Here is a 230686-nt window from a genome sequence, read left to right on the forward strand (position 1 = left end):
CACCGAAACCTTGCGAAGCTTCTTCCCAAGCGCGACCGCAGTTGCGACCACTTCAGCAGACGTTTGCGGAGCTACCACGACCTCGAGCAATTTCATGACATGGGCCGGGCTAAAGAAATGCAGGCCGATGCATCGGGCCTGATTGCCGACGCCCGCGAAAATTTCGCGCGGGTCCAGATAGGACGTATTGGTGGCCAAAATCGCATCGCTGCTCATATGCCTTGCCAGCTCGTCAAATACCTGCTGCTTGACGGACAGGTCTTCAAAGACGGCCTCGATCGCCAGTTCGGCATCCGCAGCGTCTGCATAACTGTTCACCGCACGAAACGCAGCAAGGCGATCCCGAAGCTGCGCCTCGGACATCTTGCCTCTCTTGACCGCGCCTTGCAGCAGACCCTCGACCCGAGTGTGTGCTGCGGCCGCGGCGTCAGCGTCTCGCTCGATCAACGTCACGGACAGCCCGCCGTTCAGGGCCGCAGTTGCGATCCCCGCCCCCATCAATCCCCCTCCGACAACGGCTATCCGTGTTATGTCACGGGCGGCCACGTCTTTGATCAACGAAGGTTTGGACACGGTACGTTCAGCAAAAAACGCGTAACGCAAAGCGCGGCTTTCCGGGCTTTGGCGCAACTCCAGATGGCGCGCGCGCTCTTTCGGTTGTGCGGTGGCAAATGGCTCAACCGACCAACCAAGCGCCGTCAGGTTTTCCAGCGGCGATTTCTGCCCCCTGGCGCGTTTCTTCAAAGCCTGGCGGCTCGCCTCCAACAGATCCGGCGCAAATTCCGCCACAGCACGCTGGCTGACAGGTATTGGGCGTTCGGGCAGATCCGCTACCAAGTCCAGAACAGCAGCCTTGGGGTCTTCGGCGACAAGGTCGACACCGCCAAGCTCGGCCAGTGTCTCTGCCCTGAGAATTTTGCCCGAACAGGCCATGTCAATTGCAGCCTGCATCCCGACCAGACGCGGCAATCGTTGAGTGCCCCCTGCCCCGGGGATCAAGCCCACATTGACTTCCGGCAGGCCAAAACCCGTTCCCGGCGCTGCGATCCGCCACGCACAGGCCATGGCGATCTCGAACCCGCCACCCAGCACGTTGCCATGCATGCAAGCTATGAACGGAACCTCGCTGTCTTCGATTTTCTGAACCACGTCAGGCAAATGTGGCTCGACCGGCGGTGCATCGAATTCGGACATGTCGCCGCCCGCAACAAAGGTCTTTCCAGCACAACACAGCACCGCCACGCGCGCGCCCTTGACCGCATCAACCGCGTCAGACAGCCCTTGCCGAACACCTGTCGACGTCGCGTTTACCGGCGGGTTGTCAATTGTGACCCACGCCACGTCGCCTTTAAATTCAACGCTCACCAGCGACGACTGCGACATTTGCAATCCCTTTGATCGGTTCAGATTCGGTTCGGGTTTATATATTGACCAACCGTTCGGTTAATGCAATGATTAAGTTGAAACGAGACCAGATGAGACAGTCATGAGCGATACGATTCTTGTACAAGACAACGGGAACTGGGTCGAAATCACCCTGAACCGCCCGGACAAGCTGAATTCGTTCAACGAAGAAATGCACCTGGCGCTACAGAATGCGCTGAAAGCCGCGCGCGACGACGGGGCCCGCGCGATATTGCTGACCGGTGCCGGGCGTGGCTTTTGTGCCGGTCAGGACCTCGGTGATCGCGACCCGTCGAAGATGGATGGCCCACCGGATTTAAGCAAAACGGTACGCACGTTCTATGCCCCTCTTGTCCGTTTGATCCGGTCGATGAATATCCCGGTGATCTGCGCCGTGAACGGAGTAGCCGCCGGGGCAGGTGCAAATCTGGCGCTGGCCTGTGATATGGTTCTGGCCGCGGAACGTGCGAAATTCATTCAGAGCTTTTCCAAGGTGGGCCTGATTCCCGACACGGGCGGCAGCTGGCACTTGCCGCGCCTGTTGGGCGAGGCGCGCGCCAAGGGGCTGGCCCTGACAGCCCAACCCCTTCCGGCCAAACAAGCCGAAGATTGGGGGCTGATCTGGAAGGCCGTGGCCGACGATCAATTGATGACCGAAGCGCGCGCTCTTGCCGCGCAATTGGCAAACGGCCCCACCCTCGGGCTCGGGCTGACCAAACAGTGCATTCAATCGGCTGCCACCACGTCCCTCTCGGATCAGCTCGAGATCGAAGCGGACGCAATGAAGACCTGCGGGGAAAGCGCGGATTACGCCGAAGGCGTATCCAGTTTTCTTGAAAAGCGGGCACCGAATTTCCAGGGACGCTGATGATGACACCCAAGGAACGTGCCACGAGATCCGCTGAAGCGATGTGGGCGAATGACCAAGCCAGCAAATGGTTCGGGATGGATCTGGTCGACGTCGACGAAGGCCGTGCAGTCCTGACCCTGACAGTCGGGGACCATCACTGCAACGGGCACGGCATTTGCCACGGGGGCGTCACTCATGCCCTGGCCGACAGCGCCTTTGCCTTCGCCTGCAACAGTCGCAACGTGGCAACCGTCGGCCAGCATACGATGATGAGCTATCTCGCGCCCGGGAAAAAGGGGGACCTCCTGACCGCAACCGCGACAGAGGTTGCCGTCACCGGCCGCAGTGGCATCTATGACGTCCGCGTCACCAATCAAGACAACACCCTGATCGCCGAGTTTCGCGGAATGTCCCGCGCGGTCGGCGGGCAGAATTTTCAGGAATAGCTTCGCGACTGGAGGAGTGACGCGATGGAAGATCTTTCCCCAAACAAAGCGGATCTGGACCCGATCGAGATCGCCTCGATCGACGAAATCCGTGCGACGCAGCTTGAACGGCTCAAATGGTCCGTTCGCCACGCCTATGAGAACGTGCCGATGTACAAGCAACGGTTCGACGAATCCGGTGTGCATCCTGACGATCTTCAGCAGCTCTCGGATCTGGCGAAGTTTCCGTTCACGTACAAAAATGATCTGCGTGACAACTATCCGTTCGGCCTGTTCGCCGTTCCACGCAGCCAGATCATTCGTCTGCACGCCTCGTCCGGTACGACTGGCAAGCCGACGGTGGTGGGCTATACGAAAAACGACATCGACAATTGGGCGGATCTGGGCGCAAGGTCCCTGCGCGCATCGGGGTTGCGCAAGGGAGACATGGTGCACAATGCCTATGGTTACGGGTTGTTCACCGGCGGTCTTGGCGCACATTACGGGATCGAGCGGCTTGGCGCGACCGTCGTCCCCATGTCCGGTGGGCAAACCGAAAAGCAAGTCAACCTGATCAACGATTTCCGGCCCGACGGGATCATGGTTACGCCTTCCTATATGCTCAATATCCTTGAACAGTTCCACAAGGCGGGGCTCGACCCGCGTGAAAGCTCGCTGAAGGTTGGCGTGTTCGGTGCCGAGCCCTGGACAGACGCCATGCGCGCCGAAGTCGAGGAAGCGTTTGATATGCATGCGGTCGACATCTATGGCCTGTCCGAAATCATGGGGCCCGGGGTGGCCAATGAATGCGTGGAAACCAAGGATGGCCCGGTGATCTGGGAAGATCACTTCCTGCCTGAAATCATTGATCCCGCGACCGGAGAGGTCCTGCCCGATGGCGAAACTGGCGAGTTGGTGTTCACGACCCTGACCAAGGAAGGTTTGCCGATGATCCGCTATCGCACGCGCGATCTTACCTGCCTGTTGCCGGGGACAGCACGGTCCATGCGCCGGATGGCCAAGATCACCGGTCGCAGCGACGACATGATGATCCTGCGCGGCGTCAACGTCTTTCCCAGCCAGATCGAAGAACAGGTCATGGCGACGGGGGGCCTTGCCCCTTATTATCAGATCGAGCTGTACAAATCCGGCCGCATGGACGCCATGCGGGTTTATGTTGAATCGTCCCCGGATTCCACCGACGAACTATCCAAGACGGCCGCGGCACGGATGCTGACCAAGCGGATCAAGGACGTCGTTGGCGTCTCAACGGAAATTGTTGTAGGTGACCCCGGCGACGTCGAACGCTCTCAGGGCAAGGCGAAGCGCGTCGTCGACAATCGCGATAAGGAATAAGCCGTGGCCCGTACAATCGCCAAAGATCACGACCAGAAGCGGAAGCAAATCCTGAAAACGGCCGCCAAAGTGTTCGCCGACCAAGGGTTTGATCGCGCCTCAATGACCCTGTTGGCAAAAGAGTGCGGGATTTCCAAGGCAAACATCTACCACTATTACGACAGCAAGGATGCCATCTTGTATGACATCCTTGAAACCTACCTGCGCGAGCTTCGCGACCGTATCTGCAATGTGGAACTGAGCGGTCTTACGTCTGAACAGAAGCTGCGGAAAGCAGTGCGCGAAATCCTGTTTGCCTACCAAGGCGCAGATGACGAACACCGGGTGCAGATCAGCGGCATGAGCGCCTTGACCGAGGAACAGCAGAAACTTCTGCGCGGGTATCAGCTGGAATTGGTGAATTTTGTGCGCGAAATCCTCAAAGAACTGGCACCGTCGGCCTTCAACGATGACAAGGACAAGCTGCGCGGCACCACGATGTCAGTTTTTGGGATGCTGAACTGGTATTACATGTGGAACAGCGGAGCAGGGCCCAAGGCCCGCGAAGACTATGCCGATCTGGTCAGCACTCTGACCGTCCATGGTGTCCAAAAGCTCTAACTGAGGCCTTTCGGGCAAAACCGTTCCAAATCCAACACAGGGGTGCCTGCCCTTGACCCGTTGCCACAGTGGCAGGTTCAGGGCCGCAACGTGTTTTCCTCATCCTGACCAATCAATGCGGAACTCTTCCCGAAACGCAAAACGCGCCAGATGAGCCTCGATGACCTGTTGCCATCGGGCCAGATCACCGCGCGCCCGGGTGGCGGCGATTACGGTCAGGCTGGTGTCGCCCGCCGAAAGGGTGACGCGGTTCCCGTCCGGAAAGCTCACGCTGCCTTGTGTTTCATCGAATGTTACCTGAGCCTTGTGCGACCAGTGTTTGCAAAGCTGTTGCAGGTATTTCGACGCCGCGCCTGTCTGCGCGATTCCCGAAGCCACCTGATCGGGCAGCAGGCTGAGCCCATCAGCGGCAGCGGCCCGGATTGCCTTGGCGAACAAAGTCACATCGATGTCCGTGGCCACGAATGTTGCCCCCAGATCCAGGCATTTTCGCTGCATGACCGGGTCCAGCGACAATATCCCTGCCGGCTTGCCTGCCGCAACGATGCGCCGGATCGCATCAAGAACGGCCTCGATCACGTCCGGGTGCCCGGCATCGCCGATATGGCCCATATCTGCGGCCAGATCCGACGGGCCGACGAACACCCCATCGACGTCGGTCGCCAGGATGTCGTCCAGCGCCTCCAGCCCAAGCCTGTTTTCGACCTGCACCAAAAGACAGATCTGCTCGTCCGCCGTTTTCAGATAATCCGGGATAGCCGCAAAACGCGAGGCCCGCGCCAAAGCGGAACCTACGCCCCGAACGCCACGAGGTGGATACTGCACGGCCCGCAACAGTTCGCGCGCCTGATCGCCGCTTTCGACCATCGGCACCAGAATATTCTGCACACCGGCATCAAGATATTGCTTGATCATCCAGGTCTCGCCAATCGGCAGGCGTGCGACGGGGGTACTGCCAGATCCTTCAATCACCCTCACCTGCTCGAGGATCGAGCGCAGATCGTTTGGCGCATGCTCACCGTCGACCAGCAGCCAGTCAAACTGCGCGGTTGCGGCGATCTCGGAGGTATAGGCATTGGCCAAGCCGATCCAACACCCGATCAAAGGGGTTCCAGACGTCAGCGCGGCCTTGAACGAATTGATTGGCGCAGGCATTGGCGCTCCTTTCAGGCGAAATTGATATCGACTGAGCCGAACGGTCCGAAATCCGCGTGGATTTCTGTTCCCGGGGGGCATTCGACCGGGCGGATGAAGCTGCCGGACAGAACAATCTGGCCCGGCGCGATGCTCTGACCGTATTGCGCCATGCGTCGCGCCAGCCAAACGACGCTTTCGACCGGATCGTTCAGCACCCCCGCGCCCAGACCGGTTTCCTCGATCTCGCCATTGCGGAAGGTCAGCGCCCCAACCCATCGCAGATCAAAGGCATCCACCCTGTGGCGATCGTTGCCCAAAACGATACCGGCATTCGCGGCATTGTCACTGATCGTGTCAAACACCGTACGGGCATTGCCGGTTTTGGGATCCACCCGTTGAATCCGCGTATCCAGAATTTCGATGGACGGCGCGACGTAATCCGTCGCCGCGATGATATCTGCGCGGGACACGTTCCCCCCACCTATGGCCGATTTCATGACAAAGGCAATTTCGGCCTCGATCCGGGGCTGGATGAAGCGCCCGGCCGGAACGGTGGCACCCCGTGCAAACACCATGTCGTCAAACAGAATTCCACTGTCAGGAATGTCGATGTTCAACGCGTATTGCATGGCTTTCGAAGTCAGGCCGATCTTCCACCCGATCACGTTGCGCCCTTCGGACAGTTTCTGGCGACAGATGGCGTTCTGCACCTCGTAAGCGTCATCCATGCCCATCTCGGGGTGGCGCAGGCTGAGCAGGCCAATCTGTTCATGCGTTCGTTCCGCCTGCAACAGATCAGCGGCCGCGCGAGCATGGTCTTCGGGCGTCATACTTTTTCGTCCTCAACCGTGTTTCGCAGAGTACCGATACCGTCGACCGAGACCTCGACCACATCACCGGGTGCCAGGAATTTCGGCGGATCGAACCGCGCGCCCGCCCCGGTCGGTGTACCGGTCACAATGATATCGCCGGGCTGAAGCGTCATGAAAGTCGAGATATATTCGATCTCGCGCCGGATCGGGAACATCATGCGGTTCAGCGTATCATCCTGTCGCAGCTCGCCATTCACACGGGTTTGAAGACGCGCCTCATCCAGCTGAGCCGCATCCGTGAACGGAACCAGCCACGGGCCGATGGCCCCGGACCTATCCCAGTTCTTGCCTTGTGTGACATTGAACTTGGCGTGCCGAACCCAGTCGCGAATGGTTCCCTCATTGCACAACGTCAGCGCGGCGATGTGATCATACGCGTCTTCCTGTGGAATGCGGCGGCCAGCCTTGCCAATCACGATGGCAACTTCGCCTTCGTAGTCCAGCGTGTGGTTTTCCGGCGGGCGGATCAGAGGCCGGTCATGGCCGGTAAAGCCACTGGCGAAACGCGGGAACAGGGACATGTATTTGGGCTGCGCGCTGCCATCTTTGTATTCTGCGTTCCGGTCGGGAAAGTTCACTCCGACGCAAAGGATACGTCGCGCATCCGGCATCACCATGTCATAGATGAAATCGGGATGGGTGACAGGTTTCCCCCCGGCCGCCTCTGCCAGTTGATCGAACGCCCCGGCCGCGATCACCTCATAAAGGCTGTCGTGTTCAGGGAATTCCTGGTTCAATGCAATGGCACCACCGTCGGTGATTGCCCCGAAGAAACGTTCTTCGCCCGAAACGAAAGTGGCAAACTTCATTTCATGGCCTCCCACACGTCCCGGATCACGTCCGCCGCCATCAGCACGTCGTCGCGGGTGGTATCGAACTGCCCGACCTGAAAGCGGATGATCTTGCGGCCGTCGAACATGCCCTGCGTCAGGTAAATCCGGCCGTCGTCATTCAGCGCGTCCACCAGACGCTGCTGCTGAGCATCGTCCCCCGGGCAGCGGAAGGAAAACAGGCTGAGGATCGGGCCGGTTGTAATCTCGAACCCCTCGATCGCACCAATCTTTTTCGCCAGTTCGCCGGCCCATGCCACATGGTTGCGGATGCGTTCGCGCAATCCCTCCAACCCATATGACCGCAACAGGAACCAGATTTTCAACGCCCGGAACCTGCGGCCCAGCGGGATGGTCCACTCCGAGTAATTCGTCACCTCGGCTCCGGTCGTCTTGAGGTATTCCGGTTCGATTTTCAGCGTATCGAGCTGCGGCGTGGCGTCCCTCAGGAACTGGATCGCACAATCGAATTGCGCACCCATCCACTTATGCGGGTTGAAGACGATGCTGTCATAGCGGTCGGCGCCCTGCCACAGAGCCCTGCGGAATTCGGGGCAGATCATGGCCGAACCAGCCCAGGCGGCGTCAAGATGGGTGTAGAGGTCGTATTTTTGCGCAATATCAGCCACGGCCATCAGATCATCGCAGGCCCCCACACCTGTGCCACCGGTAACCGCAACGATCCCGGCCGGGACATGTCCGGCGGCGATGTCATTCTGAATGGCGGCCTCAAGCGCCGAGGGGACAATTCCGAAATTCGGCCCCTGCGTGGGCAACTTGACCAGATTGTCCTGACCGATCCCGGCAACCCAGCATGCCCGGTCAATCGACGAATGCACCTGATCGGAACAATAGATCCGCAACGCTCCCTTCGCGTTCAGGCCCTCCCGGTTGCCGGTAAAGCCGGTGGCCCGTTCCCGCATGGTCAGTACCGCCGACAAGGTGGCCGAAGAGGCGCTGTCCTGTATGACGCCGGTCATACCCTCGGGCAATCCGAGGGCCTGCCGCAGCCAGTCGACCATGACGCCCTCGACCTCGGTCGCGGCAGGCGAGGTCTGCCACAACATGCATTGGGCCGCGATGGTCGTCACCAGCATCTCGGCCAACATGGACGGGGGCGCAGCGTTGGCCGGGAAATACGCAAAAAAACGCGGATGCTGCCAATGGGTGATGCCCGGCATCACGATCCGTTCGAAATCGGCCATGATGGCGTCCATCGGCTCGCCTGTCTCGGGTGGCGTTGCAACAAGCTGTGCCGCGATTTCCCCCGGCGCGGTCTGCGCCCGCACGGGACGTTCAGCAAGTGTCCTGTGATAATCCGCCGCCCATTTCGAGATGTGCTGACCCCAATACGAAAACGTGTCCCAGTTCATCTACTGACTTTCCTTTGTGACGGGATCACCGCCAAATCCTTTTGTTCCGTTGCGTGCGTCACACCGAAAAGCTGACATTGGCCTGACCGGTGCCAGAGCTGCCGAAATACGGGGTGTAAATGTCGATCTCACCCTTGTAGCTTCCCCAGCCCAACGCGCCAAACAGCAAAGCGGTGTCGTTCATGGCGCATTCACCGGTGCATTTCTTTGCATAGTCCGGTAGCATTTCGAGAAACTCCTCAAATCGGCCCTGCTGCCACAGCTCCAGAACGCGCATGTCCATCTGGCGGTTGAACTCGCCATTCACGGCATTCAGCCCGTCGACCGAGCGTTCGTTCGGCGTGAAGTCGTGGCTGAGCGAGCCGGACGCCAGAATGGATACATTGCGGTCCGAACGTCGGATACCTTCGGCAATGGCCTCGCCCCAGGCCCGGTTTTCCGCAATCGACGAGAATTGATTGACCGCCACCGGCAAAACCCGGGCATTCACGCCATCATTGATGAAATGCATCGGCAGCAGGGTGCCGTATTCCATGCCCATGTCGGGGTGCGAATGGCCCAGCGCCCGCTCTCCCCGTTCGCGCAGAACGTCAAGGATGGTTTCCCCAAGTTCATGATCGCCGCGATAGTCGAATTCCATATCCGCCAACATATGCGGCAGTTCGTGACTTATGAACCGGCCCTTGTGATGTTCCTTCGTGTTCAGGTGAAACCCTTGATTGGTGATCCAATGGGTGTCGAACACGATGAACGTCTCGACCCCGCGGTCGATCGCGTCCTGACGCAGGCGTGCATATCCATCAATGGCGGATTGCCGGATGCCTTTGTACTTTGGCATCGTGTGGGACATCCAGATGCTGGGCACATGCGTGATCTTTGCGGCCTGTACTATCTTTCCCATGGCAATTCCTCCTCGTGTAATGGGCTTGCCCCGGCCGGGGTCGGCCTGCGTGATCTATTTACCCAACTGCATGATGTCGTGCTGACCGGTGGCAAAGCCGATATGTTTCTGTTCCATATAGAATTCAAAGCTCCAGTCGCCGCCATCCCGGCCGATGCCGGACGCCTTGACCCCACCGAACGGCGTGGGCAGGTGACGCACGTTCTCGGAATTCACCCAGATCATTCCAGCCTCCAGCCTGTCTGTAAACCGAAGCGCGCGGGTCAGATCATTGGTCCAGACATAGCCGGTCAGGCCATATGGCGTGTCGTTGGCGATCTCCAGCGCCTCATCCTCGGTCGAGAACGGGATCGAGGTCAGGACAGGGCCAAATATCTCTTCCCGGGCGATGCGCATCTGGTTGGTGGCATTGGTGAACAGGGTCGGCCGGACGAAATAGCCCACATCCCCCACCTTGACGCCACCAGCGGCGACAGTTGCGCCATCTTCCTTGGCGATGTCGAAATAGCTCGTGACCTTGTTGTAGTGTTCTTCGGTCACCAACGGCCCGATCTCGGTCTCGGGGTCCAAGGGGTGACCTACCTTGATGTTGTTGACGCGTTCAATCAGTCTGGCTTCGAAGTCTTCCTTGATCGTGTCCTGCACCAAAAGCCGCGAAGACGAGGTGCAGCGCTCGCCATTGATCGAATAGATCATGAAGATCACGGCATCCAACGCGCGGTCCAGATCCGCATCATCAAACACGACAACCGGGTTTTTTCCACCCAGTTCCAGATGGTTGCGCTTGTGGGTATCTGCGCCTTGCTTGACGATCAGACTGCCGGTACGGCTTTCGCCCACAAAGGCAATGGCCTTGATCAGTTCATGCTCGCACAAAGCCTTGCCAGCGTCGGGGCCAAATCCGTTGACCGTGTTCAGCACACCTTTGGGCAGCCCTGCCTGTTCGGCGATTTCCACCAGAAGGCGGGCCGTCAGAGGGGAATCCTCGGCGGGTTTGTGAACCACCGTGCAACCCGCAGCCAGGGCCGGCGCGATCTTCCAGGTCGACAGCATGAACGGCGTGTTCCATGGGGTGATCACGCCGACCGGGCCAATCGGCACACGGGTCGTCACATTCATCAGCGTCGGAGACTTCAGGTGCTGCCCATCCCGCGCCTGTATCACCTGATCCGCAAAGTACCGGAAGTTCTCTGCCCCGCGCAAAGCTGCCTTTGACATGAAACGCAGGGTCTGCCCCGTGTCCCAGCACTCGCACAGCGCTATTTCCTCGGCGCGCGCTTCTATGGCATCAGCCACATTCAACAAGATGCGACGGCGTTGGGTGGCGGGCATGTCTCGCCATTCGGCAAAGGCTGCGTGGGCGGCCTGGGCCGCCGCGTCGATGTCAACTGCCGTGCCATGGGCAACATCACAGATCACGGATTTATCGACGGGCGAGACCGACTGAAACACCCCGGCAGATCCGTCCCGGTCTTCTCCCGCGATACGGTTGCGGATGCCCGATTCCCGGAACCGGTCCAGAAAGCCGTTCAGCTTTTCGATGTTTGTGTCCAGTGCGCTCATGCGTCAGGTCTCCTGCGTGGTCGCCGACAGGTGGTCGCGGATCGTACCGGCCTTGGGCGACAGCTTGGGGTCGATGTCACGCATCTCAAGCGAGAGCGCGATGGAATGCTGTGAAAAAACCGGCTCCAGGTATGTTTTGACCGACTCGAATATTCGCTGTGTCGCATCTTCTTTGACATCCGCGGATCGACCCGCCCGCAGGCGGATCGAGATATCAATGAACCCGTGCGCCGGGTTGCCGTCCGCTATGGCGTAATGATCGACCCGTGTCGCGCGCACACGAATACCGGGCATGGGAAAGGTCTCGATTCCGGCCGCCGTTGACCGAATGCACTCGCACAGGCCATCCATGTCGATCCTGTCTTCAAGATTGCCGGAATATTCGACATGGAAGTGAGGCATGGTCTCTCCTTTAATAGTTAACATGTTTAGTTTTTAATGCACCCCCTGTCAAGAGATTGCTTTGTTAATCTTTGCAATTCACGGAACGGCGTTCTAGAAGGCCGCATGAACACTCAAAGCCATTCCAAAAGTACGGCCCGGTCCCTTCCGATCGCGTTGTTGCGTGCCCGTGAAACCGTCATGGCTCCGATCCGGGATATGCTGCAAGGCATCCAACTGACCGAGCAGAAATGGCGCATCCTGCGCGTTCTGGACGAGTTGGGCGAAGTGGAGCAAAGCACCATCGCGCACGAGGCGTGCCTGCTGCTGCCCAGCGTGACCCGCATTTTGCGCACGATGGAGGCCGACGGCCAGATCACCCGCCGTCAGGACAGCGACGACAAACGCCGCACCATGGTCAAGATCACCGAAGCAGGCCGCACCATCCTAAGGGAAAACCTGGCCACTTCACTTACGATCTCCAGCAATATCGAAACGCAGATGGGCAAGGAGAAGCTGGATCAGCTGCTGGACCTGCTCGAGGAGCTGCAAGCCATCAAAGTCTGACCCCGCCAGGTTCCGACGGGGTCGGTTGACCGCCTGCTGACCGCCTACAAAGTGGCAAGACCGGTATCCAGCGCCGACAGAATTTTGGCCACATCTTCCGAAGTGACGATCAGCGGCGGCGACAGAATGATGTTGTTGCCAGACACACGCACCATCACGCCATCTTCATATGCGGCTTTCTGAACCTGAAGCGGCAGGTGTTTTGCGACAGGCGCCTTGGTCGCCCGGTCCGAAACCAGTTCCAATGCACACATCAGCCCCTCGCCGCCCCGCACGTCCCCGATCGCGTCATGCTTGTCGGCCAGCTTTTGCAACCCGGCAAACAACTCGTCCCCGCGCGCAGCAGCATTTTCCCAGATCCTCAGCCGGTTGATCTCGGACAGGGCGGCCAAGGCCGCGGCCGCACCGACCGGATGGCCAGAATAGGTGTACCCCTGATCCACGGATGCCAGGCCCGTGGTGTCACTTTCAAACACCTCTGCGACCGCACCGGAAATCATGGCCGCGCCAAAAGGGAAATACCCGTTGGTGATCGCCTTGGCCGTCGTCATGATGTCGGGCTGAACACCCCAGTGCCGCGCACCGCTTTCGCTGCCGGTGCGACCAAAAGCGGTGATGATCTCGTCCGAGATCAGCAGGATGCCGTGTTTCGAACAGACCTCGCGCACCATAGGCATGAAGCTCTTGTGTGGCGGGATCACACCGCCCGCGCCCAGCACCGGCTCCATAATGAAGGCGGCAACAGTGTTTGCACCCTGAAAAGCGATCTCGGCCTCAAGCGCCTTGACGCAAAGCTGCGCCAGACGCTCGGGGTCGGTTTCGTCAAACGGGTTGCGATAGGTCCACGGCGCAGGCACGTGAAAACAGCCGGGCATCATCGGCTCATACACCGCGCGGAATTTCTGGTTGCCGTTGACCGAGGCGGCAGCATAATGGGTGCCGTGATAACCCTGCTTCAGGCTGATGAACTTGGTGCGCCCTGCTTCACCCCGGACCTTGTGATATTGACGCGCAAGCTTCAGCGCAATTTCGACCGAATCCGACCCGCCCGACGTAAAGAATGAACGGGTCAGCCCGTCGGCCTCGAAGAACTGGGCCAGCTCATAGGACAGCTCGATCGCCTTGTCGTTGCTGGTGCCGCGAAAGGTCGAGTAATAGGGCAACGCGTTCAGCTGATCCGCTATGGCCTGTTTCACCGGTTCACAGGAATAGCCCAGATTGACGTTCCACAACCCCCCCACGGCGTCCAGCGCCGTGTGGCCATCGACATCAGTGATGTTGACCCCTTCACCACCGCTGAGAATGGTCGGTGGGTTCTTCCGGCTGTCGGCTGGGTGCGCCATCGGGTGCCAGAAGTACCGGGCGTTGTTTTCCTTCAGAAAGTTGGAGTCTTTCATGTCGCGGGTCTCCGAGTGTTGAATCCGCCCTGGGTCACGGGTGGAATCCGGTTGGAAAGGAGTCGGGCAACTGGCCGCCAAAACCAGCAGTCAGATCAGCCGAAAGTGAATGCAGCGTGGACAGTATTGCCGGAAGGCGGTCGCCGGTTGCCCGGGTTTCCGGGACAGCTATCGCGATGGTACCCAATGCGACCTGATCGATGCCGAAGATCGGCGCGGCATATCCAAAAACACCTTCTTCGTAACTGCCTCGGCTGTCGGCCCAGCCTGAAACTCTGATCTTTGCGACCCGTTCCTTGATAAGCTTCGGATCAGTAAGCGTGGCTTGCGTAAACCGTGCCTGCACGTGCTGATCCAACTGCTCCAAGAGGTGAGCCGGCCCGAAACTGAGCATGCAAAGACCTGATGCCGTCGCATTGAGCGGAAGCATCTCGCTGGGATCCAGACTGACGCGGACACTGTGCTGCGTTGTTTCCACCACAAGCGCCGTCTGCAACCCCGTTTTCTCAAGCAAAGACAGATGCAGGGATTCACCGACCACCTGCATAGCGGCCTGCATTTTTTGACGCGCGTCCTCAATGCCGGGTCTGGCGATCTCTCGCAGCGCGGCCAAACGCAAAGCCGCCGGCCCGATCGCATAGGATTTCGTCATCGGGTTCTGTTCGATCAACCCGAACTCCTCGAGCGCGCGCAGGTGCCGCAATGCCGTTGCTTTGTTCAGCCCGGACAACCGCGCCAGGTGACTCAGCCCGATCTCAGGGCGGGCATTGGAAAAGTAGTCCAGCATTTTTAGGGCGTTAAGGGCTGTACCCATGTGCGTGTGGTCCTCTTGCTCAGGTAATACTTGACAGAACTAACTTAACAAAGCAACATTATTATTGTTAACGCGGTTCAAATATTGAACCACTAACGGGAGGTGTCAATGAAGAAATTTCTAACAGCCGCCGCTTTTGCGGCTTCGGCCACTGCCGCACTGGCAGAGTACCCTGAAAAGCCGGTAAGTTTTGTCGTCCCCTGGCCTCCGGGTGATCTGGAAGATGTCCTTACCCGGATGATCGCCGACGAATTCCAGGCCATGTACGGTGTGCCTGCCGCTGTGGTGAACAAACCCGGCGGTGGAGGCGGCCCATTCCCCGGCGCGGTCGAGGTGGCAACCGCTCCGGCGGATGGCTACACCATCGGCTCATTCGTCATCGGCGTACCTGTCATCGGTCCCGAAATCGGAATTCCTGAACTCAACCCGAATCCTTTTGATCCAATTGGCATCTTCCTGACCTATCCCTTCGTCATCGCGGCCAGCAAAGACGCGCCGTTTTCAAATTGGGAAGAACTGGCCGACTACGGCAAGGAAAATGACGTGGCGCTTGGCCATTTCGGATCGGTTCTGCCCCCCACTCAGGTCACATTTGCAGCCGCGGTCAGCAGCGGGTTCGACTTTGCCAGCGAAGCGGCATTCGACGCCCTGGATTGCAACACGCTGGCCTCAGGCGACGTGGATGTCATCAATACGACGCTACAGCTTATCCTTCCCTGCCTTGATCAAGTGAACGTCCTTGCCAGCATCGGCGGCGAGCGGATTTCACTGGTTCCGGATACGCCGACGATCGTGGAGCTCAATCCGGATCTGCCATTGGCCCTTTGGAACGGGCTGTTCGTGCACAAGGACACGCCTGCCGACGCGCGTGAAAAGATCACGGCTGCCGCGCAGAAAGCGTTGTCCTCGGACAAAGCCATGAAGCTGGCTGAGGAAACGGGCGCCCTGATCTACTGGCAGGACCCGGACGCTTCGAATGCTCAGATCGAGCAGGACAAAGCCTCTTTCGCCAAGATCGAAGAGATTCTGGGCGAATAATCCGAAACAGGCCCGGCCAGATCGAACAACGCCGGGTCTGTTTGATTCAAACAGGAGGCCAAAATGATAGCAAAGACGCTGCAAGACATGTTCCGACGGTATCGACGTCCTGGCGATATTGTCTTTGCCTTCCTTTTCTTCGGCTTCTCCCTGTTCCTTCTCAGTCAGATCGGCGCTGAGACTCAGGCTGTCAAACGAACCAAGTGGTTTGCGCAACCCGCCCTTTGGCCCAAGATCGCGATCTGGGGCATGGTTTTGTTCAGCGGCCTCCACTTGCTGGGCTCCTTCCTGTCCCCACGCATTCCCGGACGGTTGCGAGAGGTGACGTTCTGGTTGATGTCCCTCGAATACGTTGCCTATTTTCTGATCTATGTCGTGGCGGTTCCGTGGCTTGGATACCTGCCATCGACCATGCTTTTTGCAGCCCTGCTGACGATACGATTGGGGTTTCGATTGCCCGGGGCTTTTTGCGTTGCACTTGGCTTCGGCGCGGTCGTTGCAGTCGTTTTCCGCGCGTTGCTTCAGGTGAACATTCCTGCCGGTCGGATATACGAATACCTGCCCGACGGGCTGCGCGCCTTTGCGCTGACCTACCTGTGAGGCCAAGATGGACAATCTGATTTCCGGCTTTGCAATTCTGGCGCAGTGGCAGGTCGTTGTGGCGCTGATCATCGGATCGGTGGGCGGGGTCATCATCGGCGCGTTGCCCGGCGTCGGCGCTGCTGTCGCAATTGCCATCCTGCTGCCCGCCACCTTCGCGTTCGAGCCCATCGTCGGCCTGACCCTTCTGTTGGGCATCTACGGGTCGTCCATGTATGGCGGCGCAATCCCCGCCATCCTGATCAATACGCCCGGTACCGCCGTCAACGCACTGACCACCTATGACGGCTATCCCATGACCAAGCGCGGCGAGGGCCACCGGGCCCTGTCGCTGGCCTATTCGGCGTCGTTTTTCGGCGGCATCTTCTCGATCCTCTGCCTGATCATCCTGTCACCCGTATTGGCCTGGGTTGCCCCGCATTTCGGCAGCCGCGAGATATTTCTGGCCGCACTCATGGGCATCCTTCTGGTGATCCTGGCCCATCGCGGACAGACCTTTTCGGCCGCGATGCTGGCGTTCTTCGGCATCTTCCTCAGCACCGTCGGTCTGGAACCCGTCAAATACACCAAACGTTTCACCTTTGACCAAACCTGGCTTTCGTCAGGTGTCGATCTGATCGTGGTGGTTCTGGGGCTGTTCGCCATCAGTCAGGCGCTGCTGTTGCTGGTCGACAAGGAACACGCGCCGGGCGAAGCCCATGTGCGCGGCAGCATCTTCGCGGGCCTCAAAGAGCTGCTGGGCCTGAAACGCATCGCAACGGTGTCGTCATCGCTGGGTGTGCTCATGGGCATGGTGCCGGGCACAGGAGAATTCACATCACAGTTCCTGTCATACACATACGCCCAGAAAACCTCTGAAGACCCCGACAAGTTCGGCGATGGGTCACCAGAAGGTCTGGTGGCGTCCGAGGCGGCCAACAATGCCGTTCCCGGGGCTGCGATGATTCCACTGCTGGCGCTGGGTATTCCGGGCGAGGCGCTGACCGCGATGATGCTGTCCGTCTTCTATGTTCACAATGTGATCCCCGGACCGCAGCTTTTCGCCGACCAGATGGATTTTGTCATGGCGCTGTACATGTCGCTGATCCTGCTCAACGTGATCGTTCTGGTCTTTCTTTTGTTCTCGACCAACCTGCTGCTGAAGATCATTCAGATCCCGACGCGCTTTCTGGGGATCATGATCCTGACGCTGTCCTTTGTCGGGGTATTCAGCCTGCGCAACTCAGTCACGGACTGCGCCATTGCCGCCGGGTTCGGCGTGTTCGGGCTGATCCTGAAGCGCCTGAACCTGCCCATAGTTCCGATCATTCTGGGCATGGTTCTGGGCGGAATCATGGAAGTCAAACTGCGCAGCGCCATGGCGCGGGTGAAGTCGCCGCTTGATTTCATCGACCGGCCGATTGCCGCAATACTATTCATCATGATCCTCGGGATCATTCTGCTCCACGTTCGCTCGCTGATCAAGGAACACAAGGAACGCATCACACCGCAGCCGGTTCTCGACGAAGACACAACTCAGCAAGGATAACCCCCATGGACCAATCCTCGATTGATGCGCTGCGTGCGCAGGACATTGCTCCGCGCGGGCATTTCATAAACGGCCACAGTCAGGATGGCGAAACCGGGGCCCGGCATCAGGTTCTGTCTCCGATCAACGGCCAACCTCTGGCGCTGATCGCCGAAGGCACACCGGCCGATGTCGACATGGCCGTGCGCGCGGCGCGCGATGCTTTCGAGGACGGGCGATGGTCGCGCATGGCCCCTGCCGGCCGCAAGAAAGTGCTGCTGAAACTGGCTGATCTGATCGATGCCCGCGCACTTGAACTGGCCGTGCTGGGCGTGCGCGACAACGGAACCGAGATCACCATGGCTTACAAGGCCGAGGCACTCTCGGCGGCGGCCACTTTCCGGTATTATGCCGAGGCGATCGACAAGATCTACGGACAAATCGCCCCGACAAACGGTGACGTTCTGGGTCTTGTGCATCACGCTCCGGTCGGGGTTGTCGGGGCCATCGTGCCCTGGAATTTTCCACTGATGATCGGCAGCTGGAAAATTGCACCGGCACTGGCCGCAGGCAATTCCGTCGTGCTGAAACCTGCCGAAAGCGCCTCACTCAGCCTGCTCAAGATTGCCGAGCTTGCCGCAGAAGCCGGAGTGCCCGATGGGGTGTTCAACGTCGTGACCGGGCGTGGCTCAGTCGTGGGTGAGGCGCTGGCCCTGTCGATGGATGTCGACATCATGGTGTTTACCGGGTCGGGCACAACCGGGCGGCGGCTGCTGGAATATTCCGCGCGGTCGAACCTGAAACGCTGCTATCTTGAACTGGGCGGCAAATCCCCGAACATCGTTTTTGCCGACGCCCCTGATCTGGCCGAAGCCGCCAAGGTTTCCGCGGCGGGCATCTTCCGCAACTCTGGTCAGGTCTGCGTCGCCGGATCGCGCCTGTTGGTTCAGCAAGAGATCTACGAGGACTTCGTCGCCGAGATCAGCCGCCACGCCGAAGGCTTTCGCGTCGGCGACCCGCTGGATCTCAACAGCCAGATCGGTGCGGTCCACAGCCTGCCAGAGCTTCAGGCCAATCTGGATTTCGTCACGAAGGCCGAGGCCGAAGGCGCCGAACGCCGGACCGGCGGAAACCGCATCCTGACCGAGACCGGAGGCTATTACATGGCGCCGACCGTGATGGCCAACGTGAAAGAGACCGACACTCTGTTCCAGAATGAGGTCTTTGGCCCTGTTCTGGCCGTCACGCCCTTTGCCGACGAAGACGAAGCGCTGCGCCTTGCCAATGCCACCGTTTATGGGCTGGCCGGTGGTGTCTGGACCTCGAACCTCAGCCGCGCGCATCGCATGGTGGCTGGCATTCGCGCCGGCGTTGTGCATGTCAATACATATGGCGGTGCCGACCTGACTGTGCCGCTGGGCGGCGTTCGCCAATCCGGCAACGGGCACGACAAATCGCTGCACGCGATCGAGAAATACTTCGATCTGAAAACCGCCTGGATAAAACTCTGAAAAAAGGCCGCCCGCATGACCCTTCCAGCAAAATCCGCGGAACTCATTGAACGCCGGGCCAAGCTATTGGGCCCTAACGTGTCGACGTTCTACGACGAGCCGGTTCATTTTGTAAAAGGCGAAGGCGTCTGGCTGTGGGATGCGGACGGGCGCAAGTATCTGGATTGCTACAACAACGTGCCTCATGTGGGGCATTGCAACCCGCGCGTGGTCGAGGCGATCTGTCGTCAGGCGCGCACGCTCAACACGCACACCCGGTATCTGCATGACGGGATTCTGGACTATGTGGAAAAACTGACCGGAACGATGGACGACTCCCTGGATACGGCCATCCTCACCTGTACCGGCTCCGAGGCAAATGACATTGCTCTGCGAATGGCCGAGGCGATGACCGGAAAACGAGGGATCATTGCCACCGACGCCACCTATCACGGCAATACCGCGCTGGTCAGCCAGTTGAGCAAATCGAACATCCCGACGGTCGGCTTCGGTCTGGGCCGGTATTTCCGCTTTGTCAGCGCACCCGACAGCTATCGCCATCCCGACCCGGATGGGTCAAAATTCGCCGATGCCGTGGCGGAACAGATTGCGGAACACGAAAAGGCCGGCACCGGTTTTGCCGCATTGATCCTCTGCCCTTATTTTCTGAACGAGGGGTTTCCCGACAATCCGGACGGTTGGCTGGCACCCACGGCCAAGGTCGTCCGCCAGGCCGGGGGCCTGCTGATCTGCGACGAGGTGCAATCAGGCTTTGGCCGAACCGGCACCCACATGTGGGCGCATCAGAAGTTGGGCGTTGTGCCGGATGTCATGACCTTGGGCAAACCCATGGCCAACGGCCATCCAGTAGGCGGCGTGGTCACAGGTTCCGAGATCATTTCGGCATTCCGCAAGGGATATCGGTACTTCAACACGTTTGGCGGAAACCCTGTTTCCTGTGCTGCCGCGATGGCGGTTTTGGAAGAGATCGAAGACCAGAGCCTGGTCGCACACGCCAGATCCGTTGGCGACCATGCGCGAAAACGGCTGAACCTTTTGAAAGAAAAATATGACGTCATCGGAGACATACGCGGCTCGGGGCTGATATTCGGGGCTGAAATGGTCCTTGATCGCGACAGCAAGGAACCCGCCGGTGAATTCACTGACCGTATCATCAACGCCATGCGCCAGCGCGGGATCATTCACTCCAAGCTTGGGCGTCACAAGAATACTCTGAAAATTCGCCCGCCCATGCCATTCTCTGTCGAAAACGCGGATCTTCTTTTCGACACGCTGGACGACGTGTTGGCGGAAACGCCACGGGTAGCATGAAGCAGATCGTGGAACATGCGCTGTCCCTTTGGGGGCTGGCTGATGGCCAGGCGTCTCTTGTGGCGGCTCGGGAAAACCGCGTCTATCGCGTTCAGGCAGGCCAGACCGCCTATGCCCTGAGACTGCATCGAAAGGGCTTGCGAACGGATGCCGAACTCCGGTCAGAGCTACAGTGGATGGCCGTTCTCGGCAAAAACGGGGTCCGGGTTCCAACGCCCGTCGCGGCCTCAGATGGGCGCTATCTGCATCTGGTGGAGGGCATTCAGGTCGACATGCTCGACTGGTTGCCGGGCCGCCCTTTGGGTGCGACAGGACAGGCTTTGACGCATCAGGACAGGACAGGCGTCTTTTGCTCAATCGGCCGGGAAATGGCACGGCTGCACCACATCAGCGACCGATGGACACCTCCTCAGGACTTCGTGCGTTGGTCATGGGATCGCAGCGGGCTGCTTGGAGACGCCCCTGTCTGGGGTCGTTTCTGGGAAAACCCAACGCTTGGAAAAACGGACCGGGCCCTGTTCCTGGCGTTCCGGGATATCGCAGATCGTGACCTTCGGCGCGCGGAAAATCAGTTGGATTACGGCCTGATCCACGCCGATCTTGTCCGCGAAAACGTCATGGTTGACGGTGACAAACTGTGGCTGATTGATTTCGACGATGCCGGGTTCGGTTTTCGCCTGTTTGATATCGCAACGACGCTTCTCAAGAACCTGCACGAACCTGATTTCAACCAGCTGCGCGGTGCTTTGCTGGCGGGGTATCGATCTGAGCGACCGATCTGTACCCACCAACTCGACCTGTTCATGGCACTGCGCGCCGTAACCTACGTGGGATGGGTTGCATCCCGCCTGAACGAAGATGGATCGGGCTTACGCAATGAGCGGTTCACTGAAACCACCCGGGCGTTGATGTCCCAATACCTTCAACAGCACACTTAGACAGGAGGCACCAATGGCCGAAAAGACAATCCTGCTGATTGGTACGTATGATACCAAAGAGCCCGAAATGCGGTTTATCGAAAAGGCGGTCAGAGCGCAGGGCGCTGACGTGCTGACCATGGATGTATCGGTTCTGGGTGATGCGTCCGAACCGACGGATATCTCGAAACACGACGTTGCCGCTGCCGGTGGCATGACAATAGAACAGGTCATCGCGCAAGGAAACGAGAACAAAGCCTTTCGCGTGATGTCCGCAGGAGCCGCAAAAGTTGTTGCACAAGCCTATTCAGAAGGTCGATTTGACGGGATGCTGGCCACGGGCGGGACCATGGGTACAGACCTTGCGCTGGATTGTGCACAGGCTTTGCCGATGGGCGTTCCCAAATATATCGTGTCAACGGTCAGCTTCTCGCCTCTGATCCCTCCGCACCGGTTGGCGCCGGATGTTCAGATGATCCTGTGGGCCGGCGGCTTGTATGGCATGAATTCGATCTGCAAATCGTCGCTCAGCCAGGCTGCCGGGGCCGTCGTGGGCGCAGCCAGGGCGGCGACCGCAACCGATCGCAGCAAACCTCTGATCGGGATGACCAGCCTTGGTTCGTCCTGCCTGCGCTACATGAAAATTCTGAAACCGGCACTGGAAGACCGCGGCTTTGAAGTGGCCGTGTTCCACTCTACCGGCATGGGCGGCATGGCCTATGAAAAACTGGCGGGCGAAGGCGCGTTTGCCTGCGTGATGGACTTCTGTATGCAGGAATTCGGCAACCTGATGGCGGGTTCCGTTGTCTCCAGCGGCGATGACCGGGTCACCAATGCCGGGCGCGTAGGAACGCCCCAGATGGTGGCGCCCGGTGCGTTGGATCTATTGGATTTCGCGGGTTGGCAGGACATCCCCGAGCAATATGCCGATCGCCCGTTCCACGAACACAACCGCCTGATCAAAAGCTCGGTCTTCAACGGGGCTGAACGGCGCGCGTGGATTCGGGAACTCGCCAACCGACTGGAAGCCGCAACCGGGGCCGTGCATTTCTTTTTGCCCGTTCAGGGCGTCGAGGCCTGGGACAGGGAAGGCGAAGAGGCGCATGATCCAGAGGCTCTGGCCGAAATGGTGGACGAGGCGCGCAAGGTCATGCCCGGCCGGGTGCCGATGACCGAGCTGGATGTTCACATCAACGACGCGGCTTTCTGTCAGGCTGTTCTGTCACGATTTGACACGTGGGTGGAAACCGGCGTCATCAGAACAGACTGAACGCCATTGGCAGCATCGGGAAAGGGAAAAACAACCCTGCGCGTTGTCTTACAGCGAATGGGGGCACCTGTCCGGGTTGTGCAGGTCGGTTCCTTGACCCTCGGGCACCCAGTCCTCAGGCGGACGGTTCCAGAACGTGTTGGGGTTTTCTACGTCCATCCCGGCCCGTTTCAAGCTGCGCAACGCGGACCGGATCAGAATGACCGGTCCTTCATTGGATGTTGCGCCAAAAGCGTCTCCACAACGTTTTGAACGGTCGGATGATCGGCTTGCTCCCACCCCCAAGACGATCAATCAGCCAAGGGCGTTTCTTGAACAATTTATCCATCCTGTAGCCGGGTACGGGCCCATGTCGGTTGCTGGTAAAAAATTTTTTATGGATGTTGGATCCAATATCCTTTATTCGTGATCACGTCTTTGATTCAGGGAGGATCACATGCTCAAGAAACTCGTCGCTTTGGCGGCCTTCACCACTTTCACAACAGGTCCTGCGATGGCGGACACGCTCGACGATGTCGTGGATCGCGGTACTCTTCGCTGCGGCGTTGTTCTGGACTTTCCGCCGATCGGGTATCGCGACGCCAACAACGAACCGGCGGGTTTTGACGTGGATTACTGCAATGATCTGGCCGCGGCGCTTGAAGTTGATGCGGAAATCCTGCCTTTGACCTGGGCCGAACGCCTGCCGGTCATCGTGACCGGGCGCGCCGACGTCGTGTTCGGCGCAACCTCGGACAGCCTTGAACGGGCGCGGACCGTGGGCTTCAGCATTCCCTATGCAATCTACTATGCGCAGGGCGTCGTGAACGCGGACAGCGGGATCGAAACCTTCGAAGACATCCGCGGCAAACGCGTCGCCGCCGCGATTGGCACCGTGCCGGAACAGGAATGGCTGAAGATTGCCGCCGAATGGGGTGAGGAAGGCAATTATCAGGGCTATCAGTCGGAAAACGAGGTGTTTCTGGCGGTCGCGCAGGGCAAGGCCGATATCGGCATCACCACCAACACCGCCGTTCTGCCGATCACCCAGCAGTATGAAACCGTGCTGGCCGGCCCCCGTATGCCCTGGACGACCGACTACACCTCGGTCGTGGGCAAACGACAGGACGTCACCTGGCTGAATTTCCTGAACCTGTTTGTCACGCATCAAGTGCGTTCGGGCCGGTATCAGGAACTGTGGGGCAAATATGTCGGAGGCGAAGCACCCGAGCTGCGCATCCCCGGCGTGATGTACTGATTTCACCCCCCAAGTGCTCTTTCGTCTGGTTTCGGCCGGGCGAAAGAGCCGGTCAATTCGGAAAAAAATGTGTTCGATTACAACTTCCACTGGCGGCCGGTCATGAAAAGCCTGCCGGACTTGCTTGAGGCATCGCTGCTGACCTTGCAAGTCGCGGTTCTGGCGATGATCCTTGGCATCCTCATCGGCCTGTGTCTTGCGCTGACGCGGCTGCACCTGAAGGGGCCGCTGTACTGGTTCGCCTCGGCCTGGGTTGAACTGGCCCGAAACACGCCCGCCCTGTTTCAGCTGTTCTTTTTCGGCTTCGGGCTTGGCGCATTCGGCCTGCACCTTTCGCCATACTTCATCGTGCTGGCGGGTTTGACCTTCAATTGCGCCGGCTATCTGGCCGAAAACTTTCGCGGCGGTTTCCAGGCCGTCCCCGAGACGCAGTTGCGGGCCTCTCGTTCCCTGGGCATGACCGCTTGGCAGGCTTACACACGCGTGGTGATCCCGCAGGTGTTTCGCATCGTCTATCACCCGATCACCAATCAGATGGTCTGGGCCGTGCTCATGTCCTCGCTGGGCATGCTGGTCGGTTTCCGCGAACTGTCAGGCGAGACGCAGTTCTTTGCCTCGCGCACCTTCCGCATCTTTGAATATTTCGCCGTCACCGCGGTCATCTACTATGTGATCGTCAAAATCATTCTCGGAGCCTCACGCCTGCTGGCGACCCGGCTCTTTCGCTACTGAAGGACGCTCGAATGGAACCCACTGTCAGCTTTTTCAGCGGCTTCACCATCAATGATCTGTGGTTTCTGGGCGAAGCGGCCCTGCGGACACTCTGGATTTCGGTTCTGTCGATATCCATCGGAACGCTTCTTGGCGTGGTATGCGGGTGGATCCTGTACGAGGGCAAGCTGGCCGCAGCCCTGACAGTGGCCCCGTTTCTGGATGTTTTCCGTTCCGTTCCGCTGATCATCCAACTGGTGCTGTTCTACAACTTTGCGCCCATTGTCGGGCTCAATCTGGACCCGTTCGCCTCGGGCGTGGTGATCCTGTCGATCTACACGGCCGCCTTGGTTGCGAATGTCGCACGCGGCGGGATCGAGGCCGTCGGTGCGCCGATGCGCCGTGCCGCGCGCAGTCTGGGCATGACCTATTGGCAGGATCTGCGCTATGTCGTCTTCCCGATTGGCGGGCGCGCGGTGTTCCCGGCCTGGGTCGGTGTCGCATTGGGAGTGATGAAGGACAGCGCGTTGGTTTCGGTGCTGGGCTATGTCGAACTGCTCAAGGCCAGTCAGATCCTGATCACCCGGACACAGGAACCTTTCCTGATCCTGACAATCGCGGGCGCGTTCTATTTCGCGCTCAGCTATCCGATTTCGCGCTATTCCGCGTCTCTTGAAAAAAGGTGGGCCCAATGATCGAAATTCGCGACCTGCACAAGTACTTCGGCGCGCTGCATGTGCTGAAGGGCATCGATCTGGATGTGCAGAAAGGAGAGGTGCTGTCGGTGATCGGCGCATCGGGCTCCGGTAAATCGACCCTGCTGTATTGCATCAACGGGCTGGAACCGATCCAGCAAGGCTCGGTCATAGTGGATGGCACGGATGTTCATGCCAAAGGCACCGATATCAACAAGCTGCGCACAAAGCTGGGAATGGTGTTTCAGCAATGGAACAGCTTTCCCCACCTGACCGCATTGGAAAACGTCGCGCTGGCCCCCAAGATCGTCAAGGGACTGTCAAAATCAGAAGCCCGCGATATCGCCGCCCGCCAACTGACCCATGTTGGCCTGGGCGAAAAGCTGGGCGTCTACCCATCCGCCCTTTCGGGTGGCCAGCAACAGCGTCTGGCCATCGCCCGCGCGCTGGCGATGGAGCCGGAATACATGCTGTTTGATGAGGCGACGTCAGCGTTGGATCCTGAACTGGTGGGCGAGGTTCTCGACACGATGCGCCTTTTGGCCGAAGAAGGGATGACCATGATCTGTGTCACGCACGAGATGGGTTTCGCACGCGATGTGTCGGACCGGGTTGCTTTCTTCCATCAGGGCGTGATGGAAGAGATCGGTCCGCCCGGGCAGATATTCGGTGATGCGCAATCCGAACACACCCGTAAATTCCTGGCCAACGTGCGCTGAGTGCACTGGCCCCCTGAAACAACGAGGAAGATCACCTTCATGTCCAAGAATATCTTTACCGGCACCATGCCAGCCCTGATGACCCCGTGCAAAGCCGACCGGACCCCGGATTTCGATGCCCTGGTGAAAAAGGGCAAGGAAATGATCCAGGCAGGCATGTCTGCCGTGGTGTATTGCGGCTCGATGGGCGACTGGCCGTTGCTGTCGGATGCCGAACGCATGCAAGGTGTCGAACGCCTGATCGACGCCGGCCTTCCTGTCGTCGTCGGCACCGGTGCGATAAACTCGAAATCTGCCGTGGCGCTAGCTGCACATGCGCAAAAGGTCGGCGCGGCAGGGCTTATGGTCATCCCACGTGTGCTGTCGCGCGGATCGTCCATCCCGGCACAGCGCAACCACTTCAAGGCAATACTGTCAGCCGCGCCGGATATCCCGGCCATCATATACAACAGCCCCGTCTACGGCTTCGCCACCCGTGCTGATTTGTTCCTGGAATTGCGTGCAGATCATCCGAACCTTGTCGGGTTCAAGGAATTCGGAGGCAAAGGCGACCTGCGCTACGCCGCGGAACACATCACCTCGAAAGATGATCAGGTCACGCTGATGGTGGGCGTGGACACCGAGGTTTATCATGGCTTCGTCAACTGCGGCGCCACGGGTTCGATTACCGGTATCGGCACCGCCCTGCCCAAAGAGGCACTGCTGCTGGCCGCCCTGTGCCAGAAAGCGGCGGCGGGCCATGCCGAAGCGCGCCTGCGCGCGCGCGAGCTTGAAGAAGCCTTTGGCGTGCTGGCCAGCTTTGACGAAGGCACCGATCTGGTGCTGTACTACAAGCACCTGCTGGTCCTGAACGGTGAAGAGGAATACCGACTGCACTTCAACGAAACCGACGAGCTGACGGATGCCCAGCGCAACTATTGCGAACAGCAATACAGACTGTTCCGCACATGGTTTGCCGACTGGTCCAGCCAGGGCGGGGTCATCGCTGAATGCATGTGATCGACAGCCATACCGGAGGCATGCCCACGCGGGTCATCCTGAACGGCGGCCCCGATCTGGGGTCGGGCCCACTGGCCGAGCGCGCGCAACGCCTGGCCACCGAGCACAAGGATTTCTACAAATCGGTCCTTCTGGAACCACGCGGTCAACCCGGCATGGTCGGGGCGCTTCTGGTCGCCCCGGAAACGTCTGGCTGCGAAACCGGCGTGATCTATTTCGATGCCGACGCCGTTCTGGGCATGTGCGGTCATGGCACCATCGGCCTTGGGGTTACCCTGGCCCATCTGGGCCAGATCGGTCCGGGGACGCACAGGGTCGAAACGCCGGCCGGCGTCATCTCGGTTGACCTGTTGGACGCCAATACGGTGCGCGTCACCAATATCGAAAGCCGCCGGGTCAAGGCTTCGGTGTCGGTTGACGTCGAAGGCCATGGAAAAGTGACCGGCGATCTGGCCTATGGTGGCAACTGGTTCTTCATTGTCGATCCCAGCCCGATGGACGTGACGCCCGGCAACATCCGTGCCCTCACCGATCTGACCATTGCAATTCGCAAAGCCTGCATCGACCAGAACGTGCGTGGCGAAAACGGGGAACCGGTGGACCACGTGATCTTGCAGGACAAATCCCCGGACAAAGACGTTCACAGCAGGAATTTCGTCCTGTGCCCGGACGATCAATATGACCGATCCCCGTGCGGGACCGGCAGTTCGGCGCGTCTGGCCTGTCTGGCGGCGGATGGGGTTCTGGCTCCGGGGGTTGAGATCGTGCAGGAAAGCGTGATCGGCAGTTCCTACCGGCTGAGCTATCAGCCCGGCCCCAATGGCGGCGTCATTCCGACCCTGACCGGGCAGGCGCATATCATGGCCGAGGGCAGATTGATTTTCGCGCAAAACGATCCGTTCCGTGGTGGGATCCTTCTTTGACAAAATTATCGGGGACTGGCGCAATCCAGCCCCCGGAACCGAACCACAGTTTGAGAAGATCTGGCCATGCTGCAAGACAACCCGACGGATACCGTTGTGATCGGTGCCGGTATCATCGGCATCAGCACCGCACTTGAATTGCAAAAACGCGGCCGGCGCGTGCTGGTGCTGGATCGCGAAGGCGTAGGAGCCGGTGCCTCGAAGGGCAACGCCGGAGCCTTTGCATTTACCGACATCGTGCCATTGGCCACCCCCGGGATCATGCGCACGGCTCCGAAATGGCTGTTTGACCCGCTGGGTCCACTTTCAATTCCTCCTTCTTACGCTTTGAACATCGCGCCGTGGATGCTGCGGTTCTGGCGGGCCAGTTGGCAGGATCGCTATGCTGCGGCCTTGTCTGCGCAGGCTGCTTTGATGGATCACAGCCGCGCGGCGCTGGAACGCCAGATCGCGGATGTCGATGGCGAAGCGCTGATGCAACGCGACGGCCAGTTGCAGGTGTTCGAGGGTGAAGCAGAATTCCGCGCCAGTCTGCCCACATGGGACAGGCGCAAGGATCACGGCATCCCCTTTGACCTGCTGGACAACCCCGACGCGATTGCGGAAATCCAGCCCGGGCTTGACCGACGATTTACCCATGCGGGTTTTACACCCACCTGGATGAACACGGTCGATCCGGCCAGCTGGACAAGACATTTGGCCACCCGGTTCACCGCCCGCGGCGGTCAGGTTGAAATCGCGGTAATCAACGCGCTCGCACCGATGGATTCGGGCGTTCGCCTTACGACTTCGATCGGTGAAATTGAAGCAAGACAGGTGATCGTGGCCGCCGGGGCCTGGTCTCACCAACTCGCGAAAACCCTGGGCGATCGCATCCCTCTTGAAACCGAGCGCGGATACAACACCACTCTGCCCGAAGGGGCCTTTGACCTGCGCACCCATCTGACATTCGGGGGACACGGGTTCGTGGTGACTCGGATCAACGGCGGTGTGCGCATCGGAGGCGCGGTCGAGTTGGGCGGGCTGGAACTGCCACCCAATTACAAACGCGCCGACACGTTGCTGGCAAAGGCCGGTCGCTTCATGCCTGGCCTGAATTTGGAAGGCGGCACGCAATGGATGGGCTTCCGGCCGTCGCTTCCCGACAGTTTGCCGGTGATCGACCGCTCGGCCCGTGCGTCACAGGTGTTCTACGCCTTCGGACATGGCCATCTGGGCTTGACGCAATCCGCAGGCACGGCGGAACTGGTCGCGGATCTGGTCACGAACGCCAAGCCCGCGCTCGACATGAAGCCTTACGCATCCACACGCTTCTGATCAGGAGAACACCTCATGAAAATCACCGCACTGAACGTATATCAGGTGGATCTTCCGCTGAAGGAAGGCCGCTACAGCTGGTCCAATGGCAACTATGTCGAAGTCTTCGACAGCACCGTTCTCGAGATCATCACGGATGAAGGTCTGAAGGGGTATGCCGAATGCTGCCCGCTGGGATCGGCTTATCTTCCGTCCTTCGCCCTTGGCGTCAGGGCCGGGCTGGCCGAATTGTCGCCACATCTGATCGGACAGGATCCGCTGAATATCGGCCAGATCAATCGCACCATGGATGCCGCCCTGCGTGGCCACCCCTATGCCAAGGCGCCTGTCGATATCGCCTGCTGGGATCTGCTGGGCAAGGCGACCGGGCAACCGCTTTACACCCTGTTGGGCGGCGCGGCACAAAAGGACGTGGTGCTTTATCGCGCGATCAGCCAGGAAGCACCGGACATCATGGCGCAAAAGATCGAAGGCTATGCGGCTGAAGGATACACGAAGTTCCAACTCAAGGTGGGCGGTGAAGCCAATGACGACATCGACCGCATTCATGCCACCCGCGCGGTTCTGAAAAAGACCGACCTGCTGGTGGCAGATGCCAACACCGGCTGGACCCGGCACGAGGCCGCGCGTGTCGTAGGCGCCATCGCGGGCATGGATGTCTATGTGGAACAACCCTGTTTGACTTATGAGGAATGCGTGTCGATCCGCCGGCGCACCGCGCTGCCCTTCGTGATGGATGAGGTCATCGACACGCCCAACACATTGGTCCGCGGCATTGCCGACGACGCCATGGACGTGATCAACCTGAAAATCTCAAAGGTAGGAGGTTTGAGCAAGGCAAGGCTGATGCGCGATCTTTGCGTCGCACATGGTATCCCGATGACCATCGAAGACACCTGGGGGGGCGATATCACCACCGCCGCCATCGCTCATCTGGCGCGGTCGACACCGTCCGAGTTCACGTTCTCGGCCACCGATTTCAATTCCTATGGTACCGTGGACATCGCCGAGGGCGCGCCAAAGCGAGTCAATGGCCGGATGACCGCAGCAGATCGCCCCGGTCTGGGCGTCACACCGATCTTCGACGCGCTGGGTGCCCCCGTCGCGCAATATAGCTGAGGTAAACATGCGCAGCAGCAAAACCGTACATGTGATCTCGGCCCATGCCGAAGGTGAGGTTGGGGATGTCATCGTCGGGGGTGTCGCCCCACCGCCGGGCGACACTCTCTGGGAACAGCGAAGCTTCATTGCGCGGGACCAGACCCTGCGCAACTTTGTTCTGAACGAACCACGCGGTGGTGTGTTCCGGCATGTCAACCTTCTGGTTCCGCCAAAACACCCCGAGGCGGACGCCGCCTGGATCATCATGGAACCCGAAGACACGCCGCCCATGTCGGGGTCCAACTCGATCTGTGTCTCAACCGTGTTGCTGGATGGCGGGATCATTCCAATGCACGAGCCGGAAACCCATATGGTGCTCGAAGCACCGGGCGGGCTGGTCCGGGTACGTGCGGAATGCCGCGATGGCAAGGCACAGCGCATCTTTGTCCAGAACCTGCCCAGTTTCGCCGACAAGCTGTCCGTCCCGCTTGAGGTATCCGGACTGGGCACGATCACGGTAGACACCGCTTATGGCGGCGACAGTTTCGTGGTCGTCGATGCGCAGGCGCTTGGGTTCGCAATCGTCGACCACGAGGCCCGCGACATTGCCCGGCTGGGGGTTAAGATCACAAACGCCGCCAATGAGCAGCTTGGATTCTCGCATCCCGAGAACCCGGACTGGGATCATATATCGTTCTGCGCCTTTTGCGGCCCGTTGAATGAAACGGAAACCGGCCTGAGCAGCAAGTCCGCCGTGGCGATCCAGCCGGGTAAGGTCGACCGTTCGCCGACGGGCACCGCTGTATCCGCGCGCATGGCGCTGATGGCGGCCAAGGGGGTGATGAAACCCGGCCAGACCTTCGAGGCTGTCTCGATCATCGGATCGCGATTCACCGGGCGGATCATTGACACTGCGCAGGTCGGTGGCCGTGCGGCGATCGTTCCTGAAATCAGCGGTCGCGGTTGGATCACCGGAATTCATCAGCACATGTTGGACCCTGACGATCCATGGCCCGGTGGATATCGCCTGTCTGACACCTGGGGCGTTTGACGTCAGAAGGCACGGTTTTCGAAAACGGAAAAGTCTGAAGATACGCGGCCTCGTTGCGGTTTCATCATCAGATTCAGGCCTTTTTTCAAATCTCGGGCAGGGGTTGAACATGGGTCGAAATCCAAGTTCGGCTTGGAAAAGTCCGTGATTGCGGGTAATTGTATCCAAAAACCGTGGCGGGATATTGGAAATGGCAGGAAAACGCGCGATCACGAAACAAAGCCTACCGGACGTCATCGCAAATGATCTGCGTGAACGTATCCTCAGCGGCGAACTCGCCGAGGGTGAGACGATCCGGCAGGAAGCACTGGCCGAGGAATATGATGTCTCTCGCATGCCGATCCGCGAGGCGCTGAAGCGCCTGAATGCCGAAGGTCTGGTGCAATGGGCCAACAATCGCGGCGGCTCGGTGACCAAGCATTCCCTCGACGAAATCGGTGAAATTTTCGATCTTCGCATCCTGATCGAAGTCGATCTGTTCCGCCGAGCCATCCCGAATATGGGCCCAGGGGAATTTGCGCGTTGCGACGAAATCCTCAAGCAGATGGAAGCGTCGTATGATGAAAATGACGTCGGCAAGTGGGGGATATTGAACTATCAGTATCACTCGGCGCTTTATGCGGCGTCACAGCGGAAGCTGACCAACGAATTGCTGGACCGCGTCAACCTGCAATCGGATCGCTATGTCAGGATGCATCTGAGCGTGATGAAACAGCGCGAACCCGCAAAAAAGGAGCATCGTGATCTGTTGCGGCTGGCCCGGGAAGGCAATGTGGACAAAGCCTGCGAGGTCTTGGCCCTGCATATTCGCCGGACCAAGGAACAGCTTCTGGAAATGATCGCATCGAAGCGCGGGACAGACGAACCCTAGGGCGGTCTTGCATGTCCCGTCATTTTGGATACATTATCCATTAATCTGGACATCCCGAAACACGAGGCCCAAATGACCTTTACCCCGCATGGCAAGCATCTGATCGCCGGCAACTGGCTTGCTGGTGACGATTTCTTTGCATCACAACCCGCACATGGGCCATCGCATGACTTTTCGAAAGGCCGCATTTCAGGCGTCGACGCTGCTGCGCAGGCCGCAGAAGAGGCGTTTTGGAGTTATGGCTATTCCACTCGGGAAGAACGCGCCGCCTTTCTAAACGCCATTGCCGACGAGATCGAAGCGCGCGCCGATGCAATCACCGAGATCGGCACTCAGGAAACCGGCCTGCCCGAGGCTCGGCTGCAAGGTGAGCGGGGCCGCACGTCGGGGCAGCTGAGGCTGTTCGCAACGCATATCCTCAGCGGCGATTATCTGGACCGGCGCCACGACAGTGCGCTGCCAGACCGTGCACCCCTGCCCCGGCCCGATCTGAAAATGATCCAGCGCCCGATCGGCCCGGTCGCGGTGTTCGGCGCATCAAATTTCCCGCTGGCATTTTCCACCGCCGGGGGGGACACCGCCGCCGCACTGGCTGCCGGCTGCCCGGTTGTCGTCAAAGGCCACGGCGCCCATCCGGGCACCGGCGAGATCATCGCCGAAGCCATCCTTGCGGCCATCCGCCGTTGCAACATTCATCCCGGCGTTTTCAGCCTGATCCAGGACGGCGGACCGGCTGTGGGTTCAGCCTTGGTGCAGCACCCTCTGATCAAGGCGGTCGGATTCACCGGATCGCTTGCGGGCGGTCGCGCCCTGTTCGACCTGTGCGCCGCGCGCCCCGAACCGATTCCGTTTTTTGGTGAGCTTGGATCGGTCAATCCCATGTTCATTTTGGATGCGGCACTGGCAAACCGGGGTGAAGACATCGCCAAAGGCTGGGCCGGCTCGCTGACGATGGGCGCTGGTCAGTTCTGCACCAACCCGGGCGTCGTCGTGATGCCGGCAGGTGAAGCAACGGACCGTTTCGCCGAGATCGCACAGGCCGCATTGACCGAAGTTCCGGCGCAGACCATGCTGACCGACGGCATCGCCAAAGCCTATCGCAACGGTCAGGCCCGTGTTGCTGAAACCGCTGGCGTTCACGAGGTTCTGGCTTCGACATGCGATCAGCGCGATGCGACCCCTTTCCTTTACCGAACAAGCGCCGCAACCTGGCTGGCCAACACATCCCTCGCGGAAGAGGTGTTCGGCCCGCTGGGCATCATCGTGACTGCCGAGACACCCGACGAAATGCACAACGTCGCGCGCGGATTGCACGGGCAGCTGACCTGCACCCTGCATATGGACGAGGCCGACATGGGCATGGCGCAGTCCCTGTTGCCGATCCTTGAACGCAAAGCCGGGCGCGTGTTGGCCAATGGCTTCCCCACAGGGGTCGAGGTATGTGACAGCATGGTCCATGGCGGCCCCTACCCGGCTTCGACCAATTTCGGTGCCACATCCGTGGGCACATTGTCGATCCGACGTTTCTTGCGTCCTGTCTGCTATCAGAATCTGCCGGATGCATTGCTGCCGGAACACTTCTCATAGAGAAATCGGTCGACACCCGCCAATACCCTGAAAGCACGATGCGCAGCAGGGTGTCGGCGGTTGCAACTGCGCAGTGTCAGGGGAATGAGGCACACGCCCCTGGATCCAATTGCACAGTTTCTTTTGGGTAACAGTGCTTTTGTTCATTCGGTTCACGGCAACGCAATCACGGCCCCATCCGTTGGCACTTTGGTGAACTACCTGTATGAAATGACCCGTGTTGCCCAGTAGCAAAACCAATTTGCCACGACCCATGAGATGATCGCCCCATTCGAGATCAATTTCCTCGCTGCATCCACCTCTCTTTTCATATCTCAAGAAAGGTAAACCTGATGGCTAACCCTCTGTATGATGGCCTGTTCGGCATCCACGCCGGCAAAGGCACACCTTTTTTGCAGCTGCTGGACGGGACAACGATCTCTCACCAGGATTTCCTCGGCAAAGCGGCGCAGATTGCGCATGTGGCCACGCATTTGGGCCTGAACCCCGGTGACCGCGTTGCGGCGCAGGTTGAAAAAACCCCCGAGGCGCTGGCGCTTTATGCTGCCTGCGCCCAGGCCGGTCTGGTGTTCCTGCCGCTGAATACCGCCTACACGGTCGATGAATTGACCTATTTCATCGAAAACAGCGGGGCCTCGCTGATTATCTGCGACACCGAAAGAGAAGGAAAACTCACCCCTGTCGGCGCGCAGCTGGGCGCCCGGGTAGAGACACTGAACGCGGATGGCACCGGGTCTCTGACAGATTTGGCCGCGACCATGCCGACACGTTTCGAAACCGTCGCCCGCGATGGCGAGGATCTGGCAGCGTTCCTTTACACGTCGGGAACCACAGGCCGGTCCAAGGGCGCCATGCTGACCCAGAACAATCTGCTGTCGAACGCACGGACACTGGTCAAGGAATGGCGCTTCACCTCGCAGGATGTGCTGCTGCATGCCCTGCCGATCTTTCACACGCACGGGCTGTTCGTCGCGACCAATATCATGCTGGCCGCAGGTGGATGCATGATCTGGCTGCCCAAATTCGATCTGGACCAGATCATCGACAAATTGCCCTGTGCCACGTCGATGATGGGCGTCCCGACCTTCTATACGCGCCTGTTGGACGAACCGCGTTTTACCAGGGAACTGGCCACCCATATGCGCCTGTTCGTTTCCGGGTCGGCACCACTGCTGGCGGAAACCCATGTGCAGTTCGAAGAACGAACGGGTCATCGCATCCTTGAACGCTATGGCATGACTGAAACCAACATGAACACGTCAAACCCATATGACGGCGAGCGGCGCGCCGGAACGGTCGGGCACCCACTGCCCGGGGTCGAACTGAAGATCTGTGATTCAGACGGCAATACCCTGCCTGCGGGCGAGATCGGCATAATTGAAGTGCGCGGGCCCAACGTCTTCAAAGGGTATTGGCAGATGCCTGAAAAAACCGCTGCCGAACTGCGCGACAACGGCTTTTTTATCACCGGTGATCTGGGCCGCATCGACGAGGATGGGTACGTCCATATCGTCGGTCGCAACAAGGATCTGATCATTTCGGGCGGCTACAACATCTACCCAAAAGAGATCGAGATGGTTCTCGATGATCAACCCGGTGTTCTGGAAAGCGCCGTGATCGGCGTGCCACATCCCGATTTCGGTGAAACGGTTGTTGGTGTCATCGTGGCAGAGCCCGGCCAGACCCCTGATCCGGAGGCGATAACGGGCGCGGTCCGCGAAGGTCTGGCCCGGTTCAAGCATCCGCGCAAGCTTATCGTTCTGGATGAACTGCCCCGCAACACGATGGGTAAGGTTCAAAAGAACATTCTGCGTGAGCGATACAAAGATCTCTTCATGACCGTGTGAGTGAGTCTCGGCAAAGCGGGGATCAGCGGATGCACCCCCTGAAAAGAAAATCAGGCGAGGGTGTCCCCGCCTGATTTGTTACATGATTCAGGCAACCAGATCGAACCGGTCGTTGTTCATGATCTTGGTCCATGCCGCCACAAAGTCGCGCACGAACTTCTCGGCATTGTCGTCCTGAGCGTAGACCTCAGCATAGCTGCGCAGGATCGAGTTCGATCCGAAGACCAGATCAGCGCTGGTTGCGGTGAACTTGACCTCACCCGAGGCGCGGTCGCGCAGTTCATAGGTGCCTCCGTCAACCGGATGCCAGCTCAGCGACATATCCGTCAGGTTGACGAAAAAGTCGGTTGTCAGCTGGCCCACCCGGTCGGTGAAGACGCCATGTGGCGATCCGCCATGGTTGGCACCCAACACACGCAGACCACCGACCAGAACGGTCATCTCGGCCGCGGTCAGACCCAGCAGTTGCGCGCGATCCAGCATCATCGCCTCTGGCGACACTGCGTATTCCTTCAGCTGCCAGTTGCGGAATCCGTCCGCCAGCGGCTCAAGTACCGAGAAGCTGTCCACATCGGTCTGCTCGATCGACGCGTCGCCGCGACCGGCCGAGAACGGAACCGCCACGTCAAAGCCCGCGGCCTTGATCGCCTGCTCCAGCCCGACATTGCCCGCCAGAACGATCACGTCGGCAATCGAGGCGCCGGTTTCCGCCGCGATCGGCTCCAGCACACCCAGCACTTTCGCCAGACGTTCGGGTTCGTTGCCTGCCCAGTCCTTTTGCGGCGCCAGTCGGATGCGCGCTCCATTTGCGCCGCCGCGCTTGTCCGACCCGCGGAAGGTTCGGGCACTGTCCCAGGCGGTGGTGATCATCTCGGCGATGGTCAGGCCGCTGTCTGCGATCTTGGCCTTGACGGCATCTATGTCGTAATCTGTCGAACTGGCCGGGATCGGATCCTGCCAGATCAGATCTTCCGACGGCACGTCCGGGCCATAATAGTTGACGCGCGGACCCATGTCGCGGTGAGTCAACTTGAACCAGGCACGTGCAAATGTATCGGCAAAATAGTCCGGATCCGCCATGAATTTCTGACAGATCGCGTTGTAGATCGGGTCGACCTTCATCGCCATATCCGCATCGGTCATCATCGGCATGCGACGAACAGAGGGGTCGGTCGGGTCGACCGGCCTTTCGTCTTCGGGCATGTCGACGGGCTGCCACTGATGGGCACCTGCGGGTGATTTGCCCAGTTCCCACTCGTAACCGAACAGATAGTCGAAATAGCCCATGTCAAATTTTAACGGCTCTTTCGTCCACGCCCCTTCGATCCCCGAGGTAAAGGCGTTGGCCGCTTTGCCGTTCTGATCAGGGTTTTCCCATCCCAGCCCCTGGCTGGACACCGGGCAGGCTTCGGGCTCGGCGCCGATATTGTCGCCGGGCATCGCACCATGGGCTTTGCCGACGGTGTGCCCCCCGCAGGTCAATGCCGCGGTCTCTTCGTCATTCATCGCCATACGCGCAAAGGTTTCTCGGATATGCAGCGCGGTTTTGGCCGGATCCGGGTTGCCGTTCACGCCTTCGGGGTTCACATAGATCAGGCCCATATGCACCGCACCCAGAGGGTTTTCCAGCGTGCCGGGGGTTTCCAGATCGCCATAGCGGTTCTCGGACGGGGCCAGCCACTGGTTTTCAGAACCCCAGTAAACATCTTTCTCGGGGCCCCAGATGTCTTCGCGACCAAAGCCGAAACCAAAGGTCTTCAATCCCATGGATTCATAGGCCACCGTGCCCGACAAAACGATCAGATCGGCCCAGGACAGCGCGTTGCCGTATTTCTTTTTCACCGGCCACAGCAGACGGCGGGCTTTGTCCAGGCTTGCATTGTCCGGCCATGAATTCAGCGGCGCGAACCGGATGTTGCCCGAACCGGCGCCACCTCGACCATCCCCCAGACGGTAAGACCCCGCCGAGTGCCACGCCAGACGGATCATCAGCCCGCCATAGTGACCCCAGTCAGCCGGCCACCAGTCCTGGCTGTCGGTCAGCAACGCCTCGACATCGGCACGAACCGCCTTGAAGTCCAGGCCCTTGACCGCTTCTCGGTGATTGTAATCCGCATCCATCGGGTTGGTGCGCGTGTCGTGCTGGCTCAGAATGTCCAGGTTCAGCGCATCCGGCCACCACTTGGTGACGGAATTGCCCGTACCAGTATTGCCGCCATGCATGACAGGGCAGCCGCCGGATTGGTGATTGTGGGGGGTACCGTCCATTGTAAATCTCCTGAGTATTTACCTAGGGGTTCAGATATCTTGACTCGTACCCCACGGCTTCGATAATTGGAAATTTGTAATTACTATCATTGTGATTAATTTTTCATATGAAAGCACTCACCCTCAAACACCTGCGCTATTTCGAGGCGCTCGCCACGCACGGCCACTTTGGCAAGGCCGCCGCGGCCAGTGCGATATCGCAGCCTGCGCTTTCCATACAAATCAAAGAGCTGGAGGCAATCATGGGTGGGCCGCTGGTCGAACGCGCGGCCCGGCAAACCCGCCTGACAGCACTTGGCGAGGACGTGCTGAAACATGGCCGCGAAATCCTGACGCGGGTCGAGGATTTGGGGAAATTGGTGCAATCTCCCTCAGGCCCCCTGTCCGGCCGCATCAGAATCGGGGTCATTCCCACGGTCGCGCCCTATTTGCTGCCCTCGATCATCAAAGCTTTGTCGCAGCGTTTCCCACAACTGACCATCGAACCCAAGGAAACGATAACCAAGACGTTGATCGGTGAAATACTGGATTCGAAACTGGATTTCGGTGTCGTTGCCCTGCCCGTCTCGGAACCCAACCTCCGAGAGTTCTCGCTGTTCAACGAAGATTTTCTGCTGGTTCGCCCGGCGCAGGATGCCGACCTGCCGATGCCAAGTTCCTCGCAGCTCAGAACCATGCGCCTGCTGTTGCTGGAAGAGGGGCATTGTTTCAGGGATCAGGCCCTGTCCTTCTGTTCGATCCGCAACATCGAACCGCAGCACATCATGGAGGGCAGTTCGCTTTCCACACTGGTTCAGATGGTCGGCGCCGGCATCGGTGTGACCCTGATACCGGAAATGGCGGTCGGGCTGGAAACCCGATCCGCGGATGTGTCCATTGCCCGGTTTCAGGACACGCCGCCGACACGGACGATTGGTCTGATCTGGCGAAAGACCAACCCGCTCAGCGAAAACCTATTGAAGATCGGCGCGATCATCCGCAAAACAGCCGAAGAAAACACGTGGGGCGTGAAACCGTCACAGCCTGAAACAACAGGCTGACCCGCCCGAAACGATGTTCCTCGGCACGAAGCCCAGACCCGGCGCAACCCGTCAGTCGTCACCCGTGTAATAGCCGATCACATCATTCTCGGTCGTTGCCCCCAACCCGTTCAGCAACCGGTTTGAATAGTTGAAATAGGCGCAGACCTGATTGACCTCCAGGATCTCGCCATCCTCACAGCCTGCAATCTTGAGCGCTTCGAAGTCGGACTTGACCATTTTGCCGACATCCGTCGTCAGCTTGGCGGCATAGCGCAGCAGCGCCAGTTCCTTGCCCTCGAATTCATCCTCGGGCCGATGCGCCTTGAGCGCGACGAAAATCCGGTCACTGCGCGGCTGATCCTTAAGCAGGTTGCGCACGTTCATGAAGTGATGGGTCAGTGAATAGGTGCAATCGTTCAGGATCGAAGTATAGCTGGCGACAACTTCGAGGAACCAGAATGGCAACTGGTTGTCATCGGAATGCAGGACCGAACGGTACAGCGTCACATGCCCGTTCATCGTTTCGGGCCGCAATGAATGCACACGCATGACCGTATCCACGGTGCCATGAGGGGTGCGGGCCTTGTCCAGCAGCTCTTTCAGGCGGCCCTCGGCCTTGTCGTCCGAGATCATCTCGATCCAAGCACTCATTGCTGTGTCTCCTGTCCTGTTCGGGCTCAGCTTATGTACAAAGCCCACAAGCATGTCAGTTAATTTTTTTCTTAAGATGAAATTTTTTCTGGATCACGGAAACGTGAAAGATGTAAAATACCAGCGCGGGGGATTTTGTTGAGGATCAACGCGAATGCACAGTCCAGAGCTTATGGCAGGTGCCGAAAACCTGTTGTTCAGATGCGGCGGCCTGGCGGCGGGCGACCAGTTGCTTGTGGTCTGCGAAGATGCGGCCAACGGGTATTACGATGCCGAGATCACCGAGGCTATCTTGGACTGCTCGCGACAGAACCGGATCAAGACCGCAGTTCGAACCCTCGCATTCGATCCCATGGGTTCATCGCTGCCAGCGGATCTGAAAACGGCGATGGAAGCGGCGGATCGCACCTTGTTTCTGTCCCGCACCGGCGATCAGATTCGTTTCGACGCGGGAATGAGGGACGTTCGGCCCATCATGTCATATGCGCTGGACGCCGGAATGCTGGCCTCGGGTTTCGGGCGCGCCAACTACACCGGGTTCGTTGAACTGAAAAACGCGGTCAACCGGCTGCTGGCCAGTGCCGGGCACATCCACGTAACCTGCCCACTGGGCACCGACTTCGCGGGCCCCGGCGCCGCCTTCCCCCCAGCAGGTGCAGCGGATGTCAGCGTGGCGCGTTTTCCGATGTCGGTCTTTGCCCCGGTTCCCGCGCAAGGGTTTTCCGGAGTACTGGTTCAGGACGGGTTTCTGGTCGGCACCGGTTCGAAATTCTACGAACCATACGGCTGTGATCTGCGCGAACCGCTGACCATACGGTTCGAAAACAACCGCCTGACCGGCTTTGACGGCCATCCCATGGATGTGCATTGCGCGCAGATGCATTACGAAAAAGTCGGCAGGATGTTCGGCCTTGACCCCCTGACCATGCACTCCTGGCACGCAGGCATCCACCCGGGCTGCGCCTACACGACCCCGGCGCGAAGCAATTTTGAACGTTGGAGCGGGTCGGCCTTTGGCAATCCACGCCTGCTGCACTTTCACACATGCGGGCATTATGCGCCGGGTGAGATTTCGCTGAACGTGCTGGACCCGACGATCCGCGTGGATGGTGTTTCGATCTGGGATGCCGGTGTTCTCCGGGCCGATCTGTTGCCCGGTGGGGCTGAAATTCTCGACCGGTATCCCTGCATCAAAGCGGTGTTCGACGCCCCGGCCCGACACGTGGGCCAGGGCGCGAACGGGCGCTTGTCGGCCTGATGATCAGCCGGCCTGCTGTGCGATCAGCTTTGCAACCCGCGCGCGGAACCGCATCGCGCCCGCGTCCAGCCCGAGGTTGATATAGCCGGTCTTGCGCCGCGCCATGCCGGTTTGAACGTGTTCCAGAACCTCTTTGTCCTCGTTGAAGGCCATGACCGCGCCTTCGAACATACGCTGCGACATGGCTGTGTCATCCGCGTGCATGTTGCGGTGCTGGAACCAGAAATACCGCGATGTTTCCGCATCGACCGGTGTGATGAAGTTGTACGAAATATTGACAAAGGCATTGGACGACATCGGCCGATCCGCCCCGCCTTCTCCGGCCGGAGTGTAAACGGACATGTTGATCGCAGTGGATGGCAGACGGCATTCGTAATGTTGCTTGCGGTCGCAACTTGGCCCAAACGGCAGGATCGGCGCATAGTAGGGCGGCGCGGGTTCGTCCGCGATCCAGCGCGAAACAATGACGCCTGTTTCTGTTTCTTCAATATCCAGCGGGCGGTTGTCGGTTCCCGCCCCGGCAAACGAGGTCAGATGCACCCAGGCCACATGGCTTGGATCCAGCAGATTGTCGATAATGTAAAGGTAGTGGCACGCCATCTCCATCGCGCCGGTCCGGGTCTTGCCCCAGGACGGGTTGTCGAAATTGGGGATGTCGATGATATCGTCCGTGCTGGCTTTGTCCGGGTTCCCCATCCAGAGCCACAGAAACCCCCAGCGGTCTTCGGCCGGGTATGCATGCACGGCGGCGCGGCGCGGAGGATTGTCCAGCTGCGTCGGGGCGCTGACACATTCACCGCCGCAGCCGAATGTCAGACCGTGATAGCCGCAAACCACATGATCCCCTTCAATGGTGCCCCGAGACAGCGGCAGCTTTCTATGCGGGCAAGCGTCCTCCAACGCGATCGCTTTGCCCGCTGTGTCACGATAGATAACGATCTCTTCGTCCAGCATTCGCACTGCGCTCAGGCTGCGGCCAAAATCCTCGGACCGTCCGGCGACGTACCAGCTGTTGCGAATAAACCCCTCTGCTCCGGCCAGATCAGGACGCATGTTTCTTACTCCGAAAACTCATCAAAAGCCTTGAGCGCCTTGGCGCTGTAGGCATAGGACGGCCCGCCGCCCATATAGGTGGCCATGGCCAATGCCTCACACATCTGATCGCGGGTTGCGCCCAGCCGAACCAGCGAACGCACGTGGAATCCGATGCAGCTGTCGCAGCGGGTCGCGATCGCAATGCCGAGCGCCATGAACTCCTTGGTCTTCTCGCTAAGCGCCCCATCAGTCTTGGCCGCCTTGCCCATGATGCCAAAGCCGCGCACGGTTTCCGGCACTTCTTTCGAGAAGGTTCCGATATTGGCCTCGGTTTCGGCCATGAAATCTTTCCAGTTCATTTCTTCACTCCTTATCCGCGCTCGTCCGCGCCCATGCGACGCTCCAGCCAGCGCACGCCTGCACTGATGATCAAAACCAGGATCAGGTATTCGAAAATCAGCAGGGTATAGATTTCCAGTGGGCGGTATTCCGTCACCACCAGTTCATTCGCGCGGCGGGTCAGTTCCTGCATCCCTATGACGCTGGCAAAGGCGCTCATCTTGACGATGTAGATGAACTGGTTTGCCAAAGGCGGCAGAATGCGCCGGATCGCCTGCGGCAGGATCACATAGCGCATGGTCTGCACATAGTTCAGCCCGATGGTTTGCGCCGCCTCGCGCTGGCCTCGGGCAATGGACTGAATGCCTGCGCGATAGATCTCGGCAGTAAAGGCACTGTCAGAAATCGCCAGCGTAAGGATCGCACCCCAGAAGGGATCAATGGGGATATTCAGGCCCATGGATTGAAACACGATGGGCAAGCCGTAAAACACCCAGAACAGCATCGGCAGCAGAGGGATGGCGCGGATGAACTCCACGTAAATCCGGTTAAGCATCCGCCAGCCGCGTTTCTCGGACAACCCCGGCAAGGCGACCAGCAATCCGATGACGATCGACAGGACGGCGGCGATCAGGGAAATCTGGATCGTCGCGCCCATCCCCGAGATCAGGAATTTAACATTGGTCCAACCCGTGGCCGTGGTCGGATCGATAACGTACCAGCCCCAGGTCTGCGACGACGAACAACCTGCCAGCAGAAGAAGAGGCAATATGAGAAGAAGTTTTTTCATCGGCCCCTCTCAGTGTTGCAGGATCTGGGACAGGAATTTGCGACACCGATCGGACTGAGGATTGGTGAAGAAATGTTCGGGGTTGCCTTCTTCGACGATTTCACCGGCATCCATGAAGATCATCTTGTCGGCCACCTTTCGGGCAAACCCCATCTCATGCGTGACAACCACCATGGTCATCCCCTCATTGGCCAGTTCGACCATCACGTCCAACACTTCCGAGATCATCTCGGGGTCCAGTGCCGAAGTCGGCTCGTCAAACAGCAGCACACGCGGCTCCATGCACAGCGACCGGGCGATGGCGACGCGTTGCTGCTGACCACCCGACAACTGAATGGGCTTTTTGTCGGCCTGATCTGGAATGTGCACCCGGTCCAGATAGTGGCGCGCTTTTTCCTCTGCCTCTTTGCGGCCGAGACCGCGCGCCTTGATCGGGCCCAAAGTCAGGTTTTCCAATACGGTCAGATGCGGGAACAGGTTGAACTGCTGGAACACCATTCCAACCTCGGACCGGATCCTGGCCACGGATTTCTCGTCATCCGTCAACTCGATCCCATCTACGCGGATGGTGCCTTTCTGATGTTTTTCCAACTGGTTGATACATCGCACAACGGTGGACTTTCCTGACCCGGAAGGCCCGCAAATCACCACCTTTTCGCCGCTGTTGACCGTCAGATTGATGTCCTTGAGAACGTGAAACGTGTCGAACCACTTGTTCACGCCCACAAGTTCGATTGCGGCGTCTGGCATAAGATGACCTGCCCCTGTTTTAGTCCCAGTATAATATTTTCTTGAGGTTATCTTTCCCTTTGGGCTTAAATCAATGAAGAATACGGCCACAAGGTCGAAACGCCACCAACGGGAGAAACCGATGAACACTTTTTGGAAAGCTGCGGCAGCCGCTGCGCTTGGACTTGTCTTGTCAGGCGCTGCGCAGGCGCAATCTGCACTGAACGAGGTGCTGGATTCCGGCGTGCTCAAGGTGGGCACCACGGGCGATTGGAATCCCATGTCGCTGCGCGACCCTGCAACCAACAGCTACAAAGGGTACGACATCGACATCATGAACGAGCTGGCCGCCGATCTGGGGGTCGAGGTCGAATATGTCCCCACCGACTGGAAAACACTGGTCAACGGTGTGGTGGCAGGCAAGTATCACCTGACCGGCTCGGCATCGATTTCGCCGCCACGCATGAAGGTCGCAGGTTTTTCCGACAGCTATATTTCGGTGGAACTCTTCCCCTATACGACCAAGGACAAGGCCGACAAGTTCGACGGTTATGACTCGATCAACCAGCCCGGAGTAAAAGTCGCGACCACCCTGGGCACAACATTCGAAAAGCGCGTCCGCGAATGGTTCCCGAACGCAGATATCAAGGTGGTTGAGGCCCCGGCCCGCGGTTTTCAGGAAGTAATCGCAGGACGCGCGGATGTCTTCATTACGTCGAACATCGAAGGTTCGACCCTCGAGGCGAAGTTTCCGGTGGTACGCGTGAAGAACGCAGGCCCGCGTTCGCCGTCACCCATCGCGATGATCTTGCCACAGGCCGATCAGGTGTGGATCAACTATGTAAACAACTGGATCGAAGTCAAAAAGGCGCAGGGGTTCTTTGAGGAAAATCGCAAGAAATGGGGTCTCTGACTTTTCTCGGATCACTGTAATTCCCAAACGCCCGGCCCGGTCGCCGGGCGTTTTTCAATTGTCGCCCGACACGGCCTTGGCAACCACGGTGACGAAGCTGACCGTGTCAGTTTTCAACTCCAACGGCCCATGAGTGGCGTTTGAATCAAAACTCAGACTGTCGCCCGGCCGCATGTGATAAGCGGCTTCACCGCAGCCATAGACCATCTCGCCGGCGGTGACGTGGATGAATTCGACACCCTGATGTTGGTAAAGCGGGCGTTCGTCCAACGGACCTTCCAATGTAACGCTGAAACTCTCGAAACTGACATGTTTCGCTTCCGCCCGACCGATCAGCTTGTAACTGTGCCCGAAACCGGTGCCCAAACGTTGCACGGTTACACCTTCGCCCGCAGCCACAAATGACACATCCGTGCGTTCGACCGTGCCGGCAAAGAAGTTGATCAACGGAACGCCGATTCCGCCGGCCAGTGCCTCAAGCGTCGCCAGTGAGGCTGACACCTGACCGCGCTCGATCTTGGAAATCATCGCCGTGGACACGCCGGACCGCTGAGACAATTCGGCCAGAGTCAACCCGGCCAGCGCGCGATGCGTTTTCACCGCGGACCCGACAAGGTGATCCAGCGGCGGTTTTTCGGCGGAAAGCACAGGTGAATCTTCCATTTGCGAAGCCTATCGACACGTATGAAAAAGGCAAAAGAAATGTCACCGGACCATTGGCACCAGTTCGGCGGCAAACTCTCAGCGTCCGTTCAGGATGTCTCCTGTAAGATCATTCAACTTTGCCAACCCGTTGCGCAGATGATCTTCTGGCAGGGCCGAGCTGAACCGAAAATGGTTCTCGAACCCGAACCGTGATCCCGGAATGACCAGCACGTCCTTTTCGCGCAACAGTCGCATGCTGAACTCCTCGGATGCGATCGGTAGATTGAACCGCACGAACGACATGGCCGACGCCTGAGGTGGTACAACGGAAAACACCCCCTGATGCCGCGCCAGTTCTTCCGTCAGAACGTCAAACCCCGTGCGGATCAGACGGCGCGCGCGGGCCTTCAACTTGGACCGTGCAGGTTCGGCAAGCGCCTTGTCCGCCAGTTCCATCGACAACATGGATGCCGCGATCGAGGCATATTCGTGCCGCCGCCAGCAGTGTTGAATGATGTCTTCGGGCCCAACCAGCCATCCCAGCCTCAGCCCCGGAAGCCCATAGGCCTTGGACATGGAGTTCACCACAAGAACCCTGTCCGTACTTCCCCAGAACGAAGGCGTTTCGGTGTCACCTTCCCGCTCGGTTCCGGCATAAACCTCGTCTGAAACGATCCAGGCGCCAACGCGCTCGGCAGCCGATACGATACGGGCGCGATCCGCTTCGGTCAGAATACGGCCCGTTGGATTGTTCGGATTGACCACATGGATGATGCGGGTCCTGTCATCGACCGCCCTCTCCAGCGCCTCTGCGTCTATGCCCCACCCTGCGGATTCGATCAGATCGACCCAACGCACTTCGTTGCCCAGATTGGCGGCGTTTCCTGAAATCTGTTCATAGGTCGGTCGGAAACACACAACATTGTCGCCGGGCTCCAACAAGGTGTTGGCCACCAGCGTGTTCGCTTCGGTTGCCCCGACCGTGACCAATACCCCATCTGCCGAGGCCCCGGGATACGAGCCTGCGATGGTGTCGCGCAGGGATTGCTTTCCATTGACTTGCGGATAGTCGATCATCGTTTTCAGCAGAGCGCCGAGATCAATCCCGGCCAGCTCTACCAATCCCTGCAGCGACATGGGATGAACGCCGCTTTCCGAGAAATTGAAGGCCACCCCGTGTTCCGTTTCGGACAGGAACTGTTCGACCCGAAATGGTTGAAAATTTCGGTTGATCATGATGCATCCTTTGCTCGGCCGTGCTGCGCACCTGACAGCCTCAATCGGCGGCGTTTACATGAACCGTTCTGATACTGGGATCGACGCGGCTGTAGGCGGCCAGCAACCGTGCCGTCCATTTCTGTGCAATGTAATCAGCCATGAACCGCGAGGGTGCAACCAGAATGACGCGCCCCCCTGCCCTTTCCGACTCGGACAGATGCTGGAACCAACTCGCCCACAGCTCGGGATCGCGCCCGTGAAGGATTGACTGCACCTGCGACCAGACATCCTCGGGCTTGGCTTCGGGGGTGTTGATTTCAGGCCCCGGGGATTTTGCCGCGAAAGGCACGACATTTGTAACGGGCTCGGAATCCTCGCTCATCCGGGCCTGGAAATCGGAGCCTATGATCGGCCAGACCTCCTGCGTATCGATCATGATCTGTTTGAGGTCGATTTCATAGACCGCGACCCGGCCCCGTGCAGCAGGCCGTTTGACCGTTACCCAACCTAATGCGCGAAATCTGGCCATTTCGCGCTTTACAGTCCTTTCGTTCACTGACCAAAGGCGCGAAATTTCTTCGCGTCCAATCGATAATTCGTTGTTTCGCCAGTTATATCGTGTCGTAATCAATGAGATGACACGCAGTACACTGCGTTGCCGATGCTTGTCGCCTGACAACGCATATATGGTGAGCGCAGAAAGTATATCATATTTTAAGGCCGCCGCATTTCGCCCGACCGGTTTAGCCAGCTGCATACCCGTTCTCACCGCTCTGTCTGCCTCAGACGGGTGTGTCCCGCCGATCTCGCGCTGTTTTCCAACGCTTTTCGTCATCTTGGCTTAATTAGCGTCCAAAGCTTCGATTCTGTCAAGAAGAGTCTGAAACAGGTCAGAAAATTGCGCCAATCCAGATCAAAAAATAAAAGAAATCTGGTGAAGTATTGGTGAAGGGGGACGTTCAGGATGTCCCCTTATTGGCTTGTTGTGTCCCCCCATATATCGCCGGTCCAGTAAGAATGCCCCCCTAAATACGGTTGAGGGCATGTTGCGAATCGTCACCCTTCAACTTCTGCGCTGCCGAATCGGCGATGGCCTTGCAGGGCCTTGTTTTCTTACCCGTGGGTAAGATTTGAGTTTCATCATATTTTCTTTTGCGTAAAGCGCAAATCGGGCGTAAATAAGAAACGAACAGAAATTTACGTTCCAAACAAAGAGACATGAGGCATGTACACGCACGAAGACCTGAATGCATTGCGCAATCAATCTCTCAAACTCCAGGGGTGGATTCGTCAGCAGACCTTTAGCCCCGAGATGGAGAAGACACTCCGCCGGTTTTCGAGCTGGGAAGTGTCCGAGCTGATCTTCCGGGTCAACCAGTCAACCTTTCGCGGAAAGCTGGCCGCTGATCCGTCTCTGCCCGGAGGCGAGGTTGAGCCCGAGGGGCGGCAGCGCTGGTTCAGCCTGGAGGAGGTGAATGAGTTGCGGCGGCGACTCAAGGTGAATCGTAAATCCCTCATGCCACCGCGTCCCGAGGGCAAGCGGGCCATTCGCGCGGCCGTAGCGAACTTCAAGGGCGGGGCGGGCAAGTCAACGGTGGCGTTGCATCTTGCGCATGCTGCCGCGCTTGATGGGTACCGTGTTCTTGTCGTTGACTTCGACCCGCAGGCCACGCTGAGCCATTCAATGGGCCTGACCGATGTCGCCGAGGATTACACTGTCTGGGGGATCATGGCGCGTGACCTGATCCGCGAGACCGAGCGCATGAACAACCGGCCCGCCGCGGCCGAGTCCGGCACCGCCCTACCCCGCCGGGAACTGCCCCCGGCGATCACGGATATGGGGCTTGGAGATCTGCGGATCAGCGATTTCATCAGGCGGACGTCCTGGTCCACCATCGATGCGATCCCATCCTGTGCGAACGCGGCCTTCGTCGAATTTGCCTCGGCACAGTATCGCCACCTGAACCCTGAATGGTCTTTCTTTGCCGCAGTGTCCCGGTATCTGGATCAAATCCCTGACGACGCCTATGACCTGATCCTGTTCGATTGCCCGCCGGCCATTGGGTATCAGTCCATGAACGCGGTGTTCGCGGCGGACATGTTGTACATCCCGTCTGGCCCCGGGTACTGGGAATATGACTCGACCACGTCCTTTATCGGTCAGCTGGCAGAAGCTTTGGAGGACCTGGCCTACGGGTTCGACAAAACCTTACCCACGGGTAAGATCGGTCTTCCCAAAACCTTCTGCGAACTGCGGTTCCTGCTTACAAGGTACGAGCCCGGAAACGCCTTGCATCTGGCGATGTTCGACGCGTTCCAGAAAGTCTTCGGAGACCACGTCGCCCAGCACCCTGTTGAAATGACCCGCGCGGTCGAGCAATCCGGCCGCTTTCTGAGCTCGGTGTACGAAATGGATTATCGCGAAATGACCCGCGAAACCTGGCGTCGGGCCCGTTCGACGTTCGACAATGTTTACGAGGAATTCCGAGGTGTGATGCTGTCTGCCTGGGACAAGCTGGAGGATGACGCATGAGCCGCAAGCGCAGAATGTTTGATATCGACCTGCCCGCAATGGATGACATTCCTGTCGGCAAGGTTCCGGACAAGGTTCTTGAAAAGCGGCGAGGCCCGATGGCTGCGGCCATTTCGGAAAATGCTGATGCGCTGCGCGACCAGCAATCGACGGAAGAAACCATTCGCGCAGAAAACGATCGTCTTGCGCATGAACTCGTGCGCCTGCGTTCCGAAGGTCTGGTGACCGAACGTGTAGCATTGGCTGACATTCTGTTTGAAAAGCTGACGCGGGATCGTAAACCCGGGCCGGATCCGGAACTGGACGAGCTAAAAGCGTCAATTCAGGAAATCGGATTGTCCAACCCCATCCGACTTGAGCGTCGCTCAGATGGACGATTTGAACTGATCCAGGGGATGCGGCGCCTGTCTGCCTATCGGGTCTTGTATGAGGAAACGGGCGATGAGTCTTATGCCAGAATTCCAGCGGGTATTTCAGAGGCGGGCGATCTCGACAGCAGCTACCGGCGCATGGTGGATGAGAACCTGATCCGCAAGGATATCTCGTTTGCGGAAATGGGTGCTCTGGCGCGCGCGTATGCCGAAGACCCGGCAAATGATTGCCCGGATGTAGACAAGGCGGTTTCCACTCTGTTCAAATCCGCCAGTTACACAAAGCGGAGTTACATTAGGTCATTTGCCAGTTTGCTGATGATGTTGGACAAGGTTCTGAAACATCCGAACGACATTCCGCGCAACGTAGGCGTAGAGCTGAAGCGCAAGCTGGATGCAACGCCCGGTCTGGTGCGCCAGGTGAGTGCCGCGGTCATGAGCGAGCCGGACCGTGACGGAGCGCGTGAGGTTGCTATCCTCAGGTCATTTCTGGGCGCGCCGGAAACAAGCGTGGCAAAGAAGGCTCCGGTTGAAAGCGCCGATAAACCACGACGTGCAAAGACCACGTTTCAGGTATCAGGGCGGGCAGGGATCGCCAAGTGCTCGGCATCCAGTGGTCGAATTGAGTTGAGATATGATTTGGACTTTACGCGTGTTGATCGCAGCAAACTTGAGGCGGCAATAGCTGCTTTCATCGATGCTCTTCCCGAGGAAGACGATCTTACCCACGGGTAAGGTTTGGTTTGAAGGTCCGAGAAAAGGCGCCTGTCGAATCCGGCGCCTTTGTCTTGTCGCTAATGCCTGGACGTTCTCAGCAAGGGATTACTGCCCATAAGTTGTTTTGCCTTGAATTCGTGTCCCGTGATAGATGCTGCCGCAGCTTGAGACGGGGCTTGTGGCTTCAGTCATCGACGTTGGTTCAGGAACGGTCATTTTCACGGAGTGTTGTCGGGGCCTAAAACCACGGCGTCTTGTTCGGGTTCGTACATTCAGATCACGGAAGGGCGCCTGATACCTGCTTGAGATTTCAGCATGCAACATGTGACACGGGAATAAGGTGATATGACGGCTACTCATTGCACACAATCTCGGCTAGAGAAGTAATATATGATAAGGGGTACTTATCATATATGAATGAAGTAAAACAACGCACTAAAAGTAACGATCAAAAAGCCTTGTTTATGCGCGTAATTCGAGTGGAAGTTTTGCTCTGTAACAGAAATCACGCAGGCGAGGGGAGCCAGTTAACGCCTAAACTGCAACAGAGCCGGCTCTGTTGCAAACTTTTAGCAATTGACCTTTGTGGCGTCAGCGCCTGTGTGGTGAACGGAATTATCAAGTTGAAGGTTGGTCCATGATTTCTTTTAAAGGCGAACAGTATCCGAAAGACGTGATCTTGTTCGCAGTCTTCTATTACGTACGTCCGCTACGGTGTTTCTTATCGAGACCCAGAAGAAATCATGGCCGAGCGCGGTGTTTCGGTAGACCACACCGAACCGATGGGTAACACGGTATTCGGCTAGCAAGAAACTTTGCAACACAACCCTCAGTCGCGTGTCTGAAGTCGCCCGCAGATATCATCGTTGTGTGCTGCGCCCAGATACTGCTCCCGCTGTTGCGGTCCAAGAACGCCGCTACTCAGCTTGCAAGCGGCCTCTGTGCTCAAAACTTCCCAGATCCGCACCACGCCATCATCACCGGAACTCGCGAATGTCTGACCATCGGGATGCGCGGCCAGACGCCAGATGGGTCCGGCATGGGCATCCGAAATACGACCGATCAGCTTTCCAAAGCTGAGGTCCCAGATGTGCAAACTACCGCTTCTGTCGGCGGCCACCAGGCTGGCGCCATCGTCCAGGAAAAGGACATCCGTAGCCCCTCTGGCATGCCCGGAAAAATCTTGTAGTCGCGCCGCGTCGGCAAGGCGCCAAACCGATACCGTTTCATCACTGTCGGCAGCAGCAAGTAAAGATCCATCCGGGCTGAAAGCAACGGACCAGACAAGATTGTCCGAAACCTTCAGTCTTTCTGGGGGAGTATCCTGGTCTGCCGACCATATCAAAACTACGCCCCGGCTGCTCGAAACGGCGACGCGAGAGGAAGCCGAATGCAGGGCAGCGCGCGTTCCTTGGCCGGGATCAACGGGAAACGTGCGCAGCACCGCAGCGCTGTCCACATCAATGAGATAGGCGGCATTTTCTGCGGCTGCCAGCACTGTGGCGCCGTCCGCAGAAAATGCAAGACTCCAAATCGCCTCTCCAAGCGAGGCGAGACTGGTTTGCTCTGCGCCAGAACCCGTATCGGAAATTACGATCTGCCCCATGCGGTCTGCCGTTGCCAGTCGCTGGCCATCAGGCGACAGCGCTGTTGCCCAAACCTGATGCTGGTGTGACGGACCCGTGAGCATTGCGGAAGCATCAAGCTGTGCACCCGACACGCCCCCATTGGTGTCGCCGAAAAAGACGCGGTCAGTTCCAAGTGCGACGCCCTTTGGTTTCGCGCCGTCCTGCGTGGCGAATGTCTTTGCGAGCTGCGCGGGCGGGCCAAGTCGCCAGAACCGAACGTTCTGATCCGCGCCCAGGGTCACCACTGTAGCAAGATCGGCCGATACCGCCATGTCCAGGATGCGCCCCGAATGACCAGTGGGAGATTCCGCAGTCAGTTCACCTGTCAGAACATCCCAGAGCAGCAGGCGGCCGCGGCTATTGCCACCCACCAGCGTCCATCCGACGGGCATGAACTCAATCGAGCTGATCACGTCTTTTGCAGGAAAGGCCCGGCCCAGGTCTTCGCCAGATCCGGATCTGACAATAGCGGAGCTGCCGTCGCTGCTTGCGGTTGCGATCAACGTTCCATCTTCGCTGAAGGACAACATCCAGACATCGCTGGAATGCACTGTGTCCAGAGTCGGGAACATTTCATTCCCGTCTGGATAGTGCCAGATGCGCAGCTCACCAGATCCATTGCCAGCCGCCAAGGCACGGCCGTCGGGGCTGAACGCGATGCTGGTGAAATCACCGGTCCGGCTTGCCAGAACCCTGGCTTCTGAAGATACGTTTTCCGAAAGCGGCCAGATGGATATCTTTCCATCTTCTCCGGCCGTCGCGAGTACGGGCTCGGAGGGGTGAAAGGCCAGTCGCCATTGAATGTCACTTGCCTCGCCCAGCAGCACCGATTCTGCGGCAAAACCATCACTGAACGGCCAGAAGGCGATGCGTCCGCTGTCACCGACGGCTGCGAACCCGTCTCCTCCGGGGGAAAACGCAATGTCCTGAATCCCGCCGATGCCGCCGGAAAGTGTCTCGCCCACCTGCTGGCGGGATGTGGTGTCCAGAATGCGAACTGTCCCGTCCCGACCGCCGACTACCACCGAACCGGCATCAGGAGAGATTGCGATTGCCAACGCGTCCCCCGCTGCGACCGGAGCGCCTACGGGAACAGGCAGCCCCTTGGCTAAGACGCTGCGCGCTTTGAGAAGCGCAACGCGCGCCTCATAGCTGGTGCTTGGGCCGCGTGACTGGGACACGGATTGCGCCGCGAGGTTCAGCGCAAGCAACGGGTCTTCCATAGCGTATCCCGCTGCCGCAGCGCCAAGGGCGCTGGCGAGGCTGTCCTTCGCCACCCGCGTGGCCGCATCAGCAAGAGCGGCATTTTCCTGAGATTGTCTGGATTCGATGAAGGCGATGACAGACGCCGCGGTCGTGCCAACGGTCAATGCGGCCAGCGCGCAAACCGCCAACACCTGCAGTCGTCTCCGCCTTTGTCGACGTTCATCCTTCTCTTTTTGCCTGGCATTGCGCGCTTTTTCGCTCGCGCGGAGAAATTCCAACTCTTTTGCGCCGACCTTGTCCTTGTTCTTTTCCAACCATTCCAGGATGTAGTCCAGCCGGGCCCCGCTCACGAGCATGTCGGGGTCACGGTCGGACTCAATCCAGTCATCGGCCATTTGAACGATTCGCAGACGCAACCGTAAATCGCCCCGGGACCGGTCGATCCAACGGCTGAGCCGGGGCCAGGATCGCAGCAAGGCTTCGTGTGTGATCTGGACGGTTTCGTCGTCTACCGTGAGAAGCCTCGCTTCGGTCAGGTGTTTCACGACTCGGCCCATTACTTTCGCATCGGGATCATCCTGCAGTTCAGAGCGCGCAAAGATCCTGCGGGTATCGGCACCACCCTCGCCGGGTGTCACCAGGCTGAGGAGAAGGCGTTCGGCAACTTTGCGTTCCTCATCGGAAAAGTCATTGTCGAAAATCGCATCTGCGGTCTGACGTATCGCGCCCGCCATCCCGCCGCTCCCGCGGTACCCCTCATAGGTCAGCGTTGCGCCCAGACGCCGCTTCCAGGTTTCAACCAGCGCATGCGATATGAGCGGCAGAACACCGGCATCGTTTCCAGCATCCGATACGATCGCGTCGACCAGATGTTGTTCGACATAGAGCCCTACGCGTCGGGCCGGCTCGACGATCGAGCGGCGCAGATCGTTCGCCGACATCGGACCGACGAGCACCTGATTGCGGCTCACAGCTTCGGCCAGCCAGGGGATCGCAGCACATTTTTCGTAAAAGTCGGCGCGGATGGTGACGATGATGCGCACATCGCTGTCCGCTGGATCGGTTATGGCCGCAAGTGCATCCACGAAATCTTGGGCTGTCTGTTTGTCGTTGAGTGTGAAAAGCTCCTCGAACTGGTCAATGGCCAGTAAGACCGGCCTAGGACCGGAATCCTGCACGACCTGACGAGCAATGGAGGGGCGCGAAACGAATTCACCCAGGCGCACGCGCGCTGACCCCTCGGTACCGCGCAGACGATAGAACAGCTCGGACAGGGCATCGCGACCAGGCGTGAAAAGCTCGATCCGCCAGGTTTCGCTGCCCGGCACCAGATCCTGTCGCAATGACGGGATGACGCCCGCCCGGATCAACGAGCTTTTGCCACTGCCGGAGGCGCCTCCGACCACAAGCACTTTCAACGTCCGCAAGCGTTGCAGCAGGTCGGAGACAAGCTCTTCGCGACCAAAGAAGCGGTCGGCATCCTCCGGTTGGAATGCGCTTAACCCGTGATAGGGGCAATCCGCTTCTGATTGTGCCGTGGCGCCAAGCACGTGGCGCGTGCTGGTCGGGTCTGGCGCCTGCGCGGCAATCCGAGCCATGATGTCGTGGGCCGCACTGCTCCACGACTGGATATCTGCGAAGCGTTCGGCCGGGTCAGGCGCCATTCCGCGCAAGAAAAAGTCCCGCCAGGGGCTTTGGGTTCGCTCAACTTCTTGTTCCAGTGTTGATATGTCAGAAGGGCGGCTGCCAGTTATTGCGTACCAAAGCACCGCGGACGCGGAATAGATGTCGACCGCAGAGCTGACGGTCTGGTTAACATCGAACTGTTCGGGCGCCATATAGGCGGGCGTGCCGCCAAAAACGACCGAGGATGTGCTGTCTTGCAGCATATCGCTGGCAATCCCCAGATCACCGATCATGATGCGATCGAAGCGGACAGGCTGCAGTGGCGGGACGGGGTTCAATATCGTTTGATCTTCGGACCCGGCACCGCTGACGGCGGTGCCGGTCCGCGCTCCGACGGTCTGGTACAGAATGTTGTCCGGTTTTATATCGCGGTGAACTACGCCTGCCCGGTGAAGCGCCGAGAGCCCTGATGTCATCGCGTCGACCAGTTGCAGCACATCATATTGCGGTAAGCCGCCGTCCGCGGAACTTTTGGTTGTCAGCTGCGATGTCAGCGGCCCCAAATCCGCGTAGTCCATCACGAAGTACGGTCGGCCATCCGAAAGCCGACCGATGTCATGCACCCCGACAAGATGGTACGACTGAATCCGGCGCAGCAGCCTCGCTTCTTCAATGAAGCGCTGGTTCAACGCGTCATCATCATGGTGCGCCAGCAAGATCTTGATCGCGACTTCGGCTGCAAGTTCCTCGTCCCAAGACAAGGCCACCAGGGCGAAACCGCCGCTCGCGATTTCCCGGCGAACAACGTATCGTCCGATGTATGCCGGTAATTCCATCTATGTCCCTTCGTCAGAAGTTCGCTGACACGTCGACGCAGTGAAGAGCCTCGGGATCAATGATGTCGTGGTTGCGGTCTGCGGCAGAGATGCACAGCGAAACTGCATCACCGCGTTGCGAGACCGATGTCACACCGCTTGTTGTATATTTTGGATAGGCGTCGGTCGGGTGCCAGTCACCCTGCGCGACGTTGTGAACGGTTTCAGCGTTGTTGCTTACTTGCTTCACGTCATAAAGCTCGCCCCACCAGATATGAAAATGGTTCTTCGAGATGTCAGGCTCGAAATTCGCGCTAAGCTCGACGGCAAGTTCACCTCCCTCGCTTGTGACGGATACGATCTCGACGACGCACCCGTCCACCGGGCAGGCATTGGAATCCTGGGCAAATGCAGTCGCGGACAGGCAGGCAGTCACCGTCAATGCGCCTGCAGCAGTCTTTCCGAAAAATATATTTCTTTTAAATGTCATGGCCCTCAAGCCCCCTTTTTCACAAAAAATTGCTCTGACTGGGATTGTGTGAGAGTATCACAAGTCCCGAAATTTCCCTAACCGCGCCAGGCGATCCGGGTTGGGGTAACGACATGGAGCGGAACGCATGAAGGTTGTCGGCGCTGCGTTGGTGGCAGATGTGTCCAACAGCACCCCGCTTTTCGAAGAGCTGGGAGAGCAGGCCGCGTTACGCGAAATCAACCACTGCCTGCAAGAAATGCGCACTCAGATCCAGTATCTGGGAGGCGCATTCCTGCATTCCAAGGGCGACGACGTTTTGGCGTTCTTCGAAGATGCGAACGCTGCACTGGAGGTGGCCCAGACCGCAACGCAAAATATCGATGCAGGAGCGCTCCAAGTGCACGCGGGATTGAGTTGGGGAAGTATGCTGCGCCTTCCAAATGATCTGTATGGCACCCCGGTGAACATCGCGTCGCGTCTTGCTTCGCTGGCCAAACCCCGCGAAGTGCTTGTCTGTGAGCCGTTTCTTGGTGAACTGAGTACTGCGTCACGTGGGACGCTGCGCGAAGTCGATGTTCTGAGCCTGAAAGGCGTAAGCGACCGGTTGAAAGTACATTCCTACGTCGCCGAAGATCCTGTCGATCTAACAATGAAATTCGCCAGCCACTCGACCGCATCCGAAGGATCGCTGAGTGTTGTACTTAGATATGAAGCGGCTATCAGGGAATTGTCCGAAGGTAGTGAAGTCTCTCTGGGACGTGCCGAAGATGCTGATTTGGTAGTGCCGCAGCCTTGGGTATCACGGAAACATGCCACCGTGTCGGTCATGAACGGCATCGTTGTCTTGCGCGATCACAGCACCCTGGGCAGTTTTGTTCGCATGGATGAAGGCCGGGAAATCGTCGCACGCCGCGGCAGCGTCACGTTGATCGGCAATGGCGCGGTGTCCTTGGGGGCGCCATTCGCACAATCGTCCGAGTCTGTCGTCAGATATTCACAGACTCGATCTTTCAAGGAATCCGCTCAAGGTCAATAGACCCGTTTTCGTAATCCAGGACTAAGGAACACCTCTGATGACTGGACCAGACCAATTGACAGGCAAGACACTTCAGCGAAACGAAACTGCCGACACTTGCCCAGATGAAACGATTTCTGGTCCGAGCTGATCTGCATGAGCCAATTTCGCTTCAGTTCTGCGACGCATGTCGGCAAGGTACGTACGATCAACGAGGACCGGATACTTGCTCTGCCGGATCATCGTGTGTGGGTTGTGGCCGATGGCATGGGGGGGCATCACGCAGGCGATTTTGCGGCTCAGACGCTTGTTGACAGAATTGCAGACGTTCCTTGCCTGAAGGATCCGTACGAACAGGCCCAGGCGCTGCGCTGGTCTATCCTAGACGCCCACAACCTCATCTGGAGGGAGAGCATCACGCGTCAAAATGGGTCGATCGGTGCAGCGGTTCTGGCCGTCGTGGCGACAGAGGATCGCTTCTTGGTTTTCTGGGCGGGTGACAGTCGCCTCTACCGCCTTCGGGACGAAAACCTTCAGATGTTGACGGCGGACCACTCGGTCGTTGGGGATCTCGTGAACTTGGGAGAACTGAATTGGGAGGAGGCCGAGCATCATCCGCAGGCAAGTGTGGTCACCCGTGCTGTGGGCGCAAGCGCTAGGCTGGAGATGGACTCAGTTGAAGCAACGTTTCGGGTTGGGGATCGTTTCCTTCTGTGTACGGACGGGCTCACCAACTCTGTTAAGCTTGAGACACAGCGCATTGCATTGAGACAGGCGCCGATAGCAAAGGCGGCAGACAGGCTGATACAAATCGCCTTGGACGGAGCCGGTGCAGATAATATCTCAGTTATTGTTATCGACGTAATCTGATGTACCCTATGTCCGACGGAGGGCCGACAGAGAAATTCTCGCTTCTGCTTAAAAACTAAAGCTGCTTCGGCATTCCGGCAATGCTACTTGCTGCATCTTCAAAACGAGGCGTAGATTGAAACGGTTGTAGTGCAAATATTTGGAACGATCAGAGTAAGCGTCTTACCAGGCACACTTATCCTGCGATCTCAGCACGCACCTGAAAGCCAAAGGTGGCTGCGCTGGAGAAATGCTTCTTTCGGATCATGTTGGCGACCTCGATACCATCCAGCGTAGCGGACGCGGATGCGAGGGATTTGAACCCACACATATGTCTAACACGCCGTCTTATGAACCGATGATCCTGCTCGATCATGTTGTTCAAAAATTTGGACTTGATTGTCTGCACCTTGGCTTGGCAACCAAACCGCTTCAAAATCCTGTTCACTTCTCGAATACCTGCTGCGTTGGCTCCGCTCTTATCGATGACGACTTTGTCTGGGATTCCGTTTGAAGACAGCGCTTTGGCAAAGAACCTGGTTGCTGCGGGACCGTTCCTTCGCTCAGACAGCATAAAATCAAGGGTGTTTGCTGCTTTGTCGTTGGCCCGATAGAGATACACCCACTTACCGCGCACACGGAGGTAGGTTTCGTCCATTCTCCAAGATTTCTGTGTTGGGCGATTTTTCGATTGCGCGCGCGCAGCGATAATCGGCGAATATTTTACAACCCATCTATTCAACGTAGCGTGATCGACGGAAACGCCCCGTTCAGCCATAATTTCTTCAAGGTCGCGATAGGAAACACTGTAGCGCAAATAGAAAAGACAGCGTACAAAACCATATCCTTCGGGAAATGGCAGTCTTTCAAAGAAACCATTCTGAGACCTGCTCGCGATTGATTTGAAAGCAACAAGCACCAGAGCTCGCGATTTCGTCAACCTCGGTCAAAACTCGCGACACAACCGAATTTTGCGCATAGTTCGCAAGAAGCGCTTGGATCTGAAAGTGAAGACGCCCCCGCTGGCCTTGATGTGCCGTTGTGGGTTTGCGAGAAACCTAATTGGAGGCGTCTTTATTTGTGAGCGAAAATCGGATCAGTTGTGGCAAAAAAGTTGGCTATGCCTGTAGTTGGCCTCAGCGCATCAAAACACCTCTCAGAAGCCAAGACTCTGTTCTATCGGATACGGGGCTGACCCTGCCGCTGAGCTTGTTGCTGATTAACGTGCGGACTGCCGCCATCCGGTCCATCCTCTTCGTCTTCCAAAATGGCTTTTCTCATGTCCCTCAGATCAGTGCTGTGAAAATACCTGAGGCCGGTCAGTTGATACACTTGTGGAAACATATTGATCACCTTTGCGGATGAAGAGACTGGCTGGGCGAAAATGCCGCCAATGTATGTAGCAACCCGTCATAACGTGACATCTGGTCCTTCAATTCCAGTTTCCTGCGTTTGAGCCGTTGCAAAGACAATGAACATGGTAGCGGCCGCTTAAGCTCGTCTGCGATCAGCTTTTTGACTTCCATGTTTTTGATGCGCAGCTCGGCCAGGCGGGCTTTCAACGAAAAGGCTTTGACACGGTTATTTCGGGGCATCTTTGTCTCCTATTTTAGCGGGGCTTGTATTGGGCTGAATGGCGAACCCGCTCTATCAGCACTTACTTTTTCAATATCGGGTGGATAGAAGTTTAAAAAAGGTGATCATAAATTAAATTTAAATAGGAAAAACCTATCCATTGGAGGCTGGCATCGTGGGTAGTGATGTGACTTTGAAGCAGTTGGCATACTTTGTCGCGTTGACCGAAGCGCGACACTATCGGCGTGCGGCTGAACGCCTTGGCATCAGCCAGCCTTCGCTTAGTCAACAGATCGCCGGGTTGGAAGCCGTGCTCGGTGTCCAATTAGTCGAGCGTGGTCAGCGGGGAGCAATCCTGACCCCAAATGGTCGGGAAGTTCTGGCGCAGGCGCGACGGGTGCTTGAGGAAGCGGAAACGCTTAAGGACTTGGCGCGAGATGCCAGCGCCGGTGTCAGTGGCACCATCCGGCTAGGAACATCTCCCACATTGGGTCCCTATTTCCTCCCGTATGTTATGCGGCACCTACATACGTCTTTTCCTTCACTTAAGTTGATCGTTCGAGATGCAGCACCGCTGGTTCTGCAAGAAGAGCTTCTTCGCGGTCAGCACGATCTAATCCTCACACAGCTTCCGGTACGATCAGCCGACTTGGAGGTAGAGCGCCTATTCCGGGAGCCACTAAAGCTGACCGTCGCAAAAGATCATGCGCTGTCGAGCAAGTCTGAAGCCCAAGATGCGGACTTGGCCGGGCAAGGCGTCCTTGCTTTGACGTCGACTTATGTGTTGCACAATCAGATTGTCGCTTTGTGCGAGGAATTGGGTGCCAATCCACGGCAAGACTACGAAGGTACAAGTCTTGATGCCTTACGGCAAATGACTGCGTTAAACATGGGTGTCTGCTTTCTGCCTGCTCTATATGTTCGTTCCGAGGTTTCCCCGGACACCGGCGATGTTTCTGTCCTATCGTTTCGCAAGGACCGTTTCACAAGGTCTGTTGGCTTGGTCTGGAGAAAACGTTCAGCGCACAAACGCACTATAGAAATTATAGGAACCATTTTCCGGTCAGTTGCGCGCGACAAGTTTGCCGATTTGCTGACTCCAGAGTGAGTTGCTAAGCAGCAAGCTTGATCACTTTAGAGTTCTGTTTTGTCTTATCACACATTTCGCTGACTTGACTAACTGACGCCGGCAAGACCACTGGAACCGATACGCACCTCTGGTCGCCGACCGGACGCGTCGAAAGAAGCGTTGCTGCGATCGATCCTGGCGGATGGACGAAACCTACGTGCGCGGCAAAGGGGAATGGGTCTACTTGTATCGCGCAGTCGACAAACACGGTAAGACTCTTGATTTCATGCTGTCCAAACGGCGGAACAAAGCTGCAGCAACGAAGTTCTTCGCACGTGCGCTTGAGGTAAACGGGCTCCCAAGAAAGATAGTGATAGGCAAAAGCGGTGCCAACACCGCCGGTATCAAAGCCGTCAACAGATGTTGAAGGGCTTTGGTTGCCCGATCCCAATCGAGATGGAGAGGTGGAAATTCCTAAACAACATCATTGAGCAAGATCACAGATTTATCAAACGCCGGATCCGACCAATGCTCGGCTTGAAATCGTTTGTATCTGCTTCCGCTACGCTTGGTGGGATTGAAGTGCGCAGATGATCCGAAAGGGTCAGTTCGGACTCGGAATCTGTCCGTGCAAGCAATTTGCGGAACTCGCCATCTAAACACAGCTAGTTTCGAGCCGCATTCCGACTTTAAAGAAGAATGCGACAAAGCCTTTAAATAACATTGTGGAACAGGACCATCGCTTCAGCGGCGACAACGCTTGACGGAATCGAAGTGTCGCACATGGTCCGCAAGGGCCAACTCACGCCCGGCCTCTGCCCATTTCAGCAGTTCGTTGAGCTCGCCACCTGACGCACGAGCGATTGCTGAAACAACTCAATGGGCTTAAATCTTTGCAACAAAACCCCTCAAAACAATGCAACAGTCCCAAGGAAACGTCCGCGCGAAAAATGGGAAGTTGCGATAAATCCCGGTTCGCGCAAGGGGTCGGCTATTTACTGACGATTTCCACGGTATAGGCGCGCCGCACCGAGGCCGGCGGCGGCGGGAAGGGCGCGGCGGCCCGGACCTGTGCCAGTGCGACCTGATCCAGCCGGGACGAGCCCGAGCTGCGGGCAACGCTGACCGAGGCCAGCGCGCCGCTGTCGGCGATGCGAAAGGCCACCCGAACCGAGCCTTGGATGTTCACGCTTTTGCGCCTCGCCCGCAGGATCTTGCGCTTGACCAGACCGACATAAGTGCTGGCCTCGGCATTTCCCTGCTCCTGCGCGGCGCGGTTCGTCCGTTTCGCCGAGGCCGCCCCCGTCGCCGCTTTGCCGGTGGCGCTGCCCTTTTTGCGGCTGACTGCGGCATTGCCGGTCGGGGTGGGCGGCTTTGGGGGTCGGGCCTGCTGCGGCTGGGGTTTTTGCAGGGTCGGCGTATGGGCGCTCTGCCGCCGGGCCGGGGCCTGCGCCTGCAACCTGGTGGCCGGCTGCGCGCGCGCACGGTCGGCCGGGGCCTCTGGCGCGGTCCGGGCCGGGGCAACGGGTGACTGCTGCGCGGCCGCCGGGGGCGGGGCCATGGTTCCAGCCGCGTAATCCCGGAACGAGGACCCCAGCGCCGCAGGGGCAACCGTGCCACCGCCTTCGACGAAAACCGCCTCGTCCGTGTCGAATTCGAACAGGGCGGCGGCGTGGGTCGCGGCGGCCAGCACGACCAGCGCGGCGGCCATGATGCGGGATTGCGGGATCATGGCAGGCCCCGCTCGGTCACGACGAAGACCCGGTTGGCGCCCAAGGTACGTAGGGCATCGCTGACCTCTTTCAGCCGCACTGCCGGCAAGGCCCGGTCGGGCACCAGCCGCACGGTATCCAATGGCAGGTCGATCGAGGCGCGCTCGACATAGGCCGCCACATCTGTCAGCTCGGCCCCGCGATATTCCAGCACGCCGTCGGCGCGGATGACCAGCGCATCCGGGGGCTCGCGCCCTTCAAGATCCGCCGTCCGCACCAGTTGCACCGACTCGCCCAGAGGCGGCGCCAGCGTGCCTGCGATCATGAAGAAGACCAGCATCAGAAAGACCACGTTGATCAGGGCGATCGTCGGCTCGCGGCCGGGTTTCGTTTTCGGGGTCAGCCGGATCATCCGATGACCTGCGTGCTGAGCCGAGACACGGGTTCCAGCGCGGTCAGCAAGTCGATCAACTGCTGCGAGGTCGCCCCGCCGCCCAGGCTGATCAAGGCCAGCTGGTCGGTTCGGCCGTCGAACCGTGCGGCGACCGCGTCGGGCGCGACTTCGGTGCCGTCGATCAGGATGCGGTCGCGCTCCAGCTTGATGAACCGGATGGGCCGCTGGGCCTGCGACCCGCCCGCCGCGGCGGTGGTCAGTTCGATCTCGGCGTATTTCGAGAAGGTCGAGGTGAGCATGAAAAACAGCAGCAGCAGAAAGATGACATCGATCAAGGATGTCATCGACAAGCGCCGGTGCCGCCTTTTGCGGGTTTCAAGCGCCATGTGCCAGCGCCTCGGAGGACGGAATGGCCGGACGTGGCGCGGCGGCGTGGCCGGGGGCAAACACCGTGCGCAGGGCGCGGTTGGTAAAGACCCGTTCGCGGGTCATGCGCGCCTCGAACCAGGTCAGGACAAGCGAGGTGGGCATGGCCACGGCCAGCCCCGCGGCGGTCGTCATCAACGCAACCCAGATGCCGCCGGCCAGCAGCGCCGGATCCACCGCGTTGCCGGCCTCCTGAAGGGTGCGGAAGGCCTCGATCATGCCCAGCACGGTGCCGAACAGCCCCAGCAGCGGTGCAAGCTGCGAGACCATGTCCAGCACGTTCAGCCCGCGTTCCAGCCCGGCAAAGCGCGCCTCGGCCTCGGCATCGGCGCGGTCCATCAGTTCCGGCCCGTGCCCGTCCAGCGCAATGGCGACCACCGGCGCCAGATAGCTGCGGCTTCGGTCCAGATGCGCGCGCGCGGTTGCCCGGTCGTTGCGGTCCCAGGCTTCGATGGCCAGCGACAGCTCGACATGCCGCCCGACCCCGGCGGCCTTGTATTGCCACAGCTTGTAGAGGATCAGCGCCATGGTCGCGACAGAGGTCGCGATCAGCACCGCCACGACCGGGCCGCCCAGGTCCAGAATTGCGGTCAGTCTTTGCAGAAACGCATCCATCGGATCATCCAATCAACTCGGTTTCAAGGCGGCTGCGCAGCGTCAGGCCGGACAGGCAGGCATCGGCCAGATCACCGGGATAGGCGCAGTCCTGCACCCCGTTGATCAGGATCCGGCTGATCTGATTGCAGGCAAGGCCGGTGAATTTGAACTGGCGCACGCGGGGCCGCCCGGCGGGCAGGTCCTGGAAATCCAGCAGCGTCAGCAGGGCCACTTCGCCTTGCGCGCCGAACAGCACCGTTTCATAGACGGCGCCGCCGATATCCGCTGGATGGGCGTTTTTGACCACGAAGCTCAGCAGGCAGCCCTGATCTTGGTCCACGGCCGAGCTGAGCTCGATCGTGACGCCGCCTGCTCGCTGCGTGTTCTCGGCACTGGCCAACCCCGCCCCCGCGATGGGGGGCAGGGCCAGCAGGACCGCCCGAACAAGGTGATGCACGGCTTTTGTCATGACGGGTCCTTTCCGTGTGGGTTCAGAAGGTCTTGGCCAGGGTCAGCTTGAAATTCCGGCCCGGCGAATTGCGGGTCGACAGGTTCGGCTGATAGGCCTTGTCAAAGATGTTCTCGATCCCGGCGCGCAGTTCGAACCCGGCCAGCGCGCCCTCTTGCGGCTGATAGGTCGCGCGCAGGGTGTTCACCCCGTACCCGCCCACCGGATCGCCCGAGGAATCGAGCCCCGACTTGGCGCCGAAGATCTCCCAGCTGACATCCAGGGTTTCGCCGAACCGCTTGCCCAGGGTGATCTGCGCCGAATCCGTGGGTTCGTTGCGCCACAGCGATCCGATGCCCGCCGCGTTGAATTCGGTGGCGCTGACGATGTTGGCGTTGAAATCGACGTAGAAGCCCGTGGCATGGGCATAGGAGGCTTCGATCTCGACGCCCTCGGTTTCGACCTTGGACAGGGGCCGTGACGGCCTGCCCGACACGTACGAGGTGATGTCCCACAGATCGGTGCTGTAGACATTGACCTTGGCGCGCAGGACGTCGCCGGCGGCGAAGATGTCGCCGCGGTCATAGGAAAAGCCGGCCTCCCAGGTGCGGGATTTCTCGGGCTGGGTCATGTAGAGCGGTGTGCCCAGATCGTCGATGATCGGCAGGCTTTCGGTATAAGCCCCGCCCGCGAACACCGCGAAGCCGCTGGCGAATTCGTAACGGGCCGACAGGCCGCCCATCAGCGCGTTGTTGTCATAGCTGGCGTTGAAGGGCGCGGCCGCGTCGCCGTTGCCCTTGATGTCCTGCGTTTCGTACCGCAGCGCGGGCGTCACGGTCAGCTGGTCGCCGAACTGGATGTCGTCGACGGCAAACAGCGCGAAGCGGCGGTCGGTGCCACCCGGCGCCGAAGGGGCATCCAGCCGCTCGCGGTCGATGAATTCCACCCCGAACCGCAGATCATGCGACGCGGCCCCGGTCTGGAAATACGCGCTGTTCTTGATCGTCAGCTTGGTGGTTTCGTAATTGTGCGTGGCATCGGCCAGCGCCCGGATGCCAGGGAAGAAGGGCGTTCCCTCCAAACTGGACGAGCCGGGCACATAGCTGCTGTCGATGGATTGTTCGGAATAGCTGAGATTGACGTCCAGATCGACCAGATCGTTGCCCGCCGGCCGGTATTGGTAACGCAGAACGGCGATCCGGGTTTCGATGTCGCGGTCCACGTTGCCGAAGGCGTCTGCCGAGGTACCGAAGGAATCATAGGGCACGTCGCGCTCTTCCGAGGTGGACTGGTTCCAGGACGCGGTGATCGAATGTTCAAGATTGTCGCCAAAGCTGTATTTCCCCTTGGCCAGCAGCGAAGGCAGGGTGAAGGCGCTGTTGCCGATCGTGTCGCCGTTGCCGTCCTTCTGATCGTCCTGGTCGCGATAGGTGTAGTTGAACAGGAATTCGGTCTGCCGGTTGGGTTGCCACGCCAGGATCGACGACGAGGCAAAGCCGCTGCCGTTGGAATACCCCTCGAGCGTCTGGCGGAAGCGGAACCCCGGCGCGCCGCCGGTAAAGTCGGACGCGTCCTTGGTTTCCAGCTGAACCACGCCGCCGACGACGCCCGAGCCGTATTCGAAGGACCCGACCGTGCCGCGGATGACCGAGACGCTTTTGTACAGTTGCGGATCAGTGAACAGCTGGTTGCCGATCCGGTACAGCTCTTCCGCGCCGGTGGTGGCGCCGTCGACCAGGATCAGAACCTTCTGGTCGGTGCCGAAGGTGCCGTTGGCCCCGAATCCGCGGATATTGATGCCCGATCCTTGCGGGGTCGAGCCGTTCACCAGGGTAACGCCGGGAACCGAATCGATCAGCTCGGCCACCGTGTTGGCCTGGCGATCATTGATCTCTTCCTGGTCGATATTCGTGACCGGAACGGATGTGCCGGTCTGGATCTCGCGTTTGCTTTCGCCCAGTTCCAGGGTCCCGAGGAACCCGTCATCCTGTTCCTGCGCCCAAACCATGGACGCCATCAAACCAAGGCAAGAGGCAGTCCCAAGCAGGCCTGCAATATGAGTACGCGCACGCATTTCTGTCCCTTCGAAACAAGTGTGAGGACCGGAGATGCTTGCAGGTCGCTGGCGCTGGTCGGTTTTTTTGCTGTTTTTTGGAATCGCCTTTTCGCGGCGACTTGTGCTCGTTAATAAAGGTGACTAAAACAGTCAACATAATTTCGTGCCTGTAAATACAGCACTGCCAGCAGGTCACTGATTGCGATCAGCGCCCGGGCCAGCACCCCCTTGGAACCACGATGAAGACGGGAAACCCGCTATGGAACAGGTGCTTATGGCTCCTCAGGATATTCGTGCTGCCTATGCGCAGAAAACAGGCCAGCGAGATCGCGATTTCGCGGAATCGCTGGGGTTGAGCGAGGGCCAGCTGGTCGCGGCCTTTGCCGGGCAGGGCGTGACGCGGCTGACCCCCGGCCTTGACGGGCTGTTCGGCCAGTTGGCCGGCTTGGGCGAGGTCATGGCGCTGACGCGCAACCCGTCCTGCGTGATCGAAAAGATCGGGCGATACGACAATTACCACAGCGGCCAGCATGCCGCGATGGTGCTGACCGAAGAAATCGACCTGCGTATGTTCCCCGCGCAATGGCACCATGTCTTTGCCGTCGAGCGGGAAACCGAAGCCGGTCTGCGCCGCTCAATCCAGGTGTTCGATGCAGCCGGGGACGCGGTTCACAAAATCATCCTGCGGGATGGCTCGGACCTGGGCCACTGGGACAGCTTGGTTCGGGCATCGGCCGCCGAGGATCAAGGCCAGACGATGGTGGTCGTGCCGCGCAAACCGGCCGAAGCGCCCAAGACCAATGCCGACAAGGCCGACGCGCTGCGCCGCGAATGGGCAAAGATGACGGACACGCACCAGTTCCTGCGCCTGACTTCCAAGCTCAGGATGAACCGGCTGGGCGCCTATCGCATCGCGGGCGAACCGCTGGCCCGCGCGGTTGATCCCGCGGCGGTCACCGGCCTGTTCGAACAGGTGCGGGACCGGCAGATCGAGGTGATGATCTTCGTCGGCAACCGCGGCTGCATCGAGATCCACGGCGGCCCGGTGCAAAATCTTCAGCAGATGGGACCGTGGTTCAACGTGCTGGATCCGGGCTTCAACCTGCATCTGCGCAGCGATCACATCGCCGAGGTCTGGGCCGTCGACAAACCGACCCAGCGCGGCCCGGCGGTCTCGGTCGAGGCCTTCGATGCGGACGGCGCCCTGATCCTGCAGATCTTCGGGCGCCGCACCGGCGAGGCCGATCATCGCCCCGCCTGGGATGCGCTGGTGGCCGCGCTGCCCGGACCGGCCGATACCGGAGCGGCATGATGCGGGGCCTGGTGACACTCTGCGCGGCTTTGCTGGTTTCGGCGGCGGCCGCGCAGGCCGAGAGCAAACGCGTGATCGCCATCGGCAGTTCGCTGACCGAGATCGTCCATGCCCTGGACCAGCAGCACCGGCTGGTCGGCCGTGACCGCAGTTCGACCTGGCCGCCCGAGGCGGCGGATCTGCCCGATGTCGGGTATCGCCGGGCCCTGTCGCCCGAGGGCGTGCTGTCGGTTGCCCCCGACCTGATCCTGGCGCTCGAAGGGTCGGGCCCGCCCGAGACCATCGCGGTGCTGCAAGAGGCCGGCGTGGATTACGTCGCCATTGCCGACGAATTCTCGCGCGATGGCGTCATCGACAAGATCCGCGCCGTGGGTGCTGCGCTGGGGGTCGAGCCCGAGGCCGAAGCCCTGGCGGCCGAAACCGCACGACGGCTGGACCGGGCGCTGGCCGAGTCGTCCGCCGCGCAGGACGCGCCGGTGAACGTGCTGTTCCTGCTTTCGGCACGGGGCGGCGAGTTTGTCGTCGGCGGGGCCGAGACCCAGGCCGACACCATCATCCGGATGGCCGGAGGCAAGAACGCGGCCGCCGATGTGACGGGTTTCAAGACGATGACGCCCGAAGCCTTGGCCGCCACCGCGCCGGACGTGATCCTGATGATGGAGCGCCAGGGCGAGGCGATCCTCTCGGAGGAAGAGCTGTTCGCGCTGCCCGCGGTCCGGTTGACCCCGGCGGGGCAAAACCGGGCGCTGATCCGGATGCCCGGCGCCTATCTGCTGGGCTTTGGCCCGCGCACCGCCGACGCGGTCATGGATCTGTCGGCCGCATTGCGGGGCGTCAGGGGCTCATGACGCTGGCACTGGACAACGGCGCGCCCCCGTCCGCCGAGGCCCGCAGGTCGCGGGCGACATGGGTGACCCTGACCCTGATCGGCCTTCTGGCCGTGACCAGCGTGGCCAGCGTCTCGGTCGGCGCGTCCGGGGCCTCGCTGAAGATGGCCGTTTCAGATCTGCTGCATGGCCGGGGCCTGTCGGATCTGAACCGGATCGTGCTGTGGGATATCCGCCTGCCGCGGCTGGCGATGGGCATCCTGGTCGGGGCGGCGCTGGCGGTGTCGGGCGTGGTGATGCAGGGGTTGTTCCGCAACCCGCTGGCGGATCCGGGCATCGTCGGCGTCAGCGCAGGGGCGGGGCTGGGCGCGATCACCGCCATCGTCTTCGGCAACCTTCTGCCCGCCGCCGTTCTGGCCTGGGTCGGCAGTGGCCTGGTCGCGGTTGCCGCCTTTCTGGGCGGCTGGGCGTCGGTCCTGATCCTCTATCGCGTTTCGACGCGCCAGGGGCAGACCTCGGTCGCCACGATGCTGCTGGCCGGAATCGCCCTGGCGGCCCTGTCGGGCGCGGTGTCGGGGGTCATGGTGTACATCGCCGACGATCAACAGCTGCGCGATCTGACCTTCTGGGGCATGGGGTCGCTGGCCGGCGCGACCTGGACCAAGGTCGCCACCGCCGCGCCTCTGATACTGGCGTCGATCCTGTGCGCGCAGCGTCTGGCACGCGCCCTGAACGGTCTGGCCATGGGCGAAGCGGTGGCGCATCACATCGGCATTCCGGTGCAGCGCAGCAAGAACATCGCGATCCTGACTGTGGCCGCCGCCACCGGCGCGGCCGTGGCCGTGTCGGGTGGGATCGGGTTCATCGGCATCGTCGTGCCGCATCTGCTGCGGCTGGGCACCGGCCCCGATCACCACCGGCTGCTGGTGAATGCGGCCTTGCTGGGTGCCGCCCTGTTGCTGGCCGCCGACATGATTAGCCGGGTGATCGTGGCCCCGGCCGAGCTGCCGATAGGCATCGTCACGGCCATTCTGGGCGCGCCGGTGTTCTTCTGGATCCTGCTGCGCCGCCACGGATCGATGGGAATGTGAATGATGAAAGCTGAAAATGTCAGCGTCCGCATCGGGCGCAAGCAGATCCTGCGCGATGTGGATTTCCTGGCCGAACCCGGACAGGTCACCGCGATCATCGGGCCCAACGGCTCGGGCAAATCCACCTTGCTTAGGGCGCTGTCGGGCGACATCCCGTACACTGGCCGTATCACCTTGAACGGCCAGGACATCGCGGCCCTGCAGGCCTGGGAACTGGCGGCGATGCGGGGCGTTCTTCCGCAATCCTCGGCCGTCGCCTTTCCCTTCACCGCGCTGGAAGTCGTACGCCTGGGCCTGCCCGGCGGCCTGGCCGACGGCGACGACGCCTTGCCGTCGCGCGCCCTGGCGCATGTCGATCTTGCGGGGTTCGAGCCGCGCTCCTACCATAACCTGTCCGGCGGCGAGCAGCAACGCGTGCAGCTTGCGCGCGTTATGACCCAGGTCTGGAGCTCGGTGCGGCGCGACCGGCCGCGCTGGCTGTTGCTGGACGAACCCGTCGCCAGCCTGGACATCGCGCATCAGTTCACGGTTCTGCGCATCGCGCGCGAATTCGCCGATCAGGGCGGCGGCGTCGTGGTCGTGATGCATGACCTGAACCTGACCGCATTGTTCGCCGACAAGGTCTGCGTGCTGTCGAACGGAAAGCTCTGGCGCACCGGCACGGTTTCAGAGGTCTTGACCGACGATGTGATGCGGCAGGTCTATGGCATCGATCTGCCGGTCAGCACCCTGCCCACAAGCGGCGTTCCGTTCATCCTGCCGCAGGCGCGGGTACCCTAGCGCCCCGGCCCAGCCACCTCTGGCTTTCGGGTGTTTGCTGAGATCGCAGGATAAGTGTGATTGGTAAGACGCTTACTCTGATCGTTCCAAAATTTTGCAACACAACCGGCGCTTTGTCGTTGCGCAGCATATTCCGGAATTCCGACTTCACTCTTCCCCACGATTGTCACGCTTTCGGCAAACCTGGTCACTATACTACGGTGGCGGTTTAACCGTGAGTGAGTGTTTTCAGTACGTTCTGTGCTCGGGGGTTGAAAGTCCCTGGGCGAAATTCAGTTGGTTTGGGCGTGTCACTTCGACCTTCAAGCAGGATGCGTTTGTCGTACTAGAGGATACGCAGATGCAGGGCGACCATCTGATTGCACAGGTTCGACATGATATCCATGGCGACTTCAGGAATGCTTGGGTGATCTCCTTCAAGCGCCGCCTATGCAGATTTCACGGTGCTCTCAATCCCCTGGGCAATCACGATGCCGAATTCGCCCAACGTGCTGCGTAGCGTGTTGCTGAGCTGTGTCCGTTGCCGCACGACAAGATCGCTGGCTAGGTTCTGGACCTATTAATTTGGTTGCCGCTTTCCCGCCTACGTGATTCATGTCCGTGAGTTTCAGGGGTATAACATGAGCAATCTATTCTGGCTGACCGATGAGCAGATGGCGCGGCTTCAGCCTTACTTTCCCAAGAGCTATGGTAAGCCGAGGGTTGATGATCGACGCGTACTGAGTGGGTTTATCTTCATCAACCGCAATGGGCTGCGTTGGTCCGATGCGCCTCGCGAGTATGGTCCGTCAAAGACGCTGTACAATCGCTGGAAACGATGGAGCGATATGGGTGTGTTCGCTCGGATCATGAACGGGCTGGCTGCGGAGGGAACCGATCAGAAGACCATTATGATTGACGCAACCTACCTCAAAGCGCACCGCACGGCTTCCAGCCAGAGGTTGAAGAAGGGGGGCGTGGCAGGCTGATAGGGCGCACCAAGGGTGGCATGAATACGAAACTGCACGCCGTTACTGACAGCCTCGGACGCCCCAACCGCTTCTTCATATCCGCTGGCCAGGTGAGCGTTTACACGGGCGCCAGGGCTCTGGTAAATAGTCTACCATCGGCTGACTGGCTGCTGGGAGATCGAGGCTATGACGCAGACTGGTTCCGCGAAGCCCTTAATGACAGGGGAATAAAGCCCTGTATCCCAGGTCGAAAGTCACGCGACAAGCCTGTCCGATACGATAAGCGCCGCTACAAACGACGCTACCGCATTGAAATCATGATCGGACGCCTGAAGGATTGGCGGCGCGTCGCCACCCGATATGACAGATACCCAAAGGTATTCCTCTAGGCCATCGCTCTCGCTGCTACAGTCCTATTCTGGCTGTAAATCAATGAGTCTGGAGCCTAATAGCAACCAAGTGGAACATTTGGGTATTAGCGCATTGCTGCAGGGCATGGCGCATGTGCCGGGCGCAATCTTAACCGCCACTGAAGCATTCGAAGTCGTCGTCGATCACGATGACCCAGCCGCTGCCCAAGCGGATACACGGCACAGCCACCGCCACAAGTACGGGTAATCTAGGATTCTCGCACCATTAAGCTTCATTCGCACATAGTAGACGGGATCGTGACGATAGAGAGTTGGGAACAGGCGAAGATCTACTTCTGAAAAGTGGTTGCCTGTCAAATAGGGCCTGCCATCTGAGAGATGTTCCTCCAAATATTCGAGTGTCTCAAAATAGGCGTCAAAGGCTGTTTTAAAGAACGTTTGATCAGAGGAAAACCCGGCCTTGTAGGCACCATTGTTAATCGCTGTATAAATCCGTTCGTTCAGGTCGTGAATTTGGTGAATCGGCACTTCGTCTGGGTAAAGCCTAACGCGTTCAGCTGCCGGGATTGTGCTGCAAGAGAATCCTCTGATGCGTCCAGCATTCGGACAATTTCAGCGCTTTCGTTGTTAACTATGCGCCCTGCAATCTTGTCATACAGGATTGGAAGGGATTACTCTTCAGAGCCTTCGGCACGATAGATCTCTTTGGCAAGGCGCAGTCCTTTGCCGGTGCCGGTCTCACTCGTGCATTCTGGCAAAGTCTCACTTGTGAGCGATGCAATCCGATCAGGCGCAAACTCCCATAGGTTTGGCGCCTCTGGATCGTCGTCGCCGGTGCGGTTTGGAAATGCAACGTCCATCGTGATGCTGTTTCGAAGGCCCAACACATTTCGCGCTAGCGTCACTCTGTGACACCACGGACAATTCAGTGCTACGAATAGGAGATAGCGAACAGGTTCTGCTGGAAACACTGGATCGCCAATAGCGTGGCGAAAGCCGCTGACACCGCGCACGAATTCACCCCGTGCACGGCGCTTGTTGATATCAGTTTGGTCTACTTCGGTAGACGTGTCGGCCATAACTTCAGCATCATCCTCTGAGCCGGTGATGCAAGATGATTGGCACGGCCAATTCTTCTTCGTCGCTGAGATGCCGTTTAAGGAACGCTTCAATCGTGTTGCTCGTCGCATGGAGCTGTCCGGCTTCGTCGTAAGCTTGCTCCTCATCAAGTGCGGATAGCTTGATCACACGGTTCGCAGTGCCGGTGAAGTCACTCAGCACCTTATCCAGATCGAAGTGATCCTGTTCTAGCAACTCAAGCCCCGCATCAAAACGAGAGTCCGCAGCAGATAGTGCAGGGAAATAGCTGCGATCTTCCCAGCCGTGATGGCCATGCAGGTTTCCAACCAGGTTGCCGCCATAGTACGACAGCCGCCCAACGTAGTCGTCCAACCCTATATCGTTGCTCAAAACCCCTTCTGTATCCAAGCGAATACGTTCCGCAACACGGCGGAACATCTCATGCGCGCCGAGCCAATGCTCGGTTTTCTCTTTGAAACCTGGATGGGCTTCCCAACTGTCGCGGGGGTATTGGTCCAAGAGAAACCGCATTTCTTGAGGCATGTCGTCTTGGCGAATGGTATATGTATCGAGCATCGGTTGTCTCCTTTCAGGCCAAAGATGGGAGGTCGGGCAAGTGCTCGCCACTAGCGAGAACGCACAGTCACTATGCGTCAGCGAACCCCTGCGAAGTCGGTCCAACACAAACCAGCTTTCTTGCGCTTCTAGGCTTCGATGCCTTGCTGGATGAAATCTTTCAGGTCGTTACGGCTAAGCACGTCTTTTGCCGTTGATCTGACCGCTAAGACTGTGTGGCCAAAAAACAAATCTTGGTGAAGCCCTTGCTAAAAAGCTCTATGATTTGGTTTTCTCGGCGAGTGATTTGATTACGCACGCGAATGTTCCCGCGGTTTCACGCCACGTTGGTAGAGACTGTGACTTCAAGTCTGACAGTCTTCCCAAGCGTGCTCGCGTTCCTTGGTCTTTGAGAAGCAAACGCAGAGTAGCTCCAAAGGCCAGAGCGTCCTCGGGTGGCAACAGAATCCCCGCGTCACCGACTGTTTCAGGGACAGCACCCACGTCGCAGGAAACGATTGGAAGTCCGAACATCATTGCTTCGCTAAGAACCATTCCGTAGCCTTCGTACCGGGTCGCAAGCGCGAAAAGTGTCGCCGAGTTGAACAAGTCGTTCAACGGGGCTCGGTCCAACTCTCCCGTGAAGGTCACGCGCTCAGTTAGACCGAGGGCCTTGGCCTGACAGTAAAGCTCAACCGCAGTGTTATCGTCGTGCTCCTTGCCAACGATAACAGCCTGCCATTCCAAGTCCCTGATTGTCTCAAGCGCACCTAGAAGAGTGTCATGCCCTTTGCGGCGGGCCAACAGGCCAACTGACAAAATCAAAGGCGGACGCTTCGGCTGTTTACAGACAACCGGACGATCAAAACCTGGGGGTGCGACAGTTATTAGATCCGGTTTTGCAGCCAATTGGTTGACCAGCACGCGCGCAGTTTCTGGACTTGGAACGACAATATGTGCTGCGTGCTGAAGAGCTGCGGCTTCGTTTTTGAGCAGAAAATTAGCCCGTTCCGTCGGCAACCCAGTTTCTAGTCCAAGGGGGTGGTGTATCATTGCTATTATAGGGGCGCTCACCTGCGCCAAACCCTCTGGATCGATGGAGCCAAAAACCAATCCATCAAGGATAATCGGGCGTTTTCCGGGTACGGCGCGCAGGGCGTTCAGTGCCACTGCCATATCGTCCTGCGTTGGGTCGGGAAATCGACCCGGTAGTTTCAGGTGTTCGGTCTTGCAACCGATCTCGTTAAGAACCCGCAATACGGTGGCTTCGTAGATGAATCCGCCGGTGCGCCGGTCTTTGTCACCAGGGATTGCAAAAACAGCTTCTGTCATACCACTTGCTCGCTCGCATAAACGCGCAGAACCCGCTTTTCGCACCATGCAACTCCAGCGTATGCTGTGACTGCCGCAAGACACAAAAGGACAACGCAGGACCACAGCATATTGTAGTTTGATGTACTCGCGGTCAGTGCCATTAACACGCCTATGCCGCGCCCGGTTGCCAGCCACTCAGCTGTAGTGACAGCCAATAGCGCGGCTGGCACTGCCATGCGGGCAGACGCGAATAAAGCGGGCAACATGGCCGGGATTTGGGCGCATCGGAGTAGTTTCAAACGACCGGCACCATAGCTTTCAAAAAGATCCACGATTTGCTTCGGAGCCTGCCGCAATCCCTGCAGGCAGGCAACAAGAGTTGGGAAGAAAACCATCACAGCGACAATTGCAACGGTCCCGGTAAAGCCGCGCCCAAATGCCAGAACCAGCAAGGGCGCAGTTGTGATGATCGGCACGGCGCGTAATGTAATGGCGGTCGGCATAATCGCCCGCTCCACTGGTGGCCAAAGCGTTAAAATCACGGCCAGTCCCGCACCAAGCGCCAAACCGGCGAGATATCCGGGTATCGCATAAGCCAGGGTTTCGCCAAGCGCAGTTAGTAATGTGTTCAGGTTCGTTGTGTTGGAAACGAAGGTCCAAATATCTGCTGGTCGCTTCGCGAAGAACGAATTCAGGTTAAATAAATCCATGAGTCCCTGCCACAGAACCAAAACCATGGCAGACAGAAAAACGATACCAAGTATTTGAGTAGAGAGCGCGCGCTTTTGACCAACTCTGGGCGTCGATAGCAGGATTGTCGGTGCATGTGGTGTCAGTTTGTTTTTGAGCAGGCCAACGCATGCATACCCGAGCATAGCCAGTGATGCGGAAATAGCCGCCAGCGCCCAGGTCGCATCCGTTTGAAGACCGCGCATGGCCCTCAAGGTCAAAACACCTAATCCTCGCTCGGCGCCTGTGAATTCTCCAATCATCGCACCCAGAAAGGCAGCTGGCGCCGCGATCTGCAATCCCACAAACAGGTAAGGCAAACTGGCTCTGAATCGCACAACGAATAGGGTCGACAGGCGGCCCCGACCGTAAACGGCCATCAAATCTGTCCAGCTTTTCGAGATCGCCCGAAGACCCACAACCAAGGCCAGGAATGTGGTGTAGTAAACAGCCAGTGCCGCCAAAGCGATCTGTGGGCCAGCTCCGGGCCCGAACAGGACCCGTAAAATCGGGCCGCTCGCGATCAGCGGAATGCAGAACACTAGAAGCGCGAGCGCCGATACTACCCATTCTGACTTCGGGACCAAGATCACGAAACAGGCTAGGGCCACCGCCGCAAGGTTTCCCCAAAAGAACCCGAGCGCGGCATTCCTTAAGGTTTCGGTCGCTGCCCTGAAAAGTAGCCCAGAATGATCATTGATATACTCCGCGATATCAAATGGTCCACTGATCAACACGCTGTTTGGCTGAACGTGCGCCAAGCCTTCCCAGATTAGAAGCATAAGCAAGACGCCCAGCATTATACGTCCCGGTTCCACCTACTCAGCCTCCTCCAACGCGGTCAGAACTTGCGTCACAAAAGCGCGAAAGTCTGGTGAAGTTGCAGTGGAAACTGTGCAGTCCCGGTTAATTTCGACCTGTATATCGGCCAAGATACGCGCAGGCCGAGGTGACAGCACGATCACGCGATCCGATAGCAAAACCGCTTCTTCCACGGAATGCGTAACGAGAAGTGTTGTCGTTTGGCGCTCACGCCACAACGGCGGGAGTTCTTGATTCAATCGACGTCGCGTGATCGCATCGACGGCCCCAAAAGGTTCGTCCAACAGCAGGACCTCTGGCTCTGAAATAAGGCTGCGCGCGATTGCGGCGCGTTGGCGCATACCACCTGACAGTTCTGCAGGCCGATGCTCGGCAAACCCGTCCAGCCCGACAAGATTTATCAGGTCATCTACGCGATCCACCGGTTTGCGAGCGAGTTCCGCACCCAATGCGATGTTGGATCTTACGGTTCGCCATGGCAGCAGCGATGCGTCTTGAAACGCCATGGCAAGCCCCCCGCGACGGGCGACCTGTTTTGGTGTTTCACGGCCAATCGTGATGTGCCCCGTGTCGGGTGTTTCCAACCCGGCTATCATTCGCAGAACGGTTGATTTCCCGCAGCCGGATGGTCCAACCAACGCCGTCGTCTTACCGGATCGAAAGTCAACCGAAAGCTCTGACACCGCCTCTGTGCGATCAAAACTCTTCCGGATGTTGGTGCAGGAGATTCCGGGCGTGGTCACGCGTCAGCCCTCGAGTCAGCCATACACCTCTTCCAGCAGCGACCTGTCCCAAAGGTCAGGAGTAACGTTTCGACCCAACACCGCGAGCGTTTCGACATTGGCCGCCACAGTCTCGTCGGTGAACCAACCGAACCCGAACTCGGCCGTCAGGTTTGAGAACATCAGCGGCACTTGGCGCGCGGCCTGCAGCTTTTGCGCGGCGAGATCCAGACCTGCATCAGGGAACATCTCCAGCGTCAACTGGGCGGCGGCGTCGGTGTCTTTGTGATAATCATTCCACCCCATGACTTCGCCTTTCAGTAAAGACACAAGCTCTGCGCGCCTTTGAGCAAGAGAGTCTTCGGTGGCGATATAGGTTTGAGAATGAACGGCATACCCGTAGTCAGCCATGAGCATTGTGGTGTTGTCGACGCCCTGCACAGTCATGGCGACGGGCAAATCTGTTTCCCAGCAAAGCAGGCAATCCACCTGGCCACTGACTAACGGTGCCGGGTCATATTGAGTGGGGATAATTTCAATTTGGTCGATGTCTATCCCGTTCAACGTGCATAAGGCTTGCAAGACGGGCGTATTCGCGACGGCCATACCGATCTTTTTGCCGACCAGATCCGCGGGTTCGTTTACCGGGTTGGCCGCAAGCGATGCAATCGCGAACGGATTCTTTTGCATTGCAACAGCGATAATTTTGAACGGCGCGCCCTGCGCCACAGCGGCGGCGGTATAGTCCGCAGCTGATATCCCAACCAAAGCAGTTCCTGAAACCACGGGCGGCTCTACAGGCGCGTTTGGACCGCCTTGGGCGAGTGAGACATCCAAACCCAGATCGGACCAATACCCTTTGTTTTTCGCAATGTAACTTCCGCCAAACTGCACTGAATGCAGCCACGACAGCTGGAAATTCAAAGGTTGTAAGTTAGCTGCTAGTGCCGGCAACCCATATGCAGAAGCGGCAAAACCGGCTGCTCCAGTTTGAAGAAAAAAACGGCGTGTAAGGTGGGCGGGCTGTTTCATAGCGAACTTCTTCTCTCTGTCGTTAGTTGCAGTTCAAGCGATCTTGGCCACAGCAGAATTGCAACTGCTGGCAGCGCGGCGATCAGGATAACGGCGCCATAAGTGACACCCGAAGCAATGCCCGCACTGGATGACTGCCCGATTATTGGAAATAAGGCGGCAGCGGCTCCTTCCCTCCAACCCCAACCACCAATCGACATAGGGATCAGCATGGCGGTCAACACCAGAGGAATAATGATAAGCAAGCCGCCTGATGGTATGACAACCCCTACAGCCCTTGCTGACGCGTAGAATCCCAGTATCAGACATGCAGAGCTGACTAAGCCGAGCAAAACAAAGGCCGTTCGACGTTGTAACCTGATCAAAAAGACAACGAACCTCCCAATTGATGGAAGGGCAAGTGATATAAGGCTCACCACGACTAGAGCGCATAGCAACACAGCAAGAACTGTCATGCTCAGTTCAGGATGATCGAAGCCTGCGGGCCACATTAGCGCAGCACAGACGCCCAGAAAAAAGACTGCCATGATCGCGATTTGCCCCAACAGCCGTTCCGCGAACACAGATTGAGCTGAGCGTTTGAGGTCTGCTTTCTTCCCCGCCCGAACCGCACGGGTCAGATCACCCGGAACGCCGCCGGGCAGAACCATATTCACCAGCTGCGCGATATAGTATTCGCGCAGGGCGAAAGAGTAATCAAACCGAATATCCAACGTGCGCGCTGTAAGTTGCCATCGGAATGCCATCGAGAAGGTTGCGGCAGTTGTTGCAAGGATCGAAAGCCCTACCCATTCCAGGCTAAGCATCCGCAGATGATCAGCGACACGCGCCAAATCCGTCCACCAAAGCAACGCGATAATCAACGTGATCGATACGACCAACCTGACCCAATACCGGTTCATTGCGTCACCATTGCGGTTGAGGTCTTGTCAGAAAAGGCCGCGATAAAGTTGTCCCTAAAACTGTCCATTCGGCGAACAGGGACGTCGGATGCGGGGACAAGCCCTTCGGTCCAACGCCAATGCTCGATGTGATCCAAGACTTGCGGGGGTCCGATTATATGAACAGCTACATCCTTGCTGTCACTGCCTGATACAAATCCAGCGGCTTGATGGTCCCCTGCGACAATGACCAGTGGTGCATCGTCGGCCAGTTGAAGAACATGAGAAAAGACGACTTGCAAAACGTAGTCTACCGATCTGCGATACGCGTCCCGCACGGCATCCCGGTCTTTCCACAACACTTCAGGTGTCGGTCCCCGTAAGGCCATCTCATTGAAGACGGTGCCGTCGCCTACGTCCTTCCACGGGATTACATCTGCGATTGGCGTCCAAGGGGCATGTGAAGAGATCAGGGCGATCTGGACAAAATCAGGTCTCGGGTCCGGCGGCAAAAGATCGGGATACGCAGCCAAGGTGAATTGGTCGGGCATCGTGACCCAGCGAAAACTCTCGCCCGCATAGGGGATTGTGGCCTTCTCAAAAACAAGCTCAAACCCCATTGCTCGGCTCTCGGGCCAGTCCTTTGTGATTGCAGGCATGACAGCGGCTGTCCGATACCCCGCCGCTTGCGCGATATGAGATAGCCATTTGCGCCCACTGTCGATCATCGCTTGATAACGCCCGTTATCGGCGGTCCACAAGCCGGACCCCAGGGTCCCATGTGCCAACCAGCTTTGTCCGCCTGCCGTTGGCGAGGTCAGCCAACCGCTTTTCATGGCAAGGCCCGAACCCGCGATTTCCGCCTGAGCAGACCGCAGCGTTGCAAGATGCGTTGGCGCGTACAGCGGGTTGTCGAAGCTCGCGCGACCGTAGCTTTCAATCCAGATCAAAAGCACATCCCGCCCATCAAGCTTGTTCAACAATCCGGTCTGATTGGCATAGGTATCTGAACCTGCGGCCTTACGAAACTCAGCCAAATCTCTGGTTGTTCTCTGTATTTCCTCTACGCGATTTACTGCTAAGCGAGCGGTCCAGGTGGTCCCCGGCGGGCTGTTTTCCAATTTCCAGAAACTGAGGTGATGACCCGCATCCGCGACAGCCCATCCAGTGCAGCCGACGCCGATCAAAGCTGCTGCCAATCCTGTTTTTGCATTTTGTCCAAGTGACGCCCAAGCGGCAAAGCCCTGGACTATAAAAACGTAAAGCAGGGCCAGCAACAAAATGGTCGATGACACTGCAAAAACAAATACAACCAAACCAAGGCTATCGTGGGCGAATGAGAACCCTGCAGCGATCAAGGGCATATCAACGACCGGATTAAAAGGCCTGTCAAAAGCGCTAAACATTGCATAGTCGGCGAGCTTCAAAACAGCGACAGCCAACAAAGCCAGCGCGACCGCGTGTACGATGATCAAGCGCCGACCCAGCACCATCATCAGAAATAGTATGACAGGCAGCTCGAGAGGCCAGCGCAACACCGCACCCCACCCAAAAGCGCTTGGATGGTTTGGCAGCGCGAGAACAGAAAAAACAGCCAACGCACCCAAAGCTAAGAAAAGTCCTTGCCTCATTCAGCACGCCCAAGAAGCCATTTGATGTCCACAAAGAAGGACCATGCGAGCAGTATCGCAGCCATAAAAGATATCGGCAAATACGCTGTTGTTGGAGTCAAGGGAAACAGGAGCGTGACCAACGCACCGATTTGTATGACGCAAATTGCTTTTCGACGAAACGACTCGGGGAGTTCAGCCTGCAATGCGGGCAAAAATAGACTTGCTGCGCAGAAGGTGTATCGCATGAAACCAAGAACCAGAATTTCCAGGCCTGTTGTCCCCGATACCAAAAGCCACACAGAGAGGACCGCGCCCAACAACGCGTCCGTTTCCATATCAAACCTCGCGCCAAATCGGGATGTGAGTTTTGATCGCCGCGCCAACCAGCCGTCTACGCCATCCAATGCGAATGCTACTGTTGCCACCACAAATGCCAGCCAAGGGTTCACGGTTGGCGCGACCACAGTGCCAGCCAAAAACGCGACCATTGCAGCGCGGATTAGGGTTACAAGGTTACACAGACCCAACACTTCATAAGGATAGGTTCGACGCAACCCCGGGATCAGCAATCCGACGACTACCCCAAAGACGACCAAAGGGGGCAATGCGGAACCAAACGCCAGTAATGAGCATACTGCCATTGCAAGAGCAATGACCGCGCTGGCCAGGCACAGGTTGGCAACAGGTGGTTCCACCTCCACAGGCCTTGTCGCGTTGTAAAAATCACCGCCAAACATAAACGTCACCCAATTGATCCTAAGAACAATTTAGCCCGCCAACGAACTTCGGGTAGCCTTGTGGGCAACCAACCGCTCACGTCCTTTTCCCAAGCTTAACAACGCCCGTCAAAGGCAAGTGATCCGAAGCCTGCACCAAAACCTCTGATTTTAGTGCGTGAACCTCTGAAATTGCGTCTGGAAAATCCGTCAAGATCCTGTCCAGGGGTAAAAATGGCGCTCGGCTCGGGAAACTGGCTCGAGCAGGCCCTTGAAAGGCCGTTCCAGTAATCCGTTGATGGAACATCAAACCGCCCCAAGGCCGCCATTCATTGAAGTCGCCTAGCATGAGTGTTTGCATAGTTGGGCGACGACGTAAGTACTGCCCAATGGTACGCATTTGGATGATGCGCAACGGTTGCGACAAAGAGAGATGCATCGTCATTATGCGCAACGGATAACCGTCAACCAGCGTTTCGAACACTATGGCGCCCCGGTGGCAATGACCTGGTAGATCAATCACATCTGCATGGGTGCGCTGAAACCTCTCGCCCAGAAACAGGATGCTTCCCAGAAATCCATCGCTCTGACTTCCCCAACGCAATGCGGGGGCGTCTTGTGTGTATCTGAGCCCCGTAAGCTCGGAGATGTTCTGCACGTCTACGATCCGAGCGTGCGGTCGACATTCCTCATCCGCTTCTTGCAACGCCAGAATGTCCAAACCCAAAGGCGTCAGTTCCGTCCCGATTGCGTTGGCCACACGGTTTGGATCGACCTGTCCATCTGGTCCCTTTGCGCGATGAATGTTCCATGTTGCGCAGCGAATTGTGGAGTTGCTCATGTTTTTACGGCCTTTGTCCGTTTGCAACCTATATTATTAATAACCTTGGCTACCACTCGGAGGTCTTCGTACTATGGCTTTTACGCGTTTAAAAACCGATCTCGGCCGCTTTGGCACTACAACGCGAACGATTGTAACCTCGGCTGCACTAAGTGCATATGCAATGGCGGCCAACGCCGATATGGCGCGGTATGAACTCGATCCAACGCACACGGCCATCTATTTCACAATTGATCACATCGGCTACGCAAAAACACTTGGTGTGTTCACAGAAGTGTCGGGCAACTTCTTTTACGACACTGAAACGCAAGAGTTGCGCGACGTAGAGGTTATAATCCAAGCGGCGTCCGTGAACACGTTCAACGACGCGCGTGACGGTCATGTTCGAAACCGAGACTTCCTGGATGTCTCGACGTATCCCGAAATCAAGTTTGTTGCGAACGGTGGCACAGCTTCGGACGACACCAGCGGAACTGTGACCGGAGAATTGACGATCTTGGATCAAACTCTTCCCGTAACGCTGAATGTTACGCTAAACAAAGTCGCAGAATATCCGTTTGGCCATAAACGCGAGGTTTTAGGACTGTCGCTCGACACCGCCATTTTGCGCAGTGAGTTTGGGATGGACTACGGAGTCGCGAATGGGCTTGTTGGCGATGAAGTGACGATTAACATTGAGACGGAAGCAATCAAAAGCGACAAATGATTTTGGTAAACGAATGTGTTGCCAGCCAACAAATCGATCTTGCGGGCAGTAAACTGCCTGGCTTCGAAGGGCAGTCCACGTATTTTTTTGATTTTTCCTTCGAATCCTAGTCACTAAACGACTGCCGCCCATTTTCAGTTTTGAGTCTGAATTTACCTCATGTTGATAGCGGTGAACCATAAATGACGTATTACATAGCTGAAAGCATGCGGACTAAACGCGGCCTACAGTGGTGAAGATTTCTGAGCAAATCGCAACAATAGTGCTTGGTGGTTGCGCAAGCATTGACGCTGATCAGGTTTTGTAGGGCCACGACAGCGATGAGTGCGGGATAGGCTGGGTGTAGACACGGTATTGGGACAAACCGGTTGATGTAAGAAAGGGACGTGCACCTATCTGCGCAAAGTCAAGTTTCTGCTCGAAGCCGTCATTGGTGCAATCCCGATAAGTGTCTGCTTTGCGGACAAACCCGCAGTTCTCCACGAAAACGGATAGGCATACCTTTTGAATAATCGCCTCCACACGTCTTCCGACAATTCGAGACCTTAGCTACCGATCTTTCCACCGCACGTTCACAGGTATTAGGCAAGTTGCCGGTTCTAACAATCTATGAAAGTGGTAGTGTCTTCGAGCCAACTTGCGGGAAGTAACTATGAGCCAACGTCGCCTTGCTGCAATCATGTCTCTGGATGTCGTCGGCTTCAGTCGGATGATGCAGGGCGGCTCCAAGCTACTTCTCAAAACACTGAACACCTTGTACCGCGATTTGGTTAAGCCGATCGTTGAACAAAAATCTGGCAGGGTGGTCAAGCTGTTGGGCGATGGAGCATTGATTGAATTTCCGTCAGCAGGAAAAGCTCTAGAAGCGGCAATTGCGATTCAAACCAAGTTAAGAGAGCCAGACCATCCCTATCTGGTTCCGGAACGTATCCAGCTTAGAGCGGGTTTGCATGTCGGCGACGTCACCGTCGATGGCGAAGATATCTTCGGAGACGGCGTTAACATCGCTGCGCGGCTCCAATCGGCAGCTGAACCCGGGGGCATTCTGGCCTCAAAGGTACTTTGTGATCTTGCCGGAGCGGATTACGCCAAACGATTGCGCCGAGAAGGGCTGCATACGTTCAAAGGCATTGAACAGCCGATCGAAGTGCTGTCGTTCAACTTCACCGATGAACATGTGTCCAAATCGCGCGCTAACTTCGCCAAAACACAGGAAATTCGCTATTGTAAGACAGACGACAACATTAGTCTGGCCTGGAGCTCAGTTGGGGACGGTCCTCCGGTCGTAAAGGCGCCAAGCTGGATTGGACACTTGGAACTTGACTGGCGCAATCCCGGGAAAGCTCCAATTTACACTTCCATCGCTCAAAGACATCGCTTGGTCCGTTTTGACGCCAGGCTCAACGGTCTATCCGACTGGGACGCCGAAACTTGTACGTTCGAACGGTTCGTTGATGACTTGGAAACTGTTTTCGACGCAGCGGATATAAGGCGCGCGCCGATCCTTGCGATATCGCAGGGGTCCGCAGTGGCAGCCGCCTTCGCAGCGCGCCGACCTGACCGCGTGTCTGCGATCGTAATGATAGTTGGGTTCCCTGTTGGTCGGGCAAAAAGAACATCGCAAAAAGATGTGGAACGCGCCAACGCAATTAAGCAAATGATGACTGCCGGGTGGGACGATGATTATCCGTCTCTGCGTGATTTGATGGCGCAAATCATCGTGCCGGGCGCGAGCCAAGAAGAACGGCGGCAATATGCCGAAGACATGCGCAAGATGATTTCACCCGAAAACATGGGGCGGTATCGCGGCGTGATTGATAACATCGATATCTCACCGATATTGTCCAAGGTCGAGGTGCCGTGCCTTGTTTGCCATGGGACCGGCGACAGGATGCAACCGGTCGAACAAGGACGATTGTTTGCAAAGGGATTGCCCAACGCGAAGTTCATCGCCTACGAAAGCTCGAACCATACCATCCCGGACAACGACCCGGAATGGCCACGTTTTGAGAGGGATGCCCTGGCTTTCTTGGCTGAACACAGCTGAATTATTGCTCCAAGTGCCTTTGGGTCTGGCGCTATATCTCTCAAAACAAATGCTACAAGAGTACCTCGCCAGAGTAATGGAACACAGAGTTGCAATAAGTGCAGTCAGGCTATCCTACGCACAATACGCCGAAGGTGAGCCGGTGGTCTTTGTTCATGGTTCGAATGCGGATCATCGGTTTGGCGGGTTTTGCAGATATGGTATCCTCTAAGAGGGAGGCGAATTGACAGCCGAGCAGTCTTGCGGCCTGTTCGCACGAGATCCGCATTCATGGTATTCCTCGACTTGATCGCTCGCAGAAGGCAGCGTTTCAGTTGGACTGGTCGAAAGCAACAATGGACAAGCTCTCTGTCATGAACGCCTTCCGCCGCATTGTCGAGCGAGGCAGCTTTGCGCGTGCAGCGGAGGATCTCGGGGTTTCTCCCGCTCTTCTAAGCCGCGAGATAAAGCTTTTGGAGGAGAGCCTTGGCACGGTATTGCTCACCCGCACAACGCGTTCAATGTCACTCACCGATGCTGGCCAACTCTTCTACGAGGAAGCATCAGGTATCCTTGATGCCGTGTCCCAGGTCGAGACGCGCATCCGTGACGGCGCCGGGGCGATACGCGGCCATCTCAAGGTGAACGCCTCCAGTTCCTTCGGTCAGACCGTCATTGCGCCGATCCTGCCGGGGTTTTTCGACGCCTATCCCGATCTGCGCCTAACGCTTTCGATGGATGACCGGGTGATCGACATGGTGGAGGGAGGCTTCGATGTGTCGATCCGGATCCGGGCGGCGATGCCGGATTCCGCGCTTGTGGCCCGCAAGCTGGGGACGATGCGGCAACAGGTCTTTGCCGCGCCGTCCTATTTGGACAGCGTCGGTGCTCCAGAAACGCCGCTGGACGTTGCCGATCACCGTGTCATCGGCTTTTTGCTGGCCGATCACCTCATCGCCTGGACCCTTCACAGTCCGTCCGAAACGGTGACCGTGGACCTTGATCCGCCCATCCGCGTCGGCAACAGCCTTGTCCTGCGCGATCTGCTGATTGCCGGCCAGGGAATCGGCACCTTGCCGGATTTCGTGTCAAAGGATGCGGTCGCGCGCGGCGAGCTGGTCCGCGTACTGCCCGATTGGGAACTGCCAGCGCCTGAAATCTACGCATTGACGGCCTCGCGCCTCGGCATGGATGCGAAAGTGACGGCGTTTCTCGATCACTTGCGCGCCGCGCTGCACCCCTGACATTCTTCAATCCACGTAAAGAGTGAATTGAGAGCGGTCCGGTTATTCCGGGCCGCCTCATCGCCGATCTTCTCAGGTGACGAAACCCGAAACACTGAGAGGATCCCATGACCCGTGTTCTTGTTCTCTACTATTCCAGCTATGGCCATGTCCGCGCGCTTGCCGAGGCCGAGGCCGAAGGCGCGCGCTCGGTGCCCGGCACCCATGTCGATCTGCGGCGCGTGCCCGAAACCGTCCCCGAGGAGATCCGGCAGAAGGCCGGGTTCGCGGCCGACGAGACCCCGGTTGCGTCTCCCGCCGATCTGGAAAGCTACGACGCCATCATCTTCGGCACCCCAACGCTGTTCGGGATGATGGCCGGGCAGATGAAGTCTTTTCTCGACCAAGCGGGCGGCCTCTGGGCGCGGAACGCGCTGGTCGGCAAGGTCGCGGCCGTCTTCGCCTCTACCGGCTCGCAGCATGGCGGGCACGAGGCGACGCTGCTCTCGACCCAGATCCCGTTGCAGCATTTCGGAATGCTGATCGCGGGCATGCCCTATACCTTTGCTGGTCAGAAGGCGGGCGAGGAAATCGTGGGCGGCGCGCCCTATGGCGCGGGCACCATCGCCGGAGCCGACGGGTCGCGTGCACCATCCGGGACCGATCTTGCCGGGGCGCGCTTCCAGGGCGCGCATGTCGCCCGGATCGCCGTGCGCCTTGCCGGGGCGGATTGGCAAGAGGAGGCCGCGTGATGCCGTCCCTTACAATAGATTTCTTTCACGACGTCGTCTGCTGCTGGTGCTTCAACATCTCGTCGCGGATGCGCGGGCTTGCGGAGGAGTTCGATCTCGATATCCGGCACCGGACCTTCGTCCTGCAGGCCAGCCGCGCCGAGATGGCCGCACGCTGGGGCGCACCCGAAGACGCCCGCGAGACCATCCTTGGCCACTGGGACGCCTGCCGCCAGGTCGGCGACCGGCCGGAGCTTGTCGATATCGACGCCATGCGGGCAGCGCCCTTCGACTATCCCCACGGTATGATCGCCGCCCTCGGCTGCAAGGCCGCCGAACGCATTGGCGGGCAAGCCGCACATTGGGACATGTTCGACTGCCTGCAACGAGCTCATCTGGGCGAAGCCCGCAATATTGCCGACCCCGAAACCGTTCTGGCAGTGGCACGGGATCTCGGGTTCGAGGCGACTGTCTTTGGCGATGCGTTCGACGATCCACACACGGCCCGGGTCGTCGAAGTCGATAGGCAACTGGCCCGCGCTCTTCAGGTCCACTCCATTCCCACGCTCATCGTGCGCGAAACAGGCGCGCGCCTCGTCAACGGACCGCGGGAAGACCTTGCCGCACAGCTCCGCGCCGCCCTCCGCCTTGTCGCCTGAAAGGAGACCCTCATGACCTCTTTCGCCCGTCTTTCGCGCAGCCGGATCCACCGCCGCAGGTTGTGCGAATTGGCACAGGATCTCTCGCCGCACATGCGGCGCGATATCGGCCTTGATGCCTGCGCCAGACCACCCCGGCTGCCCCATCACCTGCTCTGGTGAGCCCCGAACAAGGAGATACGATCCATGTCACGCACCAGCGACATTCTTCTCACGGCGCTCGCCCCGGCGATCTGGGGCAGCACCTATATTGTCACCACCGAGGCGCTGCCGGTGGGCTATCCCGTGACCCTTGCCGCGCTGCGCGCGCTGCCCGCTGGCCTGCTCCTGCTTGCCCTCACGCGCTGCCTGCCGCCACGCGCATGGCTTGGCCGCGCCTTCCTGCTCGGCAGCTTCAACTTCGCCCTGTTCTGGGTGCTTCTGTTCGTGGCCGCCTATCGGCTGCCGGGCGGAGTCGCGGCGACGCTCGGATCGCTGCAGGCGATGATGGTCATTCTCATGGCGCGCGGCTGGCTCGGCACACCGATCCGGGCTGGCGCGGTCGCCGCGGCGGCAACCGGCATACTGGGCGTCGCACTGCTGTTGATCGGACCCGAGGCCGCACTCGATCCCATCGGTGTCGCCGCGGGTCTGGGCGGTGCCGCCTCCATGGCGGCGGGTACCGTGCTCAGCCGCAAGTGGCAGCCGCCCGTCTCGGCGCTGAGCTTCACCGCGTGGCAGCTGACCGCCGGGGGGCTTGTCCTTTTGCCGTTCGCACTGATCATCGAACCGCCCTTGCCGCCGCTGACGGCGACGAACCTGGCCGGGCTGGTCTGGCTTGGCCTCATCGGCGCGGCAGCCACCTATGCGCTCTGGTTCCGGGGTGTCGCCCGGATCGAGCCCGGAGCCGTCGCCATGTTGGGCATGATGAGCCCCGTTACTGCGGTTTTCCTGGGCTGGGTGGTGCTTGGGCAGTCGCTCTTACCCCTGCAGGGCTTGGGCGCGGTCATCGTCCTTGCCTCCGTCTGGGCGGGGCAGCGCGCGAACCGGACCAGCGCCCGTGCTACATTCGCGCGGCACAGGCCGGTGCTTGCAAGAAATGTCTGACCAGGTGTCAATAAGGACGGTCCCAATGCCCAAGCTTACCCTCACCCCCGATCTTGCGTGCGAGATATGGCTCGCCTGGGCTGTTTTACCTCGCGATCATCATGACGGGCTTTGGTGCCGAACTTGGCCTGCGCGCGCCCCTGATCGATCTCAGCGATGCCGCTCTGGCCATTCTGCTCTACCGGATCTTTCGCGCCATAGCGCCGGGCCTGGCGCTTTCGGCCATGGTCTTCCGGCTGATCCAGATCGTGTTGATCGCTGTCAGTCTCATGGGGCTCATGACCGGGTGGATGGTTTTGGTCCGCGCGGATATTCTGGCCGATGCGCCCGCGCTCGCCTTTCTTTTGATGATAGCCTCCAATGCCTGCCGCGGGCTGTATTTGGTTCTTCTGAAGAAATGGCGCATGCACCCTAAGCCAGATGAAGGTTTATTCGTGATATTCGTCGTTGGCATTGTCGTCCTGCTGCCGTTCATTGTGATACATGAAGCTGGTACATCTCAGCCATTGGACCACTCTTGGCAGGTCTGGGGATCGATCCTGTTCATTGGTGTTGGTATGGGTGCTATCTACCTCCACCTGATAAATTTTGGTACAAACAAAGTCGGTGTTTCGACAGCTTCTCTATTTGCCTATCTCGTGCCGATATTCGTTGCGGTCGAAGCCGTGGCTGCAAAGGGCATGGACATTCAGACCTATCAAGGCGTTGGTGGTGCGTAGATTGTCAGTGGTGTTTTGATCGCAACCCGTTTGCACCATCGGCAAACGGCTGCGGACCATCCGCCTCATTGATACATGCGTTGCCAGAGGCACGGGGCCTGGCTTCTTATCTGGCTTAACGATTCGAAAGAAGTGCTTTTGCGGCACCTGGCAGACCGAAAAGGGCCAAGCTCAATCCGGCAACCCAGCTTCCCGAAGATCTTCAACGAACCTGTCAATATCGCGTTGTTGCAGGTTTTCGAATGCCAGACGGACGCGGGAACAGGTCATGTCGGGGCGTTTTTCTTGGCTCTGACGAATCATTCGTCTCGCGGCGCCTATTGCTTTCTGCCGAATCAGTATTGCCGCCAGCACATAGCGACCGAACGGATCAACCGATTTTCCTTCCAATGCTGTTCTCGCACAACTTTCGGCCTGGCCAAAACTGTCGAGAACATAAAGGCAAAAGGCTTTAGCCAACAATTTCACCTTGAAATAAGGACCCGATGGCCCAAACCGGGTAGCGGTCTCGAAATGCGATAACGCGAGCTTTGCCTGCCCGTTTGCGAGATGCGCATACCCAAGAACCAAATGAGCGTTTGCCGCGCTTGGATTTAGACTGACCGCGAGCTGAGCCTCTGCAATCGCGGTATCGTGTTTGTTGAACTGAGTGTAGGCACGGGCAAGACTTGCGTGCGCAAAACTACTTTGTTCATCCAATGCCACGGCCCGCTCTGCGTGATATAGCGCGCGTTCCTTCGCCTCTTCCCGATCATCGACCTGGACGAAGAACAGTTTCCGAAGCTCGGCGTTCGCAATCACCGCGTGCGCAAGTGCATAGTCTGGTGCGATGTCGATAGTTCTGGTTAGAATATCCTTTGCCTTCTGTGTATCTTCATCTGTGAATTTGAAGAGATGCCATAGCGCTTTTTGAACCCTGTCCCAAACGTTGACCTCACCACGTTTCAACCGGGCTTGTTCGCGCAAGTCGAACCGTAACTCCCAATCTATGTGCCCGACAACGGCTGACGCGATCTCCTCCTGCAAGGAAAAGACATCTTCTGTCTTGTGATCCAGGCGATCAGCCCAAAGATCATGCCCGGTCGATGTATCTACCAGATGGGCAGTCACGCGAACGCGCTGATCGTCATAACGCACGGAACCCTCTACCAAATAGTGGGCCCCGAGACGTTGTGCGATCTCTTCTCCAACCAAAGAAGCATCCTTGAGGAGCTGGGTGGAGGTTGGTGAGACGACTGACAGCCAATCCACTTTGGCAAGTTCGGTTACAAGTTCATGGTTGATGCCAGCCACAAACCCGTTGGTGTCGCTTTGCCCACTAAGGCAGTCGAAAGGTAGCACTGCGATTACTGGTTTTTGCGGCGCTGGAAGCTGAGTGATCATCTGATCAAACAGACGATCTTTTTCGGGTGGAGGCTCGGTTCTTGGTGCAAGCGTTTCGGCCTTAGATTGAGAATCAGACATAGCTCCCCGTGTCGCTGGAAAACGGAACACTGGACCGTGTCTGGGCCATTCAACATTGTTGAGCGTCATGTAGTCTTTGAGATTGTGAGCTGCATACAAGAATGCGTGGCTGCGTGCGCCGACGTTGAGGTTCTTGTGTGCAAAATTCAGGCCCACGGCGACACGGGCCAGCAAGTATTGGCTTTCCATAAAGCTTAGCCGATGGCTTTCGTGGCGCTCGACCCAACTCATAGCGCCTCGCCGAAGAGTTCTGACGAACTCGACGAGGCCGACGTCATCCTGCCAAAGCCCCAATGTGTGGTGTTTCGAATGAAAGAGGCCTAAGTCATCTAGGATGGCATCCCATTGGGCAGGTATGCAGTTTCCGCGCCGCGCCAGAAGGTACGCCATCTCGAAATACGCATGATCGAAAAACAAGAATTGCTTGTCTTCATACATGGCCAAATCGATCAGAAAATAATCAGGATCGCGGGACTGGTGCGATCGAACCAGTACATTGTAGCCATGGAGGTCCCCATGCACCCGTCCCTTTGCCGCTCTTACGCTCAACCGGCCCGGCAGGTTCTTTTCAAAGGCAAAGGCCAGCGGGTTTGGGTACCAATGCCCTTCAAACATAAGACAACGCTCGTGCGGGTCATGTCCGCAAACATCCAAAAGAAAGTGATGTAGCCGGCCTGGCTCAGGATCCAATCTGTAGCCGAGCCATCCAGCAAGCAGATCCTGAGGCGAGTGCAAGCCAGGCGCCATCTCGTAATCGATATTCCAGTCATCAAGCAGGCTTCTCGACAGCCGCTCTAGAACGTTCAAGGCCGGCTCATAGCCGCAATCGTTCCAGGGAAGTGAGTATTCAAGTCCTTGCGCCACAACGGTGGACAGGATCGCAATCTTACCCTCGTGTTCCAAAGAGTGGACGACGCGCGCCAGGTGCTTTGATCCAAACGCGGGAACCGCTTCAAACGCTTCCAGATGCCTTTGGTTTTCGGCCTTTTCATTCCATTCCGGATCGGGCAGGGCGTCGAACTTAAGTATGGCCTGGCCGCTGAACGTGTCGCATGTAATGTCGACAATATAAACTAGGGCTCCGGACTTACCGGCACTTAGCTGCCGGTGAAAATAAATCTCATCCTTTACCAACCAGCGGTCAGTTATCAGCGGCAGAAGCTCAATGTACGCTTCAGGCCATCCGAGATCATCGATGGCGTGCATTAACGACACTCCGCAGAAGTTCGGCTAAGGACTGTGCAAATCTGTAAGGCGGCAACGTTTGGTGACATGATACACAAACAATTGCGTGAACCAAGGCGTTTAAGTTGACCGGTCAGAGTATTCCGCGCGGCGGCTTGATCTGCCTAAAGAAGACCCAACGGCCTGCAACATGCATGAAGGACAGCTTTACGAGTGGAAACATGAATCAGCTGTTGAACGCGATTATTAACTGCATCGGGCCGCGAGAGTAGGCTTTGCAAAAAGTAGGGCTTTAGTACGCTTTCCTTCCTTTGAGCCGCGCCGCGAACTCAAACCCAAAGCGTTTTGGGTATAATGCTCGAAAACGGTGTTCTGTATAGTTAACCAGATAACTCTGATAATCGAAGCCGACCTTCGAAACGCCAACTGGGTGGAAGCTCTGTGGCAAACTTTGTTCCCACCGATCAGACCACGCGCCGTTTTGGTGGTGCATCTGCCGATCATCATGTATCTGGTTGTAGAGACAGACGGATACCTGGCGGACGGAACCAAACTTGTGGACGGAATTGATAAGATCGACGGGGCTACCGAGGCGGTAGCGCTGTTTTTATTGTCAATTGCGTTCATCCGGCTCATTTCGCCGGAGCGCTTGGCAACCACCCCCGACTGAAAGACGTGGTGGCTAACGCTTCGAGTTGCTCGCATGCGGAACTTGGCGAAGCAGATGAATTGGACCAAGGCGATCCAATTGAGCTTGGAAAGCAGACTGCCGCGATTGCACGGAAGAATCCGTAGGTTCAAGTAGTTGGAGGGTGTTACGGAACCGATATACGCCAGCTGAAACCGATGGTCAGCGAATTGGCGCAACCAACTTGGTTCAAATTGCTCGTTTATGCTGAAATCTGAGGCAATACTATGATTTCTTCCTACAACCTGTCATATGGCGGTCCAAAGTTGCTGTCCGCGTGGATGTTTGTTGCTGCATTGCGGATTCCCAGGAGCGGACTGTGATAGGCGGCTGTTGATAGTATTACTGCTCGAAACGAAGCAAAGACTCGATTTCACATCCAGAATGGTTTTCAGGGGGCCGGGTCAATGAATTGTCCTAGTCATCTTGGATTCAGAAACCAAATTCCGTTGCGCGGCTACCTACGGGTGGCCGATTGACGGTTTGTTGGGGTTATCTTTCCATTCTTTGATCTTGAGAGCTCTTCCTAAGCCTTTCGCCAACGCATCGAGGTACGGACCTGAAAACATAACTTGAACTTTCTGTTCTGTGTCCTGGTTGATACTTCCGCCTGTGTCGTCAACGAGCGGGTTCGTATCGGTAAGGCCGTTGTCTCAAGCCGCGCGGACAGACTGGAAATGCGCCTCGCCATCTAGGAAGAAGCCATCGCTGGCTTTTGTGAAGGAAACAGTTTTCCACTCATCTCGCCGGCCCCGGCGCCCTAATCCTTCATGGTCTCGAGCGGAGAAGAGTTTGTGATATACTTGATAACTTCGTTGCTGACAGTCGGCAATTTATTGGAGCTCCTCCCATGTTGCGCCGTGTCCAATGGTAAGAGGTTAGCAATGAGGTTGAATGAAGGTCGAAACTCCGGCGATCCCGTGAAAATAGCGTCACAATTCAACTCGTCTTTGATAGAGGCCGGTGTCCCACTCTGGCGCGCAAATATCCGTCATCCACGCCGTGGTTCGGGCAAATTCGCTCTTGTCGCTCCGGCGCTTCCAGCGGTTATTGAGCGTCTTGGGCGGACGGTATTACTCTCACGCTGGCAGTGGACCAGCATCGCGCGTGGCGAAAAAATTTGCAACGATCAGGGCAGACTGTTTTCGGAACTTGAATTTGGAGCCAATTTACCTTTCACATCGGGATGGGCGCCCAGCTCGCTCTCAGCGTCAGCAAGCGAAATTGCTTCATCTTCACCGGCAGCAAGGACGGCAGTTTCAGGCGTAACCACCCTTGCGGGAGCGCTGACTCTAAATGCAGTCTTCTCGCCCTCGGGAACTGCGGACTTAGTGAGAATTCGCCAAATCGTAAATAGTATCATCAGGCAATGCGCTGCGACGGTTGTAAGAAACAAACCCCGCGGCCCGAGTGCTGTCATGGCGAAACCAGCGATCAACGGCCCTACAATTGAACCTAAGCCGAAGACCATCAAAAGGCCGCCTGAGACTTGGATGGACGTTCCAGGTGGTGCATGGTCGTTCGCGTGCGCAACAATGATTGGATACATCGCAAAAATTGCAGCGCCGAACATCCCGACCAAAGCAAGGTTCATGACGCGCGACTCCGGCGCAAGAAGGACAAAAGCCAGATCCGAAGCAAGAGCTACGACCGCTGTAAAAAGTAAGACTTTACGCCGGTCCATTCGATCACTTGCAAATCCAATTGGAATTTGTGCAAAAGCTCCGGCCAAAACCGGAATACTCGCGAACAAAGCTATTGCAGTAAGTGATAGCCCAACGCGATCCGCATACACCGCAGCAAGAGTCCCAAATGCTGCATTTGAAATGCCAACAAGAAAGACCGCAGCGACCGCAACTGGTGAGTTTCGCCACAACGCCGGTAGATCGAGACGCACAGATGTCAGGGGTGCTGGCGATGCCGAGGTTGACAGGGCAGTTGGTATAAGCGCCAAACAATAGACCATCGCGCCTACGGCAAAGAAAATGAAACCCGATGCATCTCCCAGTGAGATAGCCATCTGACCGGCTGTCACCGCACCCAGGTTAACCATCGTGTAGACACCAAAGACTGTACCACGCGTATTGGGTTCAACCTTGTCGTTGAGCCAAGATTCGACGATCATTGCTGCGCCAGCAAAACAAAATCCTGATACTGCGCGCGACGGTATCCAAGCCCACGTTTCCACTACAACGGCCTGGAAAAGGATCGTTACGGCAGCGAGAGCACACATTACGCCGAAGGTTCGAATATGCCCTACTGCCCCAACAAGCCTTGGTGCAACAAGGCATCCTGCTACATAGCCAACTGCCCACCCCGTTCCTAAAAGGCCGAGAGAGCTGGCGGAAAAACCTTCGAAGGATCCACGAACGGGAAGTATCAGACCGTGGACACCACCTGCAAATAGAAGAAGCCCTGATCCAAGAAGTAGCGCTGATATCGGTAAGAGCTGTCGGAACATCGGCTCCAGCCTAATGTCAAATTGGGAAATGAGAAGCTATTTTGCTCGCAAACGCGATTTGGCGAAGGTGATCAAGGCTTTCTGTCCAGCAGTTTGGTCAACCTTTGGCAATCTGCTTTCGCTACAACCACTTCGAGAGTTTGAATACGACGTAAAGTGCAATTCCGATGGCAACCGACGCCAGTGTCAGCGCCCAAAACGCAAAGGGCGCACTCAAGCCGGGCATTCCGGCAATATTCACGCCAAACAGTCCAGTCAGAAATCCGAGTGGCAGAAAGATCGCGGCCACGACAGACAAGAGATAGCCGTTTCGAGCAAGCGCATTCGCGTGTTCGGCGTCCATTTGCTCCTGAAGGGCTGTCAAGCGGTCCCGGCTTGCATCCAGTTCCTCAAGCGTACGGCGAGTGCGGTTCGCAGTTTCATTGACCAATACGGATGCGTCGCTGTGAATTACGCTACTTTTCAATGAGGACAAAGCATCGAGCGCATCGCGTTGCGGGCTGATATAGCGCCGAAGTTTGATCACCGTTTGCCGCAATCGCGCAATGCTCTCTGGTTTGATTTCATTTCCTGAAAGCCCAACCTCTTCGAGAGAGTCTGTCTCGTCTTCAAGTTCAAGGGAAACAGCCTCAATCCGCTTTGTGAGCCCCGAAGCAAGTTCTGCCAAAAATGCACCAACACTTTCCGGCCCCGTACCGCTTTCGGCTTTTAGGCGAAGACTATCTGCTACCCAGACTTTGCGCACACGGGCAGATACGATGGTTCTTTCCGTGGCCCAGAGCCTTAGAGAAACCATATCCTCCGGAGACGCGTCAGGGTTCAGGTTAACGCCGCGCAGGTTCAGGATGATGCCATCCTCGTGCAGATCACATCGTGGTCGCGTTTCGGATTGAAGCAATGCTTGCGCGGCTATGTTTGGCAGTTGTTCGGATACCCATTGCCTTAAGCCGCTGTCGGCGAGGTCGAAATGAATCCAGCGGTAACCGTTTTGCTGCCTTGCAAAGGGTTCTAGCCACTCTGAAGAGACGGGGACTGCTTGGCCAGCTACTATATCAAACGCGCAGATGGGAGAGACTGTTTGGGTGTTCATTGGCAATCCTTCTTTATGTGGGTTGGAAAGTTAAGACCACTGATGCTGGCCGCAACACGGATTGCCTTTTAAGAGTGTGCAGCTTTACTCCTATGCAATACCTTTCCGCACTAGGGTCTGGGCAATCAATCCAGACCATCCCGGCTTCGCCGCGCAGAAATGTGGCAAGGGTCATGCTGTTGCTGCGCATCTAAATGATTGGCTTTGTGGTAGGAAAGGCAAAGCGCAATGGCGACCTCGATACTCTCGCCGGTCTCATAGTCAAAACAGTGTTCCGGTCCGCAGAGTTCCAGAATCTCCCCGAGTTGGATCAGTTTCGATACTGTGGCGCCGCAGTGATCACAGAACCCGTTTGCAAGAGCAGCCTTGAGTTCAAGTAGTTCCACAGTTTTTTGAAAGTTGCACTTTCACTTACTTACATGCTTCCAAAACCCCACTCAACGCAATCAGCGATATCTCGGCGATGTCAGACTTCAAGGCTCGGCGATGAGATTAAGGGGGCTTGTGGTCTGGGTTCAGCCCTTCCTTTGAGCTGAGATTTTGGTTTCGGAATTAATCTAACTCGTATTCAACAAACGGAGGCCGCGAGGCTGCGAAGCTGTTTTGCGGCTTGGCCCGGCAACCCATCAACGTCGCTCTCATCAAACACCGCATAGGCTGCGTATGCGAAGCGCGGCGCAGCCTCTATCAATGCGAGCCAGCCTTCTTCAAGCTCTGGCATAATCACACGCTTGGGAAAGTACCCGGCTGCAGGAACTGACTTCAGATACTGAAGGCCCAGGGTTCCGATGCCAAGCTGAAGGCGCGGCGTGTCAAGCTCCGGAAAGTTCAACAAATGGTCTGCTCGGAACTCAGGGCCCCAATCAATAAAGACATAGTTGACGCTGTGAACGGTTGGAAGGGCCAACGGGCCGCTGGTGACAAGAACAAACTCATCTTCAAAGAGTTGTAATGCAGAGAGGCTCGACACGCTTCGCGGCCGATAAATGATTGCAAGGTCCAGTTTTCCTTCTTCAATCTCGCGCGTCAGTGTTTCGGAAGTAGCGGCTGATGCTCTGATTGCAACATCGGGTAGCGATGTCATTAGATCTGGCAAGGCATTTATGAGATATCCGTCCCAAAGGCTTGGCGCCGCACCGATTTCCAACGCTGCTGCCATGGTGGCGGGAAGACCAGCGTCCAGCTTTGCCTGTGTCCAGGTGCGCACCAGAACCTGAGCGTGTTTCAGGAAATGCCGCCCTGCAATGGTCAGTGTTGCGCCTGACTTACCACGTTTGAACACCGGCTGACCAAGCTGTTGCTCAAGCGTTCGAATTCGCATGCTGACTGTTGATTGCGTGACATGAACTTTGTTCGCAGCATCGAAAAAGGTGCCCGTTTCAACAACCGCGAGGAAAGTTCGAGCAAGTTCAATATCCATAGCCAACCTATTTGAATATCCGATATTATCGGCGAGAAAAATTCGTTATTCAACAAGATACGTGTGTGCCATACTCTCTATGTAGCGCGAAAGTGCCCCCACCAGATCGGAACGCCAATCAACAATTCTCGTTTGTAGTGGAGATCCCGAGCTGAGGAACCGTTGCAATCTGAATCCTGTGAATTTGCCACCCACACCGGAGCGCTGCACCAACCCCACAATGGGCAAGAAGCCCATTTTCTCATGGAGAAAACAAAATGAGTCGAGTTTCTGTTGTTGCTCTTCTCTCTTCGCTGTTTGCTGTTCCGGCATTCGCTATGCCCGCTGATCTTGACATGGACGGTGATGGCCTGGCGTCTCTGGCAGAGCTTCAGACCAAGTATCCTGAAGTCTCGGATGATCTCTTCCTGGAGATCGATGCGAATGCAGATGGTTTCATAAATGACGACGAATTGGTTGCCGCCGTTGACGCAGAACTTCTCCCTGGTCCCACAGGTGATCAGTAAGCAAAGGTTGTCACGGCTATGAGGAAGCCAATCCCGCCCCACAAATGGCTGCTTGCCGCGATGGGTATTTGGTTGGTTTTGTCCCCCTTTGTCCTGTTTCGGGAGGAAACACTGTTGCAGGGCATGGCTGAACTTGAAGCAATCGCCTTCATGGCAACTGGCATTGTTGTTCTGGTCATGTCCGGCGCTGACGGCCGGAGCCACCTTCTCGCACGGGTGGCTCCGGTTTCAGCTCTGGGGTTCCTATTGATCGCGGCTCCAACGTCGCTGAGCTTCACCGGCCATATTGTGGCGACGGCCAATGCATGGCTAACGGGATCAGCGCTGATCGCGCTCGTCGTATGGGAGGTAATGGCGAGCCGCGGATTGCGTGCAATCTCGTAACCTGGCGCGGGGCGGGCAACTGCCCCGCGTTTTTACATTCAGACTATCTAAATGATCTCGTCTTCATCGAACATTGGATCGCCGTCGAGCTGATTGGCGATCATGTCGATCCGCATTTCAACATCCGCGCTCGTCGTTTTGGCGATATGAAACAAGGCGTCGCCCTCGTGCACAAATGGCAAATTAGTGCGTCCTACAATGATGCCGTCCGCTTCTCCAAGAACGTCCATTCTGATTTCCCCAAACGGGTCCGAAATCCGGCCGAGCAAGTCGCCGACCTCTACATATTCGCCCGCCGCCTTGAATGTTCTTAGCAATCCACCGGCCGGAGCGCGTACCCAGGAACTCATTCTTGCATGAACGGGCGCCTCACGCACAGACGCGATCCCGCGCTTGGCAACCATGCCCATCGCGTTCATTACCCGAAGAATACCGGCGAGCCCCGCCCGCGCCGAAAGCTCGTCAAAACGAAGCCCTTCGCCACCTTCAAACAGCAATACATCGACGCCGCGCTCTTGGGCTGCCTTTCGCAGCGACCCGTCGCGCAGCTTTGAAATCATGACGACCGGTGCACCGAACGCATCGGCGTATCTGATCGTTGCATCCGAGGCCGGAGAAACTCGTATTTGAGGCAGGTTGGTGCGATGAATAGCGGCAGAATGAAGATCGATACCGAGATCGGAACGCTCAACAATTTCGGTCATGAAGATATGTGCGAGGCGGCCCGCCAATGATCCGCCCTCGCTACCGGGAAAAGACCGGTTCAGGTCGCGCCTGTCCGGAAGGTATCTCGATTGGGTCATGAAGCCGAACGCGTTCACTATAGGCACAACCAGCAACGTGCCCGCGATCTTGTCGAGTTGAGGGGCCCGTAGCAATCGCCGTGCGATTTCGACGCCAATCACTTCATCGCCATGAATCGCCGCGCTGACAAACAGGACCGGCCCTGGGCGGCGGCCATGAACCACATGCACTGACATGCTGACCGGCGTATGATCGGACATCACGCTCACCGGCAGGTCCAGCGTAGTCCGCGTGCCTGCCGGGACGGTGAAACCGCCGATTTCAAATGGCTCGCGCATGGCTGTTATCCGCGCCCTCTGGTCTTAGTGTTTCCCTTGGCGGCGTTCTTTTCCAGAAACTCGATGATCTTGCCTGCAACATCAATGCCAGTTGCCTTTTCCACCCCTTCAAGTCCGGGTGAGGAATTCACCTCCATGACAACCGCCCCATGATTGGCGCGTAGCATATCTACGCCACAGACATTCAGCCCCATCGTCTTAGCTGCACGCACAGCGACAGAGCGTTCCTCGGGTGAGATCTTGATAGGCTGGGCGCTCCCGCCCCGGTGCAGGTTGGATCGGAACTCTCCTTCGGCCCCCTTCCGCTGCATCGCCGCGATAACGCGGCTACCAACCACAAGCGCACGAATATCTGTACCGCCCGCTTCCTTGATGAACTCCTGTACCATGATGTTAACTTTCGCGCCGCGAAATGCCTCGACCACGGATTTTGCCGAGCGGTTTGAGTCGGCAAGAACCACCCCGATGCCCTGCGTACCTTCCAGAAGCTTGACCACCAGAGGAGCGTCCCCCGCGAGTTTGAGAACTTCGTCGGTTTGCTTTGGATCATGAGCGAACGTGGTGACAGGCAGGCCAATGCCGTCCCGCGCCATGAGTTGCATGGAGCGCAGCTTGTCGCGCGATCTGCCGATCGCCACTGACTCGTTAAGTGGAAAGACCCCCATGATCTCGAACTGTCGCAGCACGGCCAATCCATAGAATGTGACCGATGCTCCGATCCGGGGGATCACCGCGTCATAACGCCCAAGCTTCTTTCCGTCATAGTAGACCTCTGGTCGGCGTGAAGCGATGTTCATGTAGCAACGCAACGTGTTCACGATATCAAGCTCGTGGCCGCGCTGCTCGGCGGCTTCTTTCAGACGACGGTGGGAGTAAAGCTCTGGATTGCGGGCAAGCATGACAAATTTCATTGGCGTTGTCCTTCCGGGTCCTTGCTTCTGGCTTTCTTTTTGATCTCCGTTGGAACTTTCCCGGAACCCAGCAGATAGGAGTGACCCGGGTCGACAAGGATACCGCGCCTGCGAATGGCTGTGCGGCCGAGAATCAAGTCAAATTCCATCTTCGCGCGGTTGGCCAGAGAGACGTCGATCTGCCATCGATGCCGTCCGAGCAAAAGCTGCGTTCTCACGATCAATCGACGTTCGGGGACACCACCTGTGTTCTTGATTTCGCGCTCGTCGACAACCCTGGTTCGAACCCGGTTTGGTGAACGGCGGTTTTGGACTGGTATCATGAACTCGACCCATCGCTCGCCGTCAATTTCAAACACTGTCTGGTCCACAGCATGGAGTGCTGCGGTTCTTGCACCGGTGTCTATCTTGGCCGGGATACTCTCTATTCCGAATTCGGGCAGGCTTATGCGTTCACGCCAACCTATGATTTCCGGGTTTGAGACACGCTTCACCATAGCATTTACTCTAAGCAATCATCGTTGGCACGTCTGTAGTTCACAAACGAATTGGCGCTCATCACGACATAGAACGTATCCATGTCGATTAACACGTACCCAAGTTCAAAAAGTGCAACCGACAGTGCACGGATGTCTGTTTCGTATAAACGTCTACGCCCTGCGATCCGACGGACGAGCTTGTCCGGGATTCGATAGCGTCCATTTGGCTTACCGCCAAAGTCCTGATCGTAAAGTTCGGCCAGGCGTACGGCGGTCATAGATGTCCAGTCACTTTCAAGCATGACTTTTACCTATATTGACAAAAATAATTTGTCTATAGACAAAAATATTCTGCTATAGGGCTTTCACTGAACAGAATCTCCACCAATGAAACGAAGATGAGAGACATCGATACTATCCCGAAGGAACTGGAAGCGCAGTTGCAGCAAGCCCTGGCAGAGCGTGACGGGGCTGAGCTCGCAAAACTGCTTGATCCGCTTCCGTTGAGCGATGCCCTGCGTGAACTGCTCAATCTGCCAGTAGAGCAGCGGAGTGCCGCACTATCTTTGCTGCCACCGGAACTGGCTGCCGAACTTGTCGAAGAGGCTCCGAACGCGATGGCGGTCGACCTTGTCGAGCGCATGGAGTCTGAGCAGGCCGCAGAGGTCATCGAAGAGCTGGATTCCGATGTTCAGGCTGATGTCATAGGAGAGCTTGAAGACGCAGATGCGGAAGCGATCCTTACCCGGATGGATCCTGAGGACGCCGCAGATGTTCGTCGGCTGGTGGAATATGAGGATGATGTTGCAGGAGGCCTCATGGTTGCCGAAGCCTTCACGTTTTCCGAGACCGATACAGTGGGAAGAGTGCTCAGGCGCTTCGCCAATGAAGAGTATGACCTTGAACGCTATCGGGGTCAGCATCCCTATGTGCTGGATTCAAATGGTGCCCCAATTGGAGTGGTCTCATTACGCAGTCTTGTGTCCACTCGTCGAAGCGCGCGTTTGACCGATATCATGGCGCCTCCAATTGCCGTCCCGGCCAACATGCCGCTGGAGAAATTAGAAGACTTGTTCGATGAACACCCGTTTCTTGGATTACCGGTCGTGGAGGCGGACGGGCATCTGGTGGGCGTCGTCTCGCGGTCTGCCGTCGATGAAGCCCTTCTGGAACGTGCGGAATCGGCCAGCCTGAAACGCCAGGGTGTCTTCGGTGATGAACTTCGGTCGATGCCGCTGCCACTTAGGGCGCGGCGGCGGCTTCAATGGCTGTCGGCCAATATCGTCCTCAACGTCATAGCAGCCAGTGTCATAGCCGCCTATGAAGAAACGCTTGCCGCGGTAATCGCGCTTGCAGTGTTCCTGCCGATGGTGTCCGACATGAGCGGCTGCTCGGGCAATCAGGCCGTCGCCGTCAGCATGCGCGAGTTGTCCCTCGGCCTTGTCCGGCCCATCGACGCCATGCGTGTCTGGTTCAAAGAAGTGTCGGTCGGGGTGATCAACGGGTTCGTTCTGGGGCTTCTGATCGGCGTCGTTGCCTGGATGTGGAAAGGCAATCCGTTTCTGGGGCTGGTGATTGGTGGAGCACTTGGGCTCAACACCGTCGTCGCCGTGTCCATTGGCGGTGTTCTACCATTGCTGTTGAAGCGCATCGGTCAGGACCCCGCCGTCGCCAGCGGCCCGTTATTGACGACTATAACCGACATGGCGGGGTTCTTCCTCGTATTGAGCCTTGCAACCGCAATGATGCCACTTCTGGTTTGACGCTTTCCCGCACCCGAACCATCAGTTCGGCCGGGTGCCTTCTCATGAGGAATAAAGAATGACGATCTCAAGCATTGTCGACACACCGAATCTGAAAAGACGCCCGTTCTGCGACGCAGACACAACCGTGTTCGAAGCGGCGGTGACCATTGCGCTATTGGAGGTGAATGCGCTTGCGGTCCTTGAGGATGGGAAGTTGGTCGGGATCATCACGGATCACGACGTGCTGCTGTGCCTCGCGGATTCAGGCTCGGCCTTCTACGAACAAACAGTGGATGACTGGATGACAGAGAAACCAATTACATGTGCAACTGGCTCGAAGCTTTCAACCGCTCTCAATCTGATGGCGAAACACGACATTCGAAACTTAGTCGTCACCCAACGCGGCGAGCCTTATTCCGTCGTGAGCAGCAAAGAGATACTGGCAAGGATTCATGAGGAAGACGAATTGGAACTGAAAGTATTGCGCGACAGAGAACGCAATAAACCCGGTCGATTTGTTGTTTGAGACGTAATGGCAATTGCAAAAATGAGCAAAACCAGAAGGGCCGCCGATACGACAGGTAAGCTGTATGCGCAGGCTGCAGCGCTGCCTTTGAGACTGTCAAACGCTTCTAAGGTAGAGGTGTTGATGGTGACGTCCCGAGATACAGGACGTTGGGTTCCACCAAAGGGTTGGACGAACAAGAGAAAAAGTCCTTGGTCATCCGCGAAGATCGAAGCCTGGGAGGAAGCAGGCGCAATAGGCGCTATTTCCAAAACACCGCTCGGGACATACGACTACAACAAAATCCTCAATGACGGCACCGCAATAACTTGCCGCGTGACACTCTACCCGATGGTTGTGCAGAAACTCAGCAAGAAGTGGAAGGAAAAACACGAGCGAACAAGGTGCTGGTTTTCACCCGAGCAAGCGGCAAGGAGAGTGTGTGAACCGGAGTTGGGAGCAATGATTTCAAGCATTGAGGCTCGGCCAGACTGGTTGCGAAAAATGTTGAAGAAATACGCCAGTGTCTAGTGTGCACATATCTGCTCGCCCCGGAACTGTTACACCGTTTTGGACCAATCTGGAAAAGACTGACAATTGTATCATCGAAATGCCGGGCAATGGGGCCAGACGGTCAACCCTTTTAGTGCACCACGACGATAAATTGGGTCAACGAAAAGAAGAAGCGTCCGACTTTTGCAAGGCTATGCTGTTCGTCAAACCACGATTGCGCAACAGCGGGTTCAACATGGTCATTTGCGACAGCGTATTGCTTCATGAGGTGCATCATCATGATTGCGAGGCCATCAGGCTTTAGCTGGTGATCTGTCATTGTGAACGACAAGACATCTTCCACAAAGTTGCCGCGAGCCTTTAACAGTGCGGGCAGTCTTTCCGGGAGGGAACCACTCACAAAGTGTTGGTTCCAAGAAGTTAGCATTTTTTGCATTCTGTCAGGCTCGCCGCTGAACCAGATTAAGCTACCAAAGTGGAGATCACTGATGACAAGGCGCCCGCCGGGTTTGACGCACCGCAGCGTGTCATCCAGTGCACCGTCTATATCGTCGATGTACTCAAAGACCTGTACCGAGCCGGCCTTGTCAGCACTCTCATCCTCAATGGGCAAGCTATTTGCAGCACCAGCACGAAACTCCACGTTTGCGTAGTCGCTGCATCGTTCTCTCGCGGCTGCTGTCATATCCTCGCTTGGGTCGATTCCGATGACATAGCCATCCGAGCCGACTGCGCGGGCCAACTCCGCTGTTAACATCCCGTTGCCACAACCGATGTCCAAAATAGTTTCACCGGGAGCCGGGCACAGCGCATCAAATGAAGCTTGTCTTCGCCGCGTCAATTCAGCTCCTTGATAGGCGATTTCAAGTAATCTCGTTGTCTCCGCGTCAAACTTAAGCAACTCTCCCCCCTTACAAAGCCCACAAGTCTCCAAACCTTATCAGAAAATGGGCTATCTAAGAAAAGCAGACGGATCATTGAGGCTTGAACATGGATCTACCAAAATAACTGAAGGTGCCGACTGGTATCGACGAATGATTTAACCCCGAGAGCGAAGGACGCATCTGCCGTTTTATCGGACCAGCTTTTTGTCGTCGTTTGAAAGTTCGAACAACATCAATTCAAGGGATGTCGAGGCCGTTCTCGCGTCCAAAATCGGTATAGAAGCTGTCACTGCGGCATCGGTTTAAAGTGGCCTCGTCCGCATCTCTTGGATCGGCGCCAGGGCTTTGAACACCTGTTCCTTCTATGAAGCGGTTCACGAGATTAAAGACACCGCAGACCTGGATAGCATCAAACAATGCGCTCTCTGACCAGCCTGCCGCGTAGACTGCTTTCGCGTCGGCTTCTGTCATTCGTGATGGCGAGACGGTGAGCTTTTCAATGTAAGCCAGTAACGGTTTGAGATGATCCTCGACCGGTGCCGTATCGCGGTCTTCCATCAGTGCTTCGATTGTCTCGACTTCAATGCCGTAGGCTTTGGCGAAAACGATGTGCGCCCCATGGCAATACGCACAAGCATTCAAGCCAGAGACATAGGCTGCAATCAATTCACGTTCAGCAACCGAGAGGTCGCTTTCACCCCTCATCACCAGGCTTTCGTATGCACAAAGCGGAGAAAGTTTGTCTGGAAAGGCTTGATAGACACTTCCGAGTGTCGCGTCCTCCGGCAGAGATGGAAAAAGACGTTTCATTCAGTTTTCTTTCAATCTTGCTATGGATAGCTTTGCCTCAAAGTGAGGAAGCAACGATGTGTACGCTACCTTAAAGCAATTCCGGGTTCCGCACAGAGATTCTGCTGGAATACTGCCAACGGCAGGTTTGCCTGACGACACCCCAGGGGCTCTGTCGCAAACTTTGAGCGAACCTGTTAGGCCGACGGAAGTTTTGGTAGACGCGTGCTCAAAACAGACAGGGGCAGGTCGTGACAATCTCATTCAAAGGCGCTCACTTCCCAAGGGACGTGATACTACACGCAGTGTTCTTCTATCTTCGTTATTCTGTATCCTACCGGGATCTGGAAGAAATTCTGGCTGAGCGAAGCACTTCGGTTGATCACGCGACACTGAACCGTTGGATCGTTAAATACGCCCCTCTGGTCGCCGACCGGGCGCGTCGTAAGAAGCAATGCTGCGATCGATCCTGGCGAATGGACGAAACATACGTGCGCGTCAAAGGTGAATGGGTCTACTTGTACCGCGCTGTCGACAAACACGGTAAGACCCTTGATTTCATGCTGTCAAAACGGCGGAACAAAGCTGCAGCGACTAAATTTTTCGCTCGTGCGCTCGAAGTAAACCGATTGCCCAGCAAGACTGTTATCGACAAAAGCGGCGCCAACACGGCCGGTATCAAAGCCGTCAACAAGATGTTGAAGGGCTTTGGTTGCCCGATCCCGATCCAGATGGTGAGACGGAAATTCCTAAACAACATAATTGAACAAGACCACCGATTTATTAAACGCCGGATCCGACCAATGCTCGGCTTCAAATCTTTTGAATCTGCTTCCGCTACGCTTGATGGGATTGAAGTTTCGCAGATGATCCGAAAGGGTCAGTTCGGACTCGGATTCTGTCCGTTCAAGCAGTTTGCGGAACTAGCCATCTAAAGACAGCAAATTTCAAGCGGCACTCAGACTTCAGAAAAAAGTGCGACAAAGCCCCTTCAGGCTTCTATCATTATTAGAAACTAGATATTTTGAGCCAAGCGAGAAGTCGATCGGTGAAGATGACAAATCAGAGATTCTCACCGCAAACTTGTTGCTCCCGTAGCTGCGACACACCCTAGGTTACTCAAAGTAGCCTGGGTGCGTCTTGTGAATGAACTCGATGGTTTCGTCGAGGCGGGACAGGTGTTTTCTAACAGCGGCTTGTGCTTGGTCATGGTCTCCTGCCGCCATGGCCTGTGCAATCTCTCGGTGATCGGCGAGGATGGCGTCTGCGGCACTGCCCTTTTCAAGACTGAGCATACAAAGCCGGTCAACCTTTTGCTTGGATTCTAGCATTACTTCAAATGCCATCGGATTGCCGCTGAGCACGTAGATCAGTTTGTGAAAATCATAGTCCAGAGAGTGAAACGCCGATAGATCACCATCACTGATTGCCTGCTCTTGTAAGGCGAGATTCTCTGCAAGTTTTGCTTCACGTGTTGCGTCCCAAACTTCCATTGCCCGATGGACGATCTCTAGCTCTACCGCCATTCTAACCAACCGCGCGAGAGCCACACGCTCCATAGAAAATCCTCGAACTACGGTCGCCTTTTGTGGTCGTATTAAGAGCAGATCTTCGTTGCCGAGCCTTGTGAATGCGTTGCGAACAGGTTGGCGTGATACGCCGAATCGGCTGGCTACCTCTGTTTCGGATAGCTTTGTACCGGGAAGAATTTTTAGCGAAACGATCTCGTCGTGTAGCGCTTCATAGACCGCATCGGTTGTGGTTCGTCTGACAATTTCTTCCACGGTATGTTGCTTGCGCCCTCTGTCTTAGTCACGTTTCAAATTACAGATTCACTGTTATAACATTGAAATAAAAAGAATATTCTATTTCACTTTGCTTGAGTGAACCAATATATGCCCGTCACCTATCAAATGCCCTGCGCTTTCGACTGTCAAGCAATCTGACATACTAGATGCCTACTGTTGACATAACTTGGATACTAGTGTCCCTTTAAGGACAGCAGCGATTCTGGTTCTTGGGGGAAATCGAAAGCTACGTGGCTTACGATCTCTGAAATTCCATGAAAGCCAAATCCTGTCCAAAATTAACCGGGGAGGAGAACCCATGACTTTCACGAAATCGTTCTTTGCAACTGCGACCGCTGTGGCATTCATTGCAACGTCAGCTTCAGCCGAAAACTGGCGGGCCTGGAATATCCACAACGACGGCCATCCCAACACGGCTGCAATGGACAAGTTCGCCGAACTGGTTAACGCTGCTACAGAAGGCGAAGTTACCGTCGATGTGTTCCACGGAGGTGTTCTTGGCTCCCAACCGGATGCCCTAGAACAAGTTCGTATCGGGGCAATCGAGGTTGGTAACTTCAACCTCGGTCCCATTGGCCCAATGGTGAAAGAAGCTAACCTTGTATCGCTTCCTTTCATCTTCAAAGATGTGCCGCACATGTTCCGCGTGCTGGACGGCGACGCCGGTGAGGTTGTCTCATCTGCGATGGGTGAAGCAGGCATTCTGCCACTGGCATGGTTTGATGCCGGTGCGCGTTCTTTCTACAGTCAAAAGCCGATCAACACGCCCGCAGATGTCGAAGGTCTGAAAATCCGCGTGATGAACAACGATCTTTATACATCTATGATTTCAGCTATGGGCGGTAACCCGTCGCCAATGGCCTTCTCCGAAGTTCAGCAAGCGCTGAAAACCGGCGTTGTTGATGGTGCGGAGAACAACTTCCCGTCGTTCAAGAATGTCGGTCACTATGAAGTGACCACAAATTATTCTTTGTCCGAGCACCTGATTATCCCCGAGTGCATCTGCGTGAACACGGCCAAATTCAATGCCCTGTCTCCTGCATTGCAAACCGCTGTGCGCGGTGCAGCAGAAGAAGCCGCATTGGTCCAGCGTGAGCTTTGGGCAATTGGCTCTGAACAAGCGCGTAAAGATGTTGAAGCGGCCGGCATCACCGTCAATGAAATCGCCGACAAAGGCCCATTCCAGTCTGCAATGGAATCGGTTTATGCAGACTACTTGGCTGCAAATCCTGACATGAAAGCGTTGGTAGAAATGGCGCAAGCCACTGAATAAGTTGTCTTAACAGTTCAACTTTGAGCGCCCGGCTCCGCCAATTGGATGCCGGGCGGTTTGTCTCAGAGGAAATCCAATGCAAGAGCCCGATACCCCCCCTGCCGCCATGCGCAACATGGACAGGATTCTTGATCTACTCGCACGAGTTTGCATGTTGCTGTCTGGCGTCGCCATTGTCGTTATGACAGCGATCTTTGCCTGGCTGGTGTTCGGGCGCTACGTTCTGAACAACACACCCACTTGGGTCGAGCAGGTTTCACTGCTTTTGGTCATGGTCATCGCGTTTCTCGGTGCGGCTGCGGGTGTGCACAATCACACGCACCTCTCTGTTGTCGTGTTCCGCAATATAGTCCCACCCTCTGTGCGAACGGGTTTCGTCGTGCTCACTGATGTCCTGATGGCAGGTTTCGGTGGCTTGATGTTTTGGTACGGGATCGAGCTGACAATATTCAAATGGAACACCCTGATCCCGCTCATCCAATGGTCAGAAGGCTTGCGATCCTTGCCTCTGACAATCAGCGGCGCTTTAGTGTTTCTTTTTTCCACTGGCCATTTGATCCGCCTGTTTCTGGGCCGAGACGAACGCCAAGACAACATAGATCAGGGATAGTCATGGGACTCATGATTCTGTTGGGGGTTTTTGCCCTATGTGTCATCATAGGCGCGCCAGTGGCATACGCCCTTGGTATTGCTGCATTGGCTTCCTTTTGGATTGAAGGATTGCCGCTGTTTGTTGGATTCCAGCGTATCGTGTCGGGGATCAACGTCTTTTCCCTAATGGCGATCCCGTTCTTCATCTTTGCGGGCGAGCTTATGTTTCACGGTGGTATCGCGATCCGGTTGGTTCGGTTTGCGCAGGCCGCCGTAGGCGCTGTGCGCGGTGGACTTGGCATCGTCAATGTCTTCTCGTCCATGTTGTTTGGTGGCATTTCCGGATCGGCAATTGCCGATATCTCGGCGCTTGGGTCGATCCTGATCCCGGTGATGAAAGACAAAGGTTATGATGCCGACTATGCGGTGAACGTCACAGTGACGTCATCAATTGCCGGGATCATCATTCCGCCCAGCCACAACATGATCATCTTTGCCCTTGCAACGGGCGGTGCGGTTTCTATCTCAAAACTGTTTCTGGCTGGCGTTGTGCCCGGCGTCCTTATGTGTTGCTGCCTTGCAATTGCAGCATACGTCGTAGCGGTCAAGCGCGGCTATCAGGCCGAGCAGTTTCCAGGTTGGACCGCACTTGCCATTGCTTTTGTGGGATCTATCCCTGGCTTGTTGACGGCCGTGATCATTGTCGGAGGGGTCTTGTCAGGCGTCTTTACGGTGACTGAATCCGGCGCGTTCGGGGCAATGTATGCCTTTGTGGTGACGCTTGTAGTCTATCGCAGCCTGTCCTGGGAAAACTTCAAAACCGCCGTTATCTCTTCGGTGCGCACAACGTCTATGGTGATGATCCTGATCGCCTGCGCCGGTGCCTTTGCCTATATGCTGACGTTCAACCGGGTGCCGACAAAAACAGTCGAATTCCTGTTGGGTATCACAGAAAACCCGATCCTGATCTTGTTGATGATCAACGCTGTGCTGTTGCTCTTGGGGATGATCATGGACATGGCCGCGTTGATCCTGATCTGCACGCCGATTTTCCTGCCGGTGATGAACATGCTGGGTATCGACCCGCTGCAGTTCGGTATGATCCTTTTGGTGAACCTCGGTCTTGGTCTTTGCACGCCACCTGTCGGGACCTGTCTCTTTGTGGGGTGTGCTGTAGGAAAACTACCGATGGAGAAAGCGGTCAAAACTATTTGGCCTTTCTACCTCGCCATCTTTGCCGCGCTCATGCTGATCACTTTTGTACCGGCAATATCGCTGACGCTGCCGAACCTGATCATTGGCCCCTAAATCAAAGGAGAATGTGGTGATGCTGACAATAAGACGCCTGGACATCGATGACGCGGGCAAGTTGATCGCAGGAGCGCGAGCCAAAGCGCAGGAAATCGGCGTGCCAATGTGTATTGCCGTCACCGACGAAAGCGGCAACCTCATCGCGTTTGAGCGGATGGACGGCGGCAAGATCACCAGCATCAACCTAGCCATCGACAAGAGCTTCACCGCGGCCGGCATCCAAAAAGGTACGGACGCTCTTGGTGAAGCTAATCAGCCGGGTATGGCCGCACATGGAATATCTTCATCGTTGGGGGGGCGCATGGTGACCGTTGCAGGTGGCCTCCCTGTGACGGTTGACGGACATGTTGTCGGAGGGATCGGAGTGAGCTCGGGCTCACCAGCGCAAGATCTCGAAGTCGCGCATGCAGCGGTCACAGCGCTCTGCGAAGTCTAGTTAGAAAGAGTTTAAGGAGTCAGATATGACAAAACCCGTCATCGGTTTCATCGGCCTCGGTCTCATGGGCGGCAACATGGCAGAATGCCTGCAAAACAACGGTTTCGATTTGGTTGTCATGGGCCGCAACAGGGAAGCGGTGGCCGCCACAGTCAACCGCGGCGCTGTGGAGGTTGCGACCCCACGAGAGCTTGCTGCGAACAGCGACATCGTGATGCTTTGTGTAACGACATCGGAAGTTGTCGAAAGCCTGATCTATGGCGATGACGGCATCCTGGCAGGCATAAAAAAAGGTGCTGTGGTCATTGACTTTGGGACTTCCATCCCAGCGTCCACACGAAAAATTGGCGCTGATTTGGCCGCCAAAGGTGCTGGTATGGTTGACGCACCGCTCGGACGCACGCCCATGCACGCCAAGGATGGTTTGCTGAATATCATGGCCGCGGGGGATATGGCCACCTTTGAGAAGGTGAAGCCTGTCCTGGATGTACTGGGGGAAAATGTCTTTCACCTCGGCGAACTGGGTGCGGGCCACGTGACCAAGCTCATCAACAACTTTATGGGAATGACGACGGCTTGCACCATGAGCCAAGCCTTTGCTGTGGCTGAACGCTCAGGGGTAAACAAGCAGCAGCTTTTTGACATCATGTCAGCTGGGCCGTCCAATTCCCCCTTTATGCAGTTTTGTAAGAACTACGCGGTGGATGGTGTCAGCGATTTGGGGTTTTCGATTAACAACGCCAACAAGGATCTTGGTTACTTCTTGAAGCTGGCCGAGGACGTGGGCACTCGTGCCGAGATCGCTGAAGGAACCGCGAACAACCTTCAGGCAGCTGCGGACGCAGGCATGGGCGACGGCAACGTACCGGAAATCTTCGACTATTTTGCCAAGCTTTAGCGTCAGATCCATCAGTCACGCATAGCAGCACCAATTGAACGAGAAAGAACAACCATGAGACTTCAGGGAAAGACCGCAATTGTCACGGGTGGTGGCCGCGATATCGGACGCGCCTGCGCTGTCAAACTCGCCTCCGAAGGGGTGAATGTCGCGGTGAACTACTTCGCCAGTAGTGCCGGCGCCGAGGAAACCGTAGCCGAGATCAAAAAGATCGGTGGACAGGCGTTTGCAATGCAAGGCGACCTGAACAGACCCGAAGAGGTCGATGCGTTGATCGCCAAGACGGTCGATACCTATGGCAGCCTAGACATTCTGGTGAACAATGCCGGAGGTTTGATCGCGCGCAAGAAAATCAACGAGATGTCGCTTGAACATTGGCAGGCTGTCATGGATCTCAACCTGACCAGCACGTTTCTTATGGTCAAAGCGGCACTGCTGCATATGAAATCCGGGGCCATTGTAAACATCGCCAGTCAGGCGGGGCGCGACGGTGGTGGCCCTGGTGCATCGGCTTATGCAACGTCAAAAGGCGGGGTCATGACGCTCACCCGTAGTCTTGCAAAAGAACTCGGCCCCGATATCCGTGTCAATGCAATCTGCCCAGGCATGATCGACACGGATTTCCATAATATCCATACTCCCGATGCAGGCCGTCGCGGGCTAGAAGCTGCTGCGCCGCTCAAGCGGCAAGGCCAGTCTCAAGATGTTGCGAACCTAGTGGCGTTTCTGGCAAGCGAGGACTCGGCTTATCTGACCGGGACCAATGTCGATATCAATGGTGGGATGCTGTTCTCGTGACCACTGCAAAACAGGTTACCTAATTGTCGAACGCTACCGTTTGTCAAACTTCGAAGTAATGGAAACCGGAGTATGCGAATTCTAGCGATAGGTGAATGCATGGCCGAAATGGCCCCAACTGACGCGCCAAGCACGTATCAAATGGGGTTCGCCGGAGACACGTTCAATACAGCTTGGTATCTGGCCCAACTCACACCCGAAACGCCCTTGTCCTATTTTACCGCCGTCGGAGATGATGCCATCTCGTCCCGGATGCTGGGTGCGATGCGCGAAAGCGGAGTCAACACCCAGCAGGTGCGGATCGTGCCAAACCGTTCAGTGGGGTTGTATCTTATCACGCTAAACAACGGGGAACGTAGTTTTACCTATTGGCGCGGCCAGTCGGCCGCACGCCTATTGACCCAAGACAAGCAAGCACTTGCCCATGCCATGACGCAATCAGATCTCATCTATTTCTAGGGCGTCACTCTGGCAATCTTGAACCCTGAGCCGCCCTTTCTTCGGTTGTTTCACTGGCACGTTCAGCCCAAAGCAGACAATCTCGGAACGAAATGATATGTTCGCAGAACCAGAGGCGCTCATACATTCAGGAACCGTACTTTACGGAGGTCGGATGAATGATCATGCGTATTTTTCAGGTCGTGACACGGCCGGGCAAAGAGGAAGAGTTCAGCAAGTTCTTCCATGAAACAGCTATCCCCTTGATGAGAGGTACCAAGGGCATCGTTCAAGTGTTTCCTGGTGCCGCACGTGCTGACACACCGCGAGAGTTCAGCTTTGTGATGATTTGGGAAAACCTGGAGTCACTAAAGGCTTTTGTCGGCGATAACTACCAGAGCCCGCATATCGATCCGGCGGAAGCCGAATTGGTCGAGTCGCGTTCGATCAAGCATTATGAACTGGTTCAATAAGAGCGATGGCTTGAATGCAAGGAAGCAATTAGGGGGAAACAATGATCAAGGGGAAATGCGGTTGCGGAGCCGTAACGTATCAGATGACGTCACCACCCATGTTCGTGCATTGCTGCCACTGCGGCGAATGTCAGCGGCAAACCGGAGCGGCCTACGTCTTGAACGCCATCATTGAGGCTGATCGCGTGCAGTTTGAGGGGCCAATCACTGAACATGAGCTCTCTACTCCAAGCGGGAAAGGTCAGATCATTACGCGCTGTAGGGATTGTGGCGTCGCCGTTTTTAGCAGCTACATGATCCGCCTTGGCAAGCTAAGGTACGTGCGTGTCGGAACATTGAACAACCCGGATCAATGTCCTCCGAATGTACAGATTTTCACCAACAGCAAGCAGGCTTGGGTGCCACTCAGCAAAGACATTCCTATCTTTGAGGAATTTTACAAATTCGATGAGGTGTGGCCGCCCAATGCGTTGGACCGTTTGGAGATAGCTCTATCCTGACGGGTCAGTCGCTCGGGCCATAAGGTCCGCATTGTGCGCAGAGCGGTCATTAGAGCTTCGCGCGACGGCGAACTGGAGTTTGGTCCCACAGAGCTGCCTTAGGGGAATGCAAACCCGCAGCGATTTAGTTTCCAATTGGAGAGTAGATTGGAACAAGTGAGCGCCACTACAACGACGTTCTCCTGATAATTTACATTATGGCAGATATATCAGCACTACTGATCTAAATCCAAGCCTCTAAGCACTCTGATTGACCAGCTCTGGGCTATCGTTTTGCAAATTTGAGTTTCCTGTGAGCGTACGGCCGTGCCGGCGAACAAACGACTGCATAAGGCTCGGTGTTATCGTTGTCTACTGTTAGCATGATTGGCCGGTCGCAGCCCCTCTCGTCGCCAAAGTCGTTCAATTCGCCCATCGCTGACAGACCATCCAGCCCCTCTCAGCAGTGCAGTGATCCTGCGATAGCCATATCGGCCGTATTGACGGGTCAGCGCGATCATGTCGGCGACCAACCTGTATTCGCCTGTGCGACCTTGTGGGACACGCGGTTGTATGGACAGGTGTTGTCCAAGCACGCGGCAGGCGCGTCTCAGCCGCTCGTTCTCTTTCTGAAGCCGCTTCAGTTCTTTCAACTGATCTCCGCCCATTCCGCGGTACTTCTTTCGCCAGCGGTAATAGGTTTGTTCAACAACGCCAACCTGTCTGATCGCATCGAAGCGGGACATGTCTTGCCCCATCAGAACTTCAACCTGCCGTAACTTCGAGACAATCTCTTCGGGCCTCGGTCGCTTGTTTGCCATTCGTAGTCCTCCGTTTCCTAAACATAACGGTGGACCAGTTCAGTTGGGGAGGCTCAACTCCTGCTTGTCAGGTTGGTTTGGGCCAGCACTTTCGGGAGGAGTTGAAAATGCTGGCCCGTGCGTTGGCGCTCCCTGTTGGTTTTTTCGCCACCGCTCATGCTGGCTTACTCTGGGAGGAGCGAGAACCAGCATTTTTCGTGTAAGCTTTTGGACCTGAGGGCTCGCTTACCTATTCGTCAGCCATCAATTTTCCGGCATATTCCGGGATCTCAGATCGCGAAATTCCGATCTGAGAGAGTTGGTAATCGCTCATATTTGAAAGCGCAGAGAGCATCCGGGCCATTTTCAGTGCCTTCAAGGCAGCATTTGCCGTGGTTCCGATCCACGCCAAGAAGCTGATTGATAGGGCGATGGCGTGACCACGATCTGTACCAGCCGTTTCGGTGTTAGCAGCCATACGCAGCCTCCATAGCAAGTCTTTTGATGCCACTGCGCGGAATGCCCAGATCTATTAAGTCACGGTCAGATAGCACCGAGAGCTCATAATACGTTGCGCGATAAACCCTGCGTTTGGCCTGTGCCTTTCGCATTGCGTCCAGCTTTCGATGAAAGAACGTGCGGCCAGCTTCGAAAACGACATCCAGCCCGCTGTTTGATCGAGTAATTGCCATGATATTGCCTCGTCTATTGCTGCAATGCAGTATCTATGCTGCAATGCAGAGATAAGGGTATTTGGTAGCGCTCACAATTCGACAATTTGGCAAAGGCCCCATGCCATATTGGAACAGCAAAGGTCATGACATGGACATTTCTACGCAAATGCTAATCTTTGCGACGGTTGTCGAGCAGGGCAGCATCTCTGCGGCTGCAAGATCAATGGGGCAGACCCCATCGGCAGTAAGTAAGCAAATCGGATTACTTGAAGATCAGGTGCACTACCGCCTTCTTAATCGCACCAGAACGGGTGTTTCTCCGACGCGAGAAGGTCAAGATTTCTATGAAAAATGCAAAGCAATGGCTGATAAATTCAACGAAGCCAAGGCGATGATCCACAGCTTTGATGGTGTCCCACGCGGAGAACTCAGGATCGCATCCACTGTTGCATTCGGTAAGTCCCAACTGATTCCTGCCTTGCCTGAGTTCATGAAAGAGAACCCTGAGGTTCAAATATCTTTGGATCTGACCGACCGAGAAATTGATCTTCGGAGTGAAGGGTTCGATGCGGCGATCTGCTTTGCAGAACAACACAAGAATCCAGATATGGTCATTAGGCGCATTATGCAGAGTCGAAGGGTACTATGTGCCTCACCTGAATACCTTGAGCGTTGTGGAACACCGTCGAATTTTGCCGAATTGGCTGAGCACAATTGCTTGAGAGTTGCTGGGAGAAGCCAACGGAACGCTTGGAACAGCATCGAACCGAACGCAGGCGAAAAATTTGAAGCAACGGGTAGCTTTGAGGGGAACAGCACCGATGTCGTCTTTCGAGCCGCTCTGGCTGGTATCGGGATCGCACGTTTGCCCTGCTATATGGCAAACAGGAAATTTCGCTCCGGCAAACTTGTCCATGTCATGCCGGAGTATGCACCACCCAGCACAGATATTGTCGTAATGTTCGCCGAAAGGCGGAATCTGGCACCAAAAACCCGCGCGTTTGTGGATTATCTCGCGCGGCGGTTTCGGGCTTTCGAAGAAAACCAAATGAACAGCTAGCTAAGAATAAAAACGATCGCAGTAGTCCAAGTTAATCCGATCCCATTCGCTGTGAGTGATTAAAAGTCTAGCTGAAATTTGAAGAGAACTGACGGGGTTCCTAGATCAAAAGTATGGCATTGGTCGGTAAATGCAGCATTGGTCATTTCGGTCTCCGAGCAGCCTTTCTCCGAACACGTTATCAGTGGCTGATATCAGCAGCATTAAAGTGATTTTGCGTTTAACCCGCAGATGATCTGAACACTTAACGATGGATCGCTTCAACTAAAATCGCTTCGGCAATATCCTCCCATCGTTTCGACTCTATAAAAACATCCAATAGTAGGGATAGCGGACCAAGACCTTGTCGCAGAACCTCTAACTGCGAAGTTCAAGTTACTGTAGCTTCTAAGGTCTTGGCCAAGATGGGCCGAGGATTTCAACGAAAAGATATCAACGCATGACTGGCTTGGTAGCTTGTACCAATTACTTCAGATAGGTGTTGAACCAATCAATTGTGCGGTCCCAGGCTAGGTTTGCCATTTCCTCATCATAGCGTGGCGTACTGTCGTTATGAAAACCGTGGTTGGCGTTTTCGTATATATGTGCCTCGTATACTTTGTCGTTGGCCTGCAGAGCAGCCTCAAAATCCGGCCAGCCTTCGTTGATACGCTCATCAAGCTCTCCCATTTGAATCAGTAGCGGCGCCTGAATTTTGGCAACATCCTCAGCTGCTGGCTGGCGACCATAGAACGGCACGCCTGCGGCCAGTTCTGGGTAGGCCACGGCAATTGCACTAACTACACCGCCGCCATAGCAGAAACCCACTGCGCCGACCTTTCCGGTGCTGTCATCTCGGTTCAACAGGTATTCAAACCCATTGAAGAAATCGTTCATCAACTCGACACGGTCCACTGTCTTTTGCAACTCGCGCCCATCGGCGTCGTTGCCCGGGTAGCCGCCAACCGATGTCAGACCGTCGGGGGCCAACGCCATAAATCCGGCTTTTGCCAACCTGCGCGCCACATCCTCGATGTAAGGATTCAAACCGCGGTTTTCGTGGATCACCAGCACCCCGGGCATGGGCTCTTCAACGCCAGCAGGTCGGACAAGGTATCCGCGAACATCACCGGTTCCATTCGGTGAAGCATAGGTGATGTAGTCCGCGTGGATATCGGGATCGTTGAACGACACTTGCTGAGCCATCGCGTAGTTCGGGCTGAGCATGTTCAGCAGCGCGACCGCTGTCACGCCGCCGACCGCGAACTTGCCTGCGCGGTCCAGGAATTGGCGCTTGGTGATCTTGCCGTGCGCGTAGAAGTCATACAGGTCCAGAAGTTCCTGGTCGAAGTCTTTTGCCGTCATGCGAGTCATTGTGGATCTCCTGATGAGTTTGGCAGTCTGAAGGGTGGGTAGTATCCGATCTGAAGGTCTTGATTTGATTGAGCGTCTGGCTGGGCTTCCTAAGATAACGCCGGTGACCGTTCCTTGTTCGCGTACCGTTCGCGCAGCGCGTTCTTTTGAACTTTTCCCATAGTGTTTCGCGGCAACTCCTGGACGAGTTCGTAGCGGCGAGGATGTTTGAATCGCGACAGCTTGTTTCTGATGATCGACTCGATCTGTTCCACCTGAAGCTGTGATCCGGGCTCAGCAACCAGAGTGGCTATGATCGCTTCGCCGAAGTCTCTATCGGGGATTCCGAAAACGGCTGATTCCAAAACGCCATCGATGTCGTTCAGGACGTCTTCAATTTCCTTGGGGTAGACATTGTACCCGCCGGTGATGATCAGATCCTTCGACCGACCCACAATCGACAGGTAGCCATCTTCGCTGTACCGGCCCAGATCTCCGGTGATGAAAAACTCATTCTCTCGAAGCTCCTCGGCGGTTTTTTCGGGCATCTGCCAATATCCTTTAAAAACATTGGGTCCGCGCACTTCGATCATTCCCACCTCGCCCTGGGGCAATGGTTCTCCGGTTTCAGGGTTAGTCACAATCACCTCGGTGCCGGGCAGAGCCATGCCAACGGTTCCCGCGCGGCGTTCGCCATCATAGGGGTTCGAGGTGTTCATGTTCGTTTCGGTCATGCCATAGCGCTCGAGGATGCGGTGGCCTGTGCGCACTTCAAACGCCTGATGGGTTTCTGCCAGCAATGGGGCTGAACCGGAAATGAACAGGCGCATGCCCCGAGTGATCTGTTTGGTGAAACCGTCAACTTCCAGCAATCTGGTGTAGAAAGTTGGGACACCCATTAAAAGGGTCGACTTGGGCATTTCCTCCACGATCGCGCTTACGTCGAACTTTTCCATCAGCCGAACTTTGGCACCGGCGAGCAGCGACGTATTCATCGCTACGAAAAGTCCGTGCGTGTGAAAGATCGGCAGTGCGTGAATCAAGCGGTCGTCGCTTGTGATGCCCCACAAATCCACGAGAGTTTGGGCATTAGACAAAAGGTTCTGATGGCTCAGCATTGCGCCCTTAGAACGACCAGTGGTTCCCGACGTGTAAAGCAGGGCTGCAAGGTCGTCCGGGGCGCGATCCACGGTTTCAAACTCGTGGGGTTGTGCGTCAGCCTCGCGGCTCAGACTCGAAGTGTCGCCGCCGAGGGTTAGCAGCTTTGCGCCAAAGCGGGTCGCCAGTTTTCCGATCTCAGTTTCGTTGGTGCTGTCGCTGACGATCATGGCAGGTTGGGCATCGGCGATGAAATAGTCCAACTCTGCCAACGTGTAGGCGGTATTAAGCGGCAGGTAGACTGCGCCCGCCTGAACCGCAGCAGCGTATAGCGCCAGTGTATCAGCTAGCTTTCGGGCCTGCACAACGATGCGGTCTCCTGGGGAAACTCCGCTGGTCCGCAAAACATGCGCGATCCGTGCGGCGCGTTTCAGAAACGCGTCATATGACACTACCTGTCCGTCATCGAGTTGCAGGAACGGAGCATTGTTTCCCGCGTGGTGGGAAAACAAGCTGTCGTAGAGAGTGTTGGTCACGCCGTATTTTCCTCTGGTCTGGCCGCAAGTGCTGCGGTTGAAGCCGCGCGCACGGAACGCGAGGCTTCGATTGTGGCATGTGCCGCAAATTCTTCGTGGTGGCGCTCTGTCTTTTTCAAATCGTAGAGGTAGTTGACCATTGCGCCACCAGATTGGGATCGTCCGTTCTGCGACAGGTCGGCCTCGGCATGCAGCTCGTGAAGCTCGGCGCCATTGCCCAAGTGAAAGCGGGCCACGGGATCCAGCGGCATCCCATCTTCGCGCTTGGCGAATAACAGGTATCGGGCGGCCATCGCCCGCACGTCCTGCGCAGAGGCTGTTCCCGCAAGTACGGCTTTGGCGGCATGGCCATGCTCGGGGTGCCCTGTTTCGCCAGCCACCCACCGGTTCATACCCGGTATTGGGGACAAGGTCACAAATGTATCGAGGCCCGGAAGCTCTCGCGAGAGTTCCGTCACAACCTGTTTGATCAACAGGTTTCCAAAGCTGATGCCCGTTAGACCCTTCTGGCAGTTTGAAATGGAGTAGAACGCTGCGACTTTTGCCTGTTCGGGTTCGATCGGTTCTCGGACTTGGGACAAAAGCACATCAATCGCGTTCGGAATTTCAGCCGTCAAAGCAACTTCGACAAAAATCAGCGGCTCATCCGGCATTGAGGGATGAAAAAACGCAAAACAGCGACGGTCGGGCGGGTAAAGCCTGCGCCGCAAATCGTCTAGATCGTTAATCTGATGGACCGCCTCATACGCCACGATCTTGTCCAGAACGCGGGCTGGTGTATCCCAACTGATTTGTTTGAGGACAAGAAAACCCCGGTTGAACCAGCTTCGCAGCAAATGCACGAAATCTATGTCTGTGCGCCTGAGTTCGGGGTTGGATTTGAGAAAACGCAACAGGTTAACGCGCATTGCCACAAGCTCTTGCGTCGCGCCGGAGGGTTGATTCAGCCGGCGCAGCAATTCTTGCCGTCGGGGTTCGGCGGCCTCGCTAAGCCTTTTAAAAAGATCGACGCTTCTATCTTTGGCATAGCGGCGCGCCGTTTCAGAAAGCTGATCCGCGTCCAACTCAAGCTGGTCATTCAAATAGGCGAAGAAGTCCAGTTTTTCCGCGTCGTCCAACGTCTGGTATCGATCCAATATCGTGGATGCGAGCACGAAACCCGATACTTCACCTTCTGCAGACAAGAGTGCTTCACACAGCTCTGATATGGATCGCTTGTCGTCTTTGCCTCGCTTCTTGCCGGGGCGGTCGAACAACTGATCAAGCAGATCGCCCAGAAACCAGTTCCGCTGCATTTCAGGGCTCCATCTGGCTGCTGAGGTATTCGCCCGTCCGACGATAGTGATCGATCAGGTGCCGGGTTGCGCTGTCTGCGTCGTGAATTAATGCGGCGTCCAGGATCTGCTGATGCTCGGCGGCTATATCCCGCTTTTTGTAGCTTGAACCTCCGGCCGCCAAATAACGGTAGCGAATGTTAAGATCGTAAAGTTGCGAACAATAGCGCAACAGTAAAGGAAGCCTCGCATTGTCCAACAAGGCCATATGAAATGCCTTGTGTGCGTCTTCAAAGTCGTGTGCCCCTTTTTGGCCCGCCTTTTTCATATGGTGGTGACGCAAAACGAGCCTATCCTCCCAAGCTGAGTCTGCATTGGTGATGGACGCGCGCAACGCGGTTTCTTCAAGATTGCATCGCAACAGAAGGATTTCCTCGAAGTTGCACTTGCTCACCGGTGCCGCCCTGAAGCCGCGCTGGTCAATTCGTTCCACCAGCATGTCCGATGTCAAAAGGCTTAGTGCCTCGCGAACCGGGCTTGCGCCTGTGTCCAGCAGCCCGCGGAGCTGCTCGATCTTGAGCTTTTGACCGGGAGGCAGCTCGCCAGTCAGGATCATTTCGCGGAGCCTTCGATACGCACCATGAGTGGCGGAAGTCTCTTTGCCCTCGGTATCAAGCATGGCGTCCATATCTGACGGTTCCTCTTTCGCGGCAAAATCTCTGGAGTGCTTTTAGCTAAGTGCACTCATTCCAGTTGACAGACCAACTGAAAGGTTCAGCGAGCCTTCGTTTATCATCCATCTGCGCAGAACAAAGCTGCGTGCCCCACTTTTGTGCATGGGATCCTCCTCGGCCAGTTTTCGGGCGACTTCAAGACTGTCGGCGCGGTAGATGATCAGACCCATACCTTGCATATGCTCTCCTGTTTCATCCGACATTGGTCCAGCAAAAGCGAGCTTCCCCGAGCGTTCAAGTTGCGCCTGATATGCCAAGTGATCTGGAAGCGAAGCCTTTACATCTTCCGGTGCCTTGGCCGGCGTGCTGTGTGCAACGTAAAGCTCCAAAGCAAGAGCGCCACGGCTTTTTGCTTCTGATTTATAGTCTGACCAAGCAACCATCGGCGCTCTCCAAAATATCGATATTATTTGACATATTGCAAAATAGTCGGCAAAAATCAAGCGAACTGACATGGATGGTGAGAATGAAATACTTGGTGGGAGAGACTTCGGAAGGCACAGCGGTTTTTGCTGTAAACGGAGAAAACGCAGTGAATCTAACGGCTTTGGACCCTGCCGTTGGTCCCGATCTGATGGGGCTGATCTGCACGCCTGGACTGGTCGATTCGCTTTCTGAAAAAATCGTCGCTTCAGAAAGCGTGCCTGTCTCCTCTGTCACGCCAGCGCTGCCCGTAGCATCTCCCGGCACGATCATTTGCATGGGATTGAATTATACGGACCACATCAAAGAGGGGGGGTACGACATCCCAAAGTATCCTGCTCTGTTCATGCGCGGGAAAAACTCGATCATGGCCGCCGGTCAGCCGATGGTTCGCCCGTCCTGCTCGGAACAACTGGATTACGAGGCAGAGCTGATGCTGATCGTCGGAAAGGGCGGTCGCCATATTTCGGAAAAGAACGCATTGGATCATGTGTTCGGCTACACCGTGTTCAACGACGGGTCTGTAAGAAACTACCAGCGCAAGACGCACCAGTGGACGCCGGGAAAAAACTTCGATGACACTGGTGCGATCGGGCCGTTTACCGTGACACCAGACGAGCTGCCTGAAGGGGCATCCGGCCTTAAAATCGAAAGCCGTGTGGGCGACGAAATCCTTCAAAGCTCGAACACTGCCAACATGATCTGGGGCGTTCGTCAAGTCATTGCGACGATTTCGGAATATACTACTTTGGAGCCGGGGGATCTGATTGCGCTAGGTACACCGCCGGGTGTCGGGCACGCCAAAAAGCCCAATCCCCGTTGGTTGAAGCCCGGCGAAACCGTTGAGGTCGAGATTGAGGGCATCGGCGTCTGCGCCAGCCCGATTGTCGACGAAAAGGATGCCAAGTCCAAGGTGGCTGCAGCATGAGCGCACTAACCGGAGCAGAACTGGAGGCACTTCGCGCCAAGGCGCAGCAAGATCACCGCGATCTGCGCGAGCGCATTCCACGCTTGTCGGATGACGCGATCGCCTTGATCCTGCGCGAATCCAGATCGCACTACGCGTGGACCAACAAGCCTGTTTCTGACGGCATTCTTGAAGAGATCTACGACATCACGATCAACGGCGCGACCAGCATGAATACGTTGCCCGCGCGCTTCGTTTTCGTGAAAAGTCCCGAAGGGAAAGAGCGGCTTGCAAAGTCTTTAAAGCCGAAGAATGTGCCAAAGATGATGGATGCTCCGGTCACGGCGATCATTGCTTATGACATGGACTTCTGGAAGGAACTGCCCTTTCTTTTCCCGCACGAAGACCGTCGGCCATTGTTCGAAAACAAGCCTGACTACGTGGCAGACACGGCCTTTCGAAATGGCACGCTTCAGGGCGCTTACTTCATGATTGCGGCCCGGGCTGTCGGGTTGGACGTCGGCGCCATGTCAGGTTTTTCGAACAAGATCGTCGATGAGGAGTTCTTCGCGGGCACGACGCTCAAGTCCAATTTTCTTTGCAATCTGGGCTACGCGGATGAAACAGGTTTGTTTCACAAACTTCCGCGATTTCAGTTTGAAAAGGTTTGTTCTTATGCATGAGGAGGCGCTGCCGTGGGTATGAAAGTGAAACCCGTCGTGACTTACCGCACGACAGCTCGGTGCCCGACACACGCGCGCACTGAGCTACCAATACGCGATCTGGATGTGGTTATCGACGAACCTGTCGAGCGGGGCGGGACAAATCTTGGTCCGTCTCCGACTGAAACCGCGATGGCAGCGCTGATCGCCTGTACCAACGTCATCGGGCACAAAAATGCGCACCGTTTGGGAATTGATCTAGGCAAAGTGACAATCGACGCGAAATGCAGGTTGGACCGGCGCGGTGTCCTAATGGAGGAGGAGATTGAAGTTCCGTTTCCGGAAATTGAACTCACCGTGAATTGTGAAACCCCCGCCAGTCAGGAGGAGCTGACACGCGTGGGTGAGGAGACAGCCAAATATTGCGCCATCGCAAAACTGTTTGAAGCGGCAGGCACCGACCTGACCGTCAACTGGGTCAAAGCAAACAAATAAAAAAGACCCGACTTTCTGGGAGGAGAGAAATGAAAAACTGGACCAAACGCAGTCTAATGGGCGCCGCTTTAGCTAGCGTTATGGCGCTGCCCGTTGTCGCAGAAGAAACCATTTCCGCGATCGTGATTGATGGTTACCCGGACCGGGCATTGTGGGTGAAGGAATTCACAAACTTCTTTATTCCCGAAGTGGACAAGCGGTTGGCCGAGTCCGGCAACTACAAGATGAACTGGCAAGAAAACTATGGCGGTTCGATCGTAAAGCCCAAGGGCGTTCTGGAAGGCGTACAGCTGGGTTTGGGGGATATTGGCATCGTCACAACCATCTTCCATTCATCCAAGCTGCCTAGTCAGGGGATCTCGGGCTCGACACCATTCGTCGCGTCGGATGCCCGTGCAGTGGCCAAGGCGGTTGACGAGATCGCGCGAGAATACCCGGCTATGCAGAATGAGTTTGCTGCGCAAAATCAGGTTTATCTGGCGACGGGCGTTGTGCTCGACACGTATCAGATGTTCTGCTCAGAGCCGGTCGAGAAAGTTGCAGATCTTGAAGGACGCAAGATCGCGGGTGCCGGCCTGAACTTGCGCTACCTCGAGGGTATCAAGGACGCGGCGGGCGTACGCGGAGGCCTCACTGATTTCTACAACATGGTTCAAACCGGCCTTGTCGATTGCGTGATGATTTGGCCGGAAGCTTCCAAGACGTTCAAGATCGTAGAAGTGGCCCCTTACATGTTGAAGGCAGACCTTGGCGCGGTGAATACAAAAACAGTCACAGTCAACGCCGATTACTGGGCAAATCTGCCTGACGAGGTCAAAGACGTACTCCAGGCCGTGGCTATCGACTACCGTGACCACGTGGCAGGTATTGCAATGGATCGAGCCGCTGCGTCACGAGATGCATTTGTAGAAGCTGGCGGATCGATCATTGAAATCTCGGACGAAGACCGCGCTGCGTGGGCAAATGCGATGCCCAATGTTGCGCAGGAATGGGCTGCAACGCTGAATGAGAACGGCGAGCAGGGCACAGATATGCTGGCCGCTTATCTCGGCAAGCTTCAGGATGCCGGTTTCACTGGTGTGCGGGACTGGACGGCCGAATAATCGTTCGGCGACCCGAGAAAGGGGCCAGACATGCTGAAGACCGCAGTTGCCGTCCTGTCGCGGGTCGCCAATTCGCTTGCAATAACCGCCAACGCGTTGGGCACGCTCGTCGTCCTAGCGTTGGTGGTCATTCTGAATATCGACGTCGTTGCGCGCGGGCTGTTTTCGGCTCCGCTTCGAGGCACTTACGAAATGGTGCAGTTCTCGGTCGTGATGATTGTTTTTCTGCAATTGCCCGACGTGGTCAGGGTGGACCGGCTGACACGTTCGGACGGGTTCCTGAACCTGATACACCACCGCCGCCCCGGCCTGACGGCCAACCTCAGACGCATTATTAACGCCGTCTCGGCGATCTTCATGGCCTTGATCGCTTATGTGACCTTCCCTGAATTTCTTCATATGTGGGAGACGCAGGACTATTTCGGAGTTCCGGGTCTTTTCACACTGCCATGGTGGCCGGTTAAACTGGTCATCGCGTGCGGTACTGCGCTTGCCTGCGTGATTTTCCTGCTCAAGGTCGTCACGGCGCAGGACCGTCCGCAACTTATTCGCACCCCTGAACATGACGAGGCCGCAGAATGACGCCGATTGAGATTGGCCTGATCTCGGTCGTTGCCATTGTTTTCCTGATTTATGCGGGCGTCTACATTCCCATCGCCTTGGGCGTCGTCTCGTTCGTGTCGATCTGGCTGATGCGGGACAACTTCACGCTAGCGCTTAACCTGCTGAAAGTGGCGGTCGGCGACAGCGCGATGGAATATAGCTTCGCGACTATCCCGCTGTTTACCTTCATGGGGCTCATCGTTTCAAAGGCTGGGTTAGGCAGGGACATTTACGAAGTCATGACCATGCGGTTTCGCAAGGTCAAAGGCGGGATTGGAATGGCGACGGTTGGAGCCAACGCCGTCTTTGCCGCCGTGACCGGGTCGTCCATTGCATCCGCATCCGTGTTCACCAAAGTTTCGGTGCCGCAGATGATGGCGCAGGATTACAACCCGCGATTTGCTGTTGGCGTGGTGGCCGGGTCTTCGGTTTTGGGCATGATCATCCCGCCTTCCGCGATGCTGATCATCTACTCCTTTGTTGCTGAACAATCTGTAGGGGACATGTTCCTTGCCGGGGTCATTCCCGGGATCATGTTGGCGATCGCCTATGTTGGCGCGATCTGGGCCATGGGCCGATTCACACCGGCGTTCGTCGGTGGCCGCATCGTGGCAGATACCGAATGGATGTCCGGGCGCGAGATTGCGTCCAAAACGCTACCAACACTGTGTATCATCACTATCGTTCTTGGCGGGATCTACACCGGCTGGCTTACTGCGGTCGAGGCAGGAGCAGCCGGTGCCTTCGTGGCGTTGATCATCGCTGTCCTGCGCAGATCCATGTCACCAAAAGCGTTCTGGGACGCGTTGCTGGAAACCGGTCATATCACAGCGGCGATCTTGATCCTGATCACTGCAGCGTCAATTTATAGCCGCATGCTGGGACTGGCGGGGCTGCCCAACCAGTTGCAGGACCTGCTTGCGGGGAATTCCGCGTCCTTCTGGTCGATTATGCTGCTGTACGTCCTTTTGATGCTGTTTTTGGGAACACTGCTGGATACGGCTTCGATCATCTTGATCGTTGTCCCGCTGTTCCTGCCTATGGCCGAAGCGCTGGATATGTCGCTGATCTGGTTTGGTATCATCACCGTGGTCGGCGCCGAAATCGGGCTTTTGACCCCGCCACTAGGCATATCCTGCTTCGTCATCAAATCGACGATCAATGACGACCGCATCTCGCTGAAGGACGTGTTTATGGGCGCGCTGCCCTTCGCGTTTGTGATGCTAATCGTTCTGTTCATTCTGATCGAGTTCCCGATCCTCAGCCTTGCCCTGATTTAAGGAGGCCAAGATGCGCTCTGTCACCAAAGACAATATCACCGATGTGTTCATGGGATACCTGTCCAAGGACACTGATCCGCGGATGCGTGAAATCATGGGGTCTCTGGTCAAACACCTCCATGACTTCGCGCGGGAAACCAACTTGACACATGACGAATGGCGCGCCGGGATTGCGTTTCTGGAGGGATGCGCTGCCGTGGAATCAGAGGACAGGCATGAGTTCGTGCTCGCCTCGGATGTGCTGGGCCTGTCGTCATTGGTGGACATGTTGCATTCAAGTTCTGATGCAACAAGTTCGTCCGTACTTGGCCCTTTCCATGTCTCTGGCGCGCCCCCTCTGCCATTCGGCGGGGATATGAAGCGCCACTACGGTGGACCTGTGCTGCTTGCTGAAGGCGTGATCCGGGACACCGATGGTAATCCGATTTCCGGTGCAGAGCTGGATATCTGGCAAACCGCGCCGAATGGAATGTATGCAAGCCAAGACGAAGAACAGGACACCTATTCTTTTCACGCTCTGATGACGGTTGGGGAGGATGGAAAATATGCGTTCACCACGGTCAAACCGGTGGAATACACGGTTCCGTCGGATGGACCCGTCGGAGACATCCTACGGGCGTGTGGGCGCCATCCTTGGCGGCCTTCGCACCTACACTACATCGTCAAGGCTCCTGGCTACCGTTCTTTGGTGACCGAGATTTTCCCCGACGACGATCCTTATTTAGATCAGGACACGGTGTTTGGAGTTCGGGACGATCTGGTGATGACCTATGTCGAACGGCCGGCTTCAGAATTTCCGGACGGCATGGAACTTTCTGGTACGATCACCGAACCATTCTTGCACGTGAAATTCGACGTGACGCTTGCCAGATTCTGAATAATATCGAGGAGGCATGTGGTGCTGAAACAAATCTGCATTTTGAGTGCCGCGCTGTTTTGCAGCAGTGCCATCGCACAAGAGCGCCCGATCTTTGACGCGCATATTCATTACAGCCACGACGCCGTCAAACTGGTGCCACCAGAACAGGTGGCTAAAATCCTTCGGGATGCGGGCGTGCGGAAAGCACTGGTTTCCAGCTCGGATGACAATGGCACTCAGCTTTTGTTAGCCGCGGCACCGGACATCGTCGTTCCAGCACTGCGCCCGTACCGTCGTCGAGGTGAAATCAACACATGGATGCACGATGAAACTGTAATTGACTATTTGGAAGAAAACCTGGCCAAGAACGACTACGAAGCCATCGGCGAGTTTCACGCTTACGGCGACGACATCAAAACGCCGGTCATCCAGCGCATGATTGCACTGGCGAAAGAGCGGAACCTCATTCTACACCACCACGGCGATCGAGAGGCAGTGGACCTGATCTTCGAAACCTGGCCTGAAGCTCGGGTATTGTGGGCGCACTCTGGCTTTGATGATCCAGCGAGCGTTGTTGACGCGCTGGACACGTATCCCAGGCTTTGGGCCGACCTGGCGTTTCGTTCAGACATGGTCTCACGAGGCAGTATCGACCCGAATTGGAAGGCTGCGTTCGAAGCCCATCCCGATCGGTTTCTGGTCGGTACGGATACATTTGCGCCGGAACGCTGGTACTATGTCGGCCCCCACGCAGATTTTTCGCGTGAATGGCTGGATTTGCTGCCGGACCAGATTGCGGACAACATCGCCTTTGCCAACGCAGAACGTTTGCTGACATCAAAATGATCCGTTGCGCCGTCTGTTTTATGATTTGGTCCAGCACGGCTTTTGCTTGTGATGTAATTGGGCAACGTATGATTTCGGAAGTTCAAAACGCACCCGAGGTTTATCTTTCCGTCGATGAAATTCCGTTGGCTCAACCGTTTTCCGTACTGGTTTCTATTTGTAGTGAAACTGCCGTGGGCCACATGCGTGTGGATGCAATCATGCCCGCTCATCGACACGGTATGAACTATACCCCCAAAGTTAGCGCATTGGGCGGCGGAGCGTTCCGTGTTGATGATATGCTGTTTCACATGCCGGGTTTGTGGGAGCTGCAGGTTGGTGTCGACATCAATGGCCAATCAATTTTCTATACGTCAGAAATTACGCTGAAATGAAGCTGTGGTTTACAGCTGCGCTAATAGCCCTGACAGGTGCAGTGCGTGCAGAGGTCTTGTTGTCTGCAGACGAAATTGAACAAGCGCTTTCCTTTGGGCCTTGGCCACCATCCTTCCATTCGGACCCAAGCAATAGAGTTTCGAACAATGCCAGAGCGATCGCGCTTGGAGAGGCCTTATTCAACGATCCGGTGTTGTCCGTCGACGGTGCATTTTCTTGCGCAAGTTGTCATGATCCGGAACAGGCATTTACAACTCCAGAGGCGCGGACGCTCGGCCGTGTATTGTTAGATCGAAACACTCCATCACTGCGGAACCTGGCCGGACTCCGCTGGTATGGGTGGGGTGGCAAAAGCGATAACCTTTGGGCGGCCAGTTTGCATCCAATCATCGAAGCTGAAGAGATGGCGCATACCAACGCAAGCCTAAAGACAGCCATCTCGGAGAGTGCCTACACTGATGACTTTGAAGCAATTTTTGGTGTCATCCAAGATCAAGGCCCAGAGCTTGTTCTGGTGAATACTGCGAAAGCTCTTTCGGCTTACTTGGAGACTTTGGTGACCGACCGGACGCAGTTTGACGATTTTCGCGATGCCTTAGAGCGTCGAGATTTTCCAGCGGCTGCCTACTACCCCGAGGCAGCGCAGCGAGGTCTTCAGCTGTTTTTAGGGCGCGGGAATTGCGTGTTTTGCCACAACGGCCCGAGGTTTTCCAACAATGAGTTTCATGACGCCGGCGTTCCGTATTTTCTGAGCGAAACCGAAGTCGACGAAGGGCGGTTCGGAGGACTGAACTTTTTGCTGTCAAGCCCTTACACACTGGGCGGAAACTGGAACGACGATTCGGAAAAGCAAGGTGCTTGGGTGGTGCGAAAAGTACGCAGGAGCCATTCTGACTTTGGAACCTTTCGGACGCCCAGTCTGCGGGGTGTGGCTGATACTGCCCCTTACATGCATGACGGTAGTTTGATCGACTTGGATGCTGTGATAAGACACTACAGCGAATTAGATAAGGAAAGGCTTCACGCCGATGGTGAGTCGATACTTTCCGAACTGAATTTGACGGAACGGGAGATCGCGGATCTTGTGGCGTTTTTGGAGTCTCTGTCCAGCGTCACGCAGCCTTGAGATGCTCCAACGCAGCCTGCGTGCCGCCTGCGTTATGAGGCACGCCGCTCTTGTCGAGCCCCATTTCTACGCCTGAGAGTGTGGCCATCAACATAAGGTCGTTGAAATCGCCCAAGTGACCTATGCGGAAAACCTTGTCGTCCACTTTGGACAGGCCGTTTCCAAGTGAAATGTCGTAGTGCTTCAGCGCAGTCGCACGGAATCTACCTGAGCACGCACGCTCGGAACCCGTGACGGCGGCAAGACCCGGTGTTTTGATGAAAATCAATCTACGGCCGTCACGACTATTGCTGCTTCAAGATGAGCTGCTGACTAATTCGATCGTGGTGTTTGCTATTACCATCCAATGCTCCGTTTCCAAATTCTGTGGTAATTTGAGATTTCCGGGCGTGCATCCGCCGAAAGCCAAGGAAGAATTACAAAGCGTATGCATCAAACGGTCACTTGCTACCCTGTACGAGAAAATTTCCTAAAGTAGACTTGAAGAACGTGATAATCTCCGTGACCATCGACTGCGGAGTAACGCCACTATGTCAATCGGATCATCGGGTGCAGCCCATTTCGACCCCAGAACAATAGAGATTGATACCTCTAGAGTTCTGGCGCGCCGATCAAAGCATTACGCCGTCATTGATGTGGGTTCCAATTCAATTCGGCTTGTCGTCTATGATGATCTTTGTCGAGCGCCATTCCCCCGGTTTAATGAGAAATCACTGGCGGCACTTGGTGAAGGCCTGGATGAAGACGGTAATTTCACACAAGAAGCAATTGACCGTGCCTTGCATGCCATAACGCGCTTCAAGGCAATCACTGAAGCGATGGGTGTGACCAGAGTCGACATACTTGCAACGGAAGCGATGCGTAAGGCCAAGAATGGGTCGGAATTGGTCGCAAAAATTCGGGATTTGACAGGTGTTGAACCAAAACTACTGTCAGGTGATGAAGAAGCAACCTACGCGGCCTTCGGCGTGATATCCGGTTTTTTTCAACCGCGCGGACTGATTGGGGATATTGGTGGTGGAAGTCTCGAAATCGCGGAAATTCTTGGCGACCGCGTGGGAGAGCGCAAAGTAAGCATGCCCTTAGGCGCATTGCCGGTCCGAGCAATGATGGGACAGAGCTACAAGGAAGCAAGAAAACGCGTCGACGCCATTCTGAAAGACGGTTTGCCGCCTGTGCTGACGGACTCGACATTTTATGCAGTCGGTGGCGGTTGGCGGGCTCTGGCGCGAATTCATATGGCGATGAACGACTGGCCGATCAGCGTCGTACACGCCTATGAACTTCCTGCAGAAGAGGTCTCGGACTTAGCCAAATCGATCTCACGAATGTCACCTGAAGAAATAGCGAAACTTCCGGATGTGCCAAGCCGGCGCGTCGAGACTTTGTCGGCTTCGGCACTGGTGATGTGGCGGGCACTTCGAAGGTTGAAATCCGACAAAGTTATCTTTTCTGCGCTCGGCCTTCGGGAAGGGTGGTTGTACGCACAATTGGATGAGGAAGAGCAGTATCGTGATCCATTGATCGAAGGGGCATTGGCCACTGGCCTTCCCGACGCCCGTGTTCCCGACTTCTCCGAAGCGTTGGCACGGTGGACGGATAACCTCTTCCCTGCCGAGATTCCAAATAACCGTCGCGTTCGGCTGGCGGTATGCGCGCTAACCGATATCGCTTGGCGCGATCACCAGAAAGTACGCGCCGCCGAGAGCTTTTTGCGCATCCTGCAATTTCCGTTTATCGGAATAACCCACCCGGAACGGGCATTTCTAGCCACTGCCGTCATGGCGCGCTACGGGGGCAAACCAGCGAAACTGGACACCAGGGCGACGGATACATTGACATCCAATGCCGTGAGGAAAGCAGAATTTCTTGGAGGCGCTTTGCTTTTGGGTCATCGGTTTTCAGCAAGCGTGTCGAAGATCCTCGAACACGCCAAGATCATTGTGGACCCGGATGTCCTTCGCCTGGTCATCGAAGAGTCCTCGGAAGTGCCCGACAGTGATGCCGTAAAGGCCCGTATGGCGAAGCTGGCGAAGGTTTTCGGTCTGGATGCATCAATCGAAACGCAGGAGGGCGGTCAGGCGGACTCCAGCCCTTGAGTCAGATCACGCGTCATCTACGTAGGCGATTAGAGCGGCTTCGCAGCCATTCGCCCAAATCATTGTCAGCCATTTCGAGAATGCATCAGAAAATGGTCCGGCTTCACTCAATTCGCCGTAAATCCGGCCTTGATTGAGCCACACAGCCGGGTTTGATGCCGCGGCAAAGGCGTTTTGTGACAGTTGATCCCAAATCGGATCATTTGCCTCGATGACGCTGCCATCTTCGCGCGTTCCTGCGCACATGCGTGCCCACAGAGCTTCGACAAGCGCGAGGCCTTCAACGGACCGCCCGGCTTGCAATTGGTCCCGAAGGATCGGCAAAACGAACCCAGTATGGCGCGCCGAGCCATCGAAGGCAACGCGGCGGGTGGTGTCGACGATCCGCGGGTTGGAGAACCGGCTTTCGATGAGGCTGATATATTCAGCCGGGCTTTTGCCCGGTACAGCGGCTACCGTGGGCGCGATTTCCGTTCTCTGCACTTTGCCGAAGAATGACGAAATAACAGAGTGCTGCATACATTCGGAAATCGTCCTGAGCCCGAGCACTTCGCCAACATTGGCAAGGACCTGGTGCCCAGCATTGAGGATTCGGATCTTCATGGTTTCGAATGCGTGAACGTCATCGGAGAAGGTTGCGCCGACCGCGTCCCAGTCTGGGCGTCCGGCACAGAAGTTGTCTTCGATTACCCATTGGCGGAATGCTTCGTGGGTAACCACCGCGTCATCGTCGATACCGAAGTCCTTGGCAAGCGCCAACTCGTTTGGGCCAGTGGCAGGAGCGATACAATCCACCATCGAGTTGGGGAAGGTCGCATTTGCGTCGATCCAATCGGCTAGATCAGGGTCGGACAGACGCGCCAGAGACACCACGGTCTGACGCAGGATGTCACCGTTGCCTTGCAGATTGTCACAGCTCAGTCCCGTAAATGCTCCACGCCTTGCGTCGCGTCGCAGCCTCAATGCGGCCACCATGGCACCAAATGCCGTGCGCGGTGAGTCGGGGTGGGCTGCGTCGTGCTGAATATCGGGGTGGTTGGAGTCGAACTCCTTGGTGACAGGATCGATGTAGTATCCGCTTTCTGTCACAGTCATGGCGACGATACGAATGGCAGGTTCCGCCATTGTGATGATCAGTGCCCCATTGCCGTCCTCGATTGGCAGATAATCGATCATGGAACCAATGACCTCGGCCGAAACTTTTTTCGGGTCGAGTTCGATCAGAGTTGTAAGGCAATCCTGAGCAAGAAGTTTTTCGCGCATGGCGGCATCATAGGGGCGCACGCCGGCGCCTATGATGGCCCAATCATGCGCTTTGCCCTCCTGCATCAGGCGGTGCAGATACCATGCCTGATGTGCACGGTGGAAATTGCCGACGCCGATATGCACGATGCCCGGTTGCAGGGTTGTGCGATCATATCGTGGACGTTCAACAGCCAGTTGATCGAGTGTCGCATTCGAAAGGGAGATCAGCTCATCCATTGTCCACCATCCACGTTGTAGGTTTGGGCGACGATGTAATCCGCCGCGTCACTGGCGAGAAACACAGCCATGCCGGTCAAATCGTCCGGTGTGCCCATGCGCCCGTAGGGCACTGCGGCACCGACTTCCTGTTTCTTTTGCCCCGGGGCCTTGTTTTCGTACTTGGCAAAGAAAGCGTCTACGCCGTCCCAATGCTCACCATCGACGACACCCGGAGAAATGGCGTTCACGTTTATGCCGTGCCGGATCAGGTTCAGCCCGGCGGATTGAGTCAGGCTGATCACTGCCGCCTTGGACGCGCAATAAACAGCGACTAGCGGTTCACCACGCCGCCCGGCCTGACTGGCCATGTTGATGATTTTGCCGCCTCGTCCACGCTTGATCATGTGGCCGGCCACAGCCTGCATCGTGAACAGCGTTCCTGCCACATTGATGTCAAAGACGCGCTGGTAATCATCGCGCTCGATTTCGACAATAGGAGCGGCGGTAAAAAGCGCGGCGTTGTTAACCAGAATGTCGATGTGACCGAACTCTGCCACCGTAAGCGCTACTGCTCTACCTATGCTGGCCTGGTTGGTCACATCCAAGGCAACTCCGATAGCACTTTCGCCCAACGCGGCAGCGCATTCGCGGGCGCCATCGATATTGATATCTGCGATGGCAACCCGCGCGCCCTCGTTAACATAGGCCTCCGCAAAGGCCCGCCCGATCCCTCGGGCAGCACCAGTAATCAAGGCTGTTTTTCCAGCCAGTTGCATCAGACAATCCTCAGACCCTGAGCGTCGAACTTGTGCAGCTTGTCCATTTGCGGAGTCAGAAAGATCGTGTCGCCGTGCTTGGCCTGTATATCCCCGGTAATTCGCACGGTGACCATGTCGGCAAGACCCGTGTCATGAACGTGAATGAAGGTGTCCGAACCAAGGTGTTCGGCCACACCGACAACACCTTTCCAAGTCCCTTCCGTCATGCTGACATCCGTGTGCTCGGGGCGGATGCCAATGGTGGTTGCCCTGTGTTTATTGGCCTCGGCCCCACCGATCAGGTTCATCTTCGGAGATCCGATAAACCCTGCGACAAATTCGTTGCGCGGGTTGTGATAGAGCTCCAGTGGAGAACCCACCTGTTCAATTACACCGGCACGCAGGACAACGATCTTGTCCGCCATGGTCATGGCCTCGACCTGATCGTGCGTAACATAGATCATCGTGGTCTTGAGCCGTTCGTGCAGTTCACTGATTTCCAGCCGCATACCAACGCGCAGGGCCGCGTCGAGATTGGACAACGGCTCGTCGAAAAGGAACGCTGCCGGTTCCCGCACAATGGCGCGGCCGATGGCGACACGCTGACGCTGACCGCCAGACAACTGGCCCGGACGCCGGTCCAGATAGTCTGTGAGGTTCAGCGCCTTGGCGGCACCTTCGATGCGGCGTTTTTGCTCGTCTTCATCGATCCCAGCCATTTTCATCGGGAACGCGATGTTCTTACGTACAGACATGTGCGGATACAGGGCATAGGATTGGAAGACCATTGCCAGACCGCGCTTAGCCGGAGGTACATCGGTTGCATCCGATCCGTCGATTTCGATGTGACCAGACGTGATGTCCTCGAGCCCGGCAATCAGGCGCAGCAGCGTAGACTTACCGCAGCCCGAAGGCCCGACAAATACCGTGAACTCGCCATCTTCAATCGTGAGGTCCAGAGGCGGAATGACTTGAACATCTCCGAAACTTTTAGTCACTTGGTTGAGTTTAATTTGTCCCATTGGTCAAGTTCCTTATTTGACGGCGCCGAAGGTCAAGCCGCTGACAAGTTGTTTCTGGCTGAACCAGCCAAGAATGAGGATTGGCGCAATGGCCATAGTGGAAGCTGCGCTGAGCTTAGCGAAAAACAGGCCTTCGGGGCTGGAATAGCTGGCAATGAAGGCCGTCAGCGGTGCTGCATTGGCTGCCGTCAGGTTCAGTGTCCAGAACGCTTCGTTCCAGGCCAGAATGAAGTTTAGCAGCAAGGTCGAAGCAATGCCGGGAACCGCCATAGGAGTGAGGACGTAGAGGATTTCCTCTTTCAACGTCGCCCCGTCCATTCGTGCAGCTTCCAGGATCTCACCGGGGATTTCCCTAAAGTAGGTATACAGCATCCAAACGATGATCGGCAGATTCATCAGCATGAGGATGATCACCAGCGCGCCCCGGCTGTCGAGGATGCCAAGCTTGATGCAAATCAGATAGATGGGGTACAGGACGCCCACCGCTGGAAGCATCTTGGTTGACAGCATCCACAGCAGAATGTCCTTAGTGCGCTTGGAAGGTACGAACGCCATCGACCAGGCCGCAGGCACCGCGACGATGATGCCCAGAATTGTCGAGCCACCGGCGATTATGATCGAGTTCCAAAGGAACCGGGCGTAGTTCGACCGTTCCATCACAACTGAATAGTTCTCGAGCGTCCAATCAAAGGCCAGAAACACCGGAGGGTCGGCAATCGCCGTAGCCTCAGTCTTGAAGCTGGTCAAGACGGTCCAGAGGATTGGGAAAAAGATCAGCAGACCAATGCCCCAAGCGGCGGTGGTGTTGATGATTTTACGTTGTTGAGTAACTGCGCGGGCCATTTTTTCCTCCTCACGCGTCCAGGTTCTTGCCGACGATGCGCATCAAGAAGATCGCAACGATATTGGCGAGAATGATTGCATAGACACCACCGGCGGACCCGAGGCCTACGTTCTGACTTTCAAGTACACGCTGGAAGATCAGGTAGGTCAGTGTACGGGTGCCAAATGCACCTCCGGTTGTGACAAAGATTTCCGCGAAGATCGCCAGAAGGAAGATTGTCTGGATCAGGATCACGATCGTGATAGCCCGGCTGAGATGCGGAAGGGTGATGTAACCAAAACGCTTCAATGGTGGCGCACCATCCATTTCGGCGGCTTCCAACTGCTCACCGTCCAGCGACTGGATTGCGGTCAGCAGGATCAGCGTGGCGAAGGGTAGCCATTGCCAGGATACGATCATGACAATCGAAGGCAGGGAAGCCTCGGACAGCCATGAGATCGGCTCGGCTCCGAAAAAGCGCCACAGATGGGCGAACAATCCATTCACCGGGTCCATGAACATGTTTTTCCAGACCAGAGCTGACACGGTCGGCATGACAAAGAAAGGTGCGATCACGAGGATGCGGACGACACCTTGCCCCCACATCGGCTGGTTCAGCAGGATAGCCAGCAAAACACCGAGGACGACCGTTATCAGAAGAACGCCGCCGACAATGGCCAGCGTGGCGCCTACTGCAGGCCAAAACGCGCTAGAAGTTACGAATCGGACGTAGTTTTCGAAACCAACCCATCCAAGGTCTCCACCACGTAGCGGAAGGTATTTCTTGAATGAGAACATCAGGGTCATGATCAGCGGCACGAGCATCCATCCGAGGAGCAAGATGACCGCTGGTGCCATCATGAAGCGAGCCGCTGATCGAGAATGTTGGGTTGCCATGGGGCATACCTCCTCTGTTGATCGCCATAAGGCCATCTTAAACGGAGCTGCGGTTAAAAGAGAAAAATGGGGCCCGAGGGTACAGGGGAGAAAGTGCACCCCCGGGCGGGGAGCGCTTAGCGGTAGCCTGCGGCTTCCATAGCGTCGTTGGTCAGAGCCTGGGCCTTGGCAAGCGCTTCTTCCACGGTCTGCTGACCGGCATAGACTGCCGAGAACTCCTGGCTGACTTCGGTTGCGATGCCAGCGAATTCAGGAATTGCAACGAACTGGACACCTACATATGGAACCGGCTTCACAGTTGGGTTTGTCGGATCCGCTGCAAGAATCGAGTCCAGCGTCATCTGAGCAAAGGGGACTTCCTTGTAGTTCGGGTTTTCGTACAGCGAAGTACGCGCACCCGGGGGTACATTGGCCCAACCTTCATTCTCAGCGACGAGCTCAATGTAGTCTTTCGAGGTGGCCCACTCGATGAACTCTTTCGCGGCTTCTTCTTTTTGTGTACCGGCGGGAACAGCCAGAGCCCATGCCCACAGCCAGTTGGCTTTCTTGTCAACGCCTTCGCTATTTGGGGCGAGGGCGAAACCGACCTTGTCAGCGACCGTCGAGTCGTTGGGGTTGGTCACGAAGGATGCGGCAACGGTTGCGTCAATCCACATGCCGCATTTGCCCTGCTGGAACAAGTTCAGGTTTTCGTTGAAGCCGTTGGTCGCGTAGCCCGTCGGACCGGATTCTTCCATCATTCCCACAAAGAAGTTAAGCGCCTCGGCCCATTCCGGCTGATCAAATTGAGCATTCCAGTCTTCATCAAACCAGCGGGCTCCGAAAGAGTTGCCGGTCACGGTGATAAAGGCCCCGCCTTCGCCCCAACCGGCCTTGCCACGCAGACAGATGCCGTTGATGTCATTATCGCGGTCGGTCATGGCCGCCGCTGCTTCGCGGATGAACTGCCAGGTTGGCGCTTCGGGCATTTCCAGTCCGGCCTTTTCCATCAGGTCCGTGCGGTACATGATCATCGAGCTTTCGCCATAAAACGGCGCGGCATACAGCGTGCCATCGTGGCTCAGACCGGCGCGCATGGCGGGAAGGATGTCGTCCGCATCATATTCTGCCGACAGGTCGTCGAGCGGAACCAGCCAGCCGTTCGCGCCCCAGATCGGTGTTTCGTACATGCCGATTGTCATGATGTCGAAGGATCCGCCCTTGGCGGCGATATCAGTGGTGACACGCTGACGCAGTACGTTTTCTTCCAGAGTTACCCATTCAACCGTGTGGCCGGTCTTGTCGGTAAAGTCCTGGGTCAACCCCTGCATACGGATCATATCTCCGTTGTTCACGGTCGCGATGACAAGGTTTTCTGCCAAGGCGCCGCCCGCGGTGACGAGCGTCATGGCTGTCGCTGCGCAAAGTGTTTGCTTGAATGACATCCCAAATTTCCTCCTCGTTGGATGATGGATAGCACTCTAGCCAATATAATGACGCGAAGTCAATTAAAAATTAACGCGCGTAAAGAAACTATAAAGCGGGCGCGTTTTTAATAGCTTAGGCGGAGTCTCGCATAATCAAACGACCTTCAAAGAGTGTTTCCTGCCGATCGCGCAGGTTTTCTTCCGTCTCGAGTACTCCAAACAATGTATGTACTGCTCGATTCGCAATTGCTTCGTAGTCCTGCGCGATTGTCGTCAAAGGAGGGCAAGTGAATTTTGAAAATGGATGGTCGTCATGACCGGCTATCCTGATGTGGCAACCAGCGGTCTGACCGACGCGCATCCCAAGACCATAGGCGGCAGATAACATGCCTATGGCTAGGCGATCATTGCTGCACAATACAGTGTTGGTGGGAAACACGTTCTCAGCCAGCAACCGACCTCCTTCGTCTCGACCGATTTCTTCAAAATTCCACCCTTTTCCATTGGCTTGAAAGATATGCGGCTCATGCCCGTGCCGTTCCATACTTTCGATATACGCCGTACGGCGCTTTTTGGCATTTGGATTGGTTGGAAATTTCATTTCAAAGAAACATGGTGGCTCGCCGCTTCGACACAGGTATTCAACCATCAAATCGATGCTTTGGGTGTTGTTGGTGCCAACGAACGCTTGACCGACGCCACTGATGTTCGCGTCAAAAAGCACCAGCGGAAAATCTGCTTCAAACGTTTTGACCAGATCTTTTTCTGAGAGGCGCCCGAATGGCGCAAGTAGAACGCCGGCAGCTTTCAAAGACCGGAGTGACGTGAGGTTGTCGCGTTCCATCTCTGGGTTGCCATGCGAGCTAAGCAGGATAGGGCTATATCCCGCCTCGATACAGGCAAGTTCAACCCGACGCGCGATCTCCGAGAAAAACGGGTCAGCCAGATTTGGCACGACAACGCCAATGTTCTTGGTTCTGCGCCGGTTCTGGTTCATTGCGAACACATTCGGGTGATAATCGTGTTCCTCTAACGCGGTCTCGATTTTCTTCCGTGTGGTCGCGCGGACGCTATCCGGATCGTTGAAGTATTTCGATACAGTCGGGCGGGAAATTCCGCTGACTGCGGCAAATTCTTCCATATTGCGAATTCTGCGTTGTGCCATATTTCCCCACACCAATTTAAAATATTGCGCGCGTCAATTATTGTCAAATTTAGGGATGCAAACTTGGGATTGTCAAGCGCCCGACCTTCATTTGCTCGTCAGTCTGGGTTTGAATCGGATACGGGGCGTGTTTGATCGTAGATGCTGAGATCGCGTTGGAAAAATTTTCGTTCAGACGGCCAGCTTTTTCAGCAACCTGCAGGTCGATGCATCTTTTCCATTTGGTGCCGCACCTTTAACCATTGGTAAGAGCATATTGGCAAGTTCTTTGCCAAGCTCGACGCCCCATTGATCAAAAGAGTTGATATTCCAGATCGCACCTTCGACAAACACGCGATGTTCGTACAGAGCAATGATCTGCCCCAAGACGAAAGGGGTCAGTTTGGGGAATGCAAGTGTGATCGAAGGCCGGCTTCCTGGAAAAACCCTTTGAGTCGCCTGGGTTTGAAGTTCGGAGCCGTCGTAGCCCAAATTTCGGGCAATCGCTAACGCCTGATCATAGGTGCGACCCAGCATAAGTGCCTCGGATTGTGCAAGACAATTCGCTTTGAGAAGGTCATGATGTTCTTGCAAAGCGGGTTCATGCCCTTTGGCCGCGATCAGGAATTCAGCAGGAGCAACTTCGGTTCCTTGATGCAAGAGTTGGAAAAACGCGTGCTGCCCGTTGGTTCCCGGTTCGCCCCAGACGACCGGGCCAGATGCATGGCTCAGTTCTTTGCCGTCTAACGTTACCCGTTTGCCGTTACTTTCCATATCCAATTGCTGAAGATATGCAGGCAAGCGGCCTAAGCGTTCATCATAGGGCAGAATGGCTCTGGAAGAATACTGGCATATGTTTCGGTGCCAAATTCCTACCAACCCCAGAAGGACTGGAAGGTTGCGCGCGAATGGTGCGGTTTGAAAATGTGTGTCCATTGCAAGACCGCCCGCAAGAAACTCGCGGAAGTTCTTGGGGCCAATCGCCATCATTATCGGTAGGCCAACTGGCCCCCAGAGCGAATACCTACCGCCTACCCAGTCTGCGAAACCAAAAACTCGCGTGGGATGGATTCCCATTTCCGCTGTGCGTTCGAGACTGGTGGAAACGGCGGCCAAGTGGTCTGCGACAGCTTCACCAACACCGGCTTTCAACCATCTGAGGGCAGATTTGGCATTGGTCATGGTTTCAATGGTGGTGAAGGTTTTCGAAGCAATGATCACCAGCGTACGTCGTGGATCCAGACCGCAAAGGGTGTCTGTCAAATCTGCGCCATCGACATTGGAAATGAAATGGCATCGTGGTCCAATATGATACGGGGCCAGCGCTCGTGTCGCCATGGCGGGGCCAAGATCGGAGCCGCCAATTCCAATGTTGACTACATCTGTGAACCGTTCGCCGCCTGACGCCAAAATTGTGCCGGATTGGACGGCTCGGCAAAAGCTTTCCATCCTGGACAGCGTAACTTCGATACCAGGTCGCACGTCTTTTCCATCAACGGTTAACGGTACAGTGTTGCTTGCACGCAAAGCGGTATGCAGGACCGCCCGATCTTCAGTCTTGTTAATCTTTTGTCCTGCAAACATGGCCTCGCGCTTGGCGGCAACTTCAGTGTCTTCGGCCAATCTGATCAGCAACGCCAAGGCTTCGTGATCGATATTGGTTTTGGAAAAATCTAGCAGAAACTGATCCGTTTCCGCTGAGAAATGATCCATTCGGGTCGTGTCGTCAAACAGCGAATTTATGCTTCGATCCTTCGCAGACGAAAAATTCTCTTTAAGTTTGCTCCAGCAGTTAGTCATGTGTCTTCTTCCGCTTCTATGTCCTTGGTCTTATGCCGGCATCTTGTGTTTCGATGCGCAGATAGCGCTAACATCGCGCCTCAAAAAAAACGCCGACAAAGATCACAGCTCGTTTGCCCAGGGTGGGTTGGCGCCAGCTCGGGAAACCGTAACGGCGGCGACTTTTGCTCCATGCTCCAGTGCCTGCTCGACAGTTTCTAACGGTACGCCTCTAAGGTTAGTTTTCTGGAGAGCACCCAATTCCGACAGTTTTGCCAGAAAGCCTGCATTGAACGTATCACCCGCGCCGACAGTGTCGCAGATTTCAACACGGCGCGCGGGTACAGTGACCTCAGTCCCGTCAGCCAGAAACCCTGTTGCCCCTTCGCCGCCGCGCGTGAGGATGACAGCACTCGGGCCCATCTCTATAACCAGCTCGACCTTTTTGTTCAGCGACAGCGGCGATGGGACAATCCAGTTCAGATCCTCGTCCGAGACTTTTAAGATGTCTGCGGCACTCATCATCCGGTTCAATCGCCCCCGGTAGGACTGTATGTCCTGAATAAACTGTGGACGGATATTCGGGTCGAGCATAACAGCGCGATTCTTGCCTTCTCGTTCGAGCAATGCTGCATAAGCGTTCGCACCGGGTTCACAGGCCAAACTGATCCCTCCAAAATAGAGTGCCGAAACTTCGGGGGACAGGTCCGGCAGATCCTGAGGCGTTAGCATACGTCCAGCAGTGTTTTCGTCATAGAAATCGTAGGTTGCATGCCCATCCTGCAAGCGTACAAATGCCAGTGTGGTCGGGCGCTCCGAAGTAATCACATGAGAAGTGTCGACATGGCTGGCTTTTAGTGCTTCGGAAAGCTGCTGCCCGAACATATCGCTGGACAACCCGGTCAACATCCCCGTTTGCACCCCGAGCCGCCCCAAGGCTATCGCCGTGTTGAAAACCGCGCCACCCGAATGTGGCACAAAACCATCCGAGCCAGCATTGCTTGGAGTTGGAATCATGTCGATAAGAGCTTCACCACAGCACAGGATCATGAGGTCGAACCTTTCAGAAATGCTTTGCGTTCCACAAGGAAGCGCTCGGACAAAGGCAGACTCGCCGCGCCGAGTGAGCGCGCGTCCGGCCCAATCGAACCTTCCAGAACATTCGGGATATGGATGCCTGCAGCGGAGTGCCGGGACACATACGATCGCACGCGATTGACCAGTTCAGAGCGCACCGAGTCAGGCATCCACCCATCAATCAGAACGTGGTTCACGTCGATCACGCTAACGGATGACAGGATCGCATGGCCGATCCCCTGTGCTGCATCAGCAAGCCATGTCGCTAACGTGTTTTCCGGCAATCTCCAGTCTACCGGAGAATTCCAGGGCATTGCTGCCGCATGTCCTTCGGCAATTACAGCGTTCTCCAATGTCGCCAATGAGGCGATCTCGACGAGTTGACGCAAACGCCCATCTGATGCCGGCACATAAAGTGACCCCAAAGCTGCGGCGTTCCCCGTTGATCCTGTATAAAGCGTGTTGTCGAGAACCAGCCCGCCGCCAATAAAGAAGCCGATGAAGAAGTACAGGAAATCTCGGGGTTTACCGGCATCACCGAACACCAGTTCCGCGCCGCATGCAGCTGACGCGTCGTTGCGCAAATACACGGGAAATTCAAATAATTCGCCAATTTCTACAGCGATGTTCCGATTGCGCCAACCATCCATCTTCGAAGGCTCAACACCCAATGTTCCCGCCCAGTCCCAAAGCTGAAACGGCAGCGCAATACCTAGGCCACCTACACGTTTCTGGTGATCCGCCGGCATCCGACTTAACAGCCGCTCAATCTCGTTTCTTGCGAATGTCACCGCGCCATCGGGTGTCGGATAGGCGTGGTTTACGCACACCCTCTCCCTCACTTTGCCCAGGAAATCGGTCAGAACCAGTTCAAGGCTGCGGCGGCCAATTTTCAAGCCGAGAAAAAACGCCCCATCTTTTGCAAGGCTAAGAGGTACGGAAGGTTGCCCGATCTTGCCGCGAACCGGCGCGTGGCGTTCCAGCAGCCCATCTGCCTCAAGTGACCGGGTGATGACTGATACGGCCTGCGCGGAAAGCCCAGTCTTGCGGGCAATCTCCGCCTTGGCCATCGCGCCAGCTTGGCGAACCAGCGACAGAACCAGGCGCTCGTTGTAGACGCGCATGCCGCTTTGATTGGACCCTCGCGCTGCGACGTCTGTTTCGACGAATTCATTCATAACTCTTGGGTCGTATTCCATTAGGTTCCCATAAACAGTGCCGGGCAGAGCGTTTTTTGCCAAACTGGCTGACTCCGTGGGATGTGTCAATAATTAAATCACTGTGATTTAGTTATTGACTGAACGAATTGGTTTCGGCATGCAATTATCACCACATCGACTCACTCATGGCGGCGATTCGGCGTCAGCAAAGGAGCACTCTGGAATGACTATCTCCACGCATCGACTTGCTCGGGAAACGATGGCTTTTGTCCTCGCAGGAGGGCGGGGCAGTCGCCTGAAGGAACTGACCGACATTCGCGCCAAGCCCGCAGTCTATTTTGGCGGGAAGACACGCATTATCGATTTTGCTTTATCCAACGCCGTGAATTCCGGCATTCGCCGCATCGGGGTCGCGACGCAGTACAAGGCACATAGTCTGATCCGGCACTTGCAGCGCGGTTGGAGCTTTTTCCGCGCCGAGCGAAATGAGTCACTTGACATTCTTCCGGCATCCCAGCGTGTCAACGAACGCCACTGGTATCTGGGAACTGCCGACGCCGTTACGCAAAACATCGATATTATCGAGGGTTATGCGCCCAAATACATACTTATTCTTGCAGGTGACCATATTTACAAACAGGATTACTCGCTGTTGCTGAAACAGCATGTCGAAACCGGAGCAGATGTCACCGTAGGGTGCATTGAAGTGCCCCGTCACGAGGCCAGCGCATTTGGCGTTATGGCCGTGGATGACAGCGATCGAATTCTGGAGTTTGTCGAAAAGCCCGAAGATCCACCGCACATGCCGAGTGACAAATCCCAGTCATTGGCCAGCATGGGTATCTATGTCTTCAAAACTGACTACCTTATCGAGTTGCTGCGCGAAGATGCTCTTTCCGAAGCGTCCGAGCATGATTTCGGGAAGGACATCATTCCAGCGCTGGTGGCAAAGGGAAACGCGTATGCGCATCCTTTCAGCCGGTCCTGCGTGACCAGTTCTTTAGAGCAAAAGCCATATTGGCGTGATGTCGGAACAGTTGATGCATTTTGGCAGGCCAATATTGACCTGACCGACTTTCAACCTGAACTCGACCTCTATGATCAGTCCTGGCCGATCTGGACGTATTCCGAATTGACGCCACCGGCAAAATTCATACATGACGAAAAAGATCGCCGCGGCCTTGCCGTATCTTCGATGGTGGCTGGCGGATGCATCATCTCCGGGGCGCAGTTGAACCAATGTCTGTTGCACACCGGTGTGCGCGCAAACTCCTATTCTGAACTCAACGGTGTGGTGGCTTTACCCAACGTCGATATCGGGCGCGGAGCGCGGCTCAAGAATGTCGTGATTGACCGTTCGGTTCGCATCCCTGAGGGGCTTGTTGTCGGAGAAGACCCCGAAAAAGATGCGGCGCGCTTCCGTCGAACGGAAAATGGCGTATGCCTGATCACTCAACCCATGATCGACAAACTGGACCTATGACCCTCAAGCAACTCTCAATCGCTTCTGAATGCGCACCCTTTGTCAAAACCGGAGGACTGGCCGACGTGGTGGGCGCGCTCGCCCGGGTTATGGGCGATTTCGATGTTGAATGCCGCGTTCTGCTGCCGCTGTACCGCCAAATCGCGCATCTGGCGAAGGGAGCCAGGGAAGTTATGAATTTGGGTGCGGCTTTTGGTGGGCCCGTGCGGGTGCTCGCCAAGAAAGCCAGCGGCGTCAGTTTGCTATTGGTGGATGCACCGCACCTGTATGACCGACCTGGCCAAATATACCTGAACGAAGCGGGCTTGGACTGGAAAGACAACCATTTGCGGTTTGGCCTGCTCAGTTGGCTGGGTGCAGAAATCGGGCGCGCTGGCATCGACGGATGGCGGCCAGACGTGCTACATGCACATGACTGGCAGGCTGGCCTTACACCTGTTTACGCAGGTGCGAGTGCAGGCACGACACCGCCTTGTATCCTGACCATCCACAATATCGCCTTTCAGGGGAATTTCCCCGCAACGACGATGGGTGCGCTGAGCCTTGATCCGGCGGAATTTACGCAGAGTGGTTTTGAGTACTACGGGCAGATCAGTTTTCTCAAAGGGGGGCTGATGGCGGCAGATCAGATAACAACTGTCAGCCCAACCTATGCACGCGAGTTGCTTACGCCGGAGTTTGGCATGGGGCTGGAAGGTGTGCTGAATGCGCGCAATGCCGACTTGTCGGGCATACTCAACGGGATCGATACTCAGGCATGGGATCCCGCCAACGACCCTGCGATAGCGCAACCCTACTCCAGTCGCACTTTGGCAAGAAAGTCCGAAAACAAACAGGCATTGCTCCGACGTTTTGGCCTGGAGGTCGGTGGATCGGGGCCATTATTCTCAGTCATCAGCCGACTGTCTGGGCAGAAGGGACTTGATCTGGCATTGGAAGCCTTGCCCTCCATTCTGGATCAGGGGGCTTCCTTCGTACTGCTTGGCTCGGGCGATCCAGCGCTGGAAAATGGGTTTCGTGATCTGGCCAAGCGATATCCGGATCGCGTTGGTGTTGAAATCGGCTTTGACGAAGACCTCGCGCATTTGATCCAAGCCGGGGCAGATGCCACCTTGGTGCCCTCACGTTTTGAACCTTGTGGGCTGACCCAACTGTGCGCGATGCGCTATGGCACGCTGCCAGTTGTGTCGCGCACGGGTGGTCTGGCAGACACGGTTATTGACGCGAATGCAGCAGCGCTTGTCGCCGACTGTGCAACAGGTTTTCAGTTCGGGCCCGTCAGTGCGGAAAATCTAAAAGAGGCTTTGTTCCGTGCGATGGAATTGTACGAAGATAAAAAGGCTTGGCAGAAAACACAGCGCAACGCAATGAAACACCCGGTCGGGTGGGACCGTTCGGCACAGCGCATGGCTGATGCCTACAAGTCGCTACAGGAGAATTAAACCGGCATGCAGGACAACAGGCCCATCATGAGCATAAACGCCGGAGATCACGCCACACTGGGCGCGGTTTACAACGGGCAGGGGGTCAATTTTGCCGTGTTCTCGGAAAACGCGACGAAGATCGAATTGTGTCTGTTCAGCGCCGATGGGCAGCGCGAGGTGACACGGCTGGTATTGCCCGAGCAGACGGGCCCGATTTGGCATGGCTTTGTGCCCGGCCTGAAGCCCGGCACGCTGTATGGCTATCGAGCATACGGGCCGTATGAACCCGATCGCGGCCACAGGTTCAACCCTAGGAAATTGCTGGCTGACCCATACGCCCGTGCATTCCGTGGATACTGGTCGTCAGGCAAGGAGATGCTTGGGTATGAGCCCACGGGCCATTACACCAACACGCAACCCAGTCAGATCGACAGTGCGCCATTTGTGCCAAAGTCGGTGGTGCCGGACATTGAGCGCCTCTGGTCAGGGGCGCCAGGCCCGCGCAGAGAATGGAACGAAACGGTAATCTATGAGGCCCATGTCAAGGGCCTGACCCAGTTGCACCCCGACGTGCCCGCAGAACTTCGCGGAACCTATGAAGCCCTCGGTAGCGATGCCGTGATCTCGCACCTGAAAGGTCTTGGGGTGACCGCGTTGGAGTTGCTGCCGGTCCATACCTTTCTAAATGACGGCTTTCTGGTGGATCGCGGACTGACTAACTATTGGGGATATAACACTCTGGGTTTTTTTGCGCTGGAGCCGCGTTACTTTGGCCCAAACGGGGCGGATGGGTTTCGTCAGGCCGTCGATCGGCTGCATGCCGAGGGGATCGAGGTGATCCTCGACGTTGTCTATAATCACACCGCCGAGGGCGATCACCGCGGGCCGACCTTGTCTTTCAGGGGGCTGGACAACAAGGCCTACTATAATTTGCAGGCCAGTCATGCGCGCTACTATGTCAACGATACAGGGTGCGGGAACACTCTGGCGATCAACCACCCCTTCGTATTGCGCCTTGTATTGGATTCGCTGCGATACTGGGTCACTGTTATGGGAGTCGACGGGTTCCGGTTTGATCTAGCCACGGTTTTGGGTCGCGAGCACCACGGGTTTGACCTGCATGGCGGCTTCTTTGATGCCATTCGACAGGATCCGGTGCTAAGCCGGTGCAAATTGATTGCCGAACCCTGGGACATCGGCCCCGGCGGCTATCAGCTTGGAAGTTATCCCGCTGACTGGGGCGAGTGGAATGACAAGTTTCGCGATTCTACCCGCAGGTTCTGGCGCGGGGATGCACATTCTGCGCAAGAGCTTGCAGGCAACTTCCTTGGCACAGCATCCGTGTTCGATCGACCGGGACGCCGGACAACTAGTTCCATCAACTTCGTTGCAGCGCATGACGGGTTCACCCTGGCCGACTTAACCCGCTATCGCGAGAAGCACAACGAGGCCAATGGCGAAAGCAACAAGGATGGCCACGGTAACAATCTGTCGGACAATTGCGGAGTGGAAGGGGACACGGACAATCCAGACATTCTTGAACGCCGCGCCCTGCGCATTCGCAATTTGCTGGCCACCGTGTTCCTGTCGCAGGGAACGCCCATGCTTCTGGCCGGGGACGAAATCGGACGAACGCAACGCGGGAACAACAACACCTATTGTCAGGACAATGAAATCAACTGGATCAACTGGGCTTCCGCTGACAACGACCTGCTGGCATTTGCGCAGAATCTTATCGCGCTGCGGAGCAATACACCCGTCTTGCGCCAAAGCCGATTCCTGCACGGGCGAATCCGGAACGATGGCAATCCTGATGTCTCTTGGTCCGGCCTGGACGGCGGTACGCTAAATTGGCGGGATCCGTCGTTGGATGGGTTTTGTCTTCATTTACGTGGTGAGGCGGAGGGCTCGTTTTCTCCTGAGGGAACCGCTCTGATTGTGGTCAACGGAAACGAACAGCCCAAGAAACTATTCTTACCTGATCCGGGACCGGGTCTGGTTTGGCAGCGTGTACTGGACACAGCCGAGCCGGATACAGAGCCTGTCGACGTAGTTGACAGAAAGCGTCAATGCGCTTCTGCCCATTCCGTTTCGCTGTTTGTTGGTAAGGCGGCCGTATCATGACGGATTGGGTTGCAGAACTTTGCCGTTTCGTCGGCGTGGCGTCCGATTACAGGGGGTTTGACGGGCAACTGATCCAGGTTGCGCCCGACACCCAGGTTGCTGTTCTGCGCGCCATGGGACTGGACGTGACGTCTGAGGCAGACGCAAGGGTGGTGCTGCACCGAATGCGGACAGTAGAAGAACAGCGCCAGCTGCCGCAAGAGCTGATCGTCACAGCAGGTCAGCCAGCCAAGTTTCCGGTTTCGCGCACGGTTTCGTGGAGCCTTGAAACCGAATCTGGCGAGAAGGTTTTGGAAAGCGGAGAGGCGGTGCGATCCATCGCTATTCCTGCTTTGCCAATCGGCATTCATCGGCTCTGCCTGAACGGAGAATTTACATCCTGGGTCCTGGCTCGCCCGTTGCGAGCGCTGAACCTTTCAGACTTGATCGCCGAGCCGCGCATTTGGGGCGTTCTTACTGCTTTGTATGGGCTTACAGACAAGACCGCTACATCTCTGGGTAGCTATCATTCTCTTGGGGAATATGCTGCGGCTATGGCAATGCATGGGGCCGATTTTGTCGGGATCAATCCCATACATGCGATGGGTCAAGTCCGTCCTGATGACGTAGTTAGCCCTTATTCGCCAAGTCATCGTGAATTTTTGAATACATGGTACTGCACTGAAACGGGATCGGCTTCGTGTGACCTGATCAACTACCGGGCTGCATTGCAAGAAAATGCAGCAGCCCTGGATGACGGGTTTGAGGAATTTCTACGTCTACCGGATGGAGCGCCTGAAAAGCGTTCATTGGCCGGTTTTAGAGCCTCGGGAGGAGCGCGCCTGCGTGATTTCGCGGTGTTTGAAGCGCTTGCCTTTCGCTTTGGTTCAGACTGGCGAAAATGGCCCACGCCATACCAAGATCGGGACTCAGGCGCAGTGGCCGCATTTGCGCATGATCACGAGCAGGAAATAGCGTTAGTTGAGTGGGGGCAGTGGCAATCTGATGTTCAGCTCGCCAACGCGCAAACCCGCGCCATCAAGGCCGGTATGCGGCTCGGCTTGTATCTGGATCTTGCCGTAGGACCGCGCCTTGGTGGCGCGGAAACATGGAGCAAGGACACAGCCCTGGTGACCGGCGCTACGTTGGGCGCGCCGCCCGATCCGCTTGGTCCGTCGGGGCAAAGCTGGGGTCTCGCCCCGCTGTGCCCAATAAGGATCCGAAAACAAGGCTATGCCGGATTTGCGCGACTGTTGCGGACAGTAATGCGTCACGCCGGAATGATCCGGATTGATCACGTGCTGGGTTTGATGCGCAGCTACTGGATACCGGAAGGAAGCGAAGAAGGCACATATGTCAGATATCCCTTTGACGCTCTTCTCGCTGTGGTCGCCATAGAAAGCGTGAGAACCAAATCGATTGTCATTGGCGAGGATCTTGGCCTCGTTCCCTCCGGCTTGCGCGAAAAGACTGAAGCGGCAGGGATATACGGGCTGGACGTGCTGCAATACATGCGCTCCGAGGACGGTGGATTTGTTGACACCTCGAAGACGCGCAAAAAAGCTGTATGTGCATTCGCCACACATGACACACCCACCATTGCCGGGTTTTTCGCGGCAGAGGATGCCCGAGTACGCGCCGAGATTGGCAGCATAGACCGCACTTGCTTTGCGAACGTTCGCGCGGACCGTCAGGCCGCAGCTCAAACATTGGGAGCATCACGGCCTGTTCAGGAAATCCACCGCCGACTTGCGCGTTCAAGCTCCGAAATCGTGGCCGTCCAACTCGATGACATTGCGGAACGAAAAGACCAGCAGAACCTGCCAGGCACCGTTGACGAATTCCCAAACTGGCGGCTGAAAGCGCCGTTTTCGGTGAGTGACATAAAGACGTCCGACGCATTTGTGTGTCTTGGCACAGAGATGTCAGCGCAGAGTCGGTCAAACCAAAATGGAATGGAGAAGGACAATGACCTTCAAGACTGTTCGCACGTCGCCCATTGAGGGGCAGAAACCGGGAACTTCGGGTCTGCGAAAGAAAACCTCAGTATTCCGCACACCGGGATATCTCGAGAACTTTGTGCAATCCGTGTTCGACGGCACCGGCGGTGCCGCGGGCAAAACTTTTGTTGTTGGCGGGGATGGGCGGTTTTACAACTCCGAGGCCATTGGAGTAATCATCCGTATGGCGGCAGCCAACGGTGCTGTTCGATTGATTGTTGGACAGAACGGCATCCTGTCAACGCCCGCAGTATCCAACCTGATCCGGAAATTCAAAACCGATGGGGGTATCATCCTGTCGGCAAGCCACAATCCAGGTGGTGAGGACGGTGATTTCGGTGTGAAATTCAATGCCCCCAATGGTGGCCCGGCACCCGAGAAGATCACAGATGAGATCTTCGCCCGAACCCAGCAGATCACCGAATACAAAATCGCTGAAGAAGACGCATGCGATTTTGACGAACCCGGCCGCTTCAGATTGGGCAAAACGCAAATCGATGTGGTTGATCCGGTGGCGGATTACGAAGCGCTGATGCAGGAACTGTTCGATTTCGATGCCATCCGCACCCTGTTCGCGAACGGCTTCCGCATCTGCTTCGATGCAATGCATGCGGTCACCGGTCCCTATGCCAAGCGCATACTGGAAGGCGCATTAGGCGCGCCAGCTGGTTCGGTGATCAACGCGGTTCCATCGCCGAATTTCGGCGGTGGGCACCCTGACCCCAACCCGGTATGGGCCAGTGAGCTTGTCGGCGTCATGAACGGCCCTGATGCCCCTGATTTTGGCGCCGCCTCCGATGGAGACGGCGACCGCAACATGATCATGGGGAAACGCACGTTTGTGACGCCTTCTGACAGTCTGGCGCTGTTGACGGCCTACGCCCACCTGACCCCGGCATATTCCGGGAAACTTAGCGGCGTCGCGCGTTCGATGCCGACAAGCCAGGCGGTTGACCGAGTTGCCGAACGGTTGGGGATTCCCTGTTTTGAAACGCCGACCGGCTGGAAATTTTTCGGCAATCTGCTGGACGCGGGTAAGGCGACACTTTGCGGCGAGGAGAGCGCAGGCACTGGATCCAATCACATCCGCGAAAAGGATGGTCTGTGGGCAGTTCTGCTGTGGCTGAACATTCTGGCGCGGGATGGTCGGGATATCGTGCAGCTTCAGCAGGATCATTGGCGCAGCTTTGGCCGGAACTACTACTCGCGTCACGACTACGAAGAGATCCCGACCGACATCGCAAATACGTTGATGACGGCATTGCGCGAAAGGTCAGACACGCTTCCCGGCTCAATGGTCGAGGACATGAAAGTCGTTGAGGCAGATGACTTCTCCTACCGCGACCCGATTGATCAAAGCCTGACCGTAGGGCAGGGCGTCCGCGTCCGCTTTGACGGCGGTTCCCGCGTTGTGTTTCGTCTGTCCGGCACGGGGACCCAAGGGGCTACGTTGCGTGTCTACCTAGAGCGGTTCGTCGGTTGCAGCGGCGATCACAACATGAATGTGCGAGAAGCGCTATCCCCAGTCATTCAGGCTGCAGAAGCGCTAGCGCAGATCAGAAGGCACACCGGGCGCACAAAGGCGGATGTCATCACCTGATGCGACCGTCCGAGACAAATCAGAACAAGAGCAGGATGGAACAGACCATGAAAGATATCTATGAACCCGGGTCGCTGACACAGGCAATCGACTTTCATCTTGCCCATAGCGTTGGCAAGACCCCGGACACGGCCTCCACCACGGACTGGCGCCTCGCGCTGTCCCGCGCGGTGCGCGACAAACTGATCGCACCGTGGTTCGAAGCGACGAACCGTACATATGCCAAGGACCGGAAGCGGGTTTATTACCTGTCGATGGAGTTCCTTTTGGGACGTATCCTGGAGGATGCGGTCAACAACCTCGAGCTTGCAGATGATGCACGCGAAGCCTTGGCGAAACACGGCGTCAGCTTTGCCGATGTGGTAAACGACGAACCGGATGCAGCGTTGGGTAACGGCGGTCTGGGACGGTTGGCCGCTTGTTTTCTGGACAGCATGAGCTGTCTCGGCATTCCCGCATATGGCTATGGCATCCGTTATGCGCATGGTTTGTTCCGGCAGTCCTTCGATCAGGGCAAACAGGTAGAAATGGCAGAGGACTGGCTGCGCCACCAGCACAATTGGGAATTCGAACGCTCGGAATGCCTCTATGATATCGGCTTTGGCGGTGAGGTCATTGAGACGGGCGCACAAGCCAAATGGAGCCCATCCGACATCGTGATGGCACAGGCTTATGACACGCCGGTTGCCGGTTGGCAGGCGCGCTGGACAAATACGCTGCGGCTTTGGTCCGCTAAGCCCAAGAAGATTTTTGACCTCGATCCGTTCAACCGCGGCGAATACATGCAGGCCGCCGCACCCGAGGTGCTGGCGGAGACGATTTCGCGCGTCCTTTACCCCGATGACAGCACCGAAACAGGCAAGGCATTGCGCCTCAAGCAGGAGTTTTTCTTTACCTCCGCCTCGCTTCAGGATCTCTTGCGCCGCTTCCTGACGCACAATGGCGATCTGCGCGCGCTGCCAACCAAAGTTGCGATCCAGATGAATGATACCCATCCGGCAATCGCTGGCCCCGAGTTGATCCGTCTGCTGTCAGATGTGCACGGGTTGAGCTTTGACGATGCGTTCGACACTGCGCAGAACACATTGCACTACACCAACCACACGCTGCTGCCCGAGGCATTGGAAGCGTGGGATGTCGGGCTGATGGGCAGTATCCTACCGCGTCACATGCAACTGATCGAACGGATCGATGACCGGTTGAGCCGGGACGTTGCAAAATCAAATACCAGCGCCGCCCCACGCATTGTCGAAAACGACGTGGTGAACATGGGAACGCTTGCCTTTACGTGTTCGCGCAGGGTCAATGGGGTCTCGGCCCTGCATACGGACCTGATGAAGCAAACCGTCTTCAGTGATCTGCATAAGGTCTATCCCGAGCGAATTCTCAATCAGACCAACGGTGTAACGCCGCGTCGGTGGCTGCATGGATGCAATCCGGGTCTGCGGGACTTGCTAAACGAAACCATCGGAACGGAGTGGGTTTCAGATCTTGAGCAGCTGGAAAACATCGCGCCATTGGCGGATGATCCCGCCTTCCGCAAGCGCTTTATGGCGATCAAGCAAGACAACAAACGCAGGCTTGCGGATTGGGTCGCCGAAAACATGAACCTGCAGATTTCGCCCGATGCGATGTTCGACATTCAGATCAAGCGGATTCACGAATACAAACGCCAGCTGATGAATGCATTTGAAACCGCAGCCCTTGCCAATGCGATCCGCCGCGAACCGGATGCGGATTGGACACCCCGGGTCAAATTCTTTGGCGGTAAGGCGGCACCAGCGTATATCGATGCCAAGAACATCATTCGCCTGATCAACGACATCGCACAATCGATCAATTCTGATCCGGTGATCGGCGACCGACTCAAGGTGGTCTATCCGCCGAATTACAATGTATCCTTGGCTGAGATGCTGATCCCGGCGGCGGATCTGTCCGAACAGATTTCAACTGCCGGCAAAGAAGCCTCCGGCACCGGAAACATGAAGTTTGCGCTGAACGGTGCCGTGACGATCGGCACGCTGGATGGCGCCAATGTTGAAATCCGCGACCACGTGGGGCCCGACAACATCTATATCTTCGGGATGACCGCTGATGAAGTACAGGCCGCGCGCAGCGGATATGTCACGCAGGCCTATATCGAACAGAGCCCGATCCTGAGCGAAGTCATTGAGCAGGTGCGCACCGGGTTCTATTCGCCCGGTGAGCCAACGCGCCATTGGCCGGTGCTCGAAAAGCTGTTGCGGGACGACTACTTCATGGTCGCTGCTGATTTTGACGCCTATTGGGATGCGCAGCGCAGGGTTGACCACGGCTTTGCCGAGAAGGACGCGTGGTCCCGCATGGCCGTGCTCAATACCGCGTTGTCCGGTTGGTTCTCGTCCGATCGCACGATCCAGGGCTACGCCAAAGACATTTGGGGCATCGACTCGCTTGCAGGAGAGACAGAATGACCACAATCAGCTATTCCCCCGCGTTCGACTCTGCTACCGCCGAAGCGTTGCTTGCAGGTGCGATGAGCGATCCGTTTTCGGTTCTTGGCCCTCACAAAAACGGGCGGCGTTGGAGTGTTACCGTGCTGATCCCGGGCGCACTGAGTGTCGAGGTTCTGGACGGCAAGACCGGTAAAGTCGAAGCCGAGCTGCATCGCCTTGACGGGCGCGGGCTGTTCTCGGGCTTTGTCCGCAAACCCGTGGCGACTGGCGCCTATCGCCTGCGTGCCCGCAATGACAGCAATGTCTGGGAGCAGGATGACGCCTACAGGTTCGGGCCGGTACTCGGCGAGATGGATGAGTACCTGATCGCCGAAGGTGCACATCTGCGCCTGTGGGAAAAACTCGGGGCCCATCCGCTTGAGCGTGATGGCGTAAAGGGCGTGAACTTCGCGGTCTGGGCCCCGGCCGCGAGCCGTGTTTCCGTTGTGGGCGAGTTCAATCAATGGGACGGACGGCGAAACGTAATGCGTGCTCGGGGCACGACCGGGATTTGGGAGATCTTTATTCCCGGCCTGGGCGAAGGGTCGCTCTACAAATACGAAATCCGTAATGCGCAAGGTAACATTCTGCCGCTCAAGGCCGACCCGGTTGGCTTTGGGGCAGAACATCCCCCCGCCACGGCGTCGGTTGTGCGCGATTTAGACGGGTATGATTGGAGTGATGACGCCTGGATGGCAACGCGCGCGGACCGCAACCGCTTTGACCGGCCGATTTCGATCTACGAGGTCCATCTGGGGTCGTGGCGGCGCAAGGTCGAGGACGGCAACCGCCCGCTCAGCTATCTCGAATTCGCCAAGGAGTTGGTGGATTACGTGCGCGAGATGGGGTTCACACATATCGAACTGATGCCTGTCTCTGAGCACCCGTTCGACGGCTCGTGGGGGTACCAGCCCATAGGTCTGTTCGCTCCGACAATCCGCTATGGCACTCCGGATGAATTCCGGGAATTCGTGAACGCCTGCCATATCGCGGACCTTGGGGTGCTGCTCGATTGGGTGCCGGGGCACTTTCCGACCGACGCGCATGGATTGGGTCAATTCGACGGGTCCGCGCTTTACGAGCATGCCGACCCGAAAGAGGGTTTTCATCAGGACTGGAACACACTGATCTACAATTACGGGCGGCGTGAGGTGCAGAACTATCTCTGCGCCAACGCGCTCTACTGGCTCCGGGAGTTTCACATCGATGGGCTGCGCGTAGACGCGGTCGCGTCCATGCTATACCGCGACTATTCCCGCAAAGAGGGCGAGTGGGTGCCAAATGAACATGGTGGCCGCGAAAATCTTGAGGCGATCGCCTTTCTCAAACGCACCAACGAACTCGTGTACGACGCTGATGCTGGCATCATCATGGCCGCCGAAGAAAGCACGTCCTTTCCGGGAGTCAGCCAACCCACCGACCAGGGTGGGCTTGGGTTTGGGTTCAAGTGGAACATGGGGTGGATGAACGACACGCTGCAATACATGGCGCGCGATCCCATTCACCGGTCGCACCATCATCATGAAATGACATTTGGCCTCACATACGCGTTCTCGGAGAATTTTATCCTGCCCATCAGTCATGACGAAGTTGTGCATGGCAAGGGCTCGATGATCTCCAAGATGCCGGGCGACGGCTTCGATAAGTTTGCCGGGCTGCGGGCCTACTACGGCTTCATGTGGGGCCATCCGGGCAAGAAACTCCTGTTCATGGGTCAGGAATTCGCTCAGGGCGCGGAATGGTCTCACGATCGATCCCTCGACTGGCACTTGCTGGATCATGAATGGCACCGCGGCGTTCAGGCGTGGGTCAAGGCGCTAAACAAGTTCTACGCCGAGACACCATCGCTGTTCGAAACTGATTGTATGGCCTCCGGCTTCTACTGGCTTGAAGTCGATCAGTCCGATTTGTCCGTCTACGCATGGGTCCGCCAGGGCGATGAAGGCAAGGATCCCGTGATCGTTGTCTGCAACATGACCCCGACACCTCGCGACGAGTTTAGGTTGGGTGTACCCAATTCGGGCCAGTGGGAAGTTGTTCTTAACAGCAACGCCGAAGAGTTCGGCGGATCAGGTCACGGTTCGGAAACCTACTCAAGCGAACCGGTCGCATGGAGCAACCAAGACAATTCTGTATCCATGCATCTACCGGGCAACACGACGCTGTTTCTCCGACGAAAGGGATGACTGTGCCCAGTTTTGATCCATTTCGCGCATAGGCGAAATTATGTTAAATATGGTGTGCGGATTCCCTCGGCACTAATACTTCTATGTCCTCTTCAAACCTTTTTGGTCGAAGCGGTCAGAAATTCTGAAGTCGTTAACCCCCGTTTAACCCACCTCACCGTGAAACCTCTTACCCTGCCAGCATAACAAGATTCAGGGTTCTGTTGCAAAGTTTTGAACCCGCCGAGCAGTTTCAACAATTGATCGGGAGTTAAGTTGCGAGCTCAGCAAACTGCTGAAACGTACAGAGTCCGGGTGTGAATTGCCCCTTACGGATCATGTGCGCAACCTCGATACCTGCTAGCGTCGCCGATGCTGAAGCGAATGCCTTGAACCCAAGCATCGGTCGCGTGCGCCTCTTGATGAAACGGTGGTCCTGTTCCACGATAATATTTAGGTATTTCCGCCTCACCATCTCGATTGGAATCGGACAACCAAAGCTCTTGAGCATCTTGTTGATCGCCTTTATGCCAGTAGTATTGGCGCCACTTTTGTCGATGACGATCTTTTTGGGGAGGCCGTTGATCTCTAGCATCTTGGCGAAGAACTTTGTCGCAGCAGGTTTGTTTCGGCGTGGGGAAAGCATGAAATCGAGCGTTTTGCCGTATTTGTCGACCGCTCGATAGAGATAAACCCACGAACCTTTCACCTTGATATAAGTTTCATCCATTCGCCAGGATCGGTCACACGATCCCTTCCGTCTGCGAGCCGCATCAGCAATGGCACTGGAGTATCGTGTCACCCAACGGTTCAGCGTGGTGTGATCTACCGCAACGCCGCGCTCGGACATGATTTCTTCAAGGTCACGGTACGACACGCCGTATCGAAGGTAGAAGAACACAGCAAAGAGGATCACATCCTTGGGATATTGTGCGCCTTTGAAGGAGATCATGAGCTGGCTTTCGGCTGAATTACACCGGCCGCTATTCACTCTCTGCGTTCTTGAGCGTCAATGGCAAAAAGTTTGCAACAGATCCGTTCAAGGTTGGGCTGGATGGGTTAAAGGAGGGGCTGAACGCAGAGAACTAAATCTCAATCACAGGGGCGTCACACGCTACCGCGACGCGGGATCTACAGGATCTGGTAGAAGAGGGCGCTTTGGTCCGAACGGGTGAACTTCGGTACACGCGATATTGGTCAAAGCTGGATCGGGACGGGTAGGCGGATGAGGTACGGCACGAAGCGGTTTAAAGCGGTCTTTCGCTGCACGTGCAATGGAAACCTTTCTTCGGGGGAAAGCGGATGTTGGATTTCGTCCAATGCACGGGGTGTTGCATTTAGACGCCAGGGAATTCGCCAATACCAGCAGTCGGCTTTCCAAGAACATGCTGTTTTTCTGTCTCAAATCTGAGCGTCCCGAAATCTCACAATTTGAATTTTCCGGGGAAAAGTCCGCACAAGAAACGTCTGATAAGATCAACAGAGCGTCGTCGTGAAAAACCCTGCATATCTGTTAGGTAATTGACCCACATACCTTCCAGCAAAGCCAGCGTTCCGGCGGTGGCATCGTCCACCAAGTTTGGGTCACGCTCGTTTTTTTTAGCTATCTCCTTAAACGCAAGCCGCAAGGTCTCGACAAGTTTTTGATCTTGGGTGCTGCTATAGCGGGCAATACCTGGGTGTGAGCTCGCGATGCCGCGGAATGCATGCCAGATTTTCGTACTTCTTGGATTGAGCAGAGCTTCGGATAGGTCCGCCTCGATCACGGCCATCACACGGTCTTCGGGCGATGCATCCGAACCCAGGTCGGTCAATTTGTCCATTTCGGCATAATATTGAGCACTGAAATGCTGGGCTGCTGCCGTCAGCAAATTGTCCTTCCCGCCGAAATGCAAATGGATCATTCCGCGCGATAAACCAGAACGCTCGCAGATGCGGCTGACCGTCGTATCGGTGACTCCAATATCCGCGATAGAGTCCAGAGTCGCCTTGATCAGAAGTTGCTTATTGGCATCCGGAGCACGTTTCGAGCCACGTTTTCTTCCTCTGACGTTTTCCACTTTATTCAATAATTCCATCCTCTTGATGGCATCCCTCAAGTCTATCTCACAGGAAGATTGACACGAAAGACCGTTCTGGCGCAACATTTAATGGACGATCGTCCATTAGTGACTCGTGAAAATCCGGAAAGGAGGTTGGGTAATCTTTCGTAGCGAAGCATCCCGGGGCTATACCCTCAGCGCACCAGCCACGGCTTATGTGGGTTTTCTGGTGACGGCTCCATTGTTGATCCTGATCGCCTATTCGTTCTGGACGCAATCTTACGTAACGCTCGACAAGACGCCGACACTAAAAAATTATAGCGACGCGTTTGCAGATCCTCTGGTCCGACACTTGATGCTAAGGTCGATCTGGATTGCCGGAGCAGTAACAGCAGTTACCGTCGCACTAGCATATCCCATCGCTTATTTCATCGCGATGAAGGCCCGGAAAAAGACCATCTGGCTTCTGCTCATCACCATTCCATTCTGGTCTAGCTACCTCCTACGCGTTTTTGCCTGGAAACTCATTCTAGGGTTCAATGGAGTGATGAACTCCGCACTGTTGATGCTTGGCTTGATTGACGAACCGCTGGACTTCCTTCTCTACAATGAATTTGCAGTCGTGCTTACGCTTGCTCATGCCTGGGCGCCATTTGCGATCCTGCCGATCTATGTCTCATTGCAGAAGATCGATCCAAGCTTACTAGAAGCCGCCACCGACCTCGGTAACAGCCCTTTTCAGCGCTTCATGCGGGTGACGCTGCCACTAACCATCCCGGGGATTATTGCTGCTTGTCTGATCATATTTATCCCCACGGTAGGTGACTATGTGACCCCGGCACTGGTTGGAGGGTCGGACGGGAAGATGATCGCCAACCTAATTCAGGTGCAGTTCGGGGCCGCCAACAACTGGCCACTCGGCGCCACCCTTTCACTGATCGCGATGCTATCGGTTGGCTTTGTCGCTATAGTGTTTGTAATTACCGCCACCCGGCTAGGGAGGCGTATAAGATGAGACGCCCTTCGACCCTGACAGCCTACGCTTTTCTGTATTTGGTTTTTCTTTACCTGCCCGTCCTTTTTCTGCCCTTGTTTTCATTCAATAGCGGCACAATAGTTGCCTTTCCGATTAAGGGCTGGACGCTGGACTGGTATCGGAAGCTGGGCGAACAGGATACCTTGATCCAGGCCCTTTGGAATTCGCTTGGTGTCGGCACGGTCGTCGCACTTCTGTCTACCGCAATGGGGTTGTTCGCCGCTCGCGCCTTTGTTCGGTACCGTTTTCGGGGTCAGCGTGCTGCCGAAGGTCTGGTGATGCTGCCTTTGGTTATTCCCGGCATTATAGTTGCTTCTTCAATGCTGGTTCTGTTTCTGTTTGTCGGACTCAAGCCGTCTTTGCTGACCGTCGTTCTGGGCCATACATTTCTTGCGCTGCCGTTTTCCGTCTCGATCCTGAAGTCTGCGTTCGATGACTTCGATGCGTCGCTGGAGGAAGCATCTTACGATCTGGGCGTCGGCGTGTTCGACACCTTCCGCCGCGTGACGCTTCCGGTCGTTTCCCCGGGTATCGTAGCCAGTTTGTTGGTCACTTTCACAGTCAGCTTCGACGAATTCGTCCTCGCCTTTTTCCTGTCCGGCAACCAACCAACCTTGCCAGTATACATCTGGAGCCAGATTCGTTTCCCCGCCAAGCTTCCAAACGTTTTGGCCCTAGGCTCTATCCTGCTGCTTACATCGGTCCTGCTTTTGGCGCTGGCTGAGTATTTCCGGCGCCGCTCATCCGCATCAGAGGTCAGATGACAGACAAAAACATCATAGAACTCAGGGGCGTCGAAAAGCGCTATGGTACATTCCTGGCGGCTAGCGGGATCAATCTCGATCTTAAAGAAGGCGAGTTTTTCTCACTCCTTGGCCCATCGGGATGTGGCAAAACCACGGTATTGAGGATGATCGCGGGATTCCAAGAGCCGACCAAAGGCACTGTGCTGATCGACGGTCAGGATATGGATGGTGTGCCTGCCAATAACCGGCCGACCAACATGGTATTTCAGAGCTATGCTATCTTCCCGCACCTGAATGTCGGGAACAACGTGGCCTATGGATTACGCGGCAAGGCCCCCAAAGCCGAAATCGACCAGCGCGTAGCCGAAGCCTTGGAAATGGTCGAGTTGGGGGGGCTTGAGGATCGCGGCGCAAGTGAGTTGTCAGGCGGGCAACGGCAAAGGGTGGCGCTCGCCCGCGCGCTGATCATGCGACCCAAAGTATTGTTGCTGGATGAGCCCTTGTCGGCCTTGGACAAGAAGCTGCGCGAGCAGATGCAATTTGAAATGCGCAATCTGCAGCAATCGCTGGGTATTACCTTTGTGATGGTCACACACGACCAATACGAGGCGATGACAATGTCTGACCGCATTGGCGTGATGTTCAATGGGCGCCTCAAGCAGGTGGATACGCCAACAACGCTTTACGCCCGGCCCTGCGATCAGCAGGTTGCCAGTTTCATCGGTGAGATGAACATTCTTCCTGCCCAGTTGCTAAAGGAAAATGGCGATACGCTTTCAATCCACGCGAAGGCCTTTGGCCAAATGGAAATTGGAAGAAACCCCAACGTTGCAACCAGCGCCCGAGATATGAACATCGGTATTCGACCCGAACAATTAGAAATCACTGCTGAAAAACCCGAAGACTATCCATCAACCGTTCAGGGCAAAGTCAGCAATGTGGCCTTCTATGGCGAGAACATTCACTACCACATTCAGGTTGCGGAAGCCGACGCGCCGATCGCGGTCTCGGTTCCGAACTACTTTCACACGGTTGATTTCAATCGCGGCGACACAGTTTGGCTGGGAGTCCAAAGCGCCAGCGTGATCGATCTTGGCACAGACACAGAATAAGACAATGGGAGGAAAAAATGAAACTTCAGGGAATTGCGGCTTTCGCATGTGCGACGGCGATAAGTGCAGGAAGCGCCAGCGCCGGTGGAGCTGATCTGACGGTTTTTGACTGGTCGGGATATGAAGACCCGGGCTTCTTTGCCAGCTACATGGAAAAATACGGGAATGAGGCACCAAGCTATTCCTATTTCGGAAGCCAGGAAGAAGCCTTTACCAAGCTGAGTTCCGGTTTTACTGCTGATCTGGCACATCCTTGTTCCGACGCGGTCAGAAAATGGGTCGCAGCAGATCTGATTCAGCCGCTGGATGAAAGCAAACTGACCAATTGGGCCGATGTACTGCCCGAGATCAAGGAGGTCGACGCCATCGTTCTGGGCGGCCAGCTTTACATGTTGCCGTTCGAATGGGGGAACACGGGCCTTATCTATCGCACCGACAAGATCTCGGGCGACGATATCTCACTGCAATTGCTGGCCGACCCGGCCTATGCCGGTAAGATCGCTATCCCGGATGCCGCATCATCTGCGTATGCGTTAGCGGCGCTGGCTACTGGAAATGCTGACGACTACACCAACTTGAGCGATGAGCAGTTCAAGGAAGCGTCTGACTTCCTGCGCTCGATCCACCCGAACATGCGCTTTTACTGGTCCGACGCAGGTCAGTTTGACCAGGCAATGACCAGCGGCGAGATCGAATTGGGTTGGGCCTGGAACCAGTCAGAACTAAACCTGATCTGGAATGAGGTGCCTGCCGCGATGATGCGAGACGTCGACAAGGGTATCGCGACCTGGGCGTGCGGCTATGTGCATCTGAAATCATCCACGACACCGGTCGATCAGGTCTATGATCTGTTGAACGCGCTTACCGACCCGGCCAGCGGTCAGTACATAATCGACAACTGGGGCTACCCGCATTCCAACGCAAAAGCGTTCGAAGTTGCCGATCAGGCCAACATCGAAGCCTATGGTTTCTCCGATCCAAAAAGCTTCTTCGAGGGCAGTTTGTTCTTTGATGCGGTGAACCCCGAGCTTGAGGCAAAAATGCTGGCGGAGTTTGAACGGATCAAAGCCGGCTTCTGATTCAACAATATCTCCGGGGCCAACCAGCCCCGGAACACAAACACAGGAAACCGCGTGAACATGTCAGACGCGAACCCATATGCTATGCTCTTGGAACCGGTTCAAATCGGGCCAGTCACTGCCAGGAACCGCTTCTATCAGGTGCCTCATTGCACCGGGCTGGGGCACCTCCGACCAAGGGCGGATGCTGCCGTTCGTGGAATGAAGGCCGAAGGCGGGTGGGCGGTGGTTTCCAATCAGGAGACCGAGATTCACCCGACTTCTGACCTTTCTCCTTACGCCGAAGGGCGGCTATGGGACGCGCGCGATGTGCCCGCGTTGCGGCTGATGACAGACGCAGTACATGCACATGGTGCACTGGCGGCTATCCAGCTGGTTCATAACGGCAATCATGCGCAAAACCTGCTAACCCGCGCCCCGGTTCTTGCACCTTCCGAAATGTCCGTCGACACGACACACCCCAAGCAGGCGCACGCTATGGATAAGGCCGACATTCGGGAATTCCGCCGTTGGCACCGCGAGGCCGCCTTGCGCGCGAAAGATGCCGGGTTTGACATCATTTATGTGTATGCCGGGCACAACATGACATTGGCGCAGCATTTCATGCTGCCGCATATGAACCAGCGTAGCGATGAATATGGTGGGTCGCTCGAAAATCGCGTGCGTCTGACACGTGAACTGCTGGAAGACACTCACGAAGCCGTGGGCGACAGCTGCGCTGTGGCGTTCCGTTTTGCTATTGATGAGATGATGGGTGCCGGGGGCATGCAGGCAGCAGAAGAAGGCCGCGCCATTGTCGAGCTCTTGGCTGATCTTCCTGACCTATGGGATGTGAATGTGGCTGACTGGTCCAATGACAGTGCCACGACTCGTTTTCAGCCAGAGGACGGATATCAGAACGCGTTTCTGTCCCACGTTAAGCAGATCACCCGCAAACCTGTGGTTGGTGTCGGTCGCCTGACGTCGCCTGACATGATGTTGTCGATGGTCAATAAGGGAATTGTCGACCTTATCGGAGCCGCGCGACCTTCCATAGCGGACCCGTTCATTCCGAAAAAGATTGAGAAGGGTCGCATTGACGAAATCCGCGAATGTATCGGCTGCAATATCTGCGTCTCCTCTGACAATCTGGGCATCCCGATCCGCTGCACTCAAAACCCCACCATGGGTGAGGAATGGCGACGCGGTTGGCACCCCGAAATCATCGCGCCGAAAAAGAGCAACGCGGACACTTTGGTTGTTGGCGGTGGCCCTGCCGGTCTTGAATGCGCCATGCAGTTGGCAAGGCGAGGATATCAGGTGACCTTGGCCGAGGCGTCTGCCGAATTGGGCGGGCGGGTTACGAAGGAAAGCAAACTTCCCGGCCTCGCAGCTTGGTCCCGCGTCGTCGACTATCGTCTGCATGACTTAAAGCAACGCGGCAACGTTCAGCTGTTCACTGACAGCAGGCTAGATGGCGATCAAGTGGCAGAGCTGGGCGTCGAACACGTCTTTGTGGCCACCGGCAGCCTTTGGCGAACCGACGGCATGGGCCGTAACACCCAGCGCCATGTGCCACAGATCGAGCAAAGCGCCAATGTGCTGACGCCTGATGACATCATGAATGGTGTTCTACCGCGGGATGGCCCGGTCATGATCTATGATGACGATCATATCTATCTGGCAGGAGTGATCGCCGAGAAACTGGCGACTGCAGGATACCAGGTGGTCTTTGTCACGCCGGAGAGTTTGGTTTCAGCTTACTCCATCAATACTTTGGAGCAGCCTCGCATTCAGGCCCGTCTGATGGAGCTTGGTATCGACATTCGTTGCAATCAGGTGCTGACGGCGGTTCAAGGTGACATGGCCCGCACCGGTTGTGCCTTTACTGGTCGCGAAATGGATATTCCATGTGCCTCGACAATTCTGGTCACTGAACGTCAGCGTGAGACGACGCTATATGACAGCTTGCGCGGGCTCAGGTTGAAAACCGTCGAACTTATTGGCGATGCCGCTTCTCCAGGGCTGATCGTCGACGCAGTCTTCGCGGGCCACCGCGCGGCCCGTGATTTTGAACGCCCCAAGGCAGAAGCAGATCAAGATTGGTTTCGCCGCGAGATAATCGATTTGGAGGAAACGAGATGAACAGCCGACCGTTTGAGTTGGATGCGCTGATAGCCTCGCACCAGTACGGCCACGCCCTGCCGCGCGAATTCTATACCTCCCAAGACATCTATAACTATGACATTGCCCGGGTCTGGAACCGCAACTGGCTTTGGGCAGGGCATGTCAGTCAAATCCCAAGCCCCGGTGACTACTTCCTGTTCGACTATGGCCCGGAGAGCATTATCATTGTTCGCGACCGCGATGGCGATATTCGTGCTCATTTGAATGTCTGCCGCCATCGCGGATCTCGCGTCTGCACTGAACAGTCCGGCAACGCCCGCGTTCTTGTTTGCCCCTACCACGCATGGACATATGAGCTATCAGGAAAACTTCGTGCAAGTCACAATATGGGGGAACAATTCGACCCGTCAAAGTTTGGGCTTCTTCCCGTTCAGGTGAGTGTCTTCAAGGGCCTGATCTTTGTCTGTGCCGATGCAAACACCCCATCACTTGATCCTGTCCTCAGCAAACTTGAGCCACTCGTCGAACCCTATGGCCTGAACGATTTGAAAGTAGCGCATACCGCGTCATTTCCTGTTCCCGCGAATTGGAAACTAGCGGTTGAGAACTACCTTGAATGCTACCACTGCGGGCCAGCGCACAAAGAGTATTCTCGCTCCCATAGCTTGAAATCACCGCAAGACATGGCTGGTTTGGTCGAGCCGCTAAAGGCTAGGGCTGTAGAAGCCGGGCTGTCACCCAATGAATTGACTCTTGTCGGCGACGCTGCGCTGACCCCATTTACCAGCGGGTACTATCGTCGCTATCCGCTTTACCAAGGCTACAAAACCGGCAGCCAATCGGGCGAGGCACTTGCACCATTGCTTGGAACGCTCAAAGGCTTCGACGGTGGCGCAACTGACTTTGATATTGGTCCATTGAATTGGTTCCTGATTTATTCGGATCACATGGTCGGCTACCGCTTCATTCCACGAGGCTTACAGGAAACCGACATTCAGGTGGTCTGGCTGGTGCGCGCTGACGCCGAAGAAGGCGAAGACTACGACAAAGAAGACCTGACCTGGCTTTGGCATGTCACATCTTTGGATGACGAACGCATCATTCGCCACAACCAGTCCGGCGTGAATTCTCAATACTTCCAACCGGGCCCCTTGGGCGAAATGGAAACCGCGATCCAGGATTTTTACGATTTCTATTTCGCAATAATCAGTCCGGAACCAGAACAAAGGATGGCCGGTAATGGCTGAGGTAAAATCACGCCGTCGCGGTGGTGGTGGGCGCGCCGCGCGCATAAAGGTGCAACAGGCGACTACGGGCAACGAGGCCGTGCGTGGAGGTTTAAGCGGCGGACGCTATAAGCCGTTGACCCAATCAGATATGGAGAACATCCACCAAGCGGCCCTGACCGTTCTGGAAAACACCGGCGTCACCGACCATTTCCCGGAACTGCTTGATCTGGTGCTGCCCAAGGGCGCGGTGATGAATGACCTTAATCGGCTGTGCTTTCCCCGTGCGCTGATGGAAGACATCCTGGCTGGTGCTGCTAAGGAGTTTTATGTCTATGCCCGCGGAGAGCGTGAAGGCAAAGACGACATGCATTGCTCGGCAGAGAGTGTCTATTTCGCCAACTCTGGCACCGCTGTCACAACCTTCGATTCCGAGACCAAAACTTATCGCCCTTCAGTCCTGCGCGACGTTTATGATTTCACCCGTCTGGTGGACTGTTTGGACAACATCCATATGCTGGGCGATACGGTTTTGGCCACCGACGTGGCCGATGATTTCGCTCACGACATGAACACCATATATGCGATGCTCGCAGGTAGCCAAAAACCTGCCTGTCTGACCTTTCGCGACCGTAGCCACATCCCACATGCCATTCGCATGTTCGATATGGCGCAAGGTGGCGATGGGGCTTTCATGAAAAAGCCAAGCGTCATATTTGGCGGCTGCCCTATGGTTTCCCCCTTGCGGATCGGCAAGGAAAACATGGAAATCCTGATTGATACAGCCAAGTTGGGCCTGACGGTCGATCTGGCAGTGCCTCCTCAGGCCGGGGCCACAGCCCCCGCGACGCTTGCGGGAACACTGGTTCAAACCGTAGCCGAAACACTGGCCTGTGTTGCCATTGTTAACCTCATCACACCGGGCTGTCCGGTCTGCTTTGCTGCCTGGCCCTTCATCACTGACCTGCGCAGCGGATCGTTCACCGGCGGCAGTGGCGAACAAGCCCTGATCGGGGCGGCAGCCATTCAGATGGGCAACTTCTATGGCCTTCCCACATCCGTTGGCGCAGGCATGACAGATGCCAAAATACCCGACGCGCAATACGGGTTGGAAAAGGCGCTAACCTTCACGCTTGCCGCCCATGCTGGTGCCAATCGGCTGTGCGAGTTCGGCGGGATGATCGGCAGCCTGATGGGATGCAGTTTTGAAAGCATGGTCATCGATGACGAAGCAGGTGGTATGATCCTGCGATCGTTGCGCGGGATAGAGGTCACAGATGAAACCATGGCGGTGGATGTAATCCACCAATGCGCCATCGACCCAGGTCATTTCCTCGGCAACCCACACACGCTGAACTATATGAACACCGAATTTGTCTACCCGCGACTCATGGATCGTGAGCGTACAGATACATGGGAAAACCAAGGCAAAACTGATCTGTTGGACCGCGCCCGTGACAAGGCCAATTCCATACTCGACAGCCATTTCCCCAACTACTTCGGCGCTTCAGACGCTCAGGTGCGCGAAGAGTTCCCAATTGTGATGAGCGCAGAAAGTATGGCCCGCCGTGGATAACTCTAACGCCAAGCACTGGGACAACGACCACTTCCTGCACCCGTGGGAAGGGATGGCGACCTTGGGCGAAAACGACCGGACATTTATTGAAGGTGCTAGCGGCATCCATGTCATGAACGAAAAAGGCGAACGCTTGATCGACGGACCGGGAGGCATGTGGTGCACCCAGATCGGTTATGGGCGAGAGGAGATGGCCGAGGCCATGGCTGAGCAGGCTCGGAACCTTGCTTATTTCTCGCCCTTTAACAACTCCAACTCGACTGCCGCGCGGTTCGCGCGCGAAATCGCCAAACGTGCGCCGGGCGACTTGAACAATGTCTTTTTTACCACCGGCGGTTCCACTGCGGTTGATACGGCAATCCGGTTTGTCCATTTTAGAAACAACCTTTTGGGGCGACCGGAGAAAAAGAAAATCATTTCAAGGCAAAAAGCCTATCATGGAAGCACCTACTTGGCGGCCAGCGTCAGTGGAAAAGAGCGTGACCGGCTTTGGCTCGACAAAGCCGATGACCTCGCTCATTTCCTGCCAGACGTGAATCCGCTCTACCGTTCACCTGGTCAAAGCGAAGAGAGCTTTCTGAAGGAGAAAGTTTCCGATCTTGAAAACGCCATTTTGGCGCTTGGCCCAGAAAATGTTGCCGCTTTTATCGCCGAACCGGTTCTGGCATCTGGTGGCGTGATCGTGCCGCCAAAGGGATATCACAAAGGCTGCCTAAACATCTGCAAGAAGTATGATGTTCTATACATCTCCGACGAAGTGGTGACAGCTTTTGGGCGATTGGGCCATTGGTTTTCGTCAGAGGCTGTTTTCGGCATTCAGCCGGACATAATAACTTGTGCTAAAGGAATGACATCTGGGTACGCGCCGATGGGTGCCGCGATTATCTCTGACCGATTGATCGCCGACGTTGCGGGAAAAGATGCCACCTTCTCAAGTGGTTACACCTATTCTGGTCATCCAGTTAGCGCGGCTGCGGGTTTGATGGGCATTGAGATCATTGAGCGGGAAAAACTTCTCGAACACGTTCAAAAGGTCGCTCCGGTTTTTCAGGATCAGCTGCAGCATTTGCGACAGATTGACATCGTTGCCGATGTGCGCGGGATGGGGCTGATGGGATGCGTACAATGCTCAGTCGATGGTGATCCCCGGAGCGATCTGGGATGCGACTACGAGATTGGCGGCCAGATCGATATAGAATGCCAAAAACGTGGGTTATTAGTTCGACCTATTATCAACATGTGTGTTCTTTCACCGCCCCTTATCATCAACGAAAGTGAAATTGAGCAGATGTTTTCTATCTTGCGCAAAGGGCTTGAAGCGACACGAACGTGGCTTGGCGGAATCAGTGAACAATGAAGAGCTTGCGCCACTGTTGCGGATGTCCGCAGACCGGTATGCCACTGCAGCATTTGAATTCCGTCCTAAATGTCCGCAATGGGCCGCCAGCGGCGAGGCCAATGTGTCATGGCCGAGAGATGCCGCGCTGCCTTGGAGATCTGAAACGAGCCGAGAGTGGTCATTCTTGTCGACCCCCTTCAAGCCTACGCCTGGGTGGTTCGCTTGGCAATTTGCCAAAGCTACTCCGCCCATCCGACAGAGCGCAGCTTTTTGACCAACTGTCGCGCTGTGTCTGGCTCGCGATGAAGTCGCGTCAAAAACTCTTCTATTGGAAACCCCGGCCAACTTTTTTCGATTTGATCGATCATGCGGCGCCCGTCCTGCTCCCTACCGACGGAGGAGTAAGCAGCGGCCAAGTACACGACCCCAAGAGCGGAAACCGGACCACCACTTGCGTTACCCTCTTCAAATGCAGAGATTGCTTCGTGGTATAGGCCAAGATGAAAATATGCCGCTCCCAGTATGTTCAAGTACGCAAAACGCGTGTTTTCACCTTCTCTTGGGCGATCACGGTCGCCTGCTTGTAATCCTTTTTCGAACTCTCCAGACGCGACTGCGACAACGCCATAGAAGTCCAGCACGTTGCCATTTTCAGGTGCGAGCGACAGTGCGCGTTCGGAATACCTCATGGCACTTTCGAAATCGCGTTCCACAAACGCCACCCAGCCTGCTGCTGATTGCACCCATTCGTGATCCGCGTCGAGTTCTAACGCCCGATCGCGCACTTCGCGGGCTTCAGCCTAAAAAAAGTCGTGCCTGTCGCCAGCGATTGACAGAAGCGCAAGCGAGCCGAGAGTTTGGGCCGCCCCCGCATAGGGCAACGCGGAGTTCGGATCGATCTCAATCGCGGCGCGGAACAATTCCGTGGTCAACATTTGTCGATGCGCGTCGAAAATAGGATAGATTAGACCTCTGGCCTGCAAGGCCATATTAGCGGCTTCCAATGCCGCAGGCGATTGCTCCATGAGCGCCTGACGCTCGACGCGGGCCGCGAGTTCGGCATCGTCCGGACGCGGACCGGGACGGAGCACCTCAAAAACCCCGAGTGCGATTACCGCCAGCAGTACGCACGCAACAAGCACTAAGCGAAGTTTTTTCGGACCTCCACTGAGAAGTGGTCTGGCTGTGCCGTCGGCGGCCGGAGATTGCGCTGAAACGACGTGACGCTCGAATGTGGGTGCGTAGCCGCCTTTGCGTATGTGAACGCGAACCGCGTCCGCTCGGCCATCGCTGTCGTAGTAGTCATCTAATGACCTTCTCAACCGTCCCGCCTCAACGCGAACGAAGTTAGCGGAGTTTGTCTCGTCGACGGTATCCCGTCCGTAGAGATGGAACCCTATGGACTTGGCGCTGAGGTCCGCCCCCTCCTCGGACAGAGATTTCTCCGTCACGTAAATCAGGAATTCCTTGAGACGCGGCGAGTTCGCGAATATCCGACTTTCCACCACCGAAGCCACAGCAGCACGTTTTTCTTCGACACTGAGGTCGTTTCCGCTCTTGTCGCGGCAGGTGCTGTTTCCTTTGGTTTCGGTCATATTTTCAAACAGATAGTGCGTGAGCTTACTGGCGATTTTAGGGTAAGTTACTTCCCTGACGGATATTTTACCCGCAAGTCTGAGCGTGTCCAACCAGACGATTTGGAGGCACGTGACCTTTCTTGAACGATATAACCCAGGACTTTTTGTAAAGTATGTGAAGAGCCGTCAGTTCGACAGTCGCATTGGTGAAGTCTTCGACGATTTGGAAGAGATTGCCGGATCGTACGGGTTTGACGAAGTTTCAAAAGACGAACCCGCCACCTCCATCGTTTCGGAATTGATCGAAGAACTCCAGCGGCGAATAGAGGCCGTTGAAATACGAGACAACGATTGAAGGAGAGATTGCACGATGTGGATCATACGAAACAGAACCCAGCCTGCTTTGGGCTTGTCGATAGCGATAAGTGGCGCGGCCTTTGCAGCGATGGCGGCAGATCAAATCGTCCATGACGCAGAGTTTGTCCGGATGGAGCAGGAATTCGGTCTCGCCTGGGCTGACGATGACGCCACTGTGCGCGAAAAGCTGGTTGCTCTCGAAGCGCGGTTCGGAAAGAAACCCAACATTGTCTACATCATGGCCGACGACGTCGGGTACACAGAACTTGGCGTGTATGGCGGCGGCAAAATTCGTGGAGCGCCAACAGCCAGCCTGGACCGTATGGCGGAAGAGGGCATGAAGTTTCTGTCCTTCTATTCGGAGGTCGAATGCTCGCCGTCGCGTGGCGCGGTTCTGACCGGGCGTCATCCCATCCGAAACGGCGTCTATAACATCACGCTACCGGGCGAGAGCGGAACTGGTTTGCACAGTGATGAGGTGACAATCGCCGAGTTGCTGTCGGACGCGGGTTACTACACTGGTTTTTTCGGCAAGTGGCATCTGGGCGACGACGACGGCAACCATCCGACAGAACAAGGTTTCGACGAGGCGGAATGGTCGGAGGGAAATCCTCCTTGGTGGGTTAACAACAAGAACGCTTCCAAAGATGACGATATTGGCGGATTCACACAGCGCGCTTTGATGCACTCGCCCGGCCCTGAGGGATTTCCCTATGACACCGGCGGCGTCATGCGGGCAAAGAAAGGCGAGGAGCCGGAACCTGTCTATGAATACTCAATGGAAAGGTACAATACTTACGACACGGAGGTCGCGGATAACGTCATCGAGTTCATCACGCGCCGCGCCAACACGAATCAGCCGTTCTTTGTGAACTTCTGGGGCAAGGGTAATCATTTCTGGGGCGCTCACCCGGATTTTCGCGACACACCTGCTGAAACCAATACCGCAGCTCAAATGGTGGAACATGACTACAATGTCGGGCGCGTTCTGAAAACGCTGGTCGATCTTGGGATCGCAGAGAACACCTTGGTGGTTTGGAGTTCGGACAATGGACCCATGTACACGGTGCACCCGCACGGCGGTTACTCCTTACTCCAAGGAGGCAAGGGGGAAACGCGGGAAGGCGGCATCCGCGTGCCGGCGATCGCGTGGTGGCCCGGCATGATCGAGCCGGGGCAAGACCCGCTCGACATCGTCCAGATCACGGACTTCTTTACCACATGGGCAAGCATCGGTGGCGTGCTCTCGGAGGTGCCCGGCGACCGGGTGATCGACGGTGTCGACCAATCTGGTTTGTTCCTGCTTGGAGAGGGCAACGGGCGTCGCGACTATGTCTTCCACTACAATCGCCAAAACTTGGAGGCGGTGCGCAAGGATCAGGTCAAACTGAACCTGAAGCCGAGGAATCCCAACTTTCATTTCTACGAGGTTTTCAATTTGTATCATGATCCCGCCGAGCGGTTCCCAAATGAGGCGCAAAACGGAATTTGGGCGGGCCCGGGCATCACCAAGATGATTCAGGAACACATGCTGCTGATCGAAGATTATCCGCATCGGTCAGTGAGCAGTTTCTACCGTGATTTTGACACGTCCTTCGATCCCGAACTGACGCCGCAGTATACGCCACAAAAGACAGTGGACTGGTAAGTTTCGTTTAAGGGAAGCTTGGAGCCATTGCAAATGGCTCCATCAACAAAATGTCTGCTTGGTTTGCACTTGAGACCTTGGTCACTATCGAATTCGAGCAGTCGCGGCGAAAGGCGGCTATGCGGGTTGCGGCCGCAGATTCACAGAACCACCATGAATGTCGGCAAAGGGCCGCCAATGAAGGCGACCCAAATACGCTAGATTTCAATGGCTTCGGCGATGGCCAGCGCATCCTCGAGTTCAACGCCTAGGTACCGGACCGTGCTGTCCATCTTGGTGTGACCGAGAAGAAGCTGAACGGCTCGAAGGTTGCCAGTCTTCTTGTATATCTGGGTGACTTTGGTTCTGCGCATCGAATGGGTACCGTAAGCACTCACCTCGAGACCGATCGACGTAACCCAGTCGCGGACAATCCTTGCATACTGCCGGGTTTAGATGTGCAGGCGCTCATGGAACCGACTCGGCCACAGGTACTCTGAGCCGACCATGAGTTCATCTTCCATCCATTTCTCAACCGAGGCGCGTGTGCCTTCAGAAATTACGAAGCGCACCGGCTTCTGCGTTTTGCTTTGTAAGACCGACGCCCTTTCTTTGATCTGACCGGACACCATGACGTCGACGACTTTCATCTTCACGAGGTTACAGCCCCGCAATTTGCTGTCAATGGCCATATTGAATAGCGCGAGATCACGGTGGTTCTCGGCCAGTTGAAGTCTTACCCGGATTGCCCAGACATGCTTTGGTTTCAATGGTCGCTTCTGACCGACGATGCGTCCTTTGTTCCAGGTTGGCCGAAGCGCACGAATGGCAGGTAAGTTTGGTGTTTCCATGGCTGATCCTCCGATCCGCCATGTCCTCCCAAAACGACAACCTGACGTTGACCAGAGTATCCTATCACAACATGCCGCGCCGCATCCGATGTTGGATCAAGAGCCCAAACCGGTTTTTTTGCAATCCGGCAAAGGTCTGCTTTTCTTGTCGAGCCGCTTGATGAGACGGGAATTGTTTTTTAAGGTCTGAGCACATAGTCACAATCTACAACGGGAGGGCACAAGCTGAACATGCGTATCACCCGCCGACTTCAGCATGGTCCCCGTTTCGCCCTGTAAATGCGTTTGCAGGGCGGGCCCGAGAAACAACCTTTCTATCGGTCTGCCCAAAGCCGCACTTCGGCACCCCTTTCTATGAGCAGAGACTCTGATGACTGTGATGAACATCAACGCTTTAAGCGTAATCCGTGGCGACCTCCTTTTCGATGAACTGAACCTGACAATTTCCAAGGGTGATCGTATTGGATTGGTTGCCGCAAATGGGCGCGGTAAGACAACACTTTTGGAATGCATGGCCGGCCAATCTGAACCGACCAACGGGAGTATCGTCCGGGCGCGCGGTTTGCGAGCGGGATATGTAACCCAATACGTGCCGGAACGCGCCTATGCCAAAACGCTTTATGAGTGGGTGCTGGGTGCCCTTCCTGCCGAGCAGGCAGAATACGAAAGCTGGCGTGTGGATGTCGTGCTTGGTGATCTGAGTGTTCCGCTCGAGTTGCAGCATCGCCTGCTCAACGAATTGAGCGGTGGGTGGCAGCGGATTGCATTGTTGGCTGCCGCGTGGATTCAGGAGCCAGATATCCTATTGCTGGATGAACCAACCAATCATTTGGATTTGCATCGTATAGGCTTGCTCCAGAACTGGTTGTCTGCCTTGCCACGTGAAGTGCCCATTGTGGTGACCTCTCATGATCGAGCATTTCTCGATGCGACCACCAACAAAACGCTGTTTTTGCGCGCGAAAAGGTCACGTGTTTTTTCACTTCCATTTTCGGCAGCACGGGCGGCGCTTGATGAAGCGGATGCTGCTGACCAACGACGGTTTGCCAATGAATTGAACAAAGCGCAGCAGCTACGCAAGCAGGCGACGAAGCTGAAGAACATCGGCATCAATTCTGGGTCTGATCTTCTGGTGAACAAGACCAAACAGCTAAATGATCGCGCGGCGCAGATTGAAGCATCTGCCAAAGCTGCCCACTACGAACGCAGCGCTGGTGATATCAGACTGGTCAACAGCGGAACTCATGCCAGAGCTCTGATCACATTGGATGACGCACGGGTTGAGACGCCTGACGGTCGCTTGTTGTACAAGACCGGGCGGAAATGGATTTTGCCAGGAGATCGCATCGTGCTTCTGGGGGCCAATGGCACCGGCAAAACCCGATTGATAAAGATGGTGCAAAGTGCACTTTCAGGGAATAGTGGGGTGGTCAAATGTGCCCCTTCGGTAGTGCCAGCCTATTCAGACCAGCATCTGAGCCAGCTTTCGGACAGCGACACACCGATGGTCGCTGTTACGGGGCAGTTTGACATTGGTGATCAACGCGCACGTGGCGTTTTGGCGGGCGCCGGTGTGAACATACAGATGCAAGGCACCAAAATCGGTGCACTGTCTGGGGGGCAAAAGGCGCGCTTGGCGATGCTGATACTGCGGCTCAAAAATCCGAATTTCTATTTGCTTGATGAGCCGACGAACCATCTCGACATTGAAGGACAAGAGGCTCTCGAGGGTGAATTGATCACACACGGCGCTTCATGTTTGCTTGTTAGTCACGACCGCAGCTTTTTGCGAAATGTTGGCAATCGGTTTTGGCTTGTCACAGATAAAGGTCTGGAAGAAACGGGCAGCCCCGAGCCGTTTTTGGCAAGTGAGATGGGTTCGTAGTGATAATTTTGTTCCAACATTTTGTGCAGTGCGGAAGGCATCGAAACGGACTTTCGTGAGATTTAAGCCAAAGCTCACTTTGTTTCGCGTCTGGCCGAAAGATGACTCGCACGCGATCCGTGGTATGTTCAAAAACCCAAACAATTGAGTTCGAAGAATGCCGCGATTGCCTTCTCTGCCAGAAGGCGCTCACCTTCGAGACCTTTTGGCACGCTTTCCCAAGAATATTGAACCCTTGATGACTTTTGTGAACTCAGTCCTTCGGTCTAACGGAGAACTGACCATCGGAGAACGGGAGCTCATTGCAGCGTTTGTATCAGCGCTCAATTCCTGCCGATTTTGTTGTGGTTCGCACGTGATCCATGCTGAAACGTTAGGCATTGATCCCGGTCTTATTAAACAGCTTTGGGAAGACATCGAGGCTTCGGATGTTTCAGAGAAGATGAAACCGATGCTGCGTTATGTCGAGAAGCTCAACACCTTGCCAAACAAACTCGTTCAGGCCGATGTCGATGCCGTTCTTGAACAGGGATGGGTTGAGGAAGCGCTGTTCGAAGCAATTGAGGTAACCGGGCTTTTTAACATGATGAACCGCATCGTCGAAGGCGGCGGCGTCACCTTTGACTATGGTGGGCGTACTCAGGGTCACACCTTGCAGAAAGCTGGCCCAGACGCGGCTAAGGACTCCTACTTGGTTTTCTTAGAGATGATAAAGCAGCAAGCCTCTGCGTAGAGTCAGGTGGTGCCTGACGACAAAACTCATGCTTTCCTGTCACAGACAATTACCACCGTTTTGCACCGCGTCCATTCTTCGAAAACGGACTTAGGCACAAGTGCAGCGTATTGGCGCTTCGTCCCGCTCCAGTCACGTATTCGAAAGACAGCGAACAGCGACACCTTACCTAAGTTTTGCTAGGCAGGCAGGATCTCTCTGTTGTCCTCCACCGCATCAATGCTTGTATTGTGGGTACTCGAAGTCCATATACATAAAGCTTACGTTTTTCTTTTTCGACCTGCTGTCTCCTCAATTCGGCGTTCAGTCTTTCGATTTAGACCGACCACGCCGGGTCGCCGCATTGATGCGGGCGACACGCAATTGGAGAATTCCACCATGGCAAATGGCACAGTAAAATGGTTCAACTCGACCAAAGGTTTTGGCTTTATCGAGCCTGAAGACGGCAAGCGCGATGTGTTCGTGCATGTATCCGCTCTTGAACGTTCCGGCATCAGCGAATTGAAGGACGGCCAAAAGGTTACTTTTGACGTCGAAGCTGGTCGTGACGGACGCGACAGCGCTTCCAACCTGGCACTCGCATAGCCTGCTACGGGCATCCTTCTGGGGTGCCCGGTTGCTCAGAGGGTTCCCAAGAGCCGTTGGAGAACAAGTCAGTTGCAACAGCAGGAATTGACCCGGGCGCTCGTTCAATACCGCGTACCCGATACGAAGCGTAGCGTTTTTGAACTGACAATTACTGTTATCCCTTTTTTCGCGCTTTGGGGCGCAGCGTGGTTTGCGCTTTCCCTTGGTGTCTGGGTCGCTATTCCACTGGCAATCCTTAACGCTGCATTTCTGGTGCGTCTCTTCATCATCATGCATAATTGTGGTCACGGATCATTTTTTAAAAACCGTACCGTTTGCAATTGGACAGGCCGGGTCTTGGGTGTTCTCGCCCTCACACCTTTTGACATCTGGCGGCAAAGCCACGCGATTCACCACGCCTCAACCGGCAACCTTGATCGGCGCGGGATGGGCGATATCCCTACATTAACTGTAGAGGAATATCTGAAGCGAAAGTGGGTCGGGCGTGCCGCTTACAGGTTAATCCGGAACCCCTTCTTCCTGTTCTGTATCGTGCCTGTCTACACGTTCTTTCTGCAAAATCGCTTACCCTTTGGTTTCATGCGGTCAGGCTGGCTGTATTGGGCAAGTGCTATGGGAACAAACGCCGCGATTGCGGTGGTCCTGGCCCTGATTTTTTGGACCGGAGGCCTGGATGTTCTGGTTTATGTATTCCTGCCAACCATGATCGTCGCCGCCTCGATTGGTATTTGGCTTTTCTATATTCAACACCAGTTTGAACACACGACCTGGGAACGGGAAGAGGGGTGGAACCTTCAGAACGCCGCATTCTATGGGAGTTCTCACTATGCCCTACCAGGCATCCTGCGGTGGTTCTCTGCTAACATCGGCGTACACCATGTTCACCACCTTGCCAGCCGCATACCGTTTTACCGGCTAAACGAAGTTTTGCGTGACCATTCGGAGTTGGAAAATTGCCAGCGTATTACTCTATATGAGAGCTTTCATTGTGCACGATTGCATCTTTGGGATGAAAGAAGTCAACGTCTGCTGACATTTTCCGAGGCTTTGTCGAACGCCAATTCCAAAAGGTATCTAGTGTAGCCTGGCGCGTACCAGATAGGCTTCGACCGTTTCGCCGCCCAAGGCGCGAATGGCCTCTAATCGGTGAAGGCCTTCAATCAGCACGAACCTCTTATTGTCCGAGCGTATCTGGATCGGGGTCTTCTGGCCGTTCTTCAGGATATCTTCGGCCAGCGTCAGAACTTTTTGTTGATCAAGCGTTTTCGCCCGTTTCACAGGAACATAGATCAGGTCGAGCGGATATGGTCTTTTCTCCAACATTAGCTACGTGAGCAACCTTTCGTGCATTTGTTCCGGTTCAGAGCTCGCTTCAAAAGCGGGGGCTGGAACGTACGTCATAGAACCGAACGAACAGCGTCGCGCAGTTCCTGATGCATAATCCAAGTTGCTGGCTCATCGTCACTTTCGATGTGAGAAAATGCCAGGACCTGAGCGGCGCCATCATTCTGCACCGATCCGGCTTCGGGTAGGTCCAGTTCCAGATATTCTGCGATCAATAGTCCGATTTTCTTGAAAACCTTGATGGAGGCCTCGCGCGATTTGTAACCAGCTGCCTGAGACAAGTGACCAATAGTCAGACCTTCCTTGCCTGCGATTGTGAGTGCTTTGAGCAATGTGACCTGCGCGGGGGTGAGCCTGATCTGGCGCAATGCCTCGGCATATTCTCTTTCACTGGGAACTAGGGTGCCGGAGTTTCCTTCCAAACGGCGTTGACCGCTACGCTTCCTGTCTCGTTCTTCGAGAATTTCTTTTAAGGCTTCAATGGCCAATACTGGTGTTTCTCCAACTGCATCGGCAATCATTGCCTGCGTTTTAGCCGGCGGCTTGGGAAATGCCCGTGCAACACTATTGCCGCTCAGAACGCCAGCCTTAATCAAGTACTTTCCAAATTCTTCCTCAATCACTCCTGATACGTCAGCGTTCCGCGACTTACGAACACTGCGGTCCTGAAACGCTCTTTGTTCCAAACCATGAGCTGACATCTTTGAACCGGGAAGGGTTACTTGAGGGGCATTTTTACGCATCAGAGAAACACCGCTACAATTATCGCTGCAACGCACACTGCTGACGCAATAGATATCTTAATCCCATAGGACCGGCGACGCGCCTTTTCGGCTTTGAGACTTTTACCCAGGTTTTCGTCAATCGAGTTATGGTTCACGGCGTAGTCCTTCCGGATTTGTCAGGCGGCTTTGGTTTCCACCAACTTATTGTCGCGCCACATTTTCGGTGCACTTGTCGTTCTGTCTCGTGAACGGCCGATTACATTCCCAACCATCACCTCTTCGATTCAAATGCGCGTTTGAAGGGACAAGGATCGCAACGCACCTGTCTCGGTTTGCGCGAAAACCACGTTCGCATTTCCATCCGGAATAAGTTTCAGGCGCAAGGTATGCATGCTGTGGAACTGCCACGGGCTCACAGCCGCTATCCGCTGCCCTGTAACCTCTGAGGCATACCCAACCATCCGAGCTTCCTCTGTCGCTCAGACGACCGTTTTCTGGGACTTCTATTGCAACACAATCCTGGTTCTCCTTACGAAATCCCCAGTTGCAGTGTATTTCCTGCACGCCAAACCGGGTTTCGACGTACCCATTTTGGGGCGAAATCACTTCTTCACACTCTTCTCCGGCACGCTGGAACAGCCGATTGCACGCCCACTGATCTCCGGTTGATGCCAGGTAGGCATTTTCAGGAACTCTTATTTTCTCACAGAGTTCTCCGACAATCTGAAAACCGTGATTGCATTCCCACCCGCGGCCATAGGAGCTACCCGTTAAATATGCGTTTTGGGGTACGTCTGGACTTTGGCAGGATCCGTTTCTGTTTTCGAAACCTTCGTCACAAACCGTTGCACTGGCATTGCCTGCGACTTGGGCAGCAAGCTGCGTTCCTGAGAGCGACACCAAAAGTGTCGAGATCAAACAAAGTATGCAGCGAGCAAACACGATGAATGAATGGTCGAAACTGAGCCTGAGACCTGATCTATCGGGCATCAAGCACGCAATTCAAGAGCCATGTGTTGTTCATACGGCGCCTTCTTTCATGGGTCACGCGATGACTGGAGCACGTCAGGTGACAGTTGCAAATGCTTGCGAGGAACGAGCTCATAGCGAAGACCCCAGCGAAACCCGTTCCTATGCTGGGGCACATGCTACAGTTAGTCTGAAGGCCATTGGATTTGCGAAGCCGGCAGCATCGCGGCATCGAGTAATTTTTACCAATACACTCTTGTGGTTCTTAGCCAGCATAGAGTCAAGGCCGCACCGTCGTCACGAAGCCTGTGCTACGGAGATATCTCATTTTTGAGACCGGTGTTTGACCAGGTGGCTTAGAGAATAATTGAGAGACAAAATTCAGCGTGACATCACCTTTGAAACGTGGTCGTTGACGAACTAACAGGGACCGAGCTCTGCTAAGGGCTGGCAGAAGCTCGAAGCTATTAATACGCCACCAATAGGTGACCGCTTACATATTGTGTCTCAATCCCAATCCGAACCGATCAACCAGTCTTTGGCTGTGCTTCCAGACAGCGGCAATAGCAACCGCTATCTGGCATCGTTTGTGAATTGCCTACTGCAATTGCAGGTTTTCGGCGGAGGTCTTGCCGCGCATCCGGTCTTCCTTCAGATCGAAGCCGACCTTTGCGCCTTCTTTCAGGCCGTCGAGGCCGGAGCGCTGAACGGCACTGATGTGCACGAACGCGTCGCCGCTGCCGTTATCAAGCTCGATGAAGCCGTAGCCTTTAGTTTCGTTGAACCATTTTACTGTTCCGGTTGTCATGAGATTATCCTTTCAATGACATGTGTGCCCGCCGGGATTGGCTGAGCTGCGCGCTGCGTTCAGGCAGCAGGTTGGGTGAACTCACCAATATTGGAGAGCATTCGCATAAGACCGTCCTGCGCTTGGGTGGGGTCGATCTTGTGTTTTTGGTGCCCGTTCCGCTGACGCGTTACGTGACGAACCGCTAGCGATTTTGGCGACGGTTCAATTTTGGCAGCACAGGGCATTTTCGGCTTGGCATCGCGACCGCATTTCACAGGCTCGTCTTGCGATCCTGTGTCGCTTGGCAGCCTGTTACCGATCAGCTTTTCGATATCCCGCAGGAGGGGCATCTCTTCGCGATCACACAGTGAAATCGCGGTGCCGGTTCTGCCTGCGCGCGCCGTCCGGCCAATGCGGTGCACATAGGATTCCGGCACATTCGGAAGCTCGTAATTCACCACATGGGACACATCGTCGATGTCTATTCCACGTGCGGCAATATCGGTGGCCACAAGGACGGTCGTTGCGCCTGACCGGAAACCTGCCATGGCACGTTCGCGCTGAGGCTGGCTTTTGTTTCCGTGAATGGCAGCGGAGTTGATCCCAGCAGCAATCAGGTGCTTGCAGACGTTGTCAGCCCCGCGTTTGGTGCGCGTGAAAACAACAGCGCGATGCACGTCCTTGTCCGACAGAATGTCTGACAGGACACGGCGTTTGTCCTGCTTGGCCACATGCCGGACGCTCTGCGCGATCCGTTCAATCGGCTTTGAAACAGTCGCCACCTGAACCTCTGCCGGATCGTTCAGGAAGTCATCAGCGAGTTTTCTGATCTGCCCCGGCATTGTTGCCGAAAGCAGTGCCGTCAGGCGAGCCTCGGGCAGTTTTGCCATGATCTTGCGAATGCTGGGCAGAAAGCCCAGATCCAGCATCTGATCAGCCTCATCCACTACAATGGCTTTGGTTGCGGACAGGTTGATAACGCCTGTGCCAAGGTGGTCGAGCAGGCGTCCGGGTGTTGCCACCACAATGTCCACACCGCCGCTGAGAGCCTTGATCTGCCCGCCGGGGCGTACGCCACCGACGACAAGTGTCGCTGTGATCTGGCTGAACTTGCTGTAAGCGCGGATGTTGTCCACGATCTGCGCCGCAAGCTCGCGCGTCGGCGTCAGGATCAATGTCGTGCACTGTTTCGGAGCGGGTTTTGATCTCTCACGCTCAATCCGATGCAACAGGGGCAATACAAATGAGGCGGTTTTTCCTGTGCCGGTCTGGGCAATGCCGATCACATCGCGCTTAGATTGCAGCAGCGGAATGACCTTGGCCTGAATGGGCGTGGGGGTCGAATATCCTTGAGCCTTGATGGCCTTCAGGATGGGCTCGGCAAGGCCGAGGGTGTCAAATGTCGTCAAAAGCGTTTGGTCTCGTGCCATAAACGCGGTTCACCGCTATCGGCACTTGGTCTCTCTAATCTACTGGGAAGCTCGTATGAAATAGCCGCCGTCGTTTCGTTGCTCTCAGGGAGCTATTCAAGACAACGATCTGGGGATCACGGGCGAGAATACTTTGCCGCTGATTTGGTCATCCACACGCGGCGTTGCGTCTCACCTACAGGGCAAAGGTTAAGAAAGCAACAACTCATTTAAGAGCAGACATTTGCCAAGGTTACGTTTGTCCGCAAAGCCGGAATAGCAAAGTCTTGGATTGAATGTCCGGTTTGCTGATTGCCGCCATGTCCTCGGCGAACGGAGTGGCGGATTTGTCCGCGATCTGTGAATTCAGGCTCGCCCAAATTTTGCTGTCGCAGCGAATGTCGGCAAAGCGGGTGCAACCGCAGCATCGAGACGGGTGGCAGATGTCGGCTATGGGCCGAGTTTAAGCGAAGGTAGAGAGTTTAGTGCGCCGAGTGCAGGCAACAGCCGGGTGGCACCCGCATAGGAGGCTTTCGCTGTGAACTCTAACTCTTGAGCGCAGGAGATACATTGAGTTCCCGCGATGCGAAATAGCACGTAAGGTTCAGAAATCGCGATCTTTGCAAGAACGGCTTTTTTACCAATCACGCCGGACTTACTGAGTTTCGGTGAGTTCAATCAGTTCAACTGAAGGTTCGCGTGAGGTATCCAAAGGAAGCTTGGTCACCGCAAGACTCGGATCCGTGAAGTCGATCGCGCCCACATCTACCATACGAACATTTCGGTTCCATTGCGTGTGATAGTAGATGCGTTTGTTTGTGAGGTCGCTGGCGGCGGTCCACTGGGTCGCGCTATAAATCAGGTCTTCGGTTTCCTCTGTAGCGGCATCACCCTCCACCGCTGTGACGGGAATGTTGAAATTATCCAGGATGCGAAAAGCCTCCCGTACGGTGTCAAAACCACCTTCGGTCTCTCGTGCGGTCTGACTGAACGCCACTGCCCTGACAAACCGGGATGGGGGTGTAAAGTCCCCTGGCAATCCCAGCATACCGCTCCCGGCGCCAAGAGGTGCAAACTGTTGGCCCCCGGCCTCAACAGGCGGAAGCGCCACAGCCGAGAGGTTGAGGTAGTTATTGAGATTGGTGATGTGCCAATCGTAATTTGGAGCATTTGTTATGACACCCAGAGGGGCTTCGAAAATTGTAGGTTTACCTCCGATGTACTGAATGACGATTGCCTCGCCACTCGGGTCCGATACCATGAAGTGGAGCGGTGGTGGAATTCCTATCGCCGGTTCGACGACCGGCACGACACGTATACTCTCCAGGGCAGATCTGACATCAGACACTGAGCCATACTGTGTCGCGATGAAGCCCGCGAAATCGGACGAACCCAGAGAGACTGAAGCAGAGTCCGGCTCATAAATTTGGTATTCGGTAAACCCCGGCAAATAAAACGTGCCAACGACAAGACCTTCCTCGTTCATGACGTCACCAAATAGAGGCTTACCCAGTGCCGTGATCCCTGCCACACCATAGGTCGTGGACCATTCATGGCCCGCCGCGCCATCAGGCATAACGGACGCGTTCATTTTTGTGCCGCGAGGAATAACAAGAATCTCTGGCGCAAGGTCAAAGGTCCCCCACTCCAGCGTCCGTGCGAATATGGTGGTACCGTCAGCACCCGTCAATGTGATGCCTGTACATGCGTAGCTGGCCGTCGCAAAAATGCATGATGCTGTGACTGCATTTAAAACTGAGTGTTTCATCCAGGTGAAAAGACCCATGGCGACGTCTCCTTTTCAAAGTAATTTTCTGGATCGAACTCAATGGCCGTATCTTCGCAAAACCGATGAATAGAGGCTATTCATTTCCGCTTTTGGGTCGGATGTTGTGGCTCCGATTGGTTGCTTTGCTCAGCTATCGCGGTGTCTTGCAGTTATGGTTGTACACCACGCAGAATTGACAGCTGCCCGGGAAGTATCTTGCACGTGTTAATGTTATTAGCAGCTTAGAGCCGTTCTGGATAGGGCGATGGCACCAGACTGGTGAACATGTTGCAAACAATCTTGCGGCAGTGAAGAGTCCACCCAGTCGTCGCGGGTCGGTGAAGACTGGGTGACGGAAGTCATAGAACAACGCCTCTACTCGACGGGAGCTGAGGCTGTTACAGCTTTGTACCGACCCGTGGGCTCGTGCTACAGGCGGAGTACATGAACCGAACATTGAGCGTGGCGAACGACGAGTGCTGCAGTTGATCCCAGAAAAAACTCCTTCATCCCGGGTTTATGTGACGCTAGGACGATACAGTCGATGCCATGTTTGTTCGCATATTCGGTGATTGCCCGACCTGCCGATTGGCTTTCAATCAGGACAGATGAAACCCCGGGCTCACCTTCCAGGCGTTCAGACAAACGTGCCTTAGCCTTTTGGAGAGATTTTTCTGCGATCCCTTCATCCATATAGTACATTATCTGTCTGTTTGGGGGCTCATGGATGTGCGCGGCAGTGATTTTTCCGCCTTCGGATACTAGAGCATGCGCCGCCGACATTGCGTGTTCACTGATGCCGTGTTCCAGAGACAGCGCGACTAGGATGTTTTTGTACATTTCAGACCTCTATTTTTAGGTTTAGGATTTCTGCTGCGAACTAGTCTCTCCCACGTCATCGTTGAGAGAGCGCTCTGGCACCCCACTCATTGGAATGGGGTGCGTGCATTTTGTCTTGTGCGTTGGCGCTTTCCGCCCATTATTTGCTGAGCAGGAGGTCCGGCAGGAACAGGGCCAACTCTGGTACAAAAGTTGTCAACATCAGCGTTGGGAGCCAGGCAAAGACTATGAAGATCAAAGTCGGCCACAGCATGCGCGAAACCGGTTCATCACAGACCTGCGCACCAAGATAGAGCAGAGGTGCAGTCGGAGGGGTGATGTTCGCCATACCTAAGTTTACGCCAATCACGGCCGCGAAATGGATAGGATCCATGCCGGTGCTCTGCGCGATGGGCAGTAGGATTGGTGTTGCCAAAAGCAGACCGGAGATATCATCCATGAGCATTCCGATCAGGATCATCACGACGTTGATCATCAGAAGGATCACAACTGGATTGTCCGAAACGGAATAAACCAGATCTTTGGCCAACTGAGGTGCACCCTGTGAGATCAGGTTGTCTGACACGATCAGAACCATGAAGATCATGACCATGACCACGCCAATCGTAACACCGGAATTCTGGATTGTCTGAGCCAGTGTTTTCCAGGTCAGTCCACGGTAGAAGTAGATCGCGATCGGGATCGAGTAGACCACTGCGATACCCGCAGCCTCGGTTGGCGTCATTATGCCGCCATAGATTCCGCCCAGAATGATCAGTGGCATCATAAGCGCAGGCCCGGCCAGGCGCGCCTGTACTCCGAATGTCGGCAGAAATGGTTTAGGACGTTCCGTCAGGTTTATGTCGTCATACTTCCGAAGCAGGAACTGATTTACGACGATCAAAAGGGTGATCAGGATGATCGCCGGAATGACGGTGGACAAGAAGCACTTTAGTACATGCTGCTGTGCAACCCAACCATAAAGGATGTGCGACGAACTCGGTGGGATCAACAGACCCAAGGGGCTGGCCGCGACGATCAAAGCCGCAGATTGCCCACCCGGATAGTTGGCCTTTTTCAGATGGGGCATCATGATGCCGCCAATACAGGTCAGCGTTGCGTTCGCACTGCCGGAGATGGAGCCGAACACACCGCAGGCCAGTACTCCCGCCGCGCTCAATCCACCTTTGATATGGCCAATGAACATTTCAGCCAACGAGACAAGAGGGGCGGCAATTTTACCTTTTTCCATGATGCCTCCGGCGATCATGAAGAGCGGGATCGCCAAAAGCACCAGTGAACGGATGCCCGTAGAGCCGGTCGGCAGATAGCCGGTGATGGATTGATCTCCGACAATTGCGATGAAGATCAAAACCGATCCGAATGCCACATATACGCTAACGCCCAACAGCAGCATAAAGCAGACAATAAGGAGACTTCCTCCGATGATCATTGGGTTTCTCCTTTTTGCATTTCTGATCTCAAGGGAAGACCAAGTCCCTTGCGGATATGCACGTACAAATATGCCGCCGTGAACATTGCCATGAAGCCAAAGGCAATCATGATCGCAATCCGCCAGGTGACAAACGGAATGCGCAGCACCGGGGTTGCGCGCAGCCGGGGGAATGAGAAGTCATCAAGCAGCGAGACATAACAGGCGTACATGAGGAATAGGATCACCAGGATCTCGACGGTCAGCACGACAAAGCCGCGCCACCAAATCAACCGAGGGTTTTGGATCACAATGCCAAGAATGTCCGCGTTGATGTGCAGGTTGCGGGCAGAGGCCAGAACAGCACCTGCAAAAAAGCCGATGATGCTAATGCCCAAAAGCCATTCTTCGTAGGCAAACAGATCACCGCCAAATCCATACCGGATGACAACAACTGCCCCAAATGTGAACGCCATCAGGAAACCGGCAAACATAACGATCTGCCTCATGGCAAAAGCCACTGCTTTCAGCGGATACCCAATAACAACTGGCAGCTCATCGGTGATTTTTTGCGAGCTCTTCTTTTCCGCGCTTTCGACGACCAACGGACGCTCTGCTTCAGTGCTAGACATCTTTCTCCCTCCCTTTGTTGAGCTAGAGACGAAAAAAAGGCCAACTGATTAGCTGGCCCTTCATCTCAGTGTTTATTGCTGTTCTTTTGCTGCCAGCAGGCGGTCGATGATGTCCTGACCGACGTTTTGTGCCATCGCGGGCCAGACCGTTTCCTGGACATGAGCGGCCATCGCAGCTTGTTCTTCGTCGCTCAGGCGCAGGATGGTATAGCCTTTGTCGAGCAATTTCTGGCCGAACACTTCGTCATTTTCACGATTGTAGGCAAAGAAGTCTTCGGACGCCTTTGTCATCGCGGCCTGAAGCGCGGCGCGCTGTTCGTCGTTCAGCTTGTCGAGTGTCCGCTGCGACGCGTAGAAAGTCGTCAGTTCTGAGATTGAGTTGTACTCGACAAAGTGGGTGCCAACATCTGATTTGGCGAAGATGGAATAGGTCGCGGTCTTGGTGCAGCAGATTGCTCCATCGACAATGCCGGCCTGAAGTGCGGGGAAAATGTCGCCCCATGCCATGGTTGTCGCTTGATACCCTAGTTCTTCAACCATTGATTTCACGACGCTGGACGACCAGACGCGAATGTTCATGCCCTTGTCGTCAAAGGTGTTCCAGTTTTCAGGTTCTTGCGACGAAACGATGCCGATGAACCCTTCGGGGTTCTGCGCCATTACCCGCACACCGTATTCGTCGGTGATCTCTTGCAGGATGGTGTTAAACTCGGAATCCATGTTGAGAAGCGTGCTTTCCATGTCATCCCAGCCGCCCAGCAGGAACGGCATTGACAGGAATTCCAGGCGTGGATCGGTATCGGCATAGATGAACGCCGATGCCAGGTCGATATTGCCGCGTGCAACATCTTCGAACAGCGCCTCACCCGAACCCAGTTGGTTTGCCGGAAAGACTTCGATCTTCAGGCCAACGTCTGCTGCCGCGACATCCGCTGCGACCTGCTCCATCATTTTCGTGCCCTGATGGTCAATCGGGAACACGCCTGCAAAGCGCAGTGTAATGTCTTCCGCTGCGGCTGCTGTTGAGAGTGTGGTTGCAGCAAGCAAAACAGCGCCACCCATCGCGCCGAGGGCGCGGCGGTTAATCTTCGTAATCATTAAGGTTTCCTCCTCAGTGGTGTGCGTCCCGCCGCATTGCGCGCGACGGGACAATTCTTTGCTTCAATTCAGCAAAGTTCCGGGGCGACGAACTCGTATCCGAGATCATCGGCCACAGCCTTGTACGTCACCTTGCCGTGGGCCACGTTCAGGCCGTTCATAAGATGACGGTTGTCCGCAAGCGCCTGCTTCCAACCATTGTTGGCAATAGCCAGAGCGTGCGGCAGCGTGACGTTGTTGAGCGCGTAGGTTGACGTTCGGGCGACTGCGCCCGGCATGTTGGCGACACAATAATGAACAACGTCGTCGACAACATAGGTGGGCTCTGCGTGAGTGGTAGCTTTGGACGTTTCAAAGCAGCCGCCCTGGTCGATCGCCACGTCCACGACGACCGCACCGGGTTTCATTTTCGAAATCAACTCACGTGTGACCAGCTTGGGCGCAGCAGCGCCCGGGATCAGAACCGCACCGAGAACCAGATCGGCGTTGGTGACTTCTTCTCCCAGCGCAGCCTTGGTCGAATAGACAACTTTGGCCGACGCCTCGAAATGGTTCTCCAGCTTCTCCAGAACTGCCGGATTGCGGTCCAGAATGGTCACGTCCGCGTGCAGGCCGACGGCCATTTGCGCTGCGTTGAAGCCAACGACGCCACCACCGATGACCACAACTTTGCCGGGCTTCACGCCGGGCACCCCACCTAGCAAGACACCCAGACCGCCCTTTGCCTTTTCCAACGCGCTGGCACCGGCCTGAATCGACATGCGACCGGCAACCTGGCTCATCGGTTTCAGCAATGGCAGCCCGCCATTGTCGTCGGTGACGGTTTCATAAGCGATGCAGACCGCACCAGAATTGACCAGATCTTTGGTCTGCTCCGGGTCGGGGGCCAGATGCAGATAGGTATAAAGGATCTGACCTTCACGCAGCATGGCGCGTTCCACGGCCTGAGGCTCCTTCACCTTCACGATCATCTCTGCATTGGCGAAAATATCGGCCGCAGTTGCGGCAATTTCGGCCCCGGCGGCACGATAGGCGTCGTCATCTGCACCAATGCCCGACCCGGCATTGGTCTCTACGATGACGTTGTGGCCATGTGAAACCAGTTCCGCGACGCTTTCGGGGGTCAGGCCGACCCGGTACTCATGGTTCTTGATTTCCTTGGGAACACCAATGAACATGTTCTTCACTCCTTGGATCGGATGATCATTTTGCCGTCGGCATGACGAATTCGGCACCTTCCGAGATGCTTTCGGGCCAGCGCTGCATGATGGATTTCTGCTTGGTGTAGAAACGAACGCCCTCTTCGCCATAGGCGTGCATGTCGCCGAAAAGGCTCTTCTTCCAGCCGCCAAAGCCGTGCCATGCCATCGGAACCGGGATCGGGACGTTGACGCCGACCATGCCCACCTGAACCTGTTTGCCGAACTCACGCGCAACGTTGCCGTCACGGGTGAACAGTGACACGCCGTTACCAAACTCGTGGTCGTTGATCAGTTGCAGGCCTTCCGCGAAACTTGAGACGCGGACGCAAGACAGAACCGGGCCGAAGATCTCTTCCTTGTAGATCTTCATGTCGGGGGTGACGTTGTCGAACAGGGTGCCGCCAAGGAAATAGCCTTCCTCGTGCCCTTCGACAGCGTAGTCGCGGCCATCGACCAGCAGATCCGCACCTTCTTCGACACCAGAGTCGATGTACCCTTTGATCCGATCCCGCGCGGCAGCGGTGACAATCGGGCCCATCTCGGCGTCCAACTCAAGACCGTTCTTGACCTTCAAGGTTTCGGCGCGTTCTTTCAGGACAGGCATCAGCTTGTCGGCGGCATCGCCAACCAGCAGGGCAACCGAGATGGCCATGCAACGCTCTCCGGCCGAACCATAGGCCGCGCCGATCAGGGCGTCGGCGGCTTTGTTCATGTCGGCATCCGGCATCACCAGCATATGGTTCTTCGCGCCGCCCAGAGCCTGAACGCGCTTGCCGTGGCGCGCACCGACCTCGTAGATGTAGTTCGCAATTGGCGTCGAGCCGACGAAGGACACGGCTTTGACGTCGTCGTTCTCCAGCAACGCATCCACGGCAACCTTGTCACCCTGAACCACGTTGAACACTCCGTCGGGGAAACCGGCTTTCTGCATCAGATCCGCGTACAGCAGAGAGGCCGACGGATCGGTCGGAGACGGCTTCAGGATAAAGGTATTGCCTGCGGCGATGGCGATCGGGAACATCCACATCGGCACCATGACCGGGAAGTTGAAGGGAGTGATCCCAGCCACAACGCCCAACGCCTGACGCGTTGTCCAGTTGTCCATGCCAGTGGAGACCTGCTCCGTGTAATCGCCCTTGAGGAGTTGCGGAATGCCGCAGGCAAACTCGATGATATCAATACCACGCTCAACTTCGCCTTGGGCGTCGGTGAACACCTTGCCATGCTCAACCGTGATGGCGCGCGCCAGTTCGTCTTTGTGCTCGCGTACCAACGCTAGAAAGTTGTTCATCAGGCGGGCACGGCGGATCGGAGGCGTGTTCGACCACTTCGGGAACACGGCTTTTGCTGCAGCCACTGCGTCGTCGACGGTCTGTACAGTCGCCAGCGACACCTCACCGGTTTGCGTTCCGGTTGCGGGATTGAAAACCGGCTGAGTATTCTCACCGGAAGGAGCAGTGATTTGGCCATTAATGTAGTGGCCGATCAAAGCGATCGGGGATGCATCTTTCATGATGTCAGTCCTTTTTGGGGTTAGAAGTCAGGGGTTATGGCAAGTCAGCCAATACCTCTCCAAGTGTTTGACAAAGTGTCGTTATTTCGGGCTCCGAGATGATTAGTGGTGGCGACAAGGCGATGATGTCACCTGTGACACGGATCATTATTCCCGCGTCCCAGGCCCGTTTCATCGCATCATAGCCTCGTGCACCCGGTGCGCCCTCTCGTGGTGCCAGCTCGACCGCGCCCACCAGTCCCAGATTGCGAATATCAATGACATTCGGCAGGCTTTTTAGGCTGTGAAGTTGATCCTCCCAAGGCCCCGACAGCAATGCAGCGCGGCGGAACAGATCGTTCCGCTTGTAGCTTTCCAGTGTCGCCAGAGCTGCAGCGCAAGACATCGGGTTGGCCGAGTAGGTATAGCCATGGAACAGCTCAATCGGCGCATCGGCGTTTTCCATCGCCGAGTTGTAGATTGCGTCGGAGACGATGACCGCGCCCATGGGAATGACGCCGTTGGTCAGACCTTTTGCCGTCGTGATAATGTCGGGTTTAACATCGAAATACTCCGATGCGGTGGCGGCTCCAAGACGACCGAATGCAGTGATGACCTCATCGAAGATCAACAGGATACCATGTCGGTCACAGATTTCCCGTAACCGCTTTAGGTATCCTTTCGGCGGCAGAAGCACACCGGTGGACCCGGCCATAGGCTCAACGATCACGGCTGCAACGGTCGACGCATCGTGAAGCGCGACCAACCGTTCCAGATCGTCCGCAAGTTCAGCGCCGTGTTGCGGGCATCCACGTGAGAATGCGTTTTTCTCCAGATCATGGGTATGGCGCAGGTGATCGACACCGGCGAGAAGCGTGCCAAAATGCATACGATTCTTAACAATGCCGCCGACCGAGATTCCGCCGAAGCCGGTGCCGTGGTAGCCGCGCTCTCGCCCGATCAAACGGGTGCGGGCCCCGTCACCGCGCATCCGGTGATAATGCAGCGCAATCTTGAGCGCTGTATCAACGGACTCGGAGCCAGAGTTGGTGAAAAAGGCGTGATTCATTCCCTCAGGCATCATCGCGGTCAGCTTTGCCGACAACTCAAACGCCTGAGGGTGGGAGAACTGGAAATTCGGCGCATAGTCCAACTCGTGCACCTGCCTCTGTACCGCTTCGACGATCAGCGGATCACGATGACCTGCGTTGACGCACCACAGTCCGGCGGTACCATCCATGACCTTTCGGCCATCAGAACTGGTGTAATACATCCCGTCGGCCGCTTGGATCATTCGGGGCTCGCGAAGGAAATCACGATTGGCCGAAAACGGCATCCAGAACGATGACATTGTGTTGGGTTGATCGAGCACGTCCATTCCTCGCGAAGCAGATTTTCATTTGATGACAAATTCTTGCAGAGTTCAGGCATTCCGCACACCCGGCTTTGTGGGAATCTGTAAGTTGTTGAAAAACAGACCGTGCTCACATAAAGTGCTTTCGATCAAAAGCGAGAAATCACTGAGGTAACGGTTTTGTCATCAGATTTGGAAACGGCTCGTCGCCTAAAACTGATTCGTACCTCAAAGGGTCTCAGCCAGCGTGAGATGGCCAAGCGTGCTGGAGTTGGTAGCGGGACAATTTCTCAAATCGAAAGCGGATCGACCCAACCCTCTGTTGCTTTGCTCAAGAAGATTCTGGCGGGCGTTGATATCAATCTGGGGTTCTTTTTTAGTTTCGAACTCAAAAATGAAGACAGCTTTTACTTTCCCCATGGAACTATGCGCGATCTTGGGTCACCTGGGGTTTCCTATTTGTTGGTTGCAGGTGAGCGCCGAGACAGGAAATTACAGATGCTGATTGAGGAGTACGAAGTAGGTGCTGACTCGGGTCGAGCTGAACTGTCTCACGAAGGTGAGGAATGCGCTGTTGTGATAGAAGGACGGCTGGAAGTCACGGTAGACGGGCAGTCCAGGGTCTTGGGTCCAGGAGATGCGTATTACTTTTCGAGTATTCTGCCACACAGGTTTCGGAATGCCGGAGATACGTCCTGCAAAGTAATTAGCGCATGTACTCCTTCGTCGTTCTGACCAAACAAATGAGTTCAACTATAAGAGTGTTCAATATTTTGCGTTAAAGCCACATTCGACAATCAATTCAAACTAATAAAATTAGGCCGACTTTCTTACGTGATTCTGAAAAACAAACCAACTTCAGATTTCGCAGCCGCGGCGAATGTCCGGTAAGCGGGCTGCGACCGCAGAAACGGGAAGGTGGGGCGAAGGTCCGCTCTGGGCCGCTTATAACAAGTGGCGGAAAGAAATCACGGTATCACCTTAGATATCAGCGCTATCGCTCAGATTGAATTAAGTTGGCTACGCCAATTCGCTGGCCATTGACTTCAGGTGACGCATGTCGGTACCGCAGCACCCTCCAAATACTTGGATCGACGGATTCTGCCTCGCAATCGAGGCAATCTGTTTACCAAGTTCAGCTGGATCGCCTTCGTCCAGCTCATCTGCTTCGTCAAGTTCCGCATGCGAGCAACTCGAAGCGTTTGCCACCAAGCCTTTAAGTCGGGGGTGGTTGTCAAGCGCTCCGGCGAAATGGGTCGGATGAGCGCAGTTGACCATAAAAAACAGCGCCGCCGAGCCGGTTGCCTCGTCGATCTGATCAATTCCGTCCACAAGTTTGGTCCCGTCCGCCAGACACCCGTCCGTTTCGACAACCAGAGACATGATGATCGGCAGATCTGCGTCTCCGGCGGCGAGGATGCATCCCGCAGCCTCACTTAGACGGTTGAACGTATAAGCGGTGACCAGGTCGACGCTTGTGTCTTTCAGGCTGTGCATTTGAGCGGCGTGGTATTGGCGTGCATCTTCGACCGTCACCGGAGGGATAACGGCGTAAGGGTCATAGCGCGGGCCGATACAGGCCGACACCAGTACATCATCGCGAGCGGCAGCCTGGCGTACCTCCTCCATTAGACTGACCGCATCTTTATTTACCTCAACGAGGCGGTCTGCATCGTATCCCAAGGGCGCTGCGCGGTCGGCGTTCGCCATCCATGTGGGCGCGTCAAGGATGCATCCGATACTCATTTCACGGGTGAGATCGACAAGAGCCTTCATTTGACCGGCCAGTATTGCCCTGGTGCCAGGTTCTTCCAGCAATGGAAACGATGCGAAACAAGGTAACTCAACGCCATGATTGAATATCAGGTCGGTGCCAGTGCCGGCATAAACCAGAAAGGTCTTGTTACCTTCGAGTGGGAACTGTCGCGCCATTCTGATCCACACCTATTGACGTCAAGTCTTCACAGAAACCTATGTTGTCCCGGGTCTCTTGTGAACCTTAGGGTGGCGACAGAGTGTATTCCGTGAGCACGACCTCATCTTCCCGGGCAACTCTCAACCGCAGCGAAATTCTCCTTCTGCGGGCCGCACTACAGCGTCATCAATCCATAGCCAATGGCAGGTTTGGGCCGGAGCCTTTTTGCGTCAGGCATCCGCCATATGCTGGACCAGTGAGGTCAGCTGTCTGTCGCCGTGGCCATCGTCCCAAGCCGTTTTGGTGCGGTCATGCATCAACTGGATGAAATCAGCGGGCGCATTAAGTGAGAGATAGGTCTTCAACGCATCCTCTTGCGCCATCGCGTAAACCTTCAGGGAGGCTTCCGCACTGTCGTAATCTTCAAACGGAACAGTTCTGGCAAAGAGATCATGGTAGTCATTGACCAGTTTGATAGAGGCAGGGAGTTGGTCGGCATAAACCTGCATCGGGATGCCCGCTTTTTTGCAGACAAGTGCACCGTAGATCATTCCGAACATGAACCCCTGTCGAACCGTGAAGAGGCCGGCAAAGAGCGCGGCAAGTGCCGTTGGTTTCTCTCCAACATGGGCGGACTTTCCACCCAATTCTCTGATGATACTGCCATAGCGGTCCCAGGTTCCGGCACTGCCCACCGTAAGGATTGTGGTTTCATCACCACCAATGCCGGAAGGGTAGGCATTGATCATGCCCAGCATGTAGCCTGCCCCCTGTCCCTCAAGGATGGCGACCAGTCTATCGGCATCCGAGGTATCGCCCGTGCTCATGTCACAGATGGTCTTACCCTTTAGCGAGACGCTCAGCCCGTTGACCAGGTCAACAGTTTCCTTGTGGCTCTTGATACAAATTATGACAAAATCAGACGCCGCAATAGCATCATTCGGTGAAGAGCAGATCGTGGCTCCAGCCTCAGCAAAAACCTCTGCCTTTTCCGATGTGCGGTTCCAAACGCCGACTTCGTGGCCTGCCTTGAGCAAGCAATGCGCCAGCGCAGAGCCCATATTGCCCAGTCCCAAAACAGCAATTTTCATGATGTTTGCCTCCGGTGGTCGCCAATGAATTACTGCACCAGCATGCGCCGGCATCGGGGGATCGCATAGTAGTAATTTTTTCTATATTGTTAGATGATCTTACTTATGGATTGGCGCACACTTCCCTCTTTGACATCTCTCAGAGCCTTCGCCGCCGCTGCCGAGTTTCGAAATCTGACCCAGGCGGCAGAGGCTCTGAACGTGACCCATTCCGCAGTCAGCCAGCAAATCCGCGGGCTCGAACAACATCTCGACACTCGGCTTATCACTCGTACCCGACATGGCATTTCTCTGACATCACAAGGCGAATTCCTGTCGGCTGGCCTGCTTGAAGCCTTCGCGGAAATGGCCTCCGTGACCGAGAGCGTGTCGAGTGCAGAGGCGGTTCGACCGTTGGTGGTCAGCGCGACTCCGATGTTTTCAAGCGCGTTCCTTGTGCCGCGTCTGTCGACGTTTATTGACGAATTCCCCAATATCGAGTTGAGGATCGATTCAACGATCCAAGCTGTCGACCTCAAGCCGGGCGGAATTGATATGGCCATCCGATATGGAACAGGTCGCTGGCAAGGGCTTGTCTCGCAGATGCTGTTGCCAGGCTGTCTGACGGTTGTCGCGTCCCGCGAACTAATCGGAAACCGGGAGCTCACGAATCCTGCAGAATTGCTTGATTTCACGCTTCTTCAGGAACAAGGGTCAGTCGAGTTTGACCTGTGGTTAGAAAAAGTCGGAATTCCGACCGACGCCGACCGGAGAGTTGTCCGCGTGCCGGGCAATATGCTGCTGGATGGCATCCGTCGCGGTGATGGTATCGGGGCGACGGTACCGGCTTTTGTTTCTGACGAGTTGAAGTCGGGACAACTCGTGGCGCTGTTCGACGATCCAATACCGCAGATCGGCTACTACCTTGTCACGTTGCCGGGCCCGGTTCGACCAGCGGCAAAGCTGTTCATGCGGTGGCTCTCGAAATCAATTACCGAATATGAGAAAAGCCTTTTCCGATGGACGCCCTCTCACTTGCTGTAGGTAGTAAAGAGCACCGACTACAGTCAAATTGGGTCTGACTTACCGTATACGACTGTGCGTACAGGGCGCGAATTGGCGCCGGATATGATCATGTTCCCGCAACTTGACGTTCATAATCCACACCATCATACCAACCGAGCGATTTGGTGACGTTCAGGTTGTCGTCTAAGTCCCATTCTTCCCAGCCCGAGAAACGAACATGGTTACCAGTCTCTTTATGATGGCCTTCGAAAGTCCACGCATAGACCATGTGGTGATCGGCGACGAGAACCGTGTCGAGGCTAAGAACGAGGTCAGGGAAGTCAGCCATAAATCCCGCCGCCATGTCGCCAATCTCCGTCCGGCTCCTCATTGGGTCGCCACCGTTCATTATCATGATTGCAAGTTCAGCATATCTTCCGGCGACAGCGCCAGGCGCCTGGTTTGTCCATGCAGCGCAATGATCTTGAGCTATGCGGCGGGCGGTTTGTACATCAGCTGTCATCTATATTTACATGGTCTAAAAATCGCGAAAACACATGGTTGCAGAAACGTTAGTCGGGCCTCTGAAAGCAATCAAGTTTGCTTAACAGCGCTTCTCAACGATGGCAGGTTTGTTTGCCTCACGGCCATCCGCTCATTGAAATTTCTGCGTTTTGAACGAACGGCAGCTTTCGGGAAGCCGATAGGTGAAATCTGAGAGATACCGAATGTCGGCTGTGGGCCGTCACCACTTGCGCCAGCTCAAGCCCATGGTTGCGGCAATGGATTCGGGACAGCCAGCTTGCACTCGGGCTCGATAGGCGCGCACCGAAACGCCATTCTCAAGCGCCGTTATCTCCCATTCGTCATCCGGATTGGGTGATATGTCTCGCGTGCCTTCAGTCGCAGCCCTCTCCCCTGACCAGCCGCGCCTGAGGCGTGCTTTGAATGTGCTGAAAGCTATCCCGTTTTCTTCGGCGACTGGCCAAGCTGGTAGACCGTTGTCCAATTCGGCCAGACTATCTCTTTTCCGATTTTCAAATGCGCCTCGATCCAATGGAAACTCGACATGCTCGCACCGAACTGTCCAAAGCTTGGTGCTATCCTCGACATCCACCAAATCAACAACACTGGCATCCGCGAGCGGTAGCGGTGCGAGACCGTAACGACTGCATAGCCACCAGGCATATTCGTGACTGGCAGCCTTTCCGATAACCTTTCCGCCTAACGGCGCTACCAAGTGAATCACGTTTTATCTCCCTCTAACTAACCGCCTGACTGCCGGGTGACAAGTATCGTTTCATCTCACCTAATCACCGCGATCAGGCGAAAAAAGATGTCAACGGCAGATTATCCGACGCCGCAGTGCGGCAGCAAAAGCGTCAGGCAATGGCAGTTTAGGGCCGCGCTCGCCACCCAAACTCCAAGAAATCACTCCTCCAGAACCTTCAACGTGAGCTCAACAATCCTCTGAAAGCCCTTCCGTCCTGCAATTTCATATCCCTGGATGGCATATGCCTTGCGCTTTGCCTTAAATTCCTCTGCAGAGTCCTGCGCCAGTTTATGCGCTTCCTCAAGCTCGCTTCTATCCGTTTGATATGCCGTGCATGCCAATCTCATCTCGAAGATCGTGGCCCGCCCAAATTCAGCGGCAAAAATGGCAGGTGTTTTACCGCTATAAGTTTGGAGTGTTGGGTTCGCGCCAGCAGCAAGAAGAACTTCAAAACATCGATCAGCTCCGACCTTGGCTGCTGAATGCAATGCCGTCCGACCAATGACGTCCTGCGCATCGATATCCACATGGCGGTCAATGAGGGCCTTTACCATGTCTACATCTTTTCGATCGGCCGCCAGCATCAGCGCAGTCTGTTTCAAATAGTCCCGCGCATTCAGAACATCCGTGGGCAGCAAGCTTACTAGCTTCAAATGCGTTTCGGCCATCGAGTTAGCAAGTTCGACCGGATCCTTGTGGATTCCGTAATAGGTCGGCATTTGCCTCATTGCACGCACAAGATCCGGCACCATCTTTGATGTCACAGTGAAGAACGTGTCACCACGCACATCTCTTAGCTTGCTCTTCAGCTTGCCGCGAAACTGCTTGATGAACCCGCGCACCTCGACCTCTGATGCACTGGAGAGAAGCAAACCAGCGTATGACCTAATGATGTCAGATTCTTGTTGAAGCGGCGCTTCGATTTCCACCCCTTCATAAGGGCGAACAATGTTCTCCCAGAACCAAGCCGCGTGATCGGCCGCCGCTAAGCGCATAGAGTAATCGATCGGGCCTTCACCGAACTTCCAGCGAGCAGCTACTTCAGGCTCAACTGACTTGCAAAGTAATCGAAAACTGCGTTCCGCACTGCGACGGCTGAACGCTTCCTGAGCAACCGCGAGTGAGAAGTTGAGCTTAGCGATATCCAGTTTCAGTGGACCGATGGACCGTGCCAGACAGAGTTCGAGAGCCTTTTCAGCGTGTTCGCACGCGCCGTCAAAATTTCCTGACGAAATTGCGTTAAGGGCGCTAAGATAGGCGAGGTCCGGTTCAAACTCGGCAATGCTGGGCAATTTTCGAAGCTTTGCCAAGTGTGCTGCGACACGGTATTGGCGATTGGGTTCATTGCTTTTCTGGATTTCAATGCAGTGATCGATGGCTTCCTGAATCCTTTGTCGCTGTTCTACCAAGCTTCCGTTGAATGTCATTATCGCCGGCGACCTTAGCTTTAGATCTCCAAAAACATCGGGGAGCGTATCGTCGCACGGTACAGAACTTATTATTCCACTCAGGAAATCGGCTACCTGCTCTGTGGCCAGTAGCCTTCCGGACCCGTCTGGTGTAATCACACGAAACGGGCCTTCCTTTATCCAGAATGGTAGAGCCTTAGCGAAAGCCTGATCGGCCGATGCCGGGTTGGCCGGGTCTGTCGCGACAGTAGCCTCGTGGCTCCACCTAAAAAGCTCGATCAATTGCAGCGCCTTGTTGCGCATAGGATCCGCGTCGTTCGGCTGAACACCTGGCGTCAAAAATCCAACGAGATCCTTGTAGCTTTGCTCGAGTGCACGCGCCCAAAGCAACAACGAGCGAAGCTGCGGTGTCGACAGATGAGCTTCGTCTGAACTCTTATATGAAAACTTATGATCGTCACTAAACCACTCCATGATCCTGGAAATCGCTGGCGTCGTTCGGCCTGACTTCCAGTTGTCAAGGGTCCGTCTCCTTTCTTCATCGTACTCTCCCCAAAGCCGATCGAGAGGTCCTTCCACCTGCTTCAGCCACCAACTCAGAATTGCTTCGACCGGCAGGATCAAACGATTTGAGTTCGCAGTGTCTTGATGGGGCAAAAACCAAAGATCTTCTTCAGGCATGCGAGGAAAAAACGCTTCATCCTGACACCAGAAGCCCCACGTTCTGCCAAGGGCAGGCATAACGTCGAACGCAAGAAGCACCCAAAGTGCCTGCTGCGGATTTACCGAATATGTCCGCGTGTGGAGCTCTAACGCATCCAGTGAAAGCCCAAGTCTCAAAGCTTGCTCAACAACATCGCCCCATAGGGTTGATGATTGCTCCAGACCCAACGCCTGCCTTAGCAGATCAAGCAACTCGAGCGTTCGGTCAGCCCCTCCCTCCAATCGCATCTCCGAATTTGCATAACGGCGGCGTTCGGCGTGCTGCCATTTCGGTGAGCCGAATAGTGACACAGCATAAAGGAGTGCGGAATGTGAAGTTGGAAGTTGAGCTTTCGGCAGAGTGTCGAGCATGGTCACACCTCAGCCTGTTGGCGGTGCAGCCTGGACAGCTCTGCCTTCACGTTCCGAAACGCCCGTCGATCACTCGGTGTTCGTGAGAAAACCAGCAATCCACCACCAGCCAGGAATAGCTTTGAGTGTTTTTTTCCAGAGACATAACGCGCCCCGGACTTCACTTCTTTTGCAATCACCTTGTTCAACTCCTTGTCTTTTGAATAATACACTTTGCACCTCGATAAGGGGATGGCGGCGCAACCACCATCCCAATCATTTCTTTCAGTAACTGTCGTGGCCGAGCCTTTTTCTGAAGCCTTTGTGCGTGCTGCGCGCGGCTGGCTAGAGGCTACTTATTTCCCCTTAGGCGGATTGTTTCCGCGGCCAGAACCAGATTTGTTTCCGGTGGTTGATGGGCCGTTCGTAGGGCGTGGATTTGCCATTTCTCTTTCCTTTTCTTTGATCCATTTTCTGCCTCGCAACTGAATGTTGCTTGGCATGAGGAAGAGATAATCGAAGCCGCCCCCATCCGTGAGGAAATCGGGAATACAGTCGTAAAACTGATCATGCGGGAGACAATTGGCCTTAAGATCACGTCACACAGCCAAATTACACCTCGGCCCAGACCAGTTCGAACGGCGAATGTCTGCTAAGCGGGCTGCATCCGCAGCTGTGGGTAACAAAGCGATACGGCGGTTTTGGGCCGGTTAGTCTTGATAGTTATTTAGCCGAGCTGCAGAAGCTGCAGCCGACAATGACCTCAAGTTCCAAATGTTCTCGGGTTTTAGCAATAATAAGATTGGTCATTCTGTTTCTGACGACCTTGCCCATAAATTGATATCTTCTTCCGAACTGATTTCATCGATCTTTTTCAACTCGTCAGAACTGAAGTCGAGATTATCAACAACGCCTGCGCAGTCGACGATCTGTTCCGGCCGCGACGCGCCGATAAGTGCGGTGGTCACGCGCCCACCTCTGAGCACCCAGGCCAGAGCCATTTGCGCCAGAGTCTGACCACGAGCTTCGGCCATATCGTTCAGAGCACGGACACTTGCCAGAGATCGCTCGTTAATCATGCCATCGAACAGCGACTTTCCTTGTGTGGCACGGCTGCCATCCGGAATATCGCGCAGGTATTTCGACGTAAGAATGCCTTGTGCCAGGGGCGTGAAGGCAATCGATCCTACCTCAAGATCGTCAAGGGTATCGAGCAAACCGTCCCGCTCCACCCAACGGTTGAGCAGATTGTAAGAAGGCTGGTGAATCAGACAAGGTGTCCCAAGATCGTTGAGAATCTTCACCGCCTCGCGCGTGCGTTGGGAGTTGTAGCTCGAGATACCTGCGTAGAGCGCGCGACCCGACCGTACGATATGATCCAAGGCACCCATTGTCTCTTCGAGCGGGGTGTCGGGGTCAAAGCGGTGGGAATAAAAGATGTCGACATAATCAAGCCCCATGCGCGCGAGTGATTGGTCACAGGACGCAATCATGTACTTGCGCGACCCCCATTCTCCGTAAGGTCCCGGCCACATGTCGTAGCCTGCTTTGGAGGAAATGATCAGCTCATCCCTGTAACCCGCGAAATCCGTTTTGAGGATCTCGCCAAATGCCTCTTCGGCTGAACCGGGTGGTGGGCCGTAGTTGTTCGCCAGATCAAAGTGAGTGATCCCATGGTCGAACGCTGCACGACACATGGCGCGCTTGTTTTCGTGCGGTGAGTCTTCGCCGAAATTGTGCCACAGCCCCAAGCTGACAACAGGGAGTTTTATACCGGACCGCCCACATCGCCGATACACCATCCGCTCGTAGCGGTCCGGCTCCGGGGTGTACGGCACGGGTTTTGGCTTTGGCGGTCGTTGAGCTTTGGTCATGCGCACATAATCAATGGATTGTTGGGCCTGTCAAACGGATCACCTTCATTAAGATCGACACGAGTTTCAGCGCTTCCAGGTTGGGTGCTTATGGTTAGTCTTACTTCAAGCACTAAAGTCTTACGATTTGATCGATTGCTTTCGGTACCGCCGCATAGACGCCGCGAAAGTCTGCAAAGCGGGCTGCAACCGCAGCATCAATATGGCGGGTTGGATGTCGGCTCTGGGCCGTTCGCGTCGTCTAGTTTATCAAGACTTCGATCTATCAAGCACTACTGCTCAAAATAAAGATTCTTGGTTTCATTCACCAAGTCATTGTTGTTAAAAAGCTTTTCGACCGCATCATTTGTCTGTTGGACTACATCTTGCAGGTAGTCTCTATGCGCTTGGAAAACAATATTTCGGTCTTTCTCCCCTTGCGATCGACCTTATCACTGGCATATTCTCTTAGATCATTCCGGGAAATCTCAAATTCCTTGAGTTCAGGCTTCTCTTGCAGGAGAACCGGGAATGCCAATGGGCGCAGTTTGATGGGTTTTGTTGCAAAGATTTGAGCGCGTTGAGTTGTTTCAGAAATCGCTTGTAAGTCAGGTGGCGAGCTCAGCGAACTGCTGAAATGGGCAGAGTCCGGGCGTGAGTTGCCCCTTGCGGATCATGTGCGACACTTCGATTCCGTCGAGCGTTGCCGCTGCTGAAGCAAAGGCCTTGAACCCCAGCATTGGCCGCGTGCGTCTCTTGATGAAACGGTGGTCCTGTTCCACGATATTGTTCAAGTATTTCCGCCTCACCATCTCATTTGGGATCGGGCAACCAAAGCCTTTGAGCATTTTGTTGATGGCCTTAACGCCTGCGGTGTTGGCACCGCTCTTGTCGATCACAATCTTTCTCGGCAATCCATTGATCTCCAACATCTTGGCGAAGAACTTGGTGGCGGCTGGTTTGTTTCGGCGCGGGGAAAGCATGAAATCAAGTGTTTTCCCGTGTTTGTCGACAGCTCGATAGAGGTAAACCCACGCACCTTTAACTTTGATGTAAGTTTCGTCCATTCTCCACGAACGATCACACGGCCCTTTGCGGCGACGTGCTACCTCAGCGATTGCACCAGAATACCGTGTTACCCATCGGTTTAGCGTGGTGTGATCCACTGAAACACCGCGCTCGGTCATGATTTCTTCCAGATCCCGGTAAGACACACCGTATCGGACATAGAAAAACACCGCGAACAGGATCACATCCTTCGGATATTGCGCGCCTTTGAAGGAAATCATGAACTGACTTTCGACTAATTTTGCCGAAAGCCATTCACCCGCAGCATCTGACCTCGTCAACAGCCAAAAACTTGCAACAGATCCCTTTGCAACAGATCCGTTTCGTACTGTTGCGGAGACGACGCTGAGGTGCTTCGGTACCCTCATATTATGCGTACGCCCGGTCGCAGCTTGGTATACCTGACATCCTTGAGCTGACACGGAAACTGCCCCCGTACGGCACATTTCAAGACTTTTTGCGCGATGGGTTCAAAGTCGGCTCGGAAGTGGGTTGTGCTTTTGACACATAGTATCCGAGCGTCTGCCGGTTCCAGGTTGAACAAACGTATTTGCGCCAGATCCAGACACTGATTTCGAATGCTGGTGACAAGGACATGGATTTGCGTTCCAATCAGCTGTAAGGCGGCCGACGGACCCATCGTAGCAACGCCGCCGCCATACATTTCGCCCGAATAACGACATCGGCCATCGCTTAAGTGATGCACGCGCACCTTTGAGGCGAAAGGAACGTCGCCGGGACCTCGACCACCAATCTCGGCCTCGAGTTCCGCGCCTTCGCCCAATTCGTGGGCCTTTGCCGCCAGTTGCGGGTCGTTCAGCAACCCGAGAATGGCCGAGGGGGCGTTTTGTTGCATCAACTCACGTAGCAATCCTGTCGTGTCGGCCGACGCTCCAGCCCCCGGATTGTCCTGCACATCAGCGATTACTACAGGCCCTTTGCCATTTGCATGCCGTGCAGTTTCAACAGCATCTTTCGGACAAAGCAGAGACGTATCGAACTGCGTTTCCGCCGCTTGAAGCTTTTCGAATATCTGCGCGGCCATTGCATCGGCATCGGATTGTGACACGCCGTAAGCCAGGACAGATGGTCCACAATCGGCCGTATCCGCTGCAGTAAACCCAACGGCGAGTTCAACCAGGCGCGCGTTTGGCCCGTCGAAGACATCCAACGCGGCGTAAAGCGTTTTGGCGGGGGCGACTTCAGTATACTGGCTGTGCAGCGGGATCAGATACTCCCCTTGACGCCACGCTTTTGCGGGCGGGCCATTTGTGCAGATGTCGCGCATCATTCGAAAGGCCCGCGCGCCTGTTTCTGCCATGTCGAGATGCGGATAGGTGCGGAAAATGGTCATCGCGTCCGACAGATCCACCATTTGCCTCGAGATATTGGCATGCATATCGAGGCTTGCAACAAGCGGCAGGTCCGGACCGACGACCTGTCTGATCCGCGACAACAGCTCTCCCTCCCCATCATCCAAAGACTCTGTGACCATGGCCCCATGCAGGTCCAGGTAGACCCCATCAAGCTGCGTCATGTTCGCAAGCGCATTGGTAATATGTCCGGCAATGGTATCAAAGGCGTGATCCGCAACCTTGCCACACGGTTCAGCAGCGCACCACAGGATAGGTTGTAATTCGACCCCATCCGCCAAGGCAGTTTTTGCGAAACCGGCTATGGGCAGGTTCATACCTTGGGTTATGTTCAGAACGTCTTGACCCCAAAGCATTTCCGGCCAGCTGTCTGACTGCTCAAAATCGCTCAGCTTCGTTGGAGTGGCGACGAAGGTATTGGTTTCGTGTTGAAATCCTGCGATAGCAATTCTCATCTGACTCTTCAGCCGCTTATTGCTGCACCAATTCGGCGGTCAAAATCTCACGCAGTTTTGCCGCCACGATTTCTGGTTTGTGGCGGGTCATCGAAACATGACCCAAGCCAGGAATTTCATGGAACACGCCGTTCGGCGCAAGATCAGAAACCACCTTGCACATGACCGGAGCGGTTTGAACATCCTCGGAAAAGGCGATGACATGCATCGGGACCGGGCAGGTTTTCAACCCTTCACGACAGTCGAATTTCAGACAGGCTTCCCACTGATCAATTGTTGCCTGCGGGTCGCGATTCCGAAAACGCTCGGTGTAGGAGGCTTTGAGCTGCTCCCAAAGCTCAGGCTCGTGCAGCGCTTTGGCCGGAAAGGCGTAAACGGCATAGTGCGGGGCCAGGAAATAATCAGGCAGAGTGATGCCGTCCTTGCGCAGGTCGATCTCGGCCTGCATCCAGTCGCGAGTGAACCCGTCGATATAGGCCGAGGTGCCCATCGGAATTGCCAGCCGCACCTTTTCCGGGAAGTCGATTGCGGTTTGCTGCGTGACCAGCCCGCCCAGTGACAACCCGCAGACAGCGGCCTGACCACCAGCGAATGCATCAATCACCGCAGCGCAATCGGTCGCGTAATCCTGCATCGACCAGGGCGGAGGGGGCGATTGCGTGTCACCCGCGCCGCGTGGATCATAAGTGATGCATTTAAAGTGATCTGACAGGCACGAGAATTGTTCGGAATAAGCCTCAGCCGTCTGATCTCCGCCGGGGACGAACACGACCGGAGGCCCTTCGCCTTCAACGACGACTCGCATGGTGACGCCGCCCATGGTCAATTGATGTGTTTCTGATTTTGGACCAAATTCGGGGAAGACTGACATTGGAAGGCTCCTGTGGCCGCAAGGATGCGCTACATTCCGTTGCGGGGAATGGTGTGCGTCTTTTCTTCTTCGAAAATGAGTTCACCACCTGACCAGGCTTTTAGGCGTGAGGTCAGGTGAAACTCGGTTGCCGTTGCCCGTTGCTCGGAATAGGTCCAGATTTTCGCGGACCAGCCGTCCCGATCGAAACCGGCTGTTTGCTCCATTGTGGCGGCGGCAGACAAGGGATCGCCGGGGTGGATCGTGTAGCGCCGGTCGGACACATCGCTGAGCACCGTTCCGATGTCGTCAAGACGGAAATCTCCGACCGGACCAAATACACCGCCATCCAGAAAGAACCGGTGGGTCACTTCGCCATTCGTCAGATCAGTGTGGACCGAGCGTTCCATTGAGCCATTGCGAACATGGGTTTTTCGCGGGGCCGCGTTTGGGGGCTCCGGTTCCGGCAGCGGACGCGGCTCGGCGCTGCCGTCAGGCTGGACTCTGATCGGCAGGGTCAGCCGGGACATGCCGGACTTGATCATGAGTGTCACCGGCTGTGGCGCAGGCCACAGAACAGGCCAATAGGCTGAGGCGATTTGCAATGTGATGCGGTGGCCTTCGGGAACATGATAGCCGGTTCCGTACAAGGGAACCGTAACGGTCATGTCTTCGCCGGGCGTGATCGGCGTAGGTTGGGTGTCGCTGTCGCGGTGGTTGAGATTGCAAAATCCCCGCGCGATCAGCGTTTGCGCGCCGTCCGGGGCCTCATCCACCAGCAGCACGGCGACATAGGCTTGCGTCTGATCCGCCGACACCGTCAGGTCAACGCTGGGCTGACCCAATAAGTCCAGCGGTTCGGTCAGGGGTGACCCCTTGAACTGTAATGCCCCCCCAGCGTCGATCCGGCAATCCTCTGCCATATCGCCGGGAATGGCGAAAGAGCACATATCGCCCGCAGCGGCACCGAAGCTCTGTGGCGAGCAGATGGACATCGCAGTCCCTGACTGTGCCGTTTCGCCCAGAGTTTGGTCATTCAGCCAGAACGTTTGCTCGGCGATATTGGGCGACGGCCAAGACGGTTCTTCAACCCAGCGCCCCGTGCGTTGCAGATGGGTCCCCGAAGGCGCCGCGCTGTCCTGCAAGAAAAACCGCAATGGGGGTTCATCCATTAACCCCGTGTCGATCCCTTTCAGCCAATGATCCCAGAAACGGATTAACTCGCCGACAAAATCGGCCTTGGGGCCGGGCACCCCTTCATGTGGGTAAAGATGCGCCCAAGGTCCCATCAGGATTTTGACTGGTCCGCCGAGGTGTTCTGCAATGCGGAAGGGCGTGTCCCGATACAGATCCATCCAGCCGCCAAAGAAGTAGACCGGTACCTGTAGGTCAGAGTAATTCTCGCAGATCGAACCACGTCGCCACATTTCGTCGTGGGTTTGGTGTTCCAGCCACATGGCGGGCCAGAATTCAGCGCCTTCCAAACGTTCGCGCCACATGTCGAGCCAGCGATCAGCTCCGACAATTTCGGGGTCCGGCGGCATAGCGTTGTAGAGCTGCATGATTGAGCCCCACCAGAAATTGTCATTGGCCAAACAGCCGCCGTAGAAGTGAATATCCTCGCGCCATCGGTCATCCGTGCCCATCACCGGAGCGATTGCCTTAAGTGCCGGGGGCCGGGTCGCCGCAACTTGGAACGCGTTATACGCCCCCCAACTTTTGCCGAACATGCCGACATTTCCGTCGCACCAGTCCTGATCGGCTATCCATTGGACAATGTCATGGCCGTCCTGGATTTCCTGGTGGGAATACTCATCCTCGGACACGCCTTCACTGTCGCCATACCCTCTTATGTCGACGCGGATTGAGGCGTACCCGGCGGCTGCGAAATGCGGGTGCATGCTTTCATCGCGCATACGCGTGCGATCCCGACGCCGGTAGGGGATATATTCAAGGATACAGGGCATCGGTGAAGTTCTGGCTGTTTCGGGCAGCCAGAGCCGGGCAGCAAGCTTGGTTCCGTCAGGCATTGGAATCCAAACGGTTTCAATGACCTCGATATCGTTCATGACGCTGCCTTTTCTGCTAGTTCTGGCGGGCGGGCGCCGGGTTCCAAAGGGAAATGACAGGCGACAGCGCGCCCGTTTGCAACCTGCCGCTCCGGCGCATCCACACTGCATCGCGATTGCGCCCATGGGCAGCGGGTGTGGAACTCGCATCCCGATGGGCGGGCCAGCAACGAGGGGACTTCGGCCGGCAGCGTGATCCGGTCATGTGTCTTGTCCGGGTCGGGCTCGGGGTTGGCTGACAGAAGCGCCGCCGTATAGGGGTGTTGAGGCGCACTGAACACCTGTTCGGTGTCTCCGGCCTCGACAAAGCGGCCCAGATACATGACTGCGGTTCTGTCCGCCACATGATGTACCACATGCAGGTTATGGGTGATGATCACCATCGCCAGACCCAGCCGTTCGCGCAGATCATTCAGCAGGTTCAAAACTTCGCCCTGCACCGACACATCAAGGCCCGCAGTGGGTTCATCCGCGATGATCAGCGCCGGGTCCAGCGCAATGGCGCGCGCGACGCCGACACGTCGGGCCTGTCCACCCGACAGCTGATGCGGGAAACGCGACGCGAAGCTGGTCGGCAAACCCACTAGTGTCAGCAGGCGGTCAGCTTCTTCCCGCAGATTGCGCCCTTCTATACCGTGAATTCGGAAAGGTTCAGTCACCAGATCGCCGACGGTCATGCGGGGCGAGAGGGAGCCTACCGGGTCCTGAAACATCATCGACATGCGTTTGCGAACGGGCTTCATCGCCTTTCGGTCCAACTCGTCGATGCGCTGGTTCTCAAAAGTGATGGCGCCGGCGCTAATCTCCTGCAAACCGTTCACGGCCCGCGCAAGCGTTGTTTTGCCAGAACCGCTTTCGCCAACCAGGGCAAAGGTCTCGCCGCGGTTGACCTCAAAACTCACCCCTGCCACACCCAGGATCGCGCTGCGGCGTCCCAGTCCGCCGACCGGAAACGAGACCTGAACATCTTCGACGTTGAGAATCGGATCGCTGCTCATGCTGTCACTCCGGTTTCTGCTGGTGTGTCCGCGACAAAGCAGCGGGCGACATGGCCTTCCCCGATGTCCTTGTCAGGTGGCGGGGCCGAACACGCGTCGCTTACCCGGTCACAGCGGTTGGCAAAGATGCAGCCCGCGGGCCGTGCGCGCAGATCGGGGATTTCTCCGGGTATCGTCGGCAAGTGCCGCGTGCGTTCGCTTTGCCGCGCAGGGTCGCATTCCAGCAGCCGCGCTGTGTAGGGATGGCGTGGTTCCTGGAATATCTGACGGACGGTACCGCGCTCGACCACTTCCCCGGCGTACATCACCACGACATCGTCACAAAGCTCGGCGATGACACCCAGATGGTGCGAGATGAACATGACTGAACAGCCGATCTTTTGCTGAAGGTCCTTGAGAAGTTCGATTGTCGTAACCTCAAGCGTCGCATCCAGCGCCGTTGTGGGTTCGTCCGCGATCAGCAGAGCGGGCTCCATCATCAAGGCCATGGCGATGGCGATGCGTTGCTTCATCCCTCCCGAGAACTGGTGCGGATACCGCGCCAGCGCCGCACGGGCATCGGGGATGCGCACCAATTCCAGCATCTCGACCGCGCGGCTTAGCTTTTCGTCCTTTGAAAGGGGCGAGCGATACTGAATGTTCAGCATCTGTTTGCCGACCGAGATCACAGGGTTCAGCGCGCCCATCGGGTCCTGAAACACGGTTGCGATGCGCGGGCCGCGCAGGTCCCGCATGCGCGACGGGGGCAGGGTGGTCAGCTCATCCTGCCCCTCAAACAGGATCGATCCGCTGTCGATGCTGCCATTGTCGGCCAGCAATCCAAGAATGGCGTTGATCAGGGTGGATTTCCCGCAGCCAGATTCGCCCACGATACCGACAATCCGGTTTTCGGGCACATCGAAGCTGACGTTTTTCAACGCGTGCAGCGGTCCGGCCTCGGTCGAGAAGCTGACGTTCAGATTTTCTATGCGCAGCGTGGTCATCAGCGTCCTTTCAGCCGGGGATCGAATACGTCCCGCAGCGTCTCGCCCAAAAAGGTAAAGCCCAGCGTTGTGATGATGATCGGCACGCCGCCAGCAATCGCGATCCAGGCAGTATCGCGGATATTGGTGAAACCGTCATTCAGGATCGAGCCCCAGCTTGGGGTCGGGGGGCGCACTCCGAGGCCCAGAAAACTCATCCCTGCTTCGATGCCGATGACGACCGGGATGTCCATCGATGCGAGGATAACCAGCGGACCGATGACGTTCGGCAGAATGTGCACCCGCAGGATACGCGCCGAAGAAGCGCCCATGCTTTGCGCCGCCGTGACATATTCTGACGTCTTCAACGCGATAGTCTGAGTGCGAATGATCCGCGCGTAACCGGGCACGGTGACCAGAACAACGACGACCATAACGGCGGTCAGCGACGGCCCCATAAGCGTGACCAGCGCAAGGGCCAGCATGACGGTCGGAAAGCTTTTCATTGCGTCGAACAAAAGGATCATCAGATTGTCCAGCCAACGCGGCCCATAGCCCGCGATCAAGCCCAGAACGATGCCTATCACCAGCGACACAGCAGTCGAGACCAAAGCCACAAAAAGCGCAATCCGTCCGCCATGCAGCACCCGGGCAAACAGATCCCGGCCCAGTTGATCTGTGCCCATCAGATGCTGCGCGCTCGGACCTTGGAACCGGTCACGCGGGTTGATTTTCGTCGGGTCCCAGCTGGTGAGAAAATCGGCAAACACGGCGCCAAAGATGACAAACAGCACAAGGAATAGTCCCAGCGCGCCCAGCGGTTCACGCAGGATTTTGCGGATCGGGCGCCACAGCTCGGCCATGCGCCCGGGGGCGGGGTTAGAAACTGCTTCTGACACGGGGATCCAAAGCTCCGATGATGAGGTCTGCCAACAGATTGAGCAGAACGAACAGGACAGTCGTGATCAAAACGGTTCCTGTCACGATGGGGAAGTTGCGGGTCAGGATGGCGTCATAGACCAGCTTGCCGACGCCGGGGCGGGCAAAGACGATCTCGGCAAAGACTGCCGACGAGAGCATCTGACCGATGCCCACGCCCAGCAACGTGACCGTGGGCAGGATCGCAATCGACAGGGCATAGCGGTAGGTGATCGTTCGATCCGGCAGGCCAAAGGCGCGGGCGGTGCGGATATGGCTGGCCTCAAGCACTTCGAGCATAGAGGCGCGCACCATGCGGGCAATATAGCCGACCCAGCCCAGACCAACCGCCAGCGAAGGCAGGACCAGGTGCGTGAGTTGATCGCCGAGATTGCCGGGTTCGCCTGCGCCAATGGCAGGTAGCCAGCGCAATTCAACGGCAAAGATCAGCAGCGCATAGATCGCGATCACGAACGAGGGCACGGCAATCACTGCAACGGACAGGATGCCAACGATCCGGTCGGCCCAGCTGCCTCGGCTGACCGCAGCCCAGCAGCCCAGCGGGATACCAAGCGCGACGGACCATGTGATGCCGCCGACGATCAGGGCCAGCGTGTAGGGCAGCTGCTCAAACACGACGGTAGTGACGGGACGACCCGACAGAACCTCATCCCCTAAATCACCTGTCCAGGCCCCGATGTAAAAATTCCAGAACTGAACCAGAACCGGCTGGTTCAGCCCCATTTTTTCGCGCAGGGCGGCGCGCATTTCCTCGGTTGCCCTGGGCCCCAGCGCAACCGAGGCCGGGTCGCCGGGGATCAGGTAGATCATACAAAACAGCAGGAACATGGCGACCGAAACGATCGCGGCAGCCAGCCCAAGCCGTTTGAAAAAATAGCTCAGCATACGCGCCCCCCAAAAGGCCGTGCGGGCGGCGGCCATACGCCGCCCGTTTGCGTGGATCAGGCGCGTTTGAACAGCGGCAGCAGCGGCTCGCCATTCGGCTTCAGGCCCGGATTGACCGTATCCTTGTGGATCAGGCCGACCACTTCGTGCGTCAGGAAGACATAGCAGCCACTTTCATCCATAAGACCTTGCATCTTCTTGTAGATCTCATCGCGCTTGGCCGGATCGCTTTCGACCAGACCTTCTTCGTGCAGCGCCTTGTATTCCGCGTTGTTGAACCGTTCCCAGTTCCAAACGCCAACCTGTTCCGGCGTGAACCAGACCGTCGCCCAGCTTGGGTCAGGGTTCATCGAAAACCGGCTGAGTACCAACTGAAGATCCATGAAATAGTCGCCGTCCTTGGAACCAAGCGTCCAGAACGTCCCACTGTCATTTTGCTTGATCTCGCAGGTGATCCCCACATCGGCCAGATTGGCCTGTATGACCTGAGCCGCCGTTAGGCGTTCGGACTGGTTCAGGATGTCGAGCGTGACGGTCATGCCTTCCGCACCCGCTTCGGCCAGCAGTTCGCGCGCTTTATCGGGGTCGTAGTCGTATGTCACGCTATCCCGGCTGCCCGGCAGGCCAGGGGCGATGATACCGTTGCCCACGGCCGCTGCGCCGAAATAGGCCGCGTCAACCACAGTCTGCCGGTCAATCGCGTGCTGAATGGCACGGCGGATGCGAACGTCTTTCAGTGCTTCGTTGTCCTTGTTCATGCCCAGCCATACATAGGCCAGCGAAGGTTTTTCCTCGACAACCGATCCCGCCGGCGGGTTTTCCTTAAGCCGCGGCAGAGAGGATACCGAAGTCCAGGTGTAGTCCAGATCACCAGCTTCAAAACCCAGCTCGGCGGTCGAGGGGTCCTCAATGGGCAGGATGTGGATTTCCTCATACCCGCCAGGTTCATAAGCCCAATCCGGGTTGCGCTTTAGAACGGTTTTCTGCTTGGGAACCCATTCAGTCAGAATGTACTGGCCAGATTGCGCGACCGGATCAGACCCGATCTTTCCGCCGATTTCCTCGACTGCGTTGCGCGAAACGATACAGGAGGCGGGGGTCGGCAGCGTGGTTGTCCACAGCGGCACGAATTTGTTTTTCAGATGAATCAGGCCCGAAAGGGTGTCTTTTACTTCCACCTCTTTCAGCGCGCTCCAGTCACCCGCATAGGGGCTTTCATTCGCTGGGTCAGCGATACGCTCGATCGAGAACTTCACGTCATCGGCGGTCATCTGACCAAAACCATCCGTGAAACCGATATTGTCGCGCAGTTTGAAGGCGATGGTCAGATCGTCTAGCTGTTCGATGCTTTCAACAGCAACGGGCCGCCAGTTCCACTCATCGCCCTGTTGGTTTGAGACCAGCGGGGCATAGATCGACCGCATGATGTCGGCCTCGGGCAGAGCCAGCCAGAAGGCCGGGTCCAGCACTTGCAAATCGCTATAGGATCGGATGGTCAGAACTGAGCCATCGGCACTAACTGCCATATGGGGAAATGCGAGGCTGGCTGCGCCCAATGCACCGGCACCGGCCAGAACGGAGCGTCGGGAAACGTCCCCTTTGAAAATCGAACTCATTTGCTTACTCCCTGTTTGTCTTCGTATCCGGGCATCTGTCCGGTTTGGTTGCTTGCGGGCAGGCGTGCCCGCGACTTCAGGTGCCAGCAGGCGTTATCCGTTCTTTTTCTTGTGTGACTGTGGCAGTTGCTCATCAACGCCGAGCGCTGAGAATCTTGGAATGATCACGGGTGAGTTCACCCAGATCATGCGCGCAGGTTGATTGGATACGTTGCGCAGGACGTGAAGAATGTCTCCGGGAAAGCTGAAACTGTCACCGGTGCGCAAGGTTACGGTTTCGTCCTCGAGCACCAGTTCCAGCTCACCGTCCAGAATGACCCCGTGCATCTCGCCATCGCGCGAGAAATATTGGTCTACGACCTGTTCGGAATAAGGGCGGTAGTCCGAGACGCCCATACAAAACCCACCGCCGATGGAGCTGGACAGTAACTGATCGGCATAACCCGATTGCTCGGCCGGTTCGTCATACAGCATGTTCAGGTTCCGTCGGTTGGACTGGCGCACGACATAGGCGCGCTCCAACGGGCCAGAACCGGGGCGGTGGTTGAAAAACCATTCCTCAGGGACGCCAAGAGCATCGGCAATGCGCGAGATCTTGTTGAGAGACGCGCTGACGGTTCCGCGCTCGATCGCGCTGAGATGGCTGATCGAAACACCGCTGCTGGTCGCAAGCTCGGCCAGGGTCATCTGGCGCGCTTTGCGCAGCTGGCGCACCTCGGCACCGAAGGCTGCAAGGCCCTCTTCGCTGGCGGTGCGGGTTTGTTTTTTCGATTTGCCCTGGCTCACGAATCCTCCCTACGCTCGCTGGGTATGTCGGAAATCCTACGTTTGTTTTTCTTTTCCGCAAGAAAAATTATTCAAAATTCCTGTATTGGCGCTGCCTCCCTGCGCTTGCTACCATTGGATGCCCATACGCAGGGCGTCGTAGATAGCTGCGTGAATGTTGCGTGCCGATACGGCGTCACCGATGCGATACAGGTCAAATCTGGCGCTGGGATTGGGTTGCGGAAACAGGCCGCCTGTGCCGGAGACAAGCGCACCCTGATTCACCGCTCCGCGATTGCGCGACAGAGGTTTAAGATCAAAATAGAGATCGTCCAGAGGCTGCGTGCCTTGATTGACAACCACTTGATCATATTCCTTTTTTTCGACCAGATCAGAATAGTCTGTGCCGATATGGGCTTGCAGCTGATTGCCTGATTTTTCGATCGCTTGCAGCGTTCGTGCGACGGTAAACTTGGCTCCGGTTTTCTGCAAAGAGCGCATATAGGGCACCAGATTCATTGCCATAACCTCGGGCGCAAAGCTGCGGTCACGGGTCATGATTTCGACCCGTGCGCCGGAGGCGGCGATGACCTCGGCGGCCATCAGGGCGGGGTGATCTCCTGCATCGTCATAGATCAGCACGTTTTCGCCCGGCTGCACGTCGCCGGATAGGATATCCCAGGCGGATACCGCCAGCTCTTGGCCCGAATCGAGGATCGTTGTATTCGGCAGGCCCCCGGTCGCAATCACGACGATATCCGGTGACAGCGCGGTCACGTCACTGGCTTCGGCATATGTGTTGAACTGAAACTGAACGTCCCGCGCAGCACATTGCGCCATGCGCCAATCGATGATCCCGATCATCTCGGCCCGACGCTTGGATTGTGCTGTAAGGCGCACCTGCCCACCAGGTTCGGGGGCGGCTTCCAGAACGGTGACATCGTGCCCGCGTTCTGCGGCGACCCGCGCGGCCTCCAACCCCCCGGGGCCTGCGCCCACGATGACTGCCCGGCGGCGCGTGTCCGCCGCAGGTATTACATGCGGCATGGTCAGTTCACGCCCGGTGGCAGGGTTGTGGATACACAGCGCTTCGCCCGCTTGATAAATTCGATCCAAACAATAGGTCGCGCCGACGCAGGGCCGGATGTCATCTTCCTGTCCGGCTTGAACCTTGGAAACGATCATCGGGTCGGCCATGTGCGCGCGGGTCATCCCCACCATATCCAAAAGCCCCGAGGACACCGCATGTCTAGCCGTCGCCACGTCAGGGATGCGCGAAGCATGGAAGGTCGGCATGCCCGTTTCGGCCCGCACCCGCCCGGCGAAATCCAGATGCGGCGCGCTTTTCATGCCCTGCACAGGGATCACGTCCGTCATGGCAGGGTCGGTGTGAATGCGCCCGCGAATGACATTCAGGAAATCCACTTGAACGCTGTCGCGCAGCCTGCGCGCGATCTCGAGCCCTTCTTCCTCGGTGATGCCGCCCTTTTCAACCTCATCGGCAGTATAGCGAACGCCGACAATGAACTCTGGTCCTACACGGTCGCGGATCGCATCCAGTACCATGAAGCCAAAGCGCAGCCGGTTGTCGAGATCACCTCCGAACGGTGCGTCCATCGTGTTGGTCAGCGGCGACCAGAACTGGTCCAGCAGATGCCCGTAGGCCTGCAACTCGATCCCGTCCAATCCGGCGGCCTGCATGCGTTCAGCCGCATCGGCATAGTCGGTCACGATCCGCTCGATGTCGAAGTCTTCCATCTTCTTCGGAAAGGCCCGATGCGCGGGTTCCCGGTAGTGCGATGGAGAAACTGACGGCAACCAGTCACCTTTGTTCCAACCGGTACGCCGACCCAGGTGGGTCAGCTGGATCATCACGGCGCAGCCATGGGCGTGGCAGGCATCCGTCAATTCACCCATCCAGCGCACGACCTCATCTTTGTAGGCGAGGATATTGTTGAACACCGGGGGGCTGTCACGGCTGACGGTGGCAGAGCCAGCGGTCATCGTCATCGCAACGCCGGCTTTCGCTCGCATTTCGTGATAGGCGCGATAGCGTTCCTTGGGCATTCCGTCTTCGGGATAGGCGGGTTCATGACTGGTGGTCATGATCCTGTTTTTCAGGGTCAGGTGCTTCAGTTGATAGGGTTGCAACAGGACGTCGCTGCTCATGAGGACGTTTCCCGGTTAGAAGGCTGCGTTGCGACGACATCCTTGGGAATGACGACAGGTGAGACGGCCCAGATCAACCGACAGACCTGATCGGTGCGGTTGCGGGCATGGTGCGGGATGCGTGCGTCAAAGCTGTAACTGTCCCCGGCGCGCAGGGTAATGAACTCATCCCCGATCTGCATCTCCAGCTCGCCTTCCAAAACCAGCCCGTGCTCTTCGCCTTCGTGTTTTTGCAAAGGGTCGTCCGGGCGTTCTGAATGTGGTGCGTAGACCGCCATGCCCATATAGAATTGTCCTCCGATCGAGCTGGACAGCAGATGATCGGTATAGCCCAGCTCTGCCACGTCCTGACCGTACAGGGTATTCAGGGCTCGACGGTTCTGGGCGCGCACAACAAAAGCCTGTTCCATTGGACCCGCCCCAGCGCGGCGGGCAAAGAACCAATCTGGCGTGACGCTGAGTGCGCTGGCGATAGTTTGCAATACGTCAACAGAAGGCTTGGATACCCCGCGCTCAATCGCCGACACGTGGCTGAGGGAGATGCCCGCTTCTTCGCTCAGTTGCTTCAGCGTAAGCTGACGGGCTTTGCGTAATTGCCGAACCTCGCTGCCCAGCGAAGAAATAGCGGATGGCAAGGCGACAACTTTGTCAGATGACATGCGGGTCTCCGAAAAATGAGTGGAGTGGTTAAACTCTATCCAAATTGAAAGCAGACTAGAATTTTAAAGTCAAATTCTATTTTTGGGCGAATAGCACGAAACTATTGCATGTTCGATCTGGATTTGCAGAAGTGAGGCAGACATGGATTCCACGCGGCGGATCAAAATGACCGATCAAACCGATCATCCCTTCAAAGTGTCAGAGACAGACCATCTATGGATCGAAATGCCTGATGGCGTACGTTTGGCAGGCCGTCTGTGGCGCCCGGTAACACAGATGCCTGTTCCTGCCATTTTGGAATACATCCCGTACCGCAAAACCGACATGGTGCGCGCGCGAGATGAAAGGAACCACCCCTACTTTGCAGCCCACGGTTACGCCTGCATTCGGGTTGACATGCGGGGCTCGGGCGACAGCGAAGGGCACATGCCGGATATGTATGCGCAGGCTGAACTGGACGATGCGCGACAAGTGATCAAGTGGCTGGCTGCGCAACCTTGGTGCAATGGCCGTGTGGGAATGTTCGGCACGTCCTGGGGCGGTACGGCATCGTTGCAGGCCAGTGTGAATGCACCCGATGCACTGAAGGCGGCGATCGCCGTTTGCGCAACCCATGACCGTTTTGAGGATGACATCCACTATATGGGCGGTTGCGTTTTGTCGGATACGTTCGAATGGGGTGCGACGCTTCCGGCTATTCTTGCCTCGCCTCCAACGGCAAATGTCGGGACAGATTGGAAAGCGCTGTGGAAAGAGAGAATTGAGAACCTTACGTTTCCATTGGAAAACTGGCTGCGCGAGGATGGTAGGGGGCAATACTGGCGACACGGTTCTGTCATTCATCAAGCAAATGCACTTTCTGTCCCGGTTCTGGCTATCGGAGGGTGGAGCGATCGCTATTCCAATTCGGTAATGTCTCTGGTTGATGCGCGACCCACCCGGGTTTGGGGGGTGGTCGGCCCTTGGGGTCACCACTATCCAGATCAAGGGTCGCCCGGACCCGCCGTCGGGTTTCAGAAACTGGCTCTGGATTGGTGGGATCACTGGCTGAAGTCAGACACGTCTCAAACGCCAAACTGGCCGCGGCTTCGGGTTTGGTTACGCGAATACGTTGATCCGCAGGATTTTTTATCCATGGCCACAGGGAAATGGATAGAAAGTGGCCCAACGATCCAAGAAACAAAAGTTCAGGAAATTTCCCTGTCTTCACTAAAATCCAATACCAACCACGGGCGGTGGATCGTTCCAGCAGATCCGACGGTGGGGCAAAGCGCAGGGGATACAGGGTATTTTGGCCGAGCCGGCGGTCTACCCCTTGATCAAAACTTTGATGATTCCCGTTCTTTGGTTTTCGAAACAGCGCCTCTTACAGAGGATCTGATAATCTATGGGTCGGTCGTTTTGAGATTACATGGAGAAACGAAAGACCAACCAAATCAGATTATCGCAAGACTCAGTGATGTAAATTCTGACGGCGTGTCGGCACGTATAACCTATGGCGTCAGGAATCTGTCGCTGGACGAGAACCTGGATCGCATTTCGCCCTCGGCAAAAACCGATGCATTTAACGCAGACATCCGTTTTCATTCAACCGCCTACCGCATCCGCAAAGGACATCGCATCCGTCTTGCGTTCTCTTCGTCTTACTGGCCGCTCATTCACGCGGCGGCACCGAAAGGTGACCTGAGTCTGGATGATGGAGAACTTGTTCTTCCTTTGATGGCCAATAAGCCTTCCGACTTAAGCGAACCTCTTCCGCCTGCAGAAGATTTGCCAGAAGAGAAATCGCATTTCACTTCTGCTGCTGACAGGCTGACACGCTGGAAAAAAACCCGTGACAACTGTATCGAGATGGGCTGGCGCCAACCACTGGTGAAGACTGCATTCCCTCAGATGGGTACTGTTTTTAGCTACGAAACAGGCATGGTGCATAGATTGAAGACCTCGGATGTCGTCGAGCAGGAGACAAACGTTGATCACAAAATGATTTTTGAACGGCCTGACGGAACCGCAGAGGTTTCAGTTGCTTTGACTGCGTGTTCATCGCTTGGGCATACGACGGTGGATGCTGAACTGATTGTTATATGGAACAAAGAAATCTTCATGACACGGCACTGGCGTAAATCTTAATCAATGCAGCGCAAGTGGTTTCCTCCAACCATTGTTAGCAGTATTTCAGGTTTTCAATGTCTCGGCACTGGTTGCAATCAAGTAGAAACGTCGTTGGTTCTGCGAAGTGCAAATATCACCATAGTGCGCGGCGGCAGCAAAGCCTGACAGTGCAGAGGCTTCATAAATCGTATCCCCTCCTGGCTTTGCGGTTGTTAATGCGCTTACGATCAGCCAATGAGATTCAACCGTCATTGCGACTGCCGTTTGGCTTGTATCTTGAGCGTTGTTTGCCAGCACATCGTTTCTTCAGTGGCGCTTTGTCCTGTTCTTCTTCGATGAACTCCGGGACGGAACTAAGGCGCTTGTTCTCGGTGATTGCGGCATGGGTGACGCGCTGATCCTTGTCGAAGACACAGTAGCGGGGCGAGACGCCCTTCCAGCGATTTCCCAGTCCTGAAGCGCATGCGCGACGCGGAGCACCGGCCCATCCTCAGGCTCGTCTGTGCGGAACTTGCAACTCCAATTCATGAGCACCGGATCGGGGCCAAGCGGTATTGCCAAAATACGCTTGGACGCCACATGTGGCGAGACGGCCCATTGCGCCAGAATGCTTGTACCTTGGTTTGCAGCAACCAATTCGACGATGGCTTCGGGCAACTCGACGGCTGCAGTCCAGTTGGGATAGCGACGTTCTGCACGAAACAGCCTTGCAAATTCTTGATCAGGCTCGGGGATCTTGGTGAATGTGATAAACCTTTGCCCTTCGATATCACGTGCAGATACCGATGCAGCCCCGGCCAGCGGGTGTTCTGGCGCGCACACGAATACAAGAGGATCCTGAAAGAGATGCAACGACCGCGTCGCTGCATGGCTCGACTCTCCGGCGACGATGGCCAGGTCAATCTGACGGTCCAGAAGCGATGTGACCATGTCACGACGGTAACCAGCCATTATCTGAATATCGATCGCTGGGTGTTTAGCGCGAAACATTTGCAGAAACGCGGGGAACCAGTGATAGGCGCTGTAGTTTTCCACCGCGATGCGCACGACGTGATCAATGCCCGCATTCATCCGACGCACTTCATCTTCGATCACATACATCTCGCTCAGAAACTTGTCGCTGAATCGGGCAAGATACTCGGCGGCAGCCGTCATGCGCAAACGCTTGTGCATGCGTTCAAACAGGGGCACACCCAGCCTGCGTTCTGCTTCGCGGATTCTGTGGGACAGCGCTGACGGTGTCAGGCCCAACTCATCGGCCGCGTCAACGACGCGACCGGTTTTCCCAATGGCGCGGATCATCTGCAGGTGGCGGATGTCTAGTCGGGGATTTTCCATACTGATCTCTGCATGAAAGTTGTTCATGAAAACCTACGATTAACGCGAGTGTTGCTCAATAATTTTTCGCCAAGAATACCCCCGGCACAGATGATCAAGATCCATATGGACAAGCTCGCAGACGTCGATTCACCCCGCGCTTGGGACCGTCAGTTCCATGTGCATGGACAGACGAACGCCCGCCTGCATCAGCAAGATAGCCCCACCGCGATGGTGACGCGCGGCCAAGGGGTCCGGATTGAAACGGATGATGGGCAAAGCATCATAGACGGCTTTTTCGGGTTGGGATGCGTGTCATTGGGTAATCATGACGACCGGCTGGCGCGGGCGGCCATGGATCAGATGCAGGAACTGCCTTTCGCGCCGACATTTTGCGGGAGGTCCCATCCAAGAGCCGCGGATTTGGCGCGCGCACTAACGTCGAAAGCAGCGGTGCTCTGACCGGCCAGCTTCACATTCATGCGGGCTTTGGTCTGCCGATGCATGATTTTCTCAAGCTGTCGACGTCGAACTACTATTTAAATGCCGAGGCCAGTGAAACCGAGGAGGAATTCTCTGCCCGAATGGCGGCTGAGTTCGAAGCCACCGTGCTGGAGGCGGGACCAGACACAATCGCCGCGTTTCTTTGCTGAGCCGATGCAATCCGGCGGCGGTGCGATCCGCCCGCCAAAGGGAAAGTGGCATGCGATGCAGACCGTGATCCGGAAGTATGACATTCATTTCCATGTGGACGAGACCGTTTGCGGCTTTGGCCGCACCGGGCATTACTGGGGCGTAGAGGCCTTCGATCTAACCCCTGATATCACCACCTGCGCCAAGGCGCTGACCGCTGCGTTTTTCCCGATATCGGCGATCATGTTCCGGCAGGATTTCTTTGACGATCTGATGCTGACCTCAGACGCATCCAGCGTGTTGGGCCACGGGTTCACCTATGCTGGTCACCCTGTCGGTGCCGCCGTCGTGTCGGAGGCGCTGAAAATCTATGGCGACATAGATCTGATCGGTCATGTGCGCGGGATCGGTCTGTTTTGCGGTATTCAACTGGTGCAGGGCAAAGGAACGCGTGCGCTGTGGGATCCGGCGCTGAAGGTGGGGACAATGGTGCAGGATCGCGCCCACACGCGGGGCTGCACTTACGGTCCGTCCCGCCCGATCCGATTAGTTTTTTGCCGCCGTTGATTATCAACGAAGATTAGATCGACGAGGCAACTGCGATCCTGAAAGCCACCTTGGACGATGTCCGGGCCGAGGTGAAAGGGCGCGCCTGGGGCTCATCCAGAACGCGGCCAATACGGTAAGAAATCAGCAATTTCGTCGCATCGGCCCAATTGAGTTTCAGACAAAAGAAAAAGGTGCCTATTCATACAGACGCCTTTAGTCGTTCAGGCCTTCATTTTCAGATTGTCCGGGTCATAGACATGGGGATTATGCCGCCGAGCGTTGCGGGGCTGGCCAAGCACACGCACCGTGCAATCGGCCCCCATACCCAGTGATCCGCGCTTGATATAAGCCAGAACACAATGTGTTCCGGTGCGATAGCCTTGGCTGGCTGAGGTCACGTACCCGATCCATTCGCCATCCTTCAGGATCGGATCAGAGGCAAGCGGTTCGGGGCTGTCGTCACTGATTTCCAGCCCGATCCATTCCCAGTTGGCCTCCTCGCCAGACTGCCGCTCGACCGCGTCGCGTCCGATGAACTCCCCCTTTTTCATATTGGCAAACCGGCCCAGACCTGCATCGTAAAGCGTATATTCCGTGCCGAAATCCGAACCCCATCCGTGATAACCTTTTTCGATCCGCATCGCGTTCAGCGCGTAGGAGCCGAACTGGCAGCCGCCAACCTCGTTCACGCGCGTCACGATCGTGTCGTAGACCGCTACAAGGTGCTCGGAGGCCAGATGCAACTCCCAACCCAGCTCACCGACGTATGATACGCGCATCGCGGTTACAGGAAAGCCGGCCAGCGTGATCTCGGCCACTGATAGCCACGGGGCAGCAGCGGCAGAGAGGTCTGCATCGGTCAGCGGGGCAAGCACCTCTCGCGATTTGGGGCCCATGACCATCAAAGCGGCATCGTGTTTGTAGCCGCGGCTTAGTGTGACGCCCTCTGCTGGTAGGTGGGTGTTCAGCCAGTCGAAGTCTCGCAGATCGGCCAGGGTCGGGCCACATAGAAGGAACCTGTCACTTGCCAGTCGCGCAACGGTGGCTTCTGACCAGATGTGCCCCTTGGGGGTCAACATATAGCTGAGCCGGACGCGTCCCGGTTTCGGAACACCGCCGCACAGGACGCTGGATAGGAACGCCTCAGCGCCGGGGCCGCGCAGATCGTATTTGGTGAAACCGCCGTGATCCATGACGCCGACGCTTCTTGCCACGGTTTTGCATTCTTGTGCGACAGCGTCCTGCCAAGGTTCGCGGCGGAAGGACAGGTCGGCATCGCCATTGTCCTTGATCGCATCGGTTTCGAACCAGAAGGCGCGCTCCCACCCGGCGATCTGGCCCATGACGGCGCCCTGATCCTTCAGGCGTTTATAAAGCGGGGTACATAGCACCGGGCGGCCACGCTGCATGTTCCGATGCGGAAACGGAATGGCATATTGCAGATCATAGTGTTGTGAGGCACGGGAATGGGCATAGTCCTGCGTGGTCCAATCGCCAAAGCGGCGCGGATCCCACGCACTGAGGTCCCATTCTGTTTCGCCTTCGGTGATCCATTCGGCCATCGCTTTGCCGATAGCGGCCGAATGGGTGATGCCAACCTGCACGCCAGTCGCTTGATAGAAATTCGGCGCACCCGCCGCCGGGCCGACCAGCGGCAGGGCATCGGGGGCATAGGCGATGGGGCCGTTGACAAACCGCTGCGCGCCCGCTTCGCCAAGCAGCGGCACATGGACCATCGTCGCCTCCAGCACATCCAGAATATCCTCAACACTGTCGGGGAAAAGCTGATGCGCAAAGTCATCCGGCGGGCCGTCCTCCTCCCACGCGGGGCGACCATCATGGGCGTAGGAACCAACAAGGAAAGCGTTGCGTTCGCGGCGCAGATAGAAGCGGATATCGGGGTCACGCACCAGTGGGAAAAGATCGGCATGATCCTCCAACGCTTTGAGCGGTTCGGTCACAAGATACTGGTGCTCGAGCGTGACCACCGGGGCAGGCAATCCTGCCATCTCGGAGATTTTGCGGCCGTAAAAGCCACCTGCGTTGATGACGATCTCTGCCTTTACTGTGCCTTTCGCACAAGTGACCAGCCATTCCCCTGACGCCGTGCGGTCAATGGCTTTCACGGGCGCAAAGCGTTCCACCTGCGCGCCCAGATCCCGCGCGCCCGTGGCCAGCGCTTGCGTTAGCTGGCTGGGGTCAATGTCACCTTCGTAAGGGTCCAGAATACCGCCCAGAACGGATTCGTCCGGATGCCAGAACGGGTGCATCTTGTCCATCTCGGACGGGCTCAGCATCTGCAGATCGAAGCCTGCGCTTTCCGAAATTCCGCAAAGATGGTGGAACAGGTCCATCCGTTCCGGCGTATGGGCAGGCCAGAACGCCGACGTATGACGATAGGTGATCGCGCTGCCCACCTTTTCGGCCAGATCTTTATAGGTTGACCAGCCGTAGTTTCCTGCCCTCATTCCCAGCCATGAAGTCGCGTAGGTCGGGATGTTGCCGGCTGCGTGCCAGGTCGAGCCGGAGGTCAGTTCGTTGCGCTCAAGTAGAAGCGTATCAGTTACGCCGGCCAAAGCGAGATGATACAGGATTGAGGTGCCAACGGCCCCCCCGCCAATCACAACAACGCGGGCAGTGTCTTTCATGGGGCTATTTTCCTTCGGGCAATCGGATATCGAAAGCGGCGCGTATCGCGGCCTCCCGGTCCTTGGGCAAATGGGTTGGTGGCTCGCGCAACATCTCGGCGCTGCGATCAACAGCGACATCCCAGATCGTGCGCGACCCGGCATCTTTCCAATCCGAAATGCTCTGCCGGTTGCCGAGGCTCGGATAAGTGTATTCGGATTTCATGAGTTCCAGTGTCTGCGCCTCGCCCAGGTAGTGGCCGTCGCCGGTCGCCACGGCTTCGATCCGGCTGAGGTCGATCGCGGTTTCGGTCAACTCGACCCCGCGAACCGACCGTAGGATCGCGCCACACATGTCATCGTCGATCACCAATGCCTCGCGCGAGGCGGCCATGATGGACCCGAGCATGCCAACAGACAGGTTGATCATGTCTGCCCCGGCTTGCGCTGCAAGAGCCACCGTGTACCCTTTTTCATACCCCGCCTGCGCATCGGGGGTTTTGGCATCGGTCATTCCCGCAGAAGCGGTTGACGGCAAGCCTAGATGCAACAGCAATTGCGCGGCGGCAGCGGCGGCGACGGCAGCTTCGCCTGATCCACCTGTCATTGCACCGGTGCGCAAATCGGAAATGAATGGCATGAACGCAAAGATGCAGGGATACCCCGGCTCGAGGGCGTCGACGACCATCAACCCAGCCAGCGTTTCCGCAAGACCCTGCGCCAGCGCGCCCGCCAAAGTGACAGGGCTGGTTGCCCCCGCCTGTGCCGCGGTGCAGATCTGCAGCGGCATTCTGTGGGCCATGGCCCGTTGCATAATCTCTAACCCTTCGGGCGCAAAGCGCAGCGGCGAGACCGCATGCACGATCACGCCGAAACAGAAGGGTTGCGCCCGAAAGGCGCCCTCGTGGCCCAGGGACATATCAAACATGGCGATAGCCGGATCCAGATGCGCGGCGCTGTCAAAGCTGATCCCGATGGGTTTGGGGCAGGCCCTGAGACAGGCAAACCCGGTGTTGAGGTCCAGCAGCAAGGGCTGGTCCATGTCCCGTGCAATCACCGGGCGCAAACCGTAGTGGATGTTCTGCAATCGTCCCACCAACTGCATAAGATCGTAGAGATCGTACAGCTGGGCACCGCGAAACTCGCCGGTGGCGCTGTCCAGAACCTCTGTCGCCGCTCCGCCTGTTCCGATATGCACACGGCCGCCGCCAACGGTCAGGCCCATATCCTCCACAAACCCTGGTAGATTTACGCGCCTCGCCGCCCGCGCAATGGCGGTTTCCACCATCGATTGCGAAAAGCAGACCCGCCCATCCGAACGTCTGGTTGCCCCGGCATTGACGAATTGCGCTGCGATGGCATCGGGGCATTCTGCGATCCCGGTCCGCGCAAGGATATCAAACGCGGCCTGCACGATCCGATCAACCGCAGCAGCATCCAGTGGCGCAAACCGCCCACCCTGTGGAGGCGGAGTGATGCGGGGCGCGCGACGGTCGGTTTTTGAGCGGATTCTGCGGGCCATCGGGCGGTCCTTGGAAGAATAATCTACGCAAGGATTGCGCAAACTCACGCAATGGCAATTCGAAAATTCGCGCACTCAGACCAGAATCTTTCATGCAAACGTCGGCTTTTCCTGCGCAATACTACAGACCAGCATTTGACGTTCTACGACTTCGGCGGGGTGAACATAACATGGCGAGGATTGCGTTTATTGGCTTGGGCACGATGGGCCGTCCGATGGCGCAAGTTCTGCGGGACGCAGGCCATGACGTAACGGGCATGGATATCAGCCCCGAAATGCGTGAAGCGTTTGTCGGTGCGATCGCGCCGTCGTCGGATACCATCGCAGCGGCAGAGGTCATTATCACCATGCTGCCAGAAGCCGATCACGTCGCGCGCGTTCATGAGACACTGATCCGAGCGGCTGCCAAACCTGGCGCGCTGGTGATCGATTGTTCGACCATTGATGTGAACACGGCGCATGCGCTCGCCTTTGAGGCGATGTCTCATGGGTTGGCAATGCTAGACGCGCCCGTTTCCGGCGGCCCTGCTGGGGCCGAGGCCGGAACACTTAGCTTCATGGTCGGCGGAGACGCGGCGAACGTCGAACGGGCGCAACCAATCCTGCTGGCAATGGGCTCCAAAATTACCCATTTCGGTGGACCCGGAACGGGGCAGGCCGCGAAGGCCAGTCACAACATGATCTGCGGTATTACCGCGATGGCGGTGATGGAAGGATTTGCGCTTGCCGATGCCTTGGACCTCGATCTCGACAAATTCTATGCGTTGTGCGCGGGGGCCGCGGCGCAAAGCTGGACGCTTGAAAATCGCTGCCCGATTCCCGGTGTGGTTCCCGGCGCCCCATCGTCCAACAACTTTGACCCCGGCTTTGCCGTGCGCCTGATGGCAAAGGATTTGCAACTTGCTCAGGCGGCGGCAGAGTCGAGCGGACAGCCCACGCCTTTTGGGGCCGAGGCGGCCAAAGCCTTTACAATATTTGCCGAAACGCGCGGCGACCGCGACTTTTCGGCCTTTTACACCACGCTTCGGGCGTTGCCCGAGCACCAGAAGGAATAACATATGGCAATTCTGGATTACACCTTGCCCACAGACGGGTTGGCCGGGTCCTTCATAGACGGGCAATGGCATTGGCCCGCAAGCGGAGAGATGCTGGCAGTTGAAAACCCCTCGCGGCGCGAAACGATCTGCGAGGTTGGCCGGGGGACCAAAGTAGAAATAAGCCTTGCCGTTGCCGCCGCTGAACGGGCGCGCCGGGACTGGGCCGCGCGACCTGCCGCGGAACGCGGCGCAATGCTGACCGAACTGGGCAACCGCCTGACCACACATGCCGAAGAGGTCGCCCGCGTTCTGGCCGCCGAAAGTGGCAATGCGGTCCGCACACAATCACGGGGCGAAGCGATGGGCGCGGCTGGTGTGCTCAAGTATTATGGCGGTGTTGCGGGTGAGCAAAAGGGCGAAACGCTTCCCTTTGGCCCCGGGCTCATGTCGTATTCCACGCGCGAGCCATTGGGCGTTGTCGGCTCGATCATCCCATGGAACTCGCCCTTGCAACTCGGCGCGGTGAAGATTTCCATGGCGCTGGCCACGGGCAATTGCATCGTCCTGAAGCCTGCCGAAGATGCGCCACTCGCCGTTCTGAGGCTGGTTGAGCTGGCTGCCGACATCTTTCCACCAGGTGTCTTCAACGTGGTCACCGGGCTTGGGGAAGAGGCCGGCGCGGCGCTGGTCAATCATCCCGGTATCGCGAAAGTGTCGTTCACCGGATCGTCCGAAGTGGGCAAACTGGTGGCTCATTCCGTGGCGGATCGGGTGGCCAATGTAACGCTTGAACTGGGGGGCAAAAGCCCCTGCATCATCTTTCCCGACGCTTGCGCACCAGAGCGTATCGACGCCACGGCGCAAGGTGTGGTCAATGCCATGCGATTTGCACGTCAGGGGCAAAGCTGCACAGCCGGATCTCGCCTGTTTGTGCATAAATCTGTCTGGGATGACCTGATGCCCTTGGTCGCAGAAAAAGCCGCTGCGATGAAAATCGGCGATGCGCTGGATGAAGACAGCGACATCGGGGCCGTGGTGAATGAAGAACGCTACTCTGAGATTTGTGCCTATGTCGCTGAGGCCGAAGAGCAAGGCGCCACATTCCTGACGGGCGAAACGCCAAAGGCTACAGACAATGGGTTTCATCCGATCCCCACAATCCTGACGGGGCTAGACAATTCTTGGCGGATTGCCCGCGAAGAAGTGTTTGGCCCTGTCCTGGTCGCAATCCCGTGGGAGGATGAGGCCGATATGATCGCGCAGGCCAACGACACGCATTACGGGCTGGCGGCGTTCATTTTCAGCCACGACATGAGCACCGTCATCCGCATGACCCGCGCGCTGGAGGCCGGCTGGGTGCAGGTCAATCAGGGTGGCGGGCAAATCCCCGGGATGTCTTACGGCGGGATCAAGCAATCCGGAATGGGCAGCGAATATTCTATCGAAGGCGCGCTTGAGGCCTATACCTATCGTAAGTGCGTGACCGTGGCGCTGTAGGCATGGAAACAGACCGATTCGGGAACATGATTGACGCTTCGGTCGGCTATGCGCGGGGGCGATATTTGTCCTCCAGCGCGACCGAAATCCGCCGGCTGCGCCATGCGCAAGCGGTAGCGGCAGAGGTCTTGGAAACGCGCGGGGCTGACGGAATTGGGATTTTTACAGGTAACCCGCGTTACTTTCCGCTGAAACCGGATGATCTGTCGACCTATTGCGAAGAATGGGTGGGACCGGGCCTGTTTTCAGCGGAACTGACCCAGGCTGCCATCGCGCATTTTGGGGGCGGGGATACGGTCGCTGTCACCAACCGCACAAGTGCAGGTATTGTGGCGGCCATATTGGCGCTATGCGATGGGCGACCCGTGGTCTCCGTGGTGCCCGATAAGGACCGCAGCCACGCATCGGTTGTGCGCGGATGTCGGCTGGCGGGCGTTGAGCTTGTGGAAATCGAAGGATCGGCGGACCCAGGGCCAGCGATAACCACGCACGCGCCCGCATTGGTGGTGATCACGACTGTCACAAGCACGTTGGCGCGATTGCCGGACGCTGAGACGAGCCGCGCTATAGCTGAGGGGCGGGCCGCGGGCGCCACCGTGTTCATGGACGAAGCTTATGGCGCGCGTCTGCGCCCGGTGCTGCATGGTGGAGCGCTGAGCCTTTCCATGGGAGCGGACATAGCCATCACGAATGCGGATAAGGCGGGCCTGTGCGGCCCGCGCGCGGGCATCCTTTGTGGGGCGTCCACGCCGGTACTGGCCACGCTTGCCAAGGCGTCGGAACTGGGCCAGGAGGCACGCGCGCCCATAGCGGCCGGCGCGATGCGCAGCCTGCAGGCCTTTGACCCGGAAGATTTGCGAATCGAGGCAAGCGACGGCGCGTCCATTGCAGAAGCGATGGCCGGGGCCTGGGGTGCAGAGGTTGTGCAGCGGTCTGATCTGGGGCCGATGCTGGATGAAGAGGACGTGTTAGCGCGGGTGCTATCACTGGCAAGACGGGACAAGACTGACATTGTCCCGGCAGAGGCGACAGCGGCCGTTGGTATGCTATTGCTGAAAGAGCACGGCGTTTTGACCGTGAACACCCATGGCGCGCCGGGCGGAAGGGTTTCGCTACGCCTGAAACCGACCGCCGGAGCTGTGGCCGCCGTGGGTGGGGTTGCTGCTTTGGTGTCGGCGCTGGACGCGGCCACAGAAGAAGTGTCGCACAGGCTTGACGATGACGCGTGGTTCACGGCGGTTTTGTTCGGAGACGAGTCATGAGCGAATTCGCAAAGTATGATGACAGGCTGGACCGGCTGGTGAACCTCGACCTCGGCAACCGGGGGATCGAGCCGCTTTATGACGCCTCGCGCGCCCTGGCGGGCCAAGCGTTGTGCGGCGCCGCGGCGGATTTGCTGCTTGCCATGCCCGAAAGCGGGACGGCAATCGTCACCACGGGTTCCGTGTCGCGGGCGTGGCTGTCTCCGGCTTTGGGCGAAAACGATGGCCCATCCGGGGCGGCGGCCCTCATTCGCGCGCTTTGGCTCGCCCGAAAAGCAACCTGCGTATTGGTGATCGAGGAAACGCTGATCCCGCCCATGGCTGCTACCCTGCAGGCCTGTGGCGTCGCGATCGTGGATCTTGAGACGACGCGCAAGGCCAGTGCGGATGGCTCAATGGCCTGCGCAACCTTGCTGCCGTATCCGGTGACAGATGCCGAGGGCGCCGTTGCGGCGGCCAAGATGCTGAATCAGCTCAAGCCCGATATCATGGTCTCGACCGAACGCGTGGGGCGCAACGAAAACGGCATCTATTACAACATGCGTGGGCGCGACTACGGCTTAGGCCGGGCGCGCATCGACATGCTGTTCGATGCTGCCATGGCGCGAGGTATCCCGACGCTGGCTGTGGGTGATGGCGGCAACGAGATCGGCATGGGGCTGGTCGCCGATATCGTGAAAATCGCCGTTCCCTTTGCTGCCCCCGGCGATTGCGCATGCGGCGGTGGGATCGGCGCGACCTCTGGCGCCGATATCCTGATGACCGCTGCGGTTTCGAATTGGGGCTGCACGGCGATTTGCGCGGCCATGGCCATGCGCACAGGCGACGCCCGCCTGATCCACACCCCAGCGATGGAAGCCCGCCTGTTGAAGGTCATGACCGCCAACGGGCTGATCAATTCTGCCGATGGGATAATCGACCCCCATGTGGACGGCATCAAGGACACCACCCATATCGCACTGGCGGAAATGGCCGAGGCCATTACCCGCAAAGCGCCGTCATAGCAGAAAGACCCAACAGTGATCACCGAAACACTCCTTCGCAACATCCGCGACCCCATCGCTCATGTGAAAAATTGCCCTTTGACGGGGGCTCTGTTGCAAAGTTTTGGCGGTTGATGCGCCTGAGTTTAACGTGCGGATGGCTTTCGGCCCCAATTGAAAACGTAAGGTTGAAATTTCCTGATAGCATTGTTGAGCAAGGCCATCGGTTCAACAAATGTCTGGCAAAGCCAATGCTATGGTCTAAGTCCGTCGGTACAAAAATATACGTCCTTGCGGGAATGGAACTGGTCAACATGATCAGCAATTTCAATTCACGCCAGGTCGCTCTTTCCGGTTCAGCAGGTTGCTCAGCTGGTGGGCTAAAAGGATCGCCATTCCCATCGAGGCGGGTCTCAATGAATTTTGCGAGAGACCCGTATCCCAGATAGAATGTGCGTCACATTGAGAGGGGCTGAATGCGCTATCTGTTGTTGCAAATATTGGCGATTGTCGCTTTTGCAGGCGCGCTTTGTGCAGAGAAGAGCGATTATATCGAACTTGCACAGAGAGGATGGGGGTATGAGCTGCGGTCCACGATGCTGGGGCGTGACATGGCGATCCCCGTGCACATCAATGGCCGCGATCAGGCCGGTGCAGCCTTGTGCCTGGTCGGTGAAAAACCGCATCCGCAAACGCTTGTCGTTCTTGATACCTTTCGGGCGTTGCTGAAACACAGCTTCGGCCACCCGACACCCATGCGCTACGCTGGCCCGTCTGCGCGCGATTGTGGAACCGGTCGAACCGTGGTTTTGCGATTGTATTCCGGGTACCCTCCCAATCGGGACCTTTCGTCAGATATCGACTGGCTCAGCGAACTCCACCAGCTTGGTTTGCCTGCGGGTCGAAACTATGTGGTGACATCACCGGCGATGGCACAGACCTTTTTTGGTCATCGGGGGCAGGGGACCCATATTGTGGTGAAACAACCGGCGCATGATCGGCCCAGCAAGCTTGAAAGGGATTTTCACAAATCGATCCTGCTGGAAGAGCTGTTTCAGTCCTTCACCTTTGGCATGGACATCCTGTTATATGACAAATCGTCAGGGTTCTTGTCGAAATTGCAGGAAACGCCGGTAAACTTGCAGCGCCTGCCTTGGAGTTCGCACGACTTCATGCGCGCATTGCTGGCTTCGAACCCAAGCGGTCTTTGTGCGTTTGACGTCTTTATGATGCATGCTGTCGCGCAATCCCCGGTGGATCAAACCATAGACCCCGGCTTTATCGAATACATTGACACCCAATATGATCGGCTATGGGCGCAGGCG

212 protein-coding genes and 5 pseudogenes (2 of these 217 cut by a window edge) are annotated in these 230686 nt (G+C 56.4%); 108 read left to right on the plus strand and 109 right to left on the minus strand.

The features are described from left to right. Window positions 1-1383, minus strand: partial view of an FAD-dependent oxidoreductase gene (locus GS620_RS06120; RefSeq protein ID WP_171614659.1) — the 5' portion only. 651 nt of this gene lie to the left of the window's left edge; only the first 1383 of its 2034 coding nucleotides appear in the window; it begins with the start codon at window positions 1381-1383; its stop codon lies beyond the left edge, outside the window. Between the two features lie 103 nt (window positions 1384-1486). Here GS620_RS06120 and paaG point away from each other — a divergent pair, with 103 nt between their 5' ends. Genes paaG through GS620_RS06140 form a run of 4 tightly spaced genes read left to right on the plus strand, consistent with a single transcriptional unit; the run spans window position 1487 to window position 4635 of the window. Next, the gene (gene paaG, locus GS620_RS06125; protein WP_171614661.1) at window positions 1487-2272 is read left to right on the plus strand and encodes a 2-(1,2-epoxy-1,2-dihydrophenyl)acetyl-CoA isomerase PaaG; all 786 of its coding nucleotides are present in this window, start codon (window positions 1487-1489) and stop codon (window positions 2270-2272) included. A 2-nt stretch (window positions 2273-2274) separates the two neighbouring features. Beyond that, window positions 2275-2700 (plus strand): hydroxyphenylacetyl-CoA thioesterase PaaI, encoded by a 426-nt coding sequence (paaI, locus tag GS620_RS06130; RefSeq protein ID WP_170345375.1) that lies wholly within the window; start codon window positions 2275-2277, stop codon window positions 2698-2700. A gap of 24 nt (window positions 2701-2724) precedes the next feature. Then, complete coding sequence (gene paaK, locus GS620_RS06135) at window positions 2725-4035, plus strand: phenylacetate--CoA ligase PaaK (protein ID WP_171614663.1); 1311 nt, start codon at window positions 2725-2727, stop codon at window positions 4033-4035. Window positions 4036-4038: 3 nt separating this feature from the next. Further along, complete coding sequence (locus GS620_RS06140; protein WP_171614665.1) at window positions 4039-4635, plus strand: TetR family transcriptional regulator; 597 nt, start codon at window positions 4039-4041, stop codon at window positions 4633-4635. Window positions 4636-4734: 99 nt separating this feature from the next. Here the strand turns inward: GS620_RS06140 and GS620_RS06145 are convergent, their stop codons facing one another. Genes GS620_RS06145 through GS620_RS06175 form a run of 7 tightly spaced genes read right to left on the minus strand, consistent with a single transcriptional unit; the run spans window position 4735 to window position 11713 of the window. Further along, on the minus strand, window positions 4735-5790 hold the full coding sequence (locus tag GS620_RS06145; RefSeq protein WP_171614667.1) for an aldolase/citrate lyase family protein: 1056 nt from the start codon (window positions 5788-5790) through the stop codon (window positions 4735-4737). 11 nt (window positions 5791-5801) lie between these two features. Then, entirely contained in the window at window positions 5802-6602 is an 801-nt protein-coding gene (gene hpaH / locus GS620_RS06150; RefSeq protein WP_171614669.1) for a 2-oxo-hept-4-ene-1,7-dioate hydratase, read from the minus strand. Next, a complete protein-coding gene (locus tag GS620_RS06155; RefSeq protein ID WP_171614671.1) occupies window positions 6599-7453 on the minus strand; it encodes a fumarylacetoacetate hydrolase family protein in 855 nt (284 codons plus the stop codon). The genes hpaH and GS620_RS06155 overlap by 4 nt, the downstream gene beginning before the upstream one ends. Further along, window positions 7450-8847, minus strand: coding sequence for a pyridoxal-dependent decarboxylase (locus GS620_RS06160; RefSeq protein WP_171614673.1), 1398 nt, complete (start codon window positions 8845-8847; stop codon window positions 7450-7452). Before GS620_RS06160 ends, GS620_RS06155 begins: the two co-directional genes overlap by 4 nt. Before the next feature lie 58 nt (window positions 8848-8905). Continuing rightward, on the minus strand, window positions 8906-9748 hold the full coding sequence (hpaD, locus tag GS620_RS06165; protein ID WP_171118157.1) for a 3,4-dihydroxyphenylacetate 2,3-dioxygenase: 843 nt from the start codon (window positions 9746-9748) through the stop codon (window positions 8906-8908). A gap of 54 nt (window positions 9749-9802) precedes the next feature. Then, window positions 9803-11311 (minus strand): 5-carboxymethyl-2-hydroxymuconate semialdehyde dehydrogenase, encoded by a 1509-nt coding sequence (hpaE, locus tag GS620_RS06170; RefSeq protein ID WP_171614675.1) that lies wholly within the window; start codon window positions 11309-11311, stop codon window positions 9803-9805. 3 nt (window positions 11312-11314) lie between these two features. Continuing rightward, window positions 11315-11713 carry a 5-carboxymethyl-2-hydroxymuconate Delta-isomerase gene (locus GS620_RS06175; RefSeq protein ID WP_171614677.1) on the minus strand — a complete coding sequence of 133 codons (399 nt, stop codon included), beginning with the start codon at window positions 11711-11713 and terminating at the stop codon, window positions 11315-11317. A 105-nt stretch (window positions 11714-11818) separates the two neighbouring features. On the opposite strand from GS620_RS06175, the gene hpaR reads away from it, so the two are divergent. Then, window positions 11819-12259 (plus strand): homoprotocatechuate degradation operon regulator HpaR, encoded by a 441-nt coding sequence (gene hpaR / locus GS620_RS06180; protein WP_171170052.1) that lies wholly within the window; start codon window positions 11819-11821, stop codon window positions 12257-12259. A 44-nt stretch (window positions 12260-12303) separates the two neighbouring features. On the opposite strand, the gene GS620_RS06185 is transcribed toward hpaR, so the two are convergent. Next, window positions 12304-13656: an aminotransferase class III-fold pyridoxal phosphate-dependent enzyme gene (locus GS620_RS06185; protein ID WP_171614679.1), complete on the minus strand. Its 1353-nt coding sequence runs from the start codon at window positions 13654-13656 to the stop codon at window positions 12304-12306. Window positions 13657-13690: 34 nt separating this feature from the next. Further along, complete coding sequence (locus tag GS620_RS06190; RefSeq protein ID WP_171614681.1) at window positions 13691-14470, minus strand: IclR family transcriptional regulator; 780 nt, start codon at window positions 14468-14470, stop codon at window positions 13691-13693. Between the two features lie 108 nt (window positions 14471-14578). Here GS620_RS06190 and GS620_RS06195 point away from each other — a divergent pair, with 108 nt between their 5' ends. The 19 genes from GS620_RS06195 (at window position 14579) to GS620_RS06285 (ending at window position 35682) form a co-directional block, all read left to right on the plus strand. After that, window positions 14579-15508, plus strand: a complete 930-nt coding sequence (locus GS620_RS06195) for a tripartite tricarboxylate transporter substrate binding protein (protein WP_171205868.1) — start codon at window positions 14579-14581, stop codon at window positions 15506-15508. Between the two features lie 63 nt (window positions 15509-15571). After that, window positions 15572-16108 (plus strand): tripartite tricarboxylate transporter TctB family protein, encoded by a 537-nt coding sequence (locus tag GS620_RS06200; protein WP_152460588.1) that lies wholly within the window; start codon window positions 15572-15574, stop codon window positions 16106-16108. A gap of 7 nt (window positions 16109-16115) precedes the next feature. Then, window positions 16116-17636 (plus strand): tripartite tricarboxylate transporter permease, encoded by a 1521-nt coding sequence (locus tag GS620_RS06205; protein WP_171614683.1) that lies wholly within the window; start codon window positions 16116-16118, stop codon window positions 17634-17636. Between the two features lie 5 nt (window positions 17637-17641). Further along, entirely contained in the window at window positions 17642-19126 is a 1485-nt protein-coding gene (locus GS620_RS06210; RefSeq protein WP_171614684.1) for an aldehyde dehydrogenase, read from the plus strand. A gap of 15 nt (window positions 19127-19141) precedes the next feature. Continuing rightward, window positions 19142-20437, plus strand: coding sequence for an aspartate aminotransferase family protein (locus GS620_RS06215; protein WP_171614686.1), 1296 nt, complete (start codon window positions 19142-19144; stop codon window positions 20435-20437). Next, window positions 20434-21375 (plus strand): phosphotransferase enzyme family protein, encoded by a 942-nt coding sequence (locus GS620_RS06220; RefSeq protein ID WP_171614688.1) that lies wholly within the window; start codon window positions 20434-20436, stop codon window positions 21373-21375. Before GS620_RS06215 ends, GS620_RS06220 begins: the two co-directional genes overlap by 4 nt. Window positions 21376-21388: 13 nt before the next feature. Continuing rightward, a complete protein-coding gene (locus tag GS620_RS06225; RefSeq protein WP_171614690.1) occupies window positions 21389-22624 on the plus strand; it encodes a Tm-1-like ATP-binding domain-containing protein in 1236 nt (411 codons plus the stop codon). Between the two features lie 436 nt (window positions 22625-23060). Next, window positions 23061-23861, plus strand: coding sequence for a transporter substrate-binding domain-containing protein (locus tag GS620_RS06230; protein ID WP_171614692.1), 801 nt, complete (start codon window positions 23061-23063; stop codon window positions 23859-23861). Window positions 23862-23930: 69 nt separating this feature from the next. Continuing rightward, on the plus strand, window positions 23931-24593 hold the full coding sequence (locus GS620_RS06235; protein ID WP_171614694.1) for an ABC transporter permease subunit: 663 nt from the start codon (window positions 23931-23933) through the stop codon (window positions 24591-24593). Between the two features lie 11 nt (window positions 24594-24604). After that, a complete protein-coding gene (locus GS620_RS06240; protein WP_152460596.1) occupies window positions 24605-25267 on the plus strand; it encodes an amino acid ABC transporter permease in 663 nt (220 codons plus the stop codon). Continuing rightward, window positions 25264-25986: an amino acid ABC transporter ATP-binding protein gene (locus GS620_RS06245; RefSeq protein WP_171614696.1), complete on the plus strand. Its 723-nt coding sequence runs from the start codon at window positions 25264-25266 to the stop codon at window positions 25984-25986. Before GS620_RS06240 ends, GS620_RS06245 begins: the two co-directional genes overlap by 4 nt. Window positions 25987-26025: 39 nt before the next feature. Next, the gene (locus GS620_RS06250) at window positions 26026-26985 is read left to right on the plus strand and encodes a dihydrodipicolinate synthase family protein (RefSeq protein WP_171205876.1); all 960 of its coding nucleotides are present in this window, start codon (window positions 26026-26028) and stop codon (window positions 26983-26985) included. Then, window positions 26976-27908: a proline racemase family protein gene (locus tag GS620_RS06255; protein ID WP_171614698.1), complete on the plus strand. Its 933-nt coding sequence runs from the start codon at window positions 26976-26978 to the stop codon at window positions 27906-27908. Before GS620_RS06250 ends, GS620_RS06255 begins: the two co-directional genes overlap by 10 nt. 66 nt (window positions 27909-27974) lie before the next feature. Continuing rightward, window positions 27975-29225, plus strand: a complete 1251-nt coding sequence (locus GS620_RS06260) for an FAD-binding oxidoreductase (protein ID WP_171614700.1) — start codon at window positions 27975-27977, stop codon at window positions 29223-29225. Window positions 29226-29240: 15 nt separating this feature from the next. After that, entirely contained in the window at window positions 29241-30344 is a 1104-nt protein-coding gene (locus tag GS620_RS06265) for a cis-3-hydroxy-L-proline dehydratase (protein WP_171614702.1), read from the plus strand. Between the two features lie 7 nt (window positions 30345-30351). Then, the gene (locus tag GS620_RS06270; protein WP_152460602.1) at window positions 30352-31377 is read left to right on the plus strand and encodes a proline racemase family protein; all 1026 of its coding nucleotides are present in this window, start codon (window positions 30352-30354) and stop codon (window positions 31375-31377) included. A 190-nt stretch (window positions 31378-31567) separates the two neighbouring features. Further along, complete coding sequence (locus GS620_RS06275; RefSeq protein ID WP_171614704.1) at window positions 31568-32248, plus strand: GntR family transcriptional regulator; 681 nt, start codon at window positions 31568-31570, stop codon at window positions 32246-32248. 72 nt (window positions 32249-32320) lie between these two features. Then, entirely contained in the window at window positions 32321-33835 is a 1515-nt protein-coding gene (locus tag GS620_RS06280) for an aldehyde dehydrogenase (NADP(+)) (RefSeq protein ID WP_171614706.1), read from the plus strand. Between the two features lie 332 nt (window positions 33836-34167). Further along, window positions 34168-35682: a malonyl-CoA synthase gene (locus tag GS620_RS06285; RefSeq protein ID WP_171614708.1), complete on the plus strand. Its 1515-nt coding sequence runs from the start codon at window positions 34168-34170 to the stop codon at window positions 35680-35682. 87 nt (window positions 35683-35769) lie between these two features. On the opposite strand, the gene katG is transcribed toward GS620_RS06285, so the two are convergent. Continuing rightward, complete coding sequence (katG, locus tag GS620_RS06290; protein ID WP_171614710.1) at window positions 35770-37950, minus strand: catalase/peroxidase HPI; 2181 nt, start codon at window positions 37948-37950, stop codon at window positions 35770-35772. 107 nt (window positions 37951-38057) lie between these two features. Here katG and GS620_RS06295 point away from each other — a divergent pair, with 107 nt between their 5' ends. Beyond that, the gene (locus GS620_RS06295; protein WP_171170092.1) at window positions 38058-38990 is read left to right on the plus strand and encodes a hydrogen peroxide-inducible genes activator; all 933 of its coding nucleotides are present in this window, start codon (window positions 38058-38060) and stop codon (window positions 38988-38990) included. 51 nt (window positions 38991-39041) lie between these two features. Here GS620_RS06295 and GS620_RS06300 read toward each other — a convergent pair whose 3' ends face one another. Continuing rightward, the gene (locus GS620_RS06300; RefSeq protein WP_171614712.1) at window positions 39042-39623 is read right to left on the minus strand and encodes a carboxymuconolactone decarboxylase family protein; all 582 of its coding nucleotides are present in this window, start codon (window positions 39621-39623) and stop codon (window positions 39042-39044) included. 154 nt (window positions 39624-39777) lie between these two features. On the opposite strand from GS620_RS06300, the gene GS620_RS06305 reads away from it, so the two are divergent. Beyond that, window positions 39778-40881 (plus strand): hypothetical protein, encoded by a 1104-nt coding sequence (locus GS620_RS06305; protein ID WP_171614714.1) that lies wholly within the window; start codon window positions 39778-39780, stop codon window positions 40879-40881. A 3-nt stretch (window positions 40882-40884) separates the two neighbouring features. Here GS620_RS06305 and GS620_RS06310 read toward each other — a convergent pair whose 3' ends face one another. From GS620_RS06310 to GS620_RS06325, 4 genes are read right to left on the minus strand one after another with little or no spacing between them, the layout of a single operon-like run. Next, the gene (locus GS620_RS06310) at window positions 40885-41934 is read right to left on the minus strand and encodes an aromatic ring-hydroxylating dioxygenase subunit alpha (protein WP_171614716.1); all 1050 of its coding nucleotides are present in this window, start codon (window positions 41932-41934) and stop codon (window positions 40885-40887) included. A 5-nt stretch (window positions 41935-41939) separates the two neighbouring features. Further along, a complete protein-coding gene (locus GS620_RS06315) occupies window positions 41940-42275 on the minus strand; it encodes a carboxymuconolactone decarboxylase family protein (RefSeq protein WP_171614718.1) in 336 nt (111 codons plus the stop codon). 11 nt (window positions 42276-42286) lie between these two features. After that, a complete protein-coding gene (locus GS620_RS06320) occupies window positions 42287-43045 on the minus strand; it encodes an amino acid ABC transporter permease (protein WP_170345139.1) in 759 nt (252 codons plus the stop codon). A 9-nt stretch (window positions 43046-43054) separates the two neighbouring features. Next, on the minus strand, window positions 43055-43795 hold the full coding sequence (locus GS620_RS06325) for an amino acid ABC transporter ATP-binding protein (protein ID WP_171614720.1): 741 nt from the start codon (window positions 43793-43795) through the stop codon (window positions 43055-43057). 121 nt (window positions 43796-43916) lie between these two features. Between GS620_RS06325 and GS620_RS06330 the strand changes: the two genes are divergently transcribed. After that, a complete protein-coding gene (locus GS620_RS06330) occupies window positions 43917-44687 on the plus strand; it encodes a transporter substrate-binding domain-containing protein (protein ID WP_170345137.1) in 771 nt (256 codons plus the stop codon). 54 nt (window positions 44688-44741) lie between these two features. Here the strand turns inward: GS620_RS06330 and GS620_RS06335 are convergent, their stop codons facing one another. The 3 genes from GS620_RS06335 to GS620_RS06345 all read right to left on the minus strand — a co-directional run bounded on the left by GS620_RS06335 (window position 44742) and on the right by GS620_RS06345 (window position 47079). Beyond that, window positions 44742-45350: a helix-turn-helix domain-containing protein gene (locus GS620_RS06335; RefSeq protein ID WP_171118228.1), complete on the minus strand. Its 609-nt coding sequence runs from the start codon at window positions 45348-45350 to the stop codon at window positions 44742-44744. 78 nt (window positions 45351-45428) lie between these two features. Continuing rightward, window positions 45429-46568 carry an aminotransferase class I/II-fold pyridoxal phosphate-dependent enzyme gene (locus tag GS620_RS06340; RefSeq protein WP_171614722.1) on the minus strand — a complete coding sequence of 380 codons (1140 nt, stop codon included), beginning with the start codon at window positions 46566-46568 and terminating at the stop codon, window positions 45429-45431. A gap of 40 nt (window positions 46569-46608) precedes the next feature. Beyond that, on the minus strand, window positions 46609-47079 hold the full coding sequence (locus GS620_RS06345) for a DnaA N-terminal domain-containing protein (protein WP_253283585.1): 471 nt from the start codon (window positions 47077-47079) through the stop codon (window positions 46609-46611). A gap of 696 nt (window positions 47080-47775) precedes the next feature. On the opposite strand from GS620_RS06345, the gene GS620_RS06350 reads away from it, so the two are divergent. From GS620_RS06350 to GS620_RS06360, 3 genes and pseudogenes are all read left to right on the plus strand, one after another. Further along, window positions 47776-49083, plus strand: a complete 1308-nt coding sequence (locus GS620_RS06350) for an AAA family ATPase (protein WP_171118234.1) — start codon at window positions 47776-47778, stop codon at window positions 49081-49083. Further along, window positions 49080-50189 (plus strand): ParB N-terminal domain-containing protein, encoded by a 1110-nt coding sequence (locus GS620_RS06355; RefSeq protein WP_152459954.1) that lies wholly within the window; start codon window positions 49080-49082, stop codon window positions 50187-50189. The genes GS620_RS06350 and GS620_RS06355 overlap by 4 nt, the downstream gene beginning before the upstream one ends. A 619-nt stretch (window positions 50190-50808) precedes the next feature. Next, window positions 50809-50972 (plus strand): annotated as a pseudogene (locus GS620_RS06360) (IS6 family transposase); the annotation flags it as partial. A 28-nt stretch (window positions 50973-51000) separates the two neighbouring features. Here GS620_RS06360 and GS620_RS06365 read toward each other — a convergent pair. Next, window positions 51001-55467, minus strand: coding sequence for a WD40 repeat domain-containing serine/threonine protein kinase (locus GS620_RS06365; protein ID WP_171614724.1), 4467 nt, complete (start codon window positions 55465-55467; stop codon window positions 51001-51003). Window positions 55468-55480: 13 nt separating this feature from the next. After that, on the minus strand, window positions 55481-55936 hold the full coding sequence (locus GS620_RS06370; RefSeq protein WP_171614726.1) for a hypothetical protein: 456 nt from the start codon (window positions 55934-55936) through the stop codon (window positions 55481-55483). A 127-nt stretch (window positions 55937-56063) separates the two neighbouring features. On the opposite strand from GS620_RS06370, the gene GS620_RS06375 reads away from it, so the two are divergent. Together GS620_RS06375 and GS620_RS06380 are read left to right on the plus strand one after the other, a co-directional pair. Next, window positions 56064-56954 (plus strand): adenylate/guanylate cyclase domain-containing protein, encoded by an 891-nt coding sequence (locus GS620_RS06375; RefSeq protein WP_171614728.1) that lies wholly within the window; start codon window positions 56064-56066, stop codon window positions 56952-56954. Between the two features lie 135 nt (window positions 56955-57089). Further along, entirely contained in the window at window positions 57090-57803 is a 714-nt protein-coding gene (locus tag GS620_RS06380; protein ID WP_171614730.1) for a PP2C family serine/threonine-protein phosphatase, read from the plus strand. A 175-nt stretch (window positions 57804-57978) separates the two neighbouring features. On the opposite strand, the pseudogene GS620_RS06385 reads toward GS620_RS06380, so the two are convergent. Then, window positions 57979-58661, minus strand: a pseudogene (locus GS620_RS06385) (IS6 family transposase). Window positions 58662-59131: 470 nt separating this feature from the next. Continuing rightward, window positions 59132-59377, minus strand: a complete 246-nt coding sequence (locus GS620_RS06390) for a YdcH family protein (protein ID WP_171614732.1) — start codon at window positions 59375-59377, stop codon at window positions 59132-59134. Between the two features lie 140 nt (window positions 59378-59517). Between GS620_RS06390 and GS620_RS06395 the strand changes: the two genes are divergently transcribed. Together GS620_RS06395 and GS620_RS06400 are read left to right on the plus strand one after the other, a co-directional pair. Next, window positions 59518-60465, plus strand: a complete 948-nt coding sequence (locus GS620_RS06395; protein WP_171614734.1) for a hydrogen peroxide-inducible genes activator — start codon at window positions 59518-59520, stop codon at window positions 60463-60465. Window positions 60466-60562: 97 nt separating this feature from the next. Next, a pseudogene (locus tag GS620_RS06400) lies at window positions 60563-61085 on the plus strand (IS6 family transposase); the annotation flags it as partial. A gap of 332 nt (window positions 61086-61417) precedes the next feature. Here GS620_RS06400 and GS620_RS06405 read toward each other — a convergent pair. From GS620_RS06405 to GS620_RS06430, 6 genes are read right to left on the minus strand one after another with little or no spacing between them, the layout of a single operon-like run. Beyond that, the gene (locus GS620_RS06405; protein ID WP_171614736.1) at window positions 61418-62158 is read right to left on the minus strand and encodes an energy transducer TonB; all 741 of its coding nucleotides are present in this window, start codon (window positions 62156-62158) and stop codon (window positions 61418-61420) included. Then, window positions 62155-62550, minus strand: a complete 396-nt coding sequence (locus tag GS620_RS06410; protein ID WP_171170702.1) for a biopolymer transporter ExbD — start codon at window positions 62548-62550, stop codon at window positions 62155-62157. The genes GS620_RS06405 and GS620_RS06410 overlap by 4 nt, the downstream gene beginning before the upstream one ends. Beyond that, entirely contained in the window at window positions 62547-62918 is a 372-nt protein-coding gene (locus GS620_RS06415) for a biopolymer transporter ExbD (RefSeq protein WP_171117684.1), read from the minus strand. The genes GS620_RS06410 and GS620_RS06415 overlap by 4 nt, the downstream gene beginning before the upstream one ends. Continuing rightward, entirely contained in the window at window positions 62908-63573 is a 666-nt protein-coding gene (locus GS620_RS06420; RefSeq protein WP_171171014.1) for a MotA/TolQ/ExbB proton channel family protein, read from the minus strand. The genes GS620_RS06415 and GS620_RS06420 overlap by 11 nt, the downstream gene beginning before the upstream one ends. Window positions 63574-63577: 4 nt before the next feature. Further along, entirely contained in the window at window positions 63578-64024 is a 447-nt protein-coding gene (locus GS620_RS06425; RefSeq protein ID WP_216597838.1) for a hypothetical protein, read from the minus strand. A 22-nt stretch (window positions 64025-64046) separates the two neighbouring features. Then, the gene (locus GS620_RS06430) at window positions 64047-66011 is read right to left on the minus strand and encodes a TonB-dependent receptor domain-containing protein (protein ID WP_253283813.1); all 1965 of its coding nucleotides are present in this window, start codon (window positions 66009-66011) and stop codon (window positions 64047-64049) included. Window positions 66012-66318: 307 nt separating this feature from the next. On the opposite strand from GS620_RS06430, the gene GS620_RS06435 reads away from it, so the two are divergent. The 5 genes from GS620_RS06435 (at window position 66319) to GS620_RS06455 (ending at window position 71408) form a co-directional block, all read left to right on the plus strand. After that, window positions 66319-67371 (plus strand): hemin-degrading factor, encoded by a 1053-nt coding sequence (locus GS620_RS06435; protein WP_171614740.1) that lies wholly within the window; start codon window positions 66319-66321, stop codon window positions 67369-67371. Next, window positions 67368-68219, plus strand: coding sequence for a hemin ABC transporter substrate-binding protein (locus tag GS620_RS06440; RefSeq protein ID WP_171614748.1), 852 nt, complete (start codon window positions 67368-67370; stop codon window positions 68217-68219). Before GS620_RS06435 ends, GS620_RS06440 begins: the two co-directional genes overlap by 4 nt. Beyond that, window positions 68216-69289 carry an iron ABC transporter permease gene (locus tag GS620_RS06445; RefSeq protein WP_171614750.1) on the plus strand — a complete coding sequence of 358 codons (1074 nt, stop codon included), beginning with the start codon at window positions 68216-68218 and terminating at the stop codon, window positions 69287-69289. The genes GS620_RS06440 and GS620_RS06445 overlap by 4 nt, the downstream gene beginning before the upstream one ends. Then, window positions 69290-70069: a heme ABC transporter ATP-binding protein gene (locus tag GS620_RS06450; RefSeq protein WP_171614752.1), complete on the plus strand. Its 780-nt coding sequence runs from the start codon at window positions 69290-69292 to the stop codon at window positions 70067-70069. A 620-nt stretch (window positions 70070-70689) separates the two neighbouring features. Continuing rightward, a protein-coding gene (locus tag GS620_RS06455) for an IS5 family transposase (protein ID WP_171614754.1) occupies window positions 70690-71408 on the plus strand; the annotation gives its coding sequence in 2 pieces (ribosomal slippage) (window positions 70690-71017 and window positions 71017-71408; 720 coding nt in all). Between the two features lie 165 nt (window positions 71409-71573). Here GS620_RS06455 and GS620_RS22245 read toward each other — a convergent pair. The 11 genes from GS620_RS22245 to GS620_RS06505 form a co-directional block, all read right to left on the minus strand. Next, window positions 71574-71918: a glutathione S-transferase C-terminal domain-containing protein gene (locus GS620_RS22245; protein WP_371809776.1), complete on the minus strand. Its 345-nt coding sequence runs from the start codon at window positions 71916-71918 to the stop codon at window positions 71574-71576. A 143-nt stretch (window positions 71919-72061) separates the two neighbouring features. Next, on the minus strand, window positions 72062-72469 hold the full coding sequence (locus GS620_RS21965; RefSeq protein ID WP_253283814.1) for a hypothetical protein: 408 nt from the start codon (window positions 72467-72469) through the stop codon (window positions 72062-72064). 10 nt (window positions 72470-72479) lie between these two features. Next, window positions 72480-73046, minus strand: coding sequence for a hemerythrin domain-containing protein (locus GS620_RS06465; RefSeq protein ID WP_171614757.1), 567 nt, complete (start codon window positions 73044-73046; stop codon window positions 72480-72482). A 258-nt stretch (window positions 73047-73304) separates the two neighbouring features. Beyond that, window positions 73305-74357, minus strand: a complete 1053-nt coding sequence (locus GS620_RS06470; protein ID WP_171116962.1) for a glycosyltransferase family 4 protein — start codon at window positions 74355-74357, stop codon at window positions 73305-73307. Continuing rightward, the gene (locus GS620_RS06475; RefSeq protein ID WP_171614759.1) at window positions 74354-75868 is read right to left on the minus strand and encodes an ABC transporter permease; all 1515 of its coding nucleotides are present in this window, start codon (window positions 75866-75868) and stop codon (window positions 74354-74356) included. The genes GS620_RS06470 and GS620_RS06475 overlap by 4 nt, the downstream gene beginning before the upstream one ends. Before the next feature lie 18 nt (window positions 75869-75886). Further along, window positions 75887-76633, minus strand: a complete 747-nt coding sequence (locus GS620_RS06480) for an ATP-binding cassette domain-containing protein (protein ID WP_171614761.1) — start codon at window positions 76631-76633, stop codon at window positions 75887-75889. A 15-nt stretch (window positions 76634-76648) separates the two neighbouring features. Continuing rightward, a complete protein-coding gene (locus tag GS620_RS06485) occupies window positions 76649-77644 on the minus strand; it encodes an ABC transporter substrate-binding protein (protein ID WP_171232451.1) in 996 nt (331 codons plus the stop codon). Further along, window positions 77641-78546, minus strand: coding sequence for a lysylphosphatidylglycerol synthase transmembrane domain-containing protein (locus GS620_RS06490; protein WP_171614763.1), 906 nt, complete (start codon window positions 78544-78546; stop codon window positions 77641-77643). Before GS620_RS06490 ends, GS620_RS06485 begins: the two co-directional genes overlap by 4 nt. Next, the gene (locus tag GS620_RS21970) at window positions 78543-79562 is read right to left on the minus strand and encodes a sulfatase-like hydrolase/transferase (RefSeq protein WP_253283815.1); all 1020 of its coding nucleotides are present in this window, start codon (window positions 79560-79562) and stop codon (window positions 78543-78545) included. The genes GS620_RS06490 and GS620_RS21970 overlap by 4 nt, the downstream gene beginning before the upstream one ends. Window positions 79563-80152: 590 nt before the next feature. Further along, the gene (locus GS620_RS06500; protein WP_171615294.1) at window positions 80153-80875 is read right to left on the minus strand and encodes a CDP-alcohol phosphatidyltransferase family protein; all 723 of its coding nucleotides are present in this window, start codon (window positions 80873-80875) and stop codon (window positions 80153-80155) included. A gap of 76 nt (window positions 80876-80951) precedes the next feature. Then, a complete protein-coding gene (locus GS620_RS06505; protein WP_253283816.1) occupies window positions 80952-81722 on the minus strand; it encodes an endonuclease/exonuclease/phosphatase family protein in 771 nt (256 codons plus the stop codon). Between the two features lie 46 nt (window positions 81723-81768). Here GS620_RS06505 and GS620_RS06510 point away from each other — a divergent pair, with 46 nt between their 5' ends. The 8 genes from GS620_RS06510 to GS620_RS06545 all read left to right on the plus strand — a co-directional run bounded on the left by GS620_RS06510 (window position 81769) and on the right by GS620_RS06545 (window position 88845). Further along, a complete protein-coding gene (locus GS620_RS06510) occupies window positions 81769-82401 on the plus strand; it encodes a YceI family protein (protein WP_171206989.1) in 633 nt (210 codons plus the stop codon). Between the two features lie 679 nt (window positions 82402-83080). Then, entirely contained in the window at window positions 83081-84448 is a 1368-nt protein-coding gene (locus GS620_RS06515) for an alpha/beta fold hydrolase (protein ID WP_171614767.1), read from the plus strand. Between the two features lie 335 nt (window positions 84449-84783). Continuing rightward, entirely contained in the window at window positions 84784-85671 is an 888-nt protein-coding gene (locus GS620_RS06520; protein ID WP_171614769.1) for a LysR family transcriptional regulator, read from the plus strand. A gap of 107 nt (window positions 85672-85778) precedes the next feature. Beyond that, window positions 85779-86402, plus strand: a complete 624-nt coding sequence (gene wrbA, locus GS620_RS06525; RefSeq protein ID WP_171169357.1) for an NAD(P)H:quinone oxidoreductase — start codon at window positions 85779-85781, stop codon at window positions 86400-86402. Beyond that, the gene (locus GS620_RS06530) at window positions 86402-87040 is read left to right on the plus strand and encodes a DsbA family protein (RefSeq protein ID WP_171614771.1); all 639 of its coding nucleotides are present in this window, start codon (window positions 86402-86404) and stop codon (window positions 87038-87040) included. Before wrbA ends, GS620_RS06530 begins: the two co-directional genes overlap by 1 nt. A 12-nt stretch (window positions 87041-87052) precedes the next feature. Next, a complete protein-coding gene (locus GS620_RS06535) occupies window positions 87053-87202 on the plus strand; it encodes a hypothetical protein (protein ID WP_171117713.1) in 150 nt (49 codons plus the stop codon). Window positions 87203-87226: 24 nt separating this feature from the next. Continuing rightward, entirely contained in the window at window positions 87227-88126 is a 900-nt protein-coding gene (locus GS620_RS06540; RefSeq protein WP_171117715.1) for an EamA family transporter, read from the plus strand. 101 nt (window positions 88127-88227) lie between these two features. Next, the gene (locus tag GS620_RS06545; protein WP_171614773.1) at window positions 88228-88845 is read left to right on the plus strand and encodes a DUF4386 family protein; all 618 of its coding nucleotides are present in this window, start codon (window positions 88228-88230) and stop codon (window positions 88843-88845) included. Between the two features lie 171 nt (window positions 88846-89016). Here the strand turns inward: GS620_RS06545 and GS620_RS06550 are convergent, their stop codons facing one another. Then, the gene (locus tag GS620_RS06550) at window positions 89017-91515 is read right to left on the minus strand and encodes a hypothetical protein (protein WP_171614775.1); all 2499 of its coding nucleotides are present in this window, start codon (window positions 91513-91515) and stop codon (window positions 89017-89019) included. Window positions 91516-91861: 346 nt separating this feature from the next. Between GS620_RS06550 and GS620_RS06555 the strand changes: the two genes are divergently transcribed. Then, window positions 91862-92164, plus strand: coding sequence for a hypothetical protein (locus tag GS620_RS06555; protein WP_171614777.1), 303 nt, complete (start codon window positions 91862-91864; stop codon window positions 92162-92164). Between the two features lie 1147 nt (window positions 92165-93311). On the opposite strand, the gene GS620_RS06560 is transcribed toward GS620_RS06555, so the two are convergent. From GS620_RS06560 to GS620_RS06570, 3 genes are all read right to left on the minus strand, one after another. Beyond that, a complete protein-coding gene (locus GS620_RS06560; RefSeq protein ID WP_171331127.1) occupies window positions 93312-94643 on the minus strand; it encodes an MFS transporter in 1332 nt (443 codons plus the stop codon). Window positions 94644-94764: 121 nt separating this feature from the next. Next, entirely contained in the window at window positions 94765-95733 is a 969-nt protein-coding gene (locus tag GS620_RS06565; protein WP_171331129.1) for a zinc transporter ZntB, read from the minus strand. 568 nt (window positions 95734-96301) lie between these two features. Further along, window positions 96302-97153 (minus strand): LysR family transcriptional regulator, encoded by an 852-nt coding sequence (locus GS620_RS06570; RefSeq protein WP_171331131.1) that lies wholly within the window; start codon window positions 97151-97153, stop codon window positions 96302-96304. 257 nt (window positions 97154-97410) lie between these two features. Between GS620_RS06570 and GS620_RS06575 the strand changes: the two genes are divergently transcribed. Beyond that, complete coding sequence (locus GS620_RS06575; protein WP_171169366.1) at window positions 97411-97659, plus strand: hypothetical protein; 249 nt, start codon at window positions 97411-97413, stop codon at window positions 97657-97659. 18 nt (window positions 97660-97677) lie between these two features. Then, a complete protein-coding gene (locus GS620_RS06580; protein WP_171117731.1) occupies window positions 97678-98043 on the plus strand; it encodes a hypothetical protein in 366 nt (121 codons plus the stop codon). Window positions 98044-98090: 47 nt separating this feature from the next. Here GS620_RS06580 and GS620_RS06585 read toward each other — a convergent pair whose 3' ends face one another. From GS620_RS06585 to GS620_RS06600, 4 genes are read right to left on the minus strand one after another with little or no spacing between them, the layout of a single operon-like run. Next, on the minus strand, window positions 98091-99125 hold the full coding sequence (locus GS620_RS06585; protein ID WP_171614779.1) for a succinylglutamate desuccinylase/aspartoacylase family protein: 1035 nt from the start codon (window positions 99123-99125) through the stop codon (window positions 98091-98093). A 5-nt stretch (window positions 99126-99130) separates the two neighbouring features. Beyond that, window positions 99131-100036: a 30S ribosomal protein S6--L-glutamate ligase gene (gene rimK / locus GS620_RS06590; protein ID WP_171614781.1), complete on the minus strand. Its 906-nt coding sequence runs from the start codon at window positions 100034-100036 to the stop codon at window positions 99131-99133. Then, a complete protein-coding gene (locus GS620_RS06595; protein ID WP_171614783.1) occupies window positions 100033-100533 on the minus strand; it encodes a RimK/LysX family protein in 501 nt (166 codons plus the stop codon). Before GS620_RS06595 ends, rimK begins: the two co-directional genes overlap by 4 nt. 5 nt (window positions 100534-100538) lie before the next feature. Continuing rightward, the gene (locus tag GS620_RS06600) at window positions 100539-100817 is read right to left on the minus strand and encodes a hypothetical protein (RefSeq protein ID WP_171117739.1); all 279 of its coding nucleotides are present in this window, start codon (window positions 100815-100817) and stop codon (window positions 100539-100541) included. A gap of 96 nt (window positions 100818-100913) precedes the next feature. Here GS620_RS06600 and mgtE point away from each other — a divergent pair, with 96 nt between their 5' ends. Genes mgtE through GS620_RS06615 form a run of 3 tightly spaced genes read left to right on the plus strand, consistent with a single transcriptional unit; the run spans window position 100914 to window position 103296 of the window. Then, window positions 100914-102278, plus strand: coding sequence for a magnesium transporter (gene mgtE, locus GS620_RS06605; protein WP_171614785.1), 1365 nt, complete (start codon window positions 100914-100916; stop codon window positions 102276-102278). Between the two features lie 58 nt (window positions 102279-102336). Beyond that, window positions 102337-102786 (plus strand): CBS domain-containing protein, encoded by a 450-nt coding sequence (locus GS620_RS06610; protein WP_171206975.1) that lies wholly within the window; start codon window positions 102337-102339, stop codon window positions 102784-102786. A 6-nt stretch (window positions 102787-102792) separates the two neighbouring features. Beyond that, the gene (locus tag GS620_RS06615; RefSeq protein ID WP_253283817.1) at window positions 102793-103296 is read left to right on the plus strand and encodes an NUDIX hydrolase; all 504 of its coding nucleotides are present in this window, start codon (window positions 102793-102795) and stop codon (window positions 103294-103296) included. Between the two features lie 112 nt (window positions 103297-103408). On the opposite strand, the gene GS620_RS06620 is transcribed toward GS620_RS06615, so the two are convergent. Continuing rightward, complete coding sequence (locus tag GS620_RS06620; protein ID WP_171614787.1) at window positions 103409-104179, minus strand: methyltransferase domain-containing protein; 771 nt, start codon at window positions 104177-104179, stop codon at window positions 103409-103411. 220 nt (window positions 104180-104399) lie between these two features. Beyond that, the gene (locus tag GS620_RS06625; protein WP_171364639.1) at window positions 104400-104972 is read right to left on the minus strand and encodes a carboxymuconolactone decarboxylase family protein; all 573 of its coding nucleotides are present in this window, start codon (window positions 104970-104972) and stop codon (window positions 104400-104402) included. A gap of 230 nt (window positions 104973-105202) precedes the next feature. Between GS620_RS06625 and GS620_RS06630 the strand changes: the two genes are divergently transcribed. Next, on the plus strand, window positions 105203-105886 hold the full coding sequence (locus GS620_RS06630; RefSeq protein ID WP_171169382.1) for an IS6 family transposase: 684 nt from the start codon (window positions 105203-105205) through the stop codon (window positions 105884-105886). 180 nt (window positions 105887-106066) lie between these two features. Here GS620_RS06630 and GS620_RS22250 read toward each other — a convergent pair whose 3' ends face one another. Next, window positions 106067-106735, minus strand: a complete 669-nt coding sequence (locus tag GS620_RS22250; RefSeq protein WP_171169384.1) for a GntR family transcriptional regulator — start codon at window positions 106733-106735, stop codon at window positions 106067-106069. 322 nt (window positions 106736-107057) lie between these two features. Between GS620_RS22250 and GS620_RS06640 the strand changes: the two genes are divergently transcribed. The 9 genes from GS620_RS06640 to GS620_RS06680 all read left to right on the plus strand — a co-directional run bounded on the left by GS620_RS06640 (window position 107058) and on the right by GS620_RS06680 (window position 113477). Next, on the plus strand, window positions 107058-108032 hold the full coding sequence (locus GS620_RS06640; protein ID WP_171117754.1) for a TRAP transporter substrate-binding protein: 975 nt from the start codon (window positions 107058-107060) through the stop codon (window positions 108030-108032). 76 nt (window positions 108033-108108) lie between these two features. Beyond that, a complete protein-coding gene (locus GS620_RS06645) occupies window positions 108109-108642 on the plus strand; it encodes a TRAP transporter small permease (RefSeq protein WP_171117756.1) in 534 nt (177 codons plus the stop codon). A gap of 2 nt (window positions 108643-108644) precedes the next feature. Beyond that, window positions 108645-109931 (plus strand): TRAP transporter large permease, encoded by a 1287-nt coding sequence (locus GS620_RS06650; protein ID WP_171614789.1) that lies wholly within the window; start codon window positions 108645-108647, stop codon window positions 109929-109931. 19 nt (window positions 109932-109950) lie between these two features. Beyond that, the gene (locus GS620_RS06655) at window positions 109951-110370 is read left to right on the plus strand and encodes a heme-binding protein (RefSeq protein WP_171117758.1); all 420 of its coding nucleotides are present in this window, start codon (window positions 109951-109953) and stop codon (window positions 110368-110370) included. A gap of 25 nt (window positions 110371-110395) precedes the next feature. Further along, window positions 110396-111268, plus strand: coding sequence for an NAD(P)-dependent oxidoreductase (locus tag GS620_RS06660; RefSeq protein WP_171117760.1), 873 nt, complete (start codon window positions 110396-110398; stop codon window positions 111266-111268). 54 nt (window positions 111269-111322) lie between these two features. Beyond that, window positions 111323-112066, plus strand: coding sequence for an SDR family NAD(P)-dependent oxidoreductase (locus tag GS620_RS06665; RefSeq protein WP_171169388.1), 744 nt, complete (start codon window positions 111323-111325; stop codon window positions 112064-112066). A 72-nt stretch (window positions 112067-112138) separates the two neighbouring features. Next, window positions 112139-112525 carry a PfkB family carbohydrate kinase gene (locus GS620_RS06670; protein ID WP_256369207.1) on the plus strand — a complete coding sequence of 129 codons (387 nt, stop codon included), beginning with the start codon at window positions 112139-112141 and terminating at the stop codon, window positions 112523-112525. Between the two features lie 158 nt (window positions 112526-112683). After that, a complete protein-coding gene (locus tag GS620_RS06675) occupies window positions 112684-112977 on the plus strand; it encodes a putative quinol monooxygenase (RefSeq protein ID WP_152456701.1) in 294 nt (97 codons plus the stop codon). 41 nt (window positions 112978-113018) lie between these two features. Further along, complete coding sequence (locus tag GS620_RS06680) at window positions 113019-113477, plus strand: GFA family protein (RefSeq protein ID WP_171205670.1); 459 nt, start codon at window positions 113019-113021, stop codon at window positions 113475-113477. 374 nt (window positions 113478-113851) lie between these two features. On the opposite strand, the pseudogene GS620_RS06685 reads toward GS620_RS06680, so the two are convergent. The 3 genes and pseudogenes from GS620_RS06685 to GS620_RS06695 all read right to left on the minus strand — a co-directional run. Next, window positions 113852-114277 (minus strand): annotated as a pseudogene (locus GS620_RS06685) (transposase); the annotation flags it as partial. A gap of 229 nt (window positions 114278-114506) precedes the next feature. Then, window positions 114507-114734 carry a DUF1127 domain-containing protein gene (locus tag GS620_RS06690; protein ID WP_171363767.1) on the minus strand — a complete coding sequence of 76 codons (228 nt, stop codon included), beginning with the start codon at window positions 114732-114734 and terminating at the stop codon, window positions 114507-114509. Beyond that, window positions 114724-114948: a DUF1127 domain-containing protein gene (locus tag GS620_RS06695; RefSeq protein ID WP_253283819.1), complete on the minus strand. Its 225-nt coding sequence runs from the start codon at window positions 114946-114948 to the stop codon at window positions 114724-114726. The genes GS620_RS06690 and GS620_RS06695 overlap by 11 nt, the downstream gene beginning before the upstream one ends. A 130-nt stretch (window positions 114949-115078) precedes the next feature. Between GS620_RS06695 and GS620_RS06700 the strand changes: the two genes are divergently transcribed. Continuing rightward, window positions 115079-115990 (plus strand): LysR family transcriptional regulator, encoded by a 912-nt coding sequence (locus GS620_RS06700; protein ID WP_171614791.1) that lies wholly within the window; start codon window positions 115079-115081, stop codon window positions 115988-115990. A gap of 465 nt (window positions 115991-116455) precedes the next feature. On the opposite strand, the gene yghX is transcribed toward GS620_RS06700, so the two are convergent. The 5 genes from yghX to GS620_RS06725 form a co-directional block, all read right to left on the minus strand. Further along, complete coding sequence (gene yghX / locus GS620_RS06705; protein WP_171614793.1) at window positions 116456-117343, minus strand: YghX family hydrolase; 888 nt, start codon at window positions 117341-117343, stop codon at window positions 116456-116458. An 89-nt stretch (window positions 117344-117432) separates the two neighbouring features. Beyond that, a complete protein-coding gene (locus GS620_RS06710; protein ID WP_171172456.1) occupies window positions 117433-118956 on the minus strand; it encodes a malonyl-CoA synthase in 1524 nt (507 codons plus the stop codon). After that, on the minus strand, window positions 118953-120251 hold the full coding sequence (locus tag GS620_RS06715) for a malonyl-CoA decarboxylase domain-containing protein (protein ID WP_171614795.1): 1299 nt from the start codon (window positions 120249-120251) through the stop codon (window positions 118953-118955). Before GS620_RS06715 ends, GS620_RS06710 begins: the two co-directional genes overlap by 4 nt. Window position 120252: 1 nt before the next feature. Further along, window positions 120253-120918 carry a GntR family transcriptional regulator gene (locus GS620_RS06720; protein ID WP_171117790.1) on the minus strand — a complete coding sequence of 222 codons (666 nt, stop codon included), beginning with the start codon at window positions 120916-120918 and terminating at the stop codon, window positions 120253-120255. 42 nt (window positions 120919-120960) lie between these two features. After that, window positions 120961-121347, minus strand: a complete 387-nt coding sequence (locus GS620_RS06725) for a YciI family protein (RefSeq protein ID WP_171188371.1) — start codon at window positions 121345-121347, stop codon at window positions 120961-120963. 83 nt (window positions 121348-121430) lie between these two features. Here GS620_RS06725 and GS620_RS06730 point away from each other — a divergent pair, with 83 nt between their 5' ends. Genes GS620_RS06730 through GS620_RS06775 form a run of 10 tightly spaced genes read left to right on the plus strand, consistent with a single transcriptional unit; the run spans window position 121431 to window position 129643 of the window. Beyond that, complete coding sequence (locus GS620_RS06730) at window positions 121431-122315, plus strand: fumarylacetoacetate hydrolase family protein (protein WP_171172459.1); 885 nt, start codon at window positions 121431-121433, stop codon at window positions 122313-122315. Further along, the gene (locus GS620_RS06735; RefSeq protein WP_171614797.1) at window positions 122312-122977 is read left to right on the plus strand and encodes a malonic semialdehyde reductase; all 666 of its coding nucleotides are present in this window, start codon (window positions 122312-122314) and stop codon (window positions 122975-122977) included. Before GS620_RS06730 ends, GS620_RS06735 begins: the two co-directional genes overlap by 4 nt. Window positions 122978-122995: 18 nt before the next feature. Further along, window positions 122996-123451: an OsmC family protein gene (locus GS620_RS06740; RefSeq protein WP_171615300.1), complete on the plus strand. Its 456-nt coding sequence runs from the start codon at window positions 122996-122998 to the stop codon at window positions 123449-123451. 29 nt (window positions 123452-123480) lie between these two features. Then, window positions 123481-124554 carry a C4-dicarboxylate TRAP transporter substrate-binding protein gene (locus GS620_RS06745; RefSeq protein ID WP_171207041.1) on the plus strand — a complete coding sequence of 358 codons (1074 nt, stop codon included), beginning with the start codon at window positions 123481-123483 and terminating at the stop codon, window positions 124552-124554. A 30-nt stretch (window positions 124555-124584) separates the two neighbouring features. Continuing rightward, complete coding sequence (locus GS620_RS06750; RefSeq protein WP_171614799.1) at window positions 124585-125136, plus strand: TRAP transporter small permease subunit; 552 nt, start codon at window positions 124585-124587, stop codon at window positions 125134-125136. Continuing rightward, a complete protein-coding gene (locus GS620_RS06755) occupies window positions 125133-126437 on the plus strand; it encodes a TRAP transporter large permease (RefSeq protein ID WP_171614801.1) in 1305 nt (434 codons plus the stop codon). The genes GS620_RS06750 and GS620_RS06755 overlap by 4 nt, the downstream gene beginning before the upstream one ends. Window positions 126438-126447: 10 nt before the next feature. Next, window positions 126448-127314 (plus strand): dioxygenase, encoded by an 867-nt coding sequence (locus tag GS620_RS06760; RefSeq protein WP_171614803.1) that lies wholly within the window; start codon window positions 126448-126450, stop codon window positions 127312-127314. Window positions 127315-127335: 21 nt separating this feature from the next. Beyond that, entirely contained in the window at window positions 127336-128142 is an 807-nt protein-coding gene (locus GS620_RS06765) for an amidohydrolase family protein (RefSeq protein ID WP_171614804.1), read from the plus strand. Next, window positions 128139-128516: a hypothetical protein gene (locus tag GS620_RS06770; RefSeq protein WP_171207044.1), complete on the plus strand. Its 378-nt coding sequence runs from the start codon at window positions 128139-128141 to the stop codon at window positions 128514-128516. The genes GS620_RS06765 and GS620_RS06770 overlap by 4 nt, the downstream gene beginning before the upstream one ends. Then, entirely contained in the window at window positions 128513-129643 is a 1131-nt protein-coding gene (locus tag GS620_RS06775; protein WP_171172472.1) for a cytochrome-c peroxidase, read from the plus strand. Before GS620_RS06770 ends, GS620_RS06775 begins: the two co-directional genes overlap by 4 nt. Here GS620_RS06775 and GS620_RS06780 read toward each other — a convergent pair. Beyond that, window positions 129630-129911 (minus strand): hypothetical protein, encoded by a 282-nt coding sequence (locus GS620_RS06780; protein ID WP_371809777.1) that lies wholly within the window; start codon window positions 129909-129911, stop codon window positions 129630-129632. The two genes, GS620_RS06775 and GS620_RS06780, sit on opposite strands and share 14 nt — an antisense overlap. A gap of 262 nt (window positions 129912-130173) precedes the next feature. On the opposite strand from GS620_RS06780, the gene GS620_RS06785 reads away from it, so the two are divergent. Beyond that, complete coding sequence (locus GS620_RS06785; RefSeq protein ID WP_171614806.1) at window positions 130174-131742, plus strand: Ppx/GppA phosphatase family protein; 1569 nt, start codon at window positions 130174-130176, stop codon at window positions 131740-131742. Between the two features lie 6 nt (window positions 131743-131748). On the opposite strand, the gene GS620_RS06790 is transcribed toward GS620_RS06785, so the two are convergent. From GS620_RS06790 to GS620_RS06835, 10 genes are all read right to left on the minus strand, one after another. Continuing rightward, on the minus strand, window positions 131749-133224 hold the full coding sequence (locus GS620_RS06790; protein WP_171117843.1) for a mannitol dehydrogenase family protein: 1476 nt from the start codon (window positions 133222-133224) through the stop codon (window positions 131749-131751). Beyond that, window positions 133212-133985: an L-iditol 2-dehydrogenase gene (locus GS620_RS06795; RefSeq protein WP_305849002.1), complete on the minus strand. Its 774-nt coding sequence runs from the start codon at window positions 133983-133985 to the stop codon at window positions 133212-133214. Before GS620_RS06795 ends, GS620_RS06790 begins: the two co-directional genes overlap by 13 nt. Then, window positions 133982-134986: an ABC transporter ATP-binding protein gene (locus GS620_RS06800; RefSeq protein WP_171117847.1), complete on the minus strand. Its 1005-nt coding sequence runs from the start codon at window positions 134984-134986 to the stop codon at window positions 133982-133984. The genes GS620_RS06795 and GS620_RS06800 overlap by 4 nt, the downstream gene beginning before the upstream one ends. A 12-nt stretch (window positions 134987-134998) precedes the next feature. After that, the gene (locus GS620_RS06805) at window positions 134999-135829 is read right to left on the minus strand and encodes a carbohydrate ABC transporter permease (protein ID WP_171614808.1); all 831 of its coding nucleotides are present in this window, start codon (window positions 135827-135829) and stop codon (window positions 134999-135001) included. Between the two features lie 10 nt (window positions 135830-135839). Then, window positions 135840-136706: a carbohydrate ABC transporter permease gene (locus GS620_RS06810; RefSeq protein ID WP_171117851.1), complete on the minus strand. Its 867-nt coding sequence runs from the start codon at window positions 136704-136706 to the stop codon at window positions 135840-135842. A 116-nt stretch (window positions 136707-136822) separates the two neighbouring features. Next, on the minus strand, window positions 136823-138130 hold the full coding sequence (locus GS620_RS06815; RefSeq protein WP_171117853.1) for a sugar ABC transporter substrate-binding protein: 1308 nt from the start codon (window positions 138128-138130) through the stop codon (window positions 136823-136825). Window positions 138131-138245: 115 nt separating this feature from the next. Continuing rightward, window positions 138246-139277 carry a LacI family DNA-binding transcriptional regulator gene (locus tag GS620_RS06820; RefSeq protein WP_171331176.1) on the minus strand — a complete coding sequence of 344 codons (1032 nt, stop codon included), beginning with the start codon at window positions 139275-139277 and terminating at the stop codon, window positions 138246-138248. A gap of 171 nt (window positions 139278-139448) precedes the next feature. Then, window positions 139449-141056 carry a glucose-6-phosphate isomerase gene (pgi, locus tag GS620_RS06825; RefSeq protein ID WP_171614810.1) on the minus strand — a complete coding sequence of 536 codons (1608 nt, stop codon included), beginning with the start codon at window positions 141054-141056 and terminating at the stop codon, window positions 139449-139451. A 102-nt stretch (window positions 141057-141158) separates the two neighbouring features. Continuing rightward, window positions 141159-142085 carry a carbohydrate kinase gene (locus GS620_RS06830; protein ID WP_171614812.1) on the minus strand — a complete coding sequence of 309 codons (927 nt, stop codon included), beginning with the start codon at window positions 142083-142085 and terminating at the stop codon, window positions 141159-141161. Further along, window positions 142082-143290: an ROK family transcriptional regulator gene (locus GS620_RS06835; protein ID WP_253283820.1), complete on the minus strand. Its 1209-nt coding sequence runs from the start codon at window positions 143288-143290 to the stop codon at window positions 142082-142084. The genes GS620_RS06830 and GS620_RS06835 overlap by 4 nt, the downstream gene beginning before the upstream one ends. A gap of 205 nt (window positions 143291-143495) precedes the next feature. Between GS620_RS06835 and glgC the strand changes: the two genes are divergently transcribed. Genes glgC through glgB form a run of 7 tightly spaced genes read left to right on the plus strand, consistent with a single transcriptional unit; the run spans window position 143496 to window position 156542 of the window. Further along, a complete protein-coding gene (glgC, locus tag GS620_RS06840; RefSeq protein WP_171614814.1) occupies window positions 143496-144755 on the plus strand; it encodes a glucose-1-phosphate adenylyltransferase in 1260 nt (419 codons plus the stop codon). Beyond that, the gene (glgA, locus tag GS620_RS06845) at window positions 144752-146197 is read left to right on the plus strand and encodes a glycogen synthase GlgA (protein ID WP_171614816.1); all 1446 of its coding nucleotides are present in this window, start codon (window positions 144752-144754) and stop codon (window positions 146195-146197) included. Before glgC ends, glgA begins: the two co-directional genes overlap by 4 nt. A 27-nt stretch (window positions 146198-146224) precedes the next feature. Beyond that, complete coding sequence (gene glgX / locus GS620_RS06850; RefSeq protein WP_171614818.1) at window positions 146225-148303, plus strand: glycogen debranching protein GlgX; 2079 nt, start codon at window positions 146225-146227, stop codon at window positions 148301-148303. Continuing rightward, window positions 148300-150285, plus strand: coding sequence for a 4-alpha-glucanotransferase (gene malQ / locus GS620_RS06855; RefSeq protein ID WP_171614820.1), 1986 nt, complete (start codon window positions 148300-148302; stop codon window positions 150283-150285). The genes glgX and malQ overlap by 4 nt, the downstream gene beginning before the upstream one ends. Then, window positions 150251-151882, plus strand: coding sequence for an alpha-D-glucose phosphate-specific phosphoglucomutase (locus GS620_RS06860; RefSeq protein WP_171117868.1), 1632 nt, complete (start codon window positions 150251-150253; stop codon window positions 151880-151882). The genes malQ and GS620_RS06860 overlap by 35 nt, the downstream gene beginning before the upstream one ends. 47 nt (window positions 151883-151929) lie before the next feature. After that, window positions 151930-154335: a glycogen/starch/alpha-glucan phosphorylase gene (locus GS620_RS06865; RefSeq protein ID WP_171614822.1), complete on the plus strand. Its 2406-nt coding sequence runs from the start codon at window positions 151930-151932 to the stop codon at window positions 154333-154335. Beyond that, window positions 154332-156542, plus strand: a complete 2211-nt coding sequence (glgB, locus tag GS620_RS06870; protein ID WP_253283821.1) for a 1,4-alpha-glucan branching protein GlgB — start codon at window positions 154332-154334, stop codon at window positions 156540-156542. Before GS620_RS06865 ends, glgB begins: the two co-directional genes overlap by 4 nt. A 250-nt stretch (window positions 156543-156792) precedes the next feature. On the opposite strand, the gene GS620_RS06875 is transcribed toward glgB, so the two are convergent. Continuing rightward, window positions 156793-157473, minus strand: coding sequence for an IS6 family transposase (locus tag GS620_RS06875; protein ID WP_171614824.1), 681 nt, complete (start codon window positions 157471-157473; stop codon window positions 156793-156795). A 472-nt stretch (window positions 157474-157945) separates the two neighbouring features. Then, window positions 157946-158620, minus strand: coding sequence for a TetR family transcriptional regulator C-terminal domain-containing protein (locus tag GS620_RS06880; RefSeq protein WP_171614826.1), 675 nt, complete (start codon window positions 158618-158620; stop codon window positions 157946-157948). 103 nt (window positions 158621-158723) lie between these two features. On the opposite strand from GS620_RS06880, the gene GS620_RS06885 reads away from it, so the two are divergent. The 8 genes from GS620_RS06885 to GS620_RS06920 are packed head-to-tail and all read left to right on the plus strand — an operon-like array spanning window position 158724 to window position 168801. After that, window positions 158724-159578, plus strand: a complete 855-nt coding sequence (locus GS620_RS06885; protein ID WP_170474779.1) for an ABC transporter permease — start codon at window positions 158724-158726, stop codon at window positions 159576-159578. Then, a complete protein-coding gene (locus tag GS620_RS06890) occupies window positions 159575-160363 on the plus strand; it encodes an ABC transporter permease (protein WP_171614828.1) in 789 nt (262 codons plus the stop codon). Before GS620_RS06885 ends, GS620_RS06890 begins: the two co-directional genes overlap by 4 nt. After that, on the plus strand, window positions 160360-161457 hold the full coding sequence (locus tag GS620_RS06895) for an ABC transporter ATP-binding protein (RefSeq protein WP_171232433.1): 1098 nt from the start codon (window positions 160360-160362) through the stop codon (window positions 161455-161457). The genes GS620_RS06890 and GS620_RS06895 overlap by 4 nt, the downstream gene beginning before the upstream one ends. 17 nt (window positions 161458-161474) lie before the next feature. Next, window positions 161475-162536: an extracellular solute-binding protein gene (locus tag GS620_RS06900; RefSeq protein WP_171614830.1), complete on the plus strand. Its 1062-nt coding sequence runs from the start codon at window positions 161475-161477 to the stop codon at window positions 162534-162536. Window positions 162537-162596: 60 nt separating this feature from the next. Beyond that, the gene (locus GS620_RS06905) at window positions 162597-164660 is read left to right on the plus strand and encodes an FAD-dependent oxidoreductase (RefSeq protein ID WP_171614832.1); all 2064 of its coding nucleotides are present in this window, start codon (window positions 162597-162599) and stop codon (window positions 164658-164660) included. Further along, on the plus strand, window positions 164657-165889 hold the full coding sequence (locus tag GS620_RS06910) for an aromatic ring-hydroxylating dioxygenase subunit alpha (RefSeq protein ID WP_171614834.1): 1233 nt from the start codon (window positions 164657-164659) through the stop codon (window positions 165887-165889). The genes GS620_RS06905 and GS620_RS06910 overlap by 4 nt, the downstream gene beginning before the upstream one ends. Further along, window positions 165882-167444 (plus strand): trimethylamine methyltransferase family protein, encoded by a 1563-nt coding sequence (locus GS620_RS06915; protein WP_171614836.1) that lies wholly within the window; start codon window positions 165882-165884, stop codon window positions 167442-167444. Before GS620_RS06910 ends, GS620_RS06915 begins: the two co-directional genes overlap by 8 nt. Further along, window positions 167437-168801, plus strand: a complete 1365-nt coding sequence (locus GS620_RS06920; RefSeq protein WP_171614837.1) for an aminotransferase — start codon at window positions 167437-167439, stop codon at window positions 168799-168801. Before GS620_RS06915 ends, GS620_RS06920 begins: the two co-directional genes overlap by 8 nt. Before the next feature lie 221 nt (window positions 168802-169022). Here GS620_RS06920 and GS620_RS06925 read toward each other — a convergent pair whose 3' ends face one another. Beyond that, window positions 169023-169568, minus strand: a complete 546-nt coding sequence (locus GS620_RS06925) for a tetratricopeptide repeat protein (RefSeq protein WP_171614839.1) — start codon at window positions 169566-169568, stop codon at window positions 169023-169025. Between the two features lie 15 nt (window positions 169569-169583). After that, window positions 169584-170378, minus strand: a complete 795-nt coding sequence (locus GS620_RS06930; RefSeq protein ID WP_171614841.1) for a hypothetical protein — start codon at window positions 170376-170378, stop codon at window positions 169584-169586. Between the two features lie 112 nt (window positions 170379-170490). On the opposite strand from GS620_RS06930, the gene GS620_RS06935 reads away from it, so the two are divergent. Then, a complete protein-coding gene (locus tag GS620_RS06935) occupies window positions 170491-170715 on the plus strand; it encodes a hypothetical protein (RefSeq protein ID WP_171120937.1) in 225 nt (74 codons plus the stop codon). A gap of 132 nt (window positions 170716-170847) precedes the next feature. Next, entirely contained in the window at window positions 170848-172365 is a 1518-nt protein-coding gene (locus GS620_RS06940; protein WP_171614843.1) for a sulfatase-like hydrolase/transferase, read from the plus strand. Window positions 172366-172562: 197 nt separating this feature from the next. Here GS620_RS06940 and GS620_RS06945 read toward each other — a convergent pair. Next, a pseudogene (locus tag GS620_RS06945) lies at window positions 172563-173195 on the minus strand (tyrosine-type recombinase/integrase). Window positions 173196-173565: 370 nt separating this feature from the next. Between GS620_RS06945 and GS620_RS06950 the strand changes: the two are divergent. The 4 genes from GS620_RS06950 to GS620_RS06965 all read left to right on the plus strand — a co-directional run bounded on the left by GS620_RS06950 (window position 173566) and on the right by GS620_RS06965 (window position 177484). Then, on the plus strand, window positions 173566-175080 hold the full coding sequence (locus GS620_RS06950) for an ABC-F family ATP-binding cassette domain-containing protein (protein ID WP_171614845.1): 1515 nt from the start codon (window positions 173566-173568) through the stop codon (window positions 175078-175080). A 157-nt stretch (window positions 175081-175237) separates the two neighbouring features. Further along, a complete protein-coding gene (locus GS620_RS06955; RefSeq protein ID WP_256369208.1) occupies window positions 175238-175813 on the plus strand; it encodes a carboxymuconolactone decarboxylase family protein in 576 nt (191 codons plus the stop codon). Window positions 175814-176191: 378 nt separating this feature from the next. After that, on the plus strand, window positions 176192-176398 hold the full coding sequence (locus GS620_RS06960; RefSeq protein WP_171115248.1) for a cold-shock protein: 207 nt from the start codon (window positions 176192-176194) through the stop codon (window positions 176396-176398). Window positions 176399-176470: 72 nt separating this feature from the next. Then, the gene (locus tag GS620_RS06965) at window positions 176471-177484 is read left to right on the plus strand and encodes a fatty acid desaturase (RefSeq protein ID WP_171614849.1); all 1014 of its coding nucleotides are present in this window, start codon (window positions 176471-176473) and stop codon (window positions 177482-177484) included. Here the strand turns inward: GS620_RS06965 and GS620_RS06970 are convergent. The 12 genes from GS620_RS06970 to GS620_RS07025 all read right to left on the minus strand — a co-directional run bounded on the left by GS620_RS06970 (window position 177476) and on the right by GS620_RS07025 (window position 191459). After that, window positions 177476-177724: a ParB N-terminal domain-containing protein gene (locus GS620_RS06970; RefSeq protein WP_171167509.1), complete on the minus strand. Its 249-nt coding sequence runs from the start codon at window positions 177722-177724 to the stop codon at window positions 177476-177478. The two genes, GS620_RS06965 and GS620_RS06970, sit on opposite strands and share 9 nt — an antisense overlap. 74 nt (window positions 177725-177798) lie before the next feature. Continuing rightward, window positions 177799-178488, minus strand: coding sequence for a hypothetical protein (locus GS620_RS06975; protein ID WP_171115244.1), 690 nt, complete (start codon window positions 178486-178488; stop codon window positions 177799-177801). Window positions 178489-180037: 1549 nt separating this feature from the next. Continuing rightward, entirely contained in the window at window positions 180038-180247 is a 210-nt protein-coding gene (locus GS620_RS06980) for a cold-shock protein (RefSeq protein ID WP_171205538.1), read from the minus strand. Between the two features lie 59 nt (window positions 180248-180306). Beyond that, complete coding sequence (locus GS620_RS06985; protein WP_216597839.1) at window positions 180307-181659, minus strand: DEAD/DEAH box helicase; 1353 nt, start codon at window positions 181657-181659, stop codon at window positions 180307-180309. A gap of 634 nt (window positions 181660-182293) precedes the next feature. After that, complete coding sequence (locus GS620_RS06990) at window positions 182294-183424, minus strand: linear amide C-N hydrolase (RefSeq protein ID WP_171614851.1); 1131 nt, start codon at window positions 183422-183424, stop codon at window positions 182294-182296. Between the two features lie 411 nt (window positions 183425-183835). Then, window positions 183836-184246 carry a universal stress protein gene (locus GS620_RS06995; RefSeq protein WP_171614853.1) on the minus strand — a complete coding sequence of 137 codons (411 nt, stop codon included), beginning with the start codon at window positions 184244-184246 and terminating at the stop codon, window positions 183836-183838. Between the two features lie 139 nt (window positions 184247-184385). Next, on the minus strand, window positions 184386-185678 hold the full coding sequence (locus GS620_RS07000) for a TRAP transporter large permease (RefSeq protein ID WP_171120945.1): 1293 nt from the start codon (window positions 185676-185678) through the stop codon (window positions 184386-184388). Next, window positions 185675-186262: a TRAP transporter small permease gene (locus GS620_RS07005; protein WP_171168725.1), complete on the minus strand. Its 588-nt coding sequence runs from the start codon at window positions 186260-186262 to the stop codon at window positions 185675-185677. Before GS620_RS07005 ends, GS620_RS07000 begins: the two co-directional genes overlap by 4 nt. A gap of 99 nt (window positions 186263-186361) precedes the next feature. Beyond that, complete coding sequence (dctP, locus tag GS620_RS07010; RefSeq protein WP_171232488.1) at window positions 186362-187351, minus strand: TRAP transporter substrate-binding protein DctP; 990 nt, start codon at window positions 187349-187351, stop codon at window positions 186362-186364. Between the two features lie 104 nt (window positions 187352-187455). Beyond that, a complete protein-coding gene (gene ald / locus GS620_RS07015; protein ID WP_171614855.1) occupies window positions 187456-188565 on the minus strand; it encodes an alanine dehydrogenase in 1110 nt (369 codons plus the stop codon). 25 nt (window positions 188566-188590) lie between these two features. Then, complete coding sequence (locus tag GS620_RS07020) at window positions 188591-190102, minus strand: CoA-acylating methylmalonate-semialdehyde dehydrogenase (protein ID WP_171168721.1); 1512 nt, start codon at window positions 190100-190102, stop codon at window positions 188591-188593. A gap of 34 nt (window positions 190103-190136) precedes the next feature. Beyond that, window positions 190137-191459 (minus strand): aspartate aminotransferase family protein, encoded by a 1323-nt coding sequence (locus tag GS620_RS07025; RefSeq protein ID WP_171614857.1) that lies wholly within the window; start codon window positions 191457-191459, stop codon window positions 190137-190139. A gap of 156 nt (window positions 191460-191615) precedes the next feature. On the opposite strand from GS620_RS07025, the gene GS620_RS07030 reads away from it, so the two are divergent. After that, entirely contained in the window at window positions 191616-192170 is a 555-nt protein-coding gene (locus GS620_RS07030; protein ID WP_171232417.1) for a cupin domain-containing protein, read from the plus strand. A gap of 285 nt (window positions 192171-192455) precedes the next feature. On the opposite strand, the gene GS620_RS07035 is transcribed toward GS620_RS07030, so the two are convergent. Next, window positions 192456-193367, minus strand: a complete 912-nt coding sequence (locus GS620_RS07035) for a homocysteine S-methyltransferase family protein (RefSeq protein ID WP_171614859.1) — start codon at window positions 193365-193367, stop codon at window positions 192456-192458. Between the two features lie 213 nt (window positions 193368-193580). After that, entirely contained in the window at window positions 193581-194441 is an 861-nt protein-coding gene (locus GS620_RS07040; protein ID WP_171614861.1) for an NAD(P)-dependent oxidoreductase, read from the minus strand. A 105-nt stretch (window positions 194442-194546) separates the two neighbouring features. Here GS620_RS07040 and GS620_RS07045 point away from each other — a divergent pair, with 105 nt between their 5' ends. After that, window positions 194547-195464, plus strand: coding sequence for a LysR family transcriptional regulator (locus GS620_RS07045; RefSeq protein WP_171614863.1), 918 nt, complete (start codon window positions 194547-194549; stop codon window positions 195462-195464). Window positions 195465-195552: 88 nt separating this feature from the next. Here GS620_RS07045 and GS620_RS07050 read toward each other — a convergent pair whose 3' ends face one another. The 3 genes from GS620_RS07050 to GS620_RS07060 all read right to left on the minus strand — a co-directional run bounded on the left by GS620_RS07050 (window position 195553) and on the right by GS620_RS07060 (window position 199181). Then, window positions 195553-195948, minus strand: a complete 396-nt coding sequence (locus tag GS620_RS07050; RefSeq protein ID WP_171614865.1) for a nuclear transport factor 2 family protein — start codon at window positions 195946-195948, stop codon at window positions 195553-195555. Window positions 195949-196170: 222 nt separating this feature from the next. Continuing rightward, window positions 196171-196674: a hypothetical protein gene (locus tag GS620_RS07055; RefSeq protein WP_171614867.1), complete on the minus strand. Its 504-nt coding sequence runs from the start codon at window positions 196672-196674 to the stop codon at window positions 196171-196173. 182 nt (window positions 196675-196856) lie between these two features. After that, window positions 196857-199181, minus strand: a complete 2325-nt coding sequence (locus GS620_RS07060) for an ankyrin repeat domain-containing protein (protein WP_171614869.1) — start codon at window positions 199179-199181, stop codon at window positions 196857-196859. Window positions 199182-199412: 231 nt separating this feature from the next. Here GS620_RS07060 and GS620_RS07065 point away from each other — a divergent pair, with 231 nt between their 5' ends. After that, on the plus strand, window positions 199413-199649 hold the full coding sequence (locus tag GS620_RS07065; protein ID WP_171232411.1) for a hypothetical protein: 237 nt from the start codon (window positions 199413-199415) through the stop codon (window positions 199647-199649). Window positions 199650-199966: 317 nt separating this feature from the next. Here the strand turns inward: GS620_RS07065 and mgrA are convergent, their stop codons facing one another. The 13 genes from mgrA to GS620_RS07130 form a co-directional block, all read right to left on the minus strand. Further along, the gene (mgrA, locus tag GS620_RS07070) at window positions 199967-200998 is read right to left on the minus strand and encodes an L-glyceraldehyde 3-phosphate reductase (RefSeq protein WP_371809786.1); all 1032 of its coding nucleotides are present in this window, start codon (window positions 200996-200998) and stop codon (window positions 199967-199969) included. Window positions 200999-201621: 623 nt separating this feature from the next. After that, window positions 201622-202302 (minus strand): IS6 family transposase, encoded by a 681-nt coding sequence (locus GS620_RS07075; protein ID WP_171615308.1) that lies wholly within the window; start codon window positions 202300-202302, stop codon window positions 201622-201624. A gap of 143 nt (window positions 202303-202445) precedes the next feature. Beyond that, on the minus strand, window positions 202446-203909 hold the full coding sequence (locus GS620_RS07080; protein WP_171614873.1) for a M81 family metallopeptidase: 1464 nt from the start codon (window positions 203907-203909) through the stop codon (window positions 202446-202448). A gap of 16 nt (window positions 203910-203925) precedes the next feature. Further along, window positions 203926-204780 (minus strand): alpha/beta fold hydrolase, encoded by an 855-nt coding sequence (locus tag GS620_RS07085; RefSeq protein WP_171363260.1) that lies wholly within the window; start codon window positions 204778-204780, stop codon window positions 203926-203928. Window positions 204781-204809: 29 nt separating this feature from the next. Further along, window positions 204810-206828, minus strand: coding sequence for a CocE/NonD family hydrolase (locus GS620_RS07090; protein ID WP_171614875.1), 2019 nt, complete (start codon window positions 206826-206828; stop codon window positions 204810-204812). Beyond that, the gene (locus tag GS620_RS07095) at window positions 206825-207826 is read right to left on the minus strand and encodes an ABC transporter ATP-binding protein (RefSeq protein WP_171614877.1); all 1002 of its coding nucleotides are present in this window, start codon (window positions 207824-207826) and stop codon (window positions 206825-206827) included. The genes GS620_RS07090 and GS620_RS07095 overlap by 4 nt, the downstream gene beginning before the upstream one ends. Next, the gene (locus GS620_RS07100; protein WP_171614879.1) at window positions 207823-208809 is read right to left on the minus strand and encodes an ABC transporter ATP-binding protein; all 987 of its coding nucleotides are present in this window, start codon (window positions 208807-208809) and stop codon (window positions 207823-207825) included. The genes GS620_RS07095 and GS620_RS07100 overlap by 4 nt, the downstream gene beginning before the upstream one ends. After that, window positions 208809-209687, minus strand: a complete 879-nt coding sequence (locus GS620_RS07105) for an ABC transporter permease (RefSeq protein WP_367396971.1) — start codon at window positions 209685-209687, stop codon at window positions 208809-208811. Before GS620_RS07105 ends, GS620_RS07100 begins: the two co-directional genes overlap by 1 nt. Beyond that, the gene (locus tag GS620_RS07110) at window positions 209668-210612 is read right to left on the minus strand and encodes an ABC transporter permease (RefSeq protein ID WP_171118247.1); all 945 of its coding nucleotides are present in this window, start codon (window positions 210610-210612) and stop codon (window positions 209668-209670) included. The genes GS620_RS07105 and GS620_RS07110 overlap by 20 nt, the downstream gene beginning before the upstream one ends. 56 nt (window positions 210613-210668) lie before the next feature. Further along, window positions 210669-212228: an ABC transporter substrate-binding protein gene (locus GS620_RS07115; RefSeq protein ID WP_171614881.1), complete on the minus strand. Its 1560-nt coding sequence runs from the start codon at window positions 212226-212228 to the stop codon at window positions 210669-210671. 93 nt (window positions 212229-212321) lie between these two features. After that, window positions 212322-213014, minus strand: a complete 693-nt coding sequence (locus GS620_RS22255; RefSeq protein WP_171118251.1) for an XRE family transcriptional regulator — start codon at window positions 213012-213014, stop codon at window positions 212322-212324. A gap of 108 nt (window positions 213015-213122) precedes the next feature. Beyond that, on the minus strand, window positions 213123-215162 hold the full coding sequence (locus tag GS620_RS07125; protein WP_171614883.1) for an NADH:flavin oxidoreductase: 2040 nt from the start codon (window positions 215160-215162) through the stop codon (window positions 213123-213125). Next, the gene (locus GS620_RS07130) at window positions 215159-215821 is read right to left on the minus strand and encodes a helix-turn-helix domain-containing protein (protein ID WP_171118256.1); all 663 of its coding nucleotides are present in this window, start codon (window positions 215819-215821) and stop codon (window positions 215159-215161) included. Before GS620_RS07130 ends, GS620_RS07125 begins: the two co-directional genes overlap by 4 nt. A gap of 166 nt (window positions 215822-215987) precedes the next feature. On the opposite strand from GS620_RS07130, the gene GS620_RS07135 reads away from it, so the two are divergent. Continuing rightward, a complete protein-coding gene (locus GS620_RS07135; protein WP_171614885.1) occupies window positions 215988-217952 on the plus strand; it encodes a CocE/NonD family hydrolase in 1965 nt (654 codons plus the stop codon). Between the two features lie 45 nt (window positions 217953-217997). On the opposite strand, the gene GS620_RS07140 is transcribed toward GS620_RS07135, so the two are convergent. Together GS620_RS07140 and GS620_RS07145 are read right to left on the minus strand one after the other, a co-directional pair. Continuing rightward, on the minus strand, window positions 217998-218186 hold the full coding sequence (locus GS620_RS07140; RefSeq protein ID WP_171614887.1) for a hypothetical protein: 189 nt from the start codon (window positions 218184-218186) through the stop codon (window positions 217998-218000). Window positions 218187-218240: 54 nt separating this feature from the next. Next, entirely contained in the window at window positions 218241-219272 is a 1032-nt protein-coding gene (locus tag GS620_RS07145) for a LysR family transcriptional regulator (protein ID WP_171614889.1), read from the minus strand. Between the two features lie 12 nt (window positions 219273-219284). Here GS620_RS07145 and GS620_RS07150 point away from each other — a divergent pair, with 12 nt between their 5' ends. The 3 genes from GS620_RS07150 to GS620_RS07160 are packed head-to-tail and all read left to right on the plus strand — an operon-like array spanning window position 219285 to window position 220451. Continuing rightward, window positions 219285-219713, plus strand: a complete 429-nt coding sequence (locus tag GS620_RS07150) for a hypothetical protein (protein ID WP_171614891.1) — start codon at window positions 219285-219287, stop codon at window positions 219711-219713. A 38-nt stretch (window positions 219714-219751) separates the two neighbouring features. Next, a complete protein-coding gene (locus GS620_RS07155; protein ID WP_171118265.1) occupies window positions 219752-219904 on the plus strand; it encodes a hypothetical protein in 153 nt (50 codons plus the stop codon). A gap of 55 nt (window positions 219905-219959) precedes the next feature. Beyond that, window positions 219960-220451 (plus strand): aminotransferase class III-fold pyridoxal phosphate-dependent enzyme, encoded by a 492-nt coding sequence (locus GS620_RS07160; protein WP_253283823.1) that lies wholly within the window; start codon window positions 219960-219962, stop codon window positions 220449-220451. 203 nt (window positions 220452-220654) lie between these two features. Here GS620_RS07160 and GS620_RS07165 read toward each other — a convergent pair whose 3' ends face one another. Beyond that, entirely contained in the window at window positions 220655-223081 is a 2427-nt protein-coding gene (locus tag GS620_RS07165; RefSeq protein ID WP_171614895.1) for an FAD-dependent oxidoreductase, read from the minus strand. Between the two features lie 4 nt (window positions 223082-223085). Next, entirely contained in the window at window positions 223086-224582 is a 1497-nt protein-coding gene (locus GS620_RS07170) for a trimethylamine methyltransferase family protein (RefSeq protein ID WP_171614897.1), read from the minus strand. A gap of 170 nt (window positions 224583-224752) precedes the next feature. Between GS620_RS07170 and GS620_RS07175 the strand changes: the two genes are divergently transcribed. The 5 genes from GS620_RS07175 to GS620_RS07195 all read left to right on the plus strand — a co-directional run. Continuing rightward, window positions 224753-225637 (plus strand): NAD(P)-dependent oxidoreductase, encoded by an 885-nt coding sequence (locus tag GS620_RS07175; RefSeq protein WP_171614899.1) that lies wholly within the window; start codon window positions 224753-224755, stop codon window positions 225635-225637. A 3-nt stretch (window positions 225638-225640) separates the two neighbouring features. Next, the gene (locus GS620_RS07180) at window positions 225641-227116 is read left to right on the plus strand and encodes an aldehyde dehydrogenase family protein (RefSeq protein WP_171614901.1); all 1476 of its coding nucleotides are present in this window, start codon (window positions 225641-225643) and stop codon (window positions 227114-227116) included. A gap of 2 nt (window positions 227117-227118) precedes the next feature. Then, window positions 227119-228378, plus strand: coding sequence for an aminotransferase class I/II-fold pyridoxal phosphate-dependent enzyme (locus GS620_RS07185; RefSeq protein ID WP_171614903.1), 1260 nt, complete (start codon window positions 227119-227121; stop codon window positions 228376-228378). Then, window positions 228375-229382: a glutamate cyclase domain-containing protein gene (locus GS620_RS07190; RefSeq protein ID WP_171118276.1), complete on the plus strand. Its 1008-nt coding sequence runs from the start codon at window positions 228375-228377 to the stop codon at window positions 229380-229382. Before GS620_RS07185 ends, GS620_RS07190 begins: the two co-directional genes overlap by 4 nt. A gap of 455 nt (window positions 229383-229837) precedes the next feature. Further along, a protein-coding gene (locus GS620_RS07195; protein WP_171614905.1) for a hypothetical protein crosses the window boundary here: on the plus strand, window positions 229838-230686 show its 5' portion. It continues 78 nt past the right edge of the window; 849 of the gene's 927 nt are visible here — the first part of the coding sequence; it begins with the start codon at window positions 229838-229840; its stop codon lies off the right edge, out of view.

Origin of the sequence: Ruegeria sp. HKCCD6428 (assembly GCF_013110595.1) — a bacterium.
Taxonomy (GTDB): Bacteria; Pseudomonadota; Alphaproteobacteria; order Rhodobacterales; family Rhodobacteraceae; genus Ruegeria.

What these genes read in the sequence shown, in the direction of transcription:
- paaG (WP_171614661.1), top strand. Translation starts at nt 1,487, where the DNA reads ATGAGCGATACGATTCTTGTACAAGACAACGGGAACTGGGTCGAAATC.
- paaI (WP_170345375.1), top strand. Translation starts at nt 2,275, where the DNA reads ATGACACCCAAGGAACGTGCCACGAGATCCGCTGAAGCGATGTGGGCG.
- paaK (WP_171614663.1), top strand. Translation starts at nt 2,725, where the DNA reads ATGGAAGATCTTTCCCCAAACAAAGCGGATCTGGACCCGATCGAGATC.
- GS620_RS06145 (WP_171614667.1), bottom strand. Translation starts at nt 5,790, where the DNA reads ATGCCTGCGCCAATCAATTCGTTCAAGGCCGCGCTGACGTCTGGAACC.
- hpaH (WP_171614669.1), bottom strand. Translation starts at nt 6,602, where the DNA reads ATGACGCCCGAAGACCATGCTCGCGCGGCCGCTGATCTGTTGCAGGCG.
- GS620_RS06155 (WP_171614671.1), bottom strand. Translation starts at nt 7,453, where the DNA reads ATGAAGTTTGCCACTTTCGTTTCGGGCGAAGAACGTTTCTTCGGGGCA.
- GS620_RS06160 (WP_171614673.1), bottom strand. Translation starts at nt 8,847, where the DNA reads ATGAACTGGGACACGTTTTCGTATTGGGGTCAGCACATCTCGAAATGG.
- hpaD (WP_171118157.1), bottom strand. Translation starts at nt 9,748, where the DNA reads ATGGGAAAGATAGTACAGGCCGCAAAGATCACGCATGTGCCCAGCATC.
- hpaE (WP_171614675.1), bottom strand. Translation starts at nt 11,311, where the DNA reads ATGAGCGCACTGGACACAAACATCGAAAAGCTGAACGGCTTTCTGGAC.
- GS620_RS06175 (WP_171614677.1), bottom strand. Translation starts at nt 11,713, where the DNA reads ATGCCTCACTTCCATGTCGAATATTCCGGCAATCTTGAAGACAGGATC.
- hpaR (WP_171170052.1), top strand. Translation starts at nt 11,819, where the DNA reads ATGAACACTCAAAGCCATTCCAAAAGTACGGCCCGGTCCCTTCCGATC.
- GS620_RS06185 (WP_171614679.1), bottom strand. Translation starts at nt 13,656, where the DNA reads ATGAAAGACTCCAACTTTCTGAAGGAAAACAACGCCCGGTACTTCTGG.
- GS620_RS06190 (WP_171614681.1), bottom strand. Translation starts at nt 14,470, where the DNA reads ATGGGTACAGCCCTTAACGCCCTAAAAATGCTGGACTACTTTTCCAAT.
- GS620_RS06195 (WP_171205868.1), top strand. Translation starts at nt 14,579, where the DNA reads ATGAAGAAATTTCTAACAGCCGCCGCTTTTGCGGCTTCGGCCACTGCC.
- GS620_RS06200 (WP_152460588.1), top strand. Translation starts at nt 15,572, where the DNA reads ATGATAGCAAAGACGCTGCAAGACATGTTCCGACGGTATCGACGTCCT.
- GS620_RS06205 (WP_171614683.1), top strand. Translation starts at nt 16,116, where the DNA reads ATGGACAATCTGATTTCCGGCTTTGCAATTCTGGCGCAGTGGCAGGTC.
- GS620_RS06210 (WP_171614684.1), top strand. Translation starts at nt 17,642, where the DNA reads ATGGACCAATCCTCGATTGATGCGCTGCGTGCGCAGGACATTGCTCCG.
- GS620_RS06215 (WP_171614686.1), top strand. Translation starts at nt 19,142, where the DNA reads ATGACCCTTCCAGCAAAATCCGCGGAACTCATTGAACGCCGGGCCAAG.
- GS620_RS06220 (WP_171614688.1), top strand. Translation starts at nt 20,434, where the DNA reads ATGAAGCAGATCGTGGAACATGCGCTGTCCCTTTGGGGGCTGGCTGAT.
- GS620_RS06225 (WP_171614690.1), top strand. Translation starts at nt 21,389, where the DNA reads ATGGCCGAAAAGACAATCCTGCTGATTGGTACGTATGATACCAAAGAG.
- GS620_RS06230 (WP_171614692.1), top strand. Translation starts at nt 23,061, where the DNA reads ATGCTCAAGAAACTCGTCGCTTTGGCGGCCTTCACCACTTTCACAACA.
- GS620_RS06240 (WP_152460596.1), top strand. Translation starts at nt 24,605, where the DNA reads ATGGAACCCACTGTCAGCTTTTTCAGCGGCTTCACCATCAATGATCTG.
- GS620_RS06245 (WP_171614696.1), top strand. Translation starts at nt 25,264, where the DNA reads ATGATCGAAATTCGCGACCTGCACAAGTACTTCGGCGCGCTGCATGTG.
- GS620_RS06250 (WP_171205876.1), top strand. Translation starts at nt 26,026, where the DNA reads ATGTCCAAGAATATCTTTACCGGCACCATGCCAGCCCTGATGACCCCG.
- GS620_RS06255 (WP_171614698.1), top strand. Translation starts at nt 26,976, where the DNA reads ATGCATGTGATCGACAGCCATACCGGAGGCATGCCCACGCGGGTCATC.
- GS620_RS06260 (WP_171614700.1), top strand. Translation starts at nt 27,975, where the DNA reads ATGCTGCAAGACAACCCGACGGATACCGTTGTGATCGGTGCCGGTATC.
- GS620_RS06265 (WP_171614702.1), top strand. Translation starts at nt 29,241, where the DNA reads ATGAAAATCACCGCACTGAACGTATATCAGGTGGATCTTCCGCTGAAG.
- GS620_RS06270 (WP_152460602.1), top strand. Translation starts at nt 30,352, where the DNA reads ATGCGCAGCAGCAAAACCGTACATGTGATCTCGGCCCATGCCGAAGGT.
- GS620_RS06275 (WP_171614704.1), top strand. Translation starts at nt 31,568, where the DNA reads ATGGCAGGAAAACGCGCGATCACGAAACAAAGCCTACCGGACGTCATC.
- GS620_RS06280 (WP_171614706.1), top strand. Translation starts at nt 32,321, where the DNA reads ATGACCTTTACCCCGCATGGCAAGCATCTGATCGCCGGCAACTGGCTT.
- GS620_RS06285 (WP_171614708.1), top strand. Translation starts at nt 34,168, where the DNA reads ATGGCTAACCCTCTGTATGATGGCCTGTTCGGCATCCACGCCGGCAAA.
- katG (WP_171614710.1), bottom strand. Translation starts at nt 37,950, where the DNA reads ATGGACGGTACCCCCCACAATCACCAATCCGGCGGCTGCCCTGTCATG.
- GS620_RS06295 (WP_171170092.1), top strand. Translation starts at nt 38,058, where the DNA reads ATGAAAGCACTCACCCTCAAACACCTGCGCTATTTCGAGGCGCTCGCC.
- GS620_RS06300 (WP_171614712.1), bottom strand. Translation starts at nt 39,623, where the DNA reads ATGAGTGCTTGGATCGAGATGATCTCGGACGACAAGGCCGAGGGCCGC.
- GS620_RS06305 (WP_171614714.1), top strand. Translation starts at nt 39,778, where the DNA reads ATGCACAGTCCAGAGCTTATGGCAGGTGCCGAAAACCTGTTGTTCAGA.
- GS620_RS06310 (WP_171614716.1), bottom strand. Translation starts at nt 41,934, where the DNA reads ATGCGTCCTGATCTGGCCGGAGCAGAGGGGTTTATTCGCAACAGCTGG.
- GS620_RS06315 (WP_171614718.1), bottom strand. Translation starts at nt 42,275, where the DNA reads ATGAACTGGAAAGATTTCATGGCCGAAACCGAGGCCAATATCGGAACC.
- GS620_RS06320 (WP_170345139.1), bottom strand. Translation starts at nt 43,045, where the DNA reads ATGAAAAAACTTCTTCTCATATTGCCTCTTCTTCTGCTGGCAGGTTGT.
- GS620_RS06325 (WP_171614720.1), bottom strand. Translation starts at nt 43,795, where the DNA reads ATGCCAGACGCCGCAATCGAACTTGTGGGCGTGAACAAGTGGTTCGAC.
- GS620_RS06330 (WP_170345137.1), top strand. Translation starts at nt 43,917, where the DNA reads ATGAACACTTTTTGGAAAGCTGCGGCAGCCGCTGCGCTTGGACTTGTC.
- GS620_RS06335 (WP_171118228.1), bottom strand. Translation starts at nt 45,350, where the DNA reads ATGGAAGATTCACCTGTGCTTTCCGCCGAAAAACCGCCGCTGGATCAC.
- GS620_RS06340 (WP_171614722.1), bottom strand. Translation starts at nt 46,568, where the DNA reads ATGATCAACCGAAATTTTCAACCATTTCGGGTCGAACAGTTCCTGTCC.
- GS620_RS06345 (WP_253283585.1), bottom strand. Translation starts at nt 47,079, where the DNA reads ATGGCCAGATTTCGCGCATTAGGTTGGGTAACGGTCAAACGGCCTGCT.
- GS620_RS06350 (WP_171118234.1), top strand. Translation starts at nt 47,776, where the DNA reads ATGTACACGCACGAAGACCTGAATGCATTGCGCAATCAATCTCTCAAA.
- GS620_RS06355 (WP_152459954.1), top strand. Translation starts at nt 49,080, where the DNA reads ATGAGCCGCAAGCGCAGAATGTTTGATATCGACCTGCCCGCAATGGAT.
- GS620_RS06365 (WP_171614724.1), bottom strand. Translation starts at nt 55,467, where the DNA reads ATGGAATTACCGGCATACATCGGACGATACGTTGTTCGCCGGGAAATC.
- GS620_RS06370 (WP_171614726.1), bottom strand. Translation starts at nt 55,936, where the DNA reads ATGACATTTAAAAGAAATATATTTTTCGGAAAGACTGCTGCAGGCGCA.
- GS620_RS06375 (WP_171614728.1), top strand. Translation starts at nt 56,064, where the DNA reads ATGAAGGTTGTCGGCGCTGCGTTGGTGGCAGATGTGTCCAACAGCACC.
- GS620_RS06380 (WP_171614730.1), top strand. Translation starts at nt 57,090, where the DNA reads ATGAGCCAATTTCGCTTCAGTTCTGCGACGCATGTCGGCAAGGTACGT.
- GS620_RS06390 (WP_171614732.1), bottom strand. Translation starts at nt 59,377, where the DNA reads ATGCCCCGAAATAACCGTGTCAAAGCCTTTTCGTTGAAAGCCCGCCTG.
- GS620_RS06405 (WP_171614736.1), bottom strand. Translation starts at nt 62,158, where the DNA reads ATGATCCCGCAATCCCGCATCATGGCCGCCGCGCTGGTCGTGCTGGCC.
- GS620_RS06410 (WP_171170702.1), bottom strand. Translation starts at nt 62,550, where the DNA reads ATGATCCGGCTGACCCCGAAAACGAAACCCGGCCGCGAGCCGACGATC.
- GS620_RS06415 (WP_171117684.1), bottom strand. Translation starts at nt 62,918, where the DNA reads ATGGCGCTTGAAACCCGCAAAAGGCGGCACCGGCGCTTGTCGATGACA.
- GS620_RS06420 (WP_171171014.1), bottom strand. Translation starts at nt 63,573, where the DNA reads ATGGATGCGTTTCTGCAAAGACTGACCGCAATTCTGGACCTGGGCGGC.
- GS620_RS06425 (WP_216597838.1), bottom strand. Translation starts at nt 64,024, where the DNA reads ATGACAAAAGCCGTGCATCACCTTGTTCGGGCGGTCCTGCTGGCCCTG.
- GS620_RS06430 (WP_253283813.1), bottom strand. Translation starts at nt 66,011, where the DNA reads ATGGTTTGGGCGCAGGAACAGGATGACGGGTTCCTCGGGACCCTGGAA.
- GS620_RS06435 (WP_171614740.1), top strand. Translation starts at nt 66,319, where the DNA reads ATGGAACAGGTGCTTATGGCTCCTCAGGATATTCGTGCTGCCTATGCG.
- GS620_RS06440 (WP_171614748.1), top strand. Translation starts at nt 67,368, where the DNA reads ATGATGCGGGGCCTGGTGACACTCTGCGCGGCTTTGCTGGTTTCGGCG.
- GS620_RS06445 (WP_171614750.1), top strand. Translation starts at nt 68,216, where the DNA reads ATGACGCTGGCACTGGACAACGGCGCGCCCCCGTCCGCCGAGGCCCGC.
- GS620_RS06450 (WP_171614752.1), top strand. Translation starts at nt 69,290, where the DNA reads ATGATGAAAGCTGAAAATGTCAGCGTCCGCATCGGGCGCAAGCAGATC.
- GS620_RS21965 (WP_253283814.1), bottom strand. Translation starts at nt 72,469, where the DNA reads ATGGCCGACACGTCTACCGAAGTAGACCAAACTGATATCAACAAGCGC.
- GS620_RS06465 (WP_171614757.1), bottom strand. Translation starts at nt 73,046, where the DNA reads ATGCTCGATACATATACCATTCGCCAAGACGACATGCCTCAAGAAATG.
- GS620_RS06470 (WP_171116962.1), bottom strand. Translation starts at nt 74,357, where the DNA reads ATGACAGAAGCTGTTTTTGCAATCCCTGGTGACAAAGACCGGCGCACC.
- GS620_RS06475 (WP_171614759.1), bottom strand. Translation starts at nt 75,868, where the DNA reads ATGCTGGGCGTCTTGCTTATGCTTCTAATCTGGGAAGGCTTGGCGCAC.
- GS620_RS06485 (WP_171232451.1), bottom strand. Translation starts at nt 77,644, where the DNA reads ATGAAACAGCCCGCCCACCTTACACGCCGTTTTTTTCTTCAAACTGGA.
- GS620_RS06490 (WP_171614763.1), bottom strand. Translation starts at nt 78,546, where the DNA reads ATGAACCGGTATTGGGTCAGGTTGGTCGTATCGATCACGTTGATTATC.
- GS620_RS06500 (WP_171615294.1), bottom strand. Translation starts at nt 80,875, where the DNA reads ATGTTTGGCGGTGATTTTTACAACGCGACAAGGCCTGTGGAGGTGGAA.
- GS620_RS06510 (WP_171206989.1), top strand. Translation starts at nt 81,769, where the DNA reads ATGGCTTTTACGCGTTTAAAAACCGATCTCGGCCGCTTTGGCACTACA.
- GS620_RS06515 (WP_171614767.1), top strand. Translation starts at nt 83,081, where the DNA reads ATGTCTCTGGATGTCGTCGGCTTCAGTCGGATGATGCAGGGCGGCTCC.
- GS620_RS06520 (WP_171614769.1), top strand. Translation starts at nt 84,784, where the DNA reads ATGGACAAGCTCTCTGTCATGAACGCCTTCCGCCGCATTGTCGAGCGA.
- wrbA (WP_171169357.1), top strand. Translation starts at nt 85,779, where the DNA reads ATGACCCGTGTTCTTGTTCTCTACTATTCCAGCTATGGCCATGTCCGC.
- GS620_RS06530 (WP_171614771.1), top strand. Translation starts at nt 86,402, where the DNA reads ATGCCGTCCCTTACAATAGATTTCTTTCACGACGTCGTCTGCTGCTGG.
- GS620_RS06535 (WP_171117713.1), top strand. Translation starts at nt 87,053, where the DNA reads ATGACCTCTTTCGCCCGTCTTTCGCGCAGCCGGATCCACCGCCGCAGG.
- GS620_RS06540 (WP_171117715.1), top strand. Translation starts at nt 87,227, where the DNA reads ATGTCACGCACCAGCGACATTCTTCTCACGGCGCTCGCCCCGGCGATC.
- GS620_RS06545 (WP_171614773.1), top strand. Translation starts at nt 88,228, where the DNA reads ATGACGGGCTTTGGTGCCGAACTTGGCCTGCGCGCGCCCCTGATCGAT.
- GS620_RS06550 (WP_171614775.1), bottom strand. Translation starts at nt 91,515, where the DNA reads ATGCACGCCATCGATGATCTCGGATGGCCTGAAGCGTACATTGAGCTT.
- GS620_RS06560 (WP_171331127.1), bottom strand. Translation starts at nt 94,643, where the DNA reads ATGTTCCGACAGCTCTTACCGATATCAGCGCTACTTCTTGGATCAGGG.
- GS620_RS06565 (WP_171331129.1), bottom strand. Translation starts at nt 95,733, where the DNA reads ATGAACACCCAAACAGTCTCTCCCATCTGCGCGTTTGATATAGTAGCT.
- GS620_RS06570 (WP_171331131.1), bottom strand. Translation starts at nt 97,153, where the DNA reads ATGGATATTGAACTTGCTCGAACTTTCCTCGCGGTTGTTGAAACGGGC.
- GS620_RS06575 (WP_171169366.1), top strand. Translation starts at nt 97,411, where the DNA reads ATGAGTCGAGTTTCTGTTGTTGCTCTTCTCTCTTCGCTGTTTGCTGTT.
- GS620_RS06580 (WP_171117731.1), top strand. Translation starts at nt 97,678, where the DNA reads ATGAGGAAGCCAATCCCGCCCCACAAATGGCTGCTTGCCGCGATGGGT.
- GS620_RS06585 (WP_171614779.1), bottom strand. Translation starts at nt 99,125, where the DNA reads ATGCGCGAGCCATTTGAAATCGGCGGTTTCACCGTCCCGGCAGGCACG.
- rimK (WP_171614781.1), bottom strand. Translation starts at nt 100,036, where the DNA reads ATGAAATTTGTCATGCTTGCCCGCAATCCAGAGCTTTACTCCCACCGT.
- GS620_RS06595 (WP_171614783.1), bottom strand. Translation starts at nt 100,533, where the DNA reads ATGGTGAAGCGTGTCTCAAACCCGGAAATCATAGGTTGGCGTGAACGC.
- GS620_RS06600 (WP_171117739.1), bottom strand. Translation starts at nt 100,817, where the DNA reads ATGCTTGAAAGTGACTGGACATCTATGACCGCCGTACGCCTGGCCGAA.
- mgtE (WP_171614785.1), top strand. Translation starts at nt 100,914, where the DNA reads ATGAGAGACATCGATACTATCCCGAAGGAACTGGAAGCGCAGTTGCAG.
- GS620_RS06610 (WP_171206975.1), top strand. Translation starts at nt 102,337, where the DNA reads ATGACGATCTCAAGCATTGTCGACACACCGAATCTGAAAAGACGCCCG.
- GS620_RS06615 (WP_253283817.1), top strand. Translation starts at nt 102,793, where the DNA reads ATGGCAATTGCAAAAATGAGCAAAACCAGAAGGGCCGCCGATACGACA.
- GS620_RS06625 (WP_171364639.1), bottom strand. Translation starts at nt 104,972, where the DNA reads ATGAAACGTCTTTTTCCATCTCTGCCGGAGGACGCGACACTCGGAAGT.
- GS620_RS06640 (WP_171117754.1), top strand. Translation starts at nt 107,058, where the DNA reads ATGACTTTCACGAAATCGTTCTTTGCAACTGCGACCGCTGTGGCATTC.
- GS620_RS06645 (WP_171117756.1), top strand. Translation starts at nt 108,109, where the DNA reads ATGCAAGAGCCCGATACCCCCCCTGCCGCCATGCGCAACATGGACAGG.
- GS620_RS06650 (WP_171614789.1), top strand. Translation starts at nt 108,645, where the DNA reads ATGGGACTCATGATTCTGTTGGGGGTTTTTGCCCTATGTGTCATCATA.
- GS620_RS06655 (WP_171117758.1), top strand. Translation starts at nt 109,951, where the DNA reads ATGCTGACAATAAGACGCCTGGACATCGATGACGCGGGCAAGTTGATC.
- GS620_RS06660 (WP_171117760.1), top strand. Translation starts at nt 110,396, where the DNA reads ATGACAAAACCCGTCATCGGTTTCATCGGCCTCGGTCTCATGGGCGGC.
- GS620_RS06665 (WP_171169388.1), top strand. Translation starts at nt 111,323, where the DNA reads ATGAGACTTCAGGGAAAGACCGCAATTGTCACGGGTGGTGGCCGCGAT.
- GS620_RS06670 (WP_256369207.1), top strand. Translation starts at nt 112,139, where the DNA reads ATGCGAATTCTAGCGATAGGTGAATGCATGGCCGAAATGGCCCCAACT.
- GS620_RS06675 (WP_152456701.1), top strand. Translation starts at nt 112,684, where the DNA reads ATGATCATGCGTATTTTTCAGGTCGTGACACGGCCGGGCAAAGAGGAA.
- GS620_RS06680 (WP_171205670.1), top strand. Translation starts at nt 113,019, where the DNA reads ATGATCAAGGGGAAATGCGGTTGCGGAGCCGTAACGTATCAGATGACG.
- GS620_RS06690 (WP_171363767.1), bottom strand. Translation starts at nt 114,734, where the DNA reads ATGGCTGCTAACACCGAAACGGCTGGTACAGATCGTGGTCACGCCATC.
- GS620_RS06695 (WP_253283819.1), bottom strand. Translation starts at nt 114,948, where the DNA reads ATGGCAATTACTCGATCAAACAGCGGGCTGGATGTCGTTTTCGAAGCT.
- GS620_RS06700 (WP_171614791.1), top strand. Translation starts at nt 115,079, where the DNA reads ATGGACATTTCTACGCAAATGCTAATCTTTGCGACGGTTGTCGAGCAG.
- yghX (WP_171614793.1), bottom strand. Translation starts at nt 117,343, where the DNA reads ATGACTCGCATGACGGCAAAAGACTTCGACCAGGAACTTCTGGACCTG.
- GS620_RS06715 (WP_171614795.1), bottom strand. Translation starts at nt 120,251, where the DNA reads ATGCAGCGGAACTGGTTTCTGGGCGATCTGCTTGATCAGTTGTTCGAC.
- GS620_RS06720 (WP_171117790.1), bottom strand. Translation starts at nt 120,918, where the DNA reads ATGGACGCCATGCTTGATACCGAGGGCAAAGAGACTTCCGCCACTCAT.
- GS620_RS06725 (WP_171188371.1), bottom strand. Translation starts at nt 121,347, where the DNA reads ATGGTTGCTTGGTCAGACTATAAATCAGAAGCAAAAAGCCGTGGCGCT.
- GS620_RS06730 (WP_171172459.1), top strand. Translation starts at nt 121,431, where the DNA reads ATGAAATACTTGGTGGGAGAGACTTCGGAAGGCACAGCGGTTTTTGCT.
- GS620_RS06735 (WP_171614797.1), top strand. Translation starts at nt 122,312, where the DNA reads ATGAGCGCACTAACCGGAGCAGAACTGGAGGCACTTCGCGCCAAGGCG.
- GS620_RS06740 (WP_171615300.1), top strand. Translation starts at nt 122,996, where the DNA reads ATGAAAGTGAAACCCGTCGTGACTTACCGCACGACAGCTCGGTGCCCG.
- GS620_RS06745 (WP_171207041.1), top strand. Translation starts at nt 123,481, where the DNA reads ATGAAAAACTGGACCAAACGCAGTCTAATGGGCGCCGCTTTAGCTAGC.
- GS620_RS06750 (WP_171614799.1), top strand. Translation starts at nt 124,585, where the DNA reads ATGCTGAAGACCGCAGTTGCCGTCCTGTCGCGGGTCGCCAATTCGCTT.
- GS620_RS06755 (WP_171614801.1), top strand. Translation starts at nt 125,133, where the DNA reads ATGACGCCGATTGAGATTGGCCTGATCTCGGTCGTTGCCATTGTTTTC.
- GS620_RS06760 (WP_171614803.1), top strand. Translation starts at nt 126,448, where the DNA reads ATGCGCTCTGTCACCAAAGACAATATCACCGATGTGTTCATGGGATAC.
- GS620_RS06770 (WP_171207044.1), top strand. Translation starts at nt 128,139, where the DNA reads ATGATCCGTTGCGCCGTCTGTTTTATGATTTGGTCCAGCACGGCTTTT.
- GS620_RS06775 (WP_171172472.1), top strand. Translation starts at nt 128,513, where the DNA reads ATGAAGCTGTGGTTTACAGCTGCGCTAATAGCCCTGACAGGTGCAGTG.
- GS620_RS06785 (WP_171614806.1), top strand. Translation starts at nt 130,174, where the DNA reads ATGTCAATCGGATCATCGGGTGCAGCCCATTTCGACCCCAGAACAATA.
- GS620_RS06790 (WP_171117843.1), bottom strand. Translation starts at nt 133,224, where the DNA reads ATGGATGAGCTGATCTCCCTTTCGAATGCGACACTCGATCAACTGGCT.
- GS620_RS06800 (WP_171117847.1), bottom strand. Translation starts at nt 134,986, where the DNA reads ATGGGACAAATTAAACTCAACCAAGTGACTAAAAGTTTCGGAGATGTT.
- GS620_RS06805 (WP_171614808.1), bottom strand. Translation starts at nt 135,829, where the DNA reads ATGGCCCGCGCAGTTACTCAACAACGTAAAATCATCAACACCACCGCC.
- GS620_RS06810 (WP_171117851.1), bottom strand. Translation starts at nt 136,706, where the DNA reads ATGGCAACCCAACATTCTCGATCAGCGGCTCGCTTCATGATGGCACCA.
- GS620_RS06815 (WP_171117853.1), bottom strand. Translation starts at nt 138,130, where the DNA reads ATGTCATTCAAGCAAACACTTTGCGCAGCGACAGCCATGACGCTCGTC.
- GS620_RS06820 (WP_171331176.1), bottom strand. Translation starts at nt 139,277, where the DNA reads ATGGCACAACGCAGAATTCGCAATATGGAAGAATTTGCCGCAGTCAGC.
- pgi (WP_171614810.1), bottom strand. Translation starts at nt 141,056, where the DNA reads ATGACTAACTGCTGGAGCAAACTTAAAGAGAATTTTTCGTCTGCGAAG.
- GS620_RS06830 (WP_171614812.1), bottom strand. Translation starts at nt 142,085, where the DNA reads ATGATCCTGTGCTGTGGTGAAGCTCTTATCGACATGATTCCAACTCCA.
- GS620_RS06835 (WP_253283820.1), bottom strand. Translation starts at nt 143,290, where the DNA reads ATGAATGAATTCGTCGAAACAGACGTCGCAGCGCGAGGGTCCAATCAA.
- glgC (WP_171614814.1), top strand. Translation starts at nt 143,496, where the DNA reads ATGACTATCTCCACGCATCGACTTGCTCGGGAAACGATGGCTTTTGTC.
- glgA (WP_171614816.1), top strand. Translation starts at nt 144,752, where the DNA reads ATGACCCTCAAGCAACTCTCAATCGCTTCTGAATGCGCACCCTTTGTC.
- glgX (WP_171614818.1), top strand. Translation starts at nt 146,225, where the DNA reads ATGAGCATAAACGCCGGAGATCACGCCACACTGGGCGCGGTTTACAAC.
- malQ (WP_171614820.1), top strand. Translation starts at nt 148,300, where the DNA reads ATGACGGATTGGGTTGCAGAACTTTGCCGTTTCGTCGGCGTGGCGTCC.
- GS620_RS06860 (WP_171117868.1), top strand. Translation starts at nt 150,251, where the DNA reads ATGACCTTCAAGACTGTTCGCACGTCGCCCATTGAGGGGCAGAAACCG.
- GS620_RS06865 (WP_171614822.1), top strand. Translation starts at nt 151,930, where the DNA reads ATGAAAGATATCTATGAACCCGGGTCGCTGACACAGGCAATCGACTTT.
- glgB (WP_253283821.1), top strand. Translation starts at nt 154,332, where the DNA reads ATGACCACAATCAGCTATTCCCCCGCGTTCGACTCTGCTACCGCCGAA.
- GS620_RS06875 (WP_171614824.1), bottom strand. Translation starts at nt 157,473, where the DNA reads ATGATCTCCTTCAAAGGCGCACAATATCCCAAGGATGTGATCCTCTTT.
- GS620_RS06890 (WP_171614828.1), top strand. Translation starts at nt 159,575, where the DNA reads ATGAGACGCCCTTCGACCCTGACAGCCTACGCTTTTCTGTATTTGGTT.
- GS620_RS06895 (WP_171232433.1), top strand. Translation starts at nt 160,360, where the DNA reads ATGACAGACAAAAACATCATAGAACTCAGGGGCGTCGAAAAGCGCTAT.
- GS620_RS06900 (WP_171614830.1), top strand. Translation starts at nt 161,475, where the DNA reads ATGAAACTTCAGGGAATTGCGGCTTTCGCATGTGCGACGGCGATAAGT.
- GS620_RS06905 (WP_171614832.1), top strand. Translation starts at nt 162,597, where the DNA reads ATGTCAGACGCGAACCCATATGCTATGCTCTTGGAACCGGTTCAAATC.
- GS620_RS06910 (WP_171614834.1), top strand. Translation starts at nt 164,657, where the DNA reads ATGAACAGCCGACCGTTTGAGTTGGATGCGCTGATAGCCTCGCACCAG.
- GS620_RS06915 (WP_171614836.1), top strand. Translation starts at nt 165,882, where the DNA reads ATGGCTGAGGTAAAATCACGCCGTCGCGGTGGTGGTGGGCGCGCCGCG.
- GS620_RS06930 (WP_171614841.1), bottom strand. Translation starts at nt 170,378, where the DNA reads ATGACCGAAACCAAAGGAAACAGCACCTGCCGCGACAAGAGCGGAAAC.
- GS620_RS06940 (WP_171614843.1), top strand. Translation starts at nt 170,848, where the DNA reads ATGGAGCAGGAATTCGGTCTCGCCTGGGCTGACGATGACGCCACTGTG.
- GS620_RS06950 (WP_171614845.1), top strand. Translation starts at nt 173,566, where the DNA reads ATGACTGTGATGAACATCAACGCTTTAAGCGTAATCCGTGGCGACCTC.
- GS620_RS06955 (WP_256369208.1), top strand. Translation starts at nt 175,238, where the DNA reads ATGCCGCGATTGCCTTCTCTGCCAGAAGGCGCTCACCTTCGAGACCTT.
- GS620_RS06960 (WP_171115248.1), top strand. Translation starts at nt 176,192, where the DNA reads ATGGCAAATGGCACAGTAAAATGGTTCAACTCGACCAAAGGTTTTGGC.
- GS620_RS06970 (WP_171167509.1), bottom strand. Translation starts at nt 177,724, where the DNA reads ATGTTGGAGAAAAGACCATATCCGCTCGACCTGATCTATGTTCCTGTG.
- GS620_RS06975 (WP_171115244.1), bottom strand. Translation starts at nt 178,488, where the DNA reads ATGCGTAAAAATGCCCCTCAAGTAACCCTTCCCGGTTCAAAGATGTCA.
- GS620_RS06980 (WP_171205538.1), bottom strand. Translation starts at nt 180,247, where the DNA reads ATGACAACCGGAACAGTAAAATGGTTCAACGAAACTAAAGGCTACGGC.
- GS620_RS06985 (WP_216597839.1), bottom strand. Translation starts at nt 181,659, where the DNA reads ATGGCACGAGACCAAACGCTTTTGACGACATTTGACACCCTCGGCCTT.
- GS620_RS06990 (WP_171614851.1), bottom strand. Translation starts at nt 183,424, where the DNA reads ATGGGTCTTTTCACCTGGATGAAACACTCAGTTTTAAATGCAGTCACA.
- GS620_RS06995 (WP_171614853.1), bottom strand. Translation starts at nt 184,246, where the DNA reads ATGTACAAAAACATCCTAGTCGCGCTGTCTCTGGAACACGGCATCAGT.
- GS620_RS07000 (WP_171120945.1), bottom strand. Translation starts at nt 185,678, where the DNA reads ATGATCATCGGAGGAAGTCTCCTTATTGTCTGCTTTATGCTGCTGTTG.
- dctP (WP_171232488.1), bottom strand. Translation starts at nt 187,351, where the DNA reads ATGGGTGGCGCTGTTTTGCTTGCTGCAACCACACTCTCAACAGCAGCC.
- ald (WP_171614855.1), bottom strand. Translation starts at nt 188,565, where the DNA reads ATGTTCATTGGTGTTCCCAAGGAAATCAAGAACCATGAGTACCGGGTC.
- GS620_RS07020 (WP_171168721.1), bottom strand. Translation starts at nt 190,102, where the DNA reads ATGAAAGATGCATCCCCGATCGCTTTGATCGGCCACTACATTAATGGC.
- GS620_RS07025 (WP_171614857.1), bottom strand. Translation starts at nt 191,459, where the DNA reads ATGGACGTGCTCGATCAACCCAACACAATGTCATCGTTCTGGATGCCG.
- GS620_RS07035 (WP_171614859.1), bottom strand. Translation starts at nt 193,367, where the DNA reads ATGGCGCGACAGTTCCCACTCGAAGGTAACAAGACCTTTCTGGTTTAT.
- GS620_RS07040 (WP_171614861.1), bottom strand. Translation starts at nt 194,441, where the DNA reads ATGAAAATTGCTGTTTTGGGACTGGGCAATATGGGCTCTGCGCTGGCG.
- GS620_RS07045 (WP_171614863.1), top strand. Translation starts at nt 194,547, where the DNA reads ATGGATTGGCGCACACTTCCCTCTTTGACATCTCTCAGAGCCTTCGCC.
- GS620_RS07050 (WP_171614865.1), bottom strand. Translation starts at nt 195,948, where the DNA reads ATGACAGCTGATGTACAAACCGCCCGCCGCATAGCTCAAGATCATTGC.
- GS620_RS07060 (WP_171614869.1), bottom strand. Translation starts at nt 199,181, where the DNA reads ATGCTCGACACTCTGCCGAAAGCTCAACTTCCAACTTCACATTCCGCA.
- GS620_RS07065 (WP_171232411.1), top strand. Translation starts at nt 199,413, where the DNA reads ATGGCGGCGCAACCACCATCCCAATCATTTCTTTCAGTAACTGTCGTG.
- GS620_RS07075 (WP_171615308.1), bottom strand. Translation starts at nt 202,302, where the DNA reads ATGATTTCCTTCAAAGGCGCGCAATATCCGAAGGATGTGATCCTGTTC.
- GS620_RS07080 (WP_171614873.1), bottom strand. Translation starts at nt 203,909, where the DNA reads ATGAGAATTGCTATCGCAGGATTTCAACACGAAACCAATACCTTCGTC.
- GS620_RS07085 (WP_171363260.1), bottom strand. Translation starts at nt 204,780, where the DNA reads ATGTCAGTCTTCCCCGAATTTGGTCCAAAATCAGAAACACATCAATTG.
- GS620_RS07090 (WP_171614875.1), bottom strand. Translation starts at nt 206,828, where the DNA reads ATGAACGATATCGAGGTCATTGAAACCGTTTGGATTCCAATGCCTGAC.
- GS620_RS07095 (WP_171614877.1), bottom strand. Translation starts at nt 207,826, where the DNA reads ATGAGCAGCGATCCGATTCTCAACGTCGAAGATGTTCAGGTCTCGTTT.
- GS620_RS07100 (WP_171614879.1), bottom strand. Translation starts at nt 208,809, where the DNA reads ATGACCACGCTGCGCATAGAAAATCTGAACGTCAGCTTCTCGACCGAG.
- GS620_RS07110 (WP_171118247.1), bottom strand. Translation starts at nt 210,612, where the DNA reads ATGCTGAGCTATTTTTTCAAACGGCTTGGGCTGGCTGCCGCGATCGTT.
- GS620_RS07115 (WP_171614881.1), bottom strand. Translation starts at nt 212,228, where the DNA reads ATGAGTTCGATTTTCAAAGGGGACGTTTCCCGACGCTCCGTTCTGGCC.
- GS620_RS07125 (WP_171614883.1), bottom strand. Translation starts at nt 215,162, where the DNA reads ATGAGCAGCGACGTCCTGTTGCAACCCTATCAACTGAAGCACCTGACC.
- GS620_RS07130 (WP_171118256.1), bottom strand. Translation starts at nt 215,821, where the DNA reads ATGTCATCTGACAAAGTTGTCGCCTTGCCATCCGCTATTTCTTCGCTG.
- GS620_RS07135 (WP_171614885.1), top strand. Translation starts at nt 215,988, where the DNA reads ATGACCGATCAAACCGATCATCCCTTCAAAGTGTCAGAGACAGACCAT.
- GS620_RS07140 (WP_171614887.1), bottom strand. Translation starts at nt 218,186, where the DNA reads ATGACGGTTGAATCTCATTGGCTGATCGTAAGCGCATTAACAACCGCA.
- GS620_RS07145 (WP_171614889.1), bottom strand. Translation starts at nt 219,272, where the DNA reads ATGGAAAATCCCCGACTAGACATCCGCCACCTGCAGATGATCCGCGCC.
- GS620_RS07150 (WP_171614891.1), top strand. Translation starts at nt 219,285, where the DNA reads ATGAAAGTTGTTCATGAAAACCTACGATTAACGCGAGTGTTGCTCAAT.
- GS620_RS07155 (WP_171118265.1), top strand. Translation starts at nt 219,752, where the DNA reads ATGCATGATTTTCTCAAGCTGTCGACGTCGAACTACTATTTAAATGCC.
- GS620_RS07160 (WP_253283823.1), top strand. Translation starts at nt 219,960, where the DNA reads ATGCAGACCGTGATCCGGAAGTATGACATTCATTTCCATGTGGACGAG.
- GS620_RS07165 (WP_171614895.1), bottom strand. Translation starts at nt 223,081, where the DNA reads ATGAAAGACACTGCCCGCGTTGTTGTGATTGGCGGGGGGGCCGTTGGC.
- GS620_RS07170 (WP_171614897.1), bottom strand. Translation starts at nt 224,582, where the DNA reads ATGGCCCGCAGAATCCGCTCAAAAACCGACCGTCGCGCGCCCCGCATC.
- GS620_RS07175 (WP_171614899.1), top strand. Translation starts at nt 224,753, where the DNA reads ATGGCGAGGATTGCGTTTATTGGCTTGGGCACGATGGGCCGTCCGATG.
- GS620_RS07180 (WP_171614901.1), top strand. Translation starts at nt 225,641, where the DNA reads ATGGCAATTCTGGATTACACCTTGCCCACAGACGGGTTGGCCGGGTCC.
- GS620_RS07185 (WP_171614903.1), top strand. Translation starts at nt 227,119, where the DNA reads ATGGAAACAGACCGATTCGGGAACATGATTGACGCTTCGGTCGGCTAT.
- GS620_RS07190 (WP_171118276.1), top strand. Translation starts at nt 228,375, where the DNA reads ATGAGCGAATTCGCAAAGTATGATGACAGGCTGGACCGGCTGGTGAAC.